Origin of the sequence: Caldimonas brevitalea (assembly GCF_001017435.1) — a bacterium.
Taxonomy (GTDB): domain Bacteria; phylum Pseudomonadota; class Gammaproteobacteria; order Burkholderiales; family Burkholderiaceae_C; genus Caldimonas; species Caldimonas brevitalea.
Map to the genome: position 1 here is coordinate 4,464,964 of NZ_CP011371.1, position 224,376 is coordinate 4,689,339.

209 protein-coding genes, 2 tRNA genes and 1 pseudogene (1 of these 212 only partly in view) are annotated in these 224,376 nt (G+C 67.6%); 112 read left to right on the forward strand and 100 right to left on the reverse strand.

Features of this window, described 5'->3' with window-relative positions; all coding sequences use genetic code 11:
- Positions 1–246 carry the 3' portion of a hypothetical protein gene (locus AAW51_RS31235; RefSeq protein WP_157359959.1) on the forward strand. Its footprint begins 207 nt before the window's first position, so only the last 246 of its 453 coding nucleotides appear in the window; its start codon lies beyond the left edge, outside the window; it ends in the stop codon at positions 244–246.
- 161 nt (positions 247–407) lie between these two features.
- Here the strand turns inward: AAW51_RS31235 and dnaE are convergent, their stop codons facing one another.
- On the reverse strand, positions 408–3,932 hold the full coding sequence (gene dnaE, locus AAW51_RS18645) for a DNA polymerase III subunit alpha (protein WP_047195803.1): 3,525 nt from the start codon (positions 3,930–3,932) through the stop codon (positions 408–410).
- 39 nt (positions 3,933–3,971) lie between these two features.
- Between dnaE and AAW51_RS18650 the strand changes: the two genes are divergently transcribed.
- Positions 3,972–4,718, forward strand: a complete 747-nt coding sequence (locus AAW51_RS18650) for a sulfurtransferase (protein ID WP_047195804.1) — start codon at positions 3,972–3,974, stop codon at positions 4,716–4,718.
- Here AAW51_RS18650 and AAW51_RS18655 read toward each other — a convergent pair.
- Together AAW51_RS18655 and AAW51_RS18660 are read right to left on the reverse strand one after the other, a co-directional pair.
- Complete coding sequence (locus tag AAW51_RS18655) at positions 4,708–5,418, reverse strand: DUF599 domain-containing protein (RefSeq protein WP_047195805.1); 711 nt, start codon at positions 5,416–5,418, stop codon at positions 4,708–4,710. The genes AAW51_RS18650 and AAW51_RS18655 overlap by 11 nt on opposite strands.
- A 56-nt stretch (positions 5,419–5,474) precedes the next feature.
- Entirely contained in the window at positions 5,475–6,176 is a 702-nt protein-coding gene (locus AAW51_RS18660; protein WP_047195806.1) for a pirin family protein, read from the reverse strand.
- 98 nt (positions 6,177–6,274) lie between these two features.
- On the opposite strand from AAW51_RS18660, the gene AAW51_RS18665 reads away from it, so the two are divergent.
- A complete protein-coding gene (locus tag AAW51_RS18665) occupies positions 6,275–7,267 on the forward strand; it encodes a LysR substrate-binding domain-containing protein (protein WP_047198023.1) in 993 nt (330 codons plus the stop codon).
- 4 nt (positions 7,268–7,271) lie between these two features.
- Positions 7,272–8,192, forward strand: a complete 921-nt coding sequence (gene gluQRS, locus AAW51_RS18670) for a tRNA glutamyl-Q(34) synthetase GluQRS (protein ID WP_047195807.1) — start codon at positions 7,272–7,274, stop codon at positions 8,190–8,192.
- Positions 8,193–8,216: 24 nt separating this feature from the next.
- On the opposite strand, the gene orn is transcribed toward gluQRS, so the two are convergent.
- Positions 8,217–8,789, reverse strand: a complete 573-nt coding sequence (orn, locus tag AAW51_RS18675) for an oligoribonuclease (protein ID WP_047195808.1) — start codon at positions 8,787–8,789, stop codon at positions 8,217–8,219.
- A 173-nt stretch (positions 8,790–8,962) separates the two neighbouring features.
- Here orn and AAW51_RS18680 point away from each other — a divergent pair, with 173 nt between their 5' ends.
- From AAW51_RS18680 to rsgA, 3 genes are read left to right on the forward strand one after another with little or no spacing between them, the layout of a single operon-like run.
- Complete coding sequence (locus tag AAW51_RS18680; RefSeq protein ID WP_047195809.1) at positions 8,963–10,237, forward strand: M48 family metallopeptidase; 1,275 nt, start codon at positions 8,963–8,965, stop codon at positions 10,235–10,237.
- A gap of 4 nt (positions 10,238–10,241) precedes the next feature.
- Positions 10,242–10,571, forward strand: a complete 330-nt coding sequence (locus AAW51_RS18685; RefSeq protein ID WP_047195810.1) for a 4a-hydroxytetrahydrobiopterin dehydratase — start codon at positions 10,242–10,244, stop codon at positions 10,569–10,571.
- On the forward strand, positions 10,528–11,493 hold the full coding sequence (gene rsgA, locus AAW51_RS18690; RefSeq protein ID WP_083438408.1) for a ribosome small subunit-dependent GTPase A: 966 nt from the start codon (positions 10,528–10,530) through the stop codon (positions 11,491–11,493). Before AAW51_RS18685 ends, rsgA begins: the two co-directional genes overlap by 44 nt.
- Positions 11,494–11,510: 17 nt before the next feature.
- Here rsgA and AAW51_RS18695 read toward each other — a convergent pair whose 3' ends face one another.
- The 6 genes from AAW51_RS18695 to rpsP form a co-directional block, all read right to left on the reverse strand.
- A complete protein-coding gene (locus tag AAW51_RS18695) occupies positions 11,511–12,500 on the reverse strand; it encodes a CobD/CbiB family protein (RefSeq protein ID WP_047198024.1) in 990 nt (329 codons plus the stop codon).
- A 61-nt stretch (positions 12,501–12,561) separates the two neighbouring features.
- Positions 12,562–13,242: a CoA pyrophosphatase gene (locus AAW51_RS18700; RefSeq protein ID WP_047195812.1), complete on the reverse strand. Its 681-nt coding sequence runs from the start codon at positions 13,240–13,242 to the stop codon at positions 12,562–12,564.
- A gap of 106 nt (positions 13,243–13,348) precedes the next feature.
- Positions 13,349–13,702, reverse strand: coding sequence for a 50S ribosomal protein L19 (gene rplS / locus AAW51_RS18705; RefSeq protein ID WP_047195813.1), 354 nt, complete (start codon positions 13,700–13,702; stop codon positions 13,349–13,351).
- A 197-nt stretch (positions 13,703–13,899) separates the two neighbouring features.
- Positions 13,900–14,664, reverse strand: coding sequence for a tRNA (guanosine(37)-N1)-methyltransferase TrmD (gene trmD, locus AAW51_RS18710; RefSeq protein ID WP_047195814.1), 765 nt, complete (start codon positions 14,662–14,664; stop codon positions 13,900–13,902).
- Positions 14,665–14,679: 15 nt separating this feature from the next.
- Positions 14,680–15,267 (reverse strand): ribosome maturation factor RimM, encoded by a 588-nt coding sequence (rimM, locus tag AAW51_RS18715; protein WP_083438409.1) that lies wholly within the window; start codon positions 15,265–15,267, stop codon positions 14,680–14,682.
- 34 nt (positions 15,268–15,301) lie between these two features.
- Positions 15,302–15,556: a 30S ribosomal protein S16 gene (gene rpsP, locus AAW51_RS18720; RefSeq protein WP_047195815.1), complete on the reverse strand. Its 255-nt coding sequence runs from the start codon at positions 15,554–15,556 to the stop codon at positions 15,302–15,304.
- A 219-nt stretch (positions 15,557–15,775) separates the two neighbouring features.
- Between rpsP and AAW51_RS18725 the strand changes: the two genes are divergently transcribed.
- The gene (locus AAW51_RS18725) at positions 15,776–16,231 is read left to right on the forward strand and encodes a hypothetical protein (RefSeq protein WP_047195816.1); all 456 of its coding nucleotides are present in this window, start codon (positions 15,776–15,778) and stop codon (positions 16,229–16,231) included.
- Between the two features lie 18 nt (positions 16,232–16,249).
- Here AAW51_RS18725 and AAW51_RS18730 read toward each other — a convergent pair whose 3' ends face one another.
- From AAW51_RS18730 to hda, 8 genes are all read right to left on the reverse strand, one after another.
- Entirely contained in the window at positions 16,250–17,260 is a 1,011-nt protein-coding gene (locus AAW51_RS18730) for an inorganic phosphate transporter (protein ID WP_047195817.1), read from the reverse strand.
- A gap of 28 nt (positions 17,261–17,288) precedes the next feature.
- Positions 17,289–17,936: a DUF47 domain-containing protein gene (locus AAW51_RS18735; RefSeq protein WP_047198026.1), complete on the reverse strand. Its 648-nt coding sequence runs from the start codon at positions 17,934–17,936 to the stop codon at positions 17,289–17,291.
- A 131-nt stretch (positions 17,937–18,067) separates the two neighbouring features.
- Positions 18,068–18,730, reverse strand: a complete 663-nt coding sequence (locus AAW51_RS18740) for a deoxynucleoside kinase (protein ID WP_047195818.1) — start codon at positions 18,728–18,730, stop codon at positions 18,068–18,070.
- On the reverse strand, positions 18,727–19,086 hold the full coding sequence (locus AAW51_RS18745) for a DMT family protein (protein ID WP_047195819.1): 360 nt from the start codon (positions 19,084–19,086) through the stop codon (positions 18,727–18,729). The genes AAW51_RS18740 and AAW51_RS18745 overlap by 4 nt, the downstream gene beginning before the upstream one ends.
- 57 nt (positions 19,087–19,143) lie before the next feature.
- Positions 19,144–19,638, reverse strand: a complete 495-nt coding sequence (gene folK, locus AAW51_RS18750; protein ID WP_047195820.1) for a 2-amino-4-hydroxy-6-hydroxymethyldihydropteridine diphosphokinase — start codon at positions 19,636–19,638, stop codon at positions 19,144–19,146.
- A 22-nt stretch (positions 19,639–19,660) separates the two neighbouring features.
- On the reverse strand, positions 19,661–21,211 hold the full coding sequence (pcnB, locus tag AAW51_RS18755) for a polynucleotide adenylyltransferase PcnB (protein WP_047195821.1): 1,551 nt from the start codon (positions 21,209–21,211) through the stop codon (positions 19,661–19,663).
- Positions 21,189–21,899 carry a histidinol-phosphatase gene (locus tag AAW51_RS18760; RefSeq protein WP_047195822.1) on the reverse strand — a complete coding sequence of 237 codons (711 nt, stop codon included), beginning with the start codon at positions 21,897–21,899 and terminating at the stop codon, positions 21,189–21,191. Before AAW51_RS18760 ends, pcnB begins: the two co-directional genes overlap by 23 nt.
- On the reverse strand, positions 21,896–22,570 hold the full coding sequence (hda, locus tag AAW51_RS18765) for a DnaA regulatory inactivator Hda (RefSeq protein ID WP_047195823.1): 675 nt from the start codon (positions 22,568–22,570) through the stop codon (positions 21,896–21,898). The genes AAW51_RS18760 and hda overlap by 4 nt, the downstream gene beginning before the upstream one ends.
- Before the next feature lie 250 nt (positions 22,571–22,820).
- Between hda and purM the strand changes: the two genes are divergently transcribed.
- Positions 22,821–23,855 carry a phosphoribosylformylglycinamidine cyclo-ligase gene (gene purM / locus AAW51_RS18770; protein ID WP_047195824.1) on the forward strand — a complete coding sequence of 345 codons (1,035 nt, stop codon included), beginning with the start codon at positions 22,821–22,823 and terminating at the stop codon, positions 23,853–23,855.
- Between the two features lie 50 nt (positions 23,856–23,905).
- Here the strand turns inward: purM and AAW51_RS18775 are convergent, their stop codons facing one another.
- Both AAW51_RS18775 and murJ read right to left on the reverse strand, forming a co-directional pair.
- On the reverse strand, positions 23,906–24,763 hold the full coding sequence (locus AAW51_RS18775) for a SirB1 family protein (protein WP_047195825.1): 858 nt from the start codon (positions 24,761–24,763) through the stop codon (positions 23,906–23,908).
- Between the two features lie 113 nt (positions 24,764–24,876).
- Complete coding sequence (gene murJ, locus AAW51_RS18780) at positions 24,877–26,433, reverse strand: murein biosynthesis integral membrane protein MurJ (protein ID WP_047195826.1); 1,557 nt, start codon at positions 26,431–26,433, stop codon at positions 24,877–24,879.
- Positions 26,434–26,623: 190 nt separating this feature from the next.
- Between murJ and rpsT the strand changes: the two genes are divergently transcribed.
- A complete protein-coding gene (gene rpsT / locus AAW51_RS18785) occupies positions 26,624–26,917 on the forward strand; it encodes a 30S ribosomal protein S20 (RefSeq protein WP_047195827.1) in 294 nt (97 codons plus the stop codon).
- A 130-nt stretch (positions 26,918–27,047) separates the two neighbouring features.
- Here the strand turns inward: rpsT and AAW51_RS18790 are convergent, their stop codons facing one another.
- Positions 27,048–27,371, reverse strand: coding sequence for a DUF3579 domain-containing protein (locus AAW51_RS18790; RefSeq protein ID WP_047195828.1), 324 nt, complete (start codon positions 27,369–27,371; stop codon positions 27,048–27,050).
- Between the two features lie 357 nt (positions 27,372–27,728).
- Between AAW51_RS18790 and AAW51_RS18795 the strand changes: the two genes are divergently transcribed.
- A complete protein-coding gene (locus AAW51_RS18795) occupies positions 27,729–28,940 on the forward strand; it encodes an aspartate aminotransferase family protein (RefSeq protein ID WP_047195829.1) in 1,212 nt (403 codons plus the stop codon).
- 10 nt (positions 28,941–28,950) lie between these two features.
- Positions 28,951–29,883 (forward strand): ornithine carbamoyltransferase, encoded by a 933-nt coding sequence (argF, locus tag AAW51_RS18800; protein ID WP_047195830.1) that lies wholly within the window; start codon positions 28,951–28,953, stop codon positions 29,881–29,883.
- Between the two features lie 45 nt (positions 29,884–29,928).
- Here the strand turns inward: argF and AAW51_RS18805 are convergent, their stop codons facing one another.
- Positions 29,929–30,702 (reverse strand): class I SAM-dependent methyltransferase, encoded by a 774-nt coding sequence (locus AAW51_RS18805; protein ID WP_047195831.1) that lies wholly within the window; start codon positions 30,700–30,702, stop codon positions 29,929–29,931.
- A 301-nt stretch (positions 30,703–31,003) separates the two neighbouring features.
- Here AAW51_RS18805 and AAW51_RS18810 point away from each other — a divergent pair, with 301 nt between their 5' ends.
- The 14 genes from AAW51_RS18810 (at position 31,004) to AAW51_RS30930 (ending at position 43,442) form a co-directional block, all read left to right on the forward strand.
- Complete coding sequence (locus tag AAW51_RS18810; RefSeq protein WP_047195832.1) at positions 31,004–31,273, forward strand: phosphopantetheine-binding protein; 270 nt, start codon at positions 31,004–31,006, stop codon at positions 31,271–31,273.
- A gap of 2 nt (positions 31,274–31,275) precedes the next feature.
- Entirely contained in the window at positions 31,276–31,914 is a 639-nt protein-coding gene (locus AAW51_RS18815) for a COG4648 family protein (RefSeq protein ID WP_047195833.1), read from the forward strand.
- A complete protein-coding gene (locus AAW51_RS18820; protein WP_047195834.1) occupies positions 31,911–33,296 on the forward strand; it encodes an AMP-binding protein in 1,386 nt (461 codons plus the stop codon). The genes AAW51_RS18815 and AAW51_RS18820 overlap by 4 nt, the downstream gene beginning before the upstream one ends.
- A gap of 17 nt (positions 33,297–33,313) precedes the next feature.
- Positions 33,314–33,634 (forward strand): ApeI family dehydratase, encoded by a 321-nt coding sequence (locus AAW51_RS30925; RefSeq protein ID WP_047198027.1) that lies wholly within the window; start codon positions 33,314–33,316, stop codon positions 33,632–33,634.
- Positions 33,634–34,677, forward strand: coding sequence for an LpxL/LpxP family acyltransferase (locus AAW51_RS18830; protein WP_047195835.1), 1,044 nt, complete (start codon positions 33,634–33,636; stop codon positions 34,675–34,677). Before AAW51_RS30925 ends, AAW51_RS18830 begins: the two co-directional genes overlap by 1 nt.
- Positions 34,610–35,281 (forward strand): outer membrane lipoprotein carrier protein LolA, encoded by a 672-nt coding sequence (locus AAW51_RS18835; RefSeq protein WP_157359960.1) that lies wholly within the window; start codon positions 34,610–34,612, stop codon positions 35,279–35,281. The genes AAW51_RS18830 and AAW51_RS18835 overlap by 68 nt, the downstream gene beginning before the upstream one ends.
- On the forward strand, positions 35,278–37,662 hold the full coding sequence (locus tag AAW51_RS18840) for an MMPL family transporter (protein ID WP_047195836.1): 2,385 nt from the start codon (positions 35,278–35,280) through the stop codon (positions 37,660–37,662). The genes AAW51_RS18835 and AAW51_RS18840 overlap by 4 nt, the downstream gene beginning before the upstream one ends.
- A gap of 186 nt (positions 37,663–37,848) precedes the next feature.
- Positions 37,849–38,724, forward strand: coding sequence for a polysaccharide deacetylase family protein (locus tag AAW51_RS18845; RefSeq protein WP_047195837.1), 876 nt, complete (start codon positions 37,849–37,851; stop codon positions 38,722–38,724).
- Positions 38,724–39,479, forward strand: a complete 756-nt coding sequence (locus tag AAW51_RS18850) for an SAM-dependent methyltransferase (protein WP_047195838.1) — start codon at positions 38,724–38,726, stop codon at positions 39,477–39,479. Before AAW51_RS18845 ends, AAW51_RS18850 begins: the two co-directional genes overlap by 1 nt.
- A complete protein-coding gene (locus tag AAW51_RS18855) occupies positions 39,479–40,663 on the forward strand; it encodes a beta-ketoacyl-[acyl-carrier-protein] synthase family protein (RefSeq protein ID WP_047195839.1) in 1,185 nt (394 codons plus the stop codon). The genes AAW51_RS18850 and AAW51_RS18855 overlap by 1 nt, the downstream gene beginning before the upstream one ends.
- Positions 40,660–41,478 (forward strand): beta-ketoacyl synthase chain length factor, encoded by an 819-nt coding sequence (locus tag AAW51_RS18860; protein ID WP_047195840.1) that lies wholly within the window; start codon positions 40,660–40,662, stop codon positions 41,476–41,478. The genes AAW51_RS18855 and AAW51_RS18860 overlap by 4 nt, the downstream gene beginning before the upstream one ends.
- Positions 41,475–41,954: a hotdog family protein gene (locus tag AAW51_RS18865; RefSeq protein WP_047195841.1), complete on the forward strand. Its 480-nt coding sequence runs from the start codon at positions 41,475–41,477 to the stop codon at positions 41,952–41,954. The genes AAW51_RS18860 and AAW51_RS18865 overlap by 4 nt, the downstream gene beginning before the upstream one ends.
- Positions 41,955–41,982: 28 nt before the next feature.
- The gene (fabG, locus tag AAW51_RS18870; RefSeq protein WP_047195842.1) at positions 41,983–42,720 is read left to right on the forward strand and encodes a 3-oxoacyl-ACP reductase FabG; all 738 of its coding nucleotides are present in this window, start codon (positions 41,983–41,985) and stop codon (positions 42,718–42,720) included.
- A 140-nt stretch (positions 42,721–42,860) separates the two neighbouring features.
- Positions 42,861–43,442: a hypothetical protein gene (locus tag AAW51_RS30930; RefSeq protein WP_238947632.1), complete on the forward strand. Its 582-nt coding sequence runs from the start codon at positions 42,861–42,863 to the stop codon at positions 43,440–43,442.
- Between the two features lie 75 nt (positions 43,443–43,517).
- On the opposite strand, the gene AAW51_RS18880 is transcribed toward AAW51_RS30930, so the two are convergent.
- From AAW51_RS18880 to AAW51_RS18905, 6 genes are all read right to left on the reverse strand, one after another.
- Positions 43,518–44,288, reverse strand: coding sequence for a glycosyltransferase family 2 protein (locus tag AAW51_RS18880; RefSeq protein WP_047195843.1), 771 nt, complete (start codon positions 44,286–44,288; stop codon positions 43,518–43,520).
- The gene (locus tag AAW51_RS18885) at positions 44,285–45,064 is read right to left on the reverse strand and encodes a lysophospholipid acyltransferase family protein (RefSeq protein WP_047195844.1); all 780 of its coding nucleotides are present in this window, start codon (positions 45,062–45,064) and stop codon (positions 44,285–44,287) included. The genes AAW51_RS18880 and AAW51_RS18885 overlap by 4 nt, the downstream gene beginning before the upstream one ends.
- 24 nt (positions 45,065–45,088) lie before the next feature.
- The gene (locus AAW51_RS18890) at positions 45,089–46,000 is read right to left on the reverse strand and encodes a MipA/OmpV family protein (RefSeq protein WP_083438412.1); all 912 of its coding nucleotides are present in this window, start codon (positions 45,998–46,000) and stop codon (positions 45,089–45,091) included.
- Positions 45,997–47,061: a chorismate transformation FkbO/Hyg5 family protein gene (locus AAW51_RS18895; protein ID WP_053013739.1), complete on the reverse strand. Its 1,065-nt coding sequence runs from the start codon at positions 47,059–47,061 to the stop codon at positions 45,997–45,999. Before AAW51_RS18895 ends, AAW51_RS18890 begins: the two co-directional genes overlap by 4 nt.
- Positions 47,058–48,386, reverse strand: a complete 1,329-nt coding sequence (locus AAW51_RS18900; protein ID WP_047195845.1) for an NAD(P)/FAD-dependent oxidoreductase — start codon at positions 48,384–48,386, stop codon at positions 47,058–47,060. The genes AAW51_RS18895 and AAW51_RS18900 overlap by 4 nt, the downstream gene beginning before the upstream one ends.
- A gap of 154 nt (positions 48,387–48,540) precedes the next feature.
- Entirely contained in the window at positions 48,541–48,912 is a 372-nt protein-coding gene (locus AAW51_RS18905; RefSeq protein ID WP_047195846.1) for a DUF2784 domain-containing protein, read from the reverse strand.
- A gap of 94 nt (positions 48,913–49,006) precedes the next feature.
- Between AAW51_RS18905 and AAW51_RS18910 the strand changes: the two genes are divergently transcribed.
- The 6 genes from AAW51_RS18910 (at position 49,007) to ppnP (ending at position 53,923) form a co-directional block, all read left to right on the forward strand.
- Positions 49,007–49,669 (forward strand): HD domain-containing protein, encoded by a 663-nt coding sequence (locus tag AAW51_RS18910; RefSeq protein WP_053014034.1) that lies wholly within the window; start codon positions 49,007–49,009, stop codon positions 49,667–49,669.
- A gap of 64 nt (positions 49,670–49,733) precedes the next feature.
- Positions 49,734–50,087: a YkgJ family cysteine cluster protein gene (locus AAW51_RS18915; protein ID WP_047198033.1), complete on the forward strand. Its 354-nt coding sequence runs from the start codon at positions 49,734–49,736 to the stop codon at positions 50,085–50,087.
- Positions 50,088–50,184: 97 nt separating this feature from the next.
- Positions 50,185–50,817 (forward strand): arylformamidase, encoded by a 633-nt coding sequence (gene kynB / locus AAW51_RS18920; RefSeq protein WP_047195847.1) that lies wholly within the window; start codon positions 50,185–50,187, stop codon positions 50,815–50,817.
- Positions 50,818–50,865: 48 nt separating this feature from the next.
- Positions 50,866–52,137, forward strand: a complete 1,272-nt coding sequence (gene kynU, locus AAW51_RS18925) for a kynureninase (protein ID WP_047195848.1) — start codon at positions 50,866–50,868, stop codon at positions 52,135–52,137.
- A 102-nt stretch (positions 52,138–52,239) separates the two neighbouring features.
- Entirely contained in the window at positions 52,240–53,100 is an 861-nt protein-coding gene (gene kynA / locus AAW51_RS18930) for a tryptophan 2,3-dioxygenase (protein WP_047195849.1), read from the forward strand.
- 505 nt (positions 53,101–53,605) lie between these two features.
- Complete coding sequence (gene ppnP, locus AAW51_RS18935) at positions 53,606–53,923, forward strand: pyrimidine/purine nucleoside phosphorylase (RefSeq protein ID WP_047195850.1); 318 nt, start codon at positions 53,606–53,608, stop codon at positions 53,921–53,923.
- A gap of 119 nt (positions 53,924–54,042) precedes the next feature.
- Here ppnP and AAW51_RS18940 read toward each other — a convergent pair whose 3' ends face one another.
- On the reverse strand, positions 54,043–54,927 hold the full coding sequence (locus tag AAW51_RS18940) for a CsgG/HfaB family protein (RefSeq protein ID WP_238947633.1): 885 nt from the start codon (positions 54,925–54,927) through the stop codon (positions 54,043–54,045).
- A 347-nt stretch (positions 54,928–55,274) separates the two neighbouring features.
- The gene (murB, locus tag AAW51_RS18945; RefSeq protein WP_047195851.1) at positions 55,275–56,291 is read right to left on the reverse strand and encodes a UDP-N-acetylmuramate dehydrogenase; all 1,017 of its coding nucleotides are present in this window, start codon (positions 56,289–56,291) and stop codon (positions 55,275–55,277) included.
- A 66-nt stretch (positions 56,292–56,357) separates the two neighbouring features.
- On the opposite strand from murB, the gene AAW51_RS18950 reads away from it, so the two are divergent.
- From AAW51_RS18950 to AAW51_RS18970, 5 genes are all read left to right on the forward strand, one after another.
- Positions 56,358–56,843 (forward strand): YajQ family cyclic di-GMP-binding protein, encoded by a 486-nt coding sequence (locus AAW51_RS18950; protein ID WP_047195852.1) that lies wholly within the window; start codon positions 56,358–56,360, stop codon positions 56,841–56,843.
- A 75-nt stretch (positions 56,844–56,918) separates the two neighbouring features.
- Entirely contained in the window at positions 56,919–57,566 is a 648-nt protein-coding gene (locus tag AAW51_RS18955) for a retropepsin-like aspartic protease family protein (protein WP_238947634.1), read from the forward strand.
- A 123-nt stretch (positions 57,567–57,689) separates the two neighbouring features.
- Positions 57,690–58,883, forward strand: a complete 1,194-nt coding sequence (locus AAW51_RS18960; protein WP_047195853.1) for an acyl-CoA dehydrogenase family protein — start codon at positions 57,690–57,692, stop codon at positions 58,881–58,883.
- A 27-nt stretch (positions 58,884–58,910) separates the two neighbouring features.
- Positions 58,911–60,053, forward strand: coding sequence for an acyl-CoA dehydrogenase family protein (locus AAW51_RS18965; protein ID WP_047195854.1), 1,143 nt, complete (start codon positions 58,911–58,913; stop codon positions 60,051–60,053).
- A 154-nt stretch (positions 60,054–60,207) separates the two neighbouring features.
- Entirely contained in the window at positions 60,208–60,918 is a 711-nt protein-coding gene (locus tag AAW51_RS18970; protein WP_047195855.1) for a pseudouridine synthase, read from the forward strand.
- A 14-nt stretch (positions 60,919–60,932) separates the two neighbouring features.
- On the opposite strand, the gene AAW51_RS18975 is transcribed toward AAW51_RS18970, so the two are convergent.
- The gene (locus AAW51_RS18975; protein WP_047195856.1) at positions 60,933–61,529 is read right to left on the reverse strand and encodes a hypothetical protein; all 597 of its coding nucleotides are present in this window, start codon (positions 61,527–61,529) and stop codon (positions 60,933–60,935) included.
- A gap of 158 nt (positions 61,530–61,687) precedes the next feature.
- Between AAW51_RS18975 and AAW51_RS18980 the strand changes: the two genes are divergently transcribed.
- The 3 genes from AAW51_RS18980 to lspA all read left to right on the forward strand — a co-directional run bounded on the left by AAW51_RS18980 (position 61,688) and on the right by lspA (position 66,135).
- A complete protein-coding gene (locus AAW51_RS18980) occupies positions 61,688–62,686 on the forward strand; it encodes a bifunctional riboflavin kinase/FAD synthetase (RefSeq protein ID WP_047195857.1) in 999 nt (332 codons plus the stop codon).
- Positions 62,687–62,785: 99 nt separating this feature from the next.
- Positions 62,786–65,611, forward strand: coding sequence for an isoleucine--tRNA ligase (ileS, locus tag AAW51_RS18985; RefSeq protein ID WP_047195858.1), 2,826 nt, complete (start codon positions 62,786–62,788; stop codon positions 65,609–65,611).
- A complete protein-coding gene (gene lspA / locus AAW51_RS18990; protein ID WP_047195859.1) occupies positions 65,611–66,135 on the forward strand; it encodes a signal peptidase II in 525 nt (174 codons plus the stop codon). The genes ileS and lspA overlap by 1 nt, the downstream gene beginning before the upstream one ends.
- Positions 66,136–66,231: 96 nt before the next feature.
- Here lspA and AAW51_RS18995 read toward each other — a convergent pair whose 3' ends face one another.
- Positions 66,232–66,690, reverse strand: a complete 459-nt coding sequence (locus tag AAW51_RS18995) for a fasciclin domain-containing protein (protein ID WP_047195860.1) — start codon at positions 66,688–66,690, stop codon at positions 66,232–66,234.
- Between the two features lie 217 nt (positions 66,691–66,907).
- On the opposite strand from AAW51_RS18995, the gene AAW51_RS19000 reads away from it, so the two are divergent.
- Positions 66,908–67,825 (forward strand): MerR family transcriptional regulator, encoded by a 918-nt coding sequence (locus AAW51_RS19000; RefSeq protein ID WP_047195861.1) that lies wholly within the window; start codon positions 66,908–66,910, stop codon positions 67,823–67,825.
- Positions 67,826–67,873: 48 nt separating this feature from the next.
- On the opposite strand, the gene AAW51_RS19005 is transcribed toward AAW51_RS19000, so the two are convergent.
- Positions 67,874–68,857, reverse strand: a complete 984-nt coding sequence (locus AAW51_RS19005; protein ID WP_047198036.1) for a quinone oxidoreductase family protein — start codon at positions 68,855–68,857, stop codon at positions 67,874–67,876.
- Between the two features lie 127 nt (positions 68,858–68,984).
- Between AAW51_RS19005 and AAW51_RS19010 the strand changes: the two genes are divergently transcribed.
- From AAW51_RS19010 to AAW51_RS19020, 3 genes are all read left to right on the forward strand, one after another.
- Entirely contained in the window at positions 68,985–69,293 is a 309-nt protein-coding gene (locus AAW51_RS19010) for a hypothetical protein (RefSeq protein WP_047195862.1), read from the forward strand.
- Positions 69,294–69,349: 56 nt separating this feature from the next.
- The gene (locus AAW51_RS19015) at positions 69,350–70,252 is read left to right on the forward strand and encodes a DMT family transporter (RefSeq protein ID WP_047195863.1); all 903 of its coding nucleotides are present in this window, start codon (positions 69,350–69,352) and stop codon (positions 70,250–70,252) included.
- A 278-nt stretch (positions 70,253–70,530) separates the two neighbouring features.
- Positions 70,531–71,067 (forward strand): M23 family metallopeptidase, encoded by a 537-nt coding sequence (locus AAW51_RS19020; RefSeq protein ID WP_053013741.1) that lies wholly within the window; start codon positions 70,531–70,533, stop codon positions 71,065–71,067.
- A 632-nt stretch (positions 71,068–71,699) separates the two neighbouring features.
- On the opposite strand, the gene AAW51_RS19030 is transcribed toward AAW51_RS19020, so the two are convergent.
- From AAW51_RS19030 to AAW51_RS19085, 12 genes are all read right to left on the reverse strand, one after another.
- On the reverse strand, positions 71,700–72,479 hold the full coding sequence (locus AAW51_RS19030; RefSeq protein WP_047195865.1) for an SDR family oxidoreductase: 780 nt from the start codon (positions 72,477–72,479) through the stop codon (positions 71,700–71,702).
- A 20-nt stretch (positions 72,480–72,499) separates the two neighbouring features.
- Complete coding sequence (locus tag AAW51_RS19035; protein WP_238947635.1) at positions 72,500–73,396, reverse strand: DMT family transporter; 897 nt, start codon at positions 73,394–73,396, stop codon at positions 72,500–72,502.
- Positions 73,397–73,413: 17 nt separating this feature from the next.
- Positions 73,414–75,030 carry a gamma-glutamyltransferase family protein gene (locus AAW51_RS19040; protein WP_047195867.1) on the reverse strand — a complete coding sequence of 539 codons (1,617 nt, stop codon included), beginning with the start codon at positions 75,028–75,030 and terminating at the stop codon, positions 73,414–73,416.
- 90 nt (positions 75,031–75,120) lie between these two features.
- Positions 75,121–76,395 (reverse strand): DUF3422 family protein, encoded by a 1,275-nt coding sequence (locus tag AAW51_RS19045; protein WP_047195868.1) that lies wholly within the window; start codon positions 76,393–76,395, stop codon positions 75,121–75,123.
- Positions 76,396–76,568: 173 nt separating this feature from the next.
- Entirely contained in the window at positions 76,569–78,077 is a 1,509-nt protein-coding gene (locus AAW51_RS19050; protein WP_047195869.1) for a tripartite tricarboxylate transporter permease, read from the reverse strand.
- A gap of 20 nt (positions 78,078–78,097) precedes the next feature.
- A complete protein-coding gene (locus AAW51_RS19055) occupies positions 78,098–78,562 on the reverse strand; it encodes a tripartite tricarboxylate transporter TctB family protein (RefSeq protein ID WP_047195870.1) in 465 nt (154 codons plus the stop codon).
- 130 nt (positions 78,563–78,692) lie between these two features.
- A complete protein-coding gene (tfpB, locus tag AAW51_RS19060; RefSeq protein ID WP_157359961.1) occupies positions 78,693–80,510 on the reverse strand; it encodes a type IV pilus assembly ATPase TfpB in 1,818 nt (605 codons plus the stop codon).
- Positions 80,511–80,607: 97 nt separating this feature from the next.
- Complete coding sequence (locus tag AAW51_RS19065) at positions 80,608–81,366, reverse strand: spermine/spermidine synthase domain-containing protein (RefSeq protein WP_047195872.1); 759 nt, start codon at positions 81,364–81,366, stop codon at positions 80,608–80,610.
- Between the two features lie 10 nt (positions 81,367–81,376).
- Positions 81,377–81,916 (reverse strand): DNA-deoxyinosine glycosylase, encoded by a 540-nt coding sequence (locus tag AAW51_RS19070; protein ID WP_238947636.1) that lies wholly within the window; start codon positions 81,914–81,916, stop codon positions 81,377–81,379.
- Positions 81,913–82,731, reverse strand: a complete 819-nt coding sequence (locus AAW51_RS19075; protein WP_047195873.1) for a TatD family hydrolase — start codon at positions 82,729–82,731, stop codon at positions 81,913–81,915. Before AAW51_RS19075 ends, AAW51_RS19070 begins: the two co-directional genes overlap by 4 nt.
- A 25-nt stretch (positions 82,732–82,756) precedes the next feature.
- Positions 82,757–83,431: a lipoprotein-releasing ABC transporter ATP-binding protein LolD gene (gene lolD / locus AAW51_RS19080; RefSeq protein ID WP_047195874.1), complete on the reverse strand. Its 675-nt coding sequence runs from the start codon at positions 83,429–83,431 to the stop codon at positions 82,757–82,759.
- Entirely contained in the window at positions 83,424–84,680 is a 1,257-nt protein-coding gene (locus AAW51_RS19085; RefSeq protein ID WP_047195875.1) for a lipoprotein-releasing ABC transporter permease subunit, read from the reverse strand. The genes lolD and AAW51_RS19085 overlap by 8 nt, the downstream gene beginning before the upstream one ends.
- A gap of 105 nt (positions 84,681–84,785) precedes the next feature.
- Here AAW51_RS19085 and AAW51_RS19090 point away from each other — a divergent pair, with 105 nt between their 5' ends.
- The 7 genes from AAW51_RS19090 to AAW51_RS19120 all read left to right on the forward strand — a co-directional run bounded on the left by AAW51_RS19090 (position 84,786) and on the right by AAW51_RS19120 (position 92,641).
- Positions 84,786–85,718 (forward strand): hypothetical protein, encoded by a 933-nt coding sequence (locus tag AAW51_RS19090; RefSeq protein ID WP_238947637.1) that lies wholly within the window; start codon positions 84,786–84,788, stop codon positions 85,716–85,718.
- A 16-nt stretch (positions 85,719–85,734) separates the two neighbouring features.
- Entirely contained in the window at positions 85,735–87,447 is a 1,713-nt protein-coding gene (gene recJ / locus AAW51_RS19095; RefSeq protein ID WP_047195877.1) for a single-stranded-DNA-specific exonuclease RecJ, read from the forward strand.
- A 72-nt stretch (positions 87,448–87,519) separates the two neighbouring features.
- Positions 87,520–88,782, forward strand: coding sequence for a PQQ-dependent sugar dehydrogenase (locus AAW51_RS19100; RefSeq protein ID WP_047195878.1), 1,263 nt, complete (start codon positions 87,520–87,522; stop codon positions 88,780–88,782).
- A gap of 105 nt (positions 88,783–88,887) precedes the next feature.
- On the forward strand, positions 88,888–90,012 hold the full coding sequence (locus tag AAW51_RS19105) for a PQQ-dependent sugar dehydrogenase (protein ID WP_047195879.1): 1,125 nt from the start codon (positions 88,888–88,890) through the stop codon (positions 90,010–90,012).
- A gap of 116 nt (positions 90,013–90,128) precedes the next feature.
- The gene (locus AAW51_RS19110; protein ID WP_047195880.1) at positions 90,129–90,983 is read left to right on the forward strand and encodes a 3',5'-nucleoside bisphosphate phosphatase; all 855 of its coding nucleotides are present in this window, start codon (positions 90,129–90,131) and stop codon (positions 90,981–90,983) included.
- 75 nt (positions 90,984–91,058) lie between these two features.
- Positions 91,059–91,988: a DMT family transporter gene (locus AAW51_RS19115; protein ID WP_053013742.1), complete on the forward strand. Its 930-nt coding sequence runs from the start codon at positions 91,059–91,061 to the stop codon at positions 91,986–91,988.
- Between the two features lie 26 nt (positions 91,989–92,014).
- The gene (locus tag AAW51_RS19120) at positions 92,015–92,641 is read left to right on the forward strand and encodes an L-threonylcarbamoyladenylate synthase (protein ID WP_047195882.1); all 627 of its coding nucleotides are present in this window, start codon (positions 92,015–92,017) and stop codon (positions 92,639–92,641) included.
- A gap of 22 nt (positions 92,642–92,663) precedes the next feature.
- Here AAW51_RS19120 and AAW51_RS19125 read toward each other — a convergent pair whose 3' ends face one another.
- The 3 genes from AAW51_RS19125 to plsY are packed head-to-tail and all read right to left on the reverse strand — an operon-like array spanning position 92,664 to position 94,085.
- On the reverse strand, positions 92,664–93,008 hold the full coding sequence (locus AAW51_RS19125) for a glutaredoxin family protein (RefSeq protein ID WP_047195883.1): 345 nt from the start codon (positions 93,006–93,008) through the stop codon (positions 92,664–92,666).
- 20 nt (positions 93,009–93,028) lie between these two features.
- On the reverse strand, positions 93,029–93,388 hold the full coding sequence (locus tag AAW51_RS19130) for a RidA family protein (RefSeq protein WP_047195884.1): 360 nt from the start codon (positions 93,386–93,388) through the stop codon (positions 93,029–93,031).
- 1 nt (position 93,389) lies between these two features.
- Positions 93,390–94,085: a glycerol-3-phosphate 1-O-acyltransferase PlsY gene (gene plsY, locus AAW51_RS19135; RefSeq protein WP_047195885.1), complete on the reverse strand. Its 696-nt coding sequence runs from the start codon at positions 94,083–94,085 to the stop codon at positions 93,390–93,392.
- A gap of 293 nt (positions 94,086–94,378) precedes the next feature.
- On the opposite strand from plsY, the gene AAW51_RS28370 reads away from it, so the two are divergent.
- Positions 94,379–95,842: a hypothetical protein gene (locus tag AAW51_RS28370; protein WP_053013745.1), complete on the forward strand. Its 1,464-nt coding sequence runs from the start codon at positions 94,379–94,381 to the stop codon at positions 95,840–95,842.
- 139 nt (positions 95,843–95,981) lie between these two features.
- Here the strand turns inward: AAW51_RS28370 and AAW51_RS19145 are convergent, their stop codons facing one another.
- From AAW51_RS19145 to AAW51_RS30480, 3 genes are all read right to left on the reverse strand, one after another.
- Entirely contained in the window at positions 95,982–97,418 is a 1,437-nt protein-coding gene (locus AAW51_RS19145; protein WP_047195886.1) for an RNA polymerase factor sigma-54, read from the reverse strand.
- A 440-nt stretch (positions 97,419–97,858) separates the two neighbouring features.
- Positions 97,859–98,842: a sugar phosphate nucleotidyltransferase gene (locus tag AAW51_RS19150; RefSeq protein ID WP_169788052.1), complete on the reverse strand. Its 984-nt coding sequence runs from the start codon at positions 98,840–98,842 to the stop codon at positions 97,859–97,861.
- A 14-nt stretch (positions 98,843–98,856) separates the two neighbouring features.
- Positions 98,857–99,123, reverse strand: a complete 267-nt coding sequence (locus AAW51_RS30480; RefSeq protein ID WP_053013747.1) for a hypothetical protein — start codon at positions 99,121–99,123, stop codon at positions 98,857–98,859.
- 153 nt (positions 99,124–99,276) lie between these two features.
- Here AAW51_RS30480 and AAW51_RS30485 point away from each other — a divergent pair, with 153 nt between their 5' ends.
- The 6 genes from AAW51_RS30485 (at position 99,277) to AAW51_RS19185 (ending at position 105,778) form a co-directional block, all read left to right on the forward strand.
- Complete coding sequence (locus AAW51_RS30485; protein WP_053013749.1) at positions 99,277–99,873, forward strand: hemerythrin domain-containing protein; 597 nt, start codon at positions 99,277–99,279, stop codon at positions 99,871–99,873.
- 259 nt (positions 99,874–100,132) lie between these two features.
- Positions 100,133–101,413: a glycosyltransferase gene (locus tag AAW51_RS19165; protein WP_083438416.1), complete on the forward strand. Its 1,281-nt coding sequence runs from the start codon at positions 100,133–100,135 to the stop codon at positions 101,411–101,413.
- 4 nt (positions 101,414–101,417) lie between these two features.
- On the forward strand, positions 101,418–102,368 hold the full coding sequence (locus AAW51_RS28375) for an amidohydrolase family protein (RefSeq protein WP_053013751.1): 951 nt from the start codon (positions 101,418–101,420) through the stop codon (positions 102,366–102,368).
- 14 nt (positions 102,369–102,382) lie between these two features.
- The gene (locus AAW51_RS19175; RefSeq protein WP_047195888.1) at positions 102,383–103,657 is read left to right on the forward strand and encodes a glycosyltransferase; all 1,275 of its coding nucleotides are present in this window, start codon (positions 102,383–102,385) and stop codon (positions 103,655–103,657) included.
- Positions 103,658–103,960: 303 nt separating this feature from the next.
- Entirely contained in the window at positions 103,961–104,281 is a 321-nt protein-coding gene (locus AAW51_RS19180) for a BON domain-containing protein (RefSeq protein WP_047195889.1), read from the forward strand.
- A 78-nt stretch (positions 104,282–104,359) separates the two neighbouring features.
- A complete protein-coding gene (locus AAW51_RS19185) occupies positions 104,360–105,778 on the forward strand; it encodes a sigma-54-dependent transcriptional regulator (protein WP_083438418.1) in 1,419 nt (472 codons plus the stop codon).
- A 39-nt stretch (positions 105,779–105,817) separates the two neighbouring features.
- Here the strand turns inward: AAW51_RS19185 and AAW51_RS19190 are convergent, their stop codons facing one another.
- Both AAW51_RS19190 and polA read right to left on the reverse strand, forming a co-directional pair.
- On the reverse strand, positions 105,818–106,738 hold the full coding sequence (locus tag AAW51_RS19190) for a YihY/virulence factor BrkB family protein (RefSeq protein WP_053013752.1): 921 nt from the start codon (positions 106,736–106,738) through the stop codon (positions 105,818–105,820).
- Positions 106,739–106,805: 67 nt separating this feature from the next.
- Positions 106,806–109,583, reverse strand: coding sequence for a DNA polymerase I (gene polA / locus AAW51_RS19195; RefSeq protein WP_047195890.1), 2,778 nt, complete (start codon positions 109,581–109,583; stop codon positions 106,806–106,808).
- Between the two features lie 45 nt (positions 109,584–109,628).
- On the opposite strand from polA, the gene AAW51_RS19200 reads away from it, so the two are divergent.
- The 6 genes from AAW51_RS19200 (at position 109,629) to AAW51_RS19225 (ending at position 115,960) form a co-directional block, all read left to right on the forward strand.
- Positions 109,629–109,940, forward strand: a complete 312-nt coding sequence (locus tag AAW51_RS19200; RefSeq protein WP_083438419.1) for a DUF2782 domain-containing protein — start codon at positions 109,629–109,631, stop codon at positions 109,938–109,940.
- Positions 109,941–110,010: 70 nt separating this feature from the next.
- A complete protein-coding gene (locus AAW51_RS19205; RefSeq protein ID WP_047195891.1) occupies positions 110,011–110,973 on the forward strand; it encodes a homoserine kinase in 963 nt (320 codons plus the stop codon).
- Between the two features lie 2 nt (positions 110,974–110,975).
- Positions 110,976–111,764, forward strand: a complete 789-nt coding sequence (locus AAW51_RS19210; RefSeq protein WP_047195892.1) for a BPSS1780 family membrane protein — start codon at positions 110,976–110,978, stop codon at positions 111,762–111,764.
- A 256-nt stretch (positions 111,765–112,020) separates the two neighbouring features.
- Positions 112,021–114,402: a hypothetical protein gene (locus AAW51_RS19215; RefSeq protein WP_047195893.1), complete on the forward strand. Its 2,382-nt coding sequence runs from the start codon at positions 112,021–112,023 to the stop codon at positions 114,400–114,402.
- A gap of 88 nt (positions 114,403–114,490) precedes the next feature.
- Complete coding sequence (locus AAW51_RS19220) at positions 114,491–115,609, forward strand: hypothetical protein (protein WP_047195894.1); 1,119 nt, start codon at positions 114,491–114,493, stop codon at positions 115,607–115,609.
- Between the two features lie 135 nt (positions 115,610–115,744).
- On the forward strand, positions 115,745–115,960 hold the full coding sequence (locus AAW51_RS19225) for a hypothetical protein (protein ID WP_047195895.1): 216 nt from the start codon (positions 115,745–115,747) through the stop codon (positions 115,958–115,960).
- A 39-nt stretch (positions 115,961–115,999) separates the two neighbouring features.
- Here the strand turns inward: AAW51_RS19225 and AAW51_RS19230 are convergent, their stop codons facing one another.
- Together AAW51_RS19230 and AAW51_RS19235 are read right to left on the reverse strand one after the other, a co-directional pair.
- Positions 116,000–116,791 carry an IclR family transcriptional regulator gene (locus AAW51_RS19230; protein ID WP_047198045.1) on the reverse strand — a complete coding sequence of 264 codons (792 nt, stop codon included), beginning with the start codon at positions 116,789–116,791 and terminating at the stop codon, positions 116,000–116,002.
- 106 nt (positions 116,792–116,897) lie between these two features.
- Entirely contained in the window at positions 116,898–118,505 is a 1,608-nt protein-coding gene (locus AAW51_RS19235; RefSeq protein WP_047195896.1) for a class I adenylate-forming enzyme family protein, read from the reverse strand.
- 243 nt (positions 118,506–118,748) lie between these two features.
- Here AAW51_RS19235 and AAW51_RS19240 point away from each other — a divergent pair, with 243 nt between their 5' ends.
- The 5 genes from AAW51_RS19240 to AAW51_RS19260 all read left to right on the forward strand — a co-directional run bounded on the left by AAW51_RS19240 (position 118,749) and on the right by AAW51_RS19260 (position 125,250).
- Positions 118,749–120,299 (forward strand): 3-hydroxyacyl-CoA dehydrogenase, encoded by a 1,551-nt coding sequence (locus AAW51_RS19240; protein WP_047195897.1) that lies wholly within the window; start codon positions 118,749–118,751, stop codon positions 120,297–120,299.
- A gap of 5 nt (positions 120,300–120,304) precedes the next feature.
- Positions 120,305–121,507 (forward strand): 3-oxoadipyl-CoA thiolase, encoded by a 1,203-nt coding sequence (locus AAW51_RS19245; protein WP_047195898.1) that lies wholly within the window; start codon positions 120,305–120,307, stop codon positions 121,505–121,507.
- A 25-nt stretch (positions 121,508–121,532) separates the two neighbouring features.
- Positions 121,533–122,729, forward strand: a complete 1,197-nt coding sequence (locus AAW51_RS19250) for an acyl-CoA dehydrogenase family protein (RefSeq protein WP_047195899.1) — start codon at positions 121,533–121,535, stop codon at positions 122,727–122,729.
- Positions 122,730–122,742: 13 nt separating this feature from the next.
- Positions 122,743–123,900 (forward strand): acyl-CoA dehydrogenase family protein, encoded by a 1,158-nt coding sequence (locus tag AAW51_RS19255; RefSeq protein WP_047195900.1) that lies wholly within the window; start codon positions 122,743–122,745, stop codon positions 123,898–123,900.
- A gap of 195 nt (positions 123,901–124,095) precedes the next feature.
- Positions 124,096–125,250 carry an ABC transporter substrate-binding protein gene (locus AAW51_RS19260; RefSeq protein WP_238947638.1) on the forward strand — a complete coding sequence of 385 codons (1,155 nt, stop codon included), beginning with the start codon at positions 124,096–124,098 and terminating at the stop codon, positions 125,248–125,250.
- 140 nt (positions 125,251–125,390) lie between these two features.
- Here the strand turns inward: AAW51_RS19260 and AAW51_RS19265 are convergent, their stop codons facing one another.
- The 3 genes from AAW51_RS19265 to AAW51_RS19275 all read right to left on the reverse strand — a co-directional run bounded on the left by AAW51_RS19265 (position 125,391) and on the right by AAW51_RS19275 (position 130,051).
- Entirely contained in the window at positions 125,391–125,963 is a 573-nt protein-coding gene (locus AAW51_RS19265; RefSeq protein ID WP_047195901.1) for a GNAT family N-acetyltransferase, read from the reverse strand.
- Between the two features lie 93 nt (positions 125,964–126,056).
- Complete coding sequence (locus AAW51_RS19270) at positions 126,057–127,538, reverse strand: methyl-accepting chemotaxis protein (RefSeq protein ID WP_053013754.1); 1,482 nt, start codon at positions 127,536–127,538, stop codon at positions 126,057–126,059.
- 158 nt (positions 127,539–127,696) lie between these two features.
- Positions 127,697–130,051: a UvrD-helicase domain-containing protein gene (locus AAW51_RS19275; RefSeq protein WP_047195902.1), complete on the reverse strand. Its 2,355-nt coding sequence runs from the start codon at positions 130,049–130,051 to the stop codon at positions 127,697–127,699.
- Positions 130,052–130,306: 255 nt separating this feature from the next.
- On the opposite strand from AAW51_RS19275, the gene AAW51_RS19280 reads away from it, so the two are divergent.
- The 3 genes from AAW51_RS19280 to galU all read left to right on the forward strand — a co-directional run bounded on the left by AAW51_RS19280 (position 130,307) and on the right by galU (position 135,177).
- On the forward strand, positions 130,307–131,284 hold the full coding sequence (locus AAW51_RS19280; protein ID WP_047195903.1) for a GMP reductase: 978 nt from the start codon (positions 130,307–130,309) through the stop codon (positions 131,282–131,284).
- Positions 131,285–131,438: 154 nt separating this feature from the next.
- Positions 131,439–134,264 (forward strand): valine--tRNA ligase, encoded by a 2,826-nt coding sequence (locus tag AAW51_RS19285; protein ID WP_047195904.1) that lies wholly within the window; start codon positions 131,439–131,441, stop codon positions 134,262–134,264.
- Between the two features lie 46 nt (positions 134,265–134,310).
- A complete protein-coding gene (gene galU, locus AAW51_RS19290; RefSeq protein WP_047195905.1) occupies positions 134,311–135,177 on the forward strand; it encodes a UTP--glucose-1-phosphate uridylyltransferase GalU in 867 nt (288 codons plus the stop codon).
- A gap of 164 nt (positions 135,178–135,341) precedes the next feature.
- On the opposite strand, the gene AAW51_RS19295 is transcribed toward galU, so the two are convergent.
- Together AAW51_RS19295 and AAW51_RS19300 are read right to left on the reverse strand one after the other, a co-directional pair.
- Complete coding sequence (locus tag AAW51_RS19295) at positions 135,342–135,569, reverse strand: sulfurtransferase TusA family protein (RefSeq protein WP_047195906.1); 228 nt, start codon at positions 135,567–135,569, stop codon at positions 135,342–135,344.
- A 207-nt stretch (positions 135,570–135,776) separates the two neighbouring features.
- Positions 135,777–136,298: an NUDIX domain-containing protein gene (locus AAW51_RS19300; RefSeq protein WP_047195907.1), complete on the reverse strand. Its 522-nt coding sequence runs from the start codon at positions 136,296–136,298 to the stop codon at positions 135,777–135,779.
- A gap of 28 nt (positions 136,299–136,326) precedes the next feature.
- On the opposite strand from AAW51_RS19300, the gene trmB reads away from it, so the two are divergent.
- Positions 136,327–137,061: a tRNA (guanine(46)-N(7))-methyltransferase TrmB gene (gene trmB, locus AAW51_RS19305; RefSeq protein WP_047195908.1), complete on the forward strand. Its 735-nt coding sequence runs from the start codon at positions 136,327–136,329 to the stop codon at positions 137,059–137,061.
- Here the strand turns inward: trmB and cysM are convergent.
- On the reverse strand, positions 137,031–137,936 hold the full coding sequence (gene cysM / locus AAW51_RS19310; RefSeq protein ID WP_047195909.1) for a cysteine synthase CysM: 906 nt from the start codon (positions 137,934–137,936) through the stop codon (positions 137,031–137,033). The genes trmB and cysM overlap by 31 nt on opposite strands.
- A gap of 132 nt (positions 137,937–138,068) precedes the next feature.
- Here cysM and AAW51_RS19315 point away from each other — a divergent pair.
- Positions 138,069–138,155 (forward strand) — tRNA-Leu (locus AAW51_RS19315).
- A gap of 309 nt (positions 138,156–138,464) precedes the next feature.
- Positions 138,465–138,830 (forward strand): annotated as a pseudogene (locus AAW51_RS28385) (T6SS effector amidase Tae4 family protein).
- 283 nt (positions 138,831–139,113) lie between these two features.
- Here AAW51_RS28385 and AAW51_RS19330 read toward each other — a convergent pair.
- Positions 139,114–140,385, reverse strand: a complete 1,272-nt coding sequence (locus tag AAW51_RS19330) for an amidohydrolase family protein (RefSeq protein ID WP_047195911.1) — start codon at positions 140,383–140,385, stop codon at positions 139,114–139,116.
- A 145-nt stretch (positions 140,386–140,530) separates the two neighbouring features.
- On the opposite strand from AAW51_RS19330, the gene AAW51_RS19335 reads away from it, so the two are divergent.
- Together AAW51_RS19335 and AAW51_RS19340 are read left to right on the forward strand one after the other, a co-directional pair.
- Complete coding sequence (locus AAW51_RS19335) at positions 140,531–141,133, forward strand: rhomboid family intramembrane serine protease (protein ID WP_047195912.1); 603 nt, start codon at positions 140,531–140,533, stop codon at positions 141,131–141,133.
- 66 nt (positions 141,134–141,199) lie between these two features.
- The gene (locus tag AAW51_RS19340) at positions 141,200–142,426 is read left to right on the forward strand and encodes a S1C family serine protease (RefSeq protein ID WP_053013760.1); all 1,227 of its coding nucleotides are present in this window, start codon (positions 141,200–141,202) and stop codon (positions 142,424–142,426) included.
- A 36-nt stretch (positions 142,427–142,462) separates the two neighbouring features.
- On the opposite strand, the gene AAW51_RS19345 is transcribed toward AAW51_RS19340, so the two are convergent.
- Positions 142,463–143,359, reverse strand: coding sequence for an NAD-dependent epimerase/dehydratase family protein (locus tag AAW51_RS19345; RefSeq protein WP_083438424.1), 897 nt, complete (start codon positions 143,357–143,359; stop codon positions 142,463–142,465).
- Positions 143,360–143,476: 117 nt separating this feature from the next.
- Here AAW51_RS19345 and AAW51_RS19350 point away from each other — a divergent pair, with 117 nt between their 5' ends.
- Positions 143,477–144,508 (forward strand): CDP-6-deoxy-delta-3,4-glucoseen reductase, encoded by a 1,032-nt coding sequence (locus AAW51_RS19350; RefSeq protein ID WP_047195913.1) that lies wholly within the window; start codon positions 143,477–143,479, stop codon positions 144,506–144,508.
- 34 nt (positions 144,509–144,542) lie between these two features.
- Positions 144,543–145,520 (forward strand): Bug family tripartite tricarboxylate transporter substrate binding protein, encoded by a 978-nt coding sequence (locus AAW51_RS19355; RefSeq protein ID WP_047195914.1) that lies wholly within the window; start codon positions 144,543–144,545, stop codon positions 145,518–145,520.
- A 129-nt stretch (positions 145,521–145,649) separates the two neighbouring features.
- On the opposite strand, the gene AAW51_RS19360 is transcribed toward AAW51_RS19355, so the two are convergent.
- Positions 145,650–147,197: a methyl-accepting chemotaxis protein gene (locus AAW51_RS19360; protein ID WP_047195915.1), complete on the reverse strand. Its 1,548-nt coding sequence runs from the start codon at positions 147,195–147,197 to the stop codon at positions 145,650–145,652.
- Between the two features lie 78 nt (positions 147,198–147,275).
- Positions 147,276–147,743 (reverse strand): cache domain-containing protein, encoded by a 468-nt coding sequence (locus tag AAW51_RS19365; protein WP_047195916.1) that lies wholly within the window; start codon positions 147,741–147,743, stop codon positions 147,276–147,278.
- Positions 147,744–148,058: 315 nt separating this feature from the next.
- Between AAW51_RS19365 and AAW51_RS19370 the strand changes: the two genes are divergently transcribed.
- The gene (locus AAW51_RS19370) at positions 148,059–148,307 is read left to right on the forward strand and encodes a type II toxin-antitoxin system ParD family antitoxin (protein WP_047195917.1); all 249 of its coding nucleotides are present in this window, start codon (positions 148,059–148,061) and stop codon (positions 148,305–148,307) included.
- An 83-nt stretch (positions 148,308–148,390) separates the two neighbouring features.
- Here AAW51_RS19370 and AAW51_RS19375 read toward each other — a convergent pair whose 3' ends face one another.
- The 5 genes from AAW51_RS19375 to AAW51_RS19395 all read right to left on the reverse strand — a co-directional run bounded on the left by AAW51_RS19375 (position 148,391) and on the right by AAW51_RS19395 (position 153,515).
- Positions 148,391–149,104 carry an ABC transporter ATP-binding protein gene (locus tag AAW51_RS19375; protein ID WP_047195918.1) on the reverse strand — a complete coding sequence of 238 codons (714 nt, stop codon included), beginning with the start codon at positions 149,102–149,104 and terminating at the stop codon, positions 148,391–148,393.
- 28 nt (positions 149,105–149,132) lie between these two features.
- Positions 149,133–149,915: an ABC transporter ATP-binding protein gene (locus AAW51_RS19380; RefSeq protein WP_047195919.1), complete on the reverse strand. Its 783-nt coding sequence runs from the start codon at positions 149,913–149,915 to the stop codon at positions 149,133–149,135.
- Between the two features lie 10 nt (positions 149,916–149,925).
- Positions 149,926–151,014, reverse strand: a complete 1,089-nt coding sequence (locus tag AAW51_RS19385) for an ABC transporter permease subunit (RefSeq protein ID WP_047195920.1) — start codon at positions 151,012–151,014, stop codon at positions 149,926–149,928.
- A gap of 15 nt (positions 151,015–151,029) precedes the next feature.
- Complete coding sequence (locus tag AAW51_RS19390) at positions 151,030–151,959, reverse strand: branched-chain amino acid ABC transporter permease (RefSeq protein WP_047195921.1); 930 nt, start codon at positions 151,957–151,959, stop codon at positions 151,030–151,032.
- Positions 151,960–152,195: 236 nt separating this feature from the next.
- The gene (locus tag AAW51_RS19395; RefSeq protein ID WP_047195922.1) at positions 152,196–153,515 is read right to left on the reverse strand and encodes a replication-associated recombination protein A; all 1,320 of its coding nucleotides are present in this window, start codon (positions 153,513–153,515) and stop codon (positions 152,196–152,198) included.
- A 150-nt stretch (positions 153,516–153,665) separates the two neighbouring features.
- Between AAW51_RS19395 and AAW51_RS19400 the strand changes: the two genes are divergently transcribed.
- From AAW51_RS19400 to AAW51_RS19415, 4 genes are all read left to right on the forward strand, one after another.
- Positions 153,666–154,058 (forward strand): DUF4398 domain-containing protein, encoded by a 393-nt coding sequence (locus AAW51_RS19400; RefSeq protein ID WP_047195923.1) that lies wholly within the window; start codon positions 153,666–153,668, stop codon positions 154,056–154,058.
- A gap of 15 nt (positions 154,059–154,073) precedes the next feature.
- On the forward strand, positions 154,074–154,949 hold the full coding sequence (locus tag AAW51_RS19405) for an OmpA family protein (RefSeq protein WP_047195924.1): 876 nt from the start codon (positions 154,074–154,076) through the stop codon (positions 154,947–154,949).
- 15 nt (positions 154,950–154,964) lie between these two features.
- The gene (locus tag AAW51_RS19410) at positions 154,965–156,125 is read left to right on the forward strand and encodes an AI-2E family transporter (protein ID WP_047195925.1); all 1,161 of its coding nucleotides are present in this window, start codon (positions 154,965–154,967) and stop codon (positions 156,123–156,125) included.
- 253 nt (positions 156,126–156,378) lie between these two features.
- Complete coding sequence (locus AAW51_RS19415) at positions 156,379–158,217, forward strand: ABC transporter ATP-binding protein (protein ID WP_083438425.1); 1,839 nt, start codon at positions 156,379–156,381, stop codon at positions 158,215–158,217.
- A gap of 124 nt (positions 158,218–158,341) precedes the next feature.
- Here the strand turns inward: AAW51_RS19415 and AAW51_RS19420 are convergent, their stop codons facing one another.
- Positions 158,342–158,719 carry a hypothetical protein gene (locus AAW51_RS19420; RefSeq protein WP_047195926.1) on the reverse strand — a complete coding sequence of 126 codons (378 nt, stop codon included), beginning with the start codon at positions 158,717–158,719 and terminating at the stop codon, positions 158,342–158,344.
- A 193-nt stretch (positions 158,720–158,912) separates the two neighbouring features.
- On the opposite strand from AAW51_RS19420, the gene AAW51_RS19425 reads away from it, so the two are divergent.
- Together AAW51_RS19425 and AAW51_RS19430 are read left to right on the forward strand one after the other, a co-directional pair.
- Positions 158,913–160,205 carry a phospholipase D-like domain-containing protein gene (locus AAW51_RS19425; protein ID WP_053013763.1) on the forward strand — a complete coding sequence of 431 codons (1,293 nt, stop codon included), beginning with the start codon at positions 158,913–158,915 and terminating at the stop codon, positions 160,203–160,205.
- 44 nt (positions 160,206–160,249) lie between these two features.
- On the forward strand, positions 160,250–160,987 hold the full coding sequence (locus AAW51_RS19430; protein ID WP_053013765.1) for a hypothetical protein: 738 nt from the start codon (positions 160,250–160,252) through the stop codon (positions 160,985–160,987).
- A 21-nt stretch (positions 160,988–161,008) separates the two neighbouring features.
- Here the strand turns inward: AAW51_RS19430 and AAW51_RS19435 are convergent, their stop codons facing one another.
- Positions 161,009–162,076 (reverse strand): UDP-glucuronic acid decarboxylase family protein, encoded by a 1,068-nt coding sequence (locus tag AAW51_RS19435; protein ID WP_083438426.1) that lies wholly within the window; start codon positions 162,074–162,076, stop codon positions 161,009–161,011.
- An 83-nt stretch (positions 162,077–162,159) separates the two neighbouring features.
- Positions 162,160–162,978, reverse strand: a complete 819-nt coding sequence (locus AAW51_RS19440; protein ID WP_047195927.1) for a mechanosensitive ion channel family protein — start codon at positions 162,976–162,978, stop codon at positions 162,160–162,162.
- Between the two features lie 152 nt (positions 162,979–163,130).
- Here AAW51_RS19440 and AAW51_RS19445 point away from each other — a divergent pair, with 152 nt between their 5' ends.
- Together AAW51_RS19445 and AAW51_RS19450 are read left to right on the forward strand one after the other, a co-directional pair.
- A complete protein-coding gene (locus AAW51_RS19445) occupies positions 163,131–164,285 on the forward strand; it encodes a glycosyltransferase family 4 protein (RefSeq protein ID WP_047195928.1) in 1,155 nt (384 codons plus the stop codon).
- Positions 164,242–164,820, forward strand: coding sequence for a phosphatase PAP2 family protein (locus AAW51_RS19450; protein WP_083438720.1), 579 nt, complete (start codon positions 164,242–164,244; stop codon positions 164,818–164,820). Before AAW51_RS19445 ends, AAW51_RS19450 begins: the two co-directional genes overlap by 44 nt.
- Here AAW51_RS19450 and AAW51_RS19455 read toward each other — a convergent pair.
- Both AAW51_RS19455 and AAW51_RS19460 read right to left on the reverse strand, forming a co-directional pair.
- On the reverse strand, positions 164,748–165,620 hold the full coding sequence (locus tag AAW51_RS19455; RefSeq protein WP_047195929.1) for a DUF2334 domain-containing protein: 873 nt from the start codon (positions 165,618–165,620) through the stop codon (positions 164,748–164,750). The two genes, AAW51_RS19450 and AAW51_RS19455, sit on opposite strands and share 73 nt — an antisense overlap.
- Positions 165,620–166,753 (reverse strand): glycosyltransferase, encoded by a 1,134-nt coding sequence (locus AAW51_RS19460; RefSeq protein WP_047195930.1) that lies wholly within the window; start codon positions 166,751–166,753, stop codon positions 165,620–165,622. The genes AAW51_RS19455 and AAW51_RS19460 overlap by 1 nt, the downstream gene beginning before the upstream one ends.
- Before the next feature lie 378 nt (positions 166,754–167,131).
- Between AAW51_RS19460 and AAW51_RS19465 the strand changes: the two genes are divergently transcribed.
- Positions 167,132–167,386 (forward strand): DUF378 domain-containing protein, encoded by a 255-nt coding sequence (locus tag AAW51_RS19465; protein ID WP_250161139.1) that lies wholly within the window; start codon positions 167,132–167,134, stop codon positions 167,384–167,386.
- A gap of 297 nt (positions 167,387–167,683) precedes the next feature.
- Here AAW51_RS19465 and AAW51_RS30090 read toward each other — a convergent pair whose 3' ends face one another.
- Positions 167,684–167,935, reverse strand: a complete 252-nt coding sequence (locus AAW51_RS30090) for a hypothetical protein (RefSeq protein ID WP_157359962.1) — start codon at positions 167,933–167,935, stop codon at positions 167,684–167,686.
- Here AAW51_RS30090 and AAW51_RS30095 point away from each other — a divergent pair.
- The 3 genes from AAW51_RS30095 to AAW51_RS19485 all read left to right on the forward strand — a co-directional run bounded on the left by AAW51_RS30095 (position 167,934) and on the right by AAW51_RS19485 (position 171,141).
- Positions 167,934–168,530, forward strand: coding sequence for a DUF4142 domain-containing protein (locus AAW51_RS30095; RefSeq protein ID WP_157359963.1), 597 nt, complete (start codon positions 167,934–167,936; stop codon positions 168,528–168,530). The genes AAW51_RS30090 and AAW51_RS30095 overlap by 2 nt on opposite strands.
- Positions 168,531–168,683: 153 nt before the next feature.
- Positions 168,684–169,730, forward strand: coding sequence for a DNA topoisomerase IB (locus AAW51_RS19480; RefSeq protein WP_047195933.1), 1,047 nt, complete (start codon positions 168,684–168,686; stop codon positions 169,728–169,730).
- 142 nt (positions 169,731–169,872) lie between these two features.
- Entirely contained in the window at positions 169,873–171,141 is a 1,269-nt protein-coding gene (locus AAW51_RS19485) for a Glu/Leu/Phe/Val family dehydrogenase (RefSeq protein WP_047195934.1), read from the forward strand.
- Between the two features lie 55 nt (positions 171,142–171,196).
- On the opposite strand, the gene AAW51_RS19490 is transcribed toward AAW51_RS19485, so the two are convergent.
- The 12 genes from AAW51_RS19490 to AAW51_RS19545 form a co-directional block, all read right to left on the reverse strand.
- Complete coding sequence (locus tag AAW51_RS19490) at positions 171,197–172,159, reverse strand: glycosyltransferase family 4 protein (protein WP_047195935.1); 963 nt, start codon at positions 172,157–172,159, stop codon at positions 171,197–171,199.
- The gene (locus AAW51_RS19495) at positions 172,146–173,270 is read right to left on the reverse strand and encodes a glycosyltransferase family 9 protein (RefSeq protein WP_047195936.1); all 1,125 of its coding nucleotides are present in this window, start codon (positions 173,268–173,270) and stop codon (positions 172,146–172,148) included. The genes AAW51_RS19490 and AAW51_RS19495 overlap by 14 nt, the downstream gene beginning before the upstream one ends.
- A gap of 8 nt (positions 173,271–173,278) precedes the next feature.
- Positions 173,279–174,277: a radical SAM protein gene (locus tag AAW51_RS19500; RefSeq protein WP_047198056.1), complete on the reverse strand. Its 999-nt coding sequence runs from the start codon at positions 174,275–174,277 to the stop codon at positions 173,279–173,281.
- Between the two features lie 31 nt (positions 174,278–174,308).
- Complete coding sequence (locus AAW51_RS19505; protein WP_047195937.1) at positions 174,309–175,283, reverse strand: glycosyltransferase family 2 protein; 975 nt, start codon at positions 175,281–175,283, stop codon at positions 174,309–174,311.
- A complete protein-coding gene (locus tag AAW51_RS19510) occupies positions 175,280–177,031 on the reverse strand; it encodes a carbamoyltransferase family protein (RefSeq protein ID WP_047195938.1) in 1,752 nt (583 codons plus the stop codon). Before AAW51_RS19510 ends, AAW51_RS19505 begins: the two co-directional genes overlap by 4 nt.
- The gene (locus AAW51_RS19515) at positions 177,028–178,203 is read right to left on the reverse strand and encodes a glycosyltransferase family 9 protein (RefSeq protein ID WP_047195939.1); all 1,176 of its coding nucleotides are present in this window, start codon (positions 178,201–178,203) and stop codon (positions 177,028–177,030) included. The genes AAW51_RS19510 and AAW51_RS19515 overlap by 4 nt, the downstream gene beginning before the upstream one ends.
- Positions 178,178–178,828 carry a D-glycero-alpha-D-manno-heptose-1,7-bisphosphate 7-phosphatase gene (locus AAW51_RS19520; protein ID WP_047195940.1) on the reverse strand — a complete coding sequence of 217 codons (651 nt, stop codon included), beginning with the start codon at positions 178,826–178,828 and terminating at the stop codon, positions 178,178–178,180. The genes AAW51_RS19515 and AAW51_RS19520 overlap by 26 nt, the downstream gene beginning before the upstream one ends.
- Positions 178,819–179,577: an SDR family oxidoreductase gene (locus AAW51_RS19525; RefSeq protein WP_238947639.1), complete on the reverse strand. Its 759-nt coding sequence runs from the start codon at positions 179,575–179,577 to the stop codon at positions 178,819–178,821. Before AAW51_RS19525 ends, AAW51_RS19520 begins: the two co-directional genes overlap by 10 nt.
- A gap of 61 nt (positions 179,578–179,638) precedes the next feature.
- Positions 179,639–180,961, reverse strand: coding sequence for a glycosyltransferase family 4 protein (locus AAW51_RS19530; RefSeq protein WP_238947640.1), 1,323 nt, complete (start codon positions 180,959–180,961; stop codon positions 179,639–179,641).
- A 247-nt stretch (positions 180,962–181,208) separates the two neighbouring features.
- The gene (locus tag AAW51_RS19535) at positions 181,209–181,574 is read right to left on the reverse strand and encodes a hypothetical protein (protein ID WP_157359964.1); all 366 of its coding nucleotides are present in this window, start codon (positions 181,572–181,574) and stop codon (positions 181,209–181,211) included.
- Positions 181,575–181,579: 5 nt separating this feature from the next.
- Positions 181,580–181,984 (reverse strand): PRC-barrel domain-containing protein, encoded by a 405-nt coding sequence (locus tag AAW51_RS19540; RefSeq protein WP_047195943.1) that lies wholly within the window; start codon positions 181,982–181,984, stop codon positions 181,580–181,582.
- Between the two features lie 17 nt (positions 181,985–182,001).
- Positions 182,002–182,511 carry a PRC-barrel domain-containing protein gene (locus AAW51_RS19545; RefSeq protein ID WP_047195944.1) on the reverse strand — a complete coding sequence of 170 codons (510 nt, stop codon included), beginning with the start codon at positions 182,509–182,511 and terminating at the stop codon, positions 182,002–182,004.
- 333 nt (positions 182,512–182,844) lie between these two features.
- On the opposite strand from AAW51_RS19545, the gene AAW51_RS19550 reads away from it, so the two are divergent.
- The gene (locus AAW51_RS19550) at positions 182,845–185,805 is read left to right on the forward strand and encodes an ATP-binding protein (protein ID WP_169788053.1); all 2,961 of its coding nucleotides are present in this window, start codon (positions 182,845–182,847) and stop codon (positions 185,803–185,805) included.
- A gap of 26 nt (positions 185,806–185,831) precedes the next feature.
- Here the strand turns inward: AAW51_RS19550 and AAW51_RS19555 are convergent, their stop codons facing one another.
- The 6 genes from AAW51_RS19555 to AAW51_RS19580 all read right to left on the reverse strand — a co-directional run bounded on the left by AAW51_RS19555 (position 185,832) and on the right by AAW51_RS19580 (position 189,126).
- Complete coding sequence (locus AAW51_RS19555; protein ID WP_053013772.1) at positions 185,832–186,290, reverse strand: hypothetical protein; 459 nt, start codon at positions 186,288–186,290, stop codon at positions 185,832–185,834.
- A 37-nt stretch (positions 186,291–186,327) separates the two neighbouring features.
- On the reverse strand, positions 186,328–186,849 hold the full coding sequence (locus AAW51_RS19560; protein ID WP_047195946.1) for a DUF421 domain-containing protein: 522 nt from the start codon (positions 186,847–186,849) through the stop codon (positions 186,328–186,330).
- Between the two features lie 46 nt (positions 186,850–186,895).
- Positions 186,896–187,858 carry a lipocalin family protein gene (locus AAW51_RS28395; RefSeq protein WP_053013773.1) on the reverse strand — a complete coding sequence of 321 codons (963 nt, stop codon included), beginning with the start codon at positions 187,856–187,858 and terminating at the stop codon, positions 186,896–186,898.
- Between the two features lie 37 nt (positions 187,859–187,895).
- Positions 187,896–188,285: a phage holin family protein gene (locus tag AAW51_RS19570; protein ID WP_053013774.1), complete on the reverse strand. Its 390-nt coding sequence runs from the start codon at positions 188,283–188,285 to the stop codon at positions 187,896–187,898.
- Positions 188,286–188,374: 89 nt separating this feature from the next.
- Complete coding sequence (locus AAW51_RS19575; RefSeq protein WP_053013775.1) at positions 188,375–188,746, reverse strand: hypothetical protein; 372 nt, start codon at positions 188,744–188,746, stop codon at positions 188,375–188,377.
- Between the two features lie 110 nt (positions 188,747–188,856).
- Entirely contained in the window at positions 188,857–189,126 is a 270-nt protein-coding gene (locus AAW51_RS19580) for a GlsB/YeaQ/YmgE family stress response membrane protein (RefSeq protein ID WP_157360153.1), read from the reverse strand.
- Positions 189,127–189,583: 457 nt separating this feature from the next.
- Here AAW51_RS19580 and AAW51_RS19585 point away from each other — a divergent pair, with 457 nt between their 5' ends.
- The 3 genes from AAW51_RS19585 to AAW51_RS19595 all read left to right on the forward strand — a co-directional run bounded on the left by AAW51_RS19585 (position 189,584) and on the right by AAW51_RS19595 (position 194,677).
- Positions 189,584–189,802 (forward strand): hypothetical protein, encoded by a 219-nt coding sequence (locus AAW51_RS19585; protein WP_047195948.1) that lies wholly within the window; start codon positions 189,584–189,586, stop codon positions 189,800–189,802.
- A gap of 257 nt (positions 189,803–190,059) precedes the next feature.
- On the forward strand, positions 190,060–192,819 hold the full coding sequence (locus tag AAW51_RS28400) for a hybrid sensor histidine kinase/response regulator (RefSeq protein ID WP_083438432.1): 2,760 nt from the start codon (positions 190,060–190,062) through the stop codon (positions 192,817–192,819).
- A 481-nt stretch (positions 192,820–193,300) separates the two neighbouring features.
- Positions 193,301–194,677: a sigma-54-dependent transcriptional regulator gene (locus tag AAW51_RS19595; RefSeq protein WP_047195949.1), complete on the forward strand. Its 1,377-nt coding sequence runs from the start codon at positions 193,301–193,303 to the stop codon at positions 194,675–194,677.
- A 40-nt stretch (positions 194,678–194,717) separates the two neighbouring features.
- On the opposite strand, the gene ybaK is transcribed toward AAW51_RS19595, so the two are convergent.
- On the reverse strand, positions 194,718–195,215 hold the full coding sequence (gene ybaK, locus AAW51_RS19600; RefSeq protein ID WP_047195950.1) for a Cys-tRNA(Pro) deacylase: 498 nt from the start codon (positions 195,213–195,215) through the stop codon (positions 194,718–194,720).
- A 35-nt stretch (positions 195,216–195,250) separates the two neighbouring features.
- Positions 195,251–196,312, reverse strand: a complete 1,062-nt coding sequence (locus AAW51_RS19605; RefSeq protein ID WP_047195951.1) for an aldo/keto reductase — start codon at positions 196,310–196,312, stop codon at positions 195,251–195,253.
- Positions 196,313–196,751: 439 nt separating this feature from the next.
- Between AAW51_RS19605 and hldE the strand changes: the two genes are divergently transcribed.
- The 15 genes from hldE (at position 196,752) to AAW51_RS19675 (ending at position 216,371) form a co-directional block, all read left to right on the forward strand.
- Positions 196,752–198,179 (forward strand): bifunctional D-glycero-beta-D-manno-heptose-7-phosphate kinase/D-glycero-beta-D-manno-heptose 1-phosphate adenylyltransferase HldE, encoded by a 1,428-nt coding sequence (gene hldE / locus AAW51_RS19610; RefSeq protein ID WP_047195952.1) that lies wholly within the window; start codon positions 196,752–196,754, stop codon positions 198,177–198,179.
- On the forward strand, positions 198,176–198,946 hold the full coding sequence (locus AAW51_RS19615) for a polysaccharide deacetylase family protein (RefSeq protein WP_047195953.1): 771 nt from the start codon (positions 198,176–198,178) through the stop codon (positions 198,944–198,946). Before hldE ends, AAW51_RS19615 begins: the two co-directional genes overlap by 4 nt.
- 120 nt (positions 198,947–199,066) lie before the next feature.
- Positions 199,067–200,131 carry a glycosyltransferase family 4 protein gene (locus tag AAW51_RS19620; protein WP_169788054.1) on the forward strand — a complete coding sequence of 355 codons (1,065 nt, stop codon included), beginning with the start codon at positions 199,067–199,069 and terminating at the stop codon, positions 200,129–200,131.
- Complete coding sequence (locus AAW51_RS19625; RefSeq protein WP_047195955.1) at positions 200,128–201,198, forward strand: glycosyltransferase family 9 protein; 1,071 nt, start codon at positions 200,128–200,130, stop codon at positions 201,196–201,198. The genes AAW51_RS19620 and AAW51_RS19625 overlap by 4 nt, the downstream gene beginning before the upstream one ends.
- Complete coding sequence (locus tag AAW51_RS19630; RefSeq protein WP_047195956.1) at positions 201,195–202,286, forward strand: glycosyltransferase; 1,092 nt, start codon at positions 201,195–201,197, stop codon at positions 202,284–202,286. The genes AAW51_RS19625 and AAW51_RS19630 overlap by 4 nt, the downstream gene beginning before the upstream one ends.
- A complete protein-coding gene (locus tag AAW51_RS19635; RefSeq protein WP_083438434.1) occupies positions 202,283–203,362 on the forward strand; it encodes a glycosyltransferase family 9 protein in 1,080 nt (359 codons plus the stop codon). The genes AAW51_RS19630 and AAW51_RS19635 overlap by 4 nt, the downstream gene beginning before the upstream one ends.
- A 103-nt stretch (positions 203,363–203,465) precedes the next feature.
- Complete coding sequence (locus AAW51_RS29375) at positions 203,466–204,119, forward strand: glycosyltransferase family 25 protein (protein ID WP_238947641.1); 654 nt, start codon at positions 203,466–203,468, stop codon at positions 204,117–204,119.
- A 170-nt stretch (positions 204,120–204,289) separates the two neighbouring features.
- Positions 204,290–206,374 carry a class I SAM-dependent methyltransferase gene (locus AAW51_RS28405; RefSeq protein ID WP_053013778.1) on the forward strand — a complete coding sequence of 695 codons (2,085 nt, stop codon included), beginning with the start codon at positions 204,290–204,292 and terminating at the stop codon, positions 206,372–206,374.
- Positions 206,375–206,382: 8 nt separating this feature from the next.
- The gene (locus AAW51_RS19645; protein ID WP_053013779.1) at positions 206,383–208,506 is read left to right on the forward strand and encodes a glycosyltransferase; all 2,124 of its coding nucleotides are present in this window, start codon (positions 206,383–206,385) and stop codon (positions 208,504–208,506) included.
- Between the two features lie 11 nt (positions 208,507–208,517).
- Complete coding sequence (gene msbA, locus AAW51_RS19650; protein WP_047195957.1) at positions 208,518–210,248, forward strand: lipid A export permease/ATP-binding protein MsbA; 1,731 nt, start codon at positions 208,518–208,520, stop codon at positions 210,246–210,248.
- A 47-nt stretch (positions 210,249–210,295) separates the two neighbouring features.
- Positions 210,296–211,207, forward strand: coding sequence for an alpha/beta fold hydrolase (locus AAW51_RS19655; protein ID WP_047195958.1), 912 nt, complete (start codon positions 210,296–210,298; stop codon positions 211,205–211,207).
- A 56-nt stretch (positions 211,208–211,263) separates the two neighbouring features.
- A protein-coding gene (gene prfB / locus AAW51_RS19660) for a peptide chain release factor 2 (RefSeq protein WP_157359965.1) occupies positions 211,264–212,368 on the forward strand; the annotation gives its coding sequence in 2 pieces (ribosomal slippage) (positions 211,264–211,344 and positions 211,346–212,368; 1,104 coding nt in all).
- A gap of 59 nt (positions 212,369–212,427) precedes the next feature.
- Positions 212,428–215,109: an aminopeptidase N gene (gene pepN / locus AAW51_RS19665; RefSeq protein WP_047195960.1), complete on the forward strand. Its 2,682-nt coding sequence runs from the start codon at positions 212,428–212,430 to the stop codon at positions 215,107–215,109.
- A 78-nt stretch (positions 215,110–215,187) separates the two neighbouring features.
- Positions 215,188–216,207 carry a class 1 fructose-bisphosphatase gene (locus AAW51_RS19670; protein WP_047195961.1) on the forward strand — a complete coding sequence of 340 codons (1,020 nt, stop codon included), beginning with the start codon at positions 215,188–215,190 and terminating at the stop codon, positions 216,205–216,207.
- Between the two features lie 88 nt (positions 216,208–216,295).
- Positions 216,296–216,371 (forward strand) — tRNA-Thr (locus tag AAW51_RS19675).
- 703 nt (positions 216,372–217,074) lie between these two features.
- Here AAW51_RS19675 and AAW51_RS19680 read toward each other — a convergent pair.
- Genes AAW51_RS19680 through AAW51_RS19690 form a run of 3 tightly spaced genes read right to left on the reverse strand, consistent with a single transcriptional unit; the run spans position 217,075 to position 220,708 of the window.
- Positions 217,075–219,036: a DUF3732 domain-containing protein gene (locus tag AAW51_RS19680; protein WP_047195962.1), complete on the reverse strand. Its 1,962-nt coding sequence runs from the start codon at positions 219,034–219,036 to the stop codon at positions 217,075–217,077.
- Entirely contained in the window at positions 219,033–219,521 is a 489-nt protein-coding gene (locus AAW51_RS19685) for a three component ABC system middle component (protein ID WP_047195963.1), read from the reverse strand. The genes AAW51_RS19680 and AAW51_RS19685 overlap by 4 nt, the downstream gene beginning before the upstream one ends.
- Positions 219,521–220,708: an ABC-three component system protein gene (locus tag AAW51_RS19690; protein ID WP_047195964.1), complete on the reverse strand. Its 1,188-nt coding sequence runs from the start codon at positions 220,706–220,708 to the stop codon at positions 219,521–219,523. Before AAW51_RS19690 ends, AAW51_RS19685 begins: the two co-directional genes overlap by 1 nt.
- A 1,136-nt stretch (positions 220,709–221,844) precedes the next feature.
- On the opposite strand from AAW51_RS19690, the gene AAW51_RS29380 reads away from it, so the two are divergent.
- On the forward strand, positions 221,845–222,465 hold the full coding sequence (locus tag AAW51_RS29380) for an H-NS histone family protein (protein WP_083438436.1): 621 nt from the start codon (positions 221,845–221,847) through the stop codon (positions 222,463–222,465).
- A 284-nt stretch (positions 222,466–222,749) separates the two neighbouring features.
- Here AAW51_RS29380 and AAW51_RS19695 read toward each other — a convergent pair whose 3' ends face one another.
- Positions 222,750–224,096: a hypothetical protein gene (locus tag AAW51_RS19695; protein ID WP_047195965.1), complete on the reverse strand. Its 1,347-nt coding sequence runs from the start codon at positions 224,094–224,096 to the stop codon at positions 222,750–222,752.
- Positions 224,097–224,376 lie beyond the last annotated feature (280 nt).

Genomic DNA, 224,376 nt, shown 5'->3' on the forward strand with positions numbered 1-224,376 from the left:
GTACTTCCTGCAGTGCTTGCCCCAGTTCTTGGCATGCCCGGGGGGCACGTGCATGTAGATCGGCTGTGGCGCCACCCGGGGGCGCTGGATGATCACCGGCTGCGCGTAGATCACCGGCGGCGGCGGCGCATGGCCGATGTCGATGCGGCCGTACAGGCCCGGCTGGCTGACGCTCACCGACACACCGACATCCGTCGCTCCAGCCACGCCGGCGGCACCGGCCAGGAAGAGAACGACGAGGGCTGATCTTGCTTTCATAAAGGCTCCCGGGAAGGGCACCGGTCTGTGACGGCGGCCCTGCATGACTCTGGAAGCCCAGATCTTAGTGCCCCGGCGCGCTCGGAAAGGGAACAGTTTCCACAATCGGACACCTCACCCTGCCAAGCGGCGCGAGAAGCACGAATCCGTCACAACCGCGGCGCCGGTTCCTCGTACACCACGCTCGCCACCCCGGCCTGGGCATCCTGGCGCCACCGCAGCAGCGCTTCGTCAGTGGGGTAGAAACGCGCGTCCTCGCCCAGGTCGAGCTCGCCGTAAGCCATCGCCCGGTGCAGCAGCAACCGCACCGTCAGGCCCTGCAGCAGTTCCCCGTGCTCGGTCGCCGTGCGCTTGGGCGGAAACTGCCGCACCAGCTCGGCCACCGGCGGTGTCGTGCCGTTGACCGCGACACGGAGGTATTTGCCGAAACGGCAGCGTGCGCTGGTCAGGTCCCAGACCTGCTGCACGTTGAGCCGCAGGCCACCCGAAAAGCGGTCGGGCTGCACCTTGCCCTGCACCACCAGCAGTTCGTCGTCGCGGAACAGCTCGCGGTTGGCGTCGAGCAGCTCTTCGTTGGCCACCGCCTCGATCACCTCGCTCTTGTCGTCGAGCTTGAAGATCGCGACGCGACCCCGCTGGCCGTTGACCACGCGCAAGTCGCTGACGATGCCCACCAGCAGCTGCGGCTCGCGGCTGTCGATCAGGTCGGCGATCTTGCGCTTGGCGAACTGGCGCACCTCGGGCTCGTATTCGTCGAACAGATGGCCCGACAGGTAGAAGCCGATGGCGATCTTCTCGAACCCCAGCCGTTCCTTGATGCTCCACTCTGCGGCGGCGACCAATTCGGGCTCCTGCGCTGACGACGCATGCGAATCGCCGAAGTCGAACAAGCCGCCCTGGTCGGCATTGGCTGCCTGCGCGTCGGCATATTCAAACGCCAGCGGGATGCTCGCGACCAGCGCCGCGCGGTTCGGCTCCATTGCGTCGAACGCGCCGGCCTTGATCAGCGCCTCGACCGTGCGCTTGTTGATGCGGCTGCGGTCGACGCGCGCGCAGAAGTCGAACAGGCTTTTGAACGCCCCACCCTCCTCGCGCGCCTGCACGATGGCTTCGATCGCGCTTTGGCCGGTGCCCTTGACCGCACCCAGACCGTAGCGCACCACCTTGTCGGCCACCGGCTCGAAGCGGTAGGTGCCGGTGTTGACGTTGGGCGGCTCGAAGCGGATGCCGAGCTGCACCGCGTCGTCGTAGAAGATCTTCAGCTTGTCGGTGTCGTCGAGCGCGACGCTCATGTTGGCCGCGACGAATTCGGCCAGGTAGTGCACCTTGAGCCAGGCCGTGTGATAGGCCAGCAGCGCATAAGCGGCGGCGTGCGACTTGTTGAAGCCGTAGCCGGCGAACTTCTCCATCAAGTCGAAGATCTCGTTGGCGAGGTCCGGACCGATGCCGTTCTTGGCCGCACCCTCGGCGAAGATCAGCCGGTGCTTGGCCATCTCTTCGGCCTTCTTCTTGCCCATCGCGCGGCGCAGCAAGTCGGCGCCGCCGAGCGAATAGCCGCCCAGCCGCTGGGCGACCTGCATCACCTGCTCCTGGTAGACCATGATGCCGTAGGTCTCCTCCAGCACTTCCTTCATCAAGGGGTGCGGGTAGGCCACTTCTTCGCGGCCGTGCTTGCGGGCACAGAAGCTGGGGATCAGGTCCATCGGGCCCGGGCGGTACAAGGCGACCAGCGCGATGATGTCCTCGAACACGCTGGGCTTGGCGTCGCGCAACATGCCCTGCATGCCGCGGCTTTCCAGCTGGAACACGGCCACCGTCTTGCCTTCGGACAACAGCTGGTACGACGCCCGGTCGTCCAGCGGGATGGTCTCGAACGCGAAATCGCGTTGGTCCGGATGGCGCTTGACGATGAATTCCTTCGCCGTCTCCAAAATGGTCAACGTCGCCAGCCCCAAGAAGTCGAACTTGACCAGGCCGATCGATTCGACGTCGTCCTTGTCGTACTGCGACACCGCCGAGTCGCTGCCCGGCTGCATGTAGAGCGGGCAGAAGTCGGTGATCTTGCCCGGGGCGATCAGCACGCCCCCGGCGTGCATGCCGATGTTGCGCACCATACCCTCGACCCGCTCGGCCAGCGCCAGCAGTTCGGCCACCTCTTCTTCGTTCTTCTCGCGCTCCTCGATCTCGGGCGCTTCCTTGCGCGCATAGATGATGCCGCTGTCGGGCTTGTCGCCCGGCCGCTTGAGCGTGACCGTCTTGCCCGGCGGGGCGGGGATCAGCTTGGCGATCCCGTCCACATGGCCGTAGCCCATGCCGAGCACGCGACCCACGTCGCGCAAGGCGGCCTTGGCCGCCATCGTGCCGAAGGTGGCGATCTGCGAGACCGCCTCGCGACCGTACTTCTCCTTCACGTAGTCGATCACGCGGTCGCGGTTGGCCTGGCAGAAGTCGATGTCGAAGTCGGGCATCGACACCCGTTCGGGGTTCAAAAAGCGCTCGAACAGCAGGTTGTAGCGCAGCGGGTCGAGGTCGGTGATCTTGAGCGCATAGGCCACCAGCGAGCCGGCGCCGGAGCCCCGGCCCGGCCCCACCGGGCAACCGTTGTTCTTGGCCCAGTTGATGAAGTCGGCCACGATCAGGAAGTAGCCGGGGAAGCCCATCTTCAAGATCGTGTTGATCTCGAAGTCGAGCCGCTCCACGTACCGCGGCATTTCCTGCTCACGCTTGGCGGGGTCGGGAAACAGCAGCTCCATCCGCTCCTTCAGCCCCTCGTGCGAGGCGTAGCGGAAGTACTCCTCCATCGGCAGGCGTCGGCCGTCGACCTCGGGCGTCGGGAAGTCGGGCAGCTGCGGTTTGCCGAGCACCAGCGTCAGGCTGCAGCGCTTGGCGATCTCGACGGTGTTGGCGAGCGCCGACGGAATGTCGGCGAACAAGGCCTCCATGTCGGCCTGCGGCTTGAAGTACTGCTCCCGGGTGAAGCGCTTGACGCGCCGCGGATTGGTCAGCGTTTCGCCTTCGGCGATGCACACCCGCGCTTCGTGCGCGTCGAAATCGTCAGGGGTCTGGAACTGCACCGGGTGGGTCGCCACCACCGGCAGCCCCAACTCGGCGGCCAACGGCACTGCGGCGCGGACATGGGCCTCGTTGCCGGGCTGCCCAAAACGTTGCAGTTCGATGTAGAAGCGTTGCGGAAACAGGCCGGCGAGACGCCGCGCCAGCGCTTCGGCGCGTTTCGGGTCACGCGCCATCAACGCCTGGCCCACGGCCCCCTGCTCGCCGCCCGACAGCGCGATCAAGCCGCCGCCCAGCGCCTCCAGCCACTCCCACCTGAGGCAGGCCTGGGCGCGGTTGACGTTCTGCGTCCAGCCCCGCGCCAGCAGCTCGCACAGGTTCAGATAGCCTTGCTTGTCCTGGATCAGCAGCAGCAATCGGCTGGGCAGCTTGTCGCCGGAGCCGGGCTCCGGCTCCAGCCAGACATCGGCGCCGATCACCGGCTTCACCCCCTTGCCGCGCGCTTCCTTGTAGAACTTGATCGCGCCGAACAGATTGTTCAGGTCGGTGATTGCCAGGGCGACTTGTTGGTCGGCGGCGGCAGCGGCCACCAGCTCGTCGATGCGCAAGGTGCCGTCCACCACCGAGAACTCGGTGTGGGTGCGTAGGTGTACGAAGGCCATGCCGGGATTTTAGGAGGCGACCTCCCTAAAATCGCCGGCGTGACTGACGTTCTGAACATTTCCGCCTATAAGTTCGTGACCCTGCCGGATGCTGCGGCGTTGCGCGAGAGCATCCACTCACGCGCGGCAGCGTTGGGCTTGAAGGGCACCGTGCTGCTGGCCGAAGAAGGCCTCAACCTGTTCCTTGCCGGCCCCGTCGACGGTGTGCGCGACTTCGTCTCGTGGTTGCGCGAGGACACACGTTTTGCCGACCTGGCACCCAAGGAGAGCTGGTCGGCCGAGGTGCCCTTTCGCAAGCTGCTGGTCAAGGTCAAGCGCGAGATCATCCGCATGAACCACCCGACCATCCGGCCGCAGGCCGGCCGCGCGCCGGCGGTCGACCCGCGCACGCTGGCCCGCTGGCTCGACCAGGGGCACGACGACGAGGGCCGGCCGGTGGTGACGCTCGACACCCGCAACGCGTTCGAGGTCGACTACGGCAGCTTCGACGGTGCGATCGATTGGCGCCTCGGCAAGTTCAGCGAGTTCCCCGAGGCCGTGCTGGCACACCGCGACGAGCTGCAGGGCAAAACGGTGGTGAGCTTTTGCACCGGCGGCATCCGCTGCGAGAAGGCCGCCATCTTCATGCAGGAAGCCGGTGTGGAACACGTCTTTCAACTCGAAGGCGGCATCCTCAAGTACTTCGAGGAGACCGGCGGCGCCCACTACCACGGCAGCTGTTTCGTCTTCGACGAGCGCGAGGCGCTGGGCGCCGAGTTGGCGCCGCAAACACTCGTCAGGACTTGAGCACGGCCAGCACCTCGGACTGGAACTCGCGCTGGAACAGCACGTAGACCACGCCGGCGCTGCCGACGGCGAACACCAGCGGTGAAAAGAACCAGCCGATCACCGCGAACGACATGTAATAGGCCCGCAGGCCGTCGTTGAAACTCTCGGCCGCCAGGCCCAGGACACGCCCTGCCCGGTCGGCGAACTCCTCGCGCGACGCCTCGCCCCGCTCGAACACGCGGAAGTCGGGCGCGGCCGCCACCATCAGCGCGCCGAAGGTGTATTGCCGCAGCGACCAGGTGAAGCGGAAAAAGGCGTAGACGAACACGCCGGTGAGCACCAGCAGCTTGAAATCGAACACCGCCGCCGACGTCCGCGCTGCGAAGGGGATCTCCTGCACCAGCGCGTTGGCCCGCTCTGAGGTGCCCAACAGTGCCAGCAGACCGCCGATGATCAGGATGGTGGTCGAGGCAAAGAACGACGGGCTGGTGGACAGGTTTTGCAGCACCACACCATCGACCACCCGCACGTCGCGCCAGGTCGTCTGCACCATCCACAAGTGCCGATAGTGGTTGGTGGTCGCCAGCAGCGACATCGACGACACGCTGCGCCGTCGCGCGAACACGGCGTAGCCGATCCAGGCGACGAAAAACCCGGCCAGCGCGAGCCAGTCGGGCCACGGCAACAGGGTGAGGATCTTGAGTGGGGTGACAGCCATGACCTGGCACTGTATCAAGGCCGTCGCCCCCTGCGCGCTCACAGGGGGCGACGGCCTCAGGCGGCCAGCTCGAACACCAGCACCTCCGCCTGCTGCCCCTGCGCCAGGCTCAGCACGCTCTCGCCCTGCAGCTTGGCGGCGTCGCCGGCGTCCAGCGGCGTGCCGTTGACGCTGATCGAGCCGCGTGCGACGTGCACATACGCCAGCCGCGCCGGGTCGAGCGCAAGCCGGGCCTGCTCGGCGCCGTCGAACAGCCCCACGTACATGCGCGCGTCGGCGTGGATCTTGACCGAGCCGTCGGCCGCGTCGGGCGACGCCACCAGGCGCAACCGGCCGCGCTTTTCTGCTTCCGAAAAGTTCTTCTGCTCGTAACCCGGTTCGATGCCGAGCACGTTGGGCTGGATCCAGATCTGCAGGAAATGGGTGGTGGCCTGCGGCGCATGGTTGTATTCGCTGTGCAGGATGCCCCGCCCGGCGCTCATGCGCTGCACCTCACCGGGCTTGATCGCAGCGCCCGTGCCCAGCGAGTCCTTGTGCGCCAGCTCGCCTTCCAGCACATATGAAATGATCTCCATGTCGCGATGCCCGTGGGTGCCGAAGCCGGTGCCCGGCGCGATGCGGTCTTCGTTGATCACCCGCAGCGGCCCGAAGCCCATGTGCGCCGGGTCGTGGTAGTCGGCGAACGAAAAGCTGTGGAAGCTCTTGAGCCAGCCATGGTCGGCATGGCCGCGTTGGTTGGATTTGCGCAAGGAGATCATTCGCGTGTGCCTCTTCGTGGTGGGAGACTTGAATCTACGGCCTGGTGGCGCCCCTACCGATGGGGCTCGCTTGATGGCATCATTCAATTCCCTTGAACATGCCTGAGCGCCGCAACGTCCTCACCCCCGAAGCGCTGGCGATGGTCGACGTCATCGCCCGCACCGGCAGCTTTGCGGCCGCGGCGCGCGAGCTGGGCAAGGTGCCGTCCGCGCTGACCTACAGCGTGCGCCAGCTCGAGGAAGCCCTCGACGTGCTGCTGTTCGACAGGCGTTCGCGCCAGGCCCGCTTGACCGCCGCCGGCGAAGAGCTGCTGCAAGAAGGCCGACGCCTGCTGCAGGAAATGGACGCGGTCGCCAACCGGGTGCGGCGCGTCGCATCGGGCTGGGAGACGCAGCTGTGCATCGCAGTGGACGCGATCTTGTCCAACCTGACCGTGTTCGAGCTGTGCGAGGCCTTCTACGCCCTCAATCCGCCCCACGGGCCCGGCACCCGGTTGCGGCTGCGCTCGGAAGTGCTGGCTGGCACCTGGGAGGCGCTGGTCAGTGGCGTCGCCGACCTCGCCATCGGGGTGTCGCCGGTGCAGACGCTGCCGCCCGGCATCTCGATGCAGCCGCTCGGCGAACTCGACATGGTGTTCGTTGTGGCGCCGCACCATCCGCTAGCAGGCGCCGGCGAGCCGCTCAGCGACGCCGAGCTGGTGCATCACCGCGCGGTCGCGGCCGCCGATTCGGCGCAGCGGCTGGCGCCGCTGACCGTCAACCTGCTGCCCGGCCAGGACGTGTTCACCGTCCCGAGCGTCGGCGCCAAGCTGGAGGCCATCCTGCGCGGGCTGGGCTGCGGTTTCCTGCCCGAAAGCTTGGTGCGAGGGCATGTCGAGGTGGGGCGCCTTGTGATCAAGCCCGTCACACGGCCGCGGCTGACCGGGCGTTTGTCATATGCCTGGCGGTCGGCGCCGTCGCATGCAGTGCCGCGCGGGCGCGCCCCGCTGGGACTGGCGCTGTCGTGGTGGCTGGAACAGCTGGAGCGCCCGGCCACGCGCACCGCGCTGCTGGAGCGCCACATCGGCTGGCAGCCCGGCGTGATCGGCTGAGGCGGTGAGCGCCGGTCGCTACATCGGGCGTTTCGCCCCGTCGCCCACCGGGCCCCTGCATGCGGGCTCGCTGGTCGCCGCGCTGGCGAGCTGGCTGGACGCGCGGGCGCAAGGGGGACGCTGGCTGGTGCGCATCGAGGACGTCGACACGCCGCGCTGCGTGCCCGGTGCCGACCGGCTGATCCTGCAGCAGCTGTCGGCCTCCGGCCTGCAGCCGGACGAGACGCCGGTGTGGCAGTCGCAGCGCGGCGATCGCTACCGACAGGCACTCGACCGGCTGGTCGACGCCGGCTGGGCCTACCCCTGCGGCTGCACGCGCAAGGACATCGAATCGGCCTGGGCAGCCGCCGGACTGGTCCGCTCGCGCCACCACGAGCTGGTCTACCCCGGCACTTGCCGCAGCGGGCTGCAGGGCAAGCCGGCCCGGTCGATGCGGCTGCTGTGCGCGGCCCGAGCTTCAGGTGGAGGTTATGCCGACCTGCAGATCGACTGGCACGACCGGCGGCTCGGCGCGCAGCGGCAGAACCTCACGCAGGAGGTCGGCGACATCGTGCTGCGGCGCGCCGACGGGCTGTGGGCCTACCAGCTGGCGGTGGTGGTGGACGACGCCGAGCAAGGCGTGACCGATGTGGTGCGAGGAGCCGACCTGGCCGACAACACGCCGCGCCAGATCCACCTGCAGCGGGTGCTGGGCCTGCCCACCCCGCGTTACCTGCACACCCCGCTGGTGTTGGGTGCCAACGGCGAGAAGCTGTCGAAACAGAACGGCGCCACGGCCTTCGACATGACGCACCCTCTGCAGGCGTTGCAGCAGGCCGGCGCGGCACTGGATCTGCAACTGCCGCCGTCCACCCCCGCGACCACCGCCGAGTGGCTGGCCCAGGCCGTGGCGCACTGGCGCCGACGTTATCCGGTGGTGTGGTGAACCACCGGGCGGGGCCGCAGCCCGTCAGGGCTGCAGCAGGTGCTGCCGGTAATACAGCAGCTCGTCGATCGACTCGTGGATGTCGGCCAGCGCGGTGTGCTTCTGCGCCTTCTTGAAGCCGCTCATCACCTCGGGCTTCCAGCGACGGGCCAGTTCCTTCAGCGTGCTCACGTCCAGGTTGCGGTAGTGGAAGAAGGCTTCCAGCTTGGGCATGTCCTTGGCCAGGAAGCGCCGGTCCTGGCAGATCGAGTTGCCGCACATCGGCGAGGTGTTCTTGCTCACGTACCGCTTCAGGAACTCGATCACCTGCTGCTCGGCCTCGGCCTCGTCCACGGTCGACGCCTTGACCCGGTCGATCAGGCCCGAGCGCCCGTGCGTGCCCTTGTTCCAGTTGTCCATCTTGTCGAGCGTTTCGTCGCTCTGGTGGATTGCGAACACCGGCCCTTCGACACGCACCGTGAGCTGGGGATCTGTGACCACCACCGCAATTTCGATGATGCGGTCGCGGTCGGGGTACAGGCCCGTCATTTCGAGGTCGATCCAGACCAGGTTCTGGTCGTTGAACGGCAGTGCGGGGGCGGCGGGGGCGTCGGTCATGAATTCTCCTGCGGCAGCCGTCGGGCAGTCGCGCGATGGCGGTCAAACCTCGATTCTCGGCGATCCCGCGGGCCGGTGCTGCCGCCTCGCGCTGGGGCCCTCGACAGTGCCGTCGACGCGGTTTAGCGCAGCCACCGGGAGCCAAGGGCGCCGCCCGCCTACACTTGCGCCTTATGCAAGAGTCCTCCACGCTGACACTGGCCTTTGCCGCCGCCATGCTGGCGTCGCTGGCCGTCAAGTTCTGGCTGGCGAGCCGCCAGATCCGTCATGTCGCACGGCACCGCGACGAGGTGCCCGCGGCGTTTCGCGACACCGTCACGCTGCACGCGCACCAGCGCGCCGCCGACTACACCATCGTCAAGACGCGTTTCGGCCTGCTGACGACCGCCTTCTCGAGCGCCGTGCTGCTCGCCTGGACGTTGCTCGGCGGGCTCGACACCCTCAATGTCGCGGTGCGCGACGCCGTGCTGCCCGCCTGGGGGCCGCTGGCGTATCAACTGGCCCTGCTGGCCGCCTTCACGCTGGTGTCCAGCGCGCTGGAACTGCCCTTCGAAGTGTGGAGCACCTTCCGGATCGAGCAGCGCTTCGGTTTCAACCGCATGACCTGGAAGCTGTTCGTCGCCGATCTGCTCAAGGGCGCCGCGGTCGGCACCGTGCTCGGCCTGCCGCTGGCGGCGCTGATCCTGTGGCTGATGGGGGCCGCCGGCGGCCTGTGGTGGCTGTGGGCCTGGGGCGTGTGGGTCGGCTTCAACCTGCTGATGCTGGTGATCTTCCCGACCGTCATCGCACCGCTGTTCAACAAGTTCCAGCCGCTCGACAACGACAGCCTGCGCCAGCGCGTCGAAGCCTTGATGGCGCGCTGCGGCTTCGCGGCCAAGGGTTTGTTCGTGATGGACGGCTCGCGCCGGTCCGCGCATGCCAATGCGTATTTCACCGGTTTCGGCGCCGCCAAGCGGGTGGTTTTCTTCGACACCCTGCTCAACAAGCTGTCGCCCGAGGAGGTGGAAGCGGTGCTGGCGCACGAGCTGGGCCATTTCAAGCACCGCCACATCGTGAAGCGCATGGTGGCGATCTTCGGCGTCAGCCTGGCCGGCTTCGCGCTGCTCGGCTGGCTGTCGAACCAGACCTGGTTCTACACGGGGCTCGGGGTCGAGCCCAACCTGGCCGCGCCCAACGACGCCGTGGCGCTGCTGCTGTTCCTGCTCGCCGGCCCGGCCTTCATGTTTTTCGTCTCGCCCTGGATGGCGAGCGTCTCGCGCCGGCACGAGTTCGAGGCCGACGCGTATGCCTGCGCACAGGCCAGCGGTCGCGACCTGGCCGGTGCACTGCTCAAACTCTACGAAGACAATGCCTCGACGCTGACGCCCGACCCGGTCTACGTCCGCTTCTACTATTCGCATCCGCCGGCCTCACAACGGCTGGCGGCCATGCAACCTTCAGGCGCTTGAGACGATGAACACCAACCCCTTGCTGCAACAGAAATGCCAGCCGCTGGAAGGCGGCAAGCCGATGCCGGCCGCCGAGATCGAGGCCCGCTTGCGGGAGGCGCCCGGGTGGGCGCTTCAGGACGGCGCGATCGAGAAGACCTACCGTTTCGAGAACTACCACCAGACCATGGCCTTCGTGAACGCACTGGCCTGGATCGCCCACGCGGAAGACCACCATCCGGACCTGCTCGTCACCTATGGCAGCTGCCAGGTGCGCTTCAACACCCATTCGGTCGGCGGCATCTCGATCAATGACTTCATCTGCGCGGCCAAGGCCGACGCACTGCTGGGCTGACCCGTTGGGCAAGCACGCCGAGTTGGACGTCGGGTTGGTGGTGGCCGGCTATGGCCGCCACTACGTGGTCGAAACACCGGAAGGCCGGCGTTTGAACTGCCACCCGCGGGGCAAGAAGAGCGATTGTGTGGTGGGCGACCGGGTGCGCTGGCAGCCTGCCGGCTCCAACGCCGGCGGCGAGGGTGTGATCGAGAAGATCGAGCCGCGGCGCAACCTGCTGTACCGCCAGGACGAATGGCGCACCAAGTCGTTCGCGGCCAACCTCGACCAGCTGCTCGTGCTGGTCGCGGCCGAGCCGGTGTTCAGCGAGTCGCAGCTGAGCCGCTCTTTGATCGCCGCCGAGCATGCCCGCATCCCCGCCTGCCTGGTCCTCAACAAGGTGGACCTGCCGCAGGCCGATGCCGCCCGCGCCCGCCTCGCGCCCTACCGCGCGATGGGCTACGAGATGCTCGAGCTGGCGCTCAAGGCGCGCCCGGACGAGTCACGGGAGCGGTTGAGCCCGCGCCTGGAGGGGCGCAGTACGCTGGTGCTGGGCCCGTCGGGCACCGGCAAGAGCACCTTGATCAATCTGATGGTGCCCGAGGCGCGAGCGCAGGTCGGCGAGGTGTCGCAGGCCCTGAATTCGGGCCGTCACACCACCACGGCGACGCAGTGGTACTGGCTGGATGCGGAGCGCACCACGGGCCTGATCGACTCGCCGGGTTTCCAGGAGTTCGGGCTGCGCCAGGTGGAGGCGGCGCAGCTGCCCGCCTACATGCCCGACCTGCGCGAATACGCGGGTCAGTGCCGCTTCTACAACTGCACCCACCTCCACGAGCCTGGCTGCGGCGTGCGGGCCGCGGTCGAGGCAGGGGCCATCAGCCCCTCGCGCTACCGCATCTACGGCGAAATCTATGCGCAGCTGACGCAGCCGGCCTATTGAGGGGGGCCGGCGACGCCTCAACCCACTAGGTTGGCGAGCGAGAGCAGCGCCAACAACAGCATCCACAGCACGACAGAGCGCCACACCAGGCCGACGACGCTGCGCAAATGGCCGAACTCCGGCGGCATGCCGGCGGTGGAGCCTTCAGCATCGGCGGCCTCGGCCGCCGCGCCGATTTCAAACGTCTTGGAGCGGTCGGGCGTCACCGCCGGGGCGCTGCTGCCCCCCAGGCGCACACCCACCGCGCCGGCAGCGGCCGCGAGGATGATGCCGTCGTTCGCGAAGCGCCACAAACGCGCATGGCGGCGCCAGCTGTCCACCGCCTCCTCGAAGTTGCCGACCACCGCAAAGCCGAAGGCGGTCAGCCGGGCAGGAAGGTGATCCAGGATGCCGAACAGCTGCTGCGCCAGCTCCATCAGCCTCGGATTGGTCGGCACGCCGACGGTGCGGCTCTTGTAGGCCCAGTAGCGGCTCGAGAACTCGGCCATGCGATAGAGCACCGCGCCGGCCGGCCCCAGCCCGAAGCTGGCCAGCAGCACGAACCAAAAGAACACGCCGAAGACGTGCCGGTGGGCCGCCAGCAACGAGTGTTCGATCACGTGCCGCAACAGCTCGGAACGCGGTAGCTCGCTGGCATCGAGATGCCGCCACTCCGCCAGCAGCGCGCGCGCGGCGGTCTCGTCACCACGCTCCAGTGCGTCGCGGATGTCGGTGAAATAGTGGCTGAACTGCCGGAAGCCGAGCGTCACGTAGAGCACCACCACGTTCCAGGCCAGCGCCAGCAACAGGTTGACCTCTCCGAGCCCGCGATACAGCGCCCAGGTCAGCAGCGACGGCACCAGCACCGTGATGCACCACACCACCCAGGCGTGGACGGCCTTGCCCGCGTCGAAGTTGCGCCCTGTCCAGCGCACCCACGCCATCAGGGACTGGTGCACGAAGTTGCCTCCGCGCAGAGGTTTCAGCTGCTCGATCAGCAGCGCGAGGAGTACCGAGAAAAAACTCATGGCCGGCATCATAGCGGCCGGGCGCCAGGGCCTGCTGTGCCGGCGCCGCCCGCCGGCCCCGTCAGGCGGCCAGAAACCGGTACAGATTGCGCAGCATCGCCGCCGTCGCGCCCCAGATGAAATAGGGTTCGGCCGGTGCGGGCGTGCCGCCCTGCCACGGCATGGCGAAGAATTCGCGACGCTCGCCCTCGAACTCGAAGGCGTGCCGCTGGTGGTGCGCCGGCTTCATCAGGAAGGCGAGCGGCACTTCGAAGACGTCGGCCACTTCGTGGGGGTCGGGCCGCAGCTGGAAGCCGGGCCGCACCAGCCCCACCACTGGCGTGACCAGGAAGGCGGTCACCGTCTTGTAGATCGGCAGGTGGCCGATCACTTCGACATGGTCGGGCGGCAGGCCCACCTCTTCTTCCGCCTCACGCAGTGCCGTCGCGGCCGCGTTGGCATCGTGCGCTTCGGCTCGTCCTCCAGGAAAGCTGATCTGGCCGGCGTGGTCGCGGAGGTGGTCGGTGCGCCGCGTCAGCAGCACCGTCAGCTGATCCCGCATCACGAGCGGGATCAACACCGAAGCGTGCGCTGGCGCCCGGGTGGCCAGCGGTCGCTCGGTCTGCACCTCCGGCTCCCAATGGGGTGGCGCACGGAAGCGCTCGCGCAGCGCCTGCGGCTGCAACCGCTCGGTGGGCACCTCCGGCAGGTGGTGGTCGACACCGATGACGGGCAGTTCCTGAGGGTTGAAGATCAAGGACATCGGGCGGTGGCAGACAACTGGGGCAGTGTGCAGCGAGCGGCAAAGAAAAAAGCCGCCTGGCGTGATGCGGCAGGCGGCTTCGGCTGGATCGCGGCAGCGCCGCCGATCAGGACAGCTTTTCCTTGATACGCGCCGACTTGCCGCTGCGCTGACGCAGGTAGTACAGCTTGGCGCGGCGCACGTCGCCACGGCGCTTCACTTCGATCGACGCGATCAGCGGGCTGTAGAGCTGGAAGGTCCGCTCGACGCCTTCGCCGCTCGACACTTTGCGGACGATGAAGCTGGAGTTCAAGCCGCGGTTGCGCTTGGCGATCACGACACCTTCGTAGGCCTGCACGCGCTTGCGGGTGCCTTCGACGACGTTGACGTTGACGATCACGGTGTCGCCGGGCGCGAACGCCGGCACGGTCTTGTTCAGTCGAGCAATCTCTTCTTGCTCGAGTTGGGCGATCAAATCCATGGGTTCTCCTGGTGATCGTGCCGGCGGCCCTGAAATTGGCACGCGGCCCACTCAGGGTGGGTGCGTGTCGCAGCAGGTTTCTGACGCCTTCAAACGCCGCCCGAAAGCGCCGCGCATGGGTGAGCAAAAGCCTGTTGCGCCCAGGCCGTCATGGCTGACGACCTGGTATCCCCGGCAGAGGATCGAAAAGCCGATGATTATAGCCCAAACGCGGCGAGGTAGCGCTCGTCCGCCTGCGTCAGCTCGCCCCGTGCGCGCGCCTGGGCGATCAGCTCGGGCCGCCGCTCTGCCGTCAGGCGCAAGGACTGCTCGCGGCGCCAGCGCGCAATCGCGGCGTGGTGCCCCGACAGCAGCACCGGCGGCACCGGCACCGCGCCGTCCTCGGCCGCCAGCACCTCGGGCCGGCTGTAGTGCGGGCAGTCGAGCAGGCCGGCGCTGAAGCTGTCCTGCTGGTGCGACTGCGCGTCGTTCAGCACCCCTGGCTGCAAGCGGGCAACACCGTCGAGCACCGCCAGGGCCGGCAGTTCGCCGCCCGACAGCACGAAGTCGCCGAGGCTGAGCTCGAGGTCGACGTGGCGGTCAACGAAGCGCTGGTCGACACCTTCGTAGCGGCCGCACACGAATATCGCCCCGGGCCCCTGCGCCCACTCGCGCAGCAACGGCTGGTCGATACGACGTCCGGTGGGCGTGAACAAGATCACGGGGGCTACCGGCGCCTCGGCGGCGCGACGCGCCTCGACGGCCGCGGCCAACGCCCGCTCCAGCGGCTCGACCAGCATCACCATGCCGGGGCCACCGCCGTAGGGGCGGTCGTCGACACGACGGTAGTTGTCTTCGGCGTAGTCGCGCAGCTGCCAGAAGTGAACGTCCACTTGCCCGCTCTCATAGGCGCGGCGGGTCACGCCTTGCGTCAGAAAGGGCTGGAACAGTTCGGGGAACAGCGTCAGGACGTCGAAACGCATCGACCCGTGGCGGACTCAGTAGTCCAGCCCCCAATCCACGGTGATCACACGTTCGGTCTGGTCGACCTTGTCGATGTAGGCGGCGACGAAGGGGATCAGCCGCTCCACCGGCTCGGCCTGCGTCTCGTCGAGCACCCGCAACACGGAATGGGCCCCGGTGTCGAGCAGGTCGGCGACGGCGCCGAGTCGCTCACCCTGCCGGTTGACGACGGCCAGGCCGATCAGGTCGACCCAATAGAACTCGTCGGCATCGGCGGTCGGAAAGCTGGCGCGCGAGATGAACACCGCCCAGCCCTTGAGCGACTCCGCGCCGTTGCGGTCGTCGATGTCCTGCACGGCAGCGACCACCACGTCGCCGTGGTCCTTGGCCTGCGTGATCTTCAGGAGCCGGGGCGCGCCGGTGCGCACCTTGCCCGTGCCGGGGCTCGGGCCCTCGGACGGTTTGATGAACCAGCGACGCGAGGAAAAGAGGGCCTGGGGATCGGAGGAATAAGGCTGGACCTTGAGCCAGCCCTTGATCCCCCAGGCGTCGACGATGCGCCCCACTTCGACCGCGTCTTCCGGCCACACCACGTCGTCAGCGGACGAGGTCGGCAGGTTCACGGGCGTGGAGCGTGTCGGCGAGACAATGACTGTCTCAGGCGGGCGTGGCGGCCTTGGCCTGCTTGATCAGGCGGGCCACGGTCGGCGACACCTGAGCGCCGTTGCTGACCCAGTGGTCAACGCGGTCGTGCGCGACGCGCAGCGACTCGGCAGCGCCCGAGGCCACCGGGTTGTAGAAGCCGACGCGCTCCAGGAAGCGGCCGTCGCGGCGGTTGCGCGAATCGGTGGCGATGATGTTGTAGAAGGGGCGCTTCTTGGAGCCGCCGCGTGCGAGTCGAATCACGACCATGATGTTTCCTTTGAATCTCTTGTTGTCCGCCGCACCAGGAGACACTCAGGCGCAAAGCATCCGGGGGTCGACGCCGTAGATACGTGCCAGCCACCCGGCCAGCCGACGTCGAGAACCCGAAAGTATAGCAATATGAGACTTGCGTGGCGAGGCAACCGGTCACGCCCTGCGTCGCATGGCAGCGCCGTTACCCGGCCGCGCCGTTACAGTACCGCTGCGATGAAACCTCCCTCCCCCGGCTACAAATCCAAGACCCTCGCCACCTGGACTGCACTGATCGGCGGCAGCCTCGGCCTGCATCGTTTCTATCTGCACGGCTTCGGGGACCTGCTCGGCTGGCTGCACCCGTGGCCCACGCTGATCGGGCTGTACGGCGTGCAGCGCATGCGCGAGCTGGGGCAGGACGACCAGCTGAGCTGGCTGCTGATTCCCGTGCTGGGGCTGATGCTGTCGATGACGATGCTGCGCGCCATCCTCTACGGACTGATGCCCGACGAACGCTGGAACGCCCACTACAACCCGGACGGTCCGGCCCACCAGACGGGCTGGGGCGCCGTGCTCGGCGTCGTCGTCGGCCTGATGCTCGGCGCCGGCATCCTGATGGCGACGATCGCCTTCGGGATGCAGCACTTTTTCGAATTGCAGATCGAGGCGGCGCGGCAGATCAGCCAATAGCGCGGCGACGCGCTGCGGTCACAGCAGCTGGCGCCCGAGCCAATAGGACACCGCGGCCACGAAGGCGGATGCCGGGATCGTGAACACCCAGGCCCAGACGATATTGCCCGCCACGCCCCAGCGCACCGCCGACGCCCGCTGCGTCGACCCGACGCCGACGATGGCACCGGTGATGGTGTGCGTGGTCGAGACCGGAATGCCCAGCGCCGTGGCCAGGAACAAGGTAATCGCACCCCCCGTTTCGGCGCAGAAGCCGCCCACCGGCTTGAGCTTGGTGATGCGCTGACCCATGGTCTTGACGATGCGCCAGCCGCCGAACATCGTGCCCAGCGCAATCGCCGCATAACAGGCCCAGATGGTCCAGCTCGGCGGTTGCGCGTCACCCGCCGCGGCATACCCGGAGGCGATCAGCAGCATCCAGATGATGCCGATCGTCTTTTGTGCGTCGTTGCCGCCGTGCCCCAGCGAATAGAGCCCGGCCGACACCAGTTGCAGCCGGCGGAACCAGTTGTCGACCCGCAGCGGCGAGGTGCGGCGACACAGCCAGGCCACGATCACCATCAGCATCGAGCCGAGCAGAAAGCCCAGCAAGGGCGACACGAAGATGAAGGCCAGCGTCTTGGCGATGCCGGCGGCGACCAGGGCACTCGCGCCGGCCTTGGCCATCGTCGCGCCGACGATGCCGCCGATCAGCGCATGCGACGAACTCGACGGGATGCCGTAATACCAGGTGATCAGATTCCAAGTGATGGCGCCGATCAGCGCGCCGAACACGACGTAGTGGTCGACCACGCCGGGCACCACGATGCCCTTGCCGATGGTCTTCGCGACGCTCAGGTGGAACACCGCGATCGCGACGAAATTGAAAGCCGCCGCGAACACCACCGCATGCTGGGGTTTCAGCACGCCGGTGGACACCACGGTGGCGATGGAGTTGGCGGCGTCGTGGAAGCCGTTCATGAAGTCGAACGCAATTGCCAACAACACGAGCAGAACCACCACCCAAAAACCGACCTGTACCGCTTCCATGCGTTGAGTCTCCGGAACAGCGCGCGGCTCAGGAATTCTCGAGGACGATGCCCTCGATCAGGTTGGCAACGTCTTCGCACCGATCCGAGATCGACTCGAGTTGCTCGTAGATGGCCTTCAGCTTGATCAGCTCGCGCACGTCCTCCTGCTCGCGAAACAGCTTGGACATCGCAGCGCGCATCACGCGGTCTGCGTCGGACTCGAGCTGGTCGATCTCCTCGCAGGTCTTGATCGCCGCCTCCGCCGCGTCGTGCTTGCTGAGCTGGTTCAACAGCGACACCGCATGCACCACCCGTTCGCAACACTTCACGCTCAGATGCGTCAGCCGCACGACCTCCGGTGTCATCGCCTGCACGTCGTAGAGCGACATGGTTTCGCTCGAGTCCTGCAGCAGATCGAGGATGTCGTCCATCGCGTTGATCAGCGAGTGGATCTGCTCGCGGTCGATCGGCGTGATGAAGGTCTTGTGCAGCAAGCGGTTGACCTCGGCGGTCACCTTGTCGGCCTGCCGCTCGGCATGGATCACGGCCGACGCATGGCGCTCACGCTCCTCGATGTCGGCATAGTTCTCGACCATCGCCGTGAAGGCGCGCGCCCCTTCGACGATCCTCGCGCCGTGTTCGTTGAAGAGTTCGAAGAAGTTGCCCTCCCGGGGCAGGAGCTTGCGGAAGATCATGGGAAAGACCTCGGTCGCCGCTGGCACGCCGTCAAAGCAGGCACAGCGGCACGTCACGAAATTGTCAAAAGGCCTGCATTGTGACAGCAGGGGGCATGCCCGGTCTGCCGCTGGCCCGGCGGGCCACTCTGTCAGCGGTGCGCCGCGAGCCGGGCCGAGAAGAATGCGCGGGGCCCCTGGAAGGACTCGAGTTCCTGCATTAGCCGCGTGAAATCCGCCTCACGGTGAATCGGGTTGAAACCTTCGGTGTCCACCGCCAGCAGCGGCGCACCCTGGTAGACCTGAAAGTACTCATGGTAGGCGTCGGACAACGCCTGCAGGTAGGCCGCGTCGATGGCGCGCTCCATCCCGATGCCGCGCCGGCCAATGCGTTGCAACAAGGTCGGCGGCTCGGCCTGCAGCCAGATGACGAGGTCAGGCTCGGGTATCTGGGGCGCGAGATGCTGGTACATCTGTGAATAAAGCCGGTATTCGTCGTCGCTGAGGGTCAGCTTGGCGAACAGCGCGTCCTTGGCAAACAGGAAGTCGCTCACCACCGGCCCGCCGAACATGCCCGGCTGCGCCAGCTCGCGGTACTGCTCCAGCCGCTGGAACAAAAAGTACATCTGGGTCTGGAAGGCATAGCGGCTGCCATCGGCGTAGAAGCGTTCGAGAAACGGGTTCTCTTCGGGCTTCTCCATCATCAGCTCGGCGCCCAGCACCGGGGCCAGCTTGCGCGCGAGCGAACTCTTGCCCACGCCGATCGGACCCTCGATCACGATGTGGCGGCACTGTGCAAAAGAAAATGAACTCATGCAGAGCGAAACATGAAATAGACGGCGCCCACCAGGCACAGCCCGGCCCACACGAAGTCGAGCTTGAACGGCATCTTCATGTAGACCATCGCGAACGGGATGAACACCGACAGCGTGATGACCTCCTGCAGGATCTTCAGCTGCGCCAGCGTGAAGGCGCCACTGGCGAAACCGATGCGGTTGGCCGGCACCTGCAGCAGATACTCGAACAAGGCGATACCCCAGCTCACCGCGGCCGCGACGTACCAGGGCTTGGTGGCCAGGTTCTTCAGGTGCCCGTACCACGCGAAGGTCATGAAGACGTTGGAGGCGACCAGCAGCAAGATGGTCTGCAGGGAAACAGGCAGGACATTCATGGCGATGGGCGCCCTTCGCGAGCGGCGCGGTTCAAGACAGGACTCACAACACAGGCTTCACGCGAGCAACGGGTCGTCGGTGCGCACGATGGCCTGCTCCCGCACCGGCGTAAGCAGCTCGGCCACCGGCCCCTGCCCCGGCACGCACAGTCCCGGGGCGAGCTCGGCCAACGGCAGCAACACGAAGGCTCGTTCATGCAGCCGCGGATGCGGCAGCGTCAGCGTCGGCAGTGCCAGGCACTGCTCGTCCCACAGCAGCAGATCGAGGTCGAGCGTGCGTGGCGCATTGCGATAGGGACGTTCACGCCCATGGGCCAGCTCGATCGCTTGCAGGTGGGCCAGCATCGCCAACGGCGTGCCCTCGTCGGCCTCGAACCCCACCACCGCATTCAGGTAGTCGGGCCCTGCGGCGCCCACCGGCGCACTGCGGTAGACCGACGACGCGCGCAGCGTGTGCACCCCGGGCAGCGCCCGCAGTGCTCGCACCGCGGCACGCAAGGCCGACAGCGGCTCGCCGAGATTGGCTCCCAGGCCGACGTAGACCGCCGCCACACAGACTCCGCGGCGCCCAGGCTCAGTCCGACTCGCCGGCCGATTCGGGCGCGCTCTCCCCGCCCGTGTCGGCCGCCCCACCTTCTTCGCCGGTCGGCTTGCGCCGGCGGCGGCGGCGCTTCTTGGCCGGCGCGGCGCCTTCGGCCTGGCCGCGCGCGCCGCTGCTGCTGCTGCGGCGCGTTTGCTCCTGCTCGCGCGCCTGGTCGACCAGATCGCGGCGTTCGTCGGCGTCGGCCAACGAAAAATCTTCCCACCAACGGGCCAGTTCGGCGTCGATCTCGCCCGCGTCCGCGCGCAGCCGCAAAAAGTCGAACCCGGCCCGGAAACGCGGCTGCTCGACCAGCACCGACGGCCCGTTGCCCGAGCGCTTCTCGAAGCGCGGCTGCATCATCCAAATCTCGCGCATGTCGGCGGCCAGCTTGCCGCGGCCCGAGATGTCGCCGATGCGGGCGTCGAACACCTCGTCGATCGCCGCTTGCAGCGACGGGAAGGGATGTTCACCCTGCTGGCGTCGGCGGGCCCAGCCGTCGAGCACGTCGTGCCACAGCATGCAGGCCAGCATGAAGCTGGGCGCGACCGGCTTGCCTTCGGCCACCCGGCGGTCGGTGTCGGCCAAGGCGAGCTGCACGAACTTCTCGCGCCCGTCGTGGCGCTGCTGCTCGTCGAGCACCACGTCCAGGATGGGGAACACACCGCGGTGCAGCCCTTCCTTGCGCAGCTGTTCCAGCGAGGCCAGCGCGTGGCCGGTCTGCAGCAGCTTGATCATCTCGTCGAACATGCGCGACTGCGGCACGTTGTCGAGCAGGTCGGCCATGCGCTTGATCGGCTCGCGCGTCTTGGGCTCGATGTCGAACCCCAGCTTGGCCGCGAACCGCACCACACGGATGATGCGCACCGGGTCTTCGCGGTAGCGCGTTTCCGGGTCGCCGATCATGCGCAGCACACGCTGCTTGGCGTCGCGGATGCCGTGGTGGTAGTCGACCACGATCTCGGTCTGAGGGTCGTAGTACATGCCGTTGACGGTGAAGTCCCGGCGGGCCGCGTCTTCGATCTGGGGCCCCCAGACGTTGTCGCGCAGCACCCGGCCACTGGCGTCGACCACATGGGTCTTGCCCACCAGGTCGGCCTTGGAGGTCTTCTCGTTGCCTTCGACCTGCTGCGCCGCGGCGTTGTCGAGGTAGGCGCGGAAGGTCGACACCTCGATCACCTCGTGCTCGCGGCCGCGGCCGAACACCACGTGCACGATGCGAAAGCGCCGCCCGATGATGAAGGCGCGCTTGAACAGGGCCTTCACCTCCTCCGGCGTGGCGTTGGTGGCGACGTCGAAATCTTTCGGCCGCAAGCCGAGGATCAGGTCGCGCACCGCACCGCCGACGATGTAGGCCTCGTGGCCCCCGTCCTTGAGCGTCTGCACCACCTTCATTGCCCGGTCGTCCACCAGCGAGCGATCGATGCCGTGCTCGCTTTTCGGCACTTCGACACGTTTGCCGATCTGGTGCCCGGCCTTGTCTGGCTTGGCCGCGCCCGCCGGGGCGGTCTTGCCGAGCAGCCTATCGATGAATTTCTTGATCATTGAACAGTTTCAGGATGCGCCAGCCGCGCTGTTCCGCCGTTTGTTGCAGCGCGGGAGAGGGGTTGGTGGCCACCGGATCGTTGGCACGTTCCAGCAGCGGCAGGTCGTTGGGAGAGTCGCTGTAGAACGTGGTGCGCCCGAAGTCTTCCCAACGCGCCCCGAGCGACTGCAACCACTGGTCGACCCTCGTGATCTTGCCCGCCTGGTAGGACGGCACCCCAAGGATCCCTCCCGTGATGTTACCGGACGCGTCGCGTTCGAGTTGCAGTGCCAGCAGGTGCTCGACGCCGAACGCCGCCGCGATGGGGGCCGTGACGAACTCGTTTGTCGCGGTCACGATCGCGACCAGATCCCCCTGCGCCTGGTGACGGCGCACCAGGTCGACGGCGGGCGGCAGGACGCGGGGCTGCACCACCTCGGCCAGGAACTTCTGCTGGGCCCAGGCCTGCTCGGCAGCGCTGCGGCCGCGCCACGGCGCGGTGGTGAAACGAATGTAGGCCTCGACGTCGAGCCGCCCGGCCAGGTACTGGGCATAGAAGGCATCGTTGCCGCGCCGGAACTCCTGCGCGTCGGCCCAGCCGATCTGCACCATGAACTCGCCGAAGGCATGGTCGGAGTCAATCGGCAGCAGGGTGTGGTCGAGGTCGAACAAGCACAGGTTGCGAGGGCCCGGGCGCACCGTCGTCATTGCCGCTCCTCGGCCAGCATCTGCTTCAGCAGCGGCACCGTCACCGCGCGCTGGGCGGCCAGCGCGAAGCGGTCGAGCCGGTCGAGCAGGCCCATCAGGCTGCCGAGGTCACGCGAAAATCGAGTCAACAAATAGCTCATCACATCGTCCGAAAGAAAGATGCCCCGGCGGTCGGCCGCCTGCCGCAGCACGGCTCGGCAATCGCTTTCCGAAAGCGGCTGCAGGTGGAACACATGGCCCCAGCCGAGGCGGGTGCGCAGGTCGTCGCGCAGCGGCAGGTCTACCGGCGGCCAGCGCCCGGCCGAGGCGATCAACTGCCCGTGGGTGGTGGCCTGCACAAACAGCGCAAAGGCGCGCTGCTGCTGGTCGGGGCCGTAGCGCTCACTATCGTCGAGCACCAGCAAACGCCAAGTGTCGTCGAAATCCATCTCCGGCGACGCGCCAGCGTCGTACCAGCCGACCCGCCCGCCGAGCGCCTTCACTTCCAGCGCGAGGCTCTGCAGCAAATGGGTCTTGCCGGCGCCGGCCTCGCCCCACAGGTAGACCGGCGCCGGCCGTTGGTGCGAGTTCAAAGCATGCAGGTGGGCGACCACCGCGGCGTTCGGGCCGGGAAAGTAGTTGTCGAAACTGTGTGGCTCGTCGGGCCCCAGCCCCAGCGGTATCTGCCTCATGTCGCCCGCCGTTCGGGACCGCACCACGAGGACCGGCAGGTGTCGACCGGCCGGCCTGTCACCGCGCGCTGAGGCACGGCGTCGCCAGCGACAGCCGACGGCCGCGGCGCGGCGCGGCGCCGCAGGGGCAGACCTGGTTTTGGCGCAGTGCAGAGGGTCATGGGGCAATGAAAGAAGCCGCGTCGCGGGACGAGGCCGGTAAAATCGCGCAAATTCTATAGGCCGGCCGTTTTGCCCCGGCATCCTGAACATGTCCAACACTCCTTTGTCCTACCGCGATGCCGGCGTCGACATCGACGCCGGCGACGCCCTGGTCGACCGCATCAAGCCCCTCGCCAAGCGCACGCTGCGCGAAGGTGTGCTGGGCGGCATCGGCGGCTTCGGCGCCCTGTTCGAAGTGCCCAAGCGCTACAAGGAGCCGGTGCTGGTCAGCGGCACCGACGGTGTGGGCACCAAGCTGAAACTCGCGTTCGAATGGGGCCGGCACGACACGGTGGGCATCGACCTGGTGGCCATGAGCGTCAACGACGTGCTGGTGCAAGGCGCCGAGCCGCTGTTCTTCCTCGACTACTTCGCCTGCGGCAAACTCGACGTCGACACCGCGGCTCGCGTGGTGGGCGGCATCGCCCGCGGCTGCGAAGAATCGGGTTGCGCCTTGATCGGCGGCGAGACCGCCGAGATGCCCGGCATGTACCCTCCCGGTGAATACGACCTGGCCGGCTTCTGCGTCGGGGCCGTCGAGAAGAGCGGCATCATCGACGGGCGCAGCATCGTCCCCGGTGACGTCGTGCTGGGCCTCGCCTCCAGCGGCGTGCACTCCAATGGCTATTCGCTGGTGCGCAAGATCGTCGAACGCTCCGGCGACGCCCTGCCCGAGACGCTCGACGGCCAGCCCTTCCGCGACCGTGTGATGGCGCCCACCCGGCTCTACGTGAAGCCGGTGCTCGCGACGCTGCAGGCGGTGCGGGTCAAAGGCATGGCCCACATCACCGGCGGCGGTCTGGTCGAGAACATCCCGCGCTGCCTGCCGGCCGCGACCAAGGCGGTGCTCGATGGCACCGCTTGGCCGCGCCCCGAATTGTTCAGCTGGCTGCAACGCGAAGGCGGCGTGCTGGAGAGCGAGATGCACCGCACCTTCAACTGCGGCATCGGCTTCGTGCTGATCGTCGCCGCCGAGGATGCGCAACGTGCGACCGAGGTGCTGCAGGCCCAGGGCGAAAGCGTCTACCGCATCGGCCGGATCGAGCCGCGCCAGGGCGACGAGCACCAGACCCAGGTGGCCTGAGCGGCCTGCCGCAAGAGCGCCCACTGACGCGGGCGCTCACCCTCCCACCATCAGTGCAGCCGCGGCGGCCCGGTGCGTCGCAGTTCTTCGAGGCGGTCGGCCATTGCCAGGCGATCGTCGGCTTCGTCGGCCTGGTGGACGTAGGCCGCCAGATCCGAGATCGCTTCGTCGCGCCGGCCCAACTCCGCATAGGCCAGGCCGCGATCGCGCCGCTCCTCCAGCGCGTGCGGCAGCAAGATCACCAGACGTTGCGCGATCGCCAGCAAGTGCGGCCAGTCTTCGCGCGCGCGGTAGATCTCCTTCAGGTTGCGCAGCATGCGGGCCACCACTTCGCGCGGCGTGGCCGATTGCAAAAACAAGCCGAGCGGCACGTCGAATTCGCCCACCAGGCCCTGCTGGCGCTTGTAGGGGTCGAGCCGCTCGTCCAGCTCTTCGCGTGACAGTGACGCACCCGAAAACGGGTCCATCACGACCTCACCTTGCGGCATCTTCAGCTTGACGAGAAAGTGGCCCGGGAACGACACCCCGCGCGCCGTCAGCCCGACCTGACCCGCCAGCTCGATGTACAGGATCGCAAGCGAAATCGGGATGCCGCGCCGCGTGCGCAGCACTTCGTTGAGGCAGCTGTTGTGCGGGTCGTAGTAGTCGTTGACGTTGCCGCCGAAGCCCAGCTCTTGGAAGAAGTAGCGGTTGAGCATGCGCAGACGCTGCATCGGCGAAGCGTCGGCCGCCAGCCGGCGGGCGAGCCGCTCGCCCAGAGCGTCGATCTCGGCCAGGGCGGCCTGCATGTCGAGGTCGGGGAACTCATCCTGCGCCAGCGACAAGGCCACCTCGGTGAGCGAGAAGCTGGCATCGTCGGCGACGAGCGAAGAAAAATACTCGATGGCGGAGGGGACCGCGAAGTGCATACCCGCAGTGTAGTCCTCCCTGCCGCGGCGGTTCAAACCGCGGTGTCGAACGCGGGCGAGGCGCACCGACACTGCCGGCGCAAGGCCGGCCCGGTCGCGGTCGTGTGCTTTCCCTACCCCCGCCTCACGAACTGGCGCACACGCAGGCCCAGCAGCATCAACACCGCGAAATACAGCGCGCCGGCGGCGCCGACGGCCAGCGCCATCCAGCCCGCACGCCACCACGGTGAGGCGCCCAATGCGACCCAATCCAGGGTGTACGCCAGATACGCGAGCCCGCCCCCCAGCAGCGCCGAGGCGAACCCCACGCGGGCGAGAAAAGCCCACCACCCGGGCGCGGGCTGGTAGGAGCCGCGCCGCTTCAGCCCCCACAACAACCAGCTCGCGTTGACCAAGGCGGCCAGGCCGATCGACAAGGCCAGGCCGGCATGCCCGATCCACGGCACGAACACGAGGTTCATCAGCTGCGTGAGACACAACACGACGACGGCGATCTTGACCGGCGTGCGGATGTCCTGCTTCGCATAGAAGCCCGGCGCCAGCACCTTGACCGCGATCAGCCCCAGCAGGCCGACACCGTATCCCATCAGCGCGACCACGGTTTGCTGCACGTCGCGCGGCGTGAAGGCGCCGCGGTGGTACAGCACCGCGACCAGCGGCTCGGCAAACACCACCAGCGCCACCGCGCACGGCAAGGCCAGCAGCACGACCAGGCGCAAGCCCCAGTCGAGCAGATCTGAATAACGCGCATCGTCGCCCAGCGCGCGCGCCGACGACAGCTGAGGCAGCAGCACGACACCCAGCGCCACGCCCAGCAAGCCGGTGGGGAACTCCATCAGCCGGTCGGCATAGGTCAGCCACGAGACGCTCCCCGGGCCGAGGTGCGAGGCGATCTGGGTGTTGATCAGCAGCGAGAGCTGCGCGACCGACACGCCCAGCAACGCCGGCGCCATCTGGCGCAAGACGCGGTGCACGCCGGGATGGCGCCAGGCGGCCGAGGGTTTGCGCAGCCGGGGCAGCATGCCGATGCGAGCCAGCGCCGGGAACTGCACGCCCAACTGCAGCAGGCCACCCACCACAACACCGGCGGCCATCGCATAGATCGGCTCGATGTCGTACACGGCGAAACGCGGCGCCAGCCAGGCGGCCGCGGCGATCATCGCGACGTTCAGCAGCACCGGCGTCGCGGCCGGGACGACAAAGCGCTTCCAGGTGTTCAGAATGCCCGCCGCCAGCGCCACCAGCGACATGAACCCGATGTAGGGGAACATGAAGCGGGTCATCACCACCGCGGCGTCATACCCCTGCGGTGTGCTGCGCAGGCCCGCCGCCATCAGCCAGACCAGCACCGGCGCGCCGACCACCCCTAGCACGCAGGTGACAACCAGGGCCCAGAACAACACGGTGGCGACCGCGTCGACCAGATCGCGCGTCGCGGCGTCGCCGTCGCGGGCCCGCGTCTCGGCCAGGATGGGCACAAACGCCGCCGAGAAAGCGCCTTCGGCAAACAAGCGGCGCAGCAGATTCGGAATGCGGAACGCGACGTTGAAGGCGTCGGTCCAGGCGCTGGCGCCGAAACTGGCCGCGATCAGCAGTTCGCGCACCAACCCGGTGACGCGTGACGCGAGGGTGAACAGCGAGACGGTGGAGGCGGCGCGTAGCAGGTTCATGGCAAGCGGCCGCCCGGCTGAAGGCAGCGCGGGCGGCCGGGACGTGGAAAACGCGGGATTATAGAAAGCACCCACTCGCGCTCTTGCCACACCTTTGCCTTGACATCCGAGAAACTGCTATACTCTTCGTCTTTCGTCTATGCCACCCGGGGCCTATCGATCAGGCCCAGCTCAACCGGAAAGCACCCGCATGGCCACCTCTTCCAAAGCCAAGAAGACCGTTCGCATCGCGTCGGGCCGCAAGCGCGCCCGCCAAGACGTCAAGCTGAACGCCGCGAACACCGCACTTCGCTCCAAATTCCGCACGGTCATCAAGAACGTGCAAAAAGCCGTGGTTGCCGGCGACAAGGCCAAGGCAACCGAGCTGTATACCAGCGCCCAGAAGGTCATCGACTCGGTGGCCGACAAGGGTCTGTTCCACAAGAACAAGGCCGCTCGCCACAAGAGCCGCCTGTCTTCCGCCATCAAGGCGCTGTCCGCCTGATACGGCAGACCGGGCTGGCACAGACCAAGGGGTCCGCATCGCGGGCCCTTTTTCATGAAGGGCTCGCATCGCGGGCCCTTTTGCATTGCGCCGTCGTCATCGACGGGCGGGCGCCGCCTCAGCAAGCGCGTCAGGCCTTCTTGGCGCCGTCAGGCAGCAAACAGGCCTCCGCCACCTGCAGGTTGTTGTCGCGCGCGAAATTCATCACGAAGTCCCACGCCATCGGCTCGATCGAGCGCACCGCTTCGTTCACGACCACACACTTGATGCCGTTGACCACCATCGGCACGCAGTAGGGCGAATAGCTGATGTGGCCGCCACGACGCGCGACGCCGTCCGGCCTGAAACACGACATGACCCCGGCCAGCCGTTCGGCCCAGTCGCTGGGGCGGAAGGTGCGGCCGTCTTGAGTGATCCCCTGTATGAAGATCTCGCGGGGTTTGGCTGTCGTCATGCGGTGGTGACAGGTGAAAAGTCGCTTGTGGCGGGGAGCGCGAAGTGTAGTGGGCCGCCGCGCGGTATCCGTCGGTGGGAACGGTATCTTATTAAAGAGTTCCTGAGTAACGGCATAGACCGGGCATAGACCGCTCACATGGCCGACATAGCGCGGCATGGGCAAAGGCCGAGGCCCAAGATCGTCCTTCCTAGTCGCCCTTCCTAGACGACGCTCCTATGATGGCAGGTCACGCTGTCAGTTTGCTTTCCATGCCCGCACGTGCGGGCCTATAGAATGAAATCCCAACGCGGAGTTGGGCCTCGCTGGTGCACGGCAGGCTGCCTCCGCGATTTTCGTTTTTGGAGCGAGCCCGCGATGAACGCACCCGACCAATCGATGCACCCTCAAACCCACGTGATGAACACCTACGGCCGCCTGCCGATCGCGCTGTCGCACGGCCGAGGCTGCTGGGTCTGGGACACCGAAGGGCGCAAGTACCTCGACGCGCTGGGCGGCATTGCCGTCAACACGCTGGGGCATGGCCATCCCAAGCTGGTGCCTGCCCTGCAGGACCAGGTAGCCAAGCTGATCCACTGTTCCAACTACTACCAGAACCCGCTGCAAGAGCAACTGGGCGCCAAGCTGGCGGAGTTGTCCGGCCTGAGCAATGCCTTCTTCTGCAACAGCGGGCTGGAAGCCAACGAAGGCGCGATCAAGATCGCGCGCAAGTATGGCCACGACAAGGGCATCGACCTGCCCGAGATCGTCGTCTACGAAAAGGCCTTCCACGGCCGCTCCATCGCCACGCTCTCGGCCACCGGCAACACCAAGGTGCAAAAAGGCTTCGAGCCCCTGGTGACCGGGTTCGTGCGGGTGCCGTTGAACGATGTGGCGGCACTCGAGGAAATCGCCCGGACGCGGCCCAACGTGGTGGCGGTGTTTCTCGAGACCATCCAGGGTGAAGGCGGCGTCAACCCAGCCCGCGCCGACTACCTGCAGGCGGTGCGCCGGCTGTGCGACGAACGCGACTGGCTGCTGATGATCGACGAAGTGCAGTGCGGCCTCGGGCGCACCGGCAAATGGTTCGCACACCAATGGGCCGGCATCAAGCCCGACGTGATGCCGCTGGCCAAGGGCCTCGGCTCGGGCGTGCCGGTCGGTGCCATCGTGGCCGGGCCCAAGGCCGCGGGCGTGCTGCAGCCGGGCAACCACGGCACCACCTTCGGCGGCAACCCGCTGGCGATGCGGGCCGGCGTCGAGACGCTGCGCATCATGGAAGAGGAAGGTCTGCTGAAGAACGCTGCCGATGTGGGCGCCGTGTTGCGCTCGGGGCTGGAGCGTGAACTGTCGGGCGTCGCCGGCGTGCAGGAAATCCGTGGCCAGGGCCTGATGCTGGGCATCGAGCTCGACCGGCCCTGCGGCGTGTTGCTGAACCGCGCAATGGAGGCCGGCTTGCTGATCAGCGTGACGGCCGACAAGGTGATCCGCCTGGTGCCGCCGTTGATCCTGAGTGCGGCCGAGGCCGAGCAGATCGTGGCCACCCTGTGCCCGCTGATCAAGCAGTTCCTGGCCGAGCCAGCGGCTTGAGGAGTCTGCGATGAAGCCCGGACACTCGCTGATCAGGCACTACCTGCAGTTCAAGGACTTCCGCGCCGAGGAATACGCCTATCTGTTCGACCGCGCCGCCATCATCAAGCAGCGCTTCAAGAACTACGAGAAGTACACGCCGTTGAGCGACCGCACGCTGGCGATGATCTTCGAGAAGGCGTCGACACGCACTCGCGTCAGCTTCGAAGCGGGCATGTACCAGATGGGCGGCTCGGTGGTGCACCTGACCACCGGCGACAGCCAGCTCGGCCGCGCCGAGCCGGTCGAAGACAGCGCCCGCGTGATCTCCCGCATGGTCGACCTGGTGATGATCCGCACCTATGAGCAGGCCAAGCTGGATGCTTTCGCGGCGCATTCGCGGGTGCCGGTGATCAACGGCCTGACCAACGAGTTCCACCCCTGCCAGATCCTGGCCGACATCTTCACCTACATCGAGCACCGCGGCTCGATCGAGGGCAAGACGGTGGCCTGGGTCGGCGACGGCAACAACATGGCCAACACCTGGCTGCAAGCCGCCGAAGTGCTGGGCTTCAAGGTGCATGTCAGCACGCCGACCGGCTACGAGGTCGATCCGCATCTCGCCGGCATCGACGACCGCCGCTGCTACCAGACCTTCCGCAACCCGATGGATGCCTGCCGTGACGCCGACCTGGTCACGACCGACGTCTGGACCAGCATGGGCTTCGAGGCCGAAAACGAAACGCGCAAGAAGGCGTTTGCCGACTGGTGTGTCGACGCCGAGATGATGGCGGCGGCCAAGCCGGGCGCGCTGTTCATGCACTGCCTGCCAGCGCACCGCGGCGAAGAAGTCGCCGCCGACGTGATCGACGGCCCGCAATCGGTGGTCTGGGACGAGGCCGAAAACCGCATGCACGTCCAAAAGGCCTTGATGGAGTATTTGCTGCTCGGCCGCATCGGCTGAGCAGCCGCCCGCCTGCCGCCCGACGGCGGCGGGCACCCGCGCCGCTCAGCCGCGCGCGCGGTACTCCGAGAAGATGCCCAGTTCGACGTGCCGCTCGACCTGCAGCAGTCCGTTGCCGGCGAGCGTGCGCAACACGTCGGCCGGGGCCGCGCAGGCCTCGATGGTGTCCCAGTAGTAACGCCACAGCATCGGTGTGGCCGGCGCACGCGAGACGACCCGGGCCAGCAAAGGCACGACGCCCCGCATGTAGGCCTTCAGCAGCGCATTCGACAGCCGCCCCTCGGCGCGCGTGATCTCGAGGATCAGCAGCGTGCCACCCGGGCGCAGCACACGCCGGAATTCGGCAAACGCCGCCGACAGGTCGGCGATGTGCCGCAAGGCGTAGCCCATGACGATGAAATCGGCACTCGCATCGGGCAGCGGGAGCGCTTCGGCGCGCCCCTCTCGGCACACCACCTCGGGCGGCAATGCCGCCTCGCGCATCATCCCCGGGCTCGGGTCGACGCCCACCAGGCGCTGGGGCTGCCCGGTCACCCGCAGGATCTCGCGCGACACCAGCCCGGTCCCCATGCCGACGTCCACCACGTCCATGCCCGGCCGCAAGCCGGCCCGCTGCAAGGCCTGGCGGCGGTACCAGGAGCCGGTGCCGAGACCGAGGATACGTTCAAGCCGGTTGTAATCGACCGCGGTGTCGTCGAAGGTGCGGCGCAGAAAACGCTCGCGCTCCTCGCTGTCGCCGCTCGGGTAATAGTCGGGCAGTGGCCGGTGCGGCAGGTGCACCAGCGAGTCTGAAGCCGGGGGGGTGGGGGGGTTCGCCATGGCGCTCGCTCCGTGGGCGCACGGTCTCGGCGCCCTTTTTGAGCCGGTCATGGTACTCCTTCACATTCCCCCTAAGGAGCGGGAGATCCTGAATGGTAGCGTTTGGTAAACTCCTTCAGATGATCGCCGATGCGGCCGCCGGTCACATCCTTCGCCCGGCCCGGTCCGTTGCACCCACCGGAAAAGGTGCTCGCGCGATGTGCTGCCGCCGTCCCAGCCGAGGCTCGGACCCGGGCGTCGGCCACCCGACAACGCCCGAGGGGGGCGACACAACAAACGCCACGAGACAGGACAGGCAAGCATGACTTCTGCCGACGAGAATTTGCAGCGGGAGGTCGCGACGCTCCTGGTTGAAAGCCTCAACCTCGAGATCGCCCCCGAGGCCATCGATCCGCACGCGGCGCTGTATGGCGAAGGACTGGGCCTGGATTCCATCGACATCCTCGAACTCGCCCTGGTCGTCTCGAAACGGTACGGCTTCCAGTTGCGCTCGGACGATGAGAACAACGCCCGCATCTTCGCGTCGCTCGCCAGCCTGACCGAGCACATCGCGGGACACCGCACGCTCTGACCATGGAAACGCGCGTCCGCTACCTGCTGGCAGCGGCTGGTGGCTTGGCCTATGCGGTCGTGTCACACCAGTTGATGACGCGCGCGCCAAACCAACCGCTGGTACCGCTGGCGCTGTTGGGGCCGTTTCTGATCTGGTGGATCATCAGCCTGTGGCGCAACGGCAAGATCGCCTCCGCCTGCGCCGTCGGCGCCTTTGCGGCGGGCCTCGCGGCGCTGGTCGGCTGGGGCAATGCGGTATCGCCGCAAACCTTGTACCTCGGGCAGCATGCCGGCATCCACCTCGGCCTCGGCCTGCTGTTCGGCAGTTCGCTGCGCCCCGGGCAGCAACCCTTCATCACCCGGATTGCCGAGCGGGTGCACCGCACCTTCCCACCGGTCATGCGGGTCTACACCCGGCAGGTGACGGTGGCGTGGACGGTCTATTTCGTCGTGATGGCCTCGCTGTCGCTGCTGCTGTACTGCTACGCGCCGTTCTCCGCCTGGTCGGTGTTCGCCAACTTGCTCACGCCTTTGTCGCTGGCCGCGATGTTCGCCGGCGAACACGTCCTGCGCTACCGGTTGCATCCCGACTTCGAACGGGTCGGCATCACCGAAGCGATCCGGGCCTACACCACCTACCAAGACGACGGGCGCACGTGAGCCGACACGACCTTCCCTTGCTTGGCGGCGACACCCTCGACGCGCCGCTCGCCTGGCGCCGTGGGCGCCCGATCAGCCGCGCCCACTATTTGCAGGACCTGCGCCGGGTCGCCGCCGCGCTGCCGGCGGCAGGCCCGGTGCTCGCGATGACCGGCGACCGTTACCGCTTTGCGCTGGCGCTCGGCGCGGCCCTGTTGCGCGGGCAAAGCAATCTGCTGCCGCCCAACCACACACCGGACACGGTCGCCCGGCTGCGTGACCTGTTTCCCGGCGCCTACGCCTTGGTCGAAAGCGGCGCGCCGGCCGTCGCACTGCCCCAGCACACCTTCCCCGAGCTGCTCGAGCCTGGCGACGTGCCCGGCGCCGTGCCGGCAAGCACCCCGGCCATCGCCGCCGACGCCGAGGTGGCCCACGTGCTCACCTCCGGCTCGACCGGCGCCCCCAGCGTGCACCCGAAACGCTGGGATCTCCTGGTCGAAAACATCAGTGCCGAAGCCGAACGCATCGCCGAACACCTGGGCCGGCCCGACCTGCGCGGTGTCACGCTAGTCGGCACGGTGCCGCCGCATCACATGTACGGCTTCGAATCGACCGTGCTGATCGCGATGCTCGGGGGCGCCGCCTTCACCGCCGAGCGGCCCTTCTTCCCGGCCGACATCGTGCAGGTGCTGCAACAGCTGCCGGGGCCGCGGGTGCTGGTCACCACACCGTTCCACCTGAAAACCCTGCTCGACGCCGGCCTCGACCTGCCCCCCGTCGACCTGTGCGTGTGTGCCACCGCCCCGCTGTCGCCGCAGATGGCGGCGCGGGCCGAAGCCGCGCTCGGTGCGCCCTTGATGGAGATCTACGGCTGCACGGAAGCCGGCCAGGTCGCCACGCGCCGCACCACCGAGGGGCCGGAATGGCGCACCTACCGTGGCCTGACGCTGCGCGGCGACGCCGAACGGGCGGTGGTGCAAGGCGGCCACGTGCCCCAACCGACGCCGTTGGCCGACGTGCTCGAGGTCGTGTCGCCGACACGCTTCCGGCTGCTCGGCCGCTCCAACGACCTGATCAACGTGGCCGGCAAGCGCAGTTCGCTGTCCCACCTCAACTACCACCTCAACAGCATCCCCGGCGTGCTCGACGGTGCCTTCTGGCTGCCGCCGGCGGCGCAGGTCGAGGATGTCGCGCGGCTGGTGGCCTTCGTGGTCGCCCCCGGCGTGACGCGCGAGCGCTTGCTGGCGGAACTGCGGCAGCGGGTCGACCCGGTGCTGCTGCCACGGCGCATCGTCCACCTCGACGCCTTGCCGCGCGACCCGACCGGCAAGCTGCCCGCGTCGCGGCTGGCCGCGCTGGCCGACAAATGGCTGGCGCGCGACACGGCGGCCGAACGCGCCTGACCCAGAACCGCCGCATCATGCCCAGCGTCTCCCTGCGCATTCCTGTCGACCACCCCAGCTTCGTCGGCCACTTTCCGGGCCAGCCGCTGCTGCCGGGCGTGGTGCTGCTCGCCGAAGTGCTGGAAGCCCTGCTGGGCGATCCGGAGATCGCCGTCCGGCTCGGCTCGGCGCCCCGCCTGGGCGCGGTGAAATTCCTCGCCCCTGTCGGCCCGGGGGCCGGCTTGCGCGTTGTCTGGGAGGCCGCCGGCGCGCGCGTGCGTTTCGACGTGCTGCGTCTCGATACCGACGTCGAGACGCCCGCGGCCACCGGACACTTCGAAGCTGGAGCAACACGCTGATGAACGGCAAGGCCGCCGCACGGGGGACTGATACCCCCGCCGACTCCCCCGCCGCCGCCGACTGGACGGCGCAGCGCGAGCGCAGCAACCTGCTCACGCTGCGGCTGATGGCCTGGATCGCCACCACGCTGGGCCGGCGTGTGGCGCGCGCCGTGCTGCATCCGATCACGCTGTATTTCCTGTGCTTCGGCGGCGCCGCCACGCGCCACTCGGCCGCCTATCTCGAGCGCGTGCTCGGGCGCCCACCCCGCTGGGCCGAGCGCTACCGCCACATTCACCATTTCGCCGCCACGGTGCTCGACCGCGTCTACCTGCTGCAGGAACGCTTCGACAACTTCCAGTTCGAGGTGCGCGGGGCCGAGCACCTCGACCCGGTGCTGGCCGAGGGCCAGGGTGCCCTGCTGGTCGGCGGCCACCTCGGCAGCTTCGAGGCGCTGCGCGCGCTCGGGCAGGGGCGCCATGGCGTGCGCGTGGCGATGCTGATGTACGAAGACAACGCGCGCCTCATCAACGCCACCTTGCACGCCATCGCGCCGAAGGCCGAGCTGCACACCATCGCCCTCGGCCGGCTCGACGCGATGCTGACGCTGCAGCAGTGGCTCGACGGCGGCGGTGTGGCCGGGCTGCTGGCTGACCGCACCTTGCCGGCGCAAGGACAGCGCTCGGGCGCCCAGTCGCTGCCGTTCCTGGGAGACCCCGCGGCCTTCTCGGACGGCCCGTTCCGACTCGCCGCGCTGCTGCGCCGCCCCATCGTGTTCATGGCCGGCCTCTACCACGGCGGCAACCGCTACGAACTGCGCTTCCTGCCGGTGGCCGACTTCCGCGACCGGCCGCGCGGCGCCGCACTCGACGCCGCCGTGCGCGACGCGATGGCGCGCTACGCCTCGATCCTCGAAGGCCTGTGCCGCGAATCGCCCTACAACTGGTTCAATTTCTTCGATTTCTGGGCGCCCCCCGCGGCCCCCGCCCCGACCCATGCCCCAACTGCCTCCCCTGCCCCGGCTGAAGACGGCGACCACGACGCCGAACGCCTTGCCGCCTGAGCGCAGCCGCCGTGCCGCCACGCTGCTGGCAGCGCTGTGCCTGGGCCTCGGCTTGGCGCTCGGCTCACCAGCGGCACGCGCGTCCACCCCGATCAACCTCGAGCAGTTGATGCGCACGCTGGCCGAGGTGAAGGCCGGCGAAGCCACCTTCACCGAACGCCGGCAGGTCGGCGAACTGCAGCAGACGCTGACGTCGTCGGGCCGTTTGTCGTTCAGCGCGCCCGACACCTTCGTGCGCGAAACCCTCAAGCCGCGGCCAGACCGGCTGGCGGTCACCGGCAACACCCTGACGATGAGCCAGGGCAGCCGCAGCCGCACCGTCGCCCTCGACAGCGCCCCTGAGGCGCAGGCCATCGTGGAGGCCGTGCGCGGCACGCTGACCGGCAACGCAGCGGTGCTGCAGCGCCACTTCACGACCGAGTTGGCCGGCACGCTGGACCGCTGGACGCTCGAACTGATCCCGAAGGAAGCACGTTTGCGCGGTCAGGTCGCACGCGTCACCGTGGCGGGCCAGCAGGCGGTGGTGCGCGAGTTGCGCATCCTGCTGAGCGACGGCGACCTGTCGGTGATGACGATCGAACCCGTGTCCCCGGGCGCGCGATGACACGCGCCCTGTGGCGCCGCCCGGCCCTCTGGGCCTGGCTCGCGTTGATGCTGCTGGGCGCGCTGGTCGCCAGCCGCACGCACTACGTCGCCGACCTGTCGGCCTTTTTGCCGCAGGCGCCCACCGGCGAACAGCGGGTGCTGCTCGAGCAGCTCAAGCGCGGCGGCACCGCCCGGGTGATGTTGATCGGCCTGCGCGGCGGTGACGCCGCGGTGCGTGCCGAAGGGTCGCGCACGCTGGCCGCGGCGCTGCGCCAGAGCGGCGAATTCGACGCCGTGCACAACGGCGACAACGCGGCCTGGGAAGCGGCCGGCCAGTTCCTGGTCGATCACCGCTATCTGCTCAGCCCCGCCGTCGATGCCCACCGCTTCACCGTGGACGGCCTGCGCGAAGGCCTGGCCGACACGGTTTCCCTGCTCGGCACCCCGACCGGCAGCCTGATCAAGCCGCTGCTGTGGCGCGACCCGACCGGCGAGACGGTGCGCATGGCCGAAGCCATGCTGCCGCCGGCCGCGCCGCGGGTCGAAAACGGCGTCTGGGTCTCGCGCACCGAGCCACGCGCCGTGCTGGTAGCCACCACCCGCGCCGAAGGCGCCGACCTGGACGGGCAGGAACGTGCCATCGCCGCCGTGCGCAAGGCCCATGCGCCGCTCGCCGCGCGCGGGCTGCAGCTCGAACTGTCCGGCCCCGGTGTGATGGGGGTGCAGTCGCGCAGCCAGATCCAGGGCGAAGTCGAACGCCTGGCCACGCTCGGCACGGTCGCCATGCTGGTGCTGCTGGTGGTGGCCTTCGGCTCGCTGCGCGCGGTCGGCATCGCGCTGTTACCGGTCGCCAGCGGCGTGTTGGCCGGCATCGCCGCGGTCAGCCTCGGTTTCGGTCAGGTGCACGGCATCACGCTCGGCTTCGGCACCACCTTGATCGGCGAGGCGGTCGACTACGCAATCTACTACCTGATCCAGGCCCGCCCGGCGCCCGGCGCGGCCCCCGGCACCGGGCACCTGGGCTGGCGGCAGCAGAGCTGGCCGACCGTGCGCCTGGGCCTGTGGACCTCCATCGCCGGCTTTGCCGCGCTGGCGTTCTCCGGCTTCACGGGGCTGGCCCAGTTGGGCGTGTTCTCGATCGCCGGGCTGGTTGCAGCGGTGCTGACCACCCGCTATCTGCTGCCGGCGCTGGCGCCGGACGGCGCTGCCGGCACCGGCCTGCGGCGCCCGCTGGGCCGCGCCGTCGCCACCCTGACGCTGTGGCTGCCGCGCCTGCGCTGGCCGCTGGCGGCCTTGTGCGCCGCGGCAGCGCTCGCGCTCGCGTTGCAACCCAGCGCCTGGCGCGGCACCCTGGCTGCGCTCAGCCCCGTCACCCCCGCCACGCTGCAGCTCGACGCCTCGCTGCGCGCCGATCTGGGCGCGCTCGAAGCCGGCACGCTGGTCGCCGTCGAGGCGCCGGACGAAGCACAAGCCCTGCTGCGCGCCGAACAGGCCGGGGCACGCCTGGCGGCATTGGTCGAGCAAGGCCGGCTGCTCGGCTACAGCTCGCCCGCCCAACTGTTGCCCAGCCCCGCGACCCAGGCGGCGCGCCAGGCCGCATTGCCCGACGCGCCGACCTTGCGCGCCCGGCTGGCCGAAGCGACCGAGGGCGGCCCGCTGCCGGCCGCACGGCTGCAGCCATTCATCGACGACGTGCAGGCCCAGCGCCGCGCCCCGTTGGTCACCCGCGCCGACCTCGCGGCAACGCCGCTCGCCAGCGCCCTGCAGGCCCAGCTGCTGCCCGGCCACGACGGTGGCCCGTGGATCGCGCTGCTGAGCTTGCAACTGCCCGCTCAGGGCGCGGCGACGGCGCAAGACTTGAGGGCCGCCCTGGCCGGCCTGCCCGACACCCGGGCGGTGCAGATCCAGGCCGAGTTGGACGCCCTCTACACCCACTACCTGCACGAGGCCACCTGGCAAGCCGCGCTGGGCGCCGTGGCCGTGCTGCTGCTGCTGTGGGCACATCTGCGCTCGGCCCGCCGCCTGCTGCAGGTGGCGCTGCCGCTGGCCGGCAGCGTGCTGCTGGTGCTCGCCGCGCTGTCGCTGGCCGGCACGGCCCTCGGGGTGCTGCACCTGGTCGGCCTGCTGCTGGTGGTCGCCGTCGGCTCGAACTACGCCTTGTTCTTCGATTACCTGCGCCATCACGGGCAGCCCGACACCGAAACCCTCGCCTCGCTGGCAATGGCCAACCTGACCACCGTGGTCTCGTTCGCGCTGCTCGCCAGCTCCGGCGTGCCGGCCCTGTCGGGCATCGGCGAGGTGGTTGCGCCCGGCGCCCTGCTGGCCCTCGTGCTCGCGGCGGCCTTCGTTGCCGCGCCGGGTGCCGTGGGCGCGAGCCGCCCACTGGCGGGACGCTCCTGACACCACCACAGTGGCTCACTGCTCGCTCACCTGCCCCGGCGCCCGGCAATTGTTGGCTCGGAACGACCCTTTTAGGGGGATCGCGAAACAACGGCCTATGGGAAAATCGGTCACCGCCGGTCCTTCCCGTCCCGCCGCCCGGCGGGCCGCCACCATAGGCGCTGCCGCCCGCCTTGCCACCGCAACATGAGCCCCACGCCGCCCTTGCCCCGCGCGACACGCTGGCCGCTGCCGACGTTCGTCAAGCTCACCCTCGTGTGCCACGCGCTGGCCGTGCTGCTGCTGTTGGCCCTCCCCTCGGCGTGGCGCTGGTCGGTCGGGCTGCTGCTGCTCAACCATGCCGCGATCACCGCCATCGGGCTGTGGCCCCGCTCGCACTGGCTGGGTGAGAACGTGACCCGTTTGCCGGCACCGGCCGTCGCGCGCGGCGAAGTGGCCCTGACCATCGACGACGGCCCTGACCCCGAGGTCACGCCGGCCGTGCTCGACCTGCTCGACGCCGCCGGCGCCCGGGCCACCTTCTTCTGCATCGCCGAACGGGCGGTCGCCCACCCCGAGCTGCTGCGCGAGATCGTGCGACGCGGCCACAGCGTGCAGAACCACACTCAGCGCCATGACCACCGCTTCTCGCTGCTCGGCACACGCGGCTACGTGCGCGAGATCGGCGCCGCACAGGCCAGCTTCGAACGCCTGACCGGCACCCGCCCCACGCTGTTCCGCGCCCCGGCCGGGCTGCGCAATCCCTTTTTGGCCCCGGTGCTGCACCGTCTGGGCCTGACCCTGGTGAGCTGGACCCGGCGCGGCTATGACACCCGCGAACGCGATCCCGAGCGTGTGCTGGCACGGTTGTGCCACGACCTGCGCGCCGGCGACATCCTGCTGCTGCACGACGGCAATGCCGCACGCACCCACGCCGGGCGCCCGGTGGTGCTGGAGGTCCTGCCGCGCCTGCTGCGCCGCTGCGCCGACGCCCACCTGCGCCTGGTGACACTGCCGCAGGCCCTCGAGACGCCACCGCTGCCGGCCCTGCCAGCCCGCTACGAGAGCTTGACCCCTTCGTGATGACCATCGTTTCCTCCGACGCGGCCTGGCGCCGCCTGCTCGACACGGCCAGCGCGCCCTACCGCGCCGCCGGTCGCTTCGCCTGGCATTTCGCCCGCGGCAAGCTGGGCATGGACCCGGTGTTCCGCCACCTGCTCAGCCAGGGGCAGATCCCGCCCGGCTCGCGCGTGCTCGACATCGGCTGCGGCCAGGGTTTGCTCGCCAGCCTGCTGCTGGCGGCCGGCGCCACCGAGCCGAGGCCCGAGCTGTGGCCCCAGGAGTGGCCAGCACCGCCGCGCGGCACCCGGGTCACCGGCATCGAGCTGATGTCGCGCGATGTCGAGCGCGCCCGCGCGGCCTTGGGCGCCGCCGGCGACGCGGCCCGCTTCGTCTGCGGCGACATGCGGCAGGCCGAGTTTCCGCCGTCCGACGTGGTGGTGATCCTCGACGTGCTGCACTACGTCAACCACGCCGAGCAGAACCGCGTGCTGGAGCGTGTGCGCGATGCGCTGTCGCCGGGCGGGCGTTTGCTGCTGCGGGTCGGCGATGCCGAGTCGCGGCGCGGCTTCGCGATCAGCCAGTGGGTCGACCGCCTGGTGACCTGGACCCGCGGCCACCGCGTGCCGCCCACCTTCGGCCGCCCGCTGGCCGCCTGGATCGCCCAGCTGCAGTCGCTCGGTTTCGACGTCGAGCCCCGGCCGATGAGCCAGGGCACACCCTTCGCCAACGTGCTGCTGGTGGCCCAGCGGCGCGCCGCCCCCGGAGCGCCCGCCTGATGAAACAACCCCTGGCCATCACCCACTACACGCTCACGACTGCGCTCGGCGCCGGCATTGCCGCGCACCGGGCCGCGCTCGAAAGCGGGCGCAGCGGCCTGGCCCCCTGTGCCTTCGCCGACGTCGACCTGCCAGGCTATGTGGGCGAGGTGGCGGGCGTCGATGCCGTGCAGCTGCCGCCCAGCCTGAATGAATTCGACTGCCGCAACAACCGGCTGGCCTGGCTGGCGCTGCAGCAGGACGGGTTTGCCGAAGCGGTGCAAGCGGCACGCTCCCGCTGGGGCGCCCACCGGGTGGCGGTGCTGGTGGGCACCAGCACCTCCGGCATCCTGCAGACCGAGCTGGCCTACCGCCGTCGTGGTGCCGACGGCGCGCTGCCGTCCGACTTTCATTACGAAGCGACCCACAACACCGGCTCGCTGGGGAGCTTCATCGGTGCGGCTTTTGGGCTGACCGGCCCGAGCATGGTGGTGTCGACCGCCTGCTCGTCGAGCGCCAAGGTGTTCGCCAGCGCGCGGCGTCTGCTCGAAGCCGGCTGGATCGATGCCGCCGTGGTGGGCGGCGTCGACAGCCTGTGCCTGACCACGCTGTACGGCTTCAACTCGCTCGAACTGTTCTCGGCCGACATCTGCCGACCCTGGGATGCACACCGCAAAGGCCTGTCGCTCGGCGAGGCCGCCGCTTACGCGCTGATCGAGCGCAACGCCGACAGCGCCCAGGGCTGGCTGCTGGGCAGCGGCGAAAGCAGCGACGGCCACCACATGAGTGCGCCGCATCCGGAAGGCGCAGGTGCCGTCGCCGCGATGCGCCAGGCGCTGGCCGAAGCCGGGCTGGCGCCGTCGCAGATCGACTACATCAACCTGCATGGCACCGCCACGCCAGGCAATGACGCCGCCGAGGACCGCGCGGTGTGCAGCGTGTTCGGCACCGAAACACCTTGCAGCTCAACCAAAGGCGCCACCGGCCACACCTTGGGGGCTGCCGGCGCGGTCGAGGCCGCGCTGTGCCTGATCGCCCTCGAACAGGGCTTGATGCCGGGCGGCTTGCATCTGCAGCAGCGCGACCCTGCGCTGCAGGCCCACTACCTGACCGAGAACCGCCATGCGCCGCTGCGCGCGGTGCTCAGCAATTCCTTCGGCTTCGGCGGCTCCAACGCCAGCCTGGTGCTGGGAGCCGCACGATGAGCGCGGTCAGCGTCAAGCTGCTGGGGATCGGGCTGATCGGTCCCGGGCTCACCGGCTGGGCGGCGGCGCGTGAGGTGCTGGCGGGGCAGACGGCCCATCTCAGCGCGCCCACCGCGGTGCCCTCGCCCCAGCGGCTGCCGGCCGCCGAGCGGCGCCGCGCCGGTGTGGCGATCAAGGTCGCCATGGCGGCAGCGGAAGAAGCCTGCGCCGACGCCGGGCTGGCGCCGCAGACGCTGCCCACCGTGTTCACCTCGTCGAGCGGCGACGGTGTCAACTGCCACACACTGTGCGAGGCCCTGGCCGGCAGCGACCGCCTGATCTCGCCCACCCGTTTCACCAACTCGGTCCACAACGCGGCCGCCGGCTATTGGCACATCGGGGTGGCCGGGCAGGCGCCTTCGACCAGCTTGTGCGCTTACGACGCCAGCTTCGGCGCGGGACTGGTGGAGGCCGTCACCCAGGTGCGGCAGCATGCGACGCCGCTGCTGCTGGTGGCCAGCGACACACCCTATCCGGAGCCCTTGCAGTCGGCGCGGCCCTTGCCCGACAGCTTCGGGCTCGGCCTGGTGTTCGGGCCTGCCGACGGCGCCGGCCTCACGCTGAGCGTCAACCTCGTGCCGGCCAACCCCGCCACCCGACCGACACCTTGCGCCGACCCCGGGCTCGAAGCGATGCGCCGTGCGCTGCCGAGCGCCCGCGCCCTGCCGCTGCTGGAGGCGGTCGCACGTGGCGGTGCCGTGGAGCAGGTGGTGTTGCTGGAGTACCAGGCCAGCTTGCACCTGCGCGTCGAAATCTCCGGTCAAGGCCCGACATGACCCAAGGCCCGAACGCGCCGACACTCGACCACCGCGGTATCGAGGCGCTGATCCCCCACCAGGGCCGCATGTGCTTGCTCGACGGTCTGCTGAGCTGGGACGCCGAGCGCATCGAGTGCCGTGCGCTCAGCCACCTCGACGCCGACAACCCCTTGCGCAGCGCCAGCGGCCTGTTGGCCACCGCGGCGATCGAATACGCCGCCCAGGCGATGGCACTGCATGGCTCGCTGCTGGCCCAGGCCGATGGTGGCGCTGCGAGCCCCGGCTTCCTGGCCAGTGCGCGTGGCGTGCAGTTGCACCGTCTGCGCCTCGACGACCTCGACGGCCCTCTGCAGGTGCAGGCCCTCCGCCAGGCCGGCGATGCGCGCCAGATCCTCTATGCCTTCACGGTGAGCGACGCCACCGGCGCCCCCGTGGCCGAGGGCCGCGCCGCGGTCGTGCTGGACACGCCGCTGGCAGCGCCTGTGGCCCCCTGAAGGCCATCCCCACCGCCAGGACACTGCGATGACCCTCCCCCTTGCCCAAAAGCGCGCCCTCGTCACCGGCGCCAGCGGAGAACTCGGCAGCGCGATCGCGCGGCGCTTGGCCCGCGAAGGTGCGCACGTGATCGTCCATGCCAACTCGCGGCTGGCCGCCGCGCAGGCCCTGGCCGCCGAGTTGGTCGACAGCGGCGGCTCGGCCGAGGCGGTCGCCTTCGACGTGACCGACCGCGGCGCCGCGCACACGGCCATCGAAGCCTTGTTGCAGGCCGGCCCGGTGCAGATCGTCGTCAACAACGCCGGTCAGCACGACGATGCGGTGTTCCCGGCCTTGCGCGAAGAGCAGTGGAGCCGTGTCATCGACATCTCGCTGAACGGCTTTTTCAACGTCACGCAGCCGCTGATGATGCCGATGATCCGCACCCGCTGGGGCCGGGTCATCAACATCTCGTCGGTTGCCGGCATCGCCGGCAACCGCGGGCAGGTCAACTACGCGGCAGCCAAAGGCGCCATCAACAGCGCCACCAAGGCGCTGTCGCTCGAGGTCGCGAGCCGCGGCATCACGGTCAATGCGGTGGCGCCCGGCATCATCGCCTCGCCGATGGCCGACGCCGTGTTCGACGCCAAGACCATCCAGCAACTGGTGCCCGCCAAACGCGCCGGCACGCCCGACGAGGTCGCGGCCCTGGTCGCCTTTCTCGCCGGCCCGGAAGCCGGCTACATCACGGGACAGATCCTGTCCATCAACGGGGGCATGGTCTGATGCGCCGCGCTTCGGCACGCCAGCGGCCGAAGCACTCCTGTTCTTGACGCTGCAGCCGGGGGGCCGCCCTCGCGCCCCCGGTGCACGGCACAAAACACACGATACCGACAACATCTTCAACGACCGGAGGGGTCTCTCACATGCATCAAAAAACACCGTCGCGCCGACTGCTGGGTCCGGCCTTCCTGCTCGCCGCCACGCTGGGCGCCGGCTGTGCCAACCAGCCGTCGAACACGTCTGCGGCGCCCGCCGACAGTGGTGCGACCACGCCGGCGGGGAAGCCCGCCTCGGGCGCTCAGGCGACCGTCAAGCCCGGCACGCCGGCGGCGGCGGCAGGCAAGGCTGCTGCGGGGATGAACAGCCAGGGAGAGGTGGTCGACTCGTCCAAGGTCGAAGCCGGCCAGGGGCGCAAGGTCAAGGGTTTGAACGACTGGGAAGGCGAGATCACCGGCAAGCCCGCGCCGCGCAGCAAGTTCACCAAGCTGCAAATCGGCATGACGATGCGCCAGGCGGTCAACATCGCCGGCCAGCCGAGCGACGAAGGCGCCTACATCACCGGCAAGGCCTGGATTCCGTTCTATTTCGGCGGCGACCGTCACCGCTACGAGATGGTCTACAAGGGCCAGGGACGGCTGGTGTTCGCCGGCGGATCGCTGGGCGACTACACCGGCGGCAACCTGATCTGGATCATCCACAACGCCAACGAGCCGGGCACCCGCTGAGGTGATGCCCCTCGCCGGGCCGGCCCTGCGCATCGCCGCGGGTGCCGGCCTGCCTGCGGGGCTAGTGACGGGCCACTAGGGTTGGAACGGCGGACGCCGGCGCACCCGGCGCAGCGCCAGCAGTGGCAAGCGCAGCAAGAACTCGAGCATCAGCCGGGTGTGCATCCAGGTCAGCAGCACGTTGTCGCGTCCGTAGCGGAAATGCGAAACGCCGCCCTCCTCGGCCTTCAGGTACTTGACCGGCGCGTCGAGGTTGACCGGTTTCACGCCCCGCCACGCCAGGCGCACCACCGCTTCGGTGTCGAAGTCGAAGCGGCGCATCCACGGCTGGCCCTGCATCACCGCGATCAACTCGGCGATCGGATAGACACGAAAGCCGTAGAGCGAATCGCCGATGCCGGCCCCCAGCGTTTCGAGGTTGGTCCACCAGTTGGAAACACGCCGCCCGCGCACGCGCAGCAAGGGCGCGCTGGCGTCGAAGACCGGACGCCCCAGCACCATCGTGTCGGGCCGCTCGGCCGAGGCCTGCATGAAGTGGGGAATCAGCTCGGCCGGATGTTGCCCGTCCGAATCCATCGTCAACGCGTGGGTGTAGCCCTCGGCCAGGGCGGCGTGCAGCCCGAGCAGCACGGCCGCGCCCTTGCCGCGGTTTTGCGGCAGCAGCAGCACGCGCAGCCGCTGGTCTTCGGCCGCCAGGCGTTGCAGCCCTTCGGCGGTGCCGTCGGTGCTGCCGTCGACCACTACCCACACGTCGTGCCACTGGGCGAGCGCCGCGCGCACGGTTTCGTAGACCTTGGGGCCGGTGTTGTAGCTGGGGATCAGCACCAGGTGCCGGGCGGCGGTCATTGCGTCACCTCCTCCGTGCTGTGCACCGCGGTGCGAGCGCCTTCGGACGGCCGCACCACGCTCAGCTCCCGCCTGAAATAGTCCTCCAGCTCGGCCAGGGCGGCTGCATGGTCGGCACGCGGCTCGAAGCGCTGCCCCAGCCGCACCTTGAAGACGATGGGCAACTGCGGCAGGCGCCAGATCGGCCAGCCCTTGCCGAGGTAGGGCGTGTCGGTTTCGATGAACACGGTCTGGATCGGGACGCGGGCCTTGTGGGCGATCATCGTGATGCCGGGGCGGAAGGCGTTCAGCGGCCGCCGCTCGGTGCGCGTGCCCTCGGGGAACAACACCAGCTGGCCGCCCTCCTGCAGGCTCGCGATGGAGCGGCGCACCAGTTTGCGCGGCGAATCGTTGCGGATGTAGCGCGCCAGGCGCGCCCCCGCTCCCAGGAACACATTGCGCATCAGCGAGGCCTTCATGATGCAGACGCTGCGCGGCAAGCGGGCCACGATCAGCAGCGCATCGAGCATGGTGGGGTGGTTGGCGGCGATGATCAAGCCGCCCGGCTCGTCCCGCAAGGCGTCGAGCGTGCTCGCGTCGATGCGCATCAGGCCGCTGGCCCGCGCGCAGGCCCAGTACCAGCGATAGGCGTAGGCGATGGCGGCGCGGCCGATCACCCGGCCACGTTCGCGCGGCAACAACGGATACAGCACGAACGCCACCGTGTTCCAGCTCAGCGACAGCAGGCCCAGGCACAGCAGCAGCAGGTACAGCCAGGCAGTGAGCAGCACGTGCATGAACATCGCAGCCAGGACCCGCGGTCAGTCGTCGACCAGGACCATCTCGCCCGAGGTGGCGAACACCCACGACACGGCGATGCCGGCCGTGAAGTGCTGGCGCCGCTGCACCAGCGGGCTGTCTTCGAAGGTGGCGCCGTCGAGGTGGTCGTAACGCACGAAGGCGCCCATCCAGGTGCGCTCGAAGCGCCGCGACACGGACGCCAGCGCCTGCCAGCCGGCGAAGCCACCGCTGGCGCGATAGGCCGGGCGTTGTGCCGTGGCGTCCGCGGCGTCGACGCCGTAGAAGTGTTGGTGGTAGTGGCGCGTCGCGAACATCGGGCCGCCCAGCAGGCCCACGTGCCAGCCGCCGGCCACACCGTCCAGGTCGAGGTTCAGGTTGGGGGTGAACACGGTGCCGATGCTGCGCGGCGAGCGCTCGAGCGTGATGGCGGTGCGCACCGGCAGGCGCAGGTCCAGACGCGCGCCGCGCGACCCGGAGCGCCACAGCGTGACGTTCAGATTGGGACCGATCTCGACCGTGGCGGGCAGGTCGTCCATGCCGGCCCGGGCACCGTCGTCGCGGTTGCGACTCGGCGGTGAACCGTTGACGCTCAGATCGATCTCGACATTGCGCGCATCCAGCAGCACGGCTCGCGCGCCCTCGCGATCCGCGCGCAGCCATTCGCCACGGTAGGCCACGTACGGCACCGGCAACACGTGGTTGCTGCGCTCGGCCGCCCCCCGGTAGTCGGGCAGGCTCAGCCCGCCGACGCCCAGGCCCAGTTCCCACAGGGGCCGCGCGACGCGCCGGCGGTCGGGCTGGGGGCTGGTGGTATCAGATGACACGACCACATCGGACGGCGCCACCGGTTCGGCCGTCGGTGCCGCCCACGTGGCACCCGTCCAGCCGAGGCCCAGCGCCAGCGCCAGGGGGAGCAAAGGATTGCGGTTCATCGGCGGCCCCCTGCCCCGGTGTCGATCACGCTCTGGGCTTCGATCTCGACCAGCAGGTCGGCGCGGCAGATGTCGGCGCGCAGGTAGACGGCGTCGCGTGCCGCGGGCGACGCCGGGCCGACGCGCTGCTCGAAGGCCGTGCGCACGGCCTCGAGGTCGGCTCGGTCGCGCACATAGACGGTGTAGTCGAGCCGGTCGAGCCGGTGCCCGGACGCGGCGTCAACCGCCCGGGTATGCGGCGCGGCGGCTTGCAGCACCGCCTCGATGTTGTCGAGCGTCTCGATGGTCTGACGTCGCACGTCACCCAGATGCAGCGTGGCATGCCCGACGATGCTCGCGGTGCCGGAAATGAACAGCGCCTCGCGGTCGCCGCCAAGCGGCGCCACCGCGGCACGTGAGAAGGTGGGGCTGCGCGGGCCGTATTCCTTGGGATAGTGGTAGGCGCTCACCTGACGGGGATTTTCGATCGCCTGCGGCGGCACCTGGCCGGCCAGGAAATGCACGGTCAGCGGGCCCCCTTCGGTGCCCAGCGCGCAGGCCGCCGGCGCACCGGCAAAAGCGGGGCGACGTGCCGCCAGGAAGGCCTGCTGGCGCCCGACGTTGAAGTGCCGGTAACGCTCCAGGCCGTCGCACGGCTGGTTGATGCCGGCGACGTAATTCCACAGCCTCAGCAAATGCGGGCAGCCGCTGTTCTCGAGCAGTTCGAACAGCTCGGCGTAAGCCCGCAGTGCGGCGGCCTGCAGCCCGCCCGGCTCGCGCCGGTCGTCGATGCAGGCGGTCCCGTAGAGCCACTGCCCGTTGGTGCTGTAGCTCAAGCAACCGCGCTGGAAGTGACGCACCTCGCCCGTCACCCACCAGGCTTCGCCCACCGGTCGGGCGGGCAGCAGCAAGGCCGGCGCGGCCTGGTCGACCCCTTCCTGCGGGAGGTGCCAGCGCTGCGACAACAATCCGTTCGTCGCATTGGCGCGACCGGGCTGGGCGGTGTCGCCATCGGCACGCAGGCGCCGGAACGACAGGGGATGCGCGGCCGACACGGCCGACTCGGACAATACGGCCGTCACGAACTGCTCACCTCGACGTCGCGGATGTTCATCCTGCGCTGCTTCCAGGCGCGGAAGGTGCGCCCGAAATTGCGCAGCGATTCCATGTAGTACAGGCCCTTGAGCACCCGCAGCGCGCCCCAGATCGGCGTCTTGCCATAGATGTCGCCGGCCAGCAGCGACAGCAGCGCCTCCTTGACCCGCCACGGATTGGCCGGGTACATGAAGAACTCGCGCATCGTCGGGTTGGTGACGCGGAAGATGAACCACGAGAATTCGCGCGGCCCGAATCGCATCATCGACTCGAAGCGTTTGCGCGCGGCCGCCGCTTCACGCGGGCGGTCCAGCGTGGTGGTGACCACCTCCACGCCGGCAAAGGCGCTTTGCATCGCGAGGTAGACGCCGGACGAGAACACCGGGTCGATGAAGGCGAAGGCGTCGCCCAGCATCATGTAACGCTCGCCGGTGCAATGGCTGGCGCTGTAGGAATAGTTGCCGGTGGCGTGCACCTGGTCGTCGACCAGCTCCGCGTCTTTCAGGCGGTCGGCCAGCTCGGGGCTCATCGCGATGGTGTCGCGGAAGAACTCGACCAGCGGCTTCTGGCGCGACTTCAGGTAGTAGGGCCAGCAGACCGCCCCGACGCTGGTGGTGCCGTCGGCGAGCGGAATGAACCAGAACCAGCCGTGCGGAAACCACAAGATGCTGATGTTGCCTTCGAGCTTGCCCTCGAGCCGGCGCGCGCCGCGGAAGTGCCCGAACAGCGCCGAGCTGTTGTGCTTGGGGTTCTTCTGCTTGCACTTGAAGTGGTTGGCCAACAGCGTGTCGCGGCCCGAAGCGTCGACGAGGAAGCGGGTGCGCCAGGTCTGGCGCGCGCCGTCGTCGAGTTCCACCAGCACCGTGGCACCGTCGTCGTCGAAGCTCACATCGCGCACGCGATGGCCTTCGAGCGTGCGGGCGCCTGTTTTCGTCGCGTGGCGGAACAGCAGTTCATCCAGTTCCGAACGGCGGACCTGCCAGGCGTACGGCATGGATTTGTCCCAGGCGTCGCCAAATTCGAGGTAACTGCGGTGCTGGTGCTGCGGCGAGACGAATTCGACCCCCCACTTGGCCATGCCGATGCGCTCCACCTCCTCGCGCAGCCCGAGCTGATCGAACAGCTGGACGTTGGCCGGCAGCAACGATTCGCCGATGTGGAAGCGCGGGTGGTGTGCCTTCTCCATCACCACGACGTCGCGGCCTTGGCGCGCCAACAAGGTGGCAAGGGTGGAACCGGCGGGGCCACCGCCAACGATGAGCACCTCGCAGGACAAGGTGTCAGAAGGCTGGGATGCGGTGTTGGATTCCATGGATCGGGACGGCTGTCTCGGCCGGTGCAGCGCCGTCTGCTAGTGCGTCTGTCGGGGCGTGCCGGGGGTCGACACGAGGCGCGATTCTAGCCCGGGGTCTCCCCTTGCCCTGTCGCCTGTTTGGGGGATAACTCGGTGATTCCCGGCATATTTCTCAGCTGCGGCGTCGGCGGTGTCGTGAAAGAACTAATGCATATGCGAAAAGGTTCACGACCAGCACGACCGCCCCGAGCCAGGCCTGGATCGAGGCGGTCAGCCCGACCGGGTAGAGGATGGGCATCAGGTAGTGCTCGACGAACGACCCCTGGTACCCCGCCTCGCCCCCCAATGCCCGCAACCGGTTCTCGAACGGCGTGAGGGGGCAGATGCCGGCGCTGAACTCGATCCAGATGCCCCAGGCGACGGCCGGCAGATGCAACCACGCCAGCCGTGGCCACCGCCACACCAGCAGCCCGCCGAGCATCACGAACACGACAAAGGCGAGATGGGCAGTGACCAGCGCGTCGGCGAGCAGGCGATAAATCATGGACGAAAGCGGTATCGGTGAAAACGCGAAACCGAGGTCTTGCGGCCGGCAGCAGCGGCCTCGTCGCACCGCCGGCAGTGGTAGCCTGCGCGGCATGCGACTGCGCACTGAACAGCAACAGGAACTCCTCGGCGAATGGCAGGCCTTGTGCGAGCGGCTGGGCCTCGCCGGCCGTGCCGGCGTCGGCGTCGGCACGGCCTTGCTGCAGGCCTGGAGCCGCTGGCCGCGCCGCTACCACGACACGCGGCACTTGCTCGCCTGCATCCGCCATTGGCGCGAGTGGGCCGGCCACACCGAGGACCCGGACGCCGTGGCGCTCGCATTGTGGTTCCACGACGCAGTCTACTGGCCCTGGGCACGGGACAACGAAAGGCGCAGCGCCGACTGGGCGCGGCGCTTCATCGTGCAGGCCGGGCTGCCGGCGTCGCGGGCCGGCGAGCTGGCCGAGCGCGTCGACCGGCTCGTGATGGCCACGCTGCATCACGACGGGCCGCTCGAGGGCGACGCCCGCTGGGTGGTCGACATCGACCTCGCCATCCTGGGCCAAGCGCCGGCCGTCTATGACGGTTTCGAGGCGGGCGTGCGCAGCGAGTACCGGTGGGTGCCGGCGCGCGCGTATGCGCATGGCCGCAGCAAGGTCCTGCGCGGCTTTCTCGCGCGGCCGCGCATCTATGCCACCGACGTCTTTCATCAACGCTATGAGCAAGCCGCCCGCGCGAACCTTGAACGCGCCCTCGCCGCGCTGCAGCCCTCCTGAGCATGAGCCATACACCACGGGCCGAAGCGGCATGCACCGCAGCACGCCGCACGGAGGTCAAGCCATGAGCACCACCCTCACCGCCGCCCCCTCTCCTGCCAATCCCTGCGTGCGCTGTGGCGCCTGCTGCGCCAGCTTTCGCGTCGACTTCGCGCGCGAAGAACTCGACGAAGCCGGCGGCCATGTGCCGGCCGGCTTGACCGTCGACGTGACCGAGCACACCTGCCGCATGCGCGGCACCGACCACGCACGCCCGCGATGCGCGGCCCTCGTCGGCACGGTGGGGCAGCAGGCGCACTGCGGCATCTACGAATGGCGCCCGTCGCCTTGCCGGGAATTCGCCCCCTGGGCGCCGGCCGGCGTGGGCGACGACGCCTGCACGAGGGCGCGGGCACGCCACGGTTTGCCACCGCTGTAGCGGCCTCCGGGCTGCCCAGCGCCGCGCCGATCGGAAATGCGTGGCACGTTGGAAATAACCGACACCACACGTTTTTTGCCGGTGCTACTGTCCTGTCATGAAACGCCTGTGGGACATCTCGCCGCCTCTGGCGGCCGGCAGCCCGGTCTTTCCCGGCGACACGCCGTATCGGCAGCAATGGACAGCCACGATGGGGCCAGGCTGCCCGGTCAACGTGAGCCAGATCACCACGTCGCCCCACGCTGGCGCGCACGCCGATGCTCCGCTGCACTATGCCGAGGGCGCGGCGGCCATCGGCGCGGTCGACCTGCATCCCTATCTCGGCCCCTGCCGGGTCGTGCATTGCATCGGCGTGCGGCCGCTGTTGCGCATCGAGCATCTCGCCGCCGCCTGTGACGACGACACCTTGCCACCCCGGGTGCTGGTGCGCACCTTCCAACAGGCGCCGGTGCAGCACTGGGTCGACGACTTCGCCGCCTTTGCGCCCGAGACGCTGGAGTGGCTGGCCGACCGCGGTGTGCAACTGGTGGGGCTGGACACGGCCTCGGTCGACCCGGCCGACAGCAAGACGCTCGACGCGCACCAGGTGCTGCGTCTTCGCGACCTGCGCGTGCTCGAGAACCTGGTGCTCGACGCTGTGCCCGCCGGCGACTATGAACTGATCGCGCTGCCGCTCAAGCTGGTCGAGGCCGACGCCAGCCCGGTACGCGCGGTGCTGCGAGAGCTTTGAGCTTTTTTCTTTTTCTCTCTCTCTCCCTCTCTCTGAGGAGCTGTCTCGATGACGAGTCGTGAAGACTGCCTGGCGCGAGACCAGGCCGACCCCCTGGCGTGTTTGCGCGGGTTGTTCGACCTGCCCGACGGCACGCTGTACCTCGACGGCAATTCGCTGGGTGTGCTGCCGAAGGCGACAGCGGCGCGGGTGCAGGAGGTGGTGCGACACGAATGGGGTGTCGACCTGATCAAGAGCTGGAACAGCGCCGGCTGGATGGACCTGCCGCGCCGCGTGGGCGACAAGATCGCGCAGCTGATCGGCGCCGGGCCCGGCGAGGTGGTGGTGGCCGACTCGACCTCGGTCAACCTCTACAAGGTGCTGATGGCGGCCGCGCGCCTGCAGCAGGAACGCTCGCACGAGCGCCGCGTGATCGTCTCCGAGCGCAGCAACTTCCCCACCGACCTCTACATCGCACAAGGCGTGTGCGAACCGTTGGGCTGGGAGTTGCGACTGCTCGACGCGCACGAGCTCGAAGCCGGTTTTGCGCCGGACACCGCGATCCTGCTGCTGACCCACGTCAACTACCGCACCGGTCGTATGCACGACATGGCCCACCTGACGCGGTTGGCACACGAGTGTGGCGCTCTGGCCGTGTGGGACCTGGCGCATTCGGCCGGCGCGGTGCCGGTCGACCTGACGGCATGCGAGGCCGACTATGCAGTGGGCTGCGGCTACAAATACCTGAACGGCGGCCCCGGCGCACCGGCCTTCGTCTGGGCCCATCCGCGACATGCCGACCGCTTCGCGCAGCCGTTGTCCGGCTGGCTCGGGCATGTGGCGCCGTTCGAGTTCTCGCCGCACTACACGCCGGCGCCCGGCATCGCGCGGTATCTGTGCGGCACACCGCCGGTGCTCTCGTTGGCCGCGTTGGAGTGCGGCGTGGACACGGTGCTGGCCGCCGAGCCACACGGCGGGTTGTCGGCCTTGAGGGCCAAGTCGCTGGCCTTGAGCGAGCTGTTCGTGCAGCTGGTCGACACGCGCTGCGCCGGGCACGGGCTCACGGTGGTGTCGCCGCGCGACGCAGGACGGCGGGGCAGCCAGGTTTGTTTGAGCCGTGCTGAGGGTGGCTACGCGGTCGTCCAGGCCCTGATCGCCCGCGGCGTGATCGGCGACTTTCGCGCCGGCGACAGCCGCACGCCCGACATCCTGCGGTTCGGCTTGACACCGCTCTACACACGTTATGTGGACGTGTGGGACGCAGTCGAACACCTGCGCCAGGTGCTGCAGGACGGCGAATGGCAACGGCCCGAGTTCCACCGGCGCCAGGCGGTGACGTAAGGAGTGGTCGCACGACCGTCATTGCACGCCATTCGACCTGCCCAGTCTTGACCTCATCGCATCCGAAGCGACCTGATCTCCGACGACCCATTGGTGCCCCTCATGGAACCACAACAGCCCCCACCCGCCACGCCCGAGCAGATCGTCCATGCCGAACAGGCGCGGCTCGATTTCGCACGCGAGATGAGCTACGGCGATTACCTCCGCCTCGACGAAGTGTTGAGTGCGCAGCACCCGCTTTCGCCGGACCACAACGAGATGCTGTTCATCGTGCAGCACCAGACCAGCGAACTGTGGATGAAGCTGCTGCTGCACGAACTGCGCGCCGCGATCGAGCATGTGGCACACGACGAGTTGCCGCCGGCCTTCAAGATGCTCGCCCGCGTGAGCAAGATCATGGAGCAGCTGGTGCATGCCTGGGATGTGCTGGCGACGATGACACCGCCGGAGTACTCGGCGATCCGGCCCTATCTGTCGAACTCGAGCGGCTTCCAGAGCTGGCAGTACCGCTGCATCGAATTCCTGCTGGGCAACAAGAACGCCGCGATGTTGAAGCCGCACGCGCACAAGGCCGAGCGACTGGCCGAGGTCGAGCAGGCGTTTCGCTCACCGTCGCTGTACGACGAGTCGTTGCGGCTGCTGCAGCGGCGGGGTCTGCCGGTGCCAGCCAGCCATCTCGAACGCGACTGGACCCAGCCGTATGTCGAGAGCGCGGCGGTCGAGCAGGCCTGGCTGCAGGTGTATCGCGACCCGCGGCGTTATTGGGACCTGTACCAGCTGGGCGAAGAGCTGACCGACGTCGAGGACGCGTTCCGGTTGTGGCGCTTCCGGCACGTGACGACGGTGGAGCGGGTGATTGGGTTCAAGCGCGGGACCGGGGGGACGTCGGGGGTGGGGTATCTGCGGAAGATGTTGGAGGTGGTGTTGTTTCCGGAGATATGGCGGTTGAGGACGGATTTGTAGGAGGCTTGGCTTGGTGTTGTCTACACCCCGCACTCCAACAACACGAGCAAGAGCATCCACTCAACAAGTGCCCGCGCCCACCCCAAAAAGTAAACCCGACGCAGAGTGTCTCCACTCCGCGCCGGGCAACCGGGCCTCTGTAGCACAGGGCCCCCGGAAGTCGGTCGCCTCCCTGACGGCCCCTTGCCTAGAAGACAAGGACCGCCCCTATCGACCGCTCCCGAGGAGATGGCCACCACCACCAGCAGCAACAACATCAACATCAACTCGAACCATCGCCGATGGCAGTGGTGCTTGGGCGTTGCGCCGAGGCCCCGGTATCTCCCGTGGTGTCCTCGCCGCGATGACAGCGTGGACGCAAGTGTTGCAGCCTCGGGGTAAACCCACCATCCCCCACGGGAGGGACCTGCAGCCCCTCACCCAAGGGGTTCCCCTGGCAGATGTACCATCGCGGTCTTGCCCTGATTCATCACACTCCATCAGCACCGCACTGACGCACATCACCATGAGCCAACAGATCGCCAACGTCGCCGTCAACACGCAGGCCAACGTCTATTTCGACGGCAAGTGCATCTCGCACACCATCACCTTGCAGGACGGCACCCGCAAGAGCGTCGGTGTGATCCTGCCGTCGACCCTGACCTTCAACACCGGCGCACCGGAAGTGATGGAGACCGTGGCAGGCGCTTGCGAAGTGAAGCTTGCAGGTCAAAACAACTGGACGCGTTATGCGGCAGGTCAGCGCTTCGACGTGCCGGCCAACTCGAGCTTCGAGATCAAGGTGGAAGGCGAGCCCTACCACTACATCTGCCACTTCGGTTGAACCACCTGCCGCTTGCAGCGCAAGACGCAATCAAAGTAGCACAGCAATGCAAAGCAGAAGGGCCGCGGATGTGCGGCCCTTCTGCTTGGTGCTTGCGGGCGCATCACCCGCAAGCCGCTTCAGCGGTTCTTGGAGGCCGGCGTCGTGCCGCCCTGCACACCGAGGCGACCGCCGGTGCCCAGACCACCGCGCACTTCCTGCGCCCTGTAGTTGCGCACCGCCCGCACCATCTGGTTGTACGAATCCGCAAAGGCGGCGATCACGACCTTGCCCTGCGGCGTGTTGCCATAAGCACTGGCGCCCACCGCAGTGCCCCTGAAGGCACCCGCCAGCAGACCGAAGTCGGTGTTGCGCGAACTGCCCTCGGCGGCAGCCAACTGCACGCCCGAGCGGTTGTCGATCAGGGTGAGCATGGTCGACGCTTCGTTGAACTTCATCTGGCCGCCCACCAGCGCCGCGACCGTGCCGACACGCCCGCCCACCAGGCCGCCGAGGCCGCCGGTGTCTTTCTGGCTGAAGGTGACGCTCGGGCTCATCGTGTAGTCCGCGGCGACCATCTGGCCCTTGGCGAAGTTGCTGCCCTCGCGCAGTTCGCCGCTGTCTTGCAGGCCCCGCTCCTGGCGCATGTTGTGCATCGCCTGGCCGCGCTCGACCACCACGAAACAATTGGACTGCTGCACCAGCATGCGCAGCACCGGGATGGTGGATTGCAGGCGATGGCTGCGCATTTCGCTGTACCAGGACGATCCCTGGTCTTCCACCAAGGCCACCGTCCCGAGCGACTCGCTGCAGCGCTCCATCTCGGAATTGGCGTTTTCGGCCGTCGAGCCGGCCGTGGCGCCGGTGGCCACCGTCTTGGCCCGGCTGTCGCCCATCGTCGGGCTGGTGGCCATGCAACCGGCCAGCGCCAGCGCCGCCGCAACCGCACCTGCGCTGCGCACCCAAGGCCGATGCATCACGACATCTGCCACACCACCCACTACCGTTTTGGACACCGCTTCCATCTGCACCCCTCCAGGCAAGTCGGCCCGTCTTGGTCACGCTGCTGCACCTCCGAAAACAGTGGAGATGCGAACAGCCGATGCGGGCCATCGTCATTCATCAAGGTGCGAGATGGTAGCCAGCATGGGGGGGTTTGGCTGTCCCTAACACTAGGTACATCCATTCGGGGGGCCGGCCGCCACAGTGCGCCTCCCGATACAACACCGGGCAGGGCCCACCGCCTGGGCCCCGCCGGCACAAACGCCGCCCCCCTCGTTCTTGTCGTGCTCCCTGTCGTTGTTGTGATGCTGCAGCGCAATATGCCGCGCGCGCATGGCGGCCGTGTGACAGCGGGAACGACGCCCCAGCGTCAGATCACCAGCGGCTCCGGTTCCAGCCGAATGCCGAAGCGCCCGTACACACTTTCCTGGATGGCGCGCGCCAGCGTCACCACCTCGGCGCCGATGGCCCCGCCCCGGTTGATCAGCACCAGCGCCTGCTTCTCGTAGACGCCGGCGCGGCCGATGCTCTTGCCTTTCCAACCGCAGGCGTCGATCAACCAGCCGGCGGCGAGCTTGTAAGTGCCGTCGGGCATCGGGTAGTGCACGATCTCCGGGTCGCGGCCGATGATGTCGCGGCACTGATCTTCGGTCACCACCGGGTTTTTGAAGAAACTGCCGGCGTTGCCCATCACGGTCCAGTCGGGCAGCTTGGCGCGGCGGATCTCGCAGATCCAGTCGTAGACCTGGCGTGCCGTCGGCTGGTGCTGCCCGGTCTCGGCCATCTTGCGCTCCAGGTCGAGGTAGCCCAGCACCGGCTGCCACGGCTTGGGCAGCCGAAAACGCACCCGCGTGATCAGGCTCTTGCCGGCCAGCGCCTGCTTGAAGATGCTGTCGCGGTAACCAAAGCGACACATCGAGGCGTCCAGCCGGACGCTGCGGCCAGTGATCAGGTCGACCGCGTCCAGCGTATCGAATCGGTCTTTCAGCTCCACGCCGTAAGCGCCGATGTTCTGCACCGGCGAGGCGCCCACTGTGCCGGGGATCAGCGCCAGGTTTTCCAGCCCGGGCAGGCCCTGGTCGAGCGTCCAGGTGACGAAATCGTGCCAGTTCTCGCCGCCGCCGGCCTCGACGATCCAGGCGTCGGCGCGCTCGTCGACCACCCGCCGGCCCGGCACCTCGACCTTTAGCACCAACTGGCTCACGTCGCGCGTCAGCACGATGTTGCTGCCGCCCCCCAGCACGAACTTCGGCGCCCGGCCCAGGGTGGCATCGCCGAGCACACGGCGCACGTCGGCGTCGGCCTCGATGCGCACCAGGGTCTGGGCCACCGCCGGCAGGCCGAAGGTGTTATACGGTTTGAGGCTGACGCCCGTCTCGATTTGCATGGCAGAATTTTCGCCTATTCCCTCCAAGGACTGCGTCTACTGACGCCGCCGCCGACACACAGCACTATGCCCAGCTTCGATACCGTCCTCGAACCCAACCTCGTCGAAGTGCGCAACGCCGTCGACCAGAGCAACAAGGAAATCGGCACCCGCTTCGATTTCAAGGGCACCGACGCCCGCATCGAACTCAAGGACAAGGAACTGACACTCTACGGCGACAGCGACTTCCAGCTCGGCCAGGTGCTCGACGTCCTGACCGTCAAAATGACCAAACGCAGTGTCGACGCACGTTTTCTCGACATCGGCAAGATCGAGAAAATCGGCGGCGACAAGGTCAAGCAGGTGATCAAGGTCAAGGCCGGCATCGAGTCCGAGCTGGCCAAGAAGATCCAGCAGCTGATCAAGGCCAGCAAAATCAAGGTGCAGGCCAGCATCCAGGGTGACGCCGTGCGCATCAGCGGCACCAAGCGGGACGACCTCCAGGCCGCGATCGCGCTGCTGCGCAAAGACGTCACCGAAGTGCCGCTGACGTTCAACAACTTCCGCGATTGACCCGCTGATCCTGCCAACGGCCCCGGCCCGCCACGCCGCTCCACGACACGCCCACGGGCAAGAAAACCGACTCCGATGAAGTTCTTTCGCTGCGGCCTGGCCGTGATGACGGCACTGCTGTGCCAAACCGGGCTTGCCCAGACCGTCGCGCTGACCGGCAGCCTGGGCAGCAACAAGGCCTTGCTGATGATCAACGGCACGCCACGCACGCTGGCCGTGGGCGCCAGCGCCGACGGCGTGCGCCTGGTCAGCCTGAGCGGCGGGCAGGCGGTGGTCGAAGTGGGCGGTCAGAAGCAGACCCTCGCGCTCGGCGGGTCGCCTGTCAGCCTGGGCGGTCGCGGCGGCAGCGGGGGCGGCACCCGCATCGTGCTGACCGCCGGCGCCGGGGGCCATTTCGTCACACAGGGCCAGATCAACGGGCGCAGCGCGCGCTTCCTGGTCGACACCGGCGCCACCTCGGTGTCGATGGCGGTCAGCGACGCCGAGCGCCTGGGCGTCAAGTACCAGGACGGCCAGCCCATCTACCTGAACACCGCGAACGGCGTGGTGCAGGGCTATCTGGTGTCGCTGCATTCGGTGCGCGTGGGCGACGTCGAGCTGTACAACGTACAGGGTGTGGTGGCGGCACGCGAGATGCCCTACATCCTGTTGGGCAACAGCTTCCTCAACCGCTTCCAGATGAAGCGCGAGAACGACCAGTTGACCCTCGACAAGCGTTTCTGACGGTGCTCCCCGGGTCTACCCTTATGTCGCCGCTGAGACAGGGTTTTGCGAACGATCGTGCTTAAACTGCTCCGCTAAGCCTGGCGTGCCGGCAGCGGCAGCCGCAGCGAAGGAGACACAGCAATGGATTTGAACTTCACGCCGGAAGAACAAGCCTTCCGCGAGGAGATCCGCGCCTGGGTGCGGGCCAACCTCCCCCAGGACATTAGCCACAAGGTGCACAACGCCCTGCGTCTGCACAAAGACGACTTTCAGCGCTGGGCCAAGATCCTGGGCAAGAAGGGCTGGCACGGCTGGGCCTGGCCCAAGCAGTTCGGCGGGCCCGGCTGGAACGCCATCCAGCGTCACCTGTTCGAAGAAGAATGCGCCCTGGCCGGCGCGCCGCGCGTGGTGCCCTTCGGCCCCGTGATGGTGGCCCCGGTGATCATGGCCTTCGGCACCCCCGAGCAGCACAAGCGTTTTTTGCCCGGCATCATGAGCGGCGACGTCTGGTGGAGCCAGGGCTATTCCGAGCCCGGCGCCGGTTCCGACCTGGCATCGGTCAAGACGCGGGCCGAGCGGCGCGGCGACAAATACATCGTCAACGGCCAGAAGACCTGGACCACGCTCGGCCAGTACGGCGACTGGATCTTCTGCCTGGTGCGCACCAGCACCGAAGGCAAGCCGCAAACCGGCATCTCGTTCCTGTTGATCGACATGAAGTCGCCCGGCATCACGGTGCGCCCCATCATCACGCTCGACGGTGAACACGAGGTCAACGAAGTGTTCTTCGACAACGTCGAAGTGCCGGCCGAAAACCTGGTGGGCGAAGAAAACAAGGGCTGGACCTACGCCAAATACCTGCTGGCCCACGAGCGCACCAACATCGCCGATGTGAACCGCGCCAAGCGCGAGCTGGAGCGCCTGAAGCGCATTGCCAAGGCCGAGAAATCCGGCGGGCGTTCGCTGATGGACGACGTGCGCTTCCGCGACCAGCTCGCCCAGATCGAAGTCGACATCGTCTCGCTCGAAATGATGGTGCTGCGGGTGCTGTCGGCCGAACAGGGCGGCAAGCAGGCGCTGGACGTCGCGGCACTGCTCAAGATCCGCGGCTCGGAGATCCAGCAGCGCTACACCGAGCTGATGATGCTGGCCGCCGGCCCCTACTCGCTGCCCTTCATCCACGAAGCGATGGAAGCCGGCTGGCAGGGCGATTACGTCGGCGCCGCCCACTGCGCGCCGCTCGCCTCGACCTACTTCAACGTTCGCAAGACCACCATCTACGGCGGCTCGAACGAAGTGCAGCGCAACATCGTCGCTCAGACCGTGATGGGCTGAGGCCGGCAGGCAGGAAGGAAGCAGCAAATGGACTTCGATTACACCGACGACCAGCAACAGTTGCGCGACGCCGTGCAAAAGTGGGTCGAAAAGGGCTACGACTTCGCCCGCCGCCATGCCATCGTCAAGGCCGGCGGCTATTCCGATGAAGCCTGGCGCGAGATGGCCGACCTGGGCCTGATGGGGCTGGCCGTGCCCGAAGCGCACGGCGGCCTCGGCTTCGGGCCGGTGGAGGCGATGGTCGTGATGGAGGAGCTGGGCCGCGGCATCGTGCTCGAGCCGTACGCGGCGGTCGCCCTGGTGGGCGCCTCCCTGCTCAGCCGTCACGCCCCGGAGGCGGTGCAATCCGCCTGGCTGCCGCGCGTGGCCACCGGCGAAGCGAAAGTGGTGCTGGCGCATCAAGAGCGCGACGCCCGCTACGTGCTGCGCCACGTCACCACCGCGGCCCGCCAGCAGGGCGACGCCTGGACCGTGAGCGGCAGCAAGAGCGTGGTGCCCGTGGGCCATCTGGCCGACGCCTTCATCGTGCCGGCCCGGGTCTCGGGCGCGGTCGACGCGCCCCAGGGCATCGCGCTGTTCCTCGTCGAGCGCGGCGCCAAAGGCGTGACCACCCGTCCCTATTCGACGCAGGACGGCGCCCAGGCGGCCGACGTCGGTTTTGCCGACAGCCCCGCGACCTTGCTGGTCGGCCCTGACGACGGGCTGTACGCGCTGGAGGCTGCGGTCGATGTCGGCATCGCGGCGCTCAGCGCCGAGGCGGTCGGCGCGATGGACAAGCTGCTTGCCGTGACGGTCGAATACCTCAACACACGCAAGCAGTTCGGCGTCACGATCGGCACCTTCCAGGCCTTGCGCCATCGCGTGGCCGACATGAAGATGCAGCTCGAACTGGCCCGTTCGATGAGCTACTTCGCGACGCTCAAGCTCGGCGAGGACGCACCGCAGCGCCGCCGCGCGCTGTCGCAGGCCAAGGTGCAGCTCGGTCAGTCGATGCGCTTCGTCGGCCAGCAGGCCATCCAGCTGCATGGCGGCATCGGCGTGACCGACGAGTACATCGCCGGCCACTACTTCAAGCGGCTCACCTGCATCGAGATGACCTTCGGCGACACGATGCACCACCTCGGCGAGGTGTCGGCCCGCATGCAGGACACCGCGGGCGTTTTCGCCTGACGCGCGGCGCCGCGGCGCGCCATCGAAGGCCGGGCCACCCGAGGGTGTCGCCCGGCCTTGTTCATTTCGGGCGAGGCCTGCACAGCCGCTAGACTTGCGGCCCTCGGCGGGCCCTTCTGCCCCGCGCCCTCGTCATCTGCTGGAGACTCCCCCGATGCGCCTGGCTCAAGTTCTGTTTTCGCAAGGCTTCGGCACCCGCCGGGAGTGCGAGAACCTCATCCTGGCCGGCGAAGTGCGGCTGCAGGGCCAGGTCTGCGACGACCCCGACCACGACGTCGACACGCGCGGCCTGGTGTTCACCGTCGAAGGCCGCGACTGGCCCTTTCACGAAAAGGCCTACCTGATGATGCACAAGCCGGCCGGCCATGAATGCTCGCAAAAGCCGTCGGCGTGGCCCAGCGTCTACACGCTGCTGCCGTCGCCGCTGCGACTGCGCGACGTGCAAGCCGTCGGACGGCTCGACCAGGACACCACCGGCCTGCTGATCCTGACCGACGACGGCGCGCTGATCCACCGGCTCACGTCGCCCAAAAAACACGTGCCCAAGGTCTACGAAGTGGGCACGGCCGACCCGATCACCGACCGGCAGATGGCCCAGCTGCTCGCCGGCGTGGTGCTGCACGACGACCCCAAGCCGGTCGCGGCGGCCGCTTGCGAGCGCGTCGCCGAGCGGCATCTGCGCCTCACCTTGACGCAAGGCAAATACCACCAGGTCAAGCGCATGCTGGCCGCCGCCGGCAACGAGGTGGTGACGTTGCACCGCAGCCGTTTCGGCGCCCTCGAACTGCCGGCCACGCTGGCTCCCGGGCAGTGGTGCTGGCTGGCCGGGCCGCAGGACATCCTGGCGCCGGCCGGGGCATCTTGAGCCGCCCAAATCGCTCACGCCGACGGTGATGAGGCGGGTGAAAGCAGTCTCTGGGCCGGAGGACGTTCAAGCCAGCGCGCGACCGCAACGGCAACCGACACCGTCACGACCACCATCCACAGCAGCTCCGTCACCCAGAACGCGGGTATGGACTCCCCCACCGCCCACAGCAGCACCACCAGCACCAGCGCCGCGTAGCCCGCGTACATCGACGCCAGCAACCAGCAGGGCCGCCTGAACAGCACCGCCACGGCAACGCCGTAGACGACACCGACGTAGCCACCGATGAGCGCACCGGAGCGCAACCACAACTGATCCACCAGCCACCGCTCGCCCCACCAGCCGCCCAGCGTGTGCACCAAGGCGGTGACCTCGACATACATCGCGGCCACCAGGCTCCCCAACACCGGCAACAGCAGCAAACGCGTGGACAGCCCGAACTGCAGCGGCACACCGCGGCGACGAAGCACGACGGCGAGACCCACCATGCCGATCACCAGGGCCAACGCCAGCCCCTGGGCTGACGGCAGGCAGCGGGCCTTGAGCTGGCCCAGCGCCGCGAAGAACAGCGTGAACCAGAACGCGCTCGCGCGCACCCACCGTGGCTTCATGATCGACCTCCCTCGTTTTGGTCCGGCGCCCGGGTTCATGGTGCCCCGGTGCAGCGCGCAGTGTAGGCGGGGGACGGCGCTGAGCGACGGAGTCTGTGGCCCGCGCCGCCCCCGCCCTGGCGACAGCGCGGCCCCCGCCGGCCCGCCATAATCCGCGCATGCACGTCTTTCGCGGTTTTCACCATGCAGCGCTGGCGCCGGCCTGCGCCCTCACCATCGGCAATTTCGACGGGGTGCACCGCGGCCATCAGGCCATGCTGGCGCTGCTGAAGGTCGAGGCCGAGCACCGCGGATTGCCCAGCTGCGTGCTGACCTTCGAGCCGCATCCGCGCGATTTCTTCGCCGCCCAGGCCGGCAAGCCCGAGCTGGCGCCCGCCCGCATCGCGACGCTGCGCGACCAGCTGAGCGAATTGCAGCGCTGCGGCGTCGACCAGGTGGTGGTGCTGCCGTTCGACCAGCGTTTGTCGCGCTTGTCGCCCGACGAGTTCGTGCGCGAGGTGCTGCTCGACGGGCTGGGCGCTCGTTACGTGCTGGTCGGCGACGATTTCCGCTTCGGTGCCAAGCGTGCCGGCGACTACGCCACGCTCGACGCCGCCGGAGACCAACTCGGCTTCGACGTCGCCCGCATGAACAGCTACGAGGTGCACGGCCTGCGCGTGTCCAGCTCGGCCGTGCGCGACGCGCTGGCGCGCGGCGACATGGACGCCGCCGCCGCACTGCTCGGTCGCCCCTACAGCATCAGCGGCCACGTCATCCACGGGCGCAAGCTGGGGCGCGACCTCGGCTTTCGCACGCTGAACCTGCGCTTTCATCACCGCAAACCGGCGGCAATGGGCATCTTCGCGGTCCGCACCCATGGCCTGGCCGACAGCCCGCTCGACGGTGTCGCCAGCCTGGGGGTGCGCCCGACGGTCGAGGACGCCGGCCGCGTGCTGCTCGAAGTGCACTGCCTCGATTGGCCGGCCAGCCTGGGCGCCGAGGGGGGCTACGGTAAACTCGTGCGTGTGGAACTGCTGCACAAACTGCGCGACGAGGCCCGCTACGACGGCCTGGACGCATTGACTGCCGCCATCCGTCAGGATGCGGAGAACGCGCGCGCCTTCTTCGCGTCGCTGCACGTCCAAACCCGGCGCCAAACCACACGCGACCGAATTTAAAGCTCGCCGCCCCCCAGCGAGCCCGGCCCGCCGACGCCGACAGATCCACGACGCGGCGGCCGCCACCAGCTTTTCTGCGCAGAGCCTGCGCCGCCCATCATGAGCGACACGCCCCAAGACTATCGAGCCACCCTCAACCTGCCCGACACGCCCTTCCCAATGCGCGGCGACCTGCCCAAGCGCGAACCGGGCTGGGTCAAGGCCTGGGACGAGCAAGGCATCTACAAGAAGCTGCGCGACGCCCGCTGCAACGCACCGAAGTTCGTGCTGCACGACGGCCCGCCCTATGCCAACGGCCAGATCCACATGGGGCACGCCGTCAACAAGATCCTCAAGGACATGATCGTCAAGGCGCGCCAGCTGGCCGGCTTCAACGCCGTCTACGTGCCCGGCTGGGACTGCCACGGCCTGCCGATCGAAAACCAGATCGAGAAGACCTACGGCCGCAAGCTCACCCGCGAGGACGTGCAGGCCAAGAGCCGCGCCTACGCCGCCGAGCAAATCGCCCAGCAGATGGCCGACTTCAAGCGGCTGGGGGTGCTGGGCGACTGGGGGCGGCCGTACAAGACGATGGACTTCGGCAACGAGGCCAACGAGATCCGCGCCCTCAAGCGCATCATCGAGCGCGGCTTCGTCTACCGCGGGTTGAAGCCGGTGTACTGGTGCTTCGACTGCGGCTCGTCGCTGGCCGAGTTCGAGATCGAATACGCCGACAAGAAGTCGCAAACGCTGGACGTCGGCTTCCAGAGCGCCGAGCCCGACAAGCTGGCCGCCGCCTTTGGCCTGCCCAAGCTCGACAAGGACGCCTACATCGTCATCTGGACCACGACCCCGTGGACCCTGCCGGCCAATCAGGCGCTCAACCTCAACCCGGCGCTCGAATACGCGCTGGTCGACACCGAGCGCGGTTTGCTGGTGCTGGCCAGCGCGCTGGTCGAGAAATGCCTGGAACGCTACGGCCTGACCGGGCGGGTGGTCGCGACGACGCTCGGCGAAAAGCTCGACCGCCTGAACTTCCGCCATCCGCTGGCCGGCGCGCATCCGGGCTATGACCGCCTCTCGCCGGTCTACCTGGCCGACTACGCCACCGCGGAAGACGGCACCGGTATCGTGCACTCGGCCCCGGCCTACGGCGTGGACGACTTCAACTCCTGCGTCGCGCACGGGCTGAAGTACGACGACATCCTCAACCCGGTGCAAGGCCACGGCAGCTATGCCGCGGAACTGCCGCTGTTCGGCGGCCAGAACATCTGGAAGGCGGGCACACCGATCATCGAGGCGATGCGCGAAGCCGGCCGCTTGTTCGCCACCTCGGCGCTGGTGCACAGCTACCCGCATTGCTGGCGCCACAAGAGCCCGGTGATCTACCGCGCCGCGGCGCAATGGTTCGTGCGCATGGACGAAGGCGAAGGGGTGTTCACCGTCGACAAGGCGCCCAAGACGCTGCGGCAGATGGCGCTCGAAGCGATCGAGCAGACCAGCTTCTACCCAGAAAACGGCAAGGCCCGCTTGCGCGACATGATCGCCGGCCGCCCCGACTGGTGCATCTCGCGCCAGCGCAACTGGGGCGTGCCGCTGCCCTTCTTCCTGCACAAAGACAGCGGCGAGCTGCACCCGCGCACGCTGGAGCTGATGGACCGCGCCGCCGAGCTGGTCGAGCAAGGCGGTGTCGAAGCCTGGGCGACGCTCGATCCGCGCGAGTGGCTGGGCGACGAGGCCGGGCAGTACACCAAGAGCACCGACATCCTCGACGTCTGGTTCGACTCCGGCACCACCCACTACCACGTGCTGCAGAAGAGCCACGCCGACCAGTCGACCTGGCCGGCCGACCTCTACCTCGAAGGGCACGACCAGCACCGCGGCTGGTTCCACAGCTCGCTGCTGACCGCCTGTGCGATGTATGGCGCCGCGCCCTACAAAGGCCTGCTGACGCACGGGTTCACGGTCGACAGCCAGGGCCGCAAGATGAGCAAGTCGCTCGGCAACGGCGTGGACCCGCAGGAGACGTCGAAGAAGCTGGGCGCCGAGATCATCCGCCTGTGGGTGGCCGCCAGCGACTACTCGGGCGACATTGCCGGCGACGACAAGATCCTCGCGCGTGTGGTCGACGTCTACCGCCGCATCCGCAACACCTTGCGCTTCCTGCTCGCCAACACCAGCGACTTCGACCCCGAGCGCGACGCGGTGCCGTTCGACCAGCTGCTCGAGATCGACCGTTATGCGCTGGCGCGCACCTCGGCCTTCCAGACCGAGATCCTGGCCCACTACGAGGTCTACGAATTCCACCCGGTGGTGGCCAAGCTGCAGGTGTACTGCTCGGAAGACCTGGGCGCGTTCTATCTGGACGTGCTGAAGGACCGGCTCTACACCACCGCCCCCGGCTCGAGCGCCCGCCGCTCGGCCCAGACCGCGCTGTGGCAGATCACCCAGGCGATGCTGCGCTGGATGGCCCCCTTCCTCAGCTTCACCGCCGAAGAGGCGTGGCAGCTGGTGAGCGCCGGCCGCTCGCCGTCGATCTTCGTCGAGACCTACTGGAAATTCACCGGCGACGACGAGGCCTTGCTGCTCAAGTGGGCTCGGCTGCGCGAGATCCGCGAAGCGGTCAACAAGGAAATCGAGGCGGTGCGGGCCGAAGGCCGCGTCGGCGCCTCGTTGCAGGCACACATCGGCATCGCTGCCGGCGCGGACGACCGCGCGCTGCTCGAAAGCCTCGGCGACGACCTGAAGTTCGTCTTCATCACGTCGGCCGTGGCGGTGTCGCCCGGTGACGAGCTCAAGGTCACGGTCACGCCTTCGACCGATCCGAAATGCGAGCGCTGCTGGCACTACCGGTCGGATGTGGGACACGATGCGGCACACCCCGCCCTGTGCGGCCGCTGCACCAGCAACCTGTACGGCGCCGGCGAAAGCCGCAAGGTGGCGTGATGGCGGCAACCGCAAACAAGAAAAACGGGCGCTCGTTGTCTGCCTCGTCCAAGGGTGCGCTGTGGCCCTGGCTCGGCATTGCCGTCGTCGTGATCCTGCTCGATCAGTTCACCAAGACGCTGATCCTCGGCTACTACACGCTGGGGCAGAGCACGGAGGTGGTGTCGTTCTTCAACATCGTGCGCGTCCACAACACCGGGGCCGCGTTCTCGTTCCTGGCCAAGGCCTCGGGCTGGCAGCGCTGGTTCTTCATCGGCCTGGGCGTGGCCGCGGCGATCTTCATCACCTATTTGTTGAAGCGCCACGGCGGGCAGAAGCTGTTTGCCTGGGCGCTCGCGCTGATCCTCGGCGGCGCCATCGGCAACGTGATCGACCGCGCGCTGCACGGCTACGTGGTCGACTTCCTCGACTTCCACCTGCGCGGCTGGCACTTCCCGGCCTTCAACGTCGCCGACGCCGGCATCTCGGTGGGCGCCGCCTTGTTGATCCTCGACGAGCTGTTGCGGGTGCGGCGCAGCCGTTGAAAGGTGCTGGCCACCGTGGCCAGCACCCGGCCCGCCTGCGGGCTCGCAAGGCGCTGCCCTCGGCAGCCCCTCCCCTCGCTCGCGAGCCGTTGCGTCTTACTGGCGCGGCAGCACCACGCTGTCGATGACGTGGATGACGCCGTTGTCGGCCACGATATCGGTCTTCACCACCTTCGCATCGTTGACCATCACGCCGCTACCGCGGGTGCTGACGGTCAGCTCGCTGCCCTCCACCGTCTTCACCTTGCCGGCCTTGACGTCCTTGGCCATCACGTTGCCGGGCACGACGTGGTAGGTCAGCACGGCCGCCAGCTTGGCCTTGTCGGCCAGCAGGGCGTCCAGATCCGCTTTCGGCAGCTTGGCAAAGGCCGCGTCGGTCGGTGCGAACACCGTGTACGGGCCCTTGCCTTTCAGCGTCTGCACCAGGCCGGCCTTGTCGAGTGCCGTGGCCAGGGTCTTGAAGTCGCCGGCCGCCACGGCGGTGTCGACGATGTCCTTGGCCTGCACGGCGACGGCGGCGAGTGCGAGGGTGGTGAGGGCGATGATCTTCTTCATGGAGGACTCCTTGGTCAGCAGGGAACAGCGCAAGGCTGCAGGATGAACACCGCATCGACCGCGAAAATCACGCCGTAACCCGGCGGCACAGCGGGCCAACCAGGCCGGCGCACCCGACGAGACACAACGTTTCAGGGCTGTCGAAGCAGGTTGATTTGTCCTAGACAAACCAACCATGAACAGTAAGATAACCGCAAATCTCCGGATTGGCAATATTTTGTCCAAGACAAACACAGAAGGCACGAGCTACACGATCGCCGCGGTCGAGCGAGACGTCGGCTTGTCCAAAGACGTGTTGCGGGTCTGGGAGCGCCGCTACGGCTTCCCCACGCCGGCACGCGACGGCAAGGGGGAGCGGCTGTATCCGGCCGAGCAGGTCGAGCGGCTACGGCTCATCAAGCGCCTGATGGATCAAGGCCACCGGCCGGGTGGGCTGCTGACGCGTACGCTGGCGGAATTGCAGGCCCTGCCCTCACGGCGGGCGGCGGCGACGGCGGGGGCAGCAGCAGAGCCGGGCGATGGCAGCGCCGACTTGCTCACGTTGATCCAGCGGCACGAGAAAGAGGCCTACCTGCAAGCCCTGCAGCAGCGACTCGCCCGAGAAGGTTTGCAGCGTTTTGTCCAGGACACGGTGGCCCCGCTCGCGCGGCGCGTCGGCCTGGCCTGGGAAGAAGGTCGATTGCAGGTCTTCGAGGAGCACCTGTTCACCGAGTTGACCGAGCGGGTGCTGCAGCAGGCGGTCGCGGCGGTCCCCGGTGGGGGTGCACCGCGGGTGCTGCTCACCACCGTGCCGCACGAGCAGCACGCGATGGGTTTGTTGATGGTCGAGGCGGTGCTGGCGCTCGAAGGCGCGCACTGCATCTCGCTGGGGACACAAATGCCTTTGGTCGAGATCACCCGCGCGGCGGTGGCCCACCGTGCCGACATCGTGGCCCTGTCGTTTTCAGGCGCGTTTCCGGCGCGCCAGATCGCCGGGCTGCTGCAGCAGTTGCGCGCCCTGCTGCCGCCGGCCACCGGCTTGTGGGCGGGGGGCGCCGGCGTGCGCCGCGTGGCCGCAACGGATGGCGTCCTGGTCCTTCACACGCTCGAAGAAGCCGTCGCCGGCGTGGCCGCGTGGCGCGCCGAGCAGGCCTGAAGCTAACCGGTCAGCGCCGCTGGGCGGCACCGGCGCGCGACCCTCGCCTCAGGGCAACAGCACGCTCGATCCGGTGGTCTTGCGCGCCTCCAGGTCGCGATGCGCCTGGGCGGCCTCGCGCAACGGATAGCGCTGGTCGATGCGGATCTTGACCTTGCCGCCGGCGACCATTTCGAACAGGTCGTCGGCCATCGCCTGCGTCGATTCGCGCGACGCGAGGTGGGTGAAGATGGTGGGGCGCGTCACGTACAACGAGCCCTTGGCCGACAGGGTGGCCAGGTTCACCGGCGGCACCGGGCCCGACGCGTTGCCATAGCTGACCATCAGCCCGAGCGGCTGCAAACAATCGAGCGACGCCTCCCAGGTGTCGCGGCCCACGCCGTCGTAGACCACCTTGACCTTCTGGCCACCGGTGATCGCCTTGACACGGTCCACGACGTTCTCTTTCGCGTAGTTCACCACGTGGGTGGCGCCGTGCTCCAGCGCGAGCTGGCACTTCTCGTCGGAGCCGGCGGTGCCGATCAGCTGCAGGCCCATCGCGCGCGCCCACTGGCAGGCAATCAGGCCGACCCCACCGGCAGCGGCGTGGAACAGCACGAAGTCGCCCGCCTGCAACCCGCCCGGCGGGTGCGTCTTGCGCAGCAGGTATTGCACCGTCAGGCCCTTGAGCATCATCGCTGCGGCGGTTTCGTCGTCGATGCCGTCGGGCAGCCGGACGACGTTGCGGGCCGGCATCACGCGCACCTCGCTGTAGGCGCCCGGCGGCTGGCTGGTGTAGGCCGCGCGGTCACCGGGGCGCAGGTGGTCGACCCGCTCACCCACCGCTTCCACCACCCCGGCCGCTTCCATGCCGAGCGTGGCCGGCAGCGGCAGCGGGTAGAGCCCGGTGCGGTGGTAGACGTCGATGAAGTTCAAACCGCAGGCGCGATGGCGGATGCGGATCTCACCGGGGCCCGGTTCGCCGACCGTCACGTCGACCGCCTGCAACTGCTCGGCGCCGCCCGGTTGCTGGATCTGGATGGCCAAAGGCATCTGAAAGTCTCCCTCGTGCAGGATGGTGAAGGCGGGCCACACCTTACGCCGAGTGCGAAAAGCTTGCACGGGTCAGCCCGCTGCATCTGCGGCCTTCGCCCGCCGCAGCGGTGCCCTAACATGCGCCATGATCAAGTTGACCCAGGCTCCCAACATCGTGGTCGCGACCTTGTGGGCCGATCAGCTCAGCCGGGCCGGCCTCGATGCCAGCGTGCAGCGGCAGTACGCGAGCGGCATCGCCGGCGAAATACCGCTCGACCAGAGCCTGCCCGAGGTGTGGTTGCACGACCCGCTGCGCCTGGCCGAGGCGCAGCAGTTGTTGCGCGAACTGCAGCGCCCGCGCGAGCGGCGCTGGCGGTGTCCGCAATGTGACGAGTTGGTGGAGGGCCCGTTCGAGCAATGCTGGAACTGCGGCGCTAACATGCCGGGCGCTTGAGTTCCCGAAGGGGCCGCGCCCGAGCCTCGCATGTTGTCCTCGCCCCACCCGGCCTTATGAGCTCACCTCGTTTGACCCTGAAAACCACCTTGCTGTTGACCCTGCCGCCGCTGCTGTGGGCCGGCAACGCCGTGGTGGGGCGGCTGATGGTCGGCTCGGTCGCGCCGTTGACGCTCAACTTTTTGCGCTGGGTGCTGGCGGCGCTGATCCTGATGCCGCTCGGCTGGCGGGTGCTGCGCCCCGGCAGCCCGCTGTGGCCGCGCTGGCGCAGCTTCGCCCTGCTGGGCCTGCTGGGCGTCGGCAGCTACAACTCGCTGCAATACCTGGCGCTGCAGACCTCCACGCCCCTCAACGTGACGCTGATCGCCGCGAGCATGCCGGTGTGGATGCTGGCCGTCGGTGCCCTGCTGTACGGCGAGCGGCCGCGGCTGGTGCAGCTGTGGGGGGCGGTGTTTTCGCTGGCCGGCGTGATGCTGGTGATCGCCCGCGGCAGCTGGGTCGCTTTGATGCAGGTTCGGCTGGTGCCGGGCGATCTCTACATGATCGTCGCGGTGATCCTGTGGGCGCTGTACAGCTGGATGCTGGCCCGCCCACGCGACCCGGCGCCACGGCAGTGGCCGTGGGCCGAGTTCCTGCTGGCCCAGATCGTCTTCGGCGTGGGGTGGGCGACGCTCGCCTCGGGGGGCGAATCGCTGCTGCGCGAGGTGCGCTTCGACTGGACACTGCCGGTGATCGGCGCGCTCGCCTATGTGGCCATCGCGGCGTCGCTGGTGGCCTACCGCTGCTGGGGTGTCGGGGTGGGTCTTGTCGGCCCCGCGGTGGCGGCTTTCTTCAGCAACCTCACGCCGGTGTTCGCGGCGGTGCTGTCCGCCGCGCTGCTGGGCGAAACGCCGCAGTGGTTCCATGCGGCGGCCTTTGCGCTGATCGTTGGGGGGATCGTGGTGTCGTCCAAGCGGTGACGAGCGCACAGTCGCTACCGCAAGCCGGCGCTGCGCAGCCGCGGCTCTTAGGTCGATGGCGTCTTGCCGCTGGTGCCGTTGTGGCGGTGACCTGCCTCCGTCGGCGTCGGACTATCGGGCCGCGGTCGGCTACTTCTTCCTCGGCGTAGAGATTCCTGTTCGACAGGCTATGCCTCAAATACCAAAGTATTGACAGGCTCAGTCCTCGCCAGGAACGGGCTAGAGTCGAAGCAGCCCGGAAGTCAACGGGCTGCACACAATATTCAAGGAGGAACGCCATGGCCGCATTGGTATGGCCGCTTGAGCGCAACGAGATTCGTCGGCACAAGCAGAACAACACGTTCGGGATGGTCCGTGACGGCGGGACCCGTGCGCACCAGGGGTGGGATTTGTATGCGCTCCCCGGTACACCGTGTCACGCAATCTCAGACGGCACCATTCATTTCGCTGGCATTTCAGGGTCGCTCGGTAAGGTGATCTTGCTCCGGTTCAGCTACCAGGGACAGACGTTCTATGCCGCTTACTGCCATCTCAGCTCGACACTCGTACTGGAAGGCAACGACGTCGCGCGGGGAGAAGTAATCGGTCTGACCGGCAACACAGGCAATGCGCAATCCATGCAGGGCCAAGATCAGCATTCGCACTTCGAGATACGCACCATTCCTTCCCCTGGCCTTGGGCTAGGTGGCCGCGTCGATCCCGCTACCTTGTATGGCGCCGCCCCGACCGGGTGGACCTTCTTCGAGGGGCACGGGCACAAAGTAAGAACAACGGGTATCCCGGGACTCAAAATCGTCCGGGAGCGCATTGAATGAGGACGCGCGTATGGGCCCTGTCACTTGCGTTGCTTGCAGGAGGAGCAACGGCCGATCGGTCCGGCGGGAGGGGCGTTGAGGATGAGGTCCGTGCTTTGGTTGGCACGCAATACTCGGCACAGCGGCCCGGTGATCGCGTCGCGCCCCATCTCTCCTGCGTGGTCGAGGGCGGCGGCGTGCTATGGGTCGACGGGCAGTCCGCTGATGACTGGTCCTTTGGGACGTTCGACTGTCGAGGTCGTGCCGTCCTCGTGCTTCAGAAGATCACGCCGAATGCGAATGGGGGCAAGACAAAACAGATTGTTGACTCGCTCTTGATGCCCAGGTTTGAGCGCCGGCCGGAGTCGCAGCGCCCCAGCTCGCTCCAATTCTTGGTCATGGGGGAGTGCGCGCTTGACGGCAGCAGGGACAACTTTTTTGTCGCCCTCGGACGCTATGGCAAACGGAACCGCATAGACGGGCGTACGGGGGTCCAGCATGCGTGGGGCTTCGATGTGAAGCAGGGCCGTATCGTGCCGTTGCCTACCGAGCGAATTGCCTGCGACCGACCCGATCCGGCTTGAGTTGCGCTGCCGACCTGGAACTTGCGCGATGATGTCCCGGGCGCGCGCCGACAAGGCGCGCCTCACACCTCAAAACGTCCCCGGATACGCCCCCCCATCGACCAGCCAGTTCTGCCCGGTGATATAGCCCGCCTGCGCACTGCACAGAAAGGCACACGCCGCGCCAAACTCCTCCGCGCTGCCAAAGCGCCCCGCCGGAATACCCTTCATGCGCGCTTCGCGCGTCGCCTCGTAGCTCGCCCCCCGGTCACGCGCCGACGCTTCCATCGTCTTGCGCAGACGGTCCGTGTCGAATGCACCCGGCAGCAGGTTGTTGATCGTCACGTTACGCCCGACGGTCTTGCGCGCCAGGCCGGCGACAAAGCCCGTCAAACCCGAGCGCGCCCCGTTCGACAATCCAAGCACGTCGATCGGCGCCTTCACCGCGCCCGAGGTGATGTTGACGATACGCCCGAAGCCGCGCCCCATCATGTCGTCGACGGTCGCCTTGATCAGCTCGATCGGCGTGAGCATGTTCGCGTCCAGCGCCTTGATCCAGTCGTCACGCGACCACTCGCGGAAATCGCCCGGTGGCGGCCCGCCGGCGTTGTTGACCAGGATGTCCACCTGCGGGCACGCGGCCAGGGCGGCCGCGCGCCCCTCGGCCGTGGTGATGTCGCCGGCCACGCTGCGCACCTCGGCCCGGTTGAAGGCCCGCAGTTCGTCTGCCGTCGCCTCCAGCGCTTCGCGCCCGCGCGCCGTCAGCACCACGTTGACACCTTCTTGCACCAGCGCCGCGGCGCAGCCCTTGCCCAACCCCTTGCTGGACGCGCACACCAGCGCCCACTTACCTGCCAGTCCCAAGTCCATGTGAAGTCACTCCTCAGTGTTCATTTGCCCTCGGCGACTCGCGCCCGGGCCAACATCCAGATGCCGATCAAGACCAGTGCCGTGCCGGCCGCAATCCACAGGCTGAAGGGCTCGCCCAGCAGCACCACGCCCATCAGCAGCGTCGACAGCGGGCCGACCATGCCGGTCTGCGCGGCCAGGGTCGCCCCGATGCGCTCGATCGCCATCATCACCATCAGCACCGGGGCCACGGTGCACAAGGTCGCATTGAGCAGCGACAGCCACAGCACCTCGGGCGCCACCACCGCGGCCGAGAGGGGGCGCAGCACGGCGAACTGCCCGATGCAGAACACGCAAGCCACCAGGCTGGCCCAGCCGACCAGCCGCAGCGAGCCGAGCCGCTTGACCAGTTCACCGCTGTAGACGAGATAGATGGCGTACGACACCGCGCTGGCAAACACCAACACGCTCCCGAGCGCGACGTTCGAGCCCAGCGTGCCGATCTCGTGGCCGAACACCACCAGCACACCGCTGTAGCTGACGCCGGCCGCGATCAGCTGCCGCGCCGTCACCTTCTTCTTGAACAGCAGCACGCTGAGCGCCAGCACCAGCGTCGGGTTGAGGTAGAGGATCAGCCGTTCCAGACTCGCACTGATGTACTGCAGGCCCAGGAAGTCGAGAAAGCTCGCCAGGTAATAGCCGCTGATGCCGAGCCCGACGATGGCGGCCCACTCGCGCCGCGTCAGCGGCGGCTTGCCGCGCCCGGCCCACCAGGCGATCAGCGCGAACAGCGGCAACGCGAACAGCATGCGGTACATGATGAGCGTGACCGCATCGACGTCATAACGGTAGGCCAGCTTGACGATGATGGCCTTGCCTGAGAAGGCGATGGAGCCGAGCAGCGCGAGCGCAAGGCCGGGGCCTACGGCAACCGGCACGGGCGGCGCAGCAGCGCTCAAAATCCCACCGCCTGGCCGTCGCGCCGCGGGTCGCTCGCGGCGAGATACCCCTCGGTGCCCGGGTCGCCCAATCGCCAGATGAACTGGCCGGCGCCGAAGTCCTGGTAGGAGTCCTGGATCACGTCGATCTGGTGGCCCCACGCCACCAGGTCCTGCACCACGGCCGGGTCCATCGTCGCCTCGACGTTGAGCGACAGGCCGCTGTTGTAGCGCCAGCGCGGCGCGTCGCAGGCGGCCTGCGGGTTCTGCCCGTAGTCAAGCATGCGCACGAGCGTCTGCAGATGCCCTTGCGGCTGCATGTTGGCGCCCATCACGCCAAAGCTCATCACCGGAGCGCCACCGCGGCTCAGAAAGCCCGGGATGATGGTGTGGAAGGGCCGCTTGCGCGGCGCCACCACATTCGGGCTGGCCGGGTCGAGCGAGAAGCCGTGGCCGCGGTTCTGCAGGGACAGCCCATAACCCGGCACGACCACGCCCGATCCGAAACCCATGTAGTTGCTCTGGATGAAGCTGACCATCATGCCGCTCTCGTCGGCGGCGGTGAGGTAGATGGTGCCGCCTTGCGCCAGGTTGCCAGGCCCGAAGTGCTGCGCACGCCGGCGGTCGATCAGCTGGGCGCGGCTCGCCAGGTAGGCATCGTCGAGCATCTGCGCGGGCGTCACCTCCATCGTGGACGGATCGGCCACATGGCGGTAGACATCCGCGAAGGCGAGTTTCATCGCTTCGATCTGCAGGTGCTGGGCCTCCGCGCTGTCGAGGGGCAGCGACGCGATGTCGAAGTGAGACAGGATGCCCAGCGCCACCTGGGCCGCAATGCCCTGCCCGTTCGGCGGCATCTCGTGCAGCGTGTAGCCGCGGTAGTCCTTGGCCAGCGGCCCGACCCACTCGGGTTCGTAGGCGGCCAGGTCGGACTCGGTCAGCGCCGCGCCGTCCGCCGCCGCATGCCGGGCCACCGCCGCGGCGATCTCGCCGCGGTAATAGGCCTCGCCTTCGGTCTGCGCGATCAGGCGCAGGCTCCGCGCTGCCTCCGGCAAGCGCCACAACTCACCGACGGTCGGCGCACGCCCTCCGGGCAGAAAGGCGGAGGCGAATCCGGGCAGGCGCCGCAGTTCGGCCACCGGCGCCGCCCACTTCTGCGCCACCACCGGCGGCACCGCATAACCGCGCTCGGCCAACTCGATCGCCGGCTCCATCAGGTCGGCGAACGGCAGCTTGCCAAACCGCCGGCTCAACGCCACCCAGCCGCCCACTGCGCCGGGCACCGTGACGGAGTCCCAACCGCGCTTGGGCGGCGTCTTGGCATCGGCGCCGTATTTGGCGAGGAAGTAGTCGCGCGTCCACGCCGCCGGCGCCCGGCCCGAGGCATTCAAACCATGCAGTTGCGTGCCGTCCCAGACCAGGCAGAAGGCATCGCTGCCGAGCCCGTTGCTGACCGGCTCGGCGATCGTCATCGCGGCCGCGGTGGCAATCGCCGCATCGACGGCGTTGCCGCCCTTCCACAGCATGCGCAGCCCGGCGGTCGCGGCGACCGGGTGCGAGGTGGCCACCACATTGCGGGCGAACAGCGGCAAGCGCGCCGTCGGGTAGGGGAACTCGTAGCGGAACGGCTTCATCGCACACCTCCAGCAAGCGGAAGATTATCGGCTTGCCTGGCAAGGTGTGCAGGTGTTCAGCGTGGGTTCAGTGTGGGCGGGCAGTGTCCTTCACGCCGCCCGGTGCGCCAGCTGATGCAAGCGCCGCAACCCACTCCACACGGCCCCTGCGATCAGCGGTATCGCGACCGCGACCAACAGTTCCGGCGACAAAGGCAGCAACCCCGCCTCCTTGCCGCCCTTGGCGAGATAACCCACCAGCCCGGCGCCATAGTAGGTAATGGCCGCCACCGACAAGCCTTCGACCGCGGTCTGCAGCCGCAGCTGCACCTTCTGGCGCCGGTTCATCGCGTCGAGCAAATCCTGGCTGCTTTGCTGTTGCTCGATCTCGACCCGCGTGCGCAGCAGGTTGCTGGTGCGCGAGATGCGCTCCGACAGCTGCTGCTGGCGCCGTCCGGCCCAGGCGCAGGTCTGCATCGCCGGGCCCAGGCGGCGGTCCATGAACTCGCCGATGGTCTGCAAGCCGGCCAGCCGGTGTTCGTGCAGTTCGTCGATGCGCCGCTGCACCAGCTCGAAATACGCAGCGCTGGCCGAAAAGCGGGCATGGGTGCTGGCATACAAGCTCTCGACCCGGCCGGCCAACTGGGTCAGCTGGCGCAGCAGCTCGGGCTCGCGGTCGCGCTCGGCACTGCGGATCTCGCCGGCAATGCGCGCCAGGTCACGCTCGGCATCCGACAAGGTGGCCGCCACCTCGCGCGCCGCCGGCAGGCCCAGCAGCGCCATCATCCGGTAGGTTTCGATCTCGAGCAGCCGCTGCACCGCCCGGCCAAGGCGACGCGGGTGCATGCTGGCCGCCACCACCACCACCCGGCCGAAGCCGTCGCCGTGCAGACGGAAATCGGTGTAGACCTCGGCCTGGCCGTCCATCACGACCGAAGCGACCAGGCTGTCTTCGTCGAGCGAGCCCCGCACCAGTGGGTCGCTGCCGTCCTCACGGCTGGAGCTGACGGCCACGTGCAGCCCGACCAGCCACTGCCCGGGCACACCCCGCAGCCAATCTTGCGGCACCGACGACACCGCGGTGGGGTCGAACGAGGTCGGGTTGTCGGGCAGCTGGCGCCAGAAGGTGTAGGTCTGGAACTCGGTGTGCTGTTCCCAGCGCAGATGCAGGCCGCCGAGGTCGATGCTCAGGTGGCCTGCCTCGGCCGACGGCAGCGGCAAGTGCCGCGCACGCAACAGCGCGTGCAGGTGCTCCCGGCTGCGCGTTTCGCCAGGTGGGGTCAGCAAGGCCAGATGCGTCAGCGCCAGCGGTGCCGACAGCCGCTCGTAAGGGCGGGCGTGGACTTCGTTGTGCAGCGTTTCGCGCAAGGGATGCGGTGTGAGCATCAGGGTTCCTCCTGAAACTGATTATCCCGATCGCGTTTTGCGCTGCAGGCCGCGCCAGCACTGGGCTGGCGCCCCGTTGGCACAGGCCTGGCGCGAGGCCCTCGGCCGCCGCAGTTCACAACATGAAAAAGGGCCGCACATGGCGGCCCTCGATGCACCGGGCGTGCGGGTTGTCAGTCGGCGTCCTGGAAGGCCTCTTCGCGCTTGCGCCGGATGTTGGGCAGCAACACGATCACGATCATCGCGGTGGCGGCGAACAACAGGCCGGCCGACAGCGGGCGCGAGATGAAGGTACTCCAGTCGCCGCGCGAGAGCAGCAGCGAGCGTCGCAAATGCTCCTCCATCATCGGCCCGAGGATGAAGCCGAGCAGCAGCGGCGCCGGCTCGCAGCCGAGCTTGTAGAAGATGTAGCCGACCAGGCCGAACAGCGCCGCCAGGTAGACGTGGAAGTTGTTGTTGTTGAGCGTGTACAAGCCGATGGTGCAGAACACCAGGATGGCCGGGAACAGGAAGCGATACGGCACGGTCAGCAGCTTGATCCAGATCCCGATCAACGGCAGGTTGAGGATCACCAGCATCGCGTTGCCGATCCACATCGAGGCGATCAGGCCCCAGAACAGGTCGGGGTTGCTGGCCATCACCTGCGGGCCGGGCTGGATGCCCTTGATCGTCATCGCGCCGACCATCAGCGCCATCACCGGGTTGGGCGGGATGCCCAGCGTCAGCATCGGGATGAACGAGGTCTGGGCGCCGGCATTGTTGGCCGACTCGGGCCCCGCCACCCCCTGGATCGCGCCTTTGCCGAACTGCTCGGGGTGCTTGGAGACCTTCTTCTCGAGCGTGTACGACGCAAACGACGACAGCAGCGCACCACCGCCGGGCAGCACCCCCAGGATGGAGCCGAGCGCCGTGCCGCGCAGCACCGCCGGCGCGGCGTCGCGGAAGTCCTGCTTGGTCGGCCACAGGCCCTTCACGTCCTTGGTGAACACTTCGCGCTGTTCCGCCGGCTGGCCGAGGTTGGCGATGATCTCGCCGAAGCCGAACACGCCCATCGCGATGATGACGAAGTCGATGCCGTCGGTCAGCTCCGGAATGTCGAAGCTGAAGCGCGGCACGCCGGAGATCACATCGGTGTTGATCTGGCCCAGCAGCAGGCCGAGCAGAATCATCGCGATCGCCTTGATCAAGGACCCCGAGGCCAGCACCACCGAGCCGATCAGGCCCAGCACCATCAGCGCGAAATATTCGGCCGACCCGAACTTGAAGGCCATTTCGGTCAGCGGCGGCGCGAACGCGGCCAGCACCAGGGTGCCGACCGAACCGGCGAAGAAGGAGCCGAGGCCGGCCGCTGCGAGCGCCGCGCCCGCGCGGCCGCGGCGTGCCATCTGGTAGCCGTCGATGGCCGTCACGACCGACGACGATTCGCCTGGCACGTTGATCAGGATCGCTGTGGTGGAGCCGCCGTACTGGGCACCGTAGTAGATGCCGGCCAGCATGATCAGCGCCGGCGTGGCTTCGAGCGAGTAGATCGACGGCAGCAGCATCGCGATCGTCGCGACTGGGCCGAGGCCCGGCAGCACGCCGATCAGCGTGCCCAGCAAGGCACCGAGAAAGGCATAGCCGACGTTGGAGAGCGTCAGGGCGGTCTGGAAACCGAGGGCTAGGTTGGAAAGCAGGTCCATGTCAGGTCCTCAGTCGTGGCTCAGGCGCCGAACACGGTGGGCCAAAGGGGGATGGTCAGACCCAGGCCCTTGGAAAAGATGCCCCAGGCCGCCACCGTGAGGACCACGCAGCTGATCAGGACGTCACGCCAACGGAACTCGGTGCTGGCGAAGCTGGCCATGATGATCAGCACCGGCAGCGCGATGACCAGGCCCAGGCGCGGCAGCGTGAAGCCGAACAACAGCACAGCGCTCAAGATCAGCACCAGCGGCCTGAAGGCGATCGAGCCGATCGGGTCGCCACCTTCGCGCTCGATGCTCAACGAGGTGAACAGCACCACGGCGCCGAGGACCGCGAGGATCAGCCCCAGCAGCAGCGGGAAATAGCCGGGCCCCGGCTGGGCCGAGCTGCCGAACGAGTAGTTGGTGGCGCCGACCGCGAACGCGATGCCGACCGCCACGAACATGAGCCCCGAGACGAAGTCCCGTTGGCTTTTGATCTTCATCGTTGCGCTCCTCTTCCAGCTTTCTTTAAGCTTGCTTGAAACCTGTGGGATTCTAGGGAGATGCCCCGACACGGGGCGCTGTGGATTACACGTAGCGCCGGCGCGGTCTGCAGAGCGAAACCGGCGGAGGTCAACGTGTCCACGCGGGTGTCGCGCGCAGCACTTCATCCAGCGTCGTCACGCCTTCGGCGACCTTCATCGCACCGGCGAGCCGCAGTGGGCGCAAACCGTCCTGCGCGGCCTGCTGTCGCAGGCGCGACAGGTCCGGCGCCTGCCCCATCAAGGCCTTCAAGGGCTCGCTCACGGTCAGCAGCTCGTACAGGCCGGCACGGCCGCGGAAGCCGGTCATGCGGCACTCGATGCAGCCAACCGGTTTGTAGGGTCGGAAGCCGCCGGTCATGCGCCAGGGCTGGATGGCCTCGGCCAGCGTTTCGCGCTCGAAACCTTCGTCCGGCTGCTTGCAGTGCGGACAGAGGGTGCGCACCAGCCGCTGCGCCAGGACACCGAGCACGGTGGCGTTGATCAGATAGGCCGGCACGCCGAGGTCGAGCAAGCGGGTGATGGCCGAGGTGGCATCGTTGGTGTGCAGTGTCGTGAACACCAGATGCCCGGTCAGCGCGGCCTGGATCGCCATCTCGGCGGTTTCGAGGTCGCGCACCTCGCCCACCATGATGATGTCCGGGTCCTGCCGCATCAGGGCCCGCAAGCCGTTGGCAAAACCGAGATCGAGTTGGGGCTGCACCTGGGTCTGGTTGAAGGCCGGCTCGACCATCTCGATCGGGTCTTCGATGGTGCAGACGTTGACCTCGTCGGTGGCCAGCCGCTTCAGCGTCGAATACAGCGTCGTCGTCTTGCCCGAGCCGGTCGGCCCGGTGACCAGGATCACACCATGCGCCTGGGTCACCAGCTGCTCCCAGCGCTGCGCTTCGTGCCCACCGAAGCCGAGTGCGTCGAGGCTCTTGACGGTCGAATCGGGGTCGAAGATGCGCATCACCAGCTTTTCACCGAAGGCGGTCGGCAAGGTCGACAAGCGCATCTCGACCTCGTCGCCCTCCGGGTTGCGCGTCTTGATGCGCCCGTCCAGCGGCCGGCGCTTCTCGACCACGTCCATGCGGCCCAGCAGCTTGATGCGGCTCGTGACGGCGGCCATCACCGTGAGAGGCAGCTGGTAGACGGTGTGCATCACGCCGTCGATGCGAAACCGGATCGCGCCGATCTCGCGCCGTGGCTCCAGATGGATGTCCGAGGCGCGCTGGTCGAAGGCGTATTGCCACAGCCAGTCGACCACCTGCACCACCCCCTGGTCGTTGGCGTCGAGCTGCTTGCTCTTGCCCAACTCGACCAGCTGCTCGAAGTTGGCCGGCGCCATCGTCGCCTCGCCGCTCTTCTGCGCCGCCCGCACCGACTTGGCCAGCGTGTAGAACTCGGTCGTGTAGCGTTGCAGTTCACCGGGGCTGACCAGCACCAGCTTGATGGTCTTGCGCGAGTGGGCCTCGATCTCGGCCACCCAGTCGGTGTCGAACGGCTCGCAGGTGGCCACCGTCAGCTCGTGAGGGCCGATCTGCACCGGCAAGGCACGCCGGCGCTCGGCGTAACTGATCGACATGACGTCGGCCACGCGGCCGACATTGACCTTGAGCGGATCGATGCGCAGGTACTCGAGCCCCGAGCGGCGCGCCAACCATTCGGTCAAAGCCTCGGCGTCGAGCGTCTTGCCGGTGCCGGCATGCATCAAGCCGACGTTGGCCAGCCGCACCAGCGGATGCTGGGCACTGTCGCCTGCCGCCAGCCGCTGCTGCGTGCGCTGCGCTTCGGCCGGCGTGACCACGCCGTCCTCGCGCAGCCAATCGATCAGTTGGCGCCACTCCAGGCGCCCCTTGAAGGCCGACCGGGGGCGTCGCCCGGCACCCGGGTTCGGCAACGGCGGTGAAACAGGCAGGGAACTCATGGGGCTTACCTTGGGGCTGCTGCCAGGCCCGGGGTGCAGGCAGCGGCTGCCGCTGCGCCGTGGGCCTGTCGCAGGCAAAGGGGTCGGGTCGACGCCGTCATGGGCGCAGATGCTTCATCATGCGCAGCCACTTGCCGGCCGGCAGAGAAAACCGAGTTTCGATGTTTTCGGCGCGAGCGGCAAGCACGGCGCGGGTGACGTGGGGCTGATCTTTCGTGGCGAGCACCACGGTGTTGCCCTCCTTGGTCGGTTTGAGGGCCCACAGCGTCTCGAGACCGAAGGCAGCCGCAATGCGCTCGACACTGCGTTCGAAACTGGCGTCGCGGCCGAACAGGTTGACACTCATCACACCCCCCGGTGCCAGCAGGCGATGGCAGGCGCGATAGAACTTCTCGTCGTCGAGCACCGGGCTGGCCGCCTCGTGGTCGTAGAGGTCGACGCACAGCACGTCGGCGGTGCCCTCGTGCTCGGGCGCCTGCGCGTAGCGCGCCGCGTCCTGCTCGAGCACCTGCAGCCGGTCATCGTCTTCGGGCAGCCTGAACCAGCCCCGGCACACTGAGATCACCTCGGGATTCAACTCCACTGCCGTGGTGTGCATGCGCAGCTTCTTGTGGCAGAACTTGGTGATGGCGCCGGCGCCCAGCCCCAGCTGCACCGCATGGCCCGCGGTCAGTTCCTCTTCGGGGCGCAGCAGCATCCACGCCATCATGCGCTGCACATATTCGAGCTCGATCTCGTACGGCTTCTTGACCCGCATCGCCCCTTGCACCCACGGTGTGCCGAGGTGCAGGAATCGCACGCCGTCGGCTTCCGAGACGGTGACCGGGGCGAGGGTCTGGGTTTTACGACGGTTCATCAGTCAAGGATCAAATCAGTCCGTGGCGGTCGAACACCGCCCGCCACGCCGCCAGCTTGCGTTCGAAACTCCATGAGGCATTGGCGGGGCTGGTCGACGGCAGCCGGTAGACCGCCAGGCCGAGCGCCTGGGTCAGCTTCATCGAGCGGGCCGACTCGCCGCCGTTGTGGGCCAGCGCCTGCAGGCCGGGGGCGAGTTGCAGCAAGGCCGGCAGATCGTTCAGCTCGGCCGCTTCGATCGCGCTGTCGAGGCTGCCTTCGCGTCGGCAGCGCGCATACACGTCCCAGATGCCCAGTCCGCGTGCGCGCACCACCTCGAGGCGCTCGGCGTAGGGCAGCGCCCGCAGGTCGACGTCCCACAGGGCCGACAGGATCGGCCAGAAGTGGTTGCGCGGGTGCGCATAGTACTGCTGCGCCTGCAGCGATGCGACGCTCGGGAAGCTGCCGAGCACGACCAAGCGCGTGTGCGGCGCCACCACCGGGGCCAGGCCCGACAACACGTCACGCGTGTCCGCCGGCCCGCTCACCGCCCGGTCATCGCGCCGACTCACGCCGCCTCCAGGGCGGCCAGCCGCGGCAGCACCGCGTGGGCGTTGGCCGCGGTGCACGATGCCAGGTCTTCGAGCCGAAGCCGGCGCAAGCGCGCCAGTTCGGCGGCGATGCGCGGCAGTTCGGCCGGCTCGTTGCGGCTGCTCTCGCCGGCCGCGCGTTGCTCGGCCGTCTTGTAGAGCCAGTGGGGCGGGATGTCCGGCGCGTCGGTTTCGAGCACCAGGCTGTCGAGCGGCAGGTCGGCGGCAAGGCGGCGAATCTGGTGCGCCCGCTCGAAGGTCATCGCCCCCCCGAAGCCGAGCTTGAAGCCCAGCTCGATGAAGACGCGGGCCTGCTGTGCGCTGCCGTTGAAGGCATGCGCGATGCCGCCCACCACGCCGGCCCGCCGCAACTGCTTGAGCACCGGGTCGACCGCGCGGCGCGTGTGCAACAACACCGGCAGCCCCATCTGGCGCGCCAGCTTCAGCTGCGTGACGAACAAGGCCTCCTGGCGCGCGCGGTCGAGGCCGGGTGTGAACAGGTCGAGGCCGATTTCGCCGACCGCCACCAACCGCGGGTCATCGCGGCAGGCGATGAGGGCGTCGCGCAGTCGCTCGATCACGTCGTCGGGCTCACTGTCGGCGACGAGGGGGTGCACCCCGAGCGCATAGCTGAGCCGGTGCCGATGCGCCAGCTCGCGCACCGCGACGAAATTGCCATGCCCCACCGCCGGCAGCACCACTTGCGTCACGCCGGCCGCCCTCGCCCGGCCGATCATCGCATCGCGGTCCGCATCGAATTCGGGGGCATCGAGATGAGCGTGGGTGTCGATCCACATGTCCGGCTTTGTCGCGCGGCGCGACTCAGGCGAGCAAGCCGGACACGAGGTGCACCGCCCGGTCGCAGCGACGCGCGATGGCCTCGTCGTGCGTGACGACGATGAAGGCGGTGCCGCGTTGCCGGGCCAGTGCGAGCATCAGGTCGAACACCGTATTGGCGGTGCCGCGGTCGAGATTGCCGGTGGGTTCGTCGGCCAGCACGCAGGCCGGGTGCGCCACCAGCGCGCGGGCGATGGCCACACGCTGGCGCTCGCCACCCGACAACTCGGCCGGCCGGTGCAGCGCGCGCTCGCCCAGGCCGACTTGTTGCAGCATCTCGCGTGCACGCTGGCGCGCCTCGGGCTTGGGCTGGCGGCGGATGCGCAAGGGCATCGCGACGTTGTCGAGCGCGGTGAACTCGGGCAACAAATGGTGGAACTGGTAGACGAACCCGAGGTGACGGTTGCGCCACTCGCCTTGCTCGGCCGCGTCGAGCGCGGCAAAGGCGCGGCCCTTGAGCTGCACGTCGCCGGCCGTCGGCGCATCCAGGCCACCCAGCAGGTGCAGCAAGGTGCTCTTGCCCGAGCCCGAGGCGCCGACGATGGCGAGCGTCTCGCCGGCGTGCACCGAGATGTCGACGCCGCGCAGCACGTGGACGTCGAGCGGGCCTTCGCGAAAGCGCTTGTGCAGGCCTTGTGCCCGCAGCACGACTTCATTCATAACGCAGCGCCTCCGCCGGTTGCACACGGCTGGCACGCCAGCTGGGATAGAGCGTCGCGAGGAAGGCCAGCACCAGCGAGATCAGGGCGATCGGCACGATGTCGGACGCTTGCGGTTCGCTGGGCATGCGGCTGATCAGATAGATGCTGCCGGGCAGGAAGCTGGCGTTGAACACACGTTCGAGAAACGGCACGATGACGTCGATGTTGAAGGCCACCAACAGGCCGAGCCCGAGCCCAGCGGCCGTGCCGATCACGCCCGAGACGGCGCCTTGCACCATGAACACGCCCATGATGGAGCGTGGGCTGGCCCCGAGGGTGCGCAGGATGGCGATGTCGGCGCGCTTGTCGGTGACGGTCATCACCAAGGTCGACACCAGGTTGAAGGCCGCCACCGCGACGATCAGGGTCAGGATGATGAACATCATCCGCTTCTCGAGTTGCACCGCGGCAAACCAGTTGCGGTTGGTGCGGGTCCAGTCGCTCACCACGAGGTCACCGCTGAGCGAGGCGCCGAGCGTCTGGGCGACGTCCTGCGCCTGGTGCACGTCGTGCAGACGCAGTTGCACGCCGGTCGGCCCTTCGAAGCGGAACAACTTGGCGGCGTCCTCGAGGTGCACCAGCGCCAGCGCGCTGTCGTATTCGTAGTGACCCGCGTCGAAGGTGCCCACCACGGTCATTTGCTTCAGGCGCGGCACCACGCCCGCGGGCGTCATCTGGCCGCCGGGCGAGACGAGGGTGACCTTGTCGCCTTGCCTCACGCCGAGCTGGCGGGCCAGCTCGCCGCCGAGCACGATGCCCCACTCGCCCGGCACCAGACGGGCGAGCACCGTGTCCTTGAGCTGCTGCGCGAGCGGCGTGACGCTCGGCTCGTCGGTCGGGGAGATGCCCCGCACCATCACGCCACGCATGTCCTCGCCCCGCGCGACCAGGGCCTGGCCCGCGATGAAGGGGGCAGCGCCGACCACCTGCGGATGGCGGCGCGCCTCGTCGGCGGTCTTGCGCCAGTCGGGCAGCGCCTGGCCGCCGGGCGCATAGACCTCGACATGCGAGATCACCGACAGCATGCGGTCACGTACTTCCTTCTGGAAGCCGTTCATCACCGAGAGCACGATGATCAGCGCGGCGACACCCAGCCCGATGCCGAACATCGAAACGCCAGAGATGAAGGAGATGAAACCGTTGCGCCGGGTGGCACGGCCGGCGCGCGTGTAGCGCCAGCCGATCTGCAGTTCATAGGGCCAGTTCATGAGGGGTGGTGTACCGCCAGAAATAAATGATATGCGCGCCTTTGGCGCAGCGTTCGATGCTAACCGAGGCCATGCCCGGCCCGCCGCGACCGATAATTGCGGCCCATGCACCTGTTGATCCCCCATGCCTGCGCCCTCGCGGAGGCCTGCCACCACACCCTGTCCGACCTCGATCTGCCGGTGCTGTCGCAGTTGCTCGCCCGCATGGCGGTGGTCGAGCGCTCGGAAGGCGACGAGTACAGCTACTCGCCGCCGCACGAACGGGCACTGGCCGCGGCGCTGGGCCTCGCCGGCCCCGACGGCGGCGTGCCCTGGGCGGCCTACTGGGCGCAGCGCGACGGCATCGCCCCGGGCGACCTTGCCTGGGGCTTGCTGACGCCGGCGCACTGGCATGTCGGCACCGATCAGGTCAGCATGCTCGACCCGCAGGCGCTGCAGCTCGACGCCGCGCAGTCGCGCGAGATCCTCGAGGCGGTGCACTTCCTGTTCGAGTCGGAAGGCTGGGCCCTCGCCTATGGCGCCCCGACCCGCTGGTATGCCGCGCACGAGAGCCTGGCCGACCTGCCCACCGCCTCGCCCGACCGGGTGATCGGACGCAACGTCGACGCCTGGATGCCCGACCACCCACAAGCCCGCTTGGTGCGCCGGCTGCAGAACGAAGTGCAGATGCTGCTCTACACCCACGAGGTCAACGACCGCCGGGCCGAGCGCGGCCTGCTGCCGGTCAACTCGTTCTGGCTCAGCGGCTGCGGCCTCGCCCAGCCGGCCGCCGAGCCGCCCGACCTGGTCGTCGACGAGCGACTGCGCGCCGGCCTGCTGACGGGCGATTGGGCCGCCTGGGCCGACGCCTGGCGTGAACTCGAGCGGGGGCCGCTGGCCGACGCGCTCGCCGCCCAGCATCGCGGCGAGCGCGTGCGCCTGACCTTGTGCGGCGAGCGCCATGCGGTCAGCCTCGAAACCGACACCCGCGGCTGGTGGGCCCGCTGGACCTCGCGGCGCAGCCGCCAGGCGCCCGTGGCCCTGCTGCAATCCCTCTGACGCGACTGCGACGAAGATGAAGATCACCTCCAGAGACGTTCCGCCGCGCGCTGCCTGGGCGCTAGAACAGGCGGGCGTCCACCCGCTGCTGGCGCGCCTGTTCGCGGCGCGCGGCATCGCCAGCCCCGACGAGTTGGACGACTCGCTGACCCGGCTGCTGCCGCCCGACACCCTGCACGGCAGCGACGCGGCGGCGGTGTTCCTGGCCGACGCGATCTCGGCCGGCAAACGCATGTGTGTGGTGGCCGACTACGACTGCGACGGTGCGACCGCTTGTGCAGTGGCCCTGCGCGGCCTGGCCCTGCTCGGGGCGCGTCGCGAGCACCTCAGCTACGTCGTCCCCGACCGGGCGGTGCACGGCTACGGCCTGTCTACAGCGGTGGTCGACCTGGCGATGAAGCAGCGCCCCGACGTGCTGATCACGGTCGACAACGGCATCGCCAGCCTGCAAGGTGTGGCGCATGCCCGCGCGCTCGGGCTCGACGTGCTCATCACCGACCACCACCTGCCGGCGCTGGTCGATGACCAGCTGGTGCTGCCCGACGCCAATGTCATCGTCAACCCCAACCAGCCGTGCTGCGGCTTCACGAGCAAATGCCTGGCGGGCGTGGGCGTGATGTTCTACGTGCTGCTGGCGGTGCGCGCCGAACTGCGCCGCCGTGGCGCCTTCACGCCGCAGGAGCAGCCCCGCCTGGACACGCTGCTCGACCTGGTGGCGCTCGGCACCGTGGCCGACGTCGTGAAGCTCGACGCCAACAACCGCCGCCTGGTCGCGCAAGGCCTCAAGCGCATCCGCGCCGGCCGCATGCATGCCGGCGTGGCGGCCTTGTTCGCGGCGGCCAAGCGCGACCCGGCGCGCGCCAGCAGCTTCGATTTCGGCTTCGCGCTCGGCCCGCGCATCAACGCCGCCGGCCGGCTGGCCGACATGACCCTCGGCATCGAATGCCTGTTGACCGACGATGTGCAGCGCGCCACCGAGCTGGCGCAAACGCTCGACGGCATCAACCGCGAACGGCGCGACGTCGAGGCCGGCATGCGCGAGCAGGCCGAGATGCTGCTCGAAAGCCTGATGCCGGAAGACGAGCCGCCGCCGGCCGTGAGCATCTTCGACCCCGAATTCCACGAAGGTGTGGTCGGCATCGTCGCGTCGCGCCTGAAGGACCAGCTGCACCGCCCGACCTTCGTGTTCGCGCTGGGCCAGGACGGGCTGCTGAAAGGCTCGGGCCGCTCCATCCCGGGGTTTCATTTGCGCGACGCGCTCGACCTGGTCAGCAAGCGCCACCCGGGGGTGCTGAAGAAATTCGGCGGCCATGCGATGGCGGCCGGCTGCACCCTCGAAGAAGAAGACTTCGACGTTTTCGAGCAGGCCTTCCAGCAGGTGGCCGCGGAGTGGCTGGACCCGACCCTGCTGTCGCGCACGGTGGCCACCGACGGGCCGCTGGAAGCGCGGTGGTTCGCGCCCGAGGTGGTGCAGGTGCTCGACCGTGAGGTGTGGGGCCAGGCCTTCGAAGCCCCGGTGTTCAGCGACGAGGTGGAGATCGTCTCGCAGCGTATCGTGGGCGAGCGCCACCTGAAGCTCGCGGTGCGGTGCGGCGGCGCGGTGCGTGACGCGATCTGGTTCGGCCGCAGCGAGCCGCTGCCGGAGCGGGCGCTGCTCGCGTTTCGGCTGTCGCTCGACGAATACAACGGCGTGCAGCGCGTGCAGCTGGTGGTCGAAGGGGTGGCTTGAGCGGATCGGCGGCGTTGCGCCGGCATCGGAGCGACCGCTAACCTGCCAACTTTGCCACCAAAAACCACGACCATGGCTCAGGATTCGCGACCCGATCAGCAAGACAACCCACCGCAGTTCGACCGCCGTCGTGCACTCGCGCGTCTCGCCGCGCTGAGTGCGGCGGCCGCGGGTCTGCCGAGTTGCGGTGGCGGCTCGTCGGGCGACCCGGCCCCGGCGCCCACGCCCAGCCCGAGCCCCACTCCGGCCCCGAATCCGGCGCCGAACCCGACGCCGGTCGTGCCGCGCGTCACCGCCCTCGCCTCGGGCCTGCACCAGCCCTGGAGCTTGTGTTTCCTGCCCGACGGGCGGGCGCTCGTGACCGAGAAGCCGGGCCGTTTGCGCTTGCTGGACAAGGATCTGAAGCAATACGCGAGCGTCTCCGGCGTGCCGTCGGTGTTCTATGAAGGCCAGGCCGGCTTGTTCGACGTGGTCCTCGATCCGGCTTTCGCCACCAACCGGCGCCTCTATCTCAGCTATGCAGAGCCGGCTGAGAGCGGCGGCACGAACGGCCTCACGGTGCTGCGCGCAGAGCTGTCGGCGGACCACACCCGCCTCGAGAACAGCCGCGTGATCTTTCGGCAGTCTCCGAAGATCGCCGGCTCGAAACACTATGCCGGCCGGTTGGTGTTCGGCCGCGACGGCAGCCTGTTCGTCACCTTGGGCGAACGCGACAGCCAGCGCGACCAGGCGCAGAACCTCGCCAATCATCTGGGCAAGATCGCCCGCATCGACACCGACGGCGGCATCCCGGCCGGCAACCCCTATGCGAACGCAGCCGGGCTGCAAGCCTCGCTGTGGAGCTACGGGCACCGCAACATCCAAGGGGCGACGCTGCATCCCGAGACGGGCGAGCTGTGGGTCTGCGAGCACGGGCCGCAGGGCGGCGACGAGGTGAACGTGGCCCGCCCCGGCACCAACCACGGCTGGCCGCTCGTCAGCTACGGCTGCGAATACAACTCGCCGGAGGGGGACGCCTGCCGCATCGGCGGCGGCGTCCATGCACCGCGCTTCGTCGAACCCCTCACCACCTGGACCCCCACCTCGATCGCGCCGAGCGGCCTGGCCTTCTACACCGGCGACCGCTTTCCCGAATGGCGCGGCAACCTGTTCACCGGCGCATTGGCGGGCAAGGCGCTGTGGCGACTGACGCTCGACGGCGAGCGGGTGTTGGCGAAAGAAAAGCTGTTGGGCGACCTCGACGAACGCATCCGCGACGTGCGCCAAGGCCCGGACGGCTGGTTGTATGTGCTGACCGACAGCACCGAGGGCCAGTTGCTGCGCGTCGAGCGCTGAGCGGCACGGGCGGCCGCGGCCGCCCCGGGAAGCAAGCGGCCCTTGGCAGCGGCGGCACCCTTGCGGCACGATACGCGCCTGCCATCTTCCGTTGGAGCGCGTGCCATGGTTCGACCCCCTCGAGGTGTATTGCGCGGGAGCCGCCGGGCCCTCGCGGCGGCCTTCGCCCTGCTGTTGTGGGCCGGTGCGGCCGGCGCCCAGGCCTTGAAACCGGTCACGGTGGCCAAAGGCTTGCAGCATCCCTGGAGCCTGGCCTTTCTGCCCGACGGTCGCATGCTGGTGACCGAGCGCCCGGGGCGGTTGCGTGTCGTGTCGGCGCAAGGCGCGCTGAGCCGGCCGCTGCAAGGCGTGCCGGCCGTCGACCACCGCGGCCAGGGCGGGTTGCTCGACGTCGCCGTCGATCCGCAGTTCAAGGACAACGGCTGGATCTACCTCAGCTACGCCGAAGCCGGCGATGGCGGCAATGCGACCGCCGTGGCGCGTGCCAAGCTGCAGGGCGAACGTCTCACCGACCTGGCGGTGATCTTCCGGCAGACACCCCGCTACGACGGCGGCAACCACTTCGGCTCGCGGCTGGTGTTCGCCCGCGACGGGCGGCTGTTCATCACGCTGGGCGACCGCTTCAGCCTGCGTGACCAGGCCCAGGCCCTCGACAACCATCTCGGCAAGATCGTGCGCATCGAGCCCGACGGCAAGGTGCCGGCCGACAACCCGCTGGCGCGCCGCGCCGGCGCCAAGCCCGAAATCTGGAGCTACGGCCACCGCAACGTGCAAGGCGCGGTGCTGCACCCGACCACCGGCGAGCTGTGGACGCACGAGCATGGGCCGCAAGGCGGCGACGAGGTCAACATCGCCGAGGCGGGCAAGAACTACGGCTGGCCGGTCATCACCTACGGTCGTGAGTACGGCACCGGCTTCAAGATCGGCGAGGGCGACGCCAAGCCCGGCATGGAGCAGCCGCTGATCCATTGGACACCGTCGATCGCACCCAGCGGCATGGCGTTTGTGACCAGCGACCGCTACCCGGGCTGGCAAGGCAGCCTGTTCGTCGGGGCGCTGCGCAACCAGGCCTTGCTGCGCCTGGAACTCGACGGGCGCAAGGTGGTGCGGCAGGAGCGGCTGCTGCAGACGCTGAACGAACGCATCCGCGACGTGCGCCAGGGGCCCGACGGCTGGCTCTACGTGCTCACCGACAGCGAAGACGGCAAGGTGCTGCGGCTGCAACGCTGACCGGCGCGGCCCGGCGACGCGCAGGCGCCCGACCGTCAGGCGCGTCGTGCTGCGGCGCAACAAGGCCTTTCCGGGTCGCCACAGCGGGGGCCCTCCGCCCTCTCTACAATCACGGGGTGCACACCCTCAACGCCGACCTCCATTGCCATTCCAGCGTCTCCGACGGCACTCTCAGCCCGGAAGACGTGGCCGCCCGCGCCAAGGCGAACGGCGTGCAGCTGTGGGCGCTCACCGACCACGACGAAGTCAGCGGCCAACAGCGGGCGCGCGCCGCGGCCGCCGCGCTGCAACTGCCCTACCTGACCGGCACCGAAGTGTCGGTGACCTTTGCAGGTGAAACCGTCCACATCGTCGGCCTCGGCTTCGACGCCGACGACAGCGCCCTGACCGAAGGGCTGCGGCGCACCCGCGGCGGCCGCGAGCTGCGGGCACGCGAAATGGCCGCAGGCCTGGCGCGCGTGGGCATCCAGGGCAGCTACGAGGGCGCGCTCAAATACGTCGGCAACCCAGAGCTGATCTCGCGCACGCATTTCGCGCGCCATCTGGTCGAGACCGGCGTGTGCCGCGACACGCAAGAGGTGTTCCGCAAATACCTGACCGAGGGCAAGCCCGGCTATGTCGAGCACCGCTGGGCCACGTTGCCCGATGCGGTGGGCTGGATCACCGGCGCCGGCGGGATCGCCGTGGTGGCCCACCCCGGCCGCTACAAGTTCAGCGCGAACGAAGAGTACGCCCTGTTCTCGCAGTTCAAGGACTTGGGCGGGCGCGGCGTGGAGGTGGTGACCGGCAGTCACACGCCGCACGACTTCGTGAAGTACGCCAAGCTGGCCCAGGAGTTCGGGCTGCTGGCCTCACGCGGGTCCGATTTCCATTCGCCCACCGAAAGCCACACCGATCTCGGCACCCTGCCACCGCTGCCGGGCGAGCTGAGCCCGGTGTGGGAAGCGCTGCAAGACAGGGTGTGGCGCTGATGCGCGCGGTCGGGGAGGCGCGGCTCGGCCGCGGTGGCCGGCTTGCCCCCGGCCCAGCGGGCACCTGACCCGATCATGACCCGACAGCAGCACCCTGCGCTCGGGATCTCGTTGATCCTGCTGATGGCGGCGTGTTTCGCGACGCTGGACACGACCGTGAAATACGTCGGCGCCGCCCTGCCGGTGCTGGTGCTGCTGTGGTCGCGCTACTTGTTCCAAGCCATCGTGATGGCCGGCTGGCTCGCACGCCGCGGCAAGGCGGCATTCCGCGTCGCGCGCCCCGGCTTCCAGCTGCTGCGCGGCGCGCTGCTGCTGTCGACCAGCTGCATGTCGTTCTTCGGTCTCCAGTACATGCCGGTGGCCGAGTTCACCGCGGTCGCGATGCTGACGCCGGTGGTCGTCACGGTACTCGCCGCGACGGTGCTGCACGAGCGCGTCTCGCTGCTGCGCTGGGCGCTGGTCGGCATCGGGCTGCTCGGCGCCTTGTTGGTGGTGCGGCCGGGAGGTGCGGTGTTCGGCTGGCCGGTGGTGTTTCCGCTCGGCCTCACGCTCGCCTACGGCGTGTTCCAGGTGCTGACGAGCCGGCTGTCGTCGCTCGAAGACCCCTACACCACGCACTTCTATACCGGTCTGGTCGGCGCCGTTGTGGTCAGCCTGGGCGCGTGGTGGAGCCCCGTCGCGGTGGTCGACGTGCTGGTCGCGGCCAGCCCCGCGCAATGGGGCCTGCTGTGCCTGATCGGCGCGATGGGAACCATCGGCCACCTGTGTCTGATCCTGGCACTGGGCACCGCACCTGCTTCGACGCTGATGCCCTTCAGCTACAGCGCCCTGCTGTTCGCCACCCTGGGCGGCATGCTGGTGTTCGGCCATCTGCCCGATCGCTGGGCGCTCACCGGCATGCTGGTCATCGCGGCCGCGGGCGCCGCCTCGGTGTGGCTCAACATGCGCGAGGTGCAACGCCGGCATCCGGTGCCGACGGTGGCGCTGGACACGGTGGGCGACTGACCCATACAAAACATCACGACAACACCATGGCCCAGTACTTCGAAGTCCATCCCGACAACCCGCAGCCGCGGCTGCTGAAGCAGGCCGCGCAGATCCTCCATGCCGGCGGCATCGCCGCGGTGCCGACCGACTCCAGTTATGCGCTGGTGTGCCACCTGGACGACAAGAACGCCGCCGAAAACCTGCGCCGCATCCGCGGTGTCGACGACAAGCACCACCTGACGCTGCTGTGCCGCGACCTGTCGGAGCTGGCCAGCTACGCCAAGGTGGACAACCGGCAATACCGCCTGCTGAAGCTCGGCACGCCCGGGCCCTACACCTTCATCCTCGAGGCCACCAAGGAAGTGCCGCGCCGGGTGTCGCACCCGTCGCGCCGCACCATCGGCCTGCGGGTGCCCGAGCACGGTGTGGCGCAGGAGCTGCTCGCGGTGCTCGGCCAGCCGCTGCTGGCGACGACGCTGATCCCGCCGGGCGAGAGTGAACCCTTGAACGATGCACAGGAGATCCGCGAGCGCTTCGAGCGGCAGATCCAGGCCGTGGTGGACGCTGGCGCCTGTCCGATGGAGCCGACCACCGTGATCGACCTGAGCGGCGACGAGCCGACCGTGGTGCGACACGGGCGGGGGCGGTTGGAAGCGTTGGGGCTGGGCTGAGGCCGGCAGCCGGCAGCCTCGCTCAGCGGGCCACCGCCCGCGCCACGCGTTCGGCGTCGAAGCCGGTCTGGCGCTGCCCCTTGACCACCAAGGTCGGCACCCCCACGGCCCGCAGCTGCTCGTAGGCCTGCTGGCAGGCCGGGCTGACGCTGATGTTGCACTCGGTGTAAGGGACATCGCGTTGTGTCATCCAGCGCCGCGCCTGGGCGCAATACGGACACTCGGTGGTGGTGTACATCACGATGTCGCCCGGGCGCGCCTGCTGCGTGAGCACCTGCACCGTCGCGCGCTCCTGCCAGTGCTGCGCCAGCCCCACCGCGGCGAGCACCAGTGCGGCGAACAGCCCCAGGCTGGCGAAGCGACGCATCCGGCCCACGGCAGCCCGCCTCAGGCTCGCGGCTGCGGCAACGCCGCCGTGACCACGATCTCGATCTTCCAGCCCGGCCGAGCCAGGGCCGCCTGCACGGTGGCCCGCGGCGGCGCGTGGCCGGCCGGTACCCAGGCGTCCCAGACCTCGTTCATGCCGTCGAAGTCGGCCAGGTCGGGCAAGAAGATCTGCGCCATCAGCAGATGGCGCTTGTCGGTGCCGGCCTCGGCCAGCAGCCGGTCGACCATCGCCAGCACCTCGCGTGTCTGCCCGCGGATGTCGAGTGTGGCGTCGTCCGGCACCTGGCCTGCGAGATAGACGGTGCCGTTGTGGACCGCCATCTCGGACAAGCGAGGCCCGACGTGGAATCTGTGAACCATCTCAGCGACCTTTGCGTGTATGGGACTTGGCGTGGGGTTTCGCGTGAGGGTGGACGGCCGTCGACGCAGCCGCTGCGGCGGGCGCCGCGGCCTTCTGGCCGATCTTGCTTTCCTTGCCTTCGATCAGCTTGCGAATGTTGGCGGCGTGGCGCCAGACCAGCAGCATGCTCATCACGATCACGGCGCCCAGCACCGGGCCAGCGCCCCAACCGAGCAATTGGAAGAACGGCGCGAACACCGCGGCCACCAGCGACGCGAGCGACGAATAGCGGAAGAACACCGCGATGATGACCCAGGTGGCCAAGGTCCCCAGGCCCAGCCAGGGGTCGAGCCCCAGCAGCACACCGGCGGCGGTCGCCACGCCCTTGCCCCCCTGGAAGCGGAAAAAGACGGGAAACAAATGACCGACGAAGGCCGCCAGCCCGACCAGGGCGGCGCCGCCCTCGCCGATGCCGAGCGGGCCGCCGTAGTGCACGGCCCACAGCGTCGGCAGATAGCCCTTCACCGCGTCGAGCAGCAGCGTCAGCAGCGCCGCAACCTTGTTGCCCGAGCGCAGCACGTTGGTGGCGCCGGGGTTGTTCGAGCCGTAGGTGCGCGGGTCGCGCAGCCCCATCAGGCGGCTGACGATCACCGCAAATGACAGCGACCCGATCAGATAGGCGACCAGGGTCGCCAGGACGATGTTGAAGCTCTGCATGAAGTTCTGCTGCGCGGTAAGCCTTGAAAAACGCGACCCACATTGTGCACTCCGGGCGGCACGAGGCCAGCCTTCGTGGCGGGCCGCGAACCGCCGATAGGAACATCCCTTGCTCGAAACGCTTACTGCGTGCGGGCATCTCTTACACACGTCCCGCGGCCGCCGTTGCCCCCTGGCCTTGGTAAAGCCTACACGCGCTTGTAGAAGCGCCTGCGGCCACGGTCGGCCGCCACGGCTCAGATTCCTCCCGCGGGCAGCAGGAGCCATCACCCACAACTGTGAAAGGAACCGTGATGTATCAGCGCAACTATGGAGATCAGCGACGCCCCGAAAGCGGTGACGACGAATACCGCGCGCGCGGCGAGGAGCGTTATGGCGGCAGCGATCGCTGGCAGGACCGGGGGTCCGGCCAGGGGCGCGCCGGGGGTCGGGACTACGAGACGGCCCGCAGCGGCGAATACGGCGGCGGCTCGGACTTCCAGGGCGGCAGCGACTACGGCGCCGGCAGCAGTGGTTCGATGGGCGACTACTACACGGGTGGCCAGCGCGGCAGCCAATACAGCCGCGGCGGATTCGGCGGCAGCTACGGCGCACAGTCCGCGCACGGCGGCTCGCAAGGCTGGGAGGGCTCGCGCGGCGGCCAGTACGAAGGTGGCGGGCAATACGGTGGCGGGCAATACGGTGGTGGCCAGTACGGCGGGGGCCAGTACGGTGGTGGGCGTTATGGCGGCGGAGCCTCCGGCATGGGCCAGGACCCGCGCCAGGGCGGCTCGTACGGCGGCTACGGCCAGGGCGACGACCAACGCTACGGCGGCCAGTACGGCCAGGGCCACGAACAGCAGCGCTATGGCCAAGGGTCCGAACAACGCTATGGCGGGCAATATGGCCAACAAGGCAGTCAGCAAGGCGGCCGCTACACCGGCCAACAAGGCAGCGACCAACGTTATGCGGGCCAGTACGGCGGCCAGCAAGGGGAGTCGCAACGCTACGGCCAACAAGGCGGCGGCGGGCAACAGCAGCACAGCGGCCCCTATGGCTCGCACGAGGGCGGCGGTTATGCCAGCATGTATGGCGGCTATGGCGGCGGCAGCAGCGGTGCCGGTTATGGCGGCGGATATGCCGGACAGGGCGGCTACGGTGGCGGCGGCTACGGCGGCCAGTCGTACGACGAAAGCTCGCGCGGCACCTATGGGCGCAACTACGGCGGGGCCGGCGACCACGAGGGCTACAGCTACCAGGGCCAACGCCATCTCGACCCCGATTACCACCAATGGCGCACCGAGCAGATGCGCAACCTCGACGAGGACTACCACCACTGGCGACAGGAGCGGTACAAGAAGTTCTCCGAAGAGTTCGGCCAGTGGCGCCAGACCCGCCAGCAGTCGGGCCGCAGCGGGCAAGGCGGCGCGGCCCAGAGCGGCAGCGGCCTCGGCAGCGAGACACAAAGCGGCTCCGGCAACAACCTCGGCTTCTCGAGCGGCGTGAGCGGCTCGGGCTCGACCAGCACCGGACTGACCGCGGGCAACGGCGGCTCGCTGGGCAACCGTGGTTCGAGCGGTGACACGTCGGGCCTGGGTGCCTTGTCGGGCACCGCCAACAGCGGCAGCGGTGCGGGCTCGACCGGCGCGACCGCGGGCAGCGGCGGCGTGTCGGCCAGCAGCGGATCGGCAGCGGGCGACGACCCGGCCACCCGCGCCAGCGGCAGTCCCAACGTCGCGTCGTCGTCGGGCAGTTCTTCGTCGTCGAAGAGCAAGTGACCGTGCCAGCCTGAGGTGGGTCGCAACGGCGACGGTCTTCCGCCCGCCGTTGCAGCCCCTCCCCCAAAAACAAGCGCCGGCAGTGCCGGCGTTTGCGTTGGTACGGGCAACAGCAGCGCCTTGGCGGTGCGGCTTTACCTCAGACGTGCTTGCGGCGCTTCTCGACCGACGGCAAACGCATCATCTGGCGGTACTTGGTGACGGTGCGTCGGGCCACGCTCAGCCCCTGTCGCGCGAGTTGGCGGGCGATCTGGGCATCGGACAAGGGGTCGGAGGCGTCCTCGGCCTCGATCATGTCCTTGATCACACCGCGGATCGCCGTCGCCGAGCACGAGCCGCCGCTGACGGTGGGCAAGGCGCGCGAGAAGAAATACTTCAACTCGAACACACCCAGCGGGGTGGCCATGTACTTGTTGTTGGTGACGCGAGAGACGGTCGACTCGTGCAACCCCAGTTCCTCGGCAATCTCGCGCAGGCCCAGCGGCTTCATCGCCAGCGCGCCGTATTCGAGGAAGTGACGCTGCCGCTTCACGATCGCCTGGGCCACATGCAAGATGGTGGCGAACCGCTGTTCGACGTTGCGCACCGTCCAGCGCGCCTCCTGCAGGTGGGCCGCCAGCTCGGAGTGCCCCGAGTCGCGGTGCCGCTGGAACAACTCTGCGTAGACCTGGTTCAAACGCACCTTGGGGATCACGTCGGGGTTCAGCGTGGCGGTCCACACACCGCGCACCTTGCGCACGATCACGTCGGGCGTCACGAACTGCGTGTTGGACGGGCCGAAGCGCCAGCCGGGCCGCGGGTCGAGATGGCGGATGCGCTCGCACACCGCCTCCACCTGCGCGACGCTCGCGCTCAGCGCGCGCGCCAACCCGTTGACGTCGCGCGTGGCAAGGCGGTCGAGGTGCTCCTTGACGATACGCCGGGCCAGTTCTTGTTCCGCCGGCTGCTCGATGTCCTTGAGCTGCAGCAGCAGACACTCGCGCACGTCGCGGGCCGCGATGCCGCTCGGGTCGAGCGATTGCACCAGCTTCAGCGCGACATTCATCTCGGTTTCGTCCGCCGGCGGCGCGCAACCGGTCAGGCCTTGCAACTCGTCCAGCGTCAGGCGCAGGTAGCCGTCGTCGTCGAGTGCCTCGATGATGGTGCCGGCGAGGGTGCGGTCGCGCTGCGACAAGGGCATCACGTTGATCTGGCTGTGCAGGTGCTGGCGCAGCGACACGTCGGCCGCGACCATCTCGACCAGATCGAGTTCACCGTCGCCGCTGCTGCCCCGCGACGAGCCGCCGCCCGGCGAGCCCCAGCTCTCGCGGTCCCAGGTCTGGTCGGCAGCGGGCGCTGCGACGGGGGTCACGTCGGCCCAGGTCGGCACCGCCTCGGCGGTGGCCGCTTCAGGGGCCGCAGCGGCGCTCGCGTGGGCGTCGGCGTCTTCCTCAAGGAAGGGGTTGCTGCCGACCGCTTGCTGAACCTCCTGTGCGAAGTCGAGCGACGACAGCTGGAGCAGGCGAACGGCCTGTTGCAAGCGCGGCGTCAGGGTCTGGTGTTGCCGGTGCTCAAGTCGAATGACCGGTGCGTTCATGCAGTCCTCCCGATGAAAACCCCCACACCCGGCGCCGGCAGGTCAGTGAGGTTGCACATGTGAATGAGCAAGGATGGAAAACGAACCAGGCGTCGTACACGATGCCGCCCCTTCGCTCCGGCAAGAGCGGGCATGTCAGCGAGGGCGGGAAGGATAGGCACGGACTCTGGATTCTGAAAAACGAAAGCAGATCGGCCAGTGGCCGTTCTCGTCCGGCGTGATGGGCAGCGTGGAACTGCCTTTCGCTCACGGACGCGTCCTGTTTGAGCAACCCCTATGCCAGTCAATCAGGTCGCAAAGATCGATCGGCAGCAGTCGTTACCAAAACCCCAGAGCGCTACAAGAAGCGTCTGAAATGCCGCATCGTGAGAAGTGGAGGCCCACATAGCCCTGAAATACGCGAAACACTTGACAGGGCGTCCAGAACCGGTCCGGTTTGATCAGCTCCTCACCAGGCGCAGGCGCGGGCGACCGGTAACTGCTGCAGCACCTGTTGGCAAAGCGCGCGCCTGAGCTTGCGACAAATCTTCATTGACGGGAACAAATTGTGCAGTTTGCCGCAATAAATGCTGAAATTCGCCGGCGAGTTGCGGGTGCTCCAGGGCCTGCACGAGGTTCGCTTCCAGCCAACGTAATGGCGAGGCGCAATCGAAGCAGCGGCCCGAATAGCGATAGCTAAAAGCCGGCTCGGTGCGCAGCACTGCCTCGATCACGTCACGCAAGTCGCCGGTGTGCGGGCTCTGCGCGTCGGCCATCTGCTCGAGGTTGTCGAACACGGCCCTGGTGAGGATGCAGCGACCCACCGGCGACCACAGCCGGGCGTCGGCTGGCGGGCGGTGATCCAGCGAGGTCGCGACGCGGCGTATCGACGCCAGGCGCAGATCGCCAGCGGCCGTTTCCAACAGCCCCTCGCTGCCCATCGTCATTTGCGGTGTCGCCGGTTCGACGGCAAAGATGGAGCCGGGCGTTCGCTGAAACTGTGCCACGAGCTGCGCCAACACCGTCGGCCGCGCCTCGGTCACCTGACCGGGCAGCAGCACGGCGCAAGCCTCGTCGTCCAGCAGGTGACGCGCCGCCAGCAACGCCTGCCCGACGCCTTGCGCCGCGTTGTGCCGCACGAAATGGGCGCGCACACCGCGCGGCAGCATGTCCACCTCGAGGTCGAGTTGTTCGTCCAGCGCTCGTTTGCCGCGGTCCACGATGAAGACCAATTCCTCGATGCCGGCGCTCAAGGCCTCCGTCACCGCATAGTGAATCAGCGGTCGGTCGACCACCGGCAGCATCTCGATCGGCAACGCGTGTAACGCCGGCCAAGCGTTCGTCCCCTGCGCCATGACCGGAATGGCGGCCCGTCGCAGGCGCAGGTCCTGTGCAGGCGCCGGGCCGTCAGGTGCGGCACGCGATGCGCCGAAGGCGCGCCGCAAGCGGGCCAGCAGCTTCATTTCGGGCTCTGCAGGTTGCGCCGGTAAACCTTGTCGGTCACCGGGCCGCGATCGGTGTCGACCAGTCCGCGCTCGAGGTCGTTATGGGCCTGCTGCATCATGTCGCGCTGCTCGGGCTGCTGCTCATCTTGGCTGTCGGCCGATTCATCGCGCTCATGGGGAAGCCGGGGCTGCCGGTGGTGAGCCTGGTTGGCCGTGGTATCGCCGGTGCGCACACGCGCCGGTTCGCCAGGGCTCTGGCCGGGAGGCAAAGAGGTGGGCATACGCTACTCCAGGAAGAGATGTTGCCAGTCAGGCAAGGCCCGTGCCGTTGCAGCCCGGCTCCTGCCGGGACGCGCCCGACGGCACCGAAACGGGGAACAGCAATTGCTGAAGCGTGCTGGACCGGGGCCGACGCCGGCTCACAAGGAGTGCCCATGACAACACGCAACTCGAGCACACGAGCCGACGTCTTCGACCTGCTGAAAGACGACCACAAGCGGATCAAGAAGGCCTTTCGAGACTACGCGAAGCTCGACCCGGACACCGACCACGAAGCGCGCCGACAGTACGTCGAGCAAGTGTGTGCGCACCTCGAGCGGCACGCGACGCTGGAGGAAACGCTGTTCTATCCCGCTGCACGGACGGCGCTGGACGACCAAGGGCTGGTCGAGGAAGCCGAGGTAGAGCACGACGCTGCGAAGGCGCTGATCCTGCAAGTGCGCGCCACCCCACCCGACCACCCCCGGTTTGCCGCCCTCTTCACGGTGCTTGGTGAATATGTGAAGCACCACGTGAAGGAAGAAGAGAACGATCTGTTCAAGCAGATCAGCCGCGCCGACATCCAATGGGGCGAGCTGTTGGCCGACATGAAGGCCCGCCGCGCCGAACTGGAGCGCGAGGGGGAGGCGACCCCGAGCGCGCACACCGATCACGACCTCGATCAAGACGGGCACGGGGCCCGCGGTGCCGGCACCCCGCTGCCGCCCCCGCGCGGCACGCGCTCCTCACAGCAGCACAAGGTCATCCGCTGAAGCGCGACCGGCCCGCTGCCCCCATGCCGCGCCGGCTCGTGCTTGCGTCCGCCGTCCGCCAAGCCCTTCCGGGCGCTCGCGGCGGCCCGCTGCCTTCCCGGCCTACCGAACCTCGAGCAGACCGCGCGCAGGAGCCGGCGCCACCGGCTTCGGTGGCGCGCCACGCCGCGCTTCGCCGCCCTGCCGGCTCGGGCTCGAACCACTTTTTGTGGGCCGCGCCGTCGCCACGGCGCCTCGCATCACGCCATCAGGAGCATCCATGACCGGGCGACACCTGCTCGTCTTCTCGCATTTGCGCTGGGACTTCGTGTACCAGCGGCCACAACACCTGCTGTCGAGGCTGGCCCGGCACTATCCGGTGCTGTTCGTCGAAGAGCCCGTGTACGACGTCACCGCGCCCGCCCACCTGGAAGTGGCGCAACCGTGCGAGGGTGTGGTGCTGCTGCGGCCGCACACGCCCGTGGCTGCCGGGGGCTTTCACGACGACCAGCTGTCGGTGCTGGCGCCGTTGTTGCAACACCACCTGGCCGAGCACGCCGTCGACGACCTGATCGCGTGGTTCTACACGCCGATGGCCTTGCCACTGATCACTGGCTTGGCTGTGCATGCCGTGGTCTACGACTGCATGGACGAACTGGCGGCCTTCAAAGGCGCGCCCAAACAGATGCGCCAGCGCGAGTCGGCGCTGTTGAAGCAGGCCGACCTGGTGTTGACCGGCGGACCCAGCCTGTACGAAGCCAAGCGGGCGCTCAATCCCCATGTCCACTGTCTGCCGAGCGCCGTCGACGCGCCGCACTTTGCCCCCCGCCGCGCGGCCTTGTCGGACGCCGCCCACCGCGCCCAGCGCCACCTGCCGCCGCCCCGGCTGGGCTATTACGGCGTGATCGACGAACGGCTCGACCTGCCGCTGGTCACCGCGCTGGCGGACGCCGACCCGCGCTGGCAGGTGGTCATGGCCGGGCCGGTGGTGAAGATCGACCCCGCCGCACTGCCGCAGCGCCCCAACCTACACTGGCTGGGACGCCAGGCCTACGAGGACCTGCCGGCCCTGGTGGCGGGCTGGGACGTGTGTTTGCTGCCATTCGCGCTGAACCAGGCGACACGCTATATCAGCCCGACCAAGACGCTGGAATACATGGCAGCGGAAAAGCCCGTGGTGTCGACCGCGATCCAGGACGTGATCGGCATGTACGGACACGCCGTGCAGATCGGTCACGACCGCCAGGCCTTCATCGCAGCCTGCGCCGCAGCGCTGGACGAAACGCCGTCGCAGCGCACCGAGCGCATTGCGCAGATGTGGGGCTGCGTGATGCGCATGTCCTGGGACGACACGGCTGCCACGGTGCTGCAGTTGCTCGACGACGCGGTCGGTGCTCGCCGGGGCCGAGTCGAGCCATCGGCTGCACCCGACGAGCAACAACCCCTCGACGTGCCGCTCGACGCGGCCGCGGCCGTGGCCCTGCCCGTGCCCACCGCCCTCGCCGCCCAGCCCGCGGTCGACGCGCAACCGGTGCTGCCCGCCGTGGCGGGGGCGAGATGACACGATGATCATCGATGCGCATGTGCACTGCACCGGGCGCGAGCGCGTCGACGACGTGCTGCGTTCCCTGGACGAGGCCCAGATCGACATGGCGGTGCTGCTGGCGCCGTTCTTGAGCGACGGCTACCGCCTGGACGACCCCGTCTCGCTGCGCCACGGCAATGCCCGGCTGGCCCAACTGGTGAAGGGGCACGAAGACCGCCTGGTCGGCTTTGCGGTCGTCGACCCGCGCCGTCCGGACGCGCCCGACGACTTGCAGCGCGCCGTCGACCAGGGGTTGCGCGGCGTCAAGATGGTCCCCAGCGGCTGGTATCCCTACGATGCGGACGTGCAGCCCCTGTTCGCCAAGGCGCATGCGCTCAAGCTGCCACTGCTGTTCCACAGCGGCATCTTCATCGACGGCCGCTCCGGCCGCTTCTGCCGCCCGACCTTTTTCGAGGCGTTGCGGGACTACCCCGGGTTGAAGGTGGCCCTGGCCCACCTCGGCTGGCCCTGGACCGACGAAGCGATTGCCGTCGGCCTGATCGAACGCATCCACGGCATCGCCCCGGACAACGTGATGTTCCGTTTCGACATTTCCTTCGGACCGCCGCCGGCCTACCGAAAAGAGGTGTTGGCCAAGGCGCTGAGCGTGCTCGGGCCCGAGTTGTTGCAGTTCGGCAGCGACTGTTTCCTGCCCTGCCCTGGCCCGCGGATCGCCGAGCGGCGCGGCTGGGTGGCCGACTTGCTCGACCAACTCGAGGTCGACGCGCCGGCACGCGAGCGGATCTGGAGTGGCACGGCCGCTGCCTGGCTGGGGCTGGATGTCGAAGCCGCGCGAGCCGACGCTGCCCGGCGCGCCGAGCAGCGGCCCGCGCAGGCCGCATGGCCACCACGCCGGGCCGGCGGCCTGTTCAGCTCTCTACTCGGTGGGGACGGAGATCGCGGCAGCGGCTTCTCCCCGGTGTGCTGCTAACCCGAACAATAGCCATGGCCTCCGTGCAAAACCCCCAGCGAACCCACGTCCTCCAGATCGTAGGCAACGCCATCGTCGGCGGCATGGAAACCTATGTGTTCCGCCTGATCGAACGGCTGCCGCCCGAGCGTTTCCGTGTCACCGTCCTGTGCCCTTGGGAGAGCCAGGTGAGCGAACAGCTGCGCCAGCTGGGCGTCGAAGTGCTGGTGGTGCCGATGCCAGACGACCCGCCCTGGGCCTCGATCCAGACGACCAGCGCCATCATCAAAAGCCATGCGGTGGACGTGCTCCACGCCCACCTGCCCAACGCCCACCTGCTGGGCGCGCTGGCCGGCCGGCTCACCCAGACGCCGGTGCTGACCACCATCCACAGCCGGCAGTTGGCCATCTGCGATGTGGAAGCGCATCGGCTCGCGGGCACCCACCTCAGCGTGATCTGCCAGTACACCTACTTCCAGGCGCTCACGCTGGGCGTCACCGCTGCCCAGCTGCACGTCATCCCCAACGGTGTGGACACCGACATCTTCAAGCCGGCCAAGGTGCGCGAAGGGCCGCTGCGTTGCCGCCTCGGCATCGCGGCCGAAACGCCGCTGGTGGGCTTCATCGGCCGGCTCTCGTGGGAGAAAGGCCCGGAAAGTTTTCTGCGTGCCGCGCTGATCGCCCATCACCAGCGCCCCGATCTGCACTTCGTGCTGGTCGGTGATGGGCCGATGCAATCGCAATGTCGCACCTTCATCGAGAACTTCGGCATGGGCGCGTACGCACACCTCGCCGGCTTGCAGGTCGACATGCCGGCCGTCTACCCCGAACTCGACCTGGTCGTCTCGACGTCGCACTCCGAGGCGATGCCGCTGGCCCTGATGGAAGCGATGGCCTGCGGCCTGCCTATCGTGGCGACCCGGGTCGGCGGTGTGCCGGAGATGGTTCAGCATGGTTTGACCGGGGCGCTGCACAACCCGGGTGACTTCGACGGCATCGGCGCACAGATCGCCCGCCTGTTGAATCAGCCCGACACGCTCGCCGCCATGGGCCAGCGCGCCCGCCAACGTGCCGAATCGCAGTTCTCGCTCGCCGACTCGGTGGCGCGCACCGGTGAGTTGCTGGCGCGTCTCGCCCAGTCGCGCGAGGACCGCCGCCGCATCGCCGCCGTGCCGCTCGACGCACCACCGACCGGCCGCGCCGTCGCCGCCTCTCCGGCGGCACTCGGCGCTGCTGCGGGCAGCGCGGCCACCGGCAGCGGCGGACGCAGCACCGGCAGCCGCTCGGCGACCAAGCAGGCGCGGGCTTGAGCCCCGCCCGGCCGCCCGAAGGGGCTCGTGCCGTAGTGCGAAGCACGGAGGTTACCAATGAGCCCCGCCCGGCCGCCCGAAGGGGCTCGTGCCGTAGTGCGAAGCACGGAGGTTACCAATGAGCCCCGCCCGGCCGCCCGAAGGGGCTCATACCGCAGTGCGAAGCACGGAGGTTACCAATCAGCCTCGCCTCGCCCGGCGGTCCGATCAAGCCCCTGGGGCCGGGCGGGCACGTCGGTTGCGTACCGCCTAGAGCTGGCGGCACTCCGCCACAACGCGTGATCAACAACCAAAGGAGTGAATATGAAGAAGCTTGTCCTCGCAGCGATGATGGCTGCCACAGGTATCCTGGCCACGACCGGCTGCGCCGTCTCCGACGGACAGACCAGCGTCGGCCAGTATGTGGACGACGCGACCATCGCCACCCGTGTGAAGACCCGCTTCGCCCAGGACGACACGGTCAGCGCGATGCGCATCGAGGTCGAGGCGCTGCAGGGCACCGTCCAGCTGTCGGGATTTGCCACCAGCGAAGCCGAGAAGTCACGCGCCGCCGAACTGGCGCGCAGCGTGGCTGACGTGAAGAGCGTGCGCAACGACATCATCGTCCGGGCGCCCGCCAAGTAAACGCGCGGGGCCGAGCGGTGTCGCTATGTAAATCCCACAGCAAATCCGACCGGCCCCCCACCTACCCCCTACCCTCGCATGCCCCACGTCCTCATTGTTGACGACTCCCCCGACGAACTCGGGTGGATGAGCGAGGTTGTACAGGCGCAGGGATGCACTGTGGCGACCGCAGATTCTCTGCGTGCGGCCCGTGTGCAGCTGGTGCGCCAACAGCCCGAAGTGCTGCTGACCGACATCCAGCTGCCCGACGGCAACGGCTTGCAACTGGTGCACGACCTCGAGGCGCCGGCACAAACCGAGGTGGTCGCGATCACGGGGCATGCGTCGGTCGACAGCGTCGTCGAGGCGCTGCGCCTGGGCGCCACGGACTATCTCGTCAAGCCCGTCGACATCGAGCGCTTGCGAGCCATTCTGAAACGCCAGCCCGAAGCCGCCGAACTGCGCCACGAGATCGGTGAGTTGCGCGGAGAGCTGCGCAAGGCGGGCCGGTTCGGGGCCTTGTTGGGTGGATCGCCGGCGATGCAGTCGCTCTACGACAAGCTGGCGCGCGTGGCACCGACCTCGGCCACCGTGCTGCTGATCGGTGAAAGCGGCACCGGCAAGGAATTGGCCGCACGCACCATCCACGACCTCAGCCGACGCCGCAAGCTGCCCTTCCTCGCCGTCAACTGCGGTGCAATCTCTCCGCAGTTGATCGAGAGCGAACTGTTCGGTCACGAGAAGGGCAGTTTCACCGGCGCCGACCGGCAGCACGTGGGCTTTTTCGAGCGCGCCAACGGCGGCACGCTGCTGCTCGACGAGGTCACCGAAATGCCGCTCGAACTGCAGGTGAAGCTGCTGCGGGTGCTGGAGACGGGCAGCTTCGTCCGCGTCGGCACCACCCAGCCCATCTCGACCGACGTGCGCATGGTGGCGGCCACCAACCGGCTGCCCGAAAAGGCCGTCGCGGAAGGCCGCTTTCGGGAAGATCTGTACCACCGCCTGAACGTCTTTCCGGTGCACCTGCCGCCGCTGCGAGAACGCGGCAACGACATCGAGATGCTGGCGCAGTATTTCCTCGACGAACTGAACCGTCAGGAGGGCACGCACAAGACCTTCTCCCCGCAGGCGATCGCGAAGCTGTACGAGCGCAGCTGGAGCGGCAACGTGCGCGAGTTGAAGAACTATGTGCAGCGCGCCTTCATCCTGTCCGACGATGTGGTGGAGGCGGCCGAGAGCACCGAAACCCAGCCTGAGGAAGGCCCGTCCGACGTCATCAGCATCCGCATCGGCACGCCGCTCGACGAGGTGGAGCGCCGCGTCACGATGGCGACGCTGGAGCGGTGCGGCCAGGTCAAGCGCAAGACCGCGGAGGTGCTGGGCATCAGCCTCAAGACGCTCTACAACCGTCTGGAGGTCTATTCGATGAAAGACCAGGCGCGCGACGGCGGCGACGTGCGCCGCCAGGCCGGCAAGGACCGGCCGACGGACAACTCCACCAGCCCGCCGAAACACTGACCGGAGCCTGTCCAGACGACGCGTGGTGGCGTGCCGCGGTCACGCACGTCCGCCTGGGGCCGGCATCCCTTGCGGCGTGTTGTCGTCCCGCGCGCCGTCGACGGTCCAGGCCAGCGCCGCGCCCAGCAACAGGATCTGCGAGGCGTAGTAGACCCACAGCATCACGACCACGAACGAGCCGGCGGCGCCGTACCCCGACGAGACGCTGGCGCGGCCGAGATAAAGGCCGATCAGATGCTTGCCGAAGGCAAACAGCACCGCGCTGACGACCGAGCCGACCAACACCGAGTGCCACCCGGGCGGCTCGTCCGGCAGCCAGCGCAGCAGCGCCGCGAAGGCGAACGACAACACCAGCGTCGACACCACCAGATCGAGGGCCGCAATGAGCGCCTCGGCCGGTGGATACAGGCGTGACAGGTAGGCGCCCAGGGCTGCGAGGGCGGCACTGAACACCAGCGAAACGATGGACAAAAAACCGAAACCCAGGACCAGGGCGAACGCCACCAGACGCGCACGCACGAAGGCGCCGATCCCCGACGGGGTTTCCTTCAGCCGGCCGAGCCGGTTGAGTGCATTGCGCAACGCGACGAACACGCCGCTCGCCCCGACCAGCAGCGCAATCACCCCGAGGGTGCCGGCGAGGCCGCTGCGGTCACTGCGCCACGACGACTCGATCATCGCCTCGATGCTCTGTGCCGCGGTGCGCCCGACCAGGCCTTCGATCTCCTGCACGATCTGCCCGCGTGCCGCCTCGGCACCGAACACCGCGCCGGCGATCGTGATCACCAGCACCAGCAGCGGCGCGATCGCGAACATCGAATAGAACGCGATCGACGCCCCCAGCTGCGGCCCCTGCTCGTCGAGCCAGGCATTGACGGCGGTGAACGTCAGGGAAGTGGGTCGGCGCAGCCGCCGGGGCACCAGGCTCCAGGCGCGCTGCTGCAGCGCTTGCGCATCCATGATGTGGCAAGCCAGGCAGGCGCCATGCCCGACGCCGGCGCGCGCCCTCCCATCGGGTTAACAGGCCCTAGTGCGCCTTGTCCCAGTTGGGCCCGACGCCCACCTCGGCCAGCAGCGGCACCCTCAGCTGCGCGACCCCGGCCATCGCCCGCGGCACCTCGGTGCGCACCCACTCCAGCTCCGACTCCGGCACCTCGAACACCAGTTCGTCGTGCACCTGCAGCACCATCTTGGTCGCCTTGCCGGCAGCGTCGAGTTCGCGTTGCACGGCCAGCATCGACAGCTTGATGAGGTCGGCCGCGGTGCCTTGCATCGGCGCGTTGATGGCCGCCCGTTCCGCCGCGCTGCGGCGCGGACCGTTCGGGCTGTTGATCTCGGGCAACCACAGGCGGCGCCCGAACACGGTCTCGACGTAGCCCTTGTCCTTGGCCGACGCCCGCGTTTCGTCCATGTAGCGCTTCACTTGTGGGTAGCGCTGGAAGTAGCGGTCGATGTAGTCGCGCGCCGCCTTCTGCTCGATGCCGAGGTTGGCCGCGAGGCCGAACGAACTCATGCCGTAGATCAAACCGAAGTTGATCACCTTGGCATAGCGGCGCTGCTCGCTGCTGACCTGCTCGGGCGGCAGGCCGAAGATCTCGGCCGCGGTGGCACGGTGCACGTCGAGGCCTTCGGTGAAGGCGCGCATCAGCGAGACGTCTTCGGCGATGTGCGCCATGATGCGCAACTCGATCTGCGAATAGTCGGCCGACACGATCACATGGCCGGGCGGCGCGACGAAGGCCTCGCGGATGCGCCGGCCTTCCGGGGTGCGGATCGGAATGTTCTGGAGGTTGGGCTCGTTGCTCGACAGCCGGCCCGTCACCGCCACCGCCTGCGCATAGTTGGTGTGCACGCGCCCGGTGGCCGGGTTGATCATCTGCGGCAGCTTGTCGGTGTAGGTGCCTTTCAGCTTCGACAGGCTGCGGTGCTCGAGGATCTTGGCCGGCAACGGATAGTCCTCGGCCAGCTTCTCGAGCACCTCCTCGTCGGTGGACGGCGCGCCGCTCGCCGTCTTCTTCACCACCGGCAGCTGCAACTTGCCGAACAGGATCTCGCCGATCTGCTTGGGGCTGCCGAGGTTGAACGGCTGGCCCGCCAGTTCGTGCGCTTCGCCTTCCAGCGCGACGATGCGCTGCGCCAGCTCCTGGCTCTGGCGGGCCAGCAGGTCGGCGTCGATCAGCACGCCGTTGCGCTCGATGCGCTGCAGCAGCGCCGACACCGGCATCTCGATCTCTTCATAGACCCGCCGCAGCCCGGCCTCGGCCTCCAGCCGGGGCCACAGGGTTTCGTGCACGTGCAGCGCCATTTCGCTGTCCTCGCACGAGTATTCGGTGGCCCTGGCCACTTCCACCTGGGCAAACGGAATCTGGCTCGCACCCTTGCCGCAGACGTCCTCGTAGGACAGGCCCTTGCGGTCGAGGTGACGCTCGCCCAGGCTTTCCAGGCTGTGCGGCTTGTGCGCCTCCAGCACATAGCTTTCGAGCATCGTGTCGTGCCGGTAACCGCGCACCTCGACGCCGTGGTTGGCGAACACGTGCAGGTCGTACTTCACGTGCTGGCCCAGCTTCGGCCGGCTGGCGTCCTCGAGCCAGGGCCGCAACCGTTGCAACACCTCCTCGAGCGGCAGTTGCGCCGGCGCGTCGGCATAACTGTGGCCCACCGGCACATAGGCGGCCTCGCCCGGCGTCACGCTGAACGAGATGCCGATCAGGCGCGCGCGCATCGGGTCCAGCGAGTCGGTTTCGGTGTCGAGCGCGGCCAGGGGCGCCGCCTGCAGCCGCTCGATCCAGGCCTGCAGCGTCTCGATGTCGAGCACGGTCTCGTAGCGCTTGTCGCGCACCGCGCGCGCCGGCGGGGCCGCCGTGACGCCGAACAGATCGCCGGTCTGGCCCGGCGGCAGGGGCGCCTGGTTGCCCACCGCGGCACTCCGGCCCAGCTGATCTTCCAGCTCCTTGCGCCAGGTCTTGAAGCCGTAGCGCGTGAAAAAGGCGAGCAGTCCCTCGCGGTCGACCTCGCGCAAGGCCAGCGCCTCGAACTCCGGCCAGTCGGTGACATGCCCGGTGAGGTCGCAGTCGGTCACCACCGTGACCAGGCGCCGGCCCTGCGGCAACCATTCGAGCGCCTTGCGCAGGTTGTCGCCGGCCACCCCCTTGATCTTGTCGGCCGCGGCCATCACGCCGTCGAGCGAACCATGCTCGAGGATCCATTTGGCGGCTGTTTTCGGCCCCACCTTCTCGACACCCGGCACGTTGTCGACGGTGTCGCCGACGAGCGTGAGGTAATCGACGATACGCTCCGGCGGCACGCCGAACTTGGCGCTCACACCGGCCACGTCGAGCGTCTCGTTGCTCATCGTGTTGATCAGCGTGACGTTCTCGTTGACGAGCTGGGCCATGTCTTTGTCGCCGGTCGAGATGATGACGCGGCGCCCGTGGCGGCAAGCCTCTGCGGCCAGGGTGCCGATGACGTCGTCGGCCTCCACCCCGGGCACTTCGAGCACCGGCCACCCCAGCAGCTTGACCACCGCATGGATGGGCTCGATCTGCGCCGCGAGCGCGTCGGGCATCGGCGGGCGGTGAGCCTTGTACTCCGCATACCACTGGTTGCGAAAGGTGTCGCCCTTGGCGTCGAAGACGCAGGCCGCGTGGCGCGCCGGGAACTGCTCGCGCAGCCGCCGCAACATGTTGATCATCCCGTAGATCGCCCCGGTGGGCTCGTCCTGGGCATTGCGCAGATCGGGCATCGCATGGAAGGCCCGGTAAAGGTAGCTGGAGCCGTCGACCAGCAGCAGGGTGTTCTCGCTCATCGCGGCATTTTCCCGCAAGCCCTCGCCGGCCATAAAATCGGCCGCATGAAACCCACCGCCTGCCGCCTGGCCCCCCTCGCCGTCCTGCTCGCCGCCGTCGTGACGTCCCCCGCCTCGGCCCAGACCACGGCCGCGCCGGCGGGCGGTGAGCCGGCGGTGCAGCGCACCCGCATTGAAGACGACAACGCCCGCATCGACGAGTTGCGCGTTCGCGGCCAAAACCAAAGCATCAAGGTGCAGCCCAAGAAAGGCGGCGCCGCCTACGAAGTGCTGCCGGCCGACGGCAGCCGCGATCTGTCCGGCGACGGTACGCGTGGCGCGGCCGGCCAGCGCGTCTGGCACCTGCTGTCGTTTTGACCTCCGCGTTCCGGATCTGTTTTTTCTTCTTCTGTAGTCTTAGCTCGCGTGCACGGCACGCCGACCCGTCATGGCCGTCTTCACGCCCGTTTCCCTCGACGCCGCCGCCGCGCTCGCCGCCCGCCTGAACCTCGGCGCCGTCACCGAGCTGAAGGAAATCAGCTCCGGCATCGAAAACACCAACTATTTCATCACCACCGAACGCGGCGAGTATGTGTTGACGCTGTTCGAACGCCTGACCTTCGAACAACTGCCGTTTTACCTTTACCTGATGAAGCACCTGGCGCAGCGCGGCATCCCGGTGCCCGAGCCGCAGGCCGACGCGGCCGGCGAGATCTTGCACAGCGTGGAAGGCAAGCCGACCGCGGTGGTCGACAAATTGACCGGCAGCCACCAGCTCGCCCCCAGCGCCCTGCACTGCGAGCAGGTCGGCGCGATGCTCGCCCGCCTGCACCTGGCGGCACGCGACTATCCGCGCAGCCAGCCCAATCTGCGCGGCCTGTCCTGGTGGTGCGAAACGGTGCCGGCGGTGCTGCCCCACCTCGACGCCGGGCAGCGTCAGTTGATCGAGGACGAGCTCGCCTTCCAGCAGGGCCTGGCCGCGTCGCCCGTATACGCCACGCTACCGCGCGGGCCGATCCATGCCGACCTGTTCCGCGACAACGTCATGTTCGACGGCGACCGCCTGACCGGCTTCTTCGATTTCTACTTCGCCGGCGTCGACACCTGGTTGTTCGACATTGCGGTGTGCCTGAACGACTGGTGTGTCGACCTCGACACCGGCCGTCTCGTCGAAGAACGTGCGTCTGCCTTCATGGCGGCGTACAACCGCGAGCGTGAGATCACGCACCACGAATCGCGCCTGCTGCCGGCCCTGATGCGCGCCGGTGCGCTGCGCTTCTGGATTTCGCGGCTGTGGGACTTGCACCTGCCGCGCGAGGCCCAGGTGCTCAAGCCTCACGATCCGACGCATTTCGAGCGCATCCTGCGCGAACGCATCACCAACCCCTGGCACTACGTGCCCGACGCCTGACCATGAAACTCCGTCTCGTGCGCGCCCGCCGGGGCACGCTGTGGGTGCAACAGGCGTTCCGCGTGTTCTTCCGCCAGCCGCTGGCCTTCACCGCCCTGCTGTTCGTGTTCCTGTTCGGCGCCTCCATGCTGAAGGTGGTGCCGATGGTCGGGGGCATCGTGATGTTGACGCTGCTGCCCGCGGTGACCCTGGGCTTCATGATCGCGACCCACGAGGCACGGGCCGAGCGATTTCCGATGCCCACCGTTTTCGTCGCACCGTTCCGCACCGACCGGGCCCGCGTGAAGGCGCTGCTGCAGATGGGCCTCGGTTATGCCGTCGCCGGACTGTTGGCGATGACGCTGGCCGACTGGGCCGATGGCAACGCGCCGTCGCTGCAAGATGCGATGCAGGCCGGGCAGGCGGGTGGCGCCGTGATGGACGACCCGCGGTTCCAGCGCAGCCTGTTGTTGCACCTGTTGCTCGGCGCGCCGGTGAGCCTGGTGTTCTGGCATGCGCCGGCACTGATCCACTGGAGCGGTGTCAGCGCTGGCAAGGCCGTCTTCTTCAGCGCGGTCGCGTGTTGGCGCAACAAGGGCGCCTTCATCGTCTACGCCCTCACCTGGGCGGGTGTGGTGGCGCTGTTCGGCGTGCTGTCGGCCCTGGTGTTCTCGCTGCTGTCGATGCCGCAGTTGATTCCGCTGGCGGCCTTCCCCGCTGGCTTGATGTTCACGACGGTGTTCTACATCTCGCTGTATTTCACGTTCGTCGACTGCTTCGAGGTCGAACTTCCCGACATGGCCGCACCCTGACGGCGACCCATCGCCGCACGCGCCCTGTCCCCATCTTCCCGCCGCCGCGGCATGCCGGCGGCCGGCCTGCCTTGTGTTGTTGAAAACACGGCGCCCCCGCCCCGCCGGGCCCGAACCGTGACCTACGACACAGCCGCCCGATGTATCGATCAGGCGCACCCGGACACATCTCAAAGCACCGCAAACATTTCTTAACATGGGCGAGTTGCCCCTTTCGGGCGACGGTCGGACAACTCTGAATAGAGAAGGACAAGAAATGCAGCGACATGCCCTGTGGGCCGCCATGCTGAGTGCAGGTCTCCTCGCCGCCTGTGGCGGCAGTGGTGGAGGGAGCAAGAACTCCGCGCCGAACGAAGGCGCAGCCAACGTCTCGATGAGCGGCACCGCCGCCAAGGGGCGCATGGCGAATGCCGTGGTCACCGCTCATGCGGTCAAGGCCGACGGCACGATCGACGCCGGCGCGCTGGCCTCGACGGTCACCGATGCCCAAGGCAACTACACGCTGCGCTTCAGCGCGCAGGCCTCGCAGCCCTATGTGATCAAGGTGTCGGCCAAGGCCGACGGCAGCACGACCCACCTCGACGAAGTGTCGGGCACCACCCAGACGCTGCCGGTCGGCTTCGAACTGCGTGCGCTGTTCGTGCCGGCGACGGGTGGCAATGTGACCACCAGCGCCAGCGTGACGCCGTTCAGTGAGCTGGCCGTTTCGGCGGCCGAGCGCTCCAGCGGCGGCCTGACCGAGGCCAACGTGGCGCAAGCCGTCTCCACGGTGACCCAACTGCTCGGCTTCGACCCGACCGGCGTCGCCGTCACCAGCACGACCGACGCCGCCGCGGACGTGAACCAGCAGAAGCTGGCCCTGCTGCTGACCGCTGTCTCCCAGCTGGCCAACAACGGCGCCCTCGGCTGCGACGCCGGTACGGCCGGCGCGAAGGTCGCTTGCGTGGTCGACAAGATGGCCGAGTCAGCCTCTAGCAGCTCGCTGAAGCTCGACGCTGGCGTCTCGTCCGCCTTGTCGACGGCCGTCAACACGGTGCTCAGCGACCCGGCCCTGCGCGGCAACGTCAACGGCGCGGCGCTCACCAGCATCGTGGCGAACCTCGATTGCGTCGGCGACGCCTGCAAGCCCGCGCCGGTGGGGACCACCCCTGAAGACAAGCCGGTGCCGACCGCCATCGCGGCGGCCAAGCTGATGTTCACCGACGTCCGCAGCGACTGGATTTCCGTGTTCGGCACCGGCGCCAAGCCCGGCGCCGTGCGCGGTGAAGCCAGCAAGTTCGAGCAGGCGATGAAGGGCGTCCAGGCCCCCGTCGAGATGCTGATGAAAGACTCCAGCGCGCTGCTGCTGGGCGTCGACCTGTACAACGACTACAAGGCCGGCCGCACCACGCTGACCACCGTGACCGGCGGGGCCAACCTGCTGGCAGGTGACACGTGGGCCTTCGAGCAGTTCAACAGCGTCGCGTGCACGCTGTATCAGGACGAAGCCGCCACGACCCAGGCGACGGCGATCGCCAACGCCAACTTCGTCGGCTGCAGCGCAACCTACTACGTCGCGGCCAACACGCCCAACCCCGGTGCCTTCACCACGTGGCGCCACGGCTTCACGATCAAGCCCACCGCGACCGCCGGCAGCTACGAGTACGCCACCCGCGCACGTCAGCGCACTGGTACCGCCAACGTGTCGCTGCAGCCGAACTTCTACACCGGCACCGTGTCGGTCCAGACGGACGAACAGGGCAGCATCAACGGCTTCCAGATCGCCGGACAACTGGCCGGTGCGTTCAAGTCGGGTGACATCGAGCTCGTCAACGAGTACCACGACTGGACCCTGAACGGCACCCGCCAAGGCGCGACCAGCACCGTGACCGGCTCAGTGGTGGCAAAGGACGCCGCCAACACGACGCTGGCGACGCTGGAGGTGAAATCCGCCTCGCTGACCGAGATCCAGGTGTCGCGTGACAGCTTCGGCAACATCGTCCACCCGGAGCACCCGAACGCCGTCGACACCGCCGGTGGGGAACTGTCGGAAGGCAGCGTGCACCTGCGTTGGACGATCCCGGGCGCCGATTTCGAAGGCAGCTTCGCACTGAGCGGTTCGCAGTGGGACAAGTCGCTGACGATGCACACGCCGACCAAGGCCGTGTTGAGCGGCTCGCTGCGCACGGTTGAGGGCGGCACCATCAGCGAGTTCCTGACGGGCAAGCTGACCGCCTCGGTGATCGGCTTCGACACCTATCGTCGCGACCTGCCGAGCTCGCCCGACAACTACTACAAGGCTGACCTGAGCTTTGTCGGCAAGGCCACCGCCCCCGGCCGTCCGCTGTTGGAGCTGACCATCGGCACCTCGCTGAAGAGCTACGAGGACGAAGTGTCGTCGGTGTCGCTGCAGTACCGCAGCCTGGTCAACGGCACCCCGCGACTCGTCGTCAGCGCCTCGGCCAGCCGTGACAGCAACGGCGTCGAGACCTTTACGCTGAGCGAAGCGACGTCCAACCTGTCGATGAAGGTCCAGGGCGAGGCCACCACGGCGACGCTGCTGCTCGGCGGCACCACCACGGTGGGCACGCTGGACGTCGACAAGGGTCTGATGACCTTTGCCGACGGCAGCTTCGTCTCGGTCGACATGGGCCTCTGATCGGCTCTCGACGTCAGGCCGCCGCATTCGGGGCGGCCTCACCCGAGGGGTCCGCGTGTCGGACCCCTCTTTTCCTTGTCTTCCCCCCATGAAGCCTGTCGACTCCCGGCCCTACGCGCCGCTCCACCGCCTCGGAGCCCTCGCCGCCCTGCTCGGCGCGCTCGGATCGGCCGTGGCCCAGACCGCGCCCCCGCCGGCCGCGCCGTGGCAATTGCAGCTGCGGACCGACCGGCACAGCGATTTCCTGACGCTCAAGCAACTCGACGACGAAGCGATCGAGCACCTGCACGCGCGCTCGGGACGCAACCTCGCCTACATCGACGACGAGGTGCGCATGAGCCATGCGAGAGGTCCATGGACCTGGAGCCTGCTCGCCCGCAGCACGGCGACGCTGGTCGTCAACCGTGACGCCATCGAACTGGTGCGCCATGCCACCACCGATCCCTCCGAAAGCGACCGGCAATGGCAGGTCGACGCGCGGCTGCGCGGCTTCACCGGCGGGGGGCTTGAAGTGCGCCGCAGCATGGTGCTGGGCGAGCGCTGGCAGGCCAGTGTCTCGGCGCAGGCTTTGACGATCGCACGTTGGCGCGACCGCAGCATCCAAGGCCAGGTGCAGTTCGATGCACAGGCCGACCGCTACGAGGTCGACGTCCGATCGACCGAGACCTACGACGGCCTCGAGTTTCCGTTCCAACAGGACTTCGCGTCGCGCGGGGCCGGCTTGCTGTTCGGCGCCGAGCTGGTCTGGCAGGCCCAGCCGTTCACCGTCGCCCTCAGCGCGCGCGACGCCGGGTGGCTGCGCTGGAATGGCATCCCCAAGCAGGAGATGGTGCTCTCGACCTCGACCGAGGGGCGCGATGCCGACGGCTTCGTCATCTACCGCCCGCTGATCCAGGGCCAGAACAGCCAGACGCGCCGCACCGAGCGGTGGCCGGTGCGGTGGGCGCTGAAGGGACGCTGGCAGGCGACGCCCCACGGCGCATTGGGCGTCTCGGTCGACACTTTGCCGGGCTTCGGTCTGCTGCCCGGTGTTTCCTGGCGGCAAAACTTCGGTGCCCTCGAAACCGGCCTCGGTTGGCGCTTCCACGAACGCCGTGCGGTCGCCTCGTTGGCATGGAAGGGCTTGCAGCTCCAGTTCGGCGCCGACCGGCTCGGCAGTGACGCCAGCTCGCGTATGGTGGGGTTGAGCTACGGCGCGGCCTTGTGACCGGGCGCTGAACGTCCCGATCGCCTGGGGGGTTACATCCGCGTGACTTTGTTGTACCCCGGATGCAAGCCCGCCGGCGTGCCGGCCCCCTGCCGTCGATAATCGCGCAGTCTTCAGATTCCTGATGGAGCCCTCATGCGCCCTGCCCCTTCCCCTCTGCTGCTGCGCCGCCTCGCCGGCCTGTGCGGTGCGGCCTTGCTCGCCACCGCACTCGGCGGTTGCGCGGTGGTCAGCGTCGCCGGAGCCGCGGCCGGCGCGGCCATCTCGGTGACGGGCGCGGTCGTCAGCACCGGCGTCAAGGTCACCGGCGCGGTGGTCGAAGCGGCCGTCTCGGACGACGAAGACGATTGAGGCTGGCGGCGGCGCTCCGCACCGCCGCTGCGCTCGCGCTCAGCGCGTCACCGAACGCTCGAGCCGCGCCCCCAGTGCTACCAGGCGCGGCCGCACTTCCTCCAGCAGGAAATCACGGCTCAGGTTGAACGCCGGGCCGCCACAGTTGATGGCCATCAGGCTGCGGCCCCCGTCCGGGCGGAAGGCGACGGCGATCGCATTGACGTCCTTCTGCCAGTCGCCGAACGAACAGCACACCCCCAGCTCCCGATACTGCGCGATCGCCGCCTCGATGCCTTCGTGTATGCGCGGCCAGGCCAGTTCGTCCAGTTCGCGGATGCGGTCCATCAGGTCGTTGCGTTCCGCCTCCGAACACATCGCCAGGTACGCTCGACCCATCGCGGTGGTCGCAAGCGGAATGCGCGACCCGACGTCGAGGCTGAGCGTCAACGCTGACTGGCTGCGACAGTTCTCGACGTAGATCATGCTGAGGCGGTCGCGCGAGCCGAGCGACACCATCGCCTGCGAGAAATCGGCCAGGTCCTGCATCAGGGGTCGGGCGATCTGACGCACATCCATACGCGCTAGCATCGCGCTGCCGAGCGACAAGGTGGCGCTGCCGAGCCGGTAGCGCCCCGACTCTTCAACGTAATCGAGGAAGCCGAGCTTGGTCAGCGTGTAGGTCAGGCGCGAGACGGTCGACTTGGGCAGGCCGCAGCGCCGCGCCAGCTCCTGGTTGCCCAGCATCTTGTCACTGGAGCGGAAGCAGCTCAGCACCTCCAGCCCGCGTGCGAGCGCGGTAACGAAGTGGCGGTCTTCCTTGACCTTGCCCTTGGGGGGCGCGCCGGCCATTTCATCATCGCCAGTCTCGGGCGACCCGATGGCGGAGTCGTCTTCCCGGCCGGGGCCCAGCGGGTCCGGTGCGGCGCTGTCACGTCCGATCAAAGAGCTGTGCATCTCATTCCCCTCTCGCTTGTTGTGCTGGCACCGCCGCCATCTCGCGCAGCTGGTTCTTGAACACCTTGCCGGTGGCCGATGCCGGCAGTTGCGGCATCACGACGATCTGCGACGGCACCTTGTAGGGCGACAACCGCTCGCGCAACCAGGCGTCGAGCACGCCGGTGTCGAGCGTGCGGCCCGGGACGGGCTCGACGAACGCCACCACTTCCTCGTTGCCCGGCACCGTGCGCCCCACCACGGCGGCCTGCACCACGTCCGGATGAGCGCACAGCACCTGTTCGACTTCGACCGGGTAGACGTTGAAGCCCGAGCGGATGATGAGTTCCTTCGAGCGGCCCACCACCTGCAAGGCACCGTCGGACTCGATCCGTGCCAGGTCGCCGGTGTTGAGCCAGCCTTCGGCGTCGATGGTCTCGCGCGTCAGTTCGGCGTTGCCGTAGTAGCCCTTCATCACGTTCGGGCCGCGCACCCACAGCTCGCCGGCCTGCCCCTCGGGCAGCGGCTCGCGGGTGCGCAGATCGACGATGCGCACCTCGATGCCGGGGATGGGGGGGCCGACCGAGCAATCGCGCCGCGGCGCGTTCAACCGTGTTTGCGCGATCGACGGTGACGCCTCGGTCATGCCATAGCCGTTTTGCAGCACGATGCCGAAGCAGCGTTCGAATTCGTCCTTCAGCGTCTGGTCGAGCGGCGCGCCGCCCGACTGCGCGATGCGCAAGGCCGGCGCCCGCAGGCTGTTGCCCGGCCGGCGCCCCCATTCGAGCAGCTTGGCGTACATCGCCGGCACACCATGCGCGACCGTGATGCCGCCCTCGGCGAAGGCGCGCGCCATGTGCTCGGGGTTGAAGCGCGGCACCAGCACCAGACAGCCGCCGGCATGCAAGGTCGCGAGCAGCACCGCGGTGAGCCCGTACACATGCGACAGCGGCAGCACGCCGTAGACCCGGTCACTCGACACCAGTTCGCGGGCGCGGCGGGCGTTTTCGGCGATGAACACCAGGTTGGCGTGGGTCAGCATGACCCCCTTCGGGCTGCCCGAGGTTCCCGAGGTGTAGATCAGCGTGGCCACCTGCTCGGTCGCCGCGCCGTACACGGGCTCGGGTTTTGCCGCTTCGTTGAGGGCCGACAGCGACAGCGGACCGACGCCCGGCCATTGTTCCGGCGTGGCTGCGAGCCGCTCGGCGTGTGCCCCCGCATCAGGCGACACACGTCCGAGGAAGACGACCCGGCGGGCCCCGGAGTGCGACATGAAGTTCTCGATCTCGCGCACCGACAGGCGGGCGTTGACCAGCGAGAACCACACATCGAGCGCACTGCTGGCAAGCGCCAACACCGCCGAGGCGACGGAGTTCTCGCCCACCACGAGCAAGCGGTCGCCGGCGCGCAGGCCCGCCGCCTGCAAGCGTTCTCGGGTCTGCTCCACGGCTTGCGCCAGCTGCCGGTAACTGAGCTGGGTGGTGTCGTCTTCGATCGCCGGGGCGTCGGGCGTGCCGGTCACCCAGCGGTCGATGACACGGTGCAGCCGGGTGGGCAGGTCGACGGGCGCCGGCGGGCAGGACGAGGAACCAGTGGAGGCGGAGGCAGAGGCAGGAGACGGAACTTCCATGACCGGGAGAGCGAGGGTTGTGCAGAGGGTGGCGGCGCGCGCCGAGCACGCTGATGCTGGCATGCAGAACGGTCAGCGTCAACCTGAAAAACGGAACTGGGTTCCCACACGCAGAACAGTAAGTGAAATCCCTGATGCTCCGGACGGGCCGTCGCAGGAGGCTAGGGTCCTTGCTGTTGACCGCCGGGCCGACTTCTTTCATGATCCGGCTCGCGCTGAATCAAAACGGAACGTAATTCCGCAATGCAGAACACTGACCTCGATCTATCCCTCCCCGCGGTCGACGCGGCGGGCCTGCGCCTGGCCGTTGTCGGCAGTGGTGTCATGGGCCGCGGCATCGCGCAGATCGCCGCGCTCGCCGGCCTCCACGTCACCCTGCACGACGCCAAACCGAATGCCGCCCAGGAGGCGGTGCGCGAACTCGGCACGACGCTGGACCGCCTGGTCGAAAAGGGCAAGCTGGGTGCCGATGCGGCCCAGGCGGCCGTCGCCCGCCTGCAGGTGGCCTCGGGCCTTGGCGACCTGGCCGGCTGCGACGTGGTGGTCGAAGCCATCGTCGAAGACCTGGGCATCAAGCGCGCGCTGTTCGCCGACCTGGAAGCCGTGGTCGGGCCACATTGCGTGCTGGCGACCAACACGTCGTCGCTGTCGGTCACGGCCATTGCCGCCGGCTTGAAGCGGCCGCAGCGCGTGGCCGGTTTCCACTTCTTCAACCCGGTGCCGTTGATGAAGATCGTCGAGGTCATCGACGGCTTGCTGACGGCGCCGCCCGTGTCGGACTTCCTGCTCGGCCTGGGCCGACGTTGCGGCCACACCGCGGTGCGGGCGAAAGACACACCGGGCTTCATCGTCAACCACGCAGGTCGCGGCTACGGCACCGAAGCGCTGCGCTTGCTCGCCGAGGGCGTGGCCGAGTTCCACCAGCTCGACCGCATCCTGCGCGACACAGCGGGCTTTCGTTTGGGCCCGTTCGAGTTGATGGACCTGACCGCGCTCGACGTCTCGCACCCGGTGATGGAGTCGATCTACCACCAGTACTACGAAGAGCCCCGCTTCCGTCCGCAGCCGCTGACGCGCCAGATGCTCAATGCCGGCGTGGTAGGTCGCAAGGTGGGGCGTGGCTTTTACCGCTACGACGGCGGGCAGCAGCAGCGTTTCGACGAGGCCCCGGCCCCGGCCGAACGGCCGTCTCGCGTGTGGATCAGTGCCCGCCGCCCCGAGGCGCGTGAACGCCTTGCCGCGCTGGTCGCCCAGCTGGGCGGCACGCTCGACGAGGCCGCGCGCCCCGCGCCCGACAGCCTGTGCATCGTCACACCGCTCGGGCACGACACGACCACCTGCGCCACCGCCGAAGGCCTGGACCCGCGCCGCACTGTCGCGGTCGACTGGTTGTTCGACCACAGCCGCCGCCGCGTCGTGATGACCACCCCGGTCACCTCGCCCGAGACGCGAGCGCAGGCCCGCGGGCTGTTCGGCGCCGATGGCGTGCCGGTGTCGGTGGTGCGCGACAGCGCCGGCGGTGTCGCGCCGCGGGTGCTGGCGACCATCATCAACATCGCTTGCGAGATTGCCCAGCAACGGATTGCCGCGCCGGCCGACATCGACCGCGCCGTCACGCTGGGCCTCGGCTATCCGTTCGGCCCGCTCGCCTGGGGCGACCGCCTCGGCCCCGCCACCGTGTTGAGCCTGCTCGACGAACTGCTCGCCAGCACCGGCGATCCCCGCTACCGCGCCAGCGGCTGGCTCAAGCGCCGCGCCCAGCTCGGCGTGTCCCTGCTCACCGACGAGGAATGACGACGATGTTGAATGCCTATCTCTACGACGGCCTGCGTTCGCCTTTCGGGCGCCACGGCGGTGCCCTGGCCGCGGTGCGGCCCGATGACCTGGTGGCCGAGGTGATGCGCGCCCTGGTGGCCCGCTCCCCCTGGCAGGCCGAGCAGATCGAGGACGTCATCCTCGGCAACACCACGCAAGCGGGTGAAGACTCGCGCAACATCGCCCGCAACGCCCTGCTGGCCGCCGGTTTCCCGGTCAGCGTGCCGGGGCAGACCGTCAACCGCCTCTGCGCCAGCGGGCTGGCGGCGGTGATCGACGCCGCACGCGCGATCACCTGCGGTGACGGCGACCTCTACCTGGCCGGTGGCGTCGAAAGCATGAGCCGCGCGCCCTTCGTCGTGGGCAAGAGCGAAAGCGCCTACAGCCGCGACTTCAAGGTGTTCGACACCACCATCGGCGCCCGCTTCCCCAACCCGAAGGTCACCGCGAAATACGGCGGCGACACGATGCCCGAGACCGGCGACAACGTGGCCAAGCAGTTCGGCATCACACGTGAGCAGGCCGACCGCTTCGCCGCGGCATCGCAAGCCAAGTTCGAACGCGCCCGTGCCGACGGCTTCTTCGCCGGCGAGATCCACACCATCGAGGTGCCGACCGGCCGCAAGACGCCGCCGATCGCGGTCAGCGAAGACGAGCATCCGCGTCCCGAATCGACCTACGAGACGCTGGCCAAGCTCAAGCCCCTGTTCGAAGGCGGTGTCGTCACGGCCGGCAATGCCTCGGGCATCAACGACGGTGCCGCAGCGCTGCTGGTCGGCAGCCTGGCGGCCGGCGAGAAGGCCGGCCGCAAGCCGATGGTGCGCATCCTGAGCGCCGCCGCCGCCGGTGTCGAGCCTCGCATCATGGGCGTCGGCCCGGTGCCGGCGATCCAGAAGGCACTGCAACGAGCGCAGCTGACCCTGGGCGACATGGACATCATCGAGATCAACGAAGCCTTCGCGAGCCAGGTGCTGGGTTGCTTGCACCTGCTCGAAGTGCCCTTCGACGATACACGCGTCAATCCCAACGGCGGCGCCATTGCGGTGGGCCATCCGCTCGGCGCATCGGGCGCCCGCCTGGCTCTCAGCACCGCGCGCGAGCTGCAGCGCCGCCAGGGCCGCTATGCCGTGGTCAGCCTGTGCATCGGCGTCGGCCAAGGCCTGGCGATGGTCATCGAGCGAGTTTGAGCAACACCGTTTTCATCCATTCCCCATGAATCTCGACTTCACGGCCGATGAGCAGGCCTTCCGCGAAGAAGTTCGCGCCTTCGTGCGCGACCAGCTGCCCGCGCCGATCCGCCACAAGGTGCTCAACGGCCTGCACCTCACCAAGCAAGACCATGTGACGTGGCAGCGCACGCTGCACGACCAAGGCTGGGGCGGCCCGAGCTGGCCCGAGCGCTTCGGCGGCACGGGCTGGGACCCGGTGCGCCAGTACATCTTCGAAGAGGAATGCGCCGCAGGTGGAGCGCCCCGGTTGATCCCCTTCGGGCTGAAGATGGTCGCGCCGGTCATCATGGCCTTCGGCAACGCGACGCAGCAACAGCGGTACCTGCCGAAGATCCTGGCAGCCGAAGAATGGTGGTGCCAGGGTTATTCGGAGCCGGGCGCGGGCTCCGACCTGGCCTCGCTGCGCACCCGCGCCGAGCGCATCGGCGACCGCTACATCGTCAACGGCCAGAAGACTTGGAACACGCTCGGCCAGCATGCCGACTGGATCTTCTGCCTGGTGCGCACCGACCTCGACGTGAAACCGCAGCGCGGCATCTCCTTCCTGTTGATCGACATGAGGACGCCGGGCATCACGGTGCGGCCCATCATCACGATGGACGGTGCCCACGAGGTCAACGAAGTCTGGTTCGAGAACGTCGAGGTGCCGGTCGAGAACCTGGTGGGTGAAGAGAACCAGGGCTGGACCTATGCGAAGTTCCTGCTCGGGCACGAGCGCACCAACATCGCCGGCATCGGCATCGCCAAGCGCGAACTGGCGCGGCTCAAGCGCATTGCGACGATCGAGCGCAAGCGCGGCCGCCCGCTGATCGACGACCCGCTGTTCGCCGCCAAGCTGGCCGAGGTCGAGATCGACCTGACGGCCCTGGAGCTGACCAATCTGCGCGTGCTGTCAGCCGAAGCCGAGAAACGCGCGCCGGGCCCCGAGGCCTCGATCCTGAAGATCAAGGGCACCGAGATCCAGCAGGCCATCACCGAGCTGCTGGTGCAGGCCGTGGGCCCCTATGCCCTGCCCTACCGCCGCGAAGCGCTGGAAGCCGGCTACCAGCAAGACCCGGTGGGCCCGGCCCATGCGGCCAGCCTGGCGGCCAACTACCTGAACATGCGCAAGCTGTCGATCTACGGCGGCTCCAACGAGATCCAGAAGAACATCATCTCCCAGCAGATGCTGGGACTGTGAGAGTGGGCCCGACATGAATTTCAACCTGACCGAAGAGCAGCAGCTGCTCGACGACACCGTGCGACGTTTTGTCGCCAAGGAATACGGCCTGGAACAGCGCCGTGCCGTGATGAACTCGGCCTCCGGCTGGAGCCGCGAGGTGTGGGGCCAGCTGGCCGACATGGGCCTGTTGGCCCTGCATGTGCCCGAGGCACACGGCGGCCTGGACGCCGGCGCCGTCGAGACCCTGGTGGTGATGCAGGCGCTCGGGCAAGGCCTGGCGCTCGAACCCTTTTTGGCCAGCGCCGTGATCGCCACCGAGCTGCTGCGCAGCACCGGCGACGACGCGCAGCAGGCCGCCTGGCTGCCGGCCCTGGCCAGCGGCGAGCGCGTGGCCGTGCTGGCACATGACGAAGCACCGGCGCGCGGCATCGACCTGCACGTCGACACGCGGGCCCACCGCACCGGCGACGGCTATGTGCTGAACGGGCACAAGTCGGTGGTGTTGCACGCCGGCGCGGCCGACGTGCTGCTGGTGTCGGCACGCACCCACGGCGAGGCCGATCAGGCCGACGGCGTGTCGCTGTTCCTGGTGCCACGCGACACGCCCTCGGTGGTGCTGCGCGAGTACCGCACCGTGGACGGCCAACGCGCCGCCGACGTGCAGCTCAATGGCACGTACGTGGCCGCGTCGGGCCGTCTCGGTGCCGAGGGCGGGGCCTGGCCGGCGATCCAGCGCGCGCTCGACATCGGCCTGGCCGCCTTGTGCGCCGAGGCCGTCGGTGTGATCAAGGCCGTGGTCGACGCCACCATCGAATACCTGCAGACGCGCAAGCAGTTCGGCCAGCCCATCGGCCGCTTCCAGGCTTTGCAGCATCGCGCCGCCGACCTGCTGATGCACTATGAGCAGGCCAAGTCGATGAGCATCTATGCCGCGGTGCGCTGCCGGCACGACGATGCCGCCGAACGCGCCAAGGCGCTGTCGGCCGCCAAGGTGGTGATCGGGCGCGCTTGCCGCTTCGTGTCGCAGCAGGCGGTGCAGCTGCACGGAGGCATGGGCGTGACCGACGAATTGGTGGTAAGCCACCAGTTCAAGCGCCTGATGGCCATCGAGCTGAGCCTCGGAGACACCGATGCCCACCTGCAGCGTTACAGCGAGCTGAGCCGCGAAGGGCGACTTCAGCCGGCGTGAACAGGTTCTCGGTCGCCCCGGATTTCCGTGTCGCCGCGTCGCTCGGGCGACACGAACCGGGGACTGCTACCGAGGTCGCCCACCCCTTCCCCTCTTACACTGGACTGAACAACAAGTTACCACGTCGTACATCACGACACGGGTCAGATCAGTCCTCCGCGCCGGCACCCCGCCGGGCGGTTGTAGGAGAGGTGTATGGGTTTGGGTTTTGGGTTCAAGGGCCGCATCGTGGCCTGCGCAATGTCGTCTCTGCTGGCGACCATCGCAGCGCCGGTCTGGGCGGCGGCTGACATCGTCATCGGGCAGGTGGCGCCGCTGACCGGTGTGATCGCCGGGACCGGCGACGAATACGTCGCCGGCGCTCATGCGTACTTCGCGCATGTGAACGCCAAGGGCGGCGTCAACGGCCGCAAGATCCGCGTCGTGGTGAAGGACGACGGCTACAAGCCCGACCAGACGCTGGCGCTGACGAAAGAGATGATCGCGCAGGACAACCCGGTGGCGCTGTTCGGCTTCGTCGGCACCGCCAACGTGCTGTCGCTGGTCAAGAACAAGGTGCTGAGCGATGCCGGCATCGCACTCCTGGCGCCCTACACCGGCTCGCTCGACCTGCGCGAGCCGATGAATCCGAACATCTTCCACATCCGTGCCAGCTACACGGACGAGACCGCGAAGATGGTCGAGCACCTGCACACGATCGGCATCCGCAAGTTCGCCGTGATGTACCAGGACGATGCGTTCGGCAAGAGCGGCCTGGCCGGTGCCGAGTCCGCGCTGGCCAAGCTGGGGTTGAAGGCAGTGGCGACCGGCAGCTATGACCGTACCAAGCCGGAAGAGGTGGGCGCCGCGATCAAGGCCATCGAGCCGGCCAGCCCCGAGGCCATCATCATGGTGTCGGTGAACAAGGCCTCGTCGGCCTTCATCAAGCAGCTGCGCGCTGCCGGCAGCCGCGCCCAGCTCTACAGCATCTCGGTGGTGAACTTCAAGGAACTGCTGAAGAACGCCGGCGAAGAGATCGTGCGTGGCGTCGGCATCGCACAAGTGATGCCCTTCCCGTATACGCCGGCCACCCCAGTGGTGCGCGAGTTCCAGGGCCTGATGCAGCAGTACGCGCCGGGCAAGGTGATCTCTTACGCGAGCATGGAGTCGTTCGTCGCCGCGAAGGTGCTGGTGGAAGCGCTGCGCCGCGCCGGCCCCGAACCCACCCGTGAAAAGGTGTTGGCCGCGCTGGAAGCCGTGCGCGACTACGACGTCGGCGGTTTCAAGATCGGCTTCGGGCCCAACAACCGGATCGGCTCGCGCTTTGTCGATATCACCGTGATCGGCCGCGACGGCAAGCTGCTGAAGTGAGTCGGTGACTGAGGGGCGGGCCCGTGCGCCCCCCTCGATCCCACGCAGCCGGTGCAACGCCGGCCGCTGCACCGTCCCTTTTCTGGTGAGCCGATCGGCTCAAAGCCGTCTCGTCTCACCCCTGCCGGCAGCCCCGGTCTTCAAGCTCCGACCCGGCGCCGCACGATGGGTCGCGATGGCGAGCGACGCTCCCGTTCCTCGAAGCCGGCGGAGAGAAACGCCGACAGCACGCCGTGGTAGAGCTCGGACGACCCCATCTTGCGCTGCGGGTCCACCGGATAAGCTTCGACCCACTGCGCGCCGTGGTCCCGCGCCAGCCCAACGGCGCCTTCGATCAGCGCCGACATCAGCCCGCCGCGGCGAAACCGCTTGGCCACCACGAAACAGGTGATGCTCCACACGGGCGTGTCGTCCAGGGGCGCCAGCGTGCGCGAGCGCGCCAGCCGCGGATAGTCGTCACGTGGCGCGATGGCGCACCAGCCTGCGGGCTGCGCATCCACATACGCCAGCACACCTGGTGGCGGCCGCGACGCGGAGTCGAGCCGGGACAGAAACCAGACCTTGTTGCCCCCATCCAGCCCCTGCTCGAAGGCCTGGCGGGAGCGGGCAAAAAAGGCACACCAGCAGCGACGCGCGTCGCCGCAGTCTTCGAACACCGCGGCGAGGTCCGCGCGTCGTTCGGGCGTGGCGGGGTGAATCTGGACCTCGGGCATCGAAGGCTCCAAATGGCGACGGGAGCTGCCAGCATAGGCAGCTCCCGCACGTTTTGGCCAGTCCCGCGACGGAAGACCGTCCGGCGGCTCGCGTCAATGCGCCAGCTTGAACACCGAGACCGACTGCACCAGCGCTTCGGACTCGGCGCGCACCGACGTGGCACTCGCCGCCGCCCGCTGCACCATCGCCGCGTTCTGCTGCGTGACCTGGTCGAGTTCGACGATGGCCTGGTCGATCTGCGCGATGCCGCTCTCTTGCTCGGCAAAAGCATGCGCAAGGTCGCCGATCAGGCCGCCGACCTTGCCGACCGCCGCGACCACCTGATCGATGGTCTGGCCCGCCTGGCCGACCTGCGCCGAGCCGGCCTCGACCTTGTCGACCGAGTCGCGGATCAGCGCCTCGATCTCCTTGGCGGCCGTCGCGCTGCGCTGGGCCAGCGTGCGCACCTCGGCCGCCACGACCGCGAAGCCGCGGCCGTGTTCACCGGCACGGGCCGATTCGACGGCGGCGTTCAACGCGAGGATGTTGGTCTGGAACGAGATGCCGTTGATCATGGTCGTGATCTCGGCGATCTTCTTCGACGCGGCCTTGATCGCGTCCATGCTCTGCACCGCCTGCACCACGGCCTGGCCGCCTTCGGCCGCCAGCGTGGAGGCGTCGCGCGCCAGCCGGTTGGCTTCGTTCACGCTCTGCGCGCTCTGCTTCACGGTGGCGGTGATCTCCTCCATCGTGGCGGCGGTCTGCTGCAGGGCGGCGGCCTGGCGCTCGGTGCGCGAGGCCAGCTCGCTGCTGCCGCTGGCCATCTGGCCCATGCTCTGCGCCACCGTGTGCGAACGTTGGCGGACATCGCCGACCACACGCACCAGGTTGCTCTGCATGTCCTCGAGCGCCGCGATCAGCTTGCCGACCTCGTCCTGCGCCGTCGACGACAGCGTGCCGCTCAGGTCACCCTGGGCAATCCGGTGGGCGGCGGCCAGCGCGGTCTGCAAGGGCCCGAGCGTCGCCTGGCGGATCAACCAGAAGCTGGTCGCCAGCACGGCGATGCCCAGCAGATTGATGAACATCACCGAGACCTTGATGAAATTCACGACTTCGGCCACCAGCGGGCCGAAGCGGTTGGTGTTGTCGAGCACCTGGTCCATGTCGGGCTTCAGCTTGGCCACCAGCTCCGGCGTCACGCCGCTGCCGGGTTCGCTCGCGATGATGTCGCGCATGCGGTTCAGTTCGACGATGTCCTTGCGCGGCAGGTCGATGACACCACCGAACCCGATCATGGAGATGGCGCCGCGCTCGATGGCGAACAGCTCGATGTCGACGTTCCCCGCGATGTCGCGCGCCTTCACGATGTCGCGCACCAACTCGTCGCGCGTCACCTTGTCGGCGGTCCGGGCGCCTTCGGAGACGCGGTCCATGGCCTGCTTCAGGTTCAGCACAGTCGCGACGTGGTCCCGCTCCATATAGTGAAACAAGGCAGCCTTGCCCAGCAGCCGGGTGCCGATCAGCACCAGCAGCGAGACGACCACAACGGCGATCAGGCCGAACTTGAATTTCTGACGGAGGGTAAAGCGATTCACGGCGGCGGGTCCGGTAGGGGAAACAAATGCCTGCCGCGGCATGCGCCGCGACAAGACGTCTCGCTCCCCTATATCGGCCGCCGCCGTAAGGGCTTGAGCCCGGTGTCGGGCTTAAGTTGTTTCCTGATGCTGCCGCGCGCCCGCGTCGGGCCGGTGCCTCAATCGACCGGCGTCAGCTTGGCCACGCTCAGCGCCAGCCACTTCATGCCGTGGCGCCCGAAGTTGATTTGCGCCCGGGCGTCGGCACCGCTGCCTTCGAGCGTGACGATCACGCCCTCGCCGAACTTGGTGTGGAACACCGACTGGCCGGTGCGCAGCGCGACACCCTCGGACGTCGCGACCTTGGGCGCCAATGTCTTCTCGCCCGCGCCGGCGGCGGAGCCCCGCCCCGAGCCGCTGCTCCAGGCTGCGCGGTAATCGCGCGCGTAGCCCGAGCCGAAGGCCTGCGCCTTGGGCGTGATCCACTTCAGCGCGGCCTCGGGCAGTTCTTCGAGAAAACGGCTCTTGATGTTGTAGCGCGTCTGGCCGTGCAGCATGCGCGTCTGGCTGTGGCTCAGGTACAGCCGGCGCCGCGCGCGCGTGATGGCCACATACATCAGGCGGCGCTCCTCCTCCAGCCCGTCGTAGTCCGACAGCGAGTTTTCGTGCGGGAACAGGCCCTCTTCCAGCCCGGTGATGAAAACGCAGTCGAACTCCAGGCCCTTGGCCGCATGCACCGTCATCAGCTGGATCGCGTCCTGCCCGGCCTGGGCCTGGTTGTCGCCGGCTTCCAGGGCCGCATGGGTCAGGAAGGCGGCCAGCGGCGACATGATCTCGCCGGTCTCGGCGTCGGGCGCTTGTTCGGTGCGCGCCACGGCCGGGGGGTCCCCCTCGGCGATGGTGCCGGGCGAGACCACCACGGCGCCGGCGTGCTCGTCGACCGGCAAGGCCACCGCGTCCTTGCCGAAGCCCTCCTGGGTCACGAAAGCCTCGGCCGCGTTGACCAGTTCGTCGAGGTTCTCCAGCCGCTCGCGGCCTTCTTTCTCGTTGCGGTAGAAATCGGCCAGCCCGCTGGCCTGCACCACGTGCTCGATGATCTCGCGCAGCGTCAGGCCGCGCGTGTTGTCGCGCATCGCGTCGACCAGCGTATTGAAGGCTGCCAGGTTGGCGCCGCCCTTGCCGGTGACCGCCCCAACGCTCTGGTACAGGCTGCGGCCGGTCGCCCGGGCGGCGTCCTGCAGCTGCTCGAGCGTGCGGGCGCCGATGCCTCGGGTGGGGAAGTTCACGACCCGCAAGTAGCTGGTGTCGTCGTTCGGGTTCTCCAGCAGCCGCAGATAGGCCAGCGCGTGCTTGATTTCGGCGCGTTCGAAAAAGCGCAGACCGCCATAGACCCGGTAGGGGATGCCGGCGTTGAACAGCGCACTTTCCAGCACGCGGGACTGGGCGTTGGAACGGTACAGGATGGCGATCTCCGATCGCGGCGTGCCGTCGCGGTGCAGCTGCTGCGCCTCTTCGAGCAGCCACTGCGCCTCGGCGTAGTCGCTGGTCGATTCATAGACCCGCACCGGCTCGCCCGGCCCCGCCTCGGTCCGCAGGTTCTTGCCCAGGCGCCGCGTGTTGTGCGAGATCAGCGCGTTGGCCGAGTCGAGGATGTTGCCGAAGCTGCGGTAGTTGCGCTCCAGCTTGATGACCTGCTCGACGTGGAACTCGCGCTCGAAGTCGCTCATGTTGCCGACCTGGGCGCCGCGGAAGGCGTAAATGCTCTGGTCGTCGTCGCCCACCGCAAACACGCTCGTCTCGGGCCCGGCGAAAGCCTTCAGCCAGGCGTACTGCAGCCGGTTGGTGTCCTGGAACTCGTCGACCAGGACATGCCGGAAGCGCCGCTGGTAGTGCTCGCGCAGCGCCGGCTGGTCGCGCATCAACTCGTAGGTGCGCAACATCAGTTCGGCGAAATCGACCACCCCTTCACGCTGGCACTGGTCTTCGTAGGCCTGGTAGATCGCTGCCAAGGTGCGGCTCTGCTCGTCGCGCACTTGCACGTCACGCGGCCGCAGCCCTTCTTCCTTGCTGCCGGCGATGAACCAGGTCACCTGCTTGGGCACAAAACGCTCTTCGTCGAGGTTCATCGCCTTGATGACGCGGCGTACCGCCGACAACTGGTCTTGCGAGTCGAGGATCTGGAAGCTCTGCGGCAGATTGGCGAGCTTCCAGTGGGCGCGCAGGAAGCGGTTGCACAGCCCGTGGAAGGTGCCGATCCACATGCCGCGCACAGGAATCGGCAGCATCGCACCCAGCCGCGTCAGCATCTCCTTGGCCGCCTTGTTGGTGAAGGTGACGGCCATCACGCCGGCCGGCGACACCTGACCGGTCTGGATCAACCAGGCGATGCGGGTGGTCAGCACCCGGGTCTTGCCCGAACCGGCCCCGGCCAGGATCAACGCCGGTCGGCTTGGCAAGGTGACGGCGGCGAGCTGCTCCGGGTTCAGGTTGTTCAACAACGACGTGGGCGCAGCGGGGGCGAAATCGAGACTCATGTCGCGATTCTAGGGAGGCGGGCGATGCCCCTTCCCGGCACACCGGGCCGCGATGAGTAGAATCAACCACCGGGCCCAAATTTTGGCGTCCGGTTTTTTGTTTGCGCGGCACCCTCCCCTGCTGGAGCCTGTGCCACCGCCCGCCCCGCCGGGGGCGCGGCGCGCCGCGCAGCCGGTTCTCCAAGTCAAGCGCTCGCAGCCTCGACGCCGCACTGCATCAACGCGGCGTCCTATCTGCTACTGGAGCGATCTCTGATGGAAATCTTCGACTACGACAACGTTCTGCTGCTGCCGCGCAAATGCCGCGTGGAAAGCCGTGCCGAATGCGACACCAGCGTCGAGTTCGGCGGCCGGCGGTTCAAGCTGCCCGTGGTGCCGGCCAACATGAAGACGGTGGTGGACGAGCGCATCACCGAGACCCTGGCCGCCAACGGCTATTTCTATGTGATGCACCGCTTCGATCTGGACAACGTGGCCTACGCCAAGCGTATGCGCGAGCTGGGCTTGTATGTCTCGATCAGCTCGGGTGTCAAGGCGGCCGACCACGACGTCATCGACCGATTGGCGGCAGAAGGAGTGGGCGCCGACTACATCACGATCGACATCGCCCACGGCCATGCCGACTCGGTGCAACGGATGATCGGCCACATCAAGCACAAGCTGCCGCAGGCCTTCGTGATCGCCGGCAACGTCGGCACGCCCGAGGCGGTGATCGACCTGGAAAACTGGGGCGCGGACGCGACCAAGGTCGGCATCGGCCCGGGCAAGGTGTGCATCACGCGGCTGAAGACGGGCTTCGGCACCGGCGGCTGGCAGCTGTCGGCGCTGAAGTGGTGCGCGCGGGTGGCGACCAAGCCCATCATCGCGGACGGCGGCATCCGCGAACACGGCGACATCGCCAAGAGCGTGCGCTTCGGCGCGACGCTGGTGATGATCGGCTCGCTGTTCGCCGGCCACGAAGAATCGCCGGGGCGCACCGTCGAGGTCGACGGCAAGCTCTACAAGGAGTATTACGGCAGCGCGTCCGACTTCAACAAGGGCGAATACAAGCACGTCGAGGGCAAGCGCATCCTGGAGCCGGTCAAGGGCCCCCTGGCGGGCACGCTGCGCGAAATGCAGGAGGACCTGCAGAGTTCGATCAGCTACGCCGGCGGGCGGTACCTGGCGGACATCCGCAAGGTGAACTACGTGATCCTGGGCGGCGACAACGCCGGGGAACACCTGTTGATGTGACAGCGGCACCCGGCCGCGGGGGACGGCCGGCAGCGGCTAGCCCGTAGAATCAGGGGAATCCCGAAGCTCGGCGGCGCCTGTGGGGCGCCGCTGCCGTTTCCAGACCGACGCCCGACAGATTCCCGACAGACGTTACGCAGCACCGACCGGCACCATGTCCGACACGCCCAAGTCATTCGAACCGAAAGCCATCGAAGCCAAGTGGGGCCCCGAATGGGAACGCCGCGGCCTCTACGCCCCGACGCTGGACGAAACCAAGCCGTCGTTCTGCGTCCAGCTGCCGCCGCCCAACGTGACCGGCACGCTGCACATGGGCCATGCGTTCAACCAGACCATCATGGACTCGTTGACGCGCTACCACCGCATGCGCGGCTACAACACGCTGTGGGTGCCGGGCACCGACCACGCCGGCATCGCGACCCAGATCGTCGTCGAACGCCAGTTGCAGGCGGCCGGCCAGTCGCGCCACGACCTCGGGCGTGAGAACTTCGTCCGCAAGGTCTGGGACTGGAAGCAGCAATCGGGCTCCACCATCACGCAGCAGATGCGCCGCATGGGCGACTCGGTGTCCTGGGAGCACGAGTACTTCACGATGGACGACAAGCTGTCCAAGGTCGTGACCGAAACCTTTGTCCGGCTGTACGAAGAAGGCCTGATCTACCGCGGCAAGCGGCTGGTCAACTGGGACCCGGTGCTGAAGTCGGCGGTGTCCGACCTGGAAGTCGTCAGCGAGGAAGAAGACGGCTCGCTGTGGCACATCCGCTACCCGCTGGCCGACGGCTCCGGTGAGCTGACCGTGGCCACGACACGCCCCGAGACCATGCTCGGCGACGTCGCGCTGATGGTGCACCCCGAAGACGAGCGTTACCAGGCGCTGGTGGGCCACCAGGTCACGCTGCCCCTGTGCGACCGCACCATCCCGGTGATTGCCGACGCTTATGTCGACCGCGCGTTCGGCACCGGCGTCGTGAAGGTCACGCCGGCGCACGATTACAACGACTACGCTGTCGGGCAGCGGCATGCCCTGCCCGTCATCGGCGTGCTGACGCTCGACGCCAAGATCAACGACAACGCCCCGCCCGCCTACCGCGGCCTCGACCGTTTCGAGGCGCGCAAGAAGGTGGTGGCCGACCTGGAAGCGCAGGGTTTCCTGGTCGAGGTCAAGAAGCACAAGCTGATGGTGCCGCGCTGCGAGCGCACCGGCCAGATCATCGAGCCGATGCTGACCGACCAGTGGTTCGTCGCGATGAGCAAGCCCGACGCGAGCGGCAAGTCGATCGCCGAAAAAGCCGTCGAGGTGGTGCAGGACGGCCGCGTGCGTTTTGTGCCCGAGCAGTGGGTCAACACTTACAACCAGTGGATGAACAACATCCAGGACTGGTGCATCTCGCGCCAGCTCTGGTGGGGCCACCAGATCCCCGCCTGGTACGGCAGTGGCGGCGAGCTGTTCGTCGCCCGCAACGAGGACGAGGCCCGCGCAAAAGCGAAGGCGGCGGGCTACGAGGGTGAACTTCGGCGCGACGAAGACGTGCTCGACACCTGGTACTCGTCGGCCCTGGTGCCGTTCTCGTCGCTCGGCTGGCCCAACGAGACCAAGGAACTCGATTTGTTCCTGCCCTCCAGCGTGCTCGTCACCGGCTTCGACATCATCTTCTTCTGGGTCGCCCGGATGATCATGATGACGGTGCACTTCACTGGCCGCGTGCCGTTCCGCCACGTCTACATCCACGGCCTGGTGCGCGACGCGCAGGGCAAGAAGATGAGCAAGTCGGAAGGCAACGTGCTCGACCCGGTCGACCTGATCGATGGCATCGAGCTGGCGCCCTTGCTCGAAAAACGCGCCACCGGGCTGCGCCGCCCCGACACCGCGCCCAAGGTACGCGAGGCGACGAAAAAGGAATTCCCTGACGGCATTCCCGGCTACGGTGCCGACGCCCTGCGCTTCACGTTCGCCGCCCTCGCGAGCCTCGGCCGCAACATCAACTTCGACGCCAAGCGCTGCGAGGGCTACCGCAATTTCTGCAACAAGCTCTGGAACGCCACCCGTTTCGTGCTGATGAACTGCGAAGGCCAGGACAACGGGTTGGCCGAACACGGCGCCGACGCCTGCGGCCCCGGCGGTTATCTCGATTTCTCGGCGGCCGACCGCTGGATCACCGGCGAGTTGCAGCGGGTCGAGCACGCGGTGGAACAAGGTTACGCCGACTACCGGCTCGACAACGTCGCCAACGCCCTCTACCAGTTCGTCTGGGACCAGTACTGCGACTGGTACCTGGAAATCGCCAAGGCGCAGATCGCCAACGGCGACGCCGGGCAGCAACGGGCCACGCGCCGCACCCTAATCCGGGTGTTGGAAACCGTGCTGCGGCTGCTGCACCCCATCACGCCCTTCATTACCGAAGAGCTGTGGCAGAAGGTCGCGCCGGTGGCCGGCCGCAAGGCGCCCGACTCGGACGCGTCCATCGTGCTCGCGCCCTACCCCCGCGCCCAGTTGGAGCGCATCGACGCCCAGGCCGACGCCTGGATCGAGCAGCTGAAAGCGGTGGTCGGCGCGTGCCGCAACCTGCGCAGCGAAATGGGTCTGTCGCCGGCCGAACGCGTGCCCCTCTACACCATCGGCGACGCCGACTTCGTGACCCAGGCGGCGCCGTTGTTGAAGGCGCTGGCGAAAGTCAGTGAAGTGAAACGCTTCGACGACGAAGCGGCCTTTGCCGACGCAACGCGCCAGGCACCGGTGGCGGTGCAAGGTGCGACGCGGCTGGCGTTGCACGTTGAGATCGATGTGGCCGCGGAGCGCGAGCGCCTCGGCAAGGAAATCAAGCGTCTCGAAGGCGAAATCGCGAAGGCGCAAGCGAAACTTAGTAACGAAAGTTTTATCGCCCGCGCTCCCGCTAACGTGGTGGAACAGGAAAAAGTCCGGCTGTCCGATTTCACTGTTACTCTCGAAAGAGTGCGTGAACAGATCTCCCGGCTGGCGTGAAGCTTGCAGTATGGTCTGCCACTCGAATATCAGGAGGAAAACCCACATGCACGTCACCAAAGCAGTCTTTCCGGTCGCCGGCCTCGGCACCCGCTTTTTGCCCGCCACCAAAGCGCAGCCCAAAGAAATGCTGCCGGTGGTCGATAAACCGCTGATTCAATACGCCGTCGAAGAAGCGTATTCCGCCGGCATCCGGGAAATGATCTTCGTCACCGGCCGCACCAAGCGCCCGATCGAAGACCACTTCGACATGGCCTACGAGCTCGAAACCGAACTCGAAGCCGCCGGCAAGCGCGAGTTGCTGAACATCGTGCAGTCGATCAAACCCGACGACATGGAATGCGTGTTCGTGCGGCAACCCAAGATGCTGGGCCTGGGCCACGCGGTGCTGTGCGCCGAGCGCCTGGTCAACGGCCATCCGTTCGCCGTGCTGCTCGCGGACGACCTGATGGTCGGCAAACCGCCGATCATGAGGCAGATGGTCGACCAGTTCGCCGACTGGAAAGCCACCATCATCGCCGTCCAGGAAGTGCCGCCCGAACAGACGCGTCGCTACGGCATCGTCGACGGCACCCCCGTCAACGACCGTCTGATGGACATTCAGCAGATCGTCGAAAAGCCGGCCCCCGAAGCCGCGCCGTCGCGCCTGGGCGTGGCCGGTCGCTACATCCTCACGTCGGGCATCTTCGATGAGATCCGCCGCCAGCCCAAGGGCGTCGGCGGTGAAATCCAGCTCACCGACGGCATCGCCGGCCTGCTGCGTCGCGAAAAGGTGTTTGCCTATCGTTATGACGGCGTGCGCTACGACTGCGGCAGCAAGGAAGGTTTCCTGCAAGCGTCGGTCGAACTGGCACTCGCCCACCCGCAGCTTGGCGCGGGCTTCCGCGAGTATCTGCAGGGTCTCGAACTCTGAAAATGCAAAGGCCCCGGCCGAAACCGGGGCCTGCGCCCCGCTGCCCGGCGGGGTAAGCGCTATCCAGGTGCGCTGGTCACGACGACCGGGCCGGGACCCTGCGGCGCATCACGCGTCGGCCGCCGGCTTCATCGGCTCCCGGGCTTTTTCTCCCCTTGCGTACGTCAGCGGCGCCGCAGCACGTGCACGAACTCTTTGTCGAGCGTTTGCTGCTCGACCAGTTCGTTGCCTGTCTGCTTGGCGAAGGCCTGGAAGTCGCGCAGCGAACCCGGGTCCGTTGCCACCACCTTCAGCAGTTCTCCGCTGTGCATCTCGGCCAGTGCCTTCTTCGCCTTGAGGATGGGCAGAGGGCAGTTGAGCCCGCGGGTGTCGAGTTCTTTGTGAGCGTCCATGGCAATTCCTTCAGGGACGCTGATTTTAGTGGCAGCGCACACCGCAGGAGGCCTCCCCTTCAGCCGGACGGCGCCCGATCGCTGCGGGGATGGCATCCATCCGCACGGTTCCCCGCGTTCTTTGCCTCAGCAAGGGGCGCGGTCGGCCTGGCACAGCGGGAATCGATTCAAAAAACAAAGTCGCCGGCAACCCTGCGCTCACGCCCGTCAACGCCGCGGCAGTTCGACGTACTGCGGCTCATGGCCGCGACGCCGCAGCCACTGCGCCAGGATTTCGCCAGTGCCGGCGCGCCAGCATTTGACATCCTGCGGTGCCAGCAGCTTGTATTCGGCCAGTTCGGGCGACAGCACGATCTCGCCGTGGCAGACCGCGTGGTAGGCGATGATGACCTGGTTCATCTGCTGAAAATCGCAAACGCCCTCCAAGTGCAACGCCGAGACCTGCAATGAAGTCTCCTCGGCGATTTCACGCTTGATGCCTTCCTCGGGCGTCTCGCCAGCCTCCATGAAGCCGGTGACCAGCGCGAACATGCGCCCCGGCCAGGCCGCGTTGCGCGCCAGCAGCAAGCGGCCTTCGCGGTCCGACAGCTCGATGATGGCGGCCAGCACCGGCGTCGGGTTGTTCCAGTGGGTGTAGTGGCAGGCCGGGCAGCGCAGGCGGTCCCGCTCGCCGTCGTGCACGCTGTGCAACTCGGTAGCGCAACGTGGGCAGAATCTGAAGTCGTTCATGGACACGCATCCCCTCACTCGATCAGCGGTGGATCCTACCCGAGCCCCCGAAGCGTCCCTGTCGCCTACGCGCACCGCCTCCTCGCGGCAGGTCAGCAGCAACCAGGCCGGGCCTCACCCACGGCTCGCGCAGGTGGTCGACCGCCACCTGAACACGCGCTTTCAGCGACCTGTCGCGCCCTACAACCATGCCGCCTTCGAGCAGCTGTGCAGGCACTGGGACGGCCGCTCGCCGCTGGTGCTGGACAGCGCCTGCGGCACCGGTGAGAGCAGCGCTGCACTCGCCGCGCGCCACCCGGAAGCGCTGGTGATCGGCGTCGACCAGTCGGCGCAACGGCTGGCGCGCGGCCAGCGCAAACTCGACGCGACGGCAGCGCCCCGCAACCTCCTGCTGCTGCGGGCCGACGCGACCGACCTGTGGGCCCTGATGGCGGCGCACGGCCTGCGGCTGGCGCGGCACTACCTGCTCTACCCCAACCCCTGGCCCAAGGCCGAGCATTTGCAGCGACGCTGGCACGGCCACCCGCGCCTGCCCGACCTGCTGGCGCTCGGTGGAGCGCTGGAACTGCGCAGCAACTGGGCGCTGTACGCCGAGGAGTTTGCGTGGGCGTTGCGGCGGGCCGGCTGGCAGGCCGAGGTCGAGCCGGTGCCCCCCGAGGGGCCGGCCCTGACGCCGTTCGAACTCAAGTACCGCGCCTCGGGCCACGTGCTGTGGCGCGTGCGCGCGGCGCCTCAGGCCGGGAACACGCCGGTCGAGAGATAACGGTCGCCGCGGTCGCAAACGACAAACACGATCGTCGCGTTCTCGACCCGCTGCGCCACCTGCAGCGCGGCCCAGCAAGCGCCGGCTGCGGAGATGCCGGCAAACACGCCTTCCTCGCAGGCCAGCCGGCGCGCCATGTCCTCGGCGTCGGCCTGCGACACGTACACCAACTCGTCGACCCGGCTCGGCTCGTAGATCTTGGGCAGGTACTCCTGCGGCCACTTGCGGATGCCGGGGATGCGCGAACCTTCGCTCGGTTGCGCACCGATGATGCGCACCTCCGGGTTCTGCTCCTTCAGGAAACGCGACACGCCGGTGATGGTGCCGGTGGTGCCCATCGCACTGATGAAATGGGTGATGCGGCCCTGCGTCTCGTCCCAGATCTCCGGGCCGGTGGTCTCGTAGTGGATGCGCGGGTTGTCGGCATTGGCGAACTGGTCGAGCACCCGCCCCTTGCCGTCGCGCTGCATCTGCTCGGCCAGGTCACGCGCGTACTCCATGCCACCGGCCTTGGGCGTCAGCATCAACTCGGCGCCGAAGGCCTTCATCGTCTGGGCCCGCTCGATGCTGAGGTCCTCCGGCATGATCAGCAGCATCCGGTAGCCCCGAACGGCCGCTGCCATTGCCAGCGCGATGCCGGTGTTGCCCGAGGTCGCCTCGATCAGCGTGTCGCCCGGGCGGATGTCGCCGCGCTCCTCGGCACGCCGGATCATGCTGATCGCGGCCCGGTCTTTCACCGAGCCCGCCGGGTTGTTGCCTTCGAGCTTGCCCAGGATGACGTTGCCGCGCCGCGCCTGCTCCACGCCGGGCAGGCGCTGCAGCTGGATCAACGGGGTGCGGCCGATGGTGTCTTCGATGGTTTTGTACTGGGGCATGAGCGTTCTCCTGCCCACATTGTCTCAGGCTTGCGTCAGGCCCGCGGCGCTGTGACATAATCGCCGGCTACATCACCGCGGCATCGCCCGGGGTGGTTCAAGACCGACGCAGCGCACGCTGCGTCACCGCCTGCCCAGGTGGCGAAATAGGTAGACGCAAGGGACTCAAAATCCCTCGCCAGCGATGGCGTGCCGGTTCGAGTCCGGCTCTGGGCACCAATTCAAGCGGTCGCGGGCACTAGCGGTTTCCGCAGCAGTTTCTACGCCTCTTCCGCGCCAGTTTCCGCATCAACCCGTTTTTCGATCGCTGTCCCGCCACGGTGAGTACTTGGCGCGGGCGGTCGAGGCGTCGCTGCAATTTGAAACGCCGCCAGGCCCCGCCTCCCCTAGAGTGGCGCCAGCCCCAACGAAGGGCGCAGGGAGGAACACATGAGCATCTTTCACCGGCTGTGGGACAACCACCCCGGCACGGGCAAGCCGTGCGAGGTCGATGGCAAGCCGAGCTTCGAAAACCAGTGCGCCATCAGGATGGGCGTGGCATTCACGAAGTCAGGCATCAGCATTAAGTCCTGGGGTCTGCGTCACTGCTGGCACCACGACAAGGCCTAAGGTCATGCGCTGGCAGCCGAGGAGATGGCAAACGCGCTGACGAGGGTCATCGTGCCGGGGATGAAGCGCGTCGAGCGCTACAACGGCGCCGAAGCCTTCGACAAGATCGATGGGCGCAAGGGCGTGTTCTTCTGCAAGGACTTCTATGGCGCGCCGCAGACCGGCGACCATATCGACCTTTGGAACGGCTGGCGCCTGACGGCTTTCCAATCGGTCATTAGCATCTACACCAGCTTCGGCAGCCAATACACCAAAGGGCGCATCTGGTTCTGGGAGGTCGCTTGAAACGCATGGCCCATGTGCTTGCATTCGTCGGCGTGCTTCTCGGCATAGGTGCGGCCTGGTGGCTTGCAGGTGCTGCCGTATTCCTATACGCCCCCTACGCCACTGCCGCGGAACAGTTGGACAACGCGGCAGTGATCGGACTTCTTGTTTCCGTGACGGTCCTCTGCCCGCTTCTCGCGTGGGTCGGGTGGCGCATTGGCAACAGGAAGCGCTGACACCCCTAGAGAGAGCGCCCGGCCCGCTGCTTGCCGTCATCTAGTCTGGTGTCCCGGCCCACAGGGCGTCAGTGCTGAAAGCTCACCTGCTGCGGCCGGCCAGGCAAGTGCAGCGACGCGACGGCCGCCGGCGTGGTCGCCACCACCCGCCCCGCGCGCATCACCGTCAGCCGCGTCGCCCTCAGCCGGATCGCCTCGATCGGGTCACGCGCCTGCAGCAGCACCAAATCGGCGCGGCACCCCGGCGCCAGCCCGTAGCCCTCCAGCCCCAAAATGCGCGCCGGCGCGGCCGTCACCGCCTCGAAACACTGCCGCATGGCCTCCTGCGAGGTCATCTGCGCGACGTGCAACCCCATGTGCGCCACCTCCAGCATGTCGGCGCTGCCCATGCCGTACCACGGGTCCAGCACGCAGTCGTGGCCGAAGGCGACCTCGACACCCGCCGCCAGCAGTTCGGGCACGCGTGTCATGCCGCGGCGCTTGGGGTAGCTGTCGTGGCGGCCCTGCAGCGTGATGTTGATGAGCGGGTTGGCGATCGCCGCCACGCCGGCCTCGCGGATCAGCGGCAGCAGCTTGGACACGTAGTAGTTGTCCATCGAATGCATCGACGTCAGGTGCGAACCCGCCACCCGGCCCTGCAGGCCCAGTCGCTGGCTGTGGAACGCCAACGTTTCAATGTGGCGCGACCAGGGATCGTCCGATTCGTCGCAATGCATGTCGACCCGCAACCCGCGCTCGGCCGCCAGTTCGCACAACAGGCGCACCGATTCGGCGCCGTCGGCCATCGTGCGCTCGAAATGCGGGATGCCGCCGACCACGTCGACGCCAAGGTCGAGCGCGCGGGTCAGCTGGTCGAGCGCGCCCGGGGTCCTCAGCACACCGTCCTGCGGAAACGCCACCAGTTGCAGATCGAGATAGGGCCGCACACGCTCGCGCACATGCAGCAAGGCCTCCACCGCCAGCAAGCGCGGGTCGCAGACGTCGACGTGCGAGCGGATCGCGAGCAGGCCCTTGGCGACCGCCCAGTCGCAATAGGCCAGCGCGCGCTCCACCAGCGCCTCCTGCGTCAGCAGCGGCTTCAGCTCGCCCCACAGCCCGATGCCCTCGAGCAAGGTCCCGGTGCGGTTGACCCGCGGCAGCCCGTAGCTGAGCGTCGAATCCATGTGGAAGTGGGCGTCGACGAACGGCGGACAGACGAGTTGGCCGGCGGCGTCGATTTCCTGCCCGGCGCTGGCTTGCAAGGCCGGCTGCACCACGCTGATGCGTCCGGCCTCGATGCCGATGTCGTGGTCACGGCGCCCATCGGGCAAGGTGCAGTGACGCAGGATCACGTCCAACATGCGCGATTTCCTTCACAGGTGTGTGGAAGCGCCAATGCTGCCATGGCCCGCCGCGGGCCAGGCGACGATAAGCCCGCGGGGCGGCAGCCCATACCCCCGCGGCTATCATGCGGGGCTCCGCCATTCGCCTCGTACGGCAGACACAATGCCCCCCTTGCCTCCCATCGTCCAAGCGCTGCTGCTGATCAACGTCGCGGTTTTCTGCATCGACGCCATCAGCGGCCCCTGGTTGACCCGGCTGTTCGCGCTCTGGCCGCCCGGCCACGGCCTGTTCATGCCGTGGCAGGTGGTCAGCTATGCCTTCCTGCACGGCAGCGTGACGCATCTGTTCTTCAACATGCTCGGGCTCTGGATGTTTGGCAGCGAGCTCGAGCGGCTGTGGGGCGAGCGTCGTTTCCTCCAGTTCTACACGGCGAGCGTGCTGACGGCGGCGGCCGTGCAGCTGGTCTTCTCGCTGCTCACCGGCATGGCCAACCCGCTGGTCGGCGCCTCGGGCGGCTTGTTCGGCCTGTTGCTGGCCTACGGCATGACGTTTCCGAACCGGACCATCATGCCCTTGTTCCCGCCCATTCCGATGAAGGCCAAGGTCTTCGTCGCCGTGTACGGCGCGCTCGAGCTGTTCCTCGGCGTGACCGGCACGATGTCGGGTATTGCGCACTTCGCCCACCTGGGCGGCATGTTGGGCGGCTTCCTGATGATCCGCTACTGGCGCGGCCAACCGCCGTTCAAGGGCCGCCGCCGCTTCTGACGGCCCCGCGCGGCGCCCCTCGGCACCCCAATCCCCTGTGCATGCCCGGGGGATGACGAAAGAGCGATGCTGTCGCATCCGCTCTTGCTGCAGTGGGGTGCCGCCATGATCACGTCGGGTGAGTTGTTCCTGCCGTTTGTCGCAAAGTGGCGCTCGAGGCGCCCCGGCCGCAGCAGGCCCGTGGCCACCGGCCTGCGTCGACTGGTGTTGCCCGTCGTCCTGCTGCTGTCGAGCTTCGCCTGCGCAGCCGCTCCGGCAGACGCAGAGGCCGACATGCCGGAGGGCTTGCCAGCCGAAACGGCGAATGAAACGGAAGCCGACGCCGCCGCAGCTGCGGCTCGCAGTGCCGCCGAAGACCCCGAGGTGATCGAACAGGCCCGCCGCCTGCGGGCGGCCAGCGCCAGCGTGGTGGGCGTGCGAGCGGTGGCGACACCCGACGCGCGCTCCAGCGAGACCTTGGGCCCGGTGCGCGAAGGCTCCGGCGTGGTGATCGGCTCCGACGGGCTGGTGTTGACCATCGGCTATCTCATCATGGAAGCCGAGCGGGTCGACGTGCAGACCGAAACCGGCAAGGTCTTCCCCGCCCGCGTGGTCGCCTACGACATCGCCACCGGCTTCGGCCTGCTGCAATCGGTGGTGCCGATGAACCTGCAGGCCGCGCCGCTCGGCTCATCCGCCAGCGTGGACGAGACCGAGCCGTATGTTGTCGCGAGCGGCGGCGATGCAGGCACCCTCAGCCTGGCCCAGGTGGTGTCGCGCCGGCCCTTCTCGGGCTACTGGGAATATCACATCGACGATGCCCTCTTCACGGTGCCGCCGCGCACCGACCACAGCGGCGCCGCGCTGTTCAACCAGCACGGCCAGCTGGTGGGCATCGGCTCGCTGATCGTGATGGAGGCCGGCCCACCGGGGCTGGCGCAGCCGGGCAACATGTTCGTCCCGATCGACCTGCTCAAGCCGGTGCTGCCGGAGTTGCGGCAGCGCGGCGCGTCGGCGCGCAGCACGCGCGCCTGGCTGGGCGTCAACTGCATCGAACAACAAGGGCTGGTGCGGGTGGTGCGCATCAGCGAAGACAGCCCCGCCGAAGCGGCCGGCCTGCGCCCCGGCGACCTGATCCTCAAGCTCGACGGTTTGCCGATCGACAGCCTCGAAACCTTCTACAAGAAGCTGTGGGACAACAGTGCGGCCGAACGCGAAGTGACGATCGAGGTCGGGCGCGGGCCTCAGGTCGAGAACGTCAAGGCCCGCACCATCGACCGGATGAAAACGCTACGCCGGGCATTGGGCATTTGAGGGCGCGGCCCCGGGCGCGCCGTCGTGACACGCCTGTCACAGGCCCTCTTGCACCGTGGGGTACCGCAGGCGCAACCGCAGTTCGCGCTTCAGCCGGTGGTTGTCGAGCCGGCGAGATTCGCGCAAAAAGGACAACGACGCCGCGCTCAGTTCGCGCTCGGCATCGGCGCGCGCCAGCCGACGCGGTCGTGGCAGCCCTGCCAGGTCCGCCGCAAGGTCGAAGTAATCGCCCATCTTCAGTTCAGTGTCGTCGCTCGCGTGCAGCACCCGCTGCGGCAAGCCCCGAAACAGCGCGGCCACGCAGGCGCGCGCCAGGTCGTCCGCGTGGATGTGATTGGTGTACACGTCGTCCTCTGCGCGCAGCACCGGCGTGCCCCTGGCCAGCCGCTCGCGCGGGTGGCCACCGACACGGTCGCGGGCGTAGATGCCGGGGATGCGCAAGATGGACACGCGCACGCCGAAGCTGCGGCCGAACCAACGCACGCGGCATTCGGCGTCGACCCGTCGGTGCGCGCGGTCGGATGCCGGCCGGACCGGCCGGGTCTCGTCGAAGCGCGCCCCTTGGGCGTCGCCGTAGACCCCGGTGGTGCTGCCGTAGACCAGCGTGCGCACGCGCGCCTTGCGCGCCAGTGCCTGCAGCAGGTGTGCCGTGCGGCTGTCGGTCAGGCCACTGGCGGGCGGCGGCGCGAGGTGCAACACCGCGTCGGCCAGCCCTGCGAGCCGGCCCAGCGTGGCCGGCCGGTCGAGATCGCCGACGATCGGCACCGCGCCCAGATCGCGCAGCGCCGCAACCGCCTCGGGACGCGACGTCAGTGCAAAAACCCGCCAGCGCGGTGCGAGCAGTTTCAGCACACGCTGCCCGATGTCGCCGCAGCCGACGATCAGCAGACGAGGACGGTCGAGGCGGGCAGAGGCAGGGGCGGCAGCGGGCATCGGGCAAGAAAGGGACGGCAGGAGCGCGGGCTGCCGGCGGGGCCGGAACCGCCACGCGGCGAGGGGCGGCCCATCTGCGGGCACAATCACGGGCGGCACAGTTTATAAGGTCTTCCCATGACATTCACAGTGACCGTGCAGCCCAGCGGCCACACGTTCGAGGTGCAACGCGACGAGACCGTCCTCGCGGCTGCGATCCGCCAAGGCGTCGGCCTGCCCTACGGCTGCAAGGACGGCGCCTGCGGCTCCTGCAAGAGCCGGCTGCTGGGCGGCCGTGTCCTCCATGGCGCCCACCAGGTGAAGGCGATGTCGCCCGCGGAAGAAGAAGCGGGCTACACGCTCACCTGCTGTGCCACGCCTCAGACCGACCTGACGATCGAGTCGCGCGAGGTGGTCGGCGCCGGCCAGTTCCCGGTCAAGAAAATGCCGTGCCGCGTCAGCTCGCTGGAGAAACGGGCACCCGACGTGGCCGTGCTCAAGCTGCAGCTGCCGGCCAACGACCAGCTGAAGTACCACGCGGGCCAATACGTCGAGTTCATCTTGCGCGACGGCGCCCGGCGCAGCTATTCGATGGCCAATGCGCCCCACACTCAGGCCGAGAAACCCGGCATCGAATTGCACATCCGGCACATGCCGGGCGGCCGTTTCACCGACCATGTGTTCGGTGCGATGAAGGAAAAAGAGATCCTGCGCATGGAAGGGCCGTTCGGCAGCTTCTTCCTGCGCGAGGACAGCGACAAGCCCATCGTGCTGCTGGCCTCGGGCACCGGTTTCGCGCCGATCAAGGCCATCGTCGAGCACATGCAATTCAAGGGCATCCAGCGCCCGGCCGTGCTGTACTGGGGCTGCCGCAGCCGGCAAGACCTGTATCTGCACGAATGGGCCGAACAGGCGGCGGCCGAGATGCCCCATCTGCGCTACGTTCCCGTGCTGTCGGAGCCGAAACCGGAGGACGACTGGCAGGGTCGCACCGGATTTGTGCACCAGGTCGTGATGCAGGACCTGCCCGATCTTTCCGGCCACCAGGTCTACGCCTGTGGTGCGCCGGTGATGGTCGAGTCGGCGCAGCGTGACTTCGTCGCGCGCTGCGGCCTGCCGGAGGCCGAGTTCTATGCCGACTCGTTCACATCTGAAGCAGACAAACACTGACCGACGACGCTCCCACGACGGCGCGCAGGCCACCATGAATCGACGCCTCTGGCTGCAGTCCCAGGCCTTCGGGCTCGCCGCCCTGTGCGGCCCCACCGCGCTGCGCGCGCAGTCCCAGCCCCTCAAGCTGGTCGTGCCCTACCCGCAGGGCGGCCCGCTCGACGCGATCGCCCGGCTGCTCGCGGAAAGCGTGCGCGACACGCTCGGGACGGTGGTGGTCGAGAACAAGGCCGGCGCCGGCGGCAACCTCGGCGCCGATTGGGTTGCCAAGGCGCCCCCGGACGGCCACACGCTGGTGATGGGAGCGGTGGCCACCCACGCCATCAATCCGTGGCTGTACGCCCGCATCCCCTACGACCCGATCCGCGATTTCGCGCCCATCACGCTGGTGGCCCGGGTGCCCAACGTGCTGGTGATGAACGCCCAGACCGCCAGCCGGCTGGGCATCGCCTCGCTGCAAGACCTGGTCGCTTATGCCAAGGCCCATCCGGGCCAGCTGAACTACGGCTCGGGGGGCAACGGTAGTGCCGGGCACCTGGCCGGCGAGATGTTCAAGGGCCAGGCCAAGGTGAGCATCGTGCACATCGCCTACGCGGGCGCGGCACCGGCCCAGCTCGGCTTGCTGTCCGGCCAGGTCGATCTGAACTTCGACAACCTGGCAGCGGCGGCCGCGAACATCCGCGCCGGCAAGCTCAAGGCCCTGGCGGTGACCACCGCGCGCCGCGCCCCCGCGATGCCCGAGCTGCCGACAGTGGCGGAGTCGGGACTGCCGGGCTTCGAGGTCGACACCTGGTTCGGCCTGTTCGCGCCGGCCAAGACACCCCCGGACACCGTGGCGCGCTTGAACCAGGCCTTCGTGCGAGCGCTACACACGTCCGACGTCAAGACACGTTTCGCCACCTTCATGGCCGAACCGGCGCCGACCACACCGCAGCAGTTCGCCGCCTTCGTGCAAGCGGAGCTGACGAAATACAAGGGTGTGGTGCAGCGTAGCGGCGCGAAGATCGAGTAGGTCGGACGCGTTCTCGGCGGCGGCGCCCGCTGGCGCCGGACGTCGACGAGCAGGGGCGAGGCTCAGGGCAAGAAAGCCGCGGGACGCTGCACTCGAGTGTCAGCGCCGCGGCGGCTCAACGGCGTGCGGTCACGCGATCTTGAACACCGATACCGCCCGCACCAAGTGATCGGCTTGGGTCTGCAGGCTGGCCGCCGCCGCTGCCGATTGCTCGACGAGCGCTGCGTTCTGCTGCGTGCTGTGATCCATCTGCTCGACGGCGCTGTTGACCTGCGCGATCCCCTCGGCCTGCTGTCGGCTCGACGACGTGATGCTGCCCACCGCCTCGGTGACCGACTTGATGCCGCGGACGATGCCGGTCATCGTGCTGCCCGCTTTCGCCACCAGCTGCGCCCCGTCGCGCACCCGCTCGCCCGACTCGGCAATCAGCGCCTTGATCTCCTTGGCAGCCGTTGCCGAACGCTGCGCCAGCACCCTCACCTCGGCGGCCACGACCGCGAAGCCGCGCCCATGCTCGCCGGCACGGGCGGCCTCGACGGCGGCATTGAGGGCCAAGATGTTGGTCTGGAAAGCGATGCCGTCGATGACGCCGACGATGTCGTTGACCCGGGTCGACGCCGACTCGATCGAGCTCATGGTCCCGACCACGTCGGTCATCAGCCGCCCGCCCATCTCGGCGTCGTTGGCCGCGCTCTGCGCCAGGCTGTTCGCGTTCAGCGCATGCTCGGCGTTCACGCGTACCCGCTCGGTCAGTTGCTGCAACGAGGCGGCGGTCTGCTGCAAGCCGGCCGCCTGGGTTTCGGTGCGGGCCGACAGGTCGACGTTGCCCCCGGCAATCTCCTGTGTGGCACGCGCGATGGCGTCGGAAGATTCGCTCACGCGGCGCACCATCTCAGTCAGGTTCTGCGTCATCCCCCGCACCGCGCTCAGGACCTGGGCCACTTCGTCGCGCCCCGGGTCTTCGGCGACGCAGCTCAGGTCACCCTGTGCGACACGGCGCAACGAGCGCACGGCCTCGGCCAGCGGCCCGGTGATGCTGCGCGTGATGACCACGGCCGCACCCGCAGCCGCCAAGGCGGCCAGCGTGCCGACGGCGAGCATGAACAAATCGACCCGCTGCCCCGACGCGTCGGCGGCGGTGAACAGGTCTTGCGTGTGGCGGTTCTGCAGGTCGGCAAACTCGCCGAGCTTGGCGAGCAGCTGCTGCTGCAAGGGATCGACCTGCTTGTTCACCACCGAGATGGCGGTGTCGCTGTCGAACGCCAACGACAACGCGACCGCCTGCGTGAAGGGCCGCTGCAGCTCTTTCTCGAGCTGCACCAGCGCGTCCAGCGTGGTCTGTTCGGAAGGCGACAGGCCGCCCATTTCGACCAGACGCGCGCGGGCGTCCTGGAAGGCCTTGAGCTGCTGCTTGACCTTGGCCTCTTCCTGCTGGATGGGCGCCACCTCGCTTTGCAGCACCAGGTTGCGCATGCCGACGGCGCTCGACAGGATGGCCGAACGCATCGCCACCGCCAGTTGCGCCTTCTCGGCGGAGCGGTTCAGCCCCTCCACCAGGTGGTCGCGATTGCGGTGGCCGATGATGCCTGCGCTGAGCAGCGCTGCGGCGAGCAAGAGGATCGCCAGGCCGAAGCCGAGATACAGCCGGGTGCCGATACGCATGCTTCTCAGTTGCATGGAAGCCTCCTGTGCATGTGCGGGCGCGGCGCGGCCTGCGCGGGCCGCGGCGCGCCCGGCTTGTGTTGGCGAAGTGGATTACTTGTAGATGCCGCAGCCGATCAGCACGTCACCGGCGCGTTCGATATAGCTCGACTTCGGCTCGACCGCCTTGCTCACCGGATTGGGCCACTTGTAGTCGACCCAGCCTTTGCCGGCCGGACCGAACGCGAGGTCGACGAAGCCCTTGATGATGGGCTTGCCATCCACGTCTTTCATGTCGATCAGGTTCTTGCCGATCAGCTTGGGATTGCTGCCGATCGACAGCACCGTGCCGGCCTTGTCATAGACGAAGATGTACAGATCCCGGTCGCGGAACTGCCCATCAGGCTTGTTGAATTCGGCAAACGCCTTCTCGGCCCCGTTGGCCTTGTAGAAAGCCACCGCCTTCTTGGTCATCGCCATCGCCTCGTCGGCCGACCCCTTCTCGTTGGCCGCCTGTGCCGGCGCCGTCAACGAGACCACGAAACACAGACCAGCCAGCAGCTTGGCACACCACGTCGTCATCACATCGCTCTCCTCTGCGCCCGCCACGGGCGCCCTCACCCATCACAGATCGCCGGCGCTTTGATGCGGCTTGTCGAGACACGACGTCGCCCGCGCCTGGCGAGGGGTCAGGACCTTCGTCCTTCCATGCCCTGATCCGATTTCGGCCGCCGTAAGGCGGCTCATGATCGGGACTAACCCTGAAAGGTGTGCGTTTTCGTGCCGGCCTTGCGCGACGTCAAAAGGCAAACAGGAGAGCGGTCTGTCGCAGCTTGCTCACAGCTTCTGAGCAAGCCCGAGGTTGACAACGATGGTTAGCGCTTGAAAGATGTGACGATGCCCAGCACCATTTCCATCGCCATTCCCGAAGCCACCGTCGAGTACGTGGATGCTCGTGTTGCTTCTGGAGAGTACGGCAACCGCTCGGAGTACATCCAGGATCTGGTGCGGCGCGACCAACGCGAACAAGCCAAAAAGCGCCTGCGGGCACTGGTAGAAGAAGGTTTGAGGTCGGGCCCGGCGGAGCCGATGACCGACGCGGATCGCAACGAGCTGATGGCCATTGCGCGTACGCCTGCTCCGTGATTGTCAGGACATTGCAAAGCTCGTCTGCGAACTGACCACAAAAAAAGCCGCCCCTCGGGCGGCTTCTCTCGAGCGGCGACCACTCACTCGCCCAGATAGGCCGCCCGCACCCGCGGGTCCTTGAGCAGTTGGTCGGCCGGCCCGTCCATCGTGATCTCGCCCGACTCCATCACATAACCGCGGTTGGCGATCTGCAGCGCCCGGCTCGCGTTCTGCTCGACCAGCAGCACCGTGACGCCCTGCCGGTGGATGTCGTTCACGACCTCGAAGATCTTGTCGACCATGATCGGCGACAAGCCCATCGACGGTTCGTCGAGTAGCAGCAGCTTGGGGCGCGCCATCAACGCGCGGCCCATCGCCAGCATCTGCTGCTCGCCGCCCGACATGGTGCCGGCCAGCTGGTTGCGGCGCTCCTTCAGCCGCGGGAACCACTCGAACACTTTTTCGATGTCGGTGTCGATCTCGCGGTCCTTGCGGATGAAGGCACCCATCAACAGGTTCTCTGTGATGGTCATGCGGGTGAAGGTGCCGCGGCCCTCGGGCACCATCACCAGGCCCTGGCGCACCAGGTCCCACGCGCCCTTGCCCTTGCACGGCACGCCGAGGTACTCGACGCCGCCATCGGCGATGGGCTGGGTGCCGGTAACGGCCTTCAGGGTGGTGGTCTTGCCGGCACCGTTGGCGCCGATCAGGCTGACGAGCTCGCCTTCCCTGACTTCGAGCGACACGCCCTTGACGGCCTGGATGCCGCCGTACGCGACTCTCAGGCCGCTGATCTTGAGGATGGTCTGGGTCATCTTCGAACGCTTTCGTTTCGGGGGCGGGTCAGTGGGCCGCGTGGCCGGCACCGAGGTAGGCCTCGATGACCTTCTCGTTGCGCTGCACGTCGTAGGGCGTGCCTTCGGCGATCTGCTTGCCGTAGTCGAGCACCGTCACGCGGTCGCACAGGCCCATCACCAGCTTCACGTCGTGTTCGATCAGCAAGATGGTGCGACCGTCCTTGCGGATGCGGTCGATCAGCTCGCGCAGCACGACCTTCTCGGTCGCGTTCATGCCCGCCGCCGGTTCGTCGAGCGCGATCAGCTTCGGCTCGGTCGCCAGCGCCCGGGCGATCTCGAGCCGTCGCTGGTCACCGTAGCTGAGCGTGCGCGCCTTGTAGTCGGCGTACTTGCCGATCCCCACGTAGTCGAGCAGCTGCAGCGCGCGCTGGCGGATCTGCTCTTCCTCGTCGCGGAACGACTTGGTGCGGAACATCGCGCCGAACAGGCCCGAGCCGGTGCGGATGTGCCGGCCCACCATCACGTTCTCGAGCGCGGTCATCTCGGCGAACAAGCGGATGTTCTGGAAGGTGCGCGCAATGCCCGCCTTGGCCACCTCGTGCACCGCGGTGGGGCTGTAGGCCTTGCCCTCCAGCTCGAAGCTGCCGGAATCGGGCGTGTACAGCCCGGTGATCACGTTGAAGAAGGTGGTCTTGCCGGCGCCGTTGGGGCCGATCAGGCCGTAGACCTGCCCGCGCCGGATCTCGATGCCCACGTCGGACAATGCCTGCAGCCCGCCGAAACGCTTGGAGATGCCGGCGACCTTGAGAATGATGTCGGAGTTGCTCATCTCGGTCTCCTTACTTCGTGGCCGGCTGGGGTGCCGCCTTGCCGTGCTCGGGTGAGGGCCACAGACCGCGCGGGCGCAGCAGCATCACGATGATCATCGCCAGCGCGATCAGCAGCTGGCGCAGGATGGCCGCATCGAGGCGGCCGCCAGTGGCCTGCTGCAGCGGGCCGGCGACATAGCGCAGCACTTCGGGCAGCGCGGCCAGCAGCAAGGCGCCCAGCACCACACCGGGCAGGTGGCCGAGGCCGCCCAACACCACCATCGCGACGATCATCACCGACTCCATCAGGCTGAACGACTCAGGCGAGATGAAACCCTGGAAGGCCGCGAACATCGAGCCGGCGACGCCGCCGAAGGTGGCGCCCATGCCGAACGCGAGCAGCTTCATGTTGCGCACGTTGATGCCCATCGCCTTGGCCGCGATGTCGTCTTCACGGATCGCCATCCAGGCGCGGCCGATGCGGGAGTTCTGCAAACGGTGGCAGATCAGGATCGAGAACAGCACCAGCGCCAGGAACAGGTAGTAGTACAGCACCACCGGCGGGATGCGGTACTCGCCGATCACCAGCGTCTTGCCGAAGTCGAAGCCGAAGATCCGCATCGAGTCGATCGCGCTCAAGCCGCGCGGGCCGTTGGTGATGTTGATCGGCTGCTCCAGGTTGTTCATGAACACGCGGATGATCTCGCCGAAGCCGAGCGTCACGATCGCCAGGTAGTCGCCGCGCAGACGCAGCACCGGGGTGCCGAGCAGCACGCCGGCCAGCGCCGCGACGCCTGCGGCCAGCGGCACGATGACCCAGATCGGCGTGTGCAGACCATTGGGGAACATCTGGGCGAACGCCGGGAAGGTGTCGGACAGATGCGGCGACGCCATCAGCGCGAACAGATAGGCACCCACCGCATAGAACGCCACGTAGCCGAGATCGAGCAGGCCGGCATAGCCGACCACGATGTTCAGGCCCAGCGCCAGCATCACGTAGAGCAGCGCCAGGTCGATGATGCGCACCCAGCCCTGGCCGGCGGTCAGCACCAGATGGGGCAGCACCACCAGCGCGATGCCGATCAGCACGTAGAACAGCAGCTTGTTTTTTTGCAGCATGGAGGTCTCCAGCGGTCAGGCTCGATCGGCCACGCGCTCGCCGAGCAGGCCCGAAGGACGCAGGGTCAGCACCAGGATCAGGACGAGGAAGGCGAAGATGTCGGCGTAGTGGCTGCCCAGCACACCGCCGGTCAACTCACCCAGATAGCCCGAGCCGATCGCCTCGATCAGGCCGAGCAGCACACCGCCCACCATCGCGCCGGTCAGGTTGCCGATGCCGCCGAACACGGCGGCGGTGAAGGCCTTCAGGCCGGGCAGGAAGCCCATCGAATGCTGCACCGTGCCGTAGTTGGCGGCCCACATCACGCCGGCCACGGCGGCGAGCGCCGCGCCGATGATGAAGGTGGCCGAGATCACCATGTCGGGCCGCACGCCCATCAGGCTGGCCACGCGGGGGTTCTCGGCCGTGGCGCGCATCGCGCGGCCGAGCTTGGTCTTGTTGACCAGCCACAGCAGGCCGACCAGCAGCACCGCGGTGGTGACCAGGATCAGCACCTGGGTGGTGGTGATGACGGCGCCGCCCACCTCGATCACTTCGGTCGGCAGCAGCAGGGGATAGGGCTTGGGGTTGGGCTTCCAGACGATCATCGCGAGCGTCTGCAGCAGGATGGACATACCGATCGCCGTGATCAGCGGCGCCAAACGGGGCGCATTGCGCAGCGGCCGGTAGGCGATCTTCTCGATCGCGAAGTTGAGCGCCGCACACACCACGATGGCGCACAGCAGCGAGATCAGCATCATCGCCCAGCCCGGCATGTTGGGCGCCACCTCCTGCAGGTAGCTGACCACCGTCCAGCTGGTCAGGGCGCCGACCATCAGCACTTCGCCGTGGGCGAAGTTGATCAGGCTGATGATGCCGTAGACCATCGTATAGCCCAGTGCCACCAGCGCATACATGCTGCCGAGCACCAGACCATTGATGATCTGTTGGAGAAAGATATCCATCAGTCGGGTCTCCGAGAGATTGAGTAAATGTCGGGCCGGAGCAAAAGGTGTGCCCGCACATGCGCGCCCGTTGGCCCGCAGTGCGGAGACAGAACCCCAGCCAGACACCGGGCCGATGACAGGGAAGACCCCGTAGACCGGCCACAAAATGGCGCGGATTGTAGCCAAGCGCTGCTTGGTGAAAAGTTCGGGGTTTACCCTTCAGAGGCCGTCAATCCAACGACGCGTCGAAAAGATCATCGTTTTTTGCGCGATTGTTCGTTCTTTTGGCGCAATTCTTCGAGTTTTTCTCCGATGCGGATCTCGAGCCCCCGAGGCGCGGGGTGGTAGAAGCTGAGGTCCTCCAGGCCGTCCGGCAGGTAGCGTTCGCCGGCCGCGAAGGCGTCTTGCTCGTCGTGGGCGTAGCGATAGCCCTTGCCGTAGCCGATGTCCTTCATCAAGCGGGTCGGGGCGTTGCGCAAGTGCAGGGGCACCGGGCGGGTGCCGTCCTGCTTCACGAAGGCCCGCGCGGCGTTGTAGGCCGCATAGACCGCGTTCGACTTCGGCGCCATCGCAAGATAGACCACTGCCTCGGCCAATGCCAGCTCGCCTTCCGGCGAGCCGAGCCGCTCATAGGTTTCGGCGGCGTCCAGCGTCAAGCGCAGCGCCCTGGGGTCGGCCAGCCCGATGTCTTCCACCGCCATGCGGATCAACCGGCGCGAGATGTAACGCGCGTCCACGCCCCCATCGACCATGCGCACGAACCAATACAGGGCGGCGTCCGGGTCGGAGCCCCGCACCGACTTGTGCAGCGCCGAGATGGTGTCGTAGAACTGCTCGCCGCCCTTGTCATAGCGCCGCAGTTGCTCGCCCAGCGAGCGCTCCAGCAGGGCTTCGTCGATCTCCAGCACGCCCTGCGGGCCGCTCATGCGCACCAGGTTCTCATACGTATTGAGCAAGCGCCGCGCGTCGCCGTCGGCGTAACCGATCAGGCGGTCGCGCGCGGCCTCGGTCATCCCCGGCGCGCCGAGCAGTTGCTGCGCCTTGCCGAGCAGCACCTGCATGTCCGCATCGCCCAAGGCCTGCAGCACGTGGACCGTCGCGCGCGACAGCAGCGCCGAGTTGACCTCGAACGACGGGTTCTCGGTGGTCGCGCCGATGAAGGTGAACAGCCCCGACTCCACGTGCGGCAGAAAGGCGTCCTGCTGCGCCTTGTTGAAGCGGTGTACTTCGTCGACGAACACGATGGTGCGGCGCCCCATGCTGCGGGCCACCTGCGCCTGTTCCACCGCTTCGCGGATGTCTTTCACGCCGCCCAGCACCGCCGAGATCTGGATGAACTGCGCATCGAAGGCGTCGGCCATCAGCCGCGCCAAGGTGGTCTTGCCGACGCCTGGCGGCCCCCACAGGATCATCGAATGGGGCTGACCCGATTCGAACGCGGCGCGCAAGGGCTTGCCCGGACCGAGCAGGTGCTGCTGCCCGATCACCTGGTCGAGGGTGCGCGGGCGCAGGCGTTCGGCCAGTGGTGCATCGGGCGCCGCCTCAGGCGCACCGGCAGAGAAAAGATCGGACATGCGCGGATTTTCGCAGGGACGCGAGGGCCACGCAGGGCGCGGGCCGGCCGAAGCAGTCGGATACCGCACCCCTCCGGCGATGCGGTGCAATATAGGAACAAAACCTGCTGTTTCGATTGCGTCTTCAACCACCGTCAGAAGGAGACGTGTATGAAGCCCTATTCCCCAGTGCCCTGGCGGCTGGCAGTTCCGCTGCTGGCCGCCTTCGCCTTTGCCGGCTGCGCGCATCGCACGCCGGAGCCGAGTGAGCAGATGGCCGTCAGCCAGGCCGCGGTCGACGGCGCGGTCAGTGCCGGTGCGCAGCAATACGCGCCGCTCGAACTGAACCAGGCGCGCCAGAAGCTCGATGCCGCCAAGAACGCCATGCGCACCGACGACAAGCTGAACGCCCGCCGCCTGGCCGAGCAGGCCGAAGTGGATGCGCAGGTGGCAAGCGCCAAGGCGGCCGCCGAGAAGTCACGCAAGGCCGTCGGCGAGATCGAGCAAGGCAACCGCATGCTGCGCGAAGAACTGGCGCGGCCCCAGGGCCGCCCGGCCTCGTGACCTGAGGAGCACCCGATGAAGAACAACCTCTGTCTGACGGCCGCAGCGATGGCTGCCGGCCTGCTTGTCGGCTGCGCCAGCGGCCCGACCCAACCCAACGCCGCGCTAGAGGAAGCGCGGCAGCTGTATGGCCGCACCAGCACCAGCCCCGCCGTCGCCTCGACCGCCCAGGTCGAACTGGAACGCGCCCGTGCCGCGCTGGCCCGCGCCGACGCTTCCTGGACCGGCGAAGGCGACACCGCCGAAACCAACCACCTCGCCTACCTGGCCAAGCAGCTGACCGTGGTGGCCGCCGAAGCCGGCGCCCAGCGAGAGGCCGAAACCCGGGTGCAACAAGCGAGCGCCGAGCGTGAACGCATCCGCGCCGACGCCCGCACCACCGAGGCCCGTGCCGCGCAGGCCCAGGCCGCCTCCGCGCAAGCCAACGCCGCGGCGGCGCAGCAACAGGCGCAATCGGCATCGCAGCGCGCCAGCCAGCTCGAACAGGAGCTGCAGCAGATGGCGGCCCGCGCCACCGAACGCGGCATGGTGCTGACGCTGCAAGACGTGTTGTTCGACGTCGGCCAGGCCACCCTCAAGCCCGGCGCCGAGCGCACGCTGGAACGGGTGGCCGAGCTGCTACGCCACTTCCCCGAACGCCGATTGCTGATCGAAGGCTTCACCGACAGCACCGGCAGCGAAGGCGCCAACCTGGAACTCTCGCGCCGCCGTGCCGAAGCCGTGCAGCAAGCGCTGGTGACGCGTGGGGTCGGCCGCGACCGCATCGACGTTGCGCCGCACGGCGAGGCCTACCCGGTGGCCAACAACGAGACGCCGTCTGGGCGCCAGATGAACCGGCGCGTCGAACTGCTGTTCTCCAACGAGCAAGGCCAGCTCAGCGAGCAGCGCTGATCATCCGGTTGGACGATGAACCCGACGCCGCCCTCGCGCCCCCCCTTCCCTGCCACGCCGCGTAGCGGCGGCGGCGTGCCGCGCTGGGTCGGCGTCGCCTTGCTGGCCATCGCGCTGGTGTTCCTGCTCAAGGCGGCCAAGACGGTGGCGCTGCCGGTCACCGTCGCGGTGATGCTCACCTTCGTGCTCGCCGCGCCGGTGCGCAGCCTGCAGCGCGCCGGCGTGCCGCCCTCGCTGGGGGCGGCACTGGTGCTGATCGGCCTGCTGGGGTCGCTGCTGCTGTTCGGCAGCACCCTGGTGACGCCGGCGGCGGCCTGGTGGGAGCGTGCACCGTCGAACCTGCAGCAGCTGATGGAGTCGCTCGAGCGGCTGCGCGCGGCCCTGCCGGGGGCCGGCGGGGTCGATACCGGCGGCGCCGGGGCGGCGGCGAGCACCGAGCTGCGCGAGCAACTCAAAACCGAAGGCATGGCGCTGACCCGGGTGGTGCTGGGTCAGTTCTGGCATTTCCTGATCTCGGCCGCCGCGACGTTCATCCTGCTGTATTTCATGCTGGCCAGCGAACACTGGCTGGTGCGCCACACCGTCGCCGCGCTCCGGCGCCGCCGCACCCGGGCCCTGGTGCTGTCAGGCATCCGCGAGGCGCAGCGTGACATCGGACGCTTCCTGACCACCATGACCATGCTCAACATCGGCCTGGGCGTGGCGACCGGGCTGGCGTTGCACCAGCTGGGCATGCCCAACCCCATCATGTGGGGCACGCTGGCGGCGGTGCTCAACTTCGTCTTCTACATCGGGCCGGTGCTGATGACCGCGGCGCTGCTGCTCGCCGGTATCACCACCTTCGTCTCGGCCGGGCAGATGCTGGCACCGGCCATCGTGTTCCTGGTGCTCAACGGCATCGAGAGCAACCTGGTGGGCCCGTGGCTGATGGGCCGGCGGCTGCGGTTGAACCCGGTCTTCGTGTTCCTGTCGGTGATGTTCTGGGGCTGGGTGTGGGGCATGGCCGGTGCCCTCATCGCCGTGCCCTTGCTGCTCGGCCTGCGCAGCGTCTGCCGGCGTGTACCGCGGCTGCGGCTCGTGTGCGTGCTGATCAGCGACCCGGGCGCCGGCGTGCTGCCGCTGGCCGCGCCGCGGCGCGCCGAGCCCCACGGCGACGAGGCCTGCACACCACGCTGACGCCACGCGGGTGCCCGCGCCGCGCCGGGATGGGTGTTGTGCAGACAGCACATCACCTCGACCGCCTGTCGGCCCGCAAGCCGCGCTGGTGCTCACTTGCGCGCCAGTAACAAGCCTGCCTGGCCACAATCGCGCAGCCCGTCTGTCAGAAAGATTCTGACAAAGTCTCTGGCCGCCCCCCGACTATTGCCATTTCGAGTGGGTCCCTACAGTGCGGAGCACCGTCAGAGGCATCCCTTCCACTCGAATTCCAATGAGCACTACTGCTGTCCCCGAACCGACCGGCGTCGCTGATCTCTATCGCCGCGTCTGGCACTTCGCCGAGGGCGTGCGCCTGCGCTGGAGCGTCGCGATGACGCTGCTGGTCTGCTCGCAGCTCATCAAGCTGTGCGCGCCGTGGCTCGCCGCACAAGCGATCAACAGCATCCAGACCGGCGGCAGCCAGGGGCTGGCCAAGGCCGGCGCCTGGATCGCGGCCATCGTCGGTGTCTACGTCGGCGCCTGGGCGCTGCACGGCCCCGGCCGGGTGCTCGAACGCTCGGTGGGCGTGCGCGTGCGCCGCGGCGTGTCCGACGCGCTGTACGGCAAGCTGACCCGGGTGCCGCTCGCGTGGCACGACAAGCACCATTCGGGCGACGTACAACACCGTGTCGACCAGGCCAGCCATGCGCTGTTCGACTTCGCCCAGAACCAGTTCATCTACCTGCAAAACGCGGTCAACCTGCTGGGCCCCATCATCGCGCTGACCCTGCTGTCGCAGATGACCGGCGCCATCGCGGTGGTCGGCTATGTGGTCGTGGGCCTCGTGATCGTGCGTTTCGACAAGGCGCTGATGCGACTGGCCGCCCAGGAGAACCAGGCGGGCCGCCGTTATGCCGCGGGCCTGCTCGACTTCATCGGCAACATCTCGACCGTGATGAGCTTGCGCCTGCAAACCGCCTCGCAGCGCCTGCTCGACAAGCGTCTGCTGGCCGTGTTCGCGCCGCTCAAGCGCACCATCGTGCTGACCGAGTTCAAGTGGTGCGCGGTCGACCTGTTGACGCTGGGACTGACGTGGGGCCTGGTGGTGACCTTCGCGTGGCACACCGCCGGCGCCGGCGCGACGCTGATGATCGGCAGCCTGTTCATGATCTACCAATACGCCCAGCAAGCCGGTGGTGTCGTCGGCTCGATCGCCTCCAACTACCAGAACTTCGCCCGCATCCGTACCAACTTCGCCAGCTCCAACGAGATCTGGGAGGCCCCCGAGCGCGCCCACACCGGCCCGGACATCGCCGACAACTGGGACCGCATCACGCTCGCCGACGTCAGCTACAGCCATGCCGGCGCCGACGCCGACCGCGGCGGCCTGCACCACCTGTCGTTCACGCTGCAGCGCGGCGAGCGGGTTGCGCTGGTCGGCCCGAGCGGCGGCGGCAAGAGCACTTTGCTGCGGGTGCTGGCGGGTCTGTACGACACCCAGCACGGCCACTTCGAGGTCGACGGCGTCGCTCAGCTGGGCTTGCGCCACCTCGGCGGCATCTCGACGCTGATCCCCCAGGAAGCCGAGATCTTCGAAGCCACGGTGCGCGAGAACATCACCTTCGACATGCCGGCCAGCGAGGCGGCGATCGCCCAGGCGGTGCACGTCAGCGCCTTCGACACCGTGCTGGAACGCATGCCGATGGGCCTGGACACGCCGATTTCCGAGCGCGGCTTCAATCTGTCGGGCGGCCAGCGGCAGCGTCTGGCGCTGGCCCGCGGTGTGTTGGCCGCCAGCCAAAGCTCGCTGATCCTGCTCGACGAGCCGACCAGCGCGCTCGATTCGATGACCGAGCTGCATGTGCACCACCGGATGGAAGAAGCCTTCCCCGACGCCACCATCGTGGCCTCGGTGCACCGCATGAGCCTGCTGGCCCACTTCGACAAGGTGGTGGTGATGGCCGCCGGCCGTGTCGTGGACGTCGGCAGCGTCGAAGAACTGCTGGCCCGCCAGCCGCTGTTCGTCGAACTCTATCGCGGTGCCGCGGCGGCCGAGGCAGCCGAGCAGGACGACGGGGTCAGCGTGCAGCCGACCGAGCCGGCTGCGAACGAGGCGACCATCGCCGCCTGAGCGCGTCGACGCCGCAGGACCGCGAGGCCCTCGGCCATCCGGCCTGAACCGGGGAGCGCGAAGGCCGGGCCTTCACGCTGCCCTCGACGCCCCGCCTGTGCGGGGCGTTTTCATTGGCGGCGTCTCAGCGGGGCGTCTTCATGCCGCGCTCGCGCGGCGCCGTGACACTGCCCTCGCGGCCGGCACCGCTCTCGCGTTCTTCGGCGCGGCCGCCGAAGGCGCCACGGGCGCATTCTGCCCAGGACTCCCGCGGGCCAGCCGTGCAACTGGCCATCTCGCTGCGGCTGCGCGCCTCGGTGCGTTCGTTGTCGCCACGGGCCGGCGCCCGCAGCCGCTCGGCGTCACTGCCGCCGGCGTGGCGTACTGCGTCGGGTTGGGTCACCGGTGGCGGCAAGGTGTCCGGCGCGGGCGTGCTGCCCGGCATCGACCCCGGGCTGGTCTGCGCACACACGGCACCGGCGGCCGCCAGGGACACCAGGGTCGTGATCAGGATCGGCTTCATGTTGGCTCCTTTCGCTCTGGGCCGGCGTGCGAAGCTTCGCCTGCCGGGGCTCCCATAGCGGGCAATGGGCATGCCGCCATCGCCGCGGGCGGTGGCGCCGCCAGACAGGGCGCCGGCAGCAGGCGGGCGGGAATATTGATTGCTGGTGAGGCGCATCGCAGCCAAGTCCCCGATTCGGGGCTCGCCACCGCCCATGCCCACCCTCCGCACGGCTTCCTCGTTCTGGCCCGCCGCACCGATGCCGCCCATTCCGAAGACCGGCGCCACGCCTTCGGGTGGCAGCCTGGGAGGCGCCGGCGCTGCTGCGCGCGCGAGCCGCCATGCCCGCACGCTCGCGCATGCGCTGGACCGGCCGGTGACCCCGGGCAATCGGGTCGAGGTCTTGATCGACGGCCCGGCGACTTATGAAGCGATGTTCGCGGCGATCGATGCGGCACGCGACCACATCAACATCGAAAGCTACATCGTCGAGGCCGACGGGCCGGGCGACGAACTGGCGCGCCGGCTGATCGCCAAGCGGCGCCAGGGGGTGAAGGTCAACCTGCTCTACGACGGTTTCGGCTCGGTGCGCACCTCCGCGCAGTACTTCGAGCAGCTGCGCCGGGCCGGTGTCGAGTTGTGCGAGTACAACCCGCTCAGCCCGCTGAAGAACACCCTCAGCCGCGCACTGCACCTGCGCGACCACCGCAAGCTGCTGATCGTCGATGGTCGCGTCGCCTTCACCGGCGGCATCAATATCAGCAGTGTCTACTCGGCGCCGTCGAGTGCCACCGCCGGGCGGCGCGCCAGCGAGGAATCCGAATGGCGCGACACGCATGTGCGGGTCGAAGGCCCGGTGGTCGCGACGCTGCAACGCCTGTTCCTCGACCATTGGTGCGGGCAGACGCATGGGGCGGCGCAGCGGGCGCGCTACTTTCCGCAGCTGCGCGCGGTCGGCGAGCACCACGTCGGCGTTGCCGCCTGCGATGCCGGGCGCCGCCGCAACCCGTTCTACCGGGCCTTGCTGCGCGCCATCGCGACCGCCGAGCAACGCATCTGGGTCACGGTCGCCTATTTCGTGCCGACCCGGCGGTTGCTGCGCGCCTTGTGCGCTGCCGCCCGGCGCGGTGTCGACGTGCGCCTGGTGCTGCCCGGCATCAGCGATTCATGGGCGGCGATGCATGCCGGCCGCGCCCATTACGGCCGGCTGCTGCGCGCCGGCGTGCGCATCTACGAACGGCACGATGCCCTGTTGCATGCCAAGACCACCGTGATCGACGGCGTCTGGTCGACGGTCGGCTCGAGCAACCTCGACTGGCGCAGCTTTCTGCACAACGCGGAGGCCAACGTGGTGGTGCTCGACGCCGGGTTCGCCGACGCGCTCGAAAAAGTCTTCCAGCGCGACCTTCAGTGCAGCACCGAGGTGCAGCTGTCCGACTGGCGGGGGCGCGGCTGGAAAGCCAAGTCGCTGGAGTGGCTGGCGGCACGCTTCGAATTCTTGCTGTGAGCGCGCGTCCGGGAGCACCGGCCGAAGGGCGTTGAGGGTGGGCCGTGTCGTCTGCTGTCCATGCCGCCTTGTCGACGCACGCCTTCGTCAGCGACTTCTGCGAGCGGGTCGGCCCCGGACTGTGGGCCGAGCCGCTGAACGTCGGCAGCAGCCTGGCCTTCGTGGTCGGCGCGGTCTGGCTGGCGCGTGACATCGCCCGGGCGCCGGCAGGCGCAGCCGGGGGCCGCCGCTGGTCGCTGGCGTTGCTGGCAGCCTGCCTCGGCTTCATGGGCGCCGGGTCGATGGCGCTCCACACCCTGGCCACCGGCTGGGGGGCGTCGCTCGACATGCTCGCCATCCGCTGCTTCTTGTTGTGGTTCGTCACCTGCTTTCTGCGCTGGATGATGGGCTGGAGCTGGCCGTGGGCGCTGCTGGGCATGCCTGGGCTGTACCTGCTGGCCGAAGGCTGGCTGCGCCTGGGCGGACCCGAGGCGCTGTTCGGCCTGCATGCCTACCTGCCCGCGCTGTGGACGCTGCTCGCGTGCACCCTGGCTTTGGCCGCGCGCGGCGACCCCGCCTGGCGGCTGTTTGCGCTGGCGGCCGTGTCGCACGGGGCCAGCCTGGCGTTTCACCGCCTCGACGGCGAACTGTGTCGGGCGCTGCCGCTCGGCACGCACTTCATCTGGCACCTCTTCAATGCGGCGCTGTGTTTCGCGGTGGCCCGCTGCGTGACTCGCCGCGCGCTCGACAGGCTCGAGCATCCCGGCGTGGTGCCGGCAGGGGCGCCGCCCGTCGCGGGGTGAGACGCCGCGCGACAGTCCGGTTCAGCCCAGGCCCTGCGCGGCCGCGACCGGCAAGGCGGGCGGCGGGGCGGCAGCGCGCCAGGTCTCGCTGTCGTCGAGCGGCAGCGGCTCGTCATGAGGGAGCACGGGGGCCAGCGACACGACACGACGGTCGACGTCCAACAAGCGGCGGAAGTAGGCGATCGTCTCGCGCAGGCCGTCTTCGAGGTGCACCTGGGGTTCCCAGTCGAGCAGCCGGCGCGCACGACCGATGTCGGGGCAGCGTCGCTTGGGATCGTCGGCCGGCAGCGGGCGGAACACCAGCCGCGACCGGCTGCCGACCAGCCTCAGGACCAACTCGGCCAGCTCGAGCACGGTGTTCTCGCGCGGGTTGCCGAGGTTCAACGGGCCCTCCACTTCTGCATGCATCAACCGCAAGATGCCTTCGATCAGGTCGTCGACATAGCAGAAGCTGCGGGTCTGCTCGCCCGCGCCATAGATCGTGATGTCGTCGCCGCGCAGCGCCTGCACGATGAAGTTGCTCACGACACGGCCGTCGCCGGGCTGCATGCGCGGCCCATAAGTGTTGAAGATGCGGGCGATGCGCACCGGCACCTGGTGCTGACGGTGATACGCGAAACACAGGGTCTCAGCGCAGCGTTTGCCCTCGTCGTAACAGGAGCGCGGCCCATGGATGTTCACATGTCCCGCGTAGCTCTCGACCTGCGGATGCACTTCGGGGTCGCCGTAGACCTCGCTGGTGGACGACTGGAAGATGCGCGCCCCACAGCGCAGCGCCTGCTCCAGCAGGTTGTGCACGCCGACGACGCTCGACAAGGTCGTGTGGACCGGGTTGCGCTGGTAGTGCAGCGGGCTCGCCGGGCACGCGAAGTTGAAGATGCCGTCGGCGTCGAGCGGGAGGGGCCGCACCACGTCGTGCTCCCGGAGCTTGAACCGGCGGTGCCGGGCCAGATGCTCCAGGTTGCGACGCGAGCCGGTGGAGAAGTTGTCGAGCACTGTCACGCGGTGGCCAGCCTCGAGGAGGCGGTCGCACAGGTGGCTGCCGAGAAAACCGGCGCCGCCGGCGACGATAGCGTGTCGAGGAGTCATCACAGCTGAACAGAGTCGTGCTCCGCCACGTTGAGCAAATGCCATTCCCTCCCGCCATCAGGGCCAGCCTGCGCGGCGTCGGCTCAGGCGTTGGCGATCTCGTGCGCCGCCAGGCGCCGCCCGATCTCGAAGTTCAGCTCGCTGGTCAGCTGCTGCCGTGTCACGGCATTGGGGTGGTACCACACCAGCAGCTCGAAGCCCTTGGCGCCGCCGCCGAGCGACAGCAGGAACACGCTGGGTTCGGGCTGCTTCAACACATGCGTGTTGCCCGCCGCCACCTCGATCAGCAGCCCGCGCACCAGTTCGATGTCGCTGCTGCCGGCGACGTTGACGGGCACCCGCAACCGGACCGGGCTGTTCAGGTAGGCCAGGTTGAAGACGTTGTCGGTGATGAAGCGTTGGTTCGGCACCAGGATGGCGACGTTGTCGTTGGTGACGACCGTCGTGCGGCGCGCACCGATGTCCTGCACCACGCCCTCGATGTTCGCCAGCTCGATGCGGTCGCCGATCTTGATCGGGCGCTCCAGCATGATGATCAGGCCGCTGATGAAGTTGCTGAAGACGTTCTGGAGGCCGAAACCGACGCCAACGCCCAATGCGCCGGCCACCACGCTGAACGCCGTCAGGTTGACGCCGGCGTTCTGCAGCACGATGACAATGCCGACGATCAAGACCAGGTAGCGGACCACCGAGCCGATCGCCTGCCGGGTCCCCAGGTCCATCTGGAACCGCACCAGCAGCCGCGCCACCATCCACCGCCTCAGCTGCGCGGCGATCACGAACACCAGCATCAGCGCCAGCGCCAACTTCATCAACGACAACACCGTGAAGTTGGTGCCGCCGAAGGAAAACAACCGGATGTCGAGCGCGCCGAGTCGCGCGCCCCAGGTATCCCAATCCACGCAAAGACCTCCGTTTCGTCAGTTTCGTCAGTACAGGGCTGCATTAAAACAGGTGTTACGCCTCACTTCCGCTCGCGCCGGCCCCACAGCCGGATACACGGCGGGAACACCGTTTGCTGTTCAGCTCGGGCACAAAACGCAAGGGGGTCAGAGTGCGCATCGCCTACATCACGGAGACCTATCCGCCTGAACTCAACGGTGTGTCGCTGACGGTGGAACGGACCGTCGAGCATTTGCGCGCACATCACGAGGTCGAGTTGGTACGCCCGCGCCAGCCGCACGAAGCGGCACGCAACGACGCAGAAGAATGGCGCACCTGGAGCCTGCCGCTGCCGATGTACCGCGACCTGCGCTTCGGCCTGGCGCTACAGCGCACCCTCCGAGAGCGCTGGCAGGCGCGAACGCCCGAGCTGGTTCATGTCGCCACGCCCGGCCCCCTGGGCTGGGCGAGCGTGCGCGCGGCCCGCTCGCTGGGTGTCGCCGTGACCAGCGACTTCCGCACGAATTTCCATCAATACAGTCACTATTACGGGCTGGGGTGGTGCGAACCCGTGGTGCGGGGTTATCTGAAACGCCTGCACAACGGATCACACCGGACCTTCGTCCCCACCCACGGCATGCGGCGCATGCTGGCCAAGCACGGTTTCGAACGGCTGGCGGTCGTGGGCCGCGGTGTCGACACCGAACACTTCTCGCCGATCCACCGCAGCAACAGCCTGCGCACCCAATGGGGTGCCAGCCGTCACACCCCGGTGGTGTTGTACGTCGGGCGCCTCGCCGCCGAAAAGAACGTGCCGCTGGCCTTGTGCGCCTTCGATGCCATCCGGGCCGCCCATCCGCAGGCCCAGATGGTGGTGGTCGGCGACGGCCCGATGCGCAAACGCTGGGAGAACGAATACCCGTCGGTGCGCTTCGTCGGCGCCCAGCGTGGCGAGGAGCTGGCACGCCATTACGCCTCCGCCGACATCTTCCTGTTCCCCAGCCTCAGCGATACCTTCGGCAACGTTGTGCTCGAAGCGATGGCCTCGGGTCTGACCGTGGTGGCCTACGACACGGGCGCCGCCGGGGAACACATCGACGATTGCGAAAGCGGCTTGCTGGTGCGCCCGGGCGACGAGGCAAGCTTCATCGCCGCCGCCTGTGCGCTGGCCGCGCAACAGGGCGAATTACGGCCGATGCGCGACGCCGCGCGTCGGGCGACCCTCGAGATGACCTGGCGTTCGATCCTCACCCGCTTCGAAACCCATCTGCTGGATGCAGCGCATGCAGTGGAAACAACGCACGCACGCACCGCTTGCCCGGCTTGAGTTCGGGCTGTTGAAACAACACCGGACCCTGTGGGCGCAACGCGACCTGCTGTGGACACGCCGTCTGCACCAGGCGTCGAACTACCGCGTCCTGGTGCTGCTGCTGGCCCTCGTCAGCCGGCTCGGCAACGGGGTGCTGTGGTATGCGAGCATGGGGGTGCTGCCCCTGGTCGCGGGCGCGCAAGGCTGGGCCTGCTCGCTGCGCATGATGCTGCTGGGCCTCGTGAACCTGACCATTTATTGGCTGCTCAAACGCTGGGCGGGCAGGCCACGGCCCTTCGTCGCCTGCCAGGACATCCGCGCCTGCACCCGCGCGCTCGACCAGTTCAGCTTCCCGTCGGGCCACACGCTGCATGCGGTGGCCTTCTCGACGGTGCTGCTTCAGTATTTCCCGGCCCTGGCCTTCGTGCTGCTGCCTTTCACGCTGCTGATCGCCCTGTCGCGCGTGGTGCTGGGCCTGCACTACCCGAGCGACGTGCTGGCCGGCGCGGCGATCGGGGCCTTGATGGCGGTCGGCGTGCTGATGTTGTTCTGAGCCAGCGGCAGCGACGCGTCGTCCTGCGGGTGCCAATAGGTCGCCGGCAGCGTGGCGGCGCAAGATGTCTCTTGCCACTGGCGCACGAACTCGGCCACGGTGTAGGCGCGGCGGTACTGCAGATGCCAGGCCAACAGGCGCTGCCAGGAGCGCCGCACCCAGAAGTGGTCGGCATCGTGCGGATGCAGCTCGAACCGCACCAACAGTTGCGAGTCCTGCCCGGCCTGATAGAGCGCGCTGTTCCAGCACACCGATGCCAGCCGGCGCCAACCGGCGCGCGTCGAGTAGCACACGCTGGGGCTGGTGATGGCCTGGCGGTGGGGCAGCGTGTAGATCTTCCGCAAGGTGCTGGTGTAGCTCAGCGGCACCACCGACAGCGCCTGCCAGGTGCCGGGGCTGAGCAGCCAGGCCGGTGCGACGAAGCCATACAGCGGCCAGCGGTTGGCCTGGAACCAGCGCACGCCGGCCACCAGGCGCTGGGTGGCGGCCTCGCAGCTCAAGGCTGCGAACTCGCCTTCACCGGCCGTGTACCACTGGCGGCGCAGCCGGTCGATCGGCCCGCTGGGCGTGCCGTCGTCCTGGTGGGTGTACCCGTGCAGCGCCAGTTCGTCGCCACATTCCTGGCGTTGGGTCAGCGTGGCCTCGAATTCAGGGTTGCGCGGCGAGCCGTGGTAACGCGGCACCGCCAGCAGTGTCAGCGGGACGGGCGCGACTTCGCCCACGGCGTCGATCACCCGCTGACAGGCGGCCCAGGTCGACGGGGCCACGTCATGCAGTACGACACAAAGACTCGGTTCCATCAAGCCTCCGTTGGGGATGAGAGCGACAAGCTAGGAGCCGCAGCCGCGCGCCGCATCAGCAGGCGGCGGTAGCGGGCCATCAGGGTGGGCATCACGCTCGACCAGTCGTAGAGCTCGGCCCGGGCCCGCGCGGCGCGAGACAGTTCTCGCCGGTCGCGGGCAAAACAGGTTTCGATCGCCTGTGCGAAGTCGTCCGGATGCGCGCGGTCGACACCGACCCCGACGCTGTCGTCGACCAATTCGGCCAGGCCCTCGGCGCGGCGCGCCACCAGCGGCAGACCACAGGCCATGGCCTCCAACGCCGCCAACCCGAAGGTCTCCTGATCGCCGGCGTGCACGAAGGCATCGGCGCTCGCCAGCACGCGGGCCAGCCGCAGGCTGTCGTGCTCGAAGCGCCGCACCACCACCCGGGCCCCGCTCGGCGGGGTCGGGCCTGCGCCCAGCGCGAGCAGCACATAAGGCGGCCCGAGCCGGGCGACGGCGCTGCACAGCAGATCGAGATGTTTCTCCGGCGCGAAACGACCGGCATAGACGAGCAGCCGTGCATTCGGGGGCAGCCCCAGCGAAGCCCGCCAGACGGCGTCGAAGCGCTTGGGATGGAACACCTGCGTGTCCACCCCCAACGCCTGCCGCTCGACACCGTCCAGGCCCATGTCCTGCAGATGCGCGCGCATCGCTTCGCTGGGGGCCAGCACCAGGTCGAACTGGCTGTAGAGGCGTTTCATATAGAGGCGTGCAGCGCGGGCGGCGAGCCGGCCGCCGACGCGCTGCGCCATCGCCTCGAGGTTGGAATGGCAGAAGGCGACGGTCGGCACCTCGAGACGGCGACCGGCGTCGAGCACCGACCAGGCCAGGCGATAGGGGTCGCCGGACTCGAACAGGTCGGGCGCCAGCCGGGTCAGCACCTGCGCGCACGCGCCGCGCTGCAACGGCATGCGGTAACCGTGCGAGAACGGCAACGGCACGGCCGGCACCCGGACCATACGCTCGCCGTCGTTGACCGGCGCGGCAATCGTGTGCCGCCAATCGGTGCAGCGCTGCAGCCAGGCGCGCTTGGCGTGCACGTAGCGACGCACGCCGCCGCTGGCAGCACTCCAGAACATGGTCACGTCGGCAAGGTGGGTGGAGGCCATGCGTCAGTCCTCGCTTACGCGGAGTTCAAAGCCCGGCGCCGCGTCAGGACGCAGGCACGTCGCGACGGCGCGGTTCACGCCGCCCTCGCCGGAACGAAACCAACCGCGGAACGCAACCAGATATGGCTTTCCGTAACCGAGCGCTGGCTTGGGCAGGGGATAAATTCCACGAAGCTCCCTCGTTTTGTTGGTGGGCAATGGCCTGCTTCAAGGCCGCATGGCGCTTCGGGAGAGGGCGGGGACCCGCCGCCTCCCGAGAGGCCGGCGGATGTCCTGTGGCAAACACCGTGCCTACGGCGCCTGGGCACGGCGCCTGCCGGTCGCCCTTGTCCGCCGTCGGCGGGCCCTCTTCCCCCTGGATACGAAAGGAGTCCGTCCATGAACCCGGTTTCTTCTCCTGGCGAGCGCGACGCCGTCCGCCCCGGCGGCGGTATGGCGCTACTGGCCACCATCGCTTTGGTGCTGCTGATCATCGGTGGCCTCAATTGGGCGCTGGTCGGGTTGCTCAACTTCGACCTGGTCGCCGCGATCTTCGGCCCGATGTCCGCGCTGTCGCGCGTCGTCTATGTCCTGGTCGGTGTGGCCGCGCTGTACGGCCTGGTGATGCTGCCACGGCTGATCCGACGTCCCTGAACCGTCGCCTGACGCTGGCGCTCACCTCCCGCCAGCGCCAGCGCGCGAGCGGCGCGGCGGCCACGTCGCAGCGCCGCTCGCCCATGGTGCCCGTCGGGGCGGTTACCCCCTGGTTCTTGTTGCAGTGCGGGATGCTTTTTGCACTGCACCTCGAAACCGAATCCCAAAAGTGCAGCAGGGTGTATTTTTTTCAGGAGACTTCATGCAACGATTGAAAACTCTTTGTTTCCTTTTGCTCGCGGGTTCGGTCACCCTGGGCGGCTGCAAGCCGCGTGAGAACGAGCCCTCGGAAAACGTTCAAGGCACGCCCGACAGCCGCCCGCAACCCGTTGCCACCCCCACCGGCCCCACCTCCACCGGCGCAGTGGGCAGCCCGTCCGACACCGGCACTTCGGGCGCGACCGGTACGGGGCCGACCGGCGGCAGTGCAGACAGTGCCACCGGGGTGGGCCAGGAAGCTGGGGGCACCGGTGTGCCGCCCTCTTCTTCGGCCGCCGGTGCCAGCGGCAGCGGCCCCTCGAACACCCAGAGCGGGGCCGGCAGCAGCATGGACAACAGCAGCGTGGCCGCGACCGGCAGTGGTGCGGTCAACGTCGAGTCGCCGCGCAGCACACCTGAAACGAGCAACCGTCTGGCAGGCGGTGTCGTGAGCGCCAGCGCGCAGCCGCCGGCCGCCGCCGCCAGCCGCGTCAATGCCAGCCCACTCGCGCTGGTCGACCAAAACTTCCTGACCAGCGCTGCCGCGGCGGGCCTGTTCGAGATGGCCGCCTCACGCGCTGCGGCCGACCGCGCCACACATGCCGACGTCAAGGCCTACGCCGCGATGCTGGTGAAGGACCACAGCGCCGCGCACGAAGACCTGCGCACGTTGGCGGCGCGCAAGAGCGTCAACCTGCCGACCGAAGTGCCCGCCGGACAGGTGCCCACGCTCGAAAAGCTGACCAACGCACGGGGCACCGACTTCGATCGCGCCTTCGTGCAGACCATCGGTGTCAGCGCTCACAAGACCGACATCTCGCTGTTCGAGAAGGCCGCCAATACCGCGCAAGATCCCGAGGTGCGTGCCTGGGCGGCCAAGATCCTGCCCAAGCTGCGCGAGCACCTCGCGGCGGCCCAAAAGCTGCCCGGCGCCTCCGGCGCCTGAACCGGAGACGGCATGCCCGCAACCACCCGCAGTCCCCGCACGGCCGCCCCAGGCGGCCGTGTCCCGGTGCCCTCCCCGGCCAGCCGCCCCGCCCCCACCGCACGTCGGCGTGCACGTGCGGTCCAGGCCGTAGGCGCTGCGCTCGCTCAGGCCTTGCAGCCACCCCCAGTCAAGCTCAAGTACGTGGCCGACACGATGCCGGGTTTCACACGCGTGAAGCGCGGCGCGGGCTTCGCCTATCTCGATACGAACGGCCAGCCGGTGCGCGACAAGGCACAGCTGCAGCGCATCCGGCAACTCGCGATACCACCGGCCTACACGGACGTCTGGATCTGCCCGTTGGAGGACGGCCATATCCAGGCGACCGGCCGAGATGCGCGCGGGCGCAAGCAGTACCGCTATCACGCCGAATGGCATGCCCAGCGTGACGCGGACAAGTTCGACCGCATGCTGGCCTTCGGCGCCGCGCTGCCCCGGCTGCGCGCGCGCGTGAAGCGCGACACCGAACGCCGCGGCCTGCCGCGCGAAAAGGTGCTCGCGACCATCGTGCACCTGCTCGACACAACCTTCATCCGCGTCGGCAACGACGAATACGCGCGCACCAACGGCTCCTACGGCCTGACCACCTTGCGCGACCGCCACGCCGACATCCAGGGCGATACGGTGCGGCTGCGCTTCAAGGGCAAGAGCGGCGTCCTGCATGAAGTGAACGTCAGCGACAAGCGCATCGCGCGCATCATGCGCAGCTGCCAGGACCTGCCGGGCCAGGAGTTGTTCCAGTACGTCGACGAGGACGGCGAGATCCGCACCGTCGGGTCGAGCGACGTCAACGACTACCTGCGCGAGAACACCGGTGAGGACTTCACCGCCAAGGACTTCCGCACCTGGCACGCCTCGGTGCAGGCAATCGAGTGGCTGATGCCCATCGTGGCCGAGAACAAGCGTGAGGCGAAGCGCCACATCAAGGAAGCCTTGACCGCGGTGTCCTCGCGGCTGGGCAACACGGTGGCGGTGTGCCGCAAGTCCTATGTCCACCCGAAGGTGCTGGAGTGCTTCACCGAAGGCACGCTGGCCCAGCACTGCGAGCCTTGCCGTCGTTTGCGGGTACCCACACGCTTGCTCGCCTCGGAACAGCGTCTGATGGTGTTCCTGCAGCTGTCGGCCAAGGCCGCCAAGGCGAGCGCGCGCAAGGCGAAATAACCCGAAGCGGTATGCGGCGAGGTCATGCACAACTTGCATAACCCCGTCGTCCCAATCGACTGCGCCAAGCCTACAGTTCTGGTTACGCGTTCGGGCCACAAGCCCGGGCCACCAGAAATGCTTTTCATCGAAAGGATACGGCGTGAGTCTGTCTTACGTGAACCCCTCGGTCGACAGCCCGTGGGGCACTTACTTGTCGCAAGTCGACCGTGTGATTCCCTATCTCGGTCCCCTGGCCCGCTGGGCCGAAACCTTGAAGCGCCCGAAGCGGGCGTTGATCGTCGACATCCCGATCGAGATGGACGACGGCAGCGTGCGGCACTTTGACGGCTTCCGGGTTCAGCACAACCTGTCGCGCGGGCCCGGCAAGGGCGGCGTGCGCTACCACCCCGACGTCACGCTCGAAGAGGTGATGGCCCTGGCGGCCTGGATGACGGTGAAGAACGCCGCGGTGAACCTGCCCTACGGCGGCGCCAAAGGCGGCATCCGGGTCGATCCGAAGCAGCTGTCGCAGAAGGAACTCGAGAAGCTGACGCGCCGCTACACCAGCGAGATCGGTTTGATCATCGGCCCACAGCAGGACATCCCGGCACCGGACGTGAACACCAACGCGCAGATCATGGCGTGGATGATGGACACCTATTCGATGAACGTCGGTGCCACGGCCACCGGCGTCGTCACCGGCAAGCCGATCCACCTCGGCGGCTCGCTGGGCCGCGTCAAGGCCACCGGGCGAGGTGTGTTCGTGACGGGCCGTGAAGCCGCCCGCCGCATAGGCCTGAACCTCGACGGCGTGCGCGTCGCGGTGCAAGGTTTCGGCAACGTCGGCAGCGCTGCCGCCGAGTTGTTCGTCGGCGCCGGCGCCAAGCTGGTCGCGGTGCAGGACCACACCGGCAGCATCGCCAACCCGAACGGCATCGACATGGCCGGCTTGATGGAAACGCTGCGCTCGGAAGGCGGCGTCGGCGGCTTCCGCAATGCCGAGCACCTCGACGACGAATCGTTCTGGGACGTCGATTGCGACATCCTGATCCCCGCCGCACTCGAAGGCCAACTGACCGCCGACCGTGCACGCCGCACCAAGGCCAAACTCGTGCTCGAGGGTGCCAACGGCCCGACGCTGTCGAGTGCCGACGACATCCTCCACGACCGCGGCGTGTTGGTGGTGCCGGACGTGATCTGCAATGCCGGCGGTGTGACCGTCAGCTACTTTGAATGGGTGCAGGACTTCTCGAGCTTCTTCTGGAGCGAGGACGAGATCAACGTGCGCCTCGACAAGATCATGGTCGACGCGTTGAAGAAGATCTGGGACACGTCGGAGCGGCACCAGATTTCGCTGCGCACCGCCACCTTTGCAGTGGCCTGCGAGCGCATCCTGATGGCACGCCAGGAGCGCGGGCTCTACCCCTGAGCCCCTGGCGGAGACCGTGGCGAGCGGGCCAGCCCGGCCGGCCCGTTCGCTCTTCTCAGCCGGCCACCTCGTCGAGCACGTCCAGCCAGTCGCTGACAAAACGCTCGATGCCGAAGCGCTGCAGGGCATAACGGCGGCCCGCCTCGCCCAGTTCGCGGGCTTCGAGCGGGTCGGCCAAGAGCCGCTGCATCGCCTCGATCAAACGCTCCGGCCGGGTGTCGATGTAGCCGTTCTCGCCATTGCGGATGACGGTCACCAGTTCGGTCGTCGCCAGGCCGACCACCGGCACGCCGACCATCATGGCCTCGATGATCGACAAGCCCAGGCTGGTGTAGCGGATCGGGTTGAAGAAGAAGCGGTACTGCGCCATCACCTCGGCGAGGCGGTGGTTCTCGACCTCGCCGATCCCGCCCGCGTCCTGCAATTCCAGCGCGCCCATCCCGACCAGGCTGAGCGGCACAGCCTGGCGCACTTGGCGGTAGACGTCGAGACCCAGCCGCCGCCCCCGGCGCTGCAGGTTGTTGACGACCACGATGCCCTCTGCCTTCTCGCCGGTGTAGCGCGCCGGCGCCATCAGTTTGACGCCGTGCTCGACCACCCGTGTCGGCGTGTCACCGCTGTCCCACATCAAGGCATTGAACGGTGTGCAATGCACCAGCATCACGTCTCGGTCCTGCACCCAGTGCCGGGTGTTGGTGGGATGCTCTTGGGGCGGATCGTGTTCGAGGTAGATGCGCGGCAGGCGCTGCTGAGCCGGGCTGAGCAGCCGGTACTGCTCCTCGACATAGGCGTCCTTCGACTGGAACATGATGACGTCGAACGACATATCGCGGATTTGTTCGACCGGTGCCTCGTGCACGTTGTCGCCCCACGGCAGCGTGCCGCTGCGCCCGCTGTGGTGGGTCGAGCGCTCGGCGTCTGTGACCAGGTAGAAGTCGTGCGGCACCTGCGTCAGGTAGTACAGATAGTTGCCATGCACGTGCCAGGTGAGGATCTTGAGCCGCTTACTGCGGGACATGTTCGATTTCTCCTGTGAGGCAAAGTTGGGCCGCGTCGATCACGGCTTCGGTGGATATCGCGAGGGCACACTCGTGGCCACTCGGGCACAGTTCATGGCTGCAGGGTCGGCACGGCAGGTCGCACCACAACACGCGGTGCAGCCCGCGGTCGAGCGGCCCCCAGCGCGCCACGTCACCACCGGAGCTGATCACCACGCTCGGCCGATGCAGGGCGGCCGCGATATGCGACACGCCGGTGTCGTTGCTGACCACCAGCCGCGCACCTTCGATCAGCGCGCCCAGCTCCCACAAGGTGGTGCGCCCGACCAGGTCGACGGCCCGATGGCGCATCGCCGCTTGCAACTCGCGCGCCAGCCCGGCTTCGGCCGGCGTGCCGGTCAGCACGACCGGACAGCCCTGTTGCGCGAGATGGTCGGCCACCGCCGCAAAACGAGCCACCGGCCAGCGGCGCGAGCGCAGCTGCGCGCCAGCATGGAGGCAGACATACTCGCCCGCACAGCGGCGCGACGCCGGCCAGACCCGCTCGAGCGCACAGCGGTCGGCCTCCTGCACCGGGAACTCCAGCCCGCGCCCCTGACGCGCCACCCCCAGGCGGTCGACCACCCGCAACAAGCGGTCGATCTCGTGACCGCTGTCGGGCCATGGCACGTACAGGTCTGCATCCGGGCAGTAAGCACCGGGCACGTAAAAGCCGCCAGCGCGCCGGGCCCCGAAACACGCGACCAGCGGGTTGGCAATGCCACCGCTGCCGTGCAGCTGCAGCACCAGGTCGAAGCGCCGCGATTGCACCTGGCTCAAGAAGCCGGGCCAGGCGGCAAGATCGGCCGGCTGCTCGGGCCACGCCGGATGGCCGGGAAAGGCGATGAAGTCGTCGAGTTGCGGCAGCCGTTCGACCAGCGTCCGGGCCCACGGCAGCCCGATCAGCGTGATGCTGGCCTGGGGGAAGCCGAGCTTGAGTGCGCGCAGCGCCGGCACAGCACACAGCAGGTCGCCCAGCATCAGGGCGCGGAACACGCCGATGCGGCGCACCGAATGAGCATCGAGCGGGGCACGGGCCGTGGCGGCTGCCGCTGCGGGATCGCCGACGGCGGCGGCGCGGGCCCTGTCCATCGCCGGCCTCAGAAGGCGCCGCGGTAGAGCGCGCAGTGCTGACAGACCTGCGCTGGCGTGCCGCTGGCGAGTTGCTCGCGGAACTGCTGCGCTGCCTCGCCCTGCCACGCGACGGCGACACCGTCTTGCAGCACGTTGCCGAAGTTGGCGCGGTCGGGCGTGCCCACCATGCAGCAGGGCAGCATGTCGCCGCGCGCCGTGACGTAGAGTTGGTCCCACGGCCAGGTGCACGGGCGCGCGTCGGGGTTGGGCGTCAGTCGCGGCAGGTGCAGCCTGACCCCGAGCGCGGCTGCCAGCCGCGACGCGTGGGCGAACAGCTGCATCGCACGCGGCAGGTCCTGCTCGGTCAGCTGCGCCTGCTGCACATAGTCGCGGATCGGGATGTAGCGCCCCGGCAGCGAAGGCTGATCGAGATCGCTCGACAGGCGTTGCACCAGCACCTCCCCGATGCCGCAGCGCTGGGCCAGGCGCAACACCGCCGCCAACTCGTCGAGGTTGCTGCGCATCAGCACCATCACCAGCCGCAAGTGCAGATGCACCGCCCGCGCCTCTTCGCGCGCCTGCACCAGGCGCTGCAAGTTGCGCACGACTTTCTCGAACGAGGCCTTGAGGCGGATCGCCTCGTACACCTCGCGGTGCGCAGCGTCGATCGACACCGACAGCGAATGCAGGCCGCTGCTGGCGACACGGCGGGCCCGCTCCGGGGTCAGCAGTGTCAAGTTGGTGTTGGCCGACACGCGGATGCCGCGCGAGACGGCCAGCTCGACCATCTCGAAGAACTGCGGATTGAGCATCGGCTCGCCCAGTCCCTGCAGATGCAACTCCTCCAGCTGCGGCAACTGGTCGAGCAAGCGCTCGAACTGCTCGAGCGTCAACATCCCGCCCTCGTCGGCCCGGTGGTTCACCGTGCACATGCGACACGCCAGGTTGCAGCTCCCCGTCGGTTCGATCTGCGCAAAACGCGGCAGCGGCGGCAAGCGGTCGATGGCTCGGGCGGAGGGGGTCATCAGCGAGACGCTCATCCGGGCAATCCCCTCATCACATGAACGGCACGCGGAAGCGCACGGCTCCGGCCAGCCGCCAGAACACCGACAGGAAGGGAATCGCGACCGAGGTCACGACCATCTCGGCCACATGGCGCGGCTCGTGCGAGGTGTCGCGCAGACGCTGCCATGCGAAGTTGCCGATCAGCCCGAGCGCCACCAGCGCCAGCAGCGTCGCCAGCCCGGGAGAGCCGCCCAGCCCTGTGATCAAGGCACCGAGCGCGCACACGACGATGAGGTAGTAGCGCACCGGCGGCAGGCGACGGATCAGCTCCCGGTAGTGGCGCGGGTGCTTCTTGTAGAGCAGCGCGTCGAAGAACATGTTGGCCTGCTGGCCCAGGCTGACGCCCCACGGCGCCGGCCTGACCGGGTGCACCACCATGGCGGCCGGCACGGGGTCGACGGTGCCGAAGCGCTGCAGCAGCGAGAAGTACAGGTCGGCGTCCTCGCGCCAGGCACGCTTGAAGCGTTCGTCGAACCCGCCGATCGCGTCCAGCGCATCGCGACGCACGAAACAGTTGGCGGTGACGAACTCGGCCTCTTCGAGGCCGCGGGTGTTCTTCTCGTGGTCGGTCGGCACGTCGGGCGTCGGCACCACCACCCGGCCCCACACGGCGACACGGTCCATCGACATCGCCAGCACGCCGTAGCGCAGCCAGTCGCGATCGGGAATGGTGTCGTCGTCGGTGAAGGCGATGATGGGCGCGGCGGCGGCGCGCCAGCCGCGGTTGCGTGCCGCAGCGGGGCCCCGCGTGCCGTCGGGCCGCAGGTAGCGCACCTCCGGGGAGCCGCGGGTCTGCTCGGCCACTTGCGCGACCACCGCCTCGGTCTCGTCGCACTGGCCATCGTCGACCACGACGATCTCGTAGGCGGACGGTTCAAATCGCTGGTCGACCAGGGCGTCGAGACAGCGCAGCAGCAGTTGCGGCCGTTTGTAGGTCGGAACGACCACCGACACGCGCAGCGTCATGCATTTTTCTCCAACAGGAAAGATCCGATCACCAAGGCATCCAGTGGAGTGCTGTAGAACGCGTTGATCGCGTCGCGCGGCGTGTTGACCACCGGCTCGCCTCGGACATTGAATGAAGTGTTGACGAGCACCGGCACGCCGGTCAAGGCTTTAAAGGCCTTCAGCAAGTCGTAGTAGCGCGGGTTGCTGTCGCGGCGCACGGTCTGCACGCGGGCGGTGTGGTCGGCATGGCAGACCGCCGGGATCCGGCTCGCTTGCTCAGGTAGCACGTCGTAGATGAACAGCATGAAGGGCGCGCTGCCGCCATTGGCGGCCGCCGGCGTGAACCAGGCGGCCAGCTCGTCTTCGGGGACCACCGGAGCGACCGGTCGGAAGTCCTCGCGATCCTTCAGCTCGTTCAGGCGCGCCTGCATCTCGGGCCGGATCGGTGATGCCAGGATGGAACGGGCGCCAAGCGCGCGCGGGCCGAACTCCATGCGGCCCTGGAACCACCCGATGATGCGGTTGTCCTGCAACAGCCGCGCCGTTTCGCCCGCCACGTCGGTCAAGCGGCGGTACGGCAGCTTGGCCCAGGTCAGCAGCTGTTCGATCTCGGCATCGTCGTAGCCCGGGCCCCAGTAGGCGTGCTCCATCCGCCAGCGGCGCAGCGCCGGCGCGCCGCCCGCGCTGCGGGTGCGCTCCTGCCAGTCGGTCCACAGGGCCGCGCCGAGCGCAGTACCGGCGTCGCCCGCAGCGGGTTGCACCCACACCTGGTCAAAGACGCCGGCGTCACGCAGCTTCGCGTTCATGACGCAATTCAAGGCGACGCCGCCCGCCATCGCAAGGTGCCGTTCGCCGCTGGCCTCGCGCAGCCACCGTGCGAGCTGCTGCACGGTTTCTTCCAGCACGGCCTGCAGTGAAGCGGTCAGGTCGAAATGATGCTGCGTCAGTGGCGCACCCCGCACACGTGCCGGCCCGAACAGGGCCGCCGGGTCGAAGCGGGCGATCTCGTAGCGGCCGTGCTCGCGCACCCGCACTAGGTCGCGGAAGGTGTCGAGGTAGCGCGGCTGGCCGAGGGCCGCCAGCGCCATCACCTTGTACTCGTCACTCGAATGCAGGAAGCCGAGGTGGCTGGTGATGCGCTCGTACAGCATGCCCAGCGAGTGCGGCATGGTGACCTCACCGAGCGGCTCGTAACGCCCGTCGGCATAGCGGCCGTAGCTCGTCGTGGTGTCCTCACCGCGGCCGTCCAACGTCGTCACGGCGCAGCGGTCGAACGGGGCGGCGAGGAACGCGCTGGCCTGGTGCGACAGGTGGTGGTCGACGAAGTGCCAGCGGTAGGGGCCGTCGTGGCGCACGCCTGCGAAGCGCGCCTTCAGATGATGCGGCGCGCCCGATGCCAGTTGGCGAGGCGCGTTGACGATGTAGCTCGCGAACAGCGGGTCCCAGACGCTTTCCCAGTCGCCCGCGGCGCCGGCCGACGGCTGCATCGGCAGCGTGACGGTGTCGCCCTCGATGCGGCCACGGATGAACCGCGCCGGGTCGTAGCTGTAGGCGACATGGTCGACCTGTGCGAGCGTCAGGCCGGCCTGGGCCAGGCAGTAGTCGATCGCATGGTAGGGCAGCTCCCAGGTCGAGAACGGCACCGGGCGTTTGCCGTGCTTGATGCGTGTGAAGCGCTCTTCTTCGGCCGCCGCTATCAGCTCGCCGTCGACCACCAGGGCCGCGGCACTGTCGTGGAAGGCTGCGTTGATACCGAGTGTGATCATGCGTAGGCAACCGAGGGGGTGGCGGGAGGGGGCAGGTTGCAGCCAGCACCGGTCGTCGCGTCGCGCGCGTCCTGTTCGGCCAAAAGCTCGAAGGCAGCGGCCGCGACATCTTGGGGCTCGACCTTGCGCAGGCAGTCGTGGTGCCCCTGCGGGCACACGCTCTTCAAGCAGTTGCGGCAGGGCACGTCGTGATTCAGCACCCGTGCCGCGACCCGCCACGGGGTGTGCTGCGGATTGGTGAGGGCGTAGAGATCGACCACTGGCGTGCCGAGCGCTGCGGCAATGTGCACCGGGCCGCTGTTGTTCGACATCAGCAGCCGGGCCCGTTGCAGCAGCGCCGCGAACTCGCCGAGCGTGAGTTGTCCCGCCAGCGACAGCGAAGGCCGCTGCATCTGGCTTTGCGCCGTCAGGATCAAGGCTTCCTCGTCGGCGCCGCCACTGAACACGATGCGGCAGTCGCCCCCGCTCGCCACCAGTTCGGCAGCCTGACCGAACTGCGGCGCCGGGTAGCGGCGCGAGGCCGCCGTGGCCCCCGGGTGCACCACCACCAGCCGCTCGTGCGGCGACACGCCCAGCCGCTCCAGCTTCACCGCGAGGCCGGCCGTATCTTCGGGCCGGCACTGGAAGCGCATGCGGTCGTCCGCCGTGTACAAGCCCACCGATGCCACCAGGGCCAACTGCCGCTCCACCTCGTGCCGGATGCCTTGCAGCGGATCGGGGTCGGCGACCCAATCGCTCAGCAGGTCGTACGGGTTCTCGCGACAGTGCGCCAGGCGCAGCGGGATACCGGCGAGCCGGCACATCATCGCGGCCGGCAACGCTGTTTGCGTGTAGACCGTGAAGATGACCGCCGCGTCGTAACACCCCTCGCGCAGGCGCTCGATCATCGCCAGATCGGCTTCCGGCGATCGCGGCGCGCCGCCGCCCTTCACCCACGGCGCGTCATAGACGATGGCATCGTCGACATCGGCCAGATGAGGCACCGCCGCGGCGCCGCTTTTCGAGCACAGCAGCGTGAGATGCGCGCCGGGCAGGCTTTGCTTGATGGCGGCGAGCGCCGGCGTGGTCATCAGCACGTCGCCGAGGTTGTCCAGCCGCACGGCCAGGACACGCCGCGCCCCCCGCCACCGCCGGCGTGCCACGAGGTCAGTGCCGGGGTTGTTGCGGTTCATGCGCAAGCGTGTCGCGAGGCAAAAAGGTCGGATGGCTGAGGCGCTCGGCCTTGACGATGGCTTGTGCGGCCTCGAGCAGGTTGGTCGCCCGGTGATGGGGCACGCGGTGCTCGCCGCTGCGCCAGACGGTCTCGTTGCCGACGTCCAGCATCACGGTCTTGCAGCCGGCACGCCGCCCGGCTTCGATGTCGTCGAGGATGTCGCCGACCATCCAGGATCGGTCGAGGTCCAGGCGCAACTCGCGCGCCGCGTCGAGCAGCAAGCCCGGGGCGGGTTTGCGGCACGCACACGGCGGGCGCGAGGCCGACAGCCCGGGTGCGTGGGTGCACGCGTAGAAGCCGTCGAGCGTCACCCCGTGGCCGGCAAGGCGCTCGGTCAACGCGACCTGCAATCGCGTCAGCGCCGCCTCGTCGAACAGCCCGAGCCCGACACCCGGCTGGTTGGTGATCATCACCAGCCGGAAGCCCTCTTCGGCCAACAACTGCAGGCCGTCGATCGCGTACGGCGTGAAGCGCACCAACGCGGGGTCGACGTTGTAGGGCACGTTCTCGACGACCGTGCCGTCCTTGTCGAGGAATACGGCTTTCGCGAGCCCACCCGGGGCCGCGTCCTGCATCAGGGCCATGACGTCTCCAGCACGGGCAGCACCATCAGTTCGGGGATCACCGACTCGCGCGGCATCTGCAGCAGCATGCGAACCGCTTCGGCGACGTTGGCCGGGTCTTGCAGCTTGGTCTGGTCGATGCCTTCGAAACGGTCGAGCAAGAACGGCGTGCGCATGCCGCCGGCGATCAGCGTCGAGACGCGCACGCCCTGGGGCCGCAGCTCGGCGTGCAGCGCATGCGACAGACCGACCAGGCCCCACTTGCTGGCATGGTAGGCGCTGGCGTTGGGCCAGGCGCGCTTGGCAGCGGTCGACGCCACGTTGACCACCTGGCCGCCCCGCCCGCCATCACCCTGGCGCAGCGCATCGACGGCGGCCTTGCACATCACGAAGGGGCCGCGCAAGTTGGTGGCGATCACGCGGTCCCACTCGTCGAACGACAGTTCGTCGATCGACTTGGTGACGTCGGTGCCGGCGTTGTTGATCAGGATGTCGAGCGAGCCGAAGTGGCCCACGGTGCGCACCACGGCTTCACCGGCGGCCTTGGCATCGGCCACGTCGAGGGCGAGCGGCAGCACGTGGCGCCCGGCAGCGTCCAGCTCACCGGCGATCTTGTCGGCGGCGGCCTGGTTGATGTCAGCCACGACGACGCGCGCGCCGGCAGCGGAGAGTGCCCGGGCGATGGCCGCGCCGAGACCACTGCCCGCGCCCGTCACCAGGGCAGTTTGGTTCTCCAGCGAGGTCATCTGGGGAGCTGAGGTCGATGTCATCTTTCGTTTTCTCCTAGCGGCGGGTGATGGAAGAAGGGGTTAGACGGGAGCGCCGGCATGCTCAGGTCGCCGCGGTCTGGACCGCGGTGAGACGGGTGGTGCGCCGGCGCATCGCGACGACGACGCCCGAGCGGGCTTCCGTCGTGTGTAGCGTGCTGAAGGTCGCGCCCAGTTGGGCGGCCACGCGGTCCCAGGTGAACATCGAACGCGCGCGGCGGATGCCGGCGCGGCCGAGGGCACGCGCATGGGCAGGGTTGTCGTGTAGGTAGGCCAGGCGCTCGGCCAGGGCCTGCGGATCGTGCGGCGGCACCAGATAACCCGTCACGCCCTGCATCACGGTGTACTGGATGCCCCCGACCGCGCTGCCGACCACCGGGGTGCCACAGGCCATCGCTTCGAGCGGCGTGATCCCGAACGGCTCGTACCAGGGTGTCGTGACGAAGACGTCGGCCGCGCAGTAATAGCGGCGCAGTTCGCTGCGCTGGCGGCGTCCGGTGAAGGTCACGCGGGCCCGCACGCCCAGCGATTCGGCGATGCCGCGCAGACGGGCGATCTCCGGCGTGACGGCCTCGTCCGGCGTGTCGGACTCGCCACCGACCACCAACAGGCGCACCGGCATCTCGGCAGGCAGGTGGGCCAACGAACGGATCACGTTGTCGATGCCCTTGCGCGGCACCAGGCGGCCGAGTTGCAGCACGACGAATTCGTCCGGGTCGAGCCCCAGCTCACGGCGCGCCTGCAAACGGTCCATCGGCGCAAACTCGCTGGGGTCGAAGCCGCACGGCACCATCACCATCTTGCTCTCGTCAGCGCCGTACAAGCGCACCAGGTCCGACTGGTCCTGCGGGCACTCGGCCACGATGCAATCGGCCTCCTCCACCAGCATCTTCTCGATGTCCACACGTTCGGCGGGGAACGCGTCGGCCGAGCGCTGATGCTCACGGCGCACCAGGCCCAACGCGTGGAAGGTGATCGCGAACGGCAGGCCCAGCACGCGTTTGAGGTGCAGCGCCACCATCCCCGACATGAAGAAGTTGGCGTGGACGACGTCGTAGCCACCCGCATTGCGGCACAGCAGCTCGCACGCCTTCGAAAACTCGGGCATGTACTGCAGCAGCTCTTCCTTGGGCACGAAGCGGGCCGGTCCGGCCGAGATATGGATCACGCGCAGCCCAGGACGCAGATGGACGACCGTTTGCAGCGTCGGATCATCGCGACGCGTGAAGACGTCCACCTGATGCCCGGCGCGTGCCAGGCACTGCGCGACATGCATCACATAGATGTTCTGCCCGCCCGCATCGACGCCACCGAGCGTGGCCAGAGGGGACGCATGTTCGCTGATCAGGGCGATCTTCAGCGCGGATCTTTTGGAGGGTGGTCTCATGGTGATCCATCGTTAGAAGTGGTCACCCGACCTGGCAAACAGCGTGCCGTGGCCACCCTGCGCGGCGTGTGGATACCCCCCACACCTTCACATGTAAGTTGCGGCGGCGGCCCTCGGTAAAACTTCCCGAGGGGGTTTCAGCCTTCCGGCAGCCCCATGTGCCCCCTTAGAACAGGACCCGCATCTAGCCCTGCAAAAAGTAAAAGCCGGCGGCCCCGCAAGGCACGCCGGCTCTGGTTAGAGGACGTCAGATCTGGGCGCCGTTGCCGGAAACGCTACGCAGCGAATCGGACGACGGGCGGCTGTCGCCGACCGGATCGACAGAGCGGGCCAGGCTGGTGCTCGGGTCTGAACCCAGCCCCTGCATGTCGCTCTCGTCTTTCCAGCGATCCTGCCGCTGCTGGTTGTGCGTCGCCAGCGTACCCTGCTGCGACTGCAGCCGACGCTGCCGCATCCGGTAGGCCGCGATGCTGCCGCCGGCGATGAGGCCGAGCGCCAATGTCATCCACAGCGTGCGGTTGGATTTGAGCGTCGCGCCGCGCGCCACCAGCGTGTCGCGGGCCTGTTCGATCAAACGCTTGCCGGTTTCGAGGTTGAAAGCTGCGCTGTCCATCGTGTTCACTCCCAGAAAGGCCGAGACTTGTAATGCGTGTGCACGTTCTGATGCCAGCTCAGATCTGCACTTTCGGGCCATTGATCCTTGTCGAAGCCCGGCGCGCTGTCGAACAGTGTTTTGTCGGCATCGAGGACGAAACACTTCTTGTCGGTATCAAGGGTGAGGGCTGCCCACGGAATCGCGAACAGCTTGTCGCCCAGGCCGAGGAACCCGCCCGACGACATCACCGCGTAGGCAATACGCCCGCGCGGCACGTCGAGCATGATGTCGCTGATGGTCCCGAGTGTGTCGCCCTGGCGGTTGACAACTTTGTCGCCAGTCAACGTGTCGGCCGTCATCAGCCGTGGGCCGGGCCCACTGTCGTTGACGTCGAGGCGGGCACCGTGGCCCGTGATGTTAGTGTCCATGGCAAGGTCCTTTCACTTCACTTGGCTTCGGAGGAATAGAACTGGCGGTTCTGCTGCGACCAGCGCTCGTCGTGCAGCGACGGCCAGTTGTTGGGAGCGAAGCTGGGCGCGTTCTCGACGCGGTCCTTGGCAATGTCGACGCGCAACCGGCCTTCCCCGTCGACCTGCACGTTCTGCCACGGCACGGCGCGCATGCGCTCACCGGCCCCGAGCACGCCGCCCGACGAGACGATCACATAGGCAAGGGCCCCGTCCGGGCCCAGCACGACGTCTTCCACCTCGCCGATCTTGTCACCCATCTTGTCGTGCATCTGGGTGCCGATGATCTGGCTCACTCGATGGGTCCGCTCCCAGCGGTCGTTGGCTCGCATGGCTTGATACGTGGTGCGCCCGCCGCCAGGCGGCGAGGCCTCCTTCTGGCTGGAGCTGGTGCCCTGTTGTGCTGGCGCCGTCTGGGCCGAGAGCCTCTGGGACCCGAGGGCGATCGCCATCGCGGTCATCCACAAGAGCAGGTAGCGCAGGCTCACTCCGTTCTCCTTGGTGGTCAGCGTTGCGGGCTCGACGCGAGCCCTCCCGTGTTCTGGCAAGCGATATGCCCATGGCCGCAACATGCCGGCGAGCCGAGACTCACAGCGGGCGCTCACTGCACCGCTGTCGTTACATTCAGTTCAGATTCAGTGGCCGAAGCTGCGCACCATCTCGCTTGAGGCCCTCCGCGTACGGCGAGCCGATCCGACTCTTGCGACTGCGACTCCTCCTCTTTCATGTTCTATGCAAAGCAGCGGGCCCGCTGGCCACACAGGTCAGACCCAACGGGCGTCCCCAGCCGGCGCCGGTTGTTCCGGTGGCCCGCGTCGTCCTTGCGTGCGTACTTCGTCGTCGTGATCCTGGTCGCCACCGTGCCGCTGGCGGCTTTCGTCTCCTACTTGATTTACCAGGAAACGGTCAGCGGACGGGCCCAGCTCGAGGAGGGTCTCAAACGCACCGCCGACACCTTCGCGCTGGCGGTCGAGCGGGAGATCGTGTCGTCGATCGATGCACTGGGCATCCTGGCGTACTCCGAAGCGCTGCAACGTGACGACGTGGCCGGCTTCTACCGCAGCCTGACGCTGCTGCCGACGCTGCGGGCGACCTGGAGCAGCGCCTATCTGATCAGCCCCGCGGGGGAGGTGCTGTTCTCGACCGACCGGCCCTACGGTGCGCCGGTGGGCAGCGTCCTGGGCTCGCCCGACTTCGAGCGCGTCAAGCAGCGTCGTGAAGCGGTGGTGACCGAACTGATGCCGGGCCACGAGCGCGATCAGCTCGTCACCGGCATCCAGGTGCCTGTGGTCTTCGACGGCAAGCTGCGCTATGTGCTCGGCGCCCGCATCGCGGCCAGCAACTGGCAGGCGCTGATGCACAACGCCAGCGTGCCCAAGGGCGGCTTCCTGTCGCTGTTCGACGCCAACTCGCGCATCATCGCCCACAGCCTGCACCCCGAGCAGTTCATCGGCACCGACCTGCGCGCCGCCCTGCCCTTCGCCGGCGCGCCAGGAACGCTGCAGACCGGGCCGTCCGCAAGCATGAACGCCACCTATGCGGCCTGGCAACGCGTGCCGCTGGCGGGCTGGGGCGTCGGCGTGGGCATCGCAGCGGCGCCGCTCGACCGCGCCCACCTGTCGGCGGTGGGGTCGGCCATCGGCGCCGGTGCGCTGTCGCTCTCGCTCGGGCTGATCCTCGCGCTCATCGTCGCTCGGCAGGTCACCGACCCACTGCTGCAACTCGCCAACGACGGGCCGGGTGCAGCGGCGGGCGCGATCGTGGTGCGTGAGATCGCAGTGCTGCGCGACGCCCTCGTCTCGGCAGCCGAACAACGCGAGGTGGCGCGCCAGCGGCTGCAGGCGAAGGCCGACGAATTCGAAGCGCTGTTCAACAGCAGTCCGATCGGCCTGGCCATCACGCAGGACGTCGGCTGTCGGACGGTGTTGATGAACCCGGCACTGGCCAAGATGTTCAATGCCGTGCCAGGTCGCGGTGAACTGCCGCCGCAGCGACAGCCCCTGCCAGCCGAGTGTCCACGGGTTTTCGGCAAGGGGCGCGAGCTGGCGGTGGAGGAACTGCCGATCCAGCTCGCCTGCAGCCAAGGGCGCGAACTGAGCGATGTGGAACTGGACGTGGTGCACCCGGACGGGCGGACGCTGAACCTGATCGCCTATGCCGTGCCCTTGCTCGACGCCGCCGGCCAGCCGCGGGGCGCCATCGGCGCCTTCGTCGAGATCACCGAGCGCAAGCACGCAGAGGAGCGCCTGATCAATGCAGAGCGGCGCCTGCGCGAAAGCCAGAACCTGGTGGAGTTGGCCCAGGAAGCCGGGCACGTCGGCTTCTTCGACTACCACTTCGCCGACGACAGCGCGGTCTGGACGCTGGGCCTGGCGAAGCTGTTCGGCGTCAAGCCCGAGGAGGTCGACCCGGGGTGGATCAGCTGGTCGAAGGTAGTCCTCGCGGAAGACATCGAGGTGGTCCGACGCGCGGTGCTGGATGCGGTGGCGCAGCAGGCCGAGCAGACGACCTATGAATTCAGGGTGCGTCGGGCCGACGGGTCGCTGCGTTGGCTGGCCAGCCGGGTGCTGCTGTCGTACGACGAGCAGCACCGCCCGAGCCGGATGATCGGCGTGTGCGTCGACGTCACCGACCAGAAGACGGTCGAGCAGGAACGGGCCGCATTCGTCGCGCGCGAGCAGGCGGCCCGCCGCGATGCAGAGAATGCCAACCGCGCCAAGGACGAGTTTCTCGCGATGCTGGGCCATGAACTGCGCAACCCGCTCGGCGCCATCGCCGCCGCGGTCGAGGTGCTGAACCGCGTCGACGCCCACACCGACACGGCGCAGAGCGCGCGCCGCATCATCGGCCGCCAGACCCACCACCTCGCGCGCCTGATGAACGACTTGCTCGACATGGCCCGTGCGACGGCCGGGAAGATCACGTTGACCCGGCAATGCCTCAACCTGGCCCAGCTGGTGCAGCGCTCACTCAGCGCGCTGGAGTTGTCGGGCGGGCTGAAACAGCACCAGGTCGAGGTCGAAATCGACGACGTCTGGGTCGATGTGGACGCCACCCGCATCGAACAGGTCGTGACCAATCTGCTCACCAACGCGGTCAAGTACACCCCGGCGGGCGGCACGGTGAAGGTGCGGGCCGGCGCCGTCGGTCAAGAAGCGGTGCTCGAGGTGCGTGACAGCGGCATCGGCATTCCTGCCGCCCTGCTGCCACGTGTGTTCGATCTGTTCGTACAGGGTGAACGCACGCTGGACCGTCGCCAAGGCGGGCTGGGCATCGGCCTGACCCTGGTGCGCCGGCTGGTCGAGTTGCACGGCGGATCGGTGCAGGCCGAGAGTTCGGGACCGAACCTGGGCAGCAGCTTCACCGTGCGCCTGCCCCGTGTGCAGGGGCCGCAGACGGCGGCGCCCGCGTCGCCACCGATGAATGGCGGGGCCAAAGACGTCGTGGTCGTGGAGGACAACGAAGACGCGCGCAACGCGATCGAGAACCTGCTGCGGCTCGCCGGCCACCGCGTCACCGTGGCCGGCGACGGCACCAGCGGGCTGGCGCAACTGCTGGACCGCCCGCCCGACCTGGCCCTGATCGACATCGGCCTGCCGGGCCTCAACGGCTACGAAGTGGCGCAGCGCCTGCGTGCTGCGGGGCGCCGCACCCGGCTGGTGGCCCTGTCGGGCTACGGCCAGCCGCAAGACGTCGAGCGGGCCCTGGCGGCCGGTTTCGATGCCCACCTCGTCAAGCCCGTCGACCTGAGCGCCCTGCAGCGCTTCCTGGCGTCCACCTGAAACGCCTGGAAGCGCCGCCGGCGGCCTCAATGGCCGGTGCGACGCTCGATGTCGTCGTTGTCCTCGGTGGTGCCTTCGTCCTCGTCGATGGCGAGGTCGGCATCGTCGATGTTGACGTCGTCCAGGTCCTCGTCGGCCGAGAGCTGAAGTTCCTCGTCGTCGGGGCCTTCGATGCGGTCGGGCGCGATGTCGCCGCCTTCGCGGTAGCCGCTGTCACGGTCGGCCAGGGCGCGCTCACCACTACCGACGGCGTCGCTGTCGCTGTCGAGGCTGGCGTTGCCGAAGTCGGCGCCAGGGCCGCCGCGGCGGTCGAGGTCGGACGTCGGGCCGGCGTCGAGGCCGAGCGCCTGGGTGTCGACCAGGCCCGGGCCGCCTTGGATGTCGCTGCCGCTGTCGGATGTGTCGCTCGGCCCCAGCGTGCCGATGCGGCTGCCTTCGTTACGCTTGGGCGCCGGGCGCCCGCCCAAGATGCTGCTTTGTGCCATGAGATGCTCCTGTTGCTGTTGCAGACGAGAGCAGCAATCAGGGTGCCGTCGCATTGTGCGGCGGCGGCGACGTGCTCGCCGCGCCCTTGCTGCGAATCACGCTGAAGCCACCGTCAGCCTCCATGTAGGCCGCCTTGACTTCGGCGATGTGCTCGATGCCCTCTTCCCGCAGCTTGCTCTTCAACTCGTCGATCGACAGGTACTCGCGCCGCAGGTTGCGGTGCAGCACTCGCCCGTGCAGGATCAACGGCAACGGGGGCGCTTGCGCAAAGCGCCGCACCCGGGGATAGCGAAAGCTGGCCCAGTCGAGTAAGACGTTCCAGCCGATGATGGTGGAGACCAGCACACAGCCTTCGGACACCGTGTTGTACCCGCCGGACATGGCGTTTTGCGAGGCGTCCGCGATCACCACGAGCACCAGCACATCGGCCACCCCGACCGCACCGACGTCGCGGCGCACGACGAAGCGGAAGATCAGAAACAGAAACCAGTACATCAGCGTGCCGCGCAGCATCAGTTCGGCAGCGCTGACGTGGAAGGCGAACAGTTCGCTCATCATCCGAGTCGGCGCCGCGCCGCCCGGCGGCAGCGGGGCGGCGCGGGTCTCAATGGAGGGTGGTGGTGCTGGGAGCGACGCTTGTCGTCGGCTGGGGCACCGTCGAGGCGACAGCGGCGGGGCTCTCTGCCCGACGCTGCGCCGCGGGCTGGGCACCGGCAGCACGTGCGGTGTGGACGGTGCGAACCAGTCGCTGCACATCGAAGCCTTCACGCCGGGCGATCGCCACAAACTCGTCGTAGGTCTCTTCGTCCAGCGTGGGCGCGCGCGACAACAGCCACAGACCATCGCGCTCCGGCGTTCCGACCAGGGCGGCCGAATAGTCGGATTCGACGTGCATGACCCAGTAGTCGGCCCAGGAGCCCGGCCACCACCGCAACCAGCTCGGTCCAAAGCTGACCTCCAGGCGCGACGGATGTGCTTCGTCGGTGTGGCGCACGCTGCCCTGCTCGCGGCGCTCACTGCCGTCACCGCGCAGGCACAGGGTGGTCAGCGTGACGCTGCCGTCTTCCTGGGGCTCGAACTCGGCGCGCACGTCGCTCGCGCACTGTTCCTCGACGCGGCTGGGCAGGCAGGCGATCTCGTACCAAGTGCCGGCGTAACGTGTCAGGTCGAACTCGACCGCGGTGGTCAACTCCACCGGATCGTGGCTCGAGAAGGGCAGGCCGAGGCGGGCCAGAAAGGCCGATCCCTTGCGGCCCAACAGCGGCGCGGCCAGCGAGGCCACCAAGGGCACCAGCGCCGGCCGCATCAAGGCTTGCAGCCATCCGCCGCGCGAGCGGTCGTCGCGGTCGCGGCCGCGCCGCCGGCCGTGCTTGCCCCGTGTCAGGCGGCGCAACAGCCAACCGCTGACGAGGGTGGTGGCGCCACCGACCAACAGCGTGCGCACGCGCTGTTTGCCGGCCAGCTGCGCCTTCTGCCAACTGGCGCCGGTGCGGGCATCCTGCATCCGCACCTGCGCTTCGCATTGCTCGATCTGCGCGTCGATCTGGCTCAAGTGAGAACGCAGCATGGGGGCTCCATCCGAGGGGTGTCAGGGGGTGGGGGTGTCAGTGCAGGGTCTGGGCCGGTGTGTGGGACGGCGGTTTCTGCTGCTGCGACGACTTCAACTGCCGGATCGTCGCCGGGAAGCCCAGTCGGCGCACCAGCCCGCGCATGTACCAGGCCAACAGGCCGGCAGCCACCAGGTTGAGGGCGACCACCACCAGCAGCGCAACGCCCCAGTGCACATCGGCACTGAGCACCAACCAGGCCGCGATGCCGCCCATCAGCCCGAGCCACGACGTGACGACCAACACGGCGGCCACCACGGCATACAGGACCATCTGCACCAGGGTGAGGCCAGTGCGCTGCGCTTCGAGCGAGAACAGCTTCGCACGCTCCTGCAAGGAGCCGCGCAACTCGTGCCACAACGAGCCAGCGGCCTGGGAGAAGGTCATCGTAGGGCCGCCAGCCGAGGCAGCAGCGTGGTGCGCTGCTGCCTCGTCAAGCCCGCTGGGCGCCTCGGGAGACATCGCGGGCCCCATGATCAGCGGCTGCTCGTCAAGCGAGCGATGACCATGCCCGCGAGGGCCGCCACGGCGACGGCCGCGAACGGGTGCTCACGCACATAACCGCGTGCCGACTCGACCCATTGCTCTTCCATCGCGCCGAAGTCGCCCGCCTTGGCATTCAGCTGTTCGCGGGTGCTGTACGCGCTGCTGCGCAGCTTCTCGAGGGCCGGGCCGGCCTTGGCCGCGACACGATCCACCGTGTCGTGTGCAGACTGGGCCAGACGGTCCACGACGTTCGTGCTGCTGGTGCTCGATGCGCCCATGGTGCTGCTCGACCCGATGCCGTTGGCCGAACCGGTGCTGCCGGCGCCCGATGTTCCGATGGAGGTGCTTGGCTGGTTTTCCATGGAGGTGCTCCTGTGGCGGGCGATGCCCGCAGGTTTAAGGGGGATTTAAGTAGGAATTGCAGAGAGATTTGCAGCGGGCGAGGCGAGCAGCCAGGCGCCCGCCCGCGCTGTCAACGGACGCTGCCGCGTCGTAGCAGGTTCACCACGGCCAGCAGGATGACCGCCCCGACCAGCGAGACCAGCAAGGCCCCGACGCTGAACGCGTCCTGGTTGATGCTGGGCACGCCGACCAGCGGCGAGATCAGCCAACCGCCGAGCGCGGCACCGATGATGCCGACGACGATGTTGAGAACGACGCCCTGTTGGGCATCCGTACGCATGATCATGCTGGCGATCCAGCCGATCACGCCGCCGACGACTAACCAAACGATGAAGTTGATCACGGGCATGCTCCTGTTGAAAAGTTGGTGGAAGGTCATGTGCGCAGGCGCCGCTTTAACGACAGATGGGCGTCGAATCGGCAGCCCCGCTCACGCTTCCCACCGCAGCAACCAGCGTGCCGCGCTACTTCGCGGACTTACCCCAAGCCCATCGCGGTGCGACTTGTGGCTGGGAAGGAATTGCCGCTTGGGTGTAATGCATGCTGTCTCGCAGCAAGCCAGGGAAGCCGCGGCCTTGGCCGACCAAAGCGGCAATGCCGCGCAGTGCCCGTCCCGCACGATGACTCTGCAGGCACGTCTCTTGCGCTGTAGCGTGTTGTGTACTCCCTCGAGCTGCTTCCCGCCGTCTCACGGCGTGCTGACGCTCAGGAGAGCTTGTCCCAGATCTTGCGCGCTTTGCCTCTGCCGGTCGTTCGCCGCAGGCGCTGGCGGCTACCCACCTGCAGGAGAGATTTCGATGGCCAGCTCCACAGCCCCTGATGCCCGGGGCGCTTTCGAGCGCCGCCTGAAGCGGCAACCCGAAGTTCATGCGAGCGGCGAGCCGCTCCATCTCGGCGAGTCCGGCTTCCACGACATCGCGGACGATGCGGCGGACACCGACCCGGGCGGCGACGCCGACGGTGGCAACGCGCCTGGTTTACCGCAGCCCTGGGAGCGGGCGGCGCGCTACCGTTGAGCCGGCCTGCCGCAGCGTGGCTGGCGAATGAAAGACCGGTGCTCGCCGGGGTATACCCCAGATCCATGGCAGCAGCCCACGCCAGGCGGCACTTACGTGCCGCACTGCCGGAGGCGCTTCCCCATTGGGTGCGAGCCGCGGTCGTCGTGCGCCCGATCGCCCGGCCACCGCGGCAGGGCGGCGTGTCCATCCATCCCCAGATCTTGACTTTCCTGCGCCGTCCTGTCGGACGGCGCGGCACCCGCTAAGGAAGGTGCATGCAAGCACAAGCCAACGCTGGCGCCACTGTCCCACCCATGTTGACCGACGCCGGCGTCGCGCTCGGGGAGCTTTACTTCGTCGCCATGGACCCGGGGCCGACCGGTCACGCCTGGGTGGCCAGCGCCGGGGGCGCGCTCCAGGAACTGCTGGGCAAGCGCGCCGAGGAAGTGTTGGGCCAACCCCTCAACGCGTTGCTGGAGGGCGTGGACAGCCTGCTCGATGGGGCGCGCGGCTCGGATGAAGCACAGGCCTCGGTCGCGCGCCTGCTCACCGGAGCGCAAAGCCAGGGTTATGTCCAGGCCCAGCCTCTGCACACCGTCGCCACACCGGCTTGGCTGGTCAGCTTCCACACCTTGCGGGCGTCCGCCGGCGGCCCTCAGACGCCGCTGCCGGCCCTGGCCGGGCTGCCGTTCGCCGGTGTCGCGCACGCCGTCCCGGCACTGTTGTTCGCCTGTTCGCCCGACGGCAAGGCCGTCTACGTCAACCAGCATTGGTTCGAGTACACCGGCCTGAAGAACGACTGCTCGCTGGCCGACGAATGGCTCAACCTGGTGCATCCCGAAGACCACCTGACGCTGATCGAGCAATGGCGCCGCTGCCACGCCGAAGGCGGACGGTTCGAAGGCCAGTACCGGCTGCGCAACGCGCGCGGCCAATTCCGCTGGCACCTGTGCCGCGCGCAACTGCTGTGCGACCACGTCGGCGAGCCCTTGCTGTGGGCTGGCATGGCGACCGAGATCGAGCACCAGAAGCAGATCGAGGATGCGCTGGATCAGCGCGAGCGCGAGTTCCGCACGCTGGTGGAGAACGCACCGGACGTCATCACGCGGCTCGATCGGCAGTTGCGCCACGTCTACGCGAACCGCGCGATCGAGACCGCCTTCGGCATCCCGCCGGCCGCGCTGATCGGCTGGACCAGCGGGCAGGCCGGCTTGCCGGCGGTGGTGGCCGAGGAATGGCGTTCGGCCGCGCTCGACGCCCTGCGCTCGGGGCGGGAGCGCGAATGCCAGTTCACGGTGGAACGCGAGGACCCGCGCCGGCCGGTGAGCCACTACATCTGCCGGCTGATCCCGGAGCGGGACCGGGACGGCGCCGTCGAGACCGTCTTGTGCATCGCCTACGACATCACGCAGCGCCGCCATGCGGTGTCGGCGCTGCAGGAGAGCGAGCAACGCTTCCGCCAGTTCGCCGAGAGCAGCGACGACGTGTTTTGGCTGGCCGACGTGAACGGCGGCCAGCTGCTGTACGTGAGCCCGGCCTTCGAACGTGTCTGGGGCCGCGAATGCGAGGCCCTCTATGCGGACCCGGGCGTGTGGAACCGCGCCCTCGTCGCCAGCGATGCCGTCCGACAGGTCGAGCCGTTTTTTGCCGATATGGCCCCGTCCGGCTCCCAGGAAGCGGTACGCGAGTACCGCATCCGGCGCGCCGACGGCCGGCACCGCTGGATCCGTGACCGGCGCTTCCATTTGCGCGACGAGCACGGCACCGTGGTGCGCATCGGCGGCATCGCCGAGGACATCACCGATCGCAAGGAGCGCGAAATCGAGCGCGAAGCGCTGCTCGAGCGCGAGCGGGCCGCCCGCGCCGAGGCCGAAGCCAGCGCATCGGCCAAGGACGAATTCCTCGCGGTGGTCTCGCATGAACTGCGCTCGCCACTCAATGCGATTCGAGGCTGGGCGCATGTCTTGCGGCAAGCAGGTAATCTTTCCCAGGCGCAGCTGCGGGCCCTGGACGCGATCGATCGCAACACGCAAGCACAGGCCCGCATGGTCGACGACCTGCTCGACACGCAGCGCATCCTGCGCAGCAAGCTCGACCTGGAAACACGCAGCGCGCCGCTCGCCCCGATGGTCGAACAGGCGATCGACAACGTGCGTCCGGCGGCTGAGGCCAAGCGGATCACGCTCGACGTGCAACACGATGTGCAGATCGAGATGGTCAGCATGGACGTGGAACGGATGCGGCAGGTGCTCGTCAATCTGTTGTCCAACGCCGTCAAGTTCACGCCCGAAGACGGCCGCATCGCGGTCATCACGCGGTTGCGGCCGCATGCGCTCGAGATCGAGGTGCGGGATTCGGGCATCGGCATCGACCCGCAGCTGCTGCCCCGCGTGTTCAATCGTTTTCAACAAGCCGACGGATCGCGCACCCGTCGGCAGGGCGGCCTCGGCCTCGGCCTGTCGCTGGCGCGCCAGCTGGTGGAACTGCACGGCGGGCGGTTGCGCGCTGCCAGCGACGGCATCGGTCACGGCGCCTCCTTCGTCGTGGAGTTGCCGCGCCGGCTCGCAGAGACGGTGGCGCAGGACGGGCGTCGCAGCCACGACGGCCGTGCGCATGCGCTGGCCCGCAAGCGCATCGTGGTGGTCGAAGACGACCTGGACGGGCGCGAGATCCTGTCTTTCATCCTGACCGACCAGCATGCCGAGCTGATCAGCTTCGACCGCGCCGCGCCCGCCTTTCGCTACCTGGCCGAGCTGCCGCCGCAGCAGCGGCCCGACGCGCTGATCTCGGACATCGCGATGCCGGACGAGGACGGCTACAGCTTCATCCGGCGCTGGCGAGAGGAGGAGGCGCGGCTGGGCGTGCCGCGCCTGCCGGCGGTGGCACTGACCGCCTTCGCGAGCCCGCGCGACCGCGCCAAGGCGCTCGACGCCGGCTTCGATGCCCATCTCGGCAAGCCGGTGGACTCGGCGGCGCTGATCGACACGCTGGTCGAAGCGGTCGCGGGGCCGACGCCGGTCGCGTCGGCATCCTGAACTTCATCGCGCGCACGGAGCCCGGCGGGCCTGCTGCCGCGCGGTTTTGACACATCTTGCAATCATTGTCCCGATGCTTTGGATCGGGACATTCGGCAGCCCTGCGTTGAAATGCCCTGTTCGCGCCCCATAATTGACGCTCGCAACGCACACCTGGGAGCGTCGCCCGTGTTGACATGTGCGGCGGCCCGGGTCGCCCGGTGGGTCACCGCCGGGCTTGTCGGGCCAGCGGGCCGTGCAGCCGCGTCCGGCAGGGGAGTTCAAGAACAAGTCCTGCGGCAGGGAGCAGCCGAAGAACAAGGTTGTCATGAAAGAGCGTAGCTGTCCGAGCCCCGGGGCCGGGCCGCTCGCGTGGGTACCGGGTGCTTTTCTTGCCTGCCGCGGCTTCGGTCGCGGCGGTGGGCCGCTCCTTCGAGAGCGGTCGTCGTTCAAACGCGGACTCGGGTCGCTCGCACCCGGGTCTGCATCACGGAGGTAGAAGATGGGGCACGCACTCATCGTCGAAGACGATGCGGATTCGGCCGAAATGATGGCGGCGCTGATCGCGAGCGAAGGCTTCACGGCGGCGACGGCAACCAGCCTGCGCGATGCACGTCGGCAGCTGGCGCTTCAGGAGCCCGACATAGTGTTGCTGGACCTGATGCTGCCTGACGGCAGCGGCATGGAACTGTTCAACGAGCCCGAAACACTGGCCAACACCGAGGTGGTGCTGATCACCGGCCACGCCAGCCTGGACACCTCGATCCAGGCCTTGCGGCTCGGGGCAGCCGACTATCTCATCAAGCCGGTCAACATCAAGCAGCTGCAGGGCATCCTGTCGCGCGTGATGCGGCCGTCGACGCTGAAGGCCGAGCTGGCCGACCTGAAGGCGGAGTTCGAACGCAGCGGCCGCTTCGGCCTGTTGTGGGGCCGTTCGTCGGCGATGCAACGCGTCTACGAACAGGTGGCGCGGGTCTCGAGCACGGCGGTCACGGTGCTGATCACCGGCGAGAGCGGTACCGGCAAGGAGGTGGTCGCGCAGACCATCCACGAGTTGAGCCGTCGCCGCAAGAAGCCTTTCCTGGCGGTCAACTGCGGTGCCATCTCGCCACAGCTGATCGAAAGCGAGATCTTCGGTCACGAGAAAGGTGCCTTCACCGGCGCCGACCGGATGCACCAGGGCTTCTTCGAGCGCGCCCACGGCGGCACGCTGTTCCTCGATGAAATCACCGAGATGCCGCTGGAGCTGCAGGTCAAGCTGCTGCGCGTGCTGGAAACCGGCACCTTCATGCGGGTCGGCTCGACGCAGTCGCAAGAAGCCGACGTGCGCGTGATCGCGGCCACCAACCGGGTGCCCGAGCAGGCCGTGACGCAGGGCAAGCTGCGCGAAGACTTGCTGTACCGGCTCAACGTGTTCCCGATCCACCTGCCGCCGCTGCGCGACCGCACCGAAGACGTGGCCCTGCTGGCGGAGCACTTCCTGCACGACATCTGCAAGCGCGAAGGCGAGAACAAACGCTTCGGCCCGCAGGCGCTCGACAAGATGCGCACCTACCGCTGGCCGGGCAATGTGCGCGAGTTGCGCAACGTGGTGCAGCGCGCCTACGTGATGGAAGAAGGCCCGTTGATCGGCGATGAGTGGCTGGTGTTCGACACGCCCGCGGTGCAGGAGCCCAAGGGTCCCTACCTGACGGTGCGCGTCGGCACGCCGTTGGCCGACGTCGAACGCTCGCTGATCCTCGCGACGCTGCAGCACTTCGGCAGCCACAAGGAGAAGACCGCGGCCGCACTCGGTGTGAGCCTGAAGACGCTGTACAACCGTCTGAAGGAATACTCCCAGGAGCCCGGCGGCGGCGGCGAGCGCGAGGGCTCGTCCTGAGCCCTGCTCGCGCCCCTGCCCTAGGGCCCTTCAGCAGGCCCTAACCCGCCCGCGCCGCCCCGGCCTGCACCAAGGTCGGGGCCAGCAGGCGCACCACCTCGCTCGGCGACAGGCTGACCAGAAAGCCGCGCCGCCCGCCGTTGATATAGATGCGATCCAGCTCAGCGATGCTGGCTTCCATGTAAACCGGCATCGCTTTGCGCGTGCCGAACGGCGAGGTCCCGCCCACCAGATAACCCGTGTGCCGCTGCGCCACCTCCGGATCGCACGGTTGCACGCTCTTGAGCCTGGCCTCGCGCGCCAGCTGCTTGGTCGACACCGTCATGTCGCCATGCATCAGCACGATCAGTGGCTGCTTGCGCTCGTCTTCCATCACCAGCGTCTTGATCACGAGGTGCTCGTCGACCCCCAGCTCGCGGGCCGATACCCGCGTGCCGCCGTGCTCCTCATAGTCGTACAGATGGGGCTCGAACACGACACCGTGCCGCCGCAGGAAGCTGGTGGCAGGTGTCTCGCTGGCGTGGTCTTTGCGAGCCATCGGGCGGTCGGGTCAAGGTGACGGTGGGTGGCGGGTCACTGCGCCGGGTCGCGCAATTCCCAACGGATGCGGTCGATCTCGGCCAGCAGTTCGGGCGACAGCGTGGTGCCCCAGGCGTCGAGGTCCTCGTCGAGCTGGCGCCGGTCGGTGACCCCGATGATGGTGCTCGCGACCTGCCACTTGGTGTAGCAGAAGGCGAGCGCCATGCGGGTGGGCGTGAGGCCGTGATCACGCGCCAGCGTGTTGTAGCGGCGCGCGGCGGCCAGCGCCTCCAGGCGGGCCCAGCGCTGCTTTTTCATCGTGTCGTAGCGGGCCAGTCGTCCGCTGGCGGCGGCCGGGGTGGCCAGGCCTGCCTCGTCGTACTTGCCGGTCAAGCTGCCGAAGGCCAGCGGCGAGTACGCCAGCAAGGACACGTCGAGGCGGTACATCACCTCGTCGAGGCCGTTCTCATGCGTGCGGTTGAGGAGCGAATACGGGTTCTGGACCGACGCGATGCGCGGCAGGCCGTGCTGCTCGGCCAGCCGGACGAACTCGGCGACACCATACGGCGTCTCGTTCGACAGGCCGACCGCGCGCACCTTGCCGTCGCGCACCAGCCGGCCCAAAGCCTCCAGCTGATCGTGGATCGAGGTCACCGGCAGGTCGCGCCGCGGGTCGAAATAGACACCGCCGAACATCGGCACATGCCGCACTGGCCAGTGGATCTGGTACAGGTCGATGCGGTCGGTGCGCAAGCGCCGCAGGCTGTCGTGACAGGCCGCGACGATGTTGTCGGGCGTGAGGTCGGGGCTCGCGTTGCGGATCCAGTCATAGCCGCGCGACGGCCCTGACACCTTGGTCGCGAGCACCACGCGGTCGCGCACCCCGGGCCGGGCGGCGAACCAGTTGCCCAGAATCGACTCGGTCCTGCCGAAGCTCTCGGCGCGCGGCGGCACCGAATACATCTCGGCCGTGTCCAGGAAGTTGACCCCGCGCTCGAGCGCGTGGTCGAGCAGTGCATGGGCCTGGGCCTCGTCCACCTGCTCCCCGAAGGTCATCGTCCCCAGGCACACCCGAGACACTTGCAGGCCACTGCGGCCGAGCGTCGTCAACTCCATCTTGTTCGCCTCATATCAAAGACACGCGAGTGTGCCGCAGCCGGGCGCGGCTTGCAGGCGGCGCCCGGCCGGCCGGCGCGGGCCAGCGGCGGGCAGGTGCGATCTCCACCGATCGCTTCACTGGTGAAATTCTGCTGGAATACCGCGCCGGACGGCGGGAGCCGCGCGAAACGCGGGCGGCGGCGCAGGCCAGCCTGCCGGCCTCAACGCCCGTCCCGCGGCGCCGGGTTTGGCCACGGAAGCCAGGCCAAAGACGGAAAAAAGTCCGTTGCCGGGCTGTGCGTAAGGGCGTCGAGTGGGGCGCCGGCGGCGTGCCCTCGCCGGGCAAGGCAAAATCAGGCCTCCGCACCTCACCCGCTGCGGCCCGGTCCGCCTGCGGCGGCCGCGAGCGGTGGGGCGCATCGGCGACCCGCCGACGCCAGAACAAACCCACACGCTCATGCGCATCCCTGATTTTTCGAAGCACCGCCTGCTGGTTGCCGGCGACGTGATCCTCGACCGCTACTGGTCGGGCAGCACCACCCGCATTTCGCCCGAAGCGCCGGTGCCGGTGGTGAACATCCGCCGCTCCGAACAGCGCGCCGGCGGTGCGGCCAACGTCGCGCTGGGCCTCGCCGCCCTCGGCGCGCCGGTCTGTTTGCTGAGCCGGGTCGGCGAGGACGAACCGGCCACCATCCTGCGCGAGGTCCTCGAAACCGGCGGCGTGCGCTGCGAGCTGGAAGCCGACCCGGCGCTGACCACGATCACCAAGCTGCGGGTGGTCAGCATCCACCAGCAGATGATCCGGCTCGACTTCGAGAACCCGCCCGCGCCGGCCGCGGCGGTGCGACTGGCATCGTTCCAGCGCCAACTGGCCGACGCCGATGCCGTGGTGCTGTCCGACTACGGCAAGGGTGCGCTGCTCCAGGTTCAAGAGCTGATCCAGGCCGCGCGCGCGGCCGGCAAACCGGTGCTGGTGGACCCCAAGCAGGCCGACCTGGGCGTCTACCGCGACGCCTCGGTCATCACGCCCAATCGCGGCGAGTTCGAACGCGCAGTCGGCCCGTGCCGCAGCGAGCAGGAGCTGATCGACAAGGGCTTGGCCCTGCTCGAGCAGATGGGCTGGGAAGCCTTGGTGATCACGCGCAGCGAAGAGGGTATGACGCTGCTCGAAAAAGGCCGGCCGCCGCTCAACATCCCCGCGCAGGCGCAGGAGGTCTACGACGTCACCGGTGCCGGCGACACCGTGATTTCGGTGCTTGCCGCCGCGCGCGCGGCCGGGCAGAGTTGGGCCAATGCGGTGTGGCTGGCCAACCTGGCCGCCGGCATTGCGGTGGGCAAGCTGGGCACTGCCACGGTCAGCCTGCAGGAGCTGCGCTCCGCGGTCGAGAAGCAGTTGCGGCCCACCTCGACGCATGGTGTGGTGTCGGAAGCGGAACTGCTGGTCCAGGTCCAGGAGGCACGCCGCCGCGGCGAGCGGGTGGTGATGACCAACGGCTGTTTCGACATCCTGCACCCGGGCCATGTGAACTACCTGGCCGAAGCGCGCCGCCTGGGCGACCGCCTGGTGGTGGCGGTGAACGACGATGCCTCAGTGCAACGCTTGAAGGGCCCGACGCGGCCCATCGTGCCGGCCGAAGACCGCATGGCGGTGCTCGCCGGCCTCGCCTCGGTCGACTGGGTGGTGCCGTTTTCGGAGGACACGCCCGAACGTTTGATCGACAGCGTCGCGCCCGACGTGCTGGTCAAAGGCGGCGACTACCAGGTCGAGCAGATCGCCGGACACCGCGGTGTGCTGGCGCGCGGCGGCGAGGTGCGTGTGCTGCCGTTCGTCGACGGCCGCTCCACCAGCGCCATCGTGCAGCGCATCCTGGAGGCCGGGCAATGAAGCCGCCGATGGTCGGGCAGCCGCCCGTGTCGGTGTTGATGTACCACCAGGTGGGGATGTTCCCGCGGCCGAAGGCGCACCGCGCGGCCTTCTGCGACGTCAAGCGCTTCGCCGCTCAGATGGCGTTTTTGAAATGGGGTGGCTACTCGGTCATCAGCCTCGAGCAGGCCTACCGCGGTCTGTTCGAAGGTGCGCCGCTGCCGGCGCGGCCGGTGGTGCTGACCTTCGACGACGGCTACCAGAACTTCAAGGAACACGCCTGGCCTGTCCTGCAGCGCCACGGCTTTCCGGCCAGCGTCTTCATCGTGACCGAGCAGTCCGGCCGCCACGCCGGCTGGCTCGCTGCCGACTTCACGCCGGCCCCGCTGATGGATCATGCGACCCTGCGTCAGCTTGCGCGTGAAGGCGTGAACTTCGGCTCGCACACGCTGAACCACCGACGCTTGTCGCAACTCGACGAGACGCAGCAGCGGCGTGAGATCTTCGACAGCAAGGCCGCGCTCGAAGACGTGCTCGGCCAGCCGGTGCCCGACTTCTGCTACCCCTATGGCGACTACGACCCGCGCGCACGCGACCTGACGGCCGAGGCCGGCTACCGGCTCGGGCTGACCTGCATCCGCGGTGCCGCCAACACCGCCGACAACGCCTTCGAGATCCCGCGCAAGGCGATCTCGTACGGCGACAACGTCATCGGGTATGCCTGGAAGCTGCACATGAAGCACGCCCGCAAGGACAAGCCGGCGGCGCATGCGGATGTCTATGCATGAGCGGGGGCCCGCCAACCCAAGGCGCTCGCACCGCACGCCGGAGCACGGAGGTCGTCCAATGAGCCCCCCGGGGCCGGCGCCGGTGATGTCCTCGATCTTCTTCGACCGATGAGCTCATCGATGCGACCGATGCGGATCGTGCAGGTGCTGCACAGCCATGGCTATGGCGGCGCTGAACGCCATGCGCTGGCGTTGATGCGCGGCCTGCGCGGGCTGGGGCATGAGGTGCTGTATGCCGGGCCCGAGGACGCGTGGCTGACGCGCGAATGCCGGCAGGCCGGCATCGACACGGCCCATTTGGGCATGTCGGGTCTGTTCGACCTCGGCTCGCACCTGCGCTTGCGGCGCCTGCTGCGCGAGTGGGGTGCCGACGTCGTGCACGGCCATCTGGTGCGCGGCGCCCACTATGCCGGGTGGGCCGCGTGGCGGCAGTCCGCTGTCCTGCCGTTGTGCACCGCGCACGCCACCACGGCCGCCAAACACATGCGGCGCTGCCGGCACATCATCGCGGTGTCGGAGGCGGTCAAGGCCAACTTGATGGCGCACGGCCATGCGGCGCAGGACATCACGGTGATCCACAACGGCATCACGGCGCCGCCGGCTGGCGACCGGGCCGCCGTGCGACGTGCGCTGGGCATCGGCGACAGCGAGTTCGCGGTCATCAGCGCCGGCCGGTTCATCCGGGACAAGGGCCAGGACCTGATGGTGCAGGCCGTGCGCGCCTGCCGCCGCCCGGTGTCGCTCTATCTGGCCGGTGCGCCCGACACGGCCTATGCAGCCGAGGTGCGCAGGCTGGCGGGTGGTGACCCGAAGGTTCACTTCTTGGGCTACCGCAGCGACGTGCAGGGCTTGCTGGCCGGCTTCGACGCCTATCTGTCGGCCTCGCGCCGCGAAGCCTTCGGCATGTCGCTGGCCGAGGCCGGCGCCGCCGGGCTGCCCATCGTCGCGACCGCGGTGGGCGGCGTGCCCGAGGTGGTGCAGGACGGCAGCACCGGCCTGCTGGTGCCCAACGAAGACGTGCCCGCGCTGGCAGCCGCGCTCGACCGCCTGCAGGACGACCCGGCCCTCGCCGCCCGGCTCGGCCAGGCGGCGCGCGAGCAATACCTCGCCCGCTTCACGGTCGAACAGATGGTGCAAGCCACCGCCGCGTTGTGCTCGCGCTTGGGACGAAAGGCGGCGACATGAGCGGCAATGTGCAGCGCATCCTGGTGATCCGCCTGTCGGCGATCGGCGACGTGGTGATGGCGTCGGGCTTGATCCCGTCGCTGCGGCAGCTGTACCCGAATGCCCACCTCGCCTGGCTGGCCGAACCGGCGGCAGCGCCCTTGCTTGTGCACAACCCGCGCCTCGACGAGGTGATCGTGTGGCAGCGCGGCGAATGGCAGCAGTTGTGGCGACAGCGGCGTTACCGCGACGTGTGGCAACGGCTGCGGGCGCTGCGCCGCCAGCTGCGCGAAGGCCGCTTCGACCTCGTGATCGACGCACAAGGCCTGCTCAAGAGCGGCGTGTGGTCGTGGCTGAGCGGTGCGACGCGGCGCGTGACGCTGGTGGGCCGCGAGGGCAGTCACCGGCTGGCGACCGAGCGCGTGATGCCACCCGAGGGCGCCGACGCGACCTCTGGCGTGCCGCGCCTGATCGGCTCCGAATACCGGCACCTGGCCGCCCATCTCGGTGCGACACCACAGGCCTATCGGCTCGACCTGGCGGTCGGCAGCGCGGCGCGCGAGGTCGCCTGGGCCCAACTCGACGCGTTGGGCGTGCCGGGCGGCGCCTATGCGGTGTTGTGCCCCTTCACGACCCGGCCCCAAAAACATTGGTTCGAGGACCGGTGGGCCGAGTTGGCGCAGCAACTGGCCGAGCGCGGCCTGCAACCCGTGCTGCTGGGCGGACCGGCCGACCGTGAGGCCGCCGCGCGCATCGCCGCCCAGGCGCCGGTCATCGCCAACCTGGCGGGCCGACTCAAGCTCGATGAATCGGTGGCGGTGATCGAGTCGACGCGCGTGCTGATCGGCGTGGACACCGGTTTGACCCACATGGGCAGCGCCTTGCGACGGCCGACCGTGGCGCTGTTCGGCTCGACCTGCCCCTACCAGGACGGCGATTCCCTGCTGACCAGCGTGATGTACGACTGCCTGCCCTGCTCCCCCTGCCGCCGTCGTCCGACCTGCGGCGGCCGCTTCGACTGCATGCGTTCGCTGGAAGTGGACGCCGTGCTGGCGCGGGCGCAGCGCATGATGGAGATGGCGGGATGAAGGTGCTGCATGTCGAGGCGGGCAAGCACCTGTACGGTGGCGCGCTGCAGGTGGTGTTTCTGCTGGAAGCCTTGCGCCGGCCGGGCGACGAACACGTGCTGGCCTGCCCCCGCGGAGCCGCGATCGCCGACGCGGCGCGGCCCCACGCAGCACGGGTGCACGAGATCGAGATGAAGGGCGACGCCGACATCGGCATGGTGGGCCGGTTGCGCCAGCTGATCCGCGCCGAGCGACCCGACGTCGTGCACCTGCACAGCCGCCGGGGCAGCGACCTCTGGGGCGGCATCGCCGCCAGGCTGGAGGGTGTGCCGGTGGTGCTGAGCCGGCGCGTGGACAATCCCGAGCCGCGCTGGTGGGTGGGGCTGAAGTACCGCTTGTACGATCGCGTCATCGCGATCTCCGAGGGGATCCGCCAGGTGCTGTTGAGCGAGGGGCTGGCGGCGGACAAGGTGGTCTGCGTGCACAGCGCGGTGGACACGCAACGGTATCGGCCCGGGTGCGACGACGTCGAGTGGTTCCGCGCGGAGTTCGGCATTGCCGAGGGCGAGCTGACGGTCGGAATGGCAGCTCAGTTCATTCCACGAAAGGGACATCGCATGCTCCTCGAAGCACTGCCCGCCGTCCTCGCGGTTCATCCCAACACGCACGTCCTCCTGTTCGGTCAAGGGCCGGAGCAGGAGCCAGTGAAGCGCTTGATTCAGGCGGCCGGCCTCGAGAACCGCGTGCATGTCGAAGGTTTCCGGCGCGACCTCGACCGAGTGCTGCCCTGTCTGGACGTCTTGGCGCATCCCGCCGAAATGGAGGGCCTGGGCGTTGCACTGCTGCAGGCCGCCGCCTGCGCCGTGCCCATCGTGGCATGCCGTGCGGGCGGGATTCCCGAGGTGGTTCGGCACGGACTCAACGGCGAACTCGTCGCCCCGGGTGATGCGCCGGCACTTTCCGAGGCCCTGACCAAGCTGCTCAGCAGCAGCAGCTTGCGCCGAGCCTACGGAGACGCCGGGCGTACCCTGGTACTTGAGCGTTTTTCGATCGGGGCGATGGCAGCGGGCAACCATGCGGTTTATACGACCGTGCGCAAGGCAGCATGATGGACACAAGACCGAAAACAGCGGTACTGCATCAATACACCGGGATCGGCGATCTGGTGTGGCACATCCCCTACTTCGAAGCAGTGGCCCGTCAGAGTCACGACGACAAGGTCGCCGTCATTGCCCAGCCATCGACCTCTGCCCGACAACTTCTGAAAAACGAGCCCTGGGTCGGCGAAATAATCGACCACGACCATCGTCCTCGGCGCTCCGACAAGCGGCCTGCGCAACACGCCGGAATTTCGGGCATGGTGCGCATGGGCAAGTTACTAAAAAGCCGGCAATTCGATCGAATCATTCTGTTTTCTGGGCGCCCGAGCCGGGGTCTCATCGCACAGCTTTCCGGCATCCCACAACGATTGGGATACGGTTATCACGCCCTGCAGCGGCTTTTTCTCAACGTACCGCCCTATATTTCCCGGTATGAGGGCAACGCCGTTGCAGCGCCGAAGGAGATGGCCGCCTTTGCCATCGCGCATGGTTTCTGTACCGAACCTCTGATTCCCCGATTGAAAGTGGGTCAGGACGAGTTGCGCGCGATGGGAGAACGGCTGCGCGACCTCACCGGCCCGATATATGCGTTCGCGATCGGCACCTCGGAATTGCACAAGCAGTGGGGGGCTCAGAATTTCGCGGCGTTGGCGCAGTTCGTCGCGCAGGCCGGAGGCAACGTCTTGCTCCTCGGAGGACCGTCGGAAGCCACGCTGGCACAAACTATCATTGGTGGCATTCCTCTCCAGCACCGCCATCTCGTCCTTCCGATCACGGATGTGCCGCTGATGGGGACGGCTGCAGCACTGGAGTACGCCGACGTTTGCATCGGCAACGACACGGGTGTCGTCAGCATTGCGGCGGCGTGCGAATGCCCTACCTTTGTCTTGCTGGGCGATCGCCCGCTTTTGGAGCACGACCCGCTGATTTCCTGCCTGGTTGCACCCAGCCTAGCCCGCCTCACGCCCGAGGACGTATGGCAGCAAGTGGCCCGCGCGCGCATCGGTCAAAGGCGTCGGCCCGGCGCGCACGTGCCTTCCCCACGGGACGGAGACCGTCCCGGGGAGCAAGCGTCGGCAGGCTAGAATGTGTAGGCCGCCTGCGTTTTTTCACAAAACTTTCGCAATGTCTCGTTCAGTCAAGACCTACGTTATCAGTTTGCCAAAGAGCACAGAGAGGCGGCGCGCGATGCAGGAGCGACTGCAGCGAGCCGGGCTCGTTGCCGATTTTTTCGACGCAATAGACGGACGGGCGCTGGATACTAACGCTTTCCCAACGATGGACCCGTCGAACCCTTTGTCAGCGGGCGAACTTGGCTGCTACCTGAGCCACGTCGGCATATGGAAAACGGTGGCCACCGGCCCTGACTCGCACGCGCTGGTGCTCGAAGACGACGTTCAATTGCGTGCCGATTTGCGCAGCATTTGCGAGGAACTGCAAAAAACGGAAATTCCGTTTGACCTGGTACGCCTGGGCAGTCAGCTGCCGTTGCGGGGGCTACGGGTGGCAGAACTGGCAGGTAAATGGCAGCTATTTCTGCCGACAATGGACCCGGACGGCAGTTACGCGTATTTTGTTTCACGACAAGGTGCAAGCCGGCTGCTCGACACGTTGCGCCACCCACGCCACCCGATCGACCGGGAGTTGAACCTTTATTGGCGTCATCAGCTTCGAATTCTGGCACTGTCGCCACCGGTCGTGGAGCACGACGCGGAAAGCGTTTCCACCATCATGCCCAGCGGCCGTGCAACAGTAAACACATCGCTGCATTTCCTTGCGCGATGGCGTCGCTCGATCCTAAAGCGCTGGAGCATTTACCAGATATCTCGCAGCCTCAACTGAACGTGAAACGCTGCGACTTTTTTCTACGCCCACGCGCTTCACAAACTGCGCACCTTGCGCCCAATCACGGCAAAGCGGCGAATATAGATACAGGGAAATCCTGCTGATCGCCGGCGCGCCCTTCCCACCGTCGCGCAGCCGGGAGCCCACTCGCCCGTCAAGACACGCCCATGAACGAAAAGTCCGCTTCACCGCTCCACAACCAACGCTACTGGTTGAACAAGAATGGAGAGGAGTATCTTCAGCAGCAACGGCTCAGGAGCACCTCTGGGAATTCGGCCTACGCCACGCAAGAGGCCTGGCTGCTCACTTACCTGCTGAACCGGGCGAAGGCGCAGTCGCGGCGGCTTCGAGTGCTCGACTTCGGGTGTGGCTTCGGCCGATTCGCTCGTTTGCTCGCGGAGCATCCGAGCATCGATTACTACGGCTATGACTTCTCCGACGCGATGGTGGCGCCGCTCTTCGAAAGCCCTCCACCCGCACTCGAGCCGCTCCATCACCGCGTCAGGGTACGACCCTCGTTCACCACCGCGTTCGCTGGAGACCGGTTTGATGTGATATTCACCGTGTCCGTGTTGATTCATAACACGCCAGAAGACGCACGGGCCCTGCTGGAAACTCTCGCCGGCCACCTCGAACCCGACGGGCAAATCTGTCTGATTGAAAACCGCTTGACGAGCATCAGCGTCAAGGAAAACAACTGGCACGGCGGGTGCTGGGTGCACGACTTTGCCGGAACGACGGCGTCGCACATGAGCGTCGCGGTCCATCACAAGCATCTGGAAATTCACGACGTCTACGTCCTGCAATTACCGGACGCAGGCGCAGAGCGACGCCTGCAGTTGTCCGAGAACGGCGGAGAACTGCGCGCCACCACGCTCGAGGAGCTTCGCCTTCTGGGCCTCGACCGCCTGAAGCAAGCAGTTCAGGGCCTGGAACAGGCCATTGAGGCACAAGCAGGTTTGGAAGGACAACTGAGAGACCTCGAGGAACTGGCGGGGAGTACAGCGCAGAGGCACCGAGAGGTGGAGCAGGCTTGGTCGACCATTCAAACGGCATTCGCTCCCGAATTCGGCGAACAAGCTCCGCCGAGCGACCTTGCCGATGCCGTTGCGTCGATGGTCGATCGATCCCGCGTGAGGCGGAAGCTCGCCGCAGGACTCTTGCTCGAAGAACACCAAGCTCATGATGTCCTGCGCGCCCCGCAGGACATGGGGACAGACGCAGCTGTCGCAACGAAGGAGAACGCGGCTTACAGTTGGAACGCCCTCCGCGACACCCGCTATTCACATCACGACGATCGCTTCGGTCGGGTGTGTCACCTGTTTCACGGTGAGTGGGTCGGCATCCGTGCAGCAGCTGGATCGCTGCCGGGTAACAAGCTCGCGATTTCTGCCGAGCGCAAGCTGCGACGCGCCGAGATCGAGGAGATTCGCGCCACCCTTGACCGGGCCAGGATCAACCGCCTGATCGTGCACGGCATGTCGGAACCGATGCGTCTGCTGCTGGCCGCCCTCCTGGCCGCGGGGATGTCCGAGCAGTACCTCGTGTGGCACGGAACCCCGGCGCAATGGGTCTACACGGAGGAGCGGAGCTTCGCGTTCACAGCTCTGCGCCTGGCCCGTGAAGGAAAACTGAAGAAGTACCACGCGATTCGACGCGGTTACGGCGGCCTTGCGGGTCCCTTGAATTTCGCGCCGCAATTGCTCAACCCTCCGCCTCGCCTGGGCCAAGCGTTTGGAGCAAGAAGTGGCCGGGAATCAGGGGTTCGGGTTCTGGCGCCTTCGTGGAATCTTTTTCACAAGAATTTGAGCGCGAACGTGGTGGGCGCCGGACTCACCGACCAAGTCAGCGAGATTTGGGTCACGGCCAAAGACGTATACCTGCCACGGTGGCTCAAGCCATCGTTGAAGTTTGTCGGCCAGCGACAGGGTGATGCGATGCTGGCGCTGATGGCTGCCGCGGACGTGGTGATGAATGTCAGCGTCGTGGACTGTCACCCGATGGTGGATCTAGAAGCACTCGCGCTAGGCACTCCGGCGTTGCGAGGTCCGCTGTTTCTCGACGCCCTGGAGGATCACGCCTATTCGCGATTGACCACGGTGCACAATCCCCTCAGCCTCGACGATATTTCTAACCGATTGAGCGCGGTGATTCAAATGAACGGCAGCGAGTTGGCTGGAATCATGGACGATTACAAGTCCCGTTTGACGGCTCTCTCACTCGATCGTTACGCCGACTTTGCCGACCTTTAAGGACTCCAATGCGCGTCTTTGTCACCACCGAGCTACACCCCTTTACGGCCGGCGGAATCGGCCGCGTGGTCGCAAACATCCTTGCCACCTCATCCGCCGCTGAGCTGAAAGAGACCGTCCTCGTCACCGTCGGCATCAAGGCCATTGAAAACACACGCGTGCAGGCTATCTACCCTGGGGTGCGGGTGTTCCCGGTGTTTGCTGATGGGTACCGAGTGATCGATGACGCGGGAAGCTTGTATCCGCCCGAGGAGGCCTTCGACGACACGCCGTGGCACTGGCAATCGGTGCACGTGATGCAACTGTTGAAGCGGTTGGACGTTGAACTGGGGCCGCTGCACTATATCGAGTTCCCCGACTGGGCCGGTCTTGCTTTTGCCACCACTCAAGAAAAGCGCCTCGGACGTGCTTTCCTTGCCAGCCAGATTGCCGTCCGACTTCACTCCTCCGACGGCATTTTGGCGGCATACGAGCGTCGGGGCATCGATGCACACGCACTCGCACTGCACGATCTCGAACGCAAGGCGATGGCCGATGCCGATCTGGTCGTCGGGCAATTGCCGTCGGTCGCCCAAGCCGTTGCCGATTTCTATCAGTTCCCGGAAACCAGCTGGACGCCCCGTCTCACCGTTCACTCGCCGCCCGTCTTGCTAGATCATCCAGCGCGAGAGGATGGACCGCTAGAGATTTCAAACGAGACGCCTATCGTATTTTCTTCGAAGATTCAGGATTTCAAACGCCCGGATGTTTTCATTCGCGGCGTGAGCGGCTTCTTGAGATCCAACCCGGGATACCAGGGCAGCGTCGTCTTCCTGGCTCACAGCTTTGATGAGCGCTATTTTTCGAGCATCCAGGCACTGATCCCTCCGGACCAGAAAAGCAGGTTCCGGTTTACATCCTTTGCCTCCTCATCCGAGCGCGCGGCGGTCATCTCCCGATCTGTCTGCGTCTTTCCCTCTGCTTACGAATCTTTCTGCCTTGCGGCTTACGAGGCCTCGATGTCGGGCGCGCTTTGCTTGCTCAACCGGCACAATCCCGCATTTGAGCCCGGCACACCGTGGGAGCACGGCAAGAACTGCATCACCTTCGACGGATCGCCCAACGGTTTGTGCGAAGCACTGATGTCGATCTTTGAATCGCGGCCCCTGGTGGGCCGGGTGGTGCCGACTCAAACGGAGGCGCCCTGGAGCCAACGCACTCAAGGCGGCTCAGACGCTCACTCGTCCACAGGTAGCGTGCCGTCTGTCACCGCCATCGTCACGCACTTCAACGAGGAAAGCACACTGCGTGGGACGCTGCAGCACCTGCTCGACTGCGGCTTTCCCAAGCTCGAGATCATCGTCGTCGACGACGCATCGTACGACCCGGTGAGCAAGGCCTACATCGAAAAACTCGCCGAGTGTCAGACCGCCAGTTTTCGCGTGATCCGTAGCCCGGCGCCAGGGGGGCTGGCGAGAGCGCGGAATTTCGGTCTGGCGCAGGCCAATGGAGACTATGTACTCGTCGTGGAACCCGGCGTCCGCATTTCTCCGGAGTTCATCGGGCTCGCCGTCAAGGGGCTGCAGCGTGACCCGGACTTCGACTTCGTCGTGACGCCGTGCACCGATTTTCGCCCGGGACAGGACCCCTTTTCGGGCGACCGGGACGGGCTGCGCCGCACCCGGGTTCTGATCGGCGAGGCCGGCGCGATCGGTTTGCACGAGAACCGATATTTGCAGGGGGCAATCTTCGGGCGCACCGCGGTACTGCGGACATTGCGGTACCGTGAAGAAATGGACATTCCCGAGGACTGGGACCTCGGCATGCGTGCTGTGGTCGCAGGCCATCGAATCCTGGTCACCAGCGACATCCATGCCTTCCGCGAGGTCGCGGGTAAGACGCGCCGCACACCAAGGGAGCCAAGCACGCAAGAACTTCGGGCCGCGATGCTCAGGGACAAGAGATTCCGCATCGGTGCCATCCAGCTTCCGATGTATGCGATGACGCCGGCCGCAGCCGCCCCGGTACGGCAGGACACACCGCCCTCCGAGTCATCATCCAGACATTCCATTGAACGGTTTGTCGCTCGCTGGAAACGTCGGCGCAACAAGTGGAAACGCAGCATACAGAAGCGTCTTCAGCGATTTCGGTAAGGCAAAGCTTCATGGACAATAGTCTCAAAACTACTGCGCGACGCCTGTTTGGATACATCAAGCCCCATAAAAGGGGCATGTTCCTCGGCGTCCTCAGCTTTTTTCTTTCCGCAGCCATAGAGCCGGCTGTGCCGGCACTGTTCAAGCAACTGCTGGACAGCGGCTTCAAAGCGCAACTGGGGTTTCCGTTGTGGATGGTGCCGGTTGCCGTCATCGGCCTTTTCGCGACGCGGGGGCTGCTGGCGTTTGTCGGAACCTATTTGTTCAACTGGTCGACTTCGCAAGCCGTGTTGGCGCTACGTCGCGACTTGATACGGTCGGTGATGAACGCCGACGCCAGCTTGTACAACAGCTTGAGTCCCGGTGTCGCAGCGACCCGCGTGATCAATGATCCTCAAGGAGCGACGAGTGCCTTGGCGAGTTCGGTCACGACCATCCTGCGCGATGGCACCACACTGGTGGCGCTGCTCGGATACCTCTTCTATTTGAACTGGAAGCTCACCCTGGTATCACTGATCACGATGCCGCTGTTGGCACTGGTGGTACGCAAGGTGCAGAAGCGGGTGCTGTCCGTCGGGACCCACTCCTACGAATCGCAGATCCGTCTGGTGGGCATCGTCGACGACATCACGCGCGCATGGCGCGTGGTCAGAACTTTCGATGCCGCGGAGTTCGAGGCACGACGCTTCGAGGCCGAGGCACAGAAGTTGCGCCGGGCGACCCTCAAGACTGTGGCCGCGGGGGCCACGATGACACCGCTCACGCAAGTCGTGGCCAGCACCGGTGTGGCGCTGATACTGGCCTTGGCACTGGCGGAAGCCAACCGTGGATCGTCGACGGTCGGTGAGTTCGTCGCGTTCATTACTGCCATGCTGATGACCATATCGCCGATGCGCCACCTGACCGACGTGACGCAACCCATCGTCGGCGGCCTGATCGGCGCCCGTGCCTGCTTCGATCTGATGGACACACCGCCAGAACCGGACAAAGGCACCCGCGAAGTCGACAACTGTGCCGGAGAACTGCGCTTCGACCAGGTTGACGTCCTGTATCCCGGCAGCGACCGCCCAGCGCTCAACGGCCTCAGCCTCGATATACCGGCAGGTGCGACGATCGCCCTGGTCGGACCCTCAGGTGCCGGAAAGTCGTCCATCGTGAATGCCGCGCTGGGATTCGTCGCGCCCAGTGCCGGCTGCATCACCCTCGACGGCGTCGACGTTCAATCTATCCGCAAGGCGTCACTGCGGAAGCAGTTTGCCGTTGTTTCGCAAGACATCGTGCTCTTCGACGGCTCGATCGCCGACAACGTGGCGTACGCGCAGCCGAAAGATGCGGCCCGTATCGAGGCCTGTTTGCGCGCAGCCAACTTGTGGGAGTTCGTCAGCGGGCTGCCCGAAGGCGTGCAGACGACCATCGGCACGAACGGGAGCAGGTTGTCAGGCGGGCAGCGACAGCGTGTCGCGATCGCCCGTGCGCTCTACAAAAACGCCAAGGTCTGGATCTTCGACGAAGCCACCTCTGCACTCGACACTGAGTCCGAACGTGTGGTGCAGCAGTCGATCGAGCGGTGGCAGGGCGAGAAGACCCTGATCCTGATCGCGCACCGCCTCAGCACGGTCCGAAACGCCGATCGCATCTACGTGCTGTCCGATGGACGTGTGGTTGAAAGCGGCACCCACAAGGATCTGATGGAGCGCGGCGGTCTTTACGCTGGGATGGTGCAGGCGCAGGCGATGGATTGACGCCGGCATTTTTCGTCCGTAGCTGCTTTATTCACGATACCCCGCCCATGACCTATACGCCAAGCCGTCGCTCGACCAACAACACCCTCGCCGTGCGCGGACTGCACTACCACGTGCGCACCTGGGAGAGCGCAAGTGCCAGGGACGTCGGGCGCCCTCCCCTCGTCCTCCTCCACGGCTGGATGGACGTCTCCGCGTCGTTCCAGTTCGTCGTCGACGCACTGCACACCGAGCGACACATCATCGCGCCCGACTGGCGCGGCTTCGGGCCAACCGAGTGGCCCGGCACCGACACCTATTGGTTCCCCGACTATCTCGCCGACCTCGACGCCATACTCGACCAGCTGCTGCCCGAGCATCCGCAGATCGACCTGCTGGGCCACAGCATGGGCGGCAACGTCGCGATGTTGTATGCCGGCGTGCGGCCGGAGCGGGTGCGCCGGTTGATCAACCTGGAGGGTTTCGGCCTGCCCGACAGCCGCGCCGAACAGGCGCCGAAGCGGTACGCGCAATGGCTCGACGAGTTGAAGCAGCCGGCCGAGCTGCGCAGCTACGAGTCGCTCGACGCGGTGGCCGAGCGGCTGCGCAAGAACAACCCGCTGCTGCGGCCCGAGTTTGCCGAGTGGCTGGCCCCGCACTGGGCGCGCCAGGACGCGCAAGGCCGCTGGGCCATCCTGGGCGACCCGGCCCACAAGCGCGCCAACCCGGTGCTCTACCGCAAGGAAGAAGTGCTGGCCTGCTGGCGCCGCATCACCGCGCCGACGTTGTGGGTCGAAGGCGACCGCACCGACGTCAGCAAATGGTGGGGCGACCGCTACCCGCGCAGCGATTTCGAGTCCCGTCTGGCGGTGGTGCCGCAGCTGCAGCGCCACGTCCTGAGCCCGGCCGGCCACATGTTGCACCACGACCAGCCCGAGGCGCTGGCCGAACTGATCGATGCACATCTGAACGCCCCCTGAGCCGCCGACGGGCGCGCTGCGTGAGAAAATCGCGTGTTTTGAGAAGGACATGAGACATGGACGCAGAACGCATCAACGCCCTGGGCGCCTCACTCGAAGACCTGACTCGGCGCACCGCCGAGCTTCGGAGGTATCTTTGACTGGGAGACCAAATCCCACCGCCTGAGCGAAGTCAACGCCGCGCTCGAAGACCCGACGGTCTGGAACGACCCCAAACACGCGCAGGAACTCGGCCGCGAAAAGAAGGCACTCGAAGCCGTCGTGCTGACCATCAGCCGGCTCGAGTCGGAGCTGTCGGACAACAGCGAACTGTTCGAGCTCTCGAAGGACGATGACGACCACGCTGGCCTGCAGGCCATCGAGGCCGAGGTGAACGGCCTCACCGCCGAACTCGAACAGCTCGAGTTCCGCCGCATGTTCAGCAACCCGGCCGACCCCAACAACTGCTTCATCGACATCCAGGCTGGCGCCGGCGGCACAGAAGCCTGCGACTGGGCCAGCATGCTGCTGCGCCAGTATTTGCGCTATTGCGAACGCCGCGGCTTCAAGACCGAGGTGATGGAAGAGTCCGAAGGCGACGTCGCGGGCATCAAGAGCGCCACCATCAAGGTCGAAGGCGAATACGCGTTCGGCTATCTGCGCAGCGAAACCGGCGTGCACCGCCTGGTGCGCAAGAGCCCGTTCGACTCCTCGGGCGGGCGCCACACCTCGTTTGCCAGCGTGTTCGTCTACCCTGAGGTGGACGACTCGATCGAAATCGAGATCAACCCGGCCGACGTGCGCACCGACACCTTCCGCGCCTCGGGCGCCGGTGGTCAGCACATCAACAAGACCGACTCGGCGGTGCGTCTCACGCACATGCCCACCGGTATCGTGGTGCAGTGCCAGAACGACCGCTCGCAGCACCGCAACCGCGACGAGGCGTGGCAGATGCTGCGTTCGCGATTGTTCGAGCATGAGATGCGCAAGCGTCTGGCCGAGCAGCAGAAGCTGGAAGACAGCAAGACCGACGTGGGCTGGGGCCACCAGATCCGTTCGTATGTGCTCGACCAGAGCCGTATCAAGGACCTGCGCACCAACGTCGAGATTTCCAACACCCAGAAAGTGCTGGACGGAGACCTGGACGCGTTCATCGAAGCCAGCCTGAAGCAAGGCATCTGAAATCCCGGGCCCGGCGTCCTGTTGCGCACGCCGGGCCGCAACGAGAGAAAGACACCACCATGCGAGAAGGCACTGCCGCCGTGACCCGCCGCGAGGACTACGCCCCGCCGGCCTACTGGATCAAGACCGTCGACCTGACCTTCGACCTCGACCCTGCCAAGACGCTGGTCTTCAACCGCATGCAGATCGAGCGCAACGAGCAGGTGCCCGTGCAGGCCTTGCGCCTCGACGGCGAAGACCTGAACCTGACCCGGGTGCTGGTCAACGGCGAGTCGGTGTCGTTTCGCGTCGAGAACCACCAGCTGGTGCTCGAGAACCTGCCGGCCGAGCCCTTCACACTCGAAGTGCGCACCACCTGCGCACCCGAGAAGAACACCCAGCTGTCGGGCCTCTACACCTCCAGCGGCGGCTTCTTCACGCAATGCGAAGCGCAGGGCTTCCGCCGCATCACCTACTTCCTCGACCGGCCCGACGTGATGGCGGTCTACACCGTCACACTCAAGGCCGACAAGGCGCGCTTCCCTGTGCTGCTGTCCAACGGCAACCTCATCGAGCAAGGTGAGCTGGACGGCGGCCACAAGCACTACGCCAAGTGGAGCGACCCTTTCCCCAAGCCCAGCTATCTGTTTGCGCTGGTCGCAGCCAAGCTGGTGTGCCGCGAGCAGAAGATCCGCTCGCGCTCGGGGCGCGACCACCTGCTGCAGGTCTACGTGCGGGCCGGCGACCTCGACAAGACCGAGCATGCGATGCGCTCGCTGATCGCCTCGGTGGCGTGGGACGAAGCGCGTTTTGGCCTGTCGCTCGACCTCGACCGCTTCATGATCGTCGCCGTCAGCGACTTCAACATGGGCGCGATGGAGAACAAGGGCCTCAACATCTTCAACACCAAGTACGTGCTGGCCAACCCCGCTACCGCGACCGACACCGACTTCTTCGGCATTGAGAGCGTGGTGGGGCATGAGTACTTCCACAACTGGACCGGCAACCGCGTCACCTGCCGCGACTGGTTCCAGCTGAGCCTCAAGGAAGGCCTGACCGTCTTCCGCGACCAGGAGTTCAGCCAGGACCTGGCCGGCTCGCCGAGCGCGCGTGCCGTCAAGCGCATCGACGACGTGCGCACGCTGCGGCAGCATCAGTTCCCCGAAGACGCCGGCCCGATGGCGCACCCGGTGCGGCCCGACAGCTACATGGCGATCGACAACTTCTACACCGCGACCGTCTACGACAAGGGCGCCGAGGTGGTGCGCATGATGCAGACGCTGGTGGGCCGCGAGGGGTTTGCGCGCGGCATGACGCTCTACTTCGAGCGCCATGATGGCCAGGCGGTGACCTGCGACGATTTCGCCCAGGCGATTGCCGACGCCAACCCCGACAGCGCGCTGGCGCGCCAGTTGGACCAATTCAAGCGCTGGTACAGCCAGGCCGGCACGCCGCGGGTGCATGCGCGCGGCTATTACAACGCCGAGATGCGCACCTACCGCCTAGAGCTGAGCCAGTCGTGCCCCCCCACACCCGGCCAGCCTGACAAGGCGCCCTTCGTGATCCCCGTGGCCCTGGGCCTGGTGGGCCGCGACGACGGCCGCGCCCTGCCGCTGCAACTGGTCGGCGAAAACGCCGCGGCGGGCACCGAGCGGGTGCTGGTGCTGTCGGAAACGACCCAGCATTTCGAGTTCGTCGGCCTCGACGCCGAGCCCGTGCCGTCGCTGCTGCGCGGCTTTTCGGCACCGGTGGTGCTCGAAGACACGCTGAGCGACGCCGAGCTGCTGATCTTGCTGGCCCACGACCACGACCCCTTCAACCGCTGGGAGGCCGGGCAACGGCTGGCGCTCAACCGGCTGCTGGCGGCGGTCAAAGGCGACGGACAGGTGCACCTCGACGCGCCGGTGATCGACGCCTTGCGCGCCGTGCTGCACCACCCGACGCTCGACGCCGCCTTCAAGGAACTGCTGCTGACCTTGCCGGGCGAGAGCTACATCGCCGAGCAGCTCGAGGAGGTGGACCCTCAGCGTATCCATGCCGTGCGCGAATCGTTGCGGCTGCAGCTGGCGCAGGCGCTGCACGCGGATTGGGAATGGGCCTTCGACCACTACCAGGTGGCCAATGAAGGCTACTCGCCCGACGCCGCGTCAGCGGGCCGCCGGGGTTTGGTCAACCTGGCGCTCGGCAACCTGTGCCTCGCGGCGGTGGAGCGGCAGTCGCCGTTGTGGCCCGGCAAGGCCTATCAGCGCTTCAAGGACGCCGACAACATGACCGACCGCCTGGGCGCCTTGAGCGCCTTGGTGGGCGCGCACAGCGAGCTGGCCGAGCCGGCGCTCGAGCGTTTTCACGCGCTGTTCAAGGACGAGGCGCTGGTGATCGACAAGTGGTTTGCGCTGCAGGCCTCGGCGCCCGAGAAAGACGGCAAGGTGTTCGCCCGCGCACGGCAGCTGCTGTCGCACCCGGATTTTTCGCTGCGCAACCCCAACCGTGCGCGCAGCCTGATCACCGCGCTGTGCTTCTCGAACCCGGCCGCGTTCCACCGCCGCGATGCGGCCGGCTACGTGTTCTGGGCTGACCGCGTGCTCGAGCTCGACGCCATCAACCCGCAGCTGGCCGCGCGCGTGGCACGCGCGATGGACCGCTGGCGCCAACTGGCCGAGCCTTACCGTAGCGCCGCGCGCGAGGCGATTGCGCGTGTGGCGGCACGGGCGGAACTGAGCGACGACGTGCGCGAGATCGTCACGCGCGCGCTGGGCGACTGAACCAAGGTGTCCCCGGCCGACGGCCCCGGGGCCCGTCTGACTCGATAATGCATTTGTTCACTTTAGGGAGTCTTTGAGATGAGCACCAAACGCGTGAGCCTCACGCAATACCTGGTCGAGCAGCAGCGCCTGCACGGCCATATTCCGGGGCAGCTGCGCCTCTTGATCGAGGTGGTGGCGCGCGCGTGCAAGCGCATCGCCATCAGCGTCAACAAGGGCGCCTTGGGCGACGTGCTCGGCACGGCCGGCACCGAGAACGTGCAAGGTGAGGTGCAGAAGAAGCTCGACGTGATCGCCAACGAGGTGCTCATCGAGGCCAACGAATGGGGCGGCCATTTGGCCGCGATGGCGTCGGAGGAGATGGACGGCATCTATGTCGTGCCCAACCGCTTTCCTCAAGGCGAATACATGCTGCTGTTCGATCCGCTCGACGGCTCCAGCAACATCGACGTCAACGTCAGCATCGGCACCATCTTCTCGGTGCTGAAGAAGCCCGAGGGGCACGCCGGCGTCAGCGAAGAAGACTTCTTGCAGCCCGGCCACCAGCAGGCCGCGGCAGGCTATTGCGTCTATGGACCCCAGACCACGCTGGTGCTGACCGTGGGCGACGGCGTGGCGATGTTCACCCTTGACCGTGAACAGGGCTCGTGGGTGCTGACGCAAGACGGGGTGCGCATTCCGCCCGACACCAAGGAATTCGCGATCAACATGAGCAACATGCGCCACTGGGCCCCGCCGGTGCGCCGTTATATCGACGAATGCCTGGCCGGCAAGGAAGGCCCGCGCGGCAAGGACTTCAACATGCGCTGGGTGGCCTCGATGGTGGCCGATGTGCACCGCATTCTGACCCGCGGCGGCATCTTCATGTACCCGTGGGACCAGCGCGAGCCGGACAAGCCGGGGAAGCTGCGCTTGCTGTACGAGGCGAACCCGATGAGCTTCTTGGTGGAGCAAGCCGGTGGGGCAGCCACGAATGGGCACCAGCGGATTCTGGACGTGAAACCGAGCAAGCTGCACGAGCGCGTGAGCGTGGTGCTGGGGTCGAAAAACGAGGTGGAGCGGGTGACGGCTTATCACCTGGAGGCGGGGGGGCGGTAAGGGCCTTCGACGGGGTGAGGGTGGGCTGGAACGGAGCTGGCGCCCTCTTCCCTGATCGCGGAAAGAACTGCTAGAATCGCGTTTCTTTGCCGGTGTAGCTCAGTTGGTAGAGCAGCGCATTCGTAATGCGAAGGTCGGGAGTTCGACTCTCTTCACCGGCACCAAGACACAACGCCCAACCGCTCTCGGTTGGGCGTTTTGCTTTCTGGGTTTCCCGCAACGGCGCGGGGTTCCCGGCCGTTCTGCGTAGGCCACGCCTGCGTCCTTCCCCGCCGTTTTTGGCCCGGTTGGACTCTCTTTTCCTCTCTCTTCTCTAAAAAGTAGGGCAACTTTTTCCGTCTGGCCTACGCAGAAGTCCTTTGCTGACGCGGACTTACGCGAGGGTCGAATAGAGCGGTTTTCCAGGGTCTTGGTGTAGCAAAGACGCACGAAAAACAGGGGCCTGCCGGCTGATGACTAGTATGGAAAGGAGTGGCCGCCGCGTCCCGACCCGTTGCGGCCGTTACACGTGCCGACGCCGATGACTAGTACGCAGAGGTTGCTCACGGTCACGGCCTGAAGAACGGCATTCACGCTCCCTTCCACCTTTCGGCCTTTCATCGAAGCCGAAGCGCAGAGGTCTGAATGGTCGAGGTACGAAGCGCAGCAAACGTTGAACTCACCGCGCCTACTCGCACCACGCGGGCGACCACGTTTTGACGACTTGACCTGACACTTCCGAGCCCACTTGGACCAACCCAAAATCGAGTCGATCCGAAAGGCAGGTGGAATTAGACATTTCGTCACATAGTCTCTTGGGGATTTAGAGCAAGATCGGCCGCCGACAGTCGGGACCGCTCAACTCGAAGCCGGATGACCCTAGATAAATCATTTTCTCCAGCTGGGCCAGTCATTGGGAACCAGTGCCGGGGGATCGGTCCAAGGTTGCTCGACCAGAGCATCCTGGAACCAGGTGTCGGCGAAGTTTGCGTGCTCCGTTACGATCAACTGGAATCCGGGCACCAGCTTCGTGGTGAAGCGCAACAAGGTCTCGAACAGCCTTCTTGCGGCCATTAGATCAACGTCGACAGTCTGGGTAAGTTTGGCATCCCCAGCAACTGACTCGTAGATGGTCTGCGAGGGAAAGTACACCTGTGTGGGCTGGTCCAGCATCAGAAACCGAGGAATTGGGACTCGGTTCTTCGCCGCATAGTGATGCAGGGCGAGCAGCGCTGAGATGTGATACGCAAGCCAGTTGGCACCGCCCCCTGTGCGATTCATGGGGACCGGATCTCCCGGGCGCTCGACCACAACGGTCAGCTTGTTCACATCAAGCCTGAACGGGAACTCGTGGAAATAGGCTTTGAATTCACGAACCAGTTCCGTCAGCGTCGCGGACACGTTTGTGAGAATTGACTCCAATCGGGCCTCGGCGTCGTCGTCAGAGCCTGCGAGTTTTGCCCAGTGATCAACCTTGGCTTCGAGTCGATCGACTTTCAGCTTGAGGGCGGCGAGGGAGTCGCTAGGCTTGATGCTGTCGAGGAAAAAGCTAACTCGACCCTGAACTCTTGCTGCTTGTGTGTTCGCGTCCTCTTGAGCCGAGGCCTTCTCTTCTGCCAGGACGGCCGCTGCCAGGTCCGCCTCAACCTCGCGAATCGCCTCAGATACCTCACTAGCGCGCTTGGTCAGCGACGCAAGGTGCTCTTCAAGACGAGGTCGCGTCCCTCCGACGTTTGCTAAATCGCTATCGAGGCTCTTCAGCTCCTGAAGAAGCAGCTCCGCAATGCCTTCCATTCGGGCGTCGGATTCACTGAGAAACGGCCACTGCCACGCACCGTTCGCGTCGCGCGGCAATGCCTTGATGGACTCAAGCCTTGAGCGCTGTTCCTGGGCTTCCTTCTCAAAGTCGGAGACGCCGTTTGTGTAGCGTTGTGCGGCAACGATTTGGTCCTGCAGACGCCGGCGCTCGGCACGCAGTTTGACTCGGCGTGCCTGCAACCTCGACAACTCCCCATCGCCCAGCAGAGGAGTCGGCCCAGGCCTCCAGGCCAGCACCTGTCGCAGCGAGTTGATCAGGTCGCTCTCGCTCGCGCCTCCCGCCGGCACATTGGAGAATGGAATGCCAACAGTTCGGGCCTCTGCCAAAAGCCCAATCCCGCGCGTGTCCAATGCATCCTCAGACTCTTCCGCGGCGCGAAGTTCCTTTTGAGCAATCCGCAGCTCACGCTGAGCTGCCCGCCGGTATGCCTCCGCCTCGATATCACCAACCTTCGACACGCCGAAGAGGACGGCGAACGTATCGCGGATGGTCTGTGGCAAGTGCTCCTCGCCCTGTCGATAAAACAAGAGATCCTTGCTGGCTACCAAGCCCTGCTTCTGAAAAAGGTAGAAGACCGTGTGCTTGACGTTGACCGAGTAGCTCGCGCGACTGCTGTTCTCAGGAACTGCTGTTTTTGCCTCTGGAATGCCGAGCAGGGAAGATAGAACCTCTTGCACCAGCTCATCGCCGCCGTCGTGCTTAAGGGCCGAGAAGGGCGGCGGCTCAATCTTCGCTCCTCGTCTAACCATAGCAAGCGAGCATTTGACCTGACCCGGCTTTGGGTTCGGCTTAGCGACGAATACTTGCTCTGCAGGGAACTGAAATGTGACTGCGAACCAAGAAACCTTCTCCCGGATGAAACCCTCTGCAATCTTGCAGTCTGCCTCGCCCATGCAGTACTCGACGATGTCCGAAAGAGAAGACTTTCCCGTCGATGCCAAGCCGGTAATGATGTTCAGCCCATCGGTGTTGAAAGGGAGATCCCGCCGGCGACCGTCATGGCTATAAATGTGGATCGAAGCAATCTTCATGGGCGAATAGACAAGCTGGTATAGATGGTCACGCGGTCATTGATCTGCGCAAAGTCGCGGCCGAGGATGGCGGCTGCTACGCGGCACTGCTCGGCGTCCTCCGTTCCCAATGGCTCTGGTGAGACCCTCCGTGGGAGCAGTTGAATACCGCCGGCCTCGCTGACGGTAATGCACTCGCGGCTTGCTAAAAGTGCGAGAGCCTCCATGGCGTGTTGAATGAGACCCTGGGCACGCCGCGCGAAGTCAACCAGCAAGTCGGGACGCCTGGCGAGTACGCGGAGGACTGAGACTTTTTTGTTGGCGCAGATCTCGTCACGCATTTCTTGGTGCAGGCACAGTGGCAGCACGAGAAGCGCTAGGGAGTACGGCATTGGAGCCTGAGCTTGCTTCTGGTAAGCGCGGAGCGCCGACGCAAGCACAAGCGCGCAGTACGCCGGATTGAATAGATTTCGCTCCTCGATCGGGCGTGAAGACCAGTCAATCATCAGTTCGCCTGCAGGGTGGTCTTGAGGCGCTCAAGAAACCTGGGGTGCCAATGCACTCCAGGGATAGGTTTCCGATCGGCAAGGATGTGGAATGTCCCGCGGCGAACGTACTCCTCGGTAACTCGGGCCCTGATCTGGATGTGGGCAGACTTTGCTTCGGCCCATTCGTAGAGCCGCTGCCCGGCATCCTGAAGCTTTTCTTCCGTATCTGTCTCGGTCACCTTGACGTAGGCTTTCGCTCGCTTCCACTCATCAACTAGCCGCTGCTCAAACTTGGCCATTTCTCCGTTGAACAGCACGTTCACCCGGGCCCAGTGAGACCGCTGCGAGAAGGCCCGATGGAAGTCGAGGATGGCAAGCTCAAGGCTATCGGTCGGCATTCCAATGGCCCGAAGCTGTTCGACAAATTGACGTGTGTCGTTGGATGGGTCAATACCACCCGCCGGAAAGCTATCGTCGAAAGTAATCGGCAGGTTGTCGTCGGCGTACTCGCTGTTGATGCTGGCAACCTTGTCCCACACCTCAGCGCCGCTGATGGGCTCACGGTCTCGAACGATGACGCCAATCGCCTGCCGCGTCCACCATCCCTCTAGTCGTTCCTGGACATCCGCTCGATACAGCCTAGGAACTGCTTTCAGTTGCTTGGCGATTTCTGTGTCGAGGCTCTGGATGCGAGGCGAGCTGTCGAATATGACGACTCGAGAGAGAAAGTCGCGTCGCTCGTCCGTCGATAGCTTGTCGAGCTCGGCTTTGATCTCTCGGCTCAGTTCCGTGCTCGACCGGTCAAGTTCGGCGACGAGGCGCGCTGGGAAGTCGTCGGACATGGGCTCGGCACCACTGAGGAAGTACTTCAGCATCGAGCTCGGCCCGACGCGCGCGGTTGTGGCCATGCAGAAGGAGTGTTCGCAAGCGAGCCTCCCATCGCGGGCGTAGCGGTTGAGCCAGATTCGGACAGACTTCCAGAAGTCGACCGACAGCGTACCCACGGTCTCGCCTTCCTGCTTGTGCTTGAGGGAGACCAGCGTGCTCTGGCCATCCACATCGACCAGCTGAACGTCGTCATCGGCTTCGATGAAGAGAGACTGGCTTTCGTCCTGCTTCATCAGATGCGCGAGCGCAAAGCGAATCTGATAGACGTAGCCCAGGCCTTGCTCACCAGCCGAGTACTTATCCTTTTTTGTTGCCATCTATCGTCCTTCTCGCCGGGCGACCTTCTTCCAGGATCACCTGTTTTGTTCACTTTGGGCCTACGGCTCTCGCCCGACTCGATATCCAGCGTCACAGCGTGTCTTCTGCTTTGATCGGGTAGGTAAATCTCCCGCCGGGCTATGCCAATACTGGGTTAAGGCGTATGCCCAGCGCAAAGCTTGTACCGCGGGCTGAAGGGGTTGTCTAGCATGGTTTGGTTGCGCTGGCACAACCGGTTCGCGAGACGCATCGACGACGTGGCGGTAGTTGGCGTAACCAGCAGCGTCGAGCTGCCGAGCCCGCGGAGCCAAGCGCGTACTGCGACTACACAACTGGGGTCGGGCTGGTCGCGAGCGGGCTCCCGGCCGCTGAACTCGAGCGACATCATTCAGCCTGAAGCGATCAGTCAGGCCGCGAACTCGAAAGACAGTTCTTTGCCCGAGACCCGGCGGCCGCGCGCGCCGCTGCGGCAAATCATTCTCACGCGGCGCAAAGATCCTCGACCCTGCAGACCGCCGCATCGTCGTGAATATTTCACGCTTCCTTAACTGCGTCGCCCGCACGCTTCCCCGCCTCGTAAACATCGAAAACTGACGAATGCAGACCGATCGCTGCCTGGACTCAATCCAGCTTGCTCTGAAGGTCAGCGCTGGCCGGACGGAGGTGGCGGCGTCATGGATTCGGAAAGCGCTTAGCAGAGCCAGGACTGTCGGTAGCTGAAGGCTTGCGTGCCGACGCGCACCAGCTCGACGCCGCTGGCCACGAAGTGTTTGCCGCGCATGGCGGTGACGGCGGCGTGATCGAGCTGCGGCAGCAGGTGCGGCCCTGAGGGTCCGGGGCTTTCCCTGAGCTTTGCTACGGTCACGCTCTCGTCCGTGAGCAGGCGGCTGGAGATGAGCTAGAGGCGACTCTGCGTCGAGGCAACGCTGAAGGCAGCGAACTCCTGCGGCGGCACCTTCTTGCCTTCGACGCGCATCTTGCGAACAGCGACCAACATGAAAGAATCAAGTGAATCTGTATAGGGTGCAGAGAGCGGCGTCTTGGCCGGTCCAAACGCACCGCCGGTAAGACGCGGTGCTAGTCGGCGCGCTCGTTGAAGTATGCTCGGCCTCCGTTCTTTTGGAGTACCGTTCAAATGCCGAAGACCTATGCGCAACTTCAAGAACAGATGGAAGCCCTGCGTCGCCAGATGGAAGTGGCGAAGCGAAAGGAAGGGACCGGGGTCCTGAAGGAGATCAGGAAGCAGGTCGCGCTCTACGGCTTCACGCCTAAGGACGTGTTCGGGGGCGAGCAGAAGGCGACGGGACGCAAAGCATCGACGTCAGCGGTGCCGAAGTACCAAGACGGGAACGGCAACAGCTGGTCCGGTCGTGGTCCCCGCCCGGCCTGGTTGCGGGCTGCATTGGAACGCGGCGAAGCGCTTGAATCGTTTCTCCTGAAGCCAGCGCGCAAGTCCAGTGGAGTAAGCGATGGCACTGCGCCCGTTCCCGTCAAGAAGGGTCGCGCCGGAGTGAAGACGGCTGCAGCCAAGAAGACCACGGCCAGGAAGACGGCTCGTGGGGCGAAAACCTCCGCCAATCGGAAAGCAAAGGACACGACTGCATCGCGTCGAGCGGGCGTGTCCAGCGTCGCATCCAAACAAGTGCGCAAACGCGCCTCGGTGCCCCTCGCCCCCGCCAGGCCGGCCGCAAAGAAGCGTCGGGCCGCAAAGGCTTCACCCGCTCGACAGGATGCTCATCAGACCGACGCCCCGTAGAACTGAGGGCCGAGCTGGCCTAAGCATGAAGGGGACTCGTATAGCAGGTCACTGCACGGTCAACCGAGATCACGCTGGTGGCCCTGAAGGCCACCAGTTCGTCAGATTTGGCCGCCGCAAGCCACCTCTGGTCCATACAGGCGGCGGGCCGCTGAGGTCGCTCTGCGCCCCCACCACCGCCGACAGCTCAGTCGATGGCCAGCACCAGACGCTCGACCATGATCCTCTGGGTTCAGCATATCGGCATTCGAACCACGAGTCGGTTTTCGAGGGGTACTGCCGGGTTACGTCTCGTGCGACAACCGGCGCTCGGTTGGGAACCGCCGCAAGACCTTGGCCACCTCGTCGGGGTCGATCTTCACTACCCCCGTGCTCAGGCTTGCGGCAAGGAACCGGGCCAGCTCGGTGACGGACACATCCTGCAGCCGTTCCACGTTTACTCGGGGCTTCAACGGTGCCGGCGGCGGTAGCTCGCCTTTGGGGAGCGAGACGCTGATGGCCCTCGGCGCGATTAGCCCCCAAGAACGGCAGTCCTCCACGAGTGAGGCTGCTTGCACCGCTGCCTCGACCGCGTCTGCTGCTTCTATCGCATCTTCCAGCTTGCCCTGCCGGACACTGAAAGCGTCTCGCCAGTGCTGCGCGAAGTGCTCAATACTCACAGGGATCAGCTCGGCCCTTTCGCGCGTGATGTCGTCGACGATCTCGTCCACTGCGGACTTACTTGCCCCGTACCTGTCACGCGTGGTCGGTCTGAGCGGGATGCCGTTCTGCAAGTTCTCCAACAGCTCCGTGCAGCAATCCGCGTAGAGCCGGAATTTCCAGATTCGGTCTCTCAGTCCCCAATGCTCCGCTCCTTTGCGAACCTGGGCGTGGATCTCCTGCTCGATGCTCGCTTCGACGTTTTGCGTATGCGCCTTCAGCGCCTTCGACGCCTTCTCTCGAATCTCTCGGGAATAGGCACCCGGTCCTGTGACGGCGGGGTTCGACAGGAGCCGGTTGCGAATTCGCACCTCCGTCGCATCGGATGAGCCTGGAGTCGGGTCGAACGCGACAGACGTCCCTTCTTCATAGCCGCATCGCGCGCATTTCAAGTACCAGCGGTGGGGGCGTCCGTGCGGTGCCAGCCAGACGAGGCCTGAAGATTCTTCCTTGCATTCCGGGCAATTCAGCATCATTTCGACCGGAGTGTCTTGCATGCCCCCAACGCACCAAGCCTCACGGGCAAAGGATTTCATCTGGTTAGCGTTCAGGTTCACCAACCCGCCATGCTTCGCCAGGTACACGCAAGCGCCCCATGTGTTGCGATCCTTCTCACTGCTGTTGCTCTTCTCGAACTCGTCTCGAAGAGCGTTAGCAGTCACGCGATTGAACGGGCTGGCGAATGCCGATTCGATGCGCTGCCGCAGGGCGCCCGGGAAGGCCTTGGCGATCTCCTGATACTTGGTGCGTACCCCGAGTTTCCCGCCTTCCGCATCAACTGACTGGCAAACGGCCCGAAAACGCGCGTCTGGGCAGTACAGCTCTTCGACCATGTTTGAAAGCTCACCCAGGAAGCCTTCGCCGTCATCCTGGGGGTAGTAGACGAGGCCCAGCGTCCTTATCTCCACACTTTCCGGGGTCAACTCAACCAACTATGCAACTCCTAGGTTGTGATTTGCGTTCGGGCCATTCGAAGTCTTGATCCGGTCAGCGAAGGGACCCAAGTCAACGCGCCGGCCTCTTCCTACGCCTCGATCACCGCACCCTCACCCCCGGGCGGCACGACCAGGCACAACGAAGTGTAACGACGATCGGCGCTGCGTCTAGCCCGTCCCGTACAGCCGCACCCGGCCGGCACCGCGGACCGGCGACCGCGACCGCGTGCATCAAAACGTGCAGTCCAAATCCCGCTGCACGTGTCTTCGAGGCCCC

Bases quoted from the DNA above. Each gene is read 5' to 3' on its own strand.
- dnaE (WP_047195803.1), bottom strand. From the start codon at position 3,932: ATGGCCTTCGTACACCTACGCACCCACACCGAGTTCTCGGTGGTGGAC.
- AAW51_RS18655 (WP_047195805.1), bottom strand. From the start codon at position 5,418: ATGGCTGTCACCCCACTCAAGATCCTCACCCTGTTGCCGTGGCCCGAC.
- AAW51_RS18660 (WP_047195806.1), bottom strand. From the start codon at position 6,176: ATGATCTCCTTGCGCAAATCCAACCAACGCGGCCATGCCGACCATGGC.
- AAW51_RS18665 (WP_047198023.1), top strand. From the start codon at position 6,275: ATGCCTGAGCGCCGCAACGTCCTCACCCCCGAAGCGCTGGCGATGGTC.
- orn (WP_047195808.1), bottom strand. From the start codon at position 8,789: ATGACCGACGCCCCCGCCGCCCCCGCACTGCCGTTCAACGACCAGAAC.
- AAW51_RS18680 (WP_047195809.1), top strand. From the start codon at position 8,963: ATGCAAGAGTCCTCCACGCTGACACTGGCCTTTGCCGCCGCCATGCTG.
- AAW51_RS18685 (WP_047195810.1), top strand. From the start codon at position 10,242: ATGAACACCAACCCCTTGCTGCAACAGAAATGCCAGCCGCTGGAAGGC.
- rsgA (WP_083438408.1), top strand. From the start codon at position 10,528: ATGACTTCATCTGCGCGGCCAAGGCCGACGCACTGCTGGGCTGACCCG.
- AAW51_RS18695 (WP_047198024.1), bottom strand. From the start codon at position 12,500: ATGAGTTTTTTCTCGGTACTCCTCGCGCTGCTGATCGAGCAGCTGAAA.
- AAW51_RS18700 (WP_047195812.1), bottom strand. From the start codon at position 13,242: ATGTCCTTGATCTTCAACCCTCAGGAACTGCCCGTCATCGGTGTCGAC.
- rplS (WP_047195813.1), bottom strand. From the start codon at position 13,702: ATGGATTTGATCGCCCAACTCGAGCAAGAAGAGATTGCTCGACTGAAC.
- trmD (WP_047195814.1), bottom strand. From the start codon at position 14,664: ATGCGTTTCGACGTCCTGACGCTGTTCCCCGAACTGTTCCAGCCCTTT.
- rpsP (WP_047195815.1), bottom strand. From the start codon at position 15,556: ATGGTCGTGATTCGACTCGCACGCGGCGGCTCCAAGAAGCGCCCCTTC.
- AAW51_RS18725 (WP_047195816.1), top strand. From the start codon at position 15,776: ATGAAACCTCCCTCCCCCGGCTACAAATCCAAGACCCTCGCCACCTGG.
- AAW51_RS18730 (WP_047195817.1), bottom strand. From the start codon at position 17,260: ATGGAAGCGGTACAGGTCGGTTTTTGGGTGGTGGTTCTGCTCGTGTTG.
- AAW51_RS18735 (WP_047198026.1), bottom strand. From the start codon at position 17,936: ATGATCTTCCGCAAGCTCCTGCCCCGGGAGGGCAACTTCTTCGAACTC.
- AAW51_RS18740 (WP_047195818.1), bottom strand. From the start codon at position 18,730: ATGAGTTCATTTTCTTTTGCACAGTGCCGCCACATCGTGATCGAGGGT.
- AAW51_RS18745 (WP_047195819.1), bottom strand. From the start codon at position 19,086: ATGAATGTCCTGCCTGTTTCCCTGCAGACCATCTTGCTGCTGGTCGCC.
- pcnB (WP_047195821.1), bottom strand. From the start codon at position 21,211: ATGATCAAGAAATTCATCGATAGGCTGCTCGGCAAGACCGCCCCGGCG.
- AAW51_RS18760 (WP_047195822.1), bottom strand. From the start codon at position 21,899: ATGACGACGGTGCGCCCGGGCCCTCGCAACCTGTGCTTGTTCGACCTC.
- hda (WP_047195823.1), bottom strand. From the start codon at position 22,570: ATGAGGCAGATACCGCTGGGGCTGGGGCCCGACGAGCCACACAGTTTC.
- purM (WP_047195824.1), top strand. From the start codon at position 22,821: ATGTCCAACACTCCTTTGTCCTACCGCGATGCCGGCGTCGACATCGAC.
- AAW51_RS18775 (WP_047195825.1), bottom strand. From the start codon at position 24,763: ATGCACTTCGCGGTCCCCTCCGCCATCGAGTATTTTTCTTCGCTCGTC.
- murJ (WP_047195826.1), bottom strand. From the start codon at position 26,433: ATGAACCTGCTACGCGCCGCCTCCACCGTCTCGCTGTTCACCCTCGCG.
- rpsT (WP_047195827.1), top strand. From the start codon at position 26,624: ATGGCCACCTCTTCCAAAGCCAAGAAGACCGTTCGCATCGCGTCGGGC.
- AAW51_RS18790 (WP_047195828.1), bottom strand. From the start codon at position 27,371: ATGACGACAGCCAAACCCCGCGAGATCTTCATACAGGGGATCACTCAA.
- AAW51_RS18795 (WP_047195829.1), top strand. From the start codon at position 27,729: ATGAACGCACCCGACCAATCGATGCACCCTCAAACCCACGTGATGAAC.
- argF (WP_047195830.1), top strand. From the start codon at position 28,951: ATGAAGCCCGGACACTCGCTGATCAGGCACTACCTGCAGTTCAAGGAC.
- AAW51_RS18805 (WP_047195831.1), bottom strand. From the start codon at position 30,702: ATGGCGAACCCCCCCACCCCCCCGGCTTCAGACTCGCTGGTGCACCTG.
- AAW51_RS18810 (WP_047195832.1), top strand. From the start codon at position 31,004: ATGACTTCTGCCGACGAGAATTTGCAGCGGGAGGTCGCGACGCTCCTG.
- AAW51_RS18815 (WP_047195833.1), top strand. From the start codon at position 31,276: ATGGAAACGCGCGTCCGCTACCTGCTGGCAGCGGCTGGTGGCTTGGCC.
- AAW51_RS30925 (WP_047198027.1), top strand. From the start codon at position 33,314: ATGCCCAGCGTCTCCCTGCGCATTCCTGTCGACCACCCCAGCTTCGTC.
- AAW51_RS18830 (WP_047195835.1), top strand. From the start codon at position 33,634: ATGAACGGCAAGGCCGCCGCACGGGGGACTGATACCCCCGCCGACTCC.
- AAW51_RS18835 (WP_157359960.1), top strand. From the start codon at position 34,610: ATGCCCCAACTGCCTCCCCTGCCCCGGCTGAAGACGGCGACCACGACG.
- AAW51_RS18840 (WP_047195836.1), top strand. From the start codon at position 35,278: ATGACACGCGCCCTGTGGCGCCGCCCGGCCCTCTGGGCCTGGCTCGCG.
- AAW51_RS18845 (WP_047195837.1), top strand. From the start codon at position 37,849: ATGAGCCCCACGCCGCCCTTGCCCCGCGCGACACGCTGGCCGCTGCCG.
- AAW51_RS18850 (WP_047195838.1), top strand. From the start codon at position 38,724: ATGACCATCGTTTCCTCCGACGCGGCCTGGCGCCGCCTGCTCGACACG.
- AAW51_RS18855 (WP_047195839.1), top strand. From the start codon at position 39,479: ATGAAACAACCCCTGGCCATCACCCACTACACGCTCACGACTGCGCTC.
- AAW51_RS18860 (WP_047195840.1), top strand. From the start codon at position 40,660: ATGAGCGCGGTCAGCGTCAAGCTGCTGGGGATCGGGCTGATCGGTCCC.
- AAW51_RS18865 (WP_047195841.1), top strand. From the start codon at position 41,475: ATGACCCAAGGCCCGAACGCGCCGACACTCGACCACCGCGGTATCGAG.
- fabG (WP_047195842.1), top strand. From the start codon at position 41,983: ATGACCCTCCCCCTTGCCCAAAAGCGCGCCCTCGTCACCGGCGCCAGC.
- AAW51_RS30930 (WP_238947632.1), top strand. From the start codon at position 42,861: ATGCATCAAAAAACACCGTCGCGCCGACTGCTGGGTCCGGCCTTCCTG.
- AAW51_RS18880 (WP_047195843.1), bottom strand. From the start codon at position 44,288: ATGACCGCCGCCCGGCACCTGGTGCTGATCCCCAGCTACAACACCGGC.
- AAW51_RS18885 (WP_047195844.1), bottom strand. From the start codon at position 45,064: ATGCACGTGCTGCTCACTGCCTGGCTGTACCTGCTGCTGCTGTGCCTG.
- AAW51_RS18890 (WP_083438412.1), bottom strand. From the start codon at position 46,000: ATGAACCGCAATCCTTTGCTCCCCCTGGCGCTGGCGCTGGGCCTCGGC.
- AAW51_RS18900 (WP_047195845.1), bottom strand. From the start codon at position 48,386: ATGGAATCCAACACCGCATCCCAGCCTTCTGACACCTTGTCCTGCGAG.
- AAW51_RS18905 (WP_047195846.1), bottom strand. From the start codon at position 48,912: ATGATTTATCGCCTGCTCGCCGACGCGCTGGTCACTGCCCATCTCGCC.
- AAW51_RS18910 (WP_053014034.1), top strand. From the start codon at position 49,007: ATGCGACTGCGCACTGAACAGCAACAGGAACTCCTCGGCGAATGGCAG.
- AAW51_RS18915 (WP_047198033.1), top strand. From the start codon at position 49,734: ATGAGCACCACCCTCACCGCCGCCCCCTCTCCTGCCAATCCCTGCGTG.
- kynB (WP_047195847.1), top strand. From the start codon at position 50,185: ATGAAACGCCTGTGGGACATCTCGCCGCCTCTGGCGGCCGGCAGCCCG.
- kynU (WP_047195848.1), top strand. From the start codon at position 50,866: ATGACGAGTCGTGAAGACTGCCTGGCGCGAGACCAGGCCGACCCCCTG.
- kynA (WP_047195849.1), top strand. From the start codon at position 52,240: ATGGAACCACAACAGCCCCCACCCGCCACGCCCGAGCAGATCGTCCAT.
- ppnP (WP_047195850.1), top strand. From the start codon at position 53,606: ATGAGCCAACAGATCGCCAACGTCGCCGTCAACACGCAGGCCAACGTC.
- AAW51_RS18940 (WP_238947633.1), bottom strand. From the start codon at position 54,927: ATGGAAGCGGTGTCCAAAACGGTAGTGGGTGGTGTGGCAGATGTCGTG.
- murB (WP_047195851.1), bottom strand. From the start codon at position 56,291: ATGCAAATCGAGACGGGCGTCAGCCTCAAACCGTATAACACCTTCGGC.
- AAW51_RS18950 (WP_047195852.1), top strand. From the start codon at position 56,358: ATGCCCAGCTTCGATACCGTCCTCGAACCCAACCTCGTCGAAGTGCGC.
- AAW51_RS18955 (WP_238947634.1), top strand. From the start codon at position 56,919: ATGAAGTTCTTTCGCTGCGGCCTGGCCGTGATGACGGCACTGCTGTGC.
- AAW51_RS18960 (WP_047195853.1), top strand. From the start codon at position 57,690: ATGGATTTGAACTTCACGCCGGAAGAACAAGCCTTCCGCGAGGAGATC.
- AAW51_RS18965 (WP_047195854.1), top strand. From the start codon at position 58,911: ATGGACTTCGATTACACCGACGACCAGCAACAGTTGCGCGACGCCGTG.
- AAW51_RS18970 (WP_047195855.1), top strand. From the start codon at position 60,208: ATGCGCCTGGCTCAAGTTCTGTTTTCGCAAGGCTTCGGCACCCGCCGG.
- AAW51_RS18975 (WP_047195856.1), bottom strand. From the start codon at position 61,529: ATGAAGCCACGGTGGGTGCGCGCGAGCGCGTTCTGGTTCACGCTGTTC.
- AAW51_RS18980 (WP_047195857.1), top strand. From the start codon at position 61,688: ATGCACGTCTTTCGCGGTTTTCACCATGCAGCGCTGGCGCCGGCCTGC.
- ileS (WP_047195858.1), top strand. From the start codon at position 62,786: ATGAGCGACACGCCCCAAGACTATCGAGCCACCCTCAACCTGCCCGAC.
- lspA (WP_047195859.1), top strand. From the start codon at position 65,611: ATGGCGGCAACCGCAAACAAGAAAAACGGGCGCTCGTTGTCTGCCTCG.
- AAW51_RS18995 (WP_047195860.1), bottom strand. From the start codon at position 66,690: ATGAAGAAGATCATCGCCCTCACCACCCTCGCACTCGCCGCCGTCGCC.
- AAW51_RS19005 (WP_047198036.1), bottom strand. From the start codon at position 68,857: ATGCCTTTGGCCATCCAGATCCAGCAACCGGGCGGCGCCGAGCAGTTG.
- AAW51_RS19010 (WP_047195862.1), top strand. From the start codon at position 68,985: ATGATCAAGTTGACCCAGGCTCCCAACATCGTGGTCGCGACCTTGTGG.
- AAW51_RS19015 (WP_047195863.1), top strand. From the start codon at position 69,350: ATGAGCTCACCTCGTTTGACCCTGAAAACCACCTTGCTGTTGACCCTG.
- AAW51_RS19020 (WP_053013741.1), top strand. From the start codon at position 70,531: ATGGCCGCATTGGTATGGCCGCTTGAGCGCAACGAGATTCGTCGGCAC.
- AAW51_RS19030 (WP_047195865.1), bottom strand. From the start codon at position 72,479: ATGGACTTGGGACTGGCAGGTAAGTGGGCGCTGGTGTGCGCGTCCAGC.
- AAW51_RS19040 (WP_047195867.1), bottom strand. From the start codon at position 75,030: ATGAAGCCGTTCCGCTACGAGTTCCCCTACCCGACGGCGCGCTTGCCG.
- AAW51_RS19045 (WP_047195868.1), bottom strand. From the start codon at position 76,395: ATGCTCACACCGCATCCCTTGCGCGAAACGCTGCACAACGAAGTCCAC.
- AAW51_RS19050 (WP_047195869.1), bottom strand. From the start codon at position 78,077: ATGGACCTGCTTTCCAACCTAGCCCTCGGTTTCCAGACCGCCCTGACG.
- AAW51_RS19055 (WP_047195870.1), bottom strand. From the start codon at position 78,562: ATGAAGATCAAAAGCCAACGGGACTTCGTCTCGGGGCTCATGTTCGTG.
- tfpB (WP_157359961.1), bottom strand. From the start codon at position 80,510: ATGAGTTCCCTGCCTGTTTCACCGCCGTTGCCGAACCCGGGTGCCGGG.
- AAW51_RS19065 (WP_047195872.1), bottom strand. From the start codon at position 81,366: ATGAACCGTCGTAAAACCCAGACCCTCGCCCCGGTCACCGTCTCGGAA.
- AAW51_RS19075 (WP_047195873.1), bottom strand. From the start codon at position 82,731: ATGTGGATCGACACCCACGCTCATCTCGATGCCCCCGAATTCGATGCG.
- lolD (WP_047195874.1), bottom strand. From the start codon at position 83,431: ATGAATGAAGTCGTGCTGCGGGCACAAGGCCTGCACAAGCGCTTTCGC.
- AAW51_RS19085 (WP_047195875.1), bottom strand. From the start codon at position 84,680: ATGAACTGGCCCTATGAACTGCAGATCGGCTGGCGCTACACGCGCGCC.
- AAW51_RS19090 (WP_238947637.1), top strand. From the start codon at position 84,786: ATGCACCTGTTGATCCCCCATGCCTGCGCCCTCGCGGAGGCCTGCCAC.
- recJ (WP_047195877.1), top strand. From the start codon at position 85,735: ATGAAGATCACCTCCAGAGACGTTCCGCCGCGCGCTGCCTGGGCGCTA.
- AAW51_RS19100 (WP_047195878.1), top strand. From the start codon at position 87,520: ATGGCTCAGGATTCGCGACCCGATCAGCAAGACAACCCACCGCAGTTC.
- AAW51_RS19105 (WP_047195879.1), top strand. From the start codon at position 88,888: ATGGTTCGACCCCCTCGAGGTGTATTGCGCGGGAGCCGCCGGGCCCTC.
- AAW51_RS19115 (WP_053013742.1), top strand. From the start codon at position 91,059: ATGACCCGACAGCAGCACCCTGCGCTCGGGATCTCGTTGATCCTGCTG.
- AAW51_RS19120 (WP_047195882.1), top strand. From the start codon at position 92,015: ATGGCCCAGTACTTCGAAGTCCATCCCGACAACCCGCAGCCGCGGCTG.
- AAW51_RS19125 (WP_047195883.1), bottom strand. From the start codon at position 93,008: ATGCGTCGCTTCGCCAGCCTGGGGCTGTTCGCCGCACTGGTGCTCGCC.
- AAW51_RS19130 (WP_047195884.1), bottom strand. From the start codon at position 93,388: ATGGTTCACAGATTCCACGTCGGGCCTCGCTTGTCCGAGATGGCGGTC.
- plsY (WP_047195885.1), bottom strand. From the start codon at position 94,085: ATGCAGAGCTTCAACATCGTCCTGGCGACCCTGGTCGCCTATCTGATC.
- AAW51_RS28370 (WP_053013745.1), top strand. From the start codon at position 94,379: ATGTATCAGCGCAACTATGGAGATCAGCGACGCCCCGAAAGCGGTGAC.
- AAW51_RS19145 (WP_047195886.1), bottom strand. From the start codon at position 97,418: ATGAACGCACCGGTCATTCGACTTGAGCACCGGCAACACCAGACCCTG.
- AAW51_RS30480 (WP_053013747.1), bottom strand. From the start codon at position 99,123: ATGCCCACCTCTTTGCCTCCCGGCCAGAGCCCTGGCGAACCGGCGCGT.
- AAW51_RS30485 (WP_053013749.1), top strand. From the start codon at position 99,277: ATGACAACACGCAACTCGAGCACACGAGCCGACGTCTTCGACCTGCTG.
- AAW51_RS19165 (WP_083438416.1), top strand. From the start codon at position 100,133: ATGACCGGGCGACACCTGCTCGTCTTCTCGCATTTGCGCTGGGACTTC.
- AAW51_RS28375 (WP_053013751.1), top strand. From the start codon at position 101,418: ATGATCATCGATGCGCATGTGCACTGCACCGGGCGCGAGCGCGTCGAC.
- AAW51_RS19175 (WP_047195888.1), top strand. From the start codon at position 102,383: ATGGCCTCCGTGCAAAACCCCCAGCGAACCCACGTCCTCCAGATCGTA.
- AAW51_RS19180 (WP_047195889.1), top strand. From the start codon at position 103,961: ATGAAGAAGCTTGTCCTCGCAGCGATGATGGCTGCCACAGGTATCCTG.
- AAW51_RS19185 (WP_083438418.1), top strand. From the start codon at position 104,360: ATGCCCCACGTCCTCATTGTTGACGACTCCCCCGACGAACTCGGGTGG.
- AAW51_RS19190 (WP_053013752.1), bottom strand. From the start codon at position 106,738: ATGGATGCGCAAGCGCTGCAGCAGCGCGCCTGGAGCCTGGTGCCCCGG.
- polA (WP_047195890.1), bottom strand. From the start codon at position 109,583: ATGAGCGAGAACACCCTGCTGCTGGTCGACGGCTCCAGCTACCTTTAC.
- AAW51_RS19200 (WP_083438419.1), top strand. From the start codon at position 109,629: ATGAAACCCACCGCCTGCCGCCTGGCCCCCCTCGCCGTCCTGCTCGCC.
- AAW51_RS19205 (WP_047195891.1), top strand. From the start codon at position 110,011: ATGGCCGTCTTCACGCCCGTTTCCCTCGACGCCGCCGCCGCGCTCGCC.
- AAW51_RS19210 (WP_047195892.1), top strand. From the start codon at position 110,976: ATGAAACTCCGTCTCGTGCGCGCCCGCCGGGGCACGCTGTGGGTGCAA.
- AAW51_RS19215 (WP_047195893.1), top strand. From the start codon at position 112,021: ATGCAGCGACATGCCCTGTGGGCCGCCATGCTGAGTGCAGGTCTCCTC.
- AAW51_RS19220 (WP_047195894.1), top strand. From the start codon at position 114,491: ATGAAGCCTGTCGACTCCCGGCCCTACGCGCCGCTCCACCGCCTCGGA.
- AAW51_RS19225 (WP_047195895.1), top strand. From the start codon at position 115,745: ATGCGCCCTGCCCCTTCCCCTCTGCTGCTGCGCCGCCTCGCCGGCCTG.
- AAW51_RS19230 (WP_047198045.1), bottom strand. From the start codon at position 116,791: ATGGCCGGCGCGCCCCCCAAGGGCAAGGTCAAGGAAGACCGCCACTTC.
- AAW51_RS19235 (WP_047195896.1), bottom strand. From the start codon at position 118,505: ATGGAAGTTCCGTCTCCTGCCTCTGCCTCCGCCTCCACTGGTTCCTCG.
- AAW51_RS19240 (WP_047195897.1), top strand. From the start codon at position 118,749: ATGCAGAACACTGACCTCGATCTATCCCTCCCCGCGGTCGACGCGGCG.
- AAW51_RS19245 (WP_047195898.1), top strand. From the start codon at position 120,305: ATGTTGAATGCCTATCTCTACGACGGCCTGCGTTCGCCTTTCGGGCGC.
- AAW51_RS19250 (WP_047195899.1), top strand. From the start codon at position 121,533: ATGAATCTCGACTTCACGGCCGATGAGCAGGCCTTCCGCGAAGAAGTT.
- AAW51_RS19255 (WP_047195900.1), top strand. From the start codon at position 122,743: ATGAATTTCAACCTGACCGAAGAGCAGCAGCTGCTCGACGACACCGTG.
- AAW51_RS19260 (WP_238947638.1), top strand. From the start codon at position 124,096: ATGGGTTTGGGTTTTGGGTTCAAGGGCCGCATCGTGGCCTGCGCAATG.
- AAW51_RS19265 (WP_047195901.1), bottom strand. From the start codon at position 125,963: ATGCCCGAGGTCCAGATTCACCCCGCCACGCCCGAACGACGCGCGGAC.
- AAW51_RS19275 (WP_047195902.1), bottom strand. From the start codon at position 130,051: ATGAGTCTCGATTTCGCCCCCGCTGCGCCCACGTCGTTGTTGAACAAC.
- AAW51_RS19280 (WP_047195903.1), top strand. From the start codon at position 130,307: ATGGAAATCTTCGACTACGACAACGTTCTGCTGCTGCCGCGCAAATGC.
- AAW51_RS19285 (WP_047195904.1), top strand. From the start codon at position 131,439: ATGTCCGACACGCCCAAGTCATTCGAACCGAAAGCCATCGAAGCCAAG.
- galU (WP_047195905.1), top strand. From the start codon at position 134,311: ATGCACGTCACCAAAGCAGTCTTTCCGGTCGCCGGCCTCGGCACCCGC.
- AAW51_RS19295 (WP_047195906.1), bottom strand. From the start codon at position 135,569: ATGGACGCTCACAAAGAACTCGACACCCGCGGGCTCAACTGCCCTCTG.
- AAW51_RS19300 (WP_047195907.1), bottom strand. From the start codon at position 136,298: ATGAACGACTTCAGATTCTGCCCACGTTGCGCTACCGAGTTGCACAGC.
- cysM (WP_047195909.1), bottom strand. From the start codon at position 137,936: ATGCCCCAGTACAAAACCATCGAAGACACCATCGGCCGCACCCCGTTG.
- AAW51_RS19330 (WP_047195911.1), bottom strand. From the start codon at position 140,385: ATGTTGGACGTGATCCTGCGTCACTGCACCTTGCCCGATGGGCGCCGT.
- AAW51_RS19335 (WP_047195912.1), top strand. From the start codon at position 140,531: ATGCCCCCCTTGCCTCCCATCGTCCAAGCGCTGCTGCTGATCAACGTC.
- AAW51_RS19340 (WP_053013760.1), top strand. From the start codon at position 141,200: ATGCTGTCGCATCCGCTCTTGCTGCAGTGGGGTGCCGCCATGATCACG.
- AAW51_RS19345 (WP_083438424.1), bottom strand. From the start codon at position 143,359: ATGCCCGCTGCCGCCCCTGCCTCTGCCCGCCTCGACCGTCCTCGTCTG.
- AAW51_RS19350 (WP_047195913.1), top strand. From the start codon at position 143,477: ATGACATTCACAGTGACCGTGCAGCCCAGCGGCCACACGTTCGAGGTG.
- AAW51_RS19355 (WP_047195914.1), top strand. From the start codon at position 144,543: ATGAATCGACGCCTCTGGCTGCAGTCCCAGGCCTTCGGGCTCGCCGCC.
- AAW51_RS19360 (WP_047195915.1), bottom strand. From the start codon at position 147,197: ATGCAACTGAGAAGCATGCGTATCGGCACCCGGCTGTATCTCGGCTTC.
- AAW51_RS19365 (WP_047195916.1), bottom strand. From the start codon at position 147,743: ATGACGACGTGGTGTGCCAAGCTGCTGGCTGGTCTGTGTTTCGTGGTC.
- AAW51_RS19370 (WP_047195917.1), top strand. From the start codon at position 148,059: ATGCCCAGCACCATTTCCATCGCCATTCCCGAAGCCACCGTCGAGTAC.
- AAW51_RS19375 (WP_047195918.1), bottom strand. From the start codon at position 149,104: ATGACCCAGACCATCCTCAAGATCAGCGGCCTGAGAGTCGCGTACGGC.
- AAW51_RS19380 (WP_047195919.1), bottom strand. From the start codon at position 149,915: ATGAGCAACTCCGACATCATTCTCAAGGTCGCCGGCATCTCCAAGCGT.
- AAW51_RS19385 (WP_047195920.1), bottom strand. From the start codon at position 151,014: ATGCTGCAAAAAAACAAGCTGCTGTTCTACGTGCTGATCGGCATCGCG.
- AAW51_RS19390 (WP_047195921.1), bottom strand. From the start codon at position 151,959: ATGGATATCTTTCTCCAACAGATCATCAATGGTCTGGTGCTCGGCAGC.
- AAW51_RS19395 (WP_047195922.1), bottom strand. From the start codon at position 153,515: ATGTCCGATCTTTTCTCTGCCGGTGCGCCTGAGGCGGCGCCCGATGCA.
- AAW51_RS19400 (WP_047195923.1), top strand. From the start codon at position 153,666: ATGAAGCCCTATTCCCCAGTGCCCTGGCGGCTGGCAGTTCCGCTGCTG.
- AAW51_RS19405 (WP_047195924.1), top strand. From the start codon at position 154,074: ATGAAGAACAACCTCTGTCTGACGGCCGCAGCGATGGCTGCCGGCCTG.
- AAW51_RS19410 (WP_047195925.1), top strand. From the start codon at position 154,965: ATGAACCCGACGCCGCCCTCGCGCCCCCCCTTCCCTGCCACGCCGCGT.
- AAW51_RS19415 (WP_083438425.1), top strand. From the start codon at position 156,379: ATGAGCACTACTGCTGTCCCCGAACCGACCGGCGTCGCTGATCTCTAT.
- AAW51_RS19420 (WP_047195926.1), bottom strand. From the start codon at position 158,719: ATGAAGCCGATCCTGATCACGACCCTGGTGTCCCTGGCGGCCGCCGGT.
- AAW51_RS19425 (WP_053013763.1), top strand. From the start codon at position 158,913: ATGCCCACCCTCCGCACGGCTTCCTCGTTCTGGCCCGCCGCACCGATG.
- AAW51_RS19435 (WP_083438426.1), bottom strand. From the start codon at position 162,076: ATGACTCCTCGACACGCTATCGTCGCCGGCGGCGCCGGTTTTCTCGGC.
- AAW51_RS19450 (WP_083438720.1), top strand. From the start codon at position 164,242: ATGCAGTGGAAACAACGCACGCACGCACCGCTTGCCCGGCTTGAGTTC.
- AAW51_RS19455 (WP_047195929.1), bottom strand. From the start codon at position 165,620: ATGGAACCGAGTCTTTGTGTCGTACTGCATGACGTGGCCCCGTCGACC.
- AAW51_RS19460 (WP_047195930.1), bottom strand. From the start codon at position 166,753: ATGGCCTCCACCCACCTTGCCGACGTGACCATGTTCTGGAGTGCTGCC.
- AAW51_RS19465 (WP_250161139.1), top strand. From the start codon at position 167,132: ATGAACCCGGTTTCTTCTCCTGGCGAGCGCGACGCCGTCCGCCCCGGC.
- AAW51_RS30095 (WP_157359963.1), top strand. From the start codon at position 167,934: ATGGACAACAGCAGCGTGGCCGCGACCGGCAGTGGTGCGGTCAACGTC.
- AAW51_RS30090 (WP_157359962.1), bottom strand. From the start codon at position 167,935: ATGCTGCTGCCGGCCCCGCTCTGGGTGTTCGAGGGGCCGCTGCCGCTG.
- AAW51_RS19490 (WP_047195935.1), bottom strand. From the start codon at position 172,159: ATGTCCCGCAGTAAGCGGCTCAAGATCCTCACCTGGCACGTGCATGGC.
- AAW51_RS19495 (WP_047195936.1), bottom strand. From the start codon at position 173,270: ATGGACAGGGCCCGCGCCGCCGCCGTCGGCGATCCCGCAGCGGCAGCC.
- AAW51_RS19500 (WP_047198056.1), bottom strand. From the start codon at position 174,277: ATGACCCCCTCCGCCCGAGCCATCGACCGCTTGCCGCCGCTGCCGCGT.
- AAW51_RS19505 (WP_047195937.1), bottom strand. From the start codon at position 175,283: ATGACGCTGCGCGTGTCGGTGGTCGTTCCGACCTACAAACGGCCGCAA.
- AAW51_RS19510 (WP_047195938.1), bottom strand. From the start codon at position 177,031: ATGATCACACTCGGTATCAACGCAGCCTTCCACGACAGTGCCGCGGCC.
- AAW51_RS19515 (WP_047195939.1), bottom strand. From the start codon at position 178,203: ATGAACCGCAACAACCCCGGCACTGACCTCGTGGCACGCCGGCGGTGG.
- AAW51_RS19520 (WP_047195940.1), bottom strand. From the start codon at position 178,828: ATGGCCCTGATGCAGGACGCGGCCCCGGGTGGGCTCGCGAAAGCCGTA.
- AAW51_RS19525 (WP_238947639.1), bottom strand. From the start codon at position 179,577: ATGACATCGACCTCAGCTCCCCAGATGACCTCGCTGGAGAACCAAACT.
- AAW51_RS19530 (WP_238947640.1), bottom strand. From the start codon at position 180,961: ATGAGACCACCCTCCAAAAGATCCGCGCTGAAGATCGCCCTGATCAGC.
- AAW51_RS19535 (WP_157359964.1), bottom strand. From the start codon at position 181,574: ATGGACAGCGCAGCTTTCAACCTCGAAACCGGCAAGCGTTTGATCGAA.
- AAW51_RS19540 (WP_047195943.1), bottom strand. From the start codon at position 181,984: ATGGACACTAACATCACGGGCCACGGTGCCCGCCTCGACGTCAACGAC.
- AAW51_RS19555 (WP_053013772.1), bottom strand. From the start codon at position 186,290: ATGGCACAAAGCAGCATCTTGGGCGGGCGCCCGGCGCCCAAGCGTAAC.
- AAW51_RS19560 (WP_047195946.1), bottom strand. From the start codon at position 186,849: ATGATGAGCGAACTGTTCGCCTTCCACGTCAGCGCTGCCGAACTGATG.
- AAW51_RS28395 (WP_053013773.1), bottom strand. From the start codon at position 187,858: ATGCTGCGTTCTCACTTGAGCCAGATCGACGCGCAGATCGAGCAATGC.
- AAW51_RS19570 (WP_053013774.1), bottom strand. From the start codon at position 188,285: ATGACCTTCTCCCAGGCCGCTGGCTCGTTGTGGCACGAGTTGCGCGGC.
- AAW51_RS19575 (WP_053013775.1), bottom strand. From the start codon at position 188,746: ATGGAAAACCAGCCAAGCACCTCCATCGGAACATCGGGCGCCGGCAGC.
- AAW51_RS19585 (WP_047195948.1), top strand. From the start codon at position 189,584: ATGGCCAGCTCCACAGCCCCTGATGCCCGGGGCGCTTTCGAGCGCCGC.
- AAW51_RS28400 (WP_083438432.1), top strand. From the start codon at position 190,060: ATGCAAGCACAAGCCAACGCTGGCGCCACTGTCCCACCCATGTTGACC.
- AAW51_RS19595 (WP_047195949.1), top strand. From the start codon at position 193,301: ATGGGGCACGCACTCATCGTCGAAGACGATGCGGATTCGGCCGAAATG.
- ybaK (WP_047195950.1), bottom strand. From the start codon at position 195,215: ATGGCTCGCAAAGACCACGCCAGCGAGACACCTGCCACCAGCTTCCTG.
- AAW51_RS19605 (WP_047195951.1), bottom strand. From the start codon at position 196,312: ATGGAGTTGACGACGCTCGGCCGCAGTGGCCTGCAAGTGTCTCGGGTG.
- hldE (WP_047195952.1), top strand. From the start codon at position 196,752: ATGCGCATCCCTGATTTTTCGAAGCACCGCCTGCTGGTTGCCGGCGAC.
- AAW51_RS19615 (WP_047195953.1), top strand. From the start codon at position 198,176: ATGAAGCCGCCGATGGTCGGGCAGCCGCCCGTGTCGGTGTTGATGTAC.
- AAW51_RS19620 (WP_169788054.1), top strand. From the start codon at position 199,067: ATGCGACCGATGCGGATCGTGCAGGTGCTGCACAGCCATGGCTATGGC.
- AAW51_RS19625 (WP_047195955.1), top strand. From the start codon at position 200,128: ATGAGCGGCAATGTGCAGCGCATCCTGGTGATCCGCCTGTCGGCGATC.
- AAW51_RS19630 (WP_047195956.1), top strand. From the start codon at position 201,195: ATGAAGGTGCTGCATGTCGAGGCGGGCAAGCACCTGTACGGTGGCGCG.
- AAW51_RS19635 (WP_083438434.1), top strand. From the start codon at position 202,283: ATGATGGACACAAGACCGAAAACAGCGGTACTGCATCAATACACCGGG.
- AAW51_RS29375 (WP_238947641.1), top strand. From the start codon at position 203,466: ATGCAGGAGCGACTGCAGCGAGCCGGGCTCGTTGCCGATTTTTTCGAC.
- AAW51_RS28405 (WP_053013778.1), top strand. From the start codon at position 204,290: ATGAACGAAAAGTCCGCTTCACCGCTCCACAACCAACGCTACTGGTTG.
- AAW51_RS19645 (WP_053013779.1), top strand. From the start codon at position 206,383: ATGCGCGTCTTTGTCACCACCGAGCTACACCCCTTTACGGCCGGCGGA.
- msbA (WP_047195957.1), top strand. From the start codon at position 208,518: ATGGACAATAGTCTCAAAACTACTGCGCGACGCCTGTTTGGATACATC.
- AAW51_RS19655 (WP_047195958.1), top strand. From the start codon at position 210,296: ATGACCTATACGCCAAGCCGTCGCTCGACCAACAACACCCTCGCCGTG.
- pepN (WP_047195960.1), top strand. From the start codon at position 212,428: ATGCGAGAAGGCACTGCCGCCGTGACCCGCCGCGAGGACTACGCCCCG.
- AAW51_RS19670 (WP_047195961.1), top strand. From the start codon at position 215,188: ATGAGCACCAAACGCGTGAGCCTCACGCAATACCTGGTCGAGCAGCAG.
- AAW51_RS19680 (WP_047195962.1), bottom strand. From the start codon at position 219,036: ATGAAGATTGCTTCGATCCACATTTATAGCCATGACGGTCGCCGGCGG.
- AAW51_RS19685 (WP_047195963.1), bottom strand. From the start codon at position 219,521: ATGATTGACTGGTCTTCACGCCCGATCGAGGAGCGAAATCTATTCAAT.
- AAW51_RS19690 (WP_047195964.1), bottom strand. From the start codon at position 220,708: ATGGCAACAAAAAAGGATAAGTACTCGGCTGGTGAGCAAGGCCTGGGC.
- AAW51_RS29380 (WP_083438436.1), top strand. From the start codon at position 221,845: ATGCCGAAGACCTATGCGCAACTTCAAGAACAGATGGAAGCCCTGCGT.